Raw genomic sequence first — 223,550 nt, 5'->3', positions numbered from 1 at the left:
CTTGGGTTGATCGTGCATCACACAGATTCGGAGCGCGAATACGCCTACGACCGCAAGTCTCCATTCGGAAAACTCGACAAAGCACTCGATGCGGCGGCCTCCAATGGCTGGATCGTGGTCAGCATGAAGGAGGATTGGAAGCATGTCTTCAACTTCCAATAGCCAACGAACGTCTAGCGTTTGTCACGATCGCCGGCCGGTCCAGTTGGCGAGACGTCCTACTCGATTTTTTCTCGATCGAAGGCTCCCTGGCACAAACAGCATATGCGCCTTGATGCAAAATGCGATCAAATGCGGCTGGCCGGTGGCGGAGCATCAGGTGCCATGTCGTATCGGAGCCATGAACTCAGCAAATTGCGCACCCGTCGAATGGGGCCTTTGTCATCGATCGGGGTGCTCATCACAATGCTATGCGCCACAGAGGCCTTCTCGCAGACCGCGGCGTCTACAGCACCCGACAACAACGGTCTCGATTTCTTCCGGCCGCCGCCGAACCTGTTTCAGTTCCAATATGAATATCGGACGGCACCCGGGACCACGCGCGATGTCACGACCCAGACGCTCAATCTTCGCTACGATCACGCCTTCTATCTGTCTCCGACCTTGACCATCGTGACGCGGACGGATCTTCCCTTGCTGGCCAGGAACACGATCAACGCGAGCAATCCCAACGGCGATTACCTGTACGGCGTTGGTGATGCCGATATCCAGGCTGCAATCATTCACGACATCGATACCCGCTGGGCGGTCGGCTTCGGCACGCGCCTGATCACACCTACCGGCGCCGATCCCCTGGGCTCGGGAAAGTGGCGGGTGATGCCGATCATGGGTTTCCGCGTCGCACTGCCGGAGATCAGCAAGTCGAGCTATTTCGAGCCGATCTTTCGCTACGACGTCAGCGTGGCCGGCGACCCGACCAGGAGGAACATCAGCAATCTGCAATTTGGCCCTGCCCTGAACATCGGCCTTCCGGATCGCTGGTTCGTCACGTTCTATCCGAGTCAGGACATTCGCATCAATTTCGGCGACCCGATCACAGGGCAAACCGGCCGCCTGTTCCTGCCGCTGGACGTCCGGGTCGGAAAGAAGGTCTCCGACCACCTCGCCGCTTCACTCGAGGTCGGCGTTCCCATCATCAAGGACTATCCCGTCTACAATTCAAAGGCCAGTTTCGGCTGAACGTCACGTGGTAGCTCGTTTCGGCAATATCGCCCCTCGTCGACATTAGGGACAAGTGCGATGGCGGCTTTCTTAAAGACGACAATCATCGGCGGAGCGCTGTTTCTGCTGCCTGTTGCCCTCGTCCTTGTCATTCTCGGTCACGCGATGCGGATTGCGTTGAAAGCTGCCGCCCCGATCTCGCACGCATTGCATTTCGACGAAATGGGAAAGATCGCAGGGGTCGGGATCGTCACGGTGCTCGCGTTCGTTCTCCTCATCCTGGTTTCGTTCGTCGCCGGCTTCGTCGCGCGGACCAAGATCGGCGCTCGTATCAGCGCGTGGGTCGAGCAATCATTTCTCGGCGGCATTCCGCAGTATCAGATGGTGAAGAGCATGGCGCAGGGCCTGACCAGAGCCGAGGGCGTCAGCGATGACTTCAAGCCGGTGCTCGTGGATACCGGCGGTGGATGGCAGATCGGGTATCTGCTTGAGGCGCTCGAAGACGACTGGGTGGCGGTCTTCGTTCCGCAGGCACCGACACCGCTCGTCGGCAGCATACGCTTCTATCGCAACGACCGCATCAAGCCACTCGACATCTCCATGCTCGAGGCGCGAGCGATCGTGAAGAACATCGGGCTTGGCTCGGCAGCGGCGCTTCGGGGAGTCGATTTGGACAAACTCGCGACTTTGCCGGCCTAGCTCGGCCGGTTTTCGGCATGCTCACTGCGGAAGAGTTTGAGCAGAATTCGGCAAGCAAGAAGAAGAGGACCTGCAATGCGAAAGCGTTTCACTGCAACTATTCTCTGTGCTGCGGCATGCGTTGCTGCGATGGTCGCGACCGCAGCATTCGCGCAGGCGCCGGCGGACCAGAAACCGGTGGCTGACCAGGCCGCGGCGCCCGCTTCGGCTGCCAGCAAATTGCCGCAAGGGCAGATCGAGCAGCTGGTCGCTCCGATCGCGCTCTATCCGGATGCGCTGCTGTCGCAGATCATGATGGCCTCCACCTATCCGCTTGAGGTGGTCGAGGCGGCGCGCTGGATCGAGACCAACAAGGGTGTCACCGGCAAGGCGCTCGAAGACGCCATGCAGAAGCAATCCTGGGATCCCAGCGTCAAGGCCCTGACATCCGTTCCGCAGGTGCTCAAGATGATGAGCGAGAAGCTCGAATGGACCCAGCAGCTGGGTGACGCGTTCCTCGCGCAGGAGCAGGACATGATGGACGCCGTGCAGAGGCTGCGCCAGCGCGCGGAGGCCGCCGGCAATCTGAAATCCACACCGCAGCAGAAGGTCACCAGGAGCGCTCCACCGGCCGGTGTGTCCGCGCCGGCAGGGATGCAGCAGGCGATCTCGATCGAGCCCGTCGATCCCGACACGTACTATGTTCCGGTCTACGATCCCGGTGCCGTCTATGGCGCGTGGGATTACCCGGACTACCAGCCGTTCTACTGGTACCCGCCGGGCTACGTCGCCTCGGGCGTAATCGGCTTTGCCGCAGGCGTCGCCGTCGGGGCGGCGATCTGGGGCGGCTGCAATTGGTGGAACCGCAACGTCTACGTCAACGTCAACCGCTACAACAGCTTCAACCGCACCAACATCGTCAACAACGCCTGGGCCCACAATCCTGCCCATCGCGGCGGTGTCGCCTATCGCGACGCCGGTGTCGCAGGCCGCTTCCACAGCGGCAACACGCCGGCCGCGCGGGAGGCGTTGCGCAACCGCACCGGTGCCGCGGGGGCCAGGATCTCGGGCGCAGGCGCCGGCCGGGCCAGGAGCGCGGTCACCCAGCGCACCGGCAATCGTGGTGCCAGCGTGTCCCACCGGACCAGTTCGAGGCAGGTCACCCGCGCGCGAACCGGTGCCGGCAATCGTGCAGCCATCTCGCACAGAAGCGTCACCCGATCGCGCGTCAGCGGGCGTGTCGGCGGTGGCGGACGGCCGGCTGCGATCCGGGCTGGCGGCGGCATGCGGGCGGGCGGTGGCGGCTTCCACCGGGGGGGCGGCGGCTTCCGCGGAGGCGGCGGCTTCCACGGCGGTGGCCGGCGGCGCTGATTTGATCGGACGAGCACACTCATCGATAGAGCGTAGCGCAATCCGGGGCCCCTCTCCCTGCACCATCCCGGATTTCGCTGCGCTCCATCCGGGCATCGGGTGCCCTACTTCTTCACCTTGCTCGCATCCATCTTGATGGCTGGATCCAGCATCTTGGTGGTGAACGCCGTGCTGACGTCGAACGGCTTCTCCATGCCGAGATAGGTCTGGACCAGCTCGTAGTCCTTCTTCATCCGCTCGCCATCGATCCAGCCGAGACCCTTGGTCGTCGTGAACTCGTCGGTCATGAGATATTTGATGCGCTCCCACTGGCGCTCCTGGTTCTCCTTGTCCAGACCGGAGACCTGGTCGAGCAGCGCCTTCAGGCACGGCGCGGCGTCGGCGACGCAGGCCGCAAAGGCCCTCTGCGAGATGCGCACGAACTCCTCGACCAGCTTCGGGTTCTTCTGCAGATAGGCGGCGTTCACGATCAGGGAATTGCCGTACGGATTGAGCCCGATGTCCTTCCAGTTGACGTAGCCGAGGTCCTGCCCGAACTCGATCACCTTCAGATCGTGCTCGTTGTAGAAGTCGCTGATGATGTCGACGGTGTGGCTCTTCAGCGCCGCGATCTTCGCGGTCGGCCCGATATTGACGAAGCTGACGGCATCAGGCGCGAGCCCGGCGGCCTTCGCAAAAGCCGGCCACATCACGCGCGAGGCATCGCCGGGCGGATTGCCGATCTTGTGGCTGGCAAAGTCCTTCACGCCGTTCACGCCGTAGCTCTTCAGCCAGTAGAAGGTCTGGCCGGTGTTGGCGTAGATGCTCATCAGCGCGACGTCGTCGGCGCCCTTGCTCTTGGCCACCAGCATGGTGGCGAGATCGGCAATGCCGAACGGCGAGCCGCCGGAGCCGACCTTGGCGGCGGAAACGCCGGAGCCCTTGCCGACCTCGATGGTCAGGTCGATGCCTGATTTCTCGTACCAGCCTTGCGCCTTGGCGAAATAGAACGGCGAATGGTCGGCCGTCGGCGTCCAGTTCAGGATCAGGTTGACCGCCTCGCCCGCGCCCGCCGGCGCCGCCGGCACACCAAGCACCAGGGCCAAAGCCAGAGCCGAGCCCGCCGCCTGCAAACGCTTCATCGCATCTCTCCTCATTGCCGCGACCCGGCTTGTCGCTCTCCCCATGTGAGGATACCAATGCAACAAGCCCGCCCTCGACTTGTCAACTGTCTGGTTGGAAATGCCCGCAAAACGTTCAGGCGACACCGTGCCGCAGCGGCGCGACCCCGTCGCCACCCGCAAGAAGCTGCTCACCGCGGCGCGCCTGGAGTTCGCCAAACACGGCTTTGCGGGCGCCCGCGTCGACGAGATCGCCGAGCGCGCAGGCGTCAACAAGCAGCTCGTCTATCACTATTTCGGCGACAAGGACGCGCTCTATCTGGCCGTCCTCGAATGGGTTTACGCCGATATCCGCGAGCAGGAACGTCAGCTCAATCTCGAAGGCCTGCCGCCCGAAAAGGCGATCCGGAAGCTGATCGAGGCCTCGTTCGATTATCTCGCGACGAACCCCGATTTCATCGTGCTGCTGAACGACGAGAACCGCGGCGGTGCCCGCCACGTCCGCGGCTCGACGCGGCTGGAGGCGATGCATTCGCCGCTGGTGAAGAGCGTCTCCCACATCCTCCACGAGGGCGTCCGCGCCGGAATGTTCCGCAAGGGGATCGACCCGATCCAGCTCTATATCTCCATCGCAGGCCTCAGCTATTTCTACCTGTCCAACACCCCGACGCTGTCGGCGATCTTCGGCAAGGACCTGTCGAGCCGGGCGGCAAAGCGCGCCCGCCGCCGGCATGTCGCCGATCTCGTACTGCATTCGCTCCGGCCCTAATCAACCAACTGGTTGAAACTTCCCGCGGGGACGGTTAGGCTTACGACCTGCGGCACAATCGCCGCGGCAACAGGGAGCAACCGGTGACGGGAGACGGCGCACGCGCCTCGCGCAGCTTTGCGATCATCCTGATCGTGCACCTCGCCGTGCTCGTGCTCTGGCAGGTCGCGGTCGATGCCTTCCACGTGCCGAAATTCATCCTGCCCTCCCCGCTCGCGACGGTGCAGACGCTGGGAACCGCGAGCTACGCCTGGGGCGCCAACACGCTGGTCACCGCCATCGAGATCCTCGGCGGCTTCGCGCTCGGCGCGTTCGTCGGCGTCGCGCTTGCCGTGATCTTCAGCTGGGCGCCGCTGCTCAGCCTCGTGCTGCTGCCGCTGTTCGTGACGATGAACATGATCCCGAAAGTCGCGCTCGGGCCGCTCTTCATCGTCTGGTTCTCCTACGGCATCATCCCGAACATCCTGATCGCCTTCAGCATCTGCTTCTTCCCGATCCTGCTCACCACCGCGCGGGGCCTGCGCGAGGTCGAGCCGGATCTGCTCGACCTCGTCAAATCGCTGCGCGGCTCGCGCTGGACGCTGTTCCGCAAGATCCAGCTGCCGGGATCGCTGCCTTACGTGTTCTCCGGCATGAAGGTCGGCGCCATCCTCGCGGTCGCCGGCGCCATCGTCGGCGAGTTCATCGCCTCCGAGCGCGGGCTCGGCTACCTCATGATCCAGGTGCAGTCGTCGCTCGACACGCCCGCGATGGTGATGGCCGTCGTGCTGCTGACCCTGCTCGGCGTCGCCCTCTACGGCCTGGTCCTCGCCCTCGAACGCATGTTCGTGGTCGGCGACGCCAGGCAGGCTTAACGACAAGGACCGAACCATGCTGCTCACCCGCCAGACGCTGCCGAAGACCATTCCGGACATCGCTGCGCTCGACGATCTCTTGTGCCGGCCGACCCAGGCGCTGATCGACGACCTCGCCAGGGTCGAGGGCGACATCATGATTTTGGGTGTTGCCGGCAAGATGGGCCCGACGCTGGCGGGGCTGGCGAAGGCCGCCGCGCCCGATCGCCGCGTCATCGGCGTCGCCCGCTTCAGCGAACCCGGCGTCAAGGACTGGCTGCACGCCCGCGGCGTCGAGACCATCAATTGCGACCTGATGGACGAGAAGGCAATTCAGTCGCTGCCGAAAGCGCCGAACATCATCTTCATGGCCGGCCGCAAGTTCGGCGCCGAGGGCGACCTGTCGCTGACCTGGGCGATGAACGCGCATGTGCCGGCGCTGGTCGCGCAGGCCTTCCCCTCGTCCCGTATCGTCGCGTTCTCGACCGGCTGCATCTATCCGTTCGTCCCCGTCGACGGCAAAGGCGCGACCGAGGACATGGCGCCGAACCCGCCCGGCGAATACGCCCAGTCCTGTGTCGGCCGCGAGCGCATGTTCGAATATTTTTCGCGCAGGTTCGAAACGCCTGGTCGCCTGTTCCGTCTCAACTACGCGATCGACATGCGCTACGGCGTGCTGCACGACATCGCCACCAAGGTGCTTACGGGCGCGCCCATCGACGTCAGCCTCGGCCATGTCAATTTCATCTGGCAGGGTGATGCCTCCGCGCAGGCACTGCGCTGCCTGGCGCATTGCACGGCGCCGACCTCGCCGATCAATGTCAGCGGCCACGAGATTTTGGCGGTGCGCGATCTCGCCGCAAAATTCGGCGCCCGCTTCGGCCGCGCGCCGGTGCTGACCGGCAAGGAAGAGCCGACGGCGTGGCTGACCGACACCTCCAGGGCAGTCGAGCTGTTCGGCCTGCCGGTCGTCGACACCGAGCAGCTGATCGCCTGGACTGCGGACTGGGTCTCCCGTTCCATGCCGAGCCTCGGCAAGCCCACCAAATACGAGGTGCGCGATGGACGCTATTGACGGCCCGCCCGTCATCAAGCTCAGCGTCGAGGACGCGATCCCCGGGCTGGCGCTGTCGACGGAAGCGCACTGGAACCAGACCGAGGAGGACTGGCGTATCTTCCTGCACGACGGAATCGTGTTCGGCATCCGTGACGGCGCGCGACTGGTCGCCACGGCCGCCTTGCTGCCCTACTCCGGCAACAACGCCTGGATCAGCATGGTGCTGGTATCAGGCACCCATCGCCGCCGCGGCCTTGCCACGCGCCTCGTCGATGCCTGCCTGGAAACGGCGCGCAAGAACGGTCTGACGAGCTGGCTCGACGCGACGCCCGACGGCGCCGCCGTCTACGGGCCGCTCGGATTCACGCCGACACTGCAATTGCGCCGGCTCAGGCTGGTGCAATCCGCGCGAGCGGCCACGCCGGCGCCGTCATCCGCGACGCTCGAGGCGCTTCGCGCGCGGGACCGCCGCGCCACCGGTCTCGACCGGACCGCCCTCCTCACCGCCTTTGCGCAGCGCTCGGGCTCGCGCATCCTTTCTGCCAACGGTGCCATCGCGCTGGTGCGCGACGGCCGGACCGCGCGCCATATCGGCCCGTTGTTTGCCGATCACGCTGCCGCCGCGCTGACCCTCGCCAATGCGATCGCGCAATCGCAAGGCGGCCCGCTCCTGCTCGACGCCGTCGCCTCGCAGGGCGCATTCCTGGAAGGATTGACCGCATCGGGCTGGACCATCGAGCGGCCGTTCCAGCGCATGCGGTTCGGCCCCGCCACCGCCACGGCTGAGGAAATGCCATTCGCCGTCGCCGGCCCTGAATTCGGATAGGACATCATGCACCACAGCCAGATCAACGCCGACATCCGCAAGCTGATCGCTGAGGGCACCGTGCTGCCGGCGCACCCCCTCGCGCTCACCGCCGAGCGCCAGCTCGACAAACAGTACCAGCGCGCCCTGACGCGCTATTATATCGACGCTGGCTCGGGCGGCCTTGCGGTCGGCGTCCACACCACACAATTCGCGATCCGCGACGTCGGCCTCTACCGCCCCGTGCTCGAGCTTGCCGCCGAGACCGCCGCGAGCTGGACCAAACGTCCTCTGGCGATGGTCGCGGGCCTTGCCGGCCCGACCCAGCAGGCGACCGCGGAAGCCCGCACTGCGCGCGATATCGGCTATCACGCCGGCCTGCTCAGCCTCGCCGCGATGAAAAGCGCCTCAGAGGACGAGATCATCGCGCACTGCACGGCGGTCGCCGCCGAGATCCCGCTGGTTGGCTTCTACCTCCAGCCGGCCGTCGGCGGCGTCATCCTGTCGAGCCGGTTCTGGCAGCGCTTTGCCTCGATCGACAACGTCATCGCGATCAAGATCGCGCCGTTCAACCGCTACCGGACGCTCGACGTTCTGCGTGGTGTTGCAGCCGCCGGCGCGCTCGACCGTGTCGCGCTCTACACCGGCAATGACGACCACATCCTGCTCGACCTGATGCTGCCGTTCGACCTCCGTGACAAGGGCGTCACCACCCGCACCTACTTCAAGGGCGGCCTGCTCGGCCACTGGTCGGTCTGGACTGCGAGCGCGATCAAACAGTTCGAACGCTGCAAGGCGGCGCGACACAAGGACAGCGTGCCGGCCGACCTGCTCGCGCTCGATGCCCGCGTCACCGATTGCAACAGCGCCTTCTTCGACGTCGCCAACAATTTTCACGGCTGCATCGCCGGCTGCCACGAGATCTTGCGACGCCAGGGCCTGATGAAAGGCCTGTGGTGCCTCGATCCGAACGAGGGGCTCAGCCCCGGGCAGAAAGAGGAGATCGACCGCGTCTGCCGCGAGCACGCCGACCTCAGCGACGATGCCTTCGTCACCGCCAATCTGAACAAATGGCTGGCATGAGCGCCGAGCCCTTCATCAGCCTCGGCGGCGTCCGCAAGGTCTATCGCAGCGGCGGCGCCGAATTCCTGGCGGTCTCCGACGTCACCATGGACGTGCAGGAAGGTGAGCTGGTCTCGCTGGTCGGCCCCTCCGGCTGCGGCAAGACCACGGTGATGAAGATTCTGGCCGGCCTGCACGGCGCCGACGGCGGCACGGTCAGAATCGGCAACGCCAAAAGTCCGTTCGATCCGAGCCGCGATATCGGCATGGTGTTCCAGCAGGCCTTGCTGCTGAAGTGGCGCACCATCCTGGACAACGTGCTGCTGCCGGCCGAGATCGTGGGCCTGCCGATCAAGGCCGCGCGCGAGCGGGCGCGCGATCTGCTCAACCTCGTCGGCCTTGCCGGCTTCGAGCAAAAGTATCCGCAGCAACTCTCCGGCGGCATGCAGCAGCGCACCGCGATCGCGCGCGCCTTCATTCACGATCCAAAGCTGATCCTGATGGACGAGCCGTTCGGAGCGCTGGACGCGCTGACGCGCGAGCAGATGAACCTGGAGATGCTACGGATCTGGCGCGAGAGCGGCAAGACCATCATCTTCGTCACGCACTCGATCCAGGAGGCCGTGTTCCTGTCCTCGCATTGCGCCGTTCTGACGGCGGGGCCTGCGAAGATGGCCGACTATTTCCCGATCGACCTGCCCTTCCCGCGCGACCTTCCGCTGAAGACGACGGACGCGTTCGGCGCCTATGCGCGGCGGATCTATGCGAAGCTGGGTTTGGGCGCGGCGTAGGCCGCTTGCTCGGACCTCGTAGGGTGGGCAAAGCGCAAGCGTGCCCACCACTGCAAGTAATGCGGAAGGACGTGGGCACGGCGCAAGTGCGCCTTTGCCCACCCTACGAGAGCTGGGCGCGGCGTAACCACCGCGCCCCCTCACGATCAGCTCTTGTTGCGCATCTTGCTGAGCAGATAGTTGTCGTAGAAGTTTTCCGCGATCTGCGTGTAGAACAGCAGCTCCTTCATATAGGCGTCGTGGCTCTCCTTGGTCCGCTTGAACAGGTCGCTCTTGGCGGCGAGCTCGTTCAGATGCTCCTGGGTCGCGTTGTAGCAGGCCTCCAGCACCGGCTGCGGGAACGCCTTCAGCTCCGCGCCGTTCGCGATCAACCGCTTCAGCGCCGCCGGATTCACGCTGTCGTATTTCTCGAGCATCCAGGCGCCGGCTGCGGACGCGGCCTGGTTGACGATCGCCTGATACTGCTTGGGCAGCGAAGCCCATTTCTCGTCATTGACGATCATGTGCAGCATGGCGCCGCCTTCCCACCAGCCCGGGAAGTAGTAGTACTTTGCGACCTTCTGGAAGCCGAGTTTCTCGTCGTCATAGGGACCGACGAATTCGGCGGCGTCGATCGAGCCCTTCTCCAGCGCCGCATAGACGTCGCCGCCGGCGAGCTGCTGCGGCACGATGCCGAGCCTGGCCAGCACATGGCCGCCCATGCCGGCGATGCGGAATTTGAGGCCTTTGAGATCGTCGACGGTCTTGATCTCCTTGCGGAACCAGCCGCCCATCTGGGTGCCGGAATTGCCGCAGAGGATGGCGTGCGTCTTGAAGGGTTTCAGCGCCTCGTTGGTCAGCTCTGCGCCGCCGCCGAAATACCACCAGGATTCCTGGTGGCGGTGGTTCATGCCGAACGGCGCGCCGGTGGCGTAGGCCAGCGCCGGCTCCTTGCCGATGTAGAAATAGAGCGGCGTCTGCGCCATCTCGACGGAGGCGACGCTGACGGCATCGAGCGCCTGGAGGCCGGGAACGAGCTCGCCGGCCGCAAAGGTCTGGATCTGGAATTTGTTGTCGGTGGCCTCGGCGACGTATTTCGCAAAGGTCTGCGCCGTGCCGTAGATGGTGTCGAGCGACTTCGGGAAGCTCGACGTCAGGCGCCATTTGATCTCGGGCGCACTCTGCGCGATCGCGGGTGCGGCAACTAGCGTCGTCGCACCGGCGACGGCACCGCCCTTGAGGAATGTACGGCGTTTCATGATGGGGTCTCTCCCTAAATCAAGGCTTGAAATAGTTGGCTGGGCCACGGTCTTCCCGGACCGTTTGCCCGTTCCTGCCACTCAGTTCAAGCCATGATAAAGGAGGGACGACCTGCCAAAAGCGTGACCGGCACCCGTCATGGAGCCGCGCTTCGCGCGGGCCTTGCGGCTCACATTGACGTAGCGTGGGCACGCCCCCGCCTCACGCGGCCGCGGCTTCCTCGTAGAGTCCGGCCATGAAATCGCTGAACGTCGGCGCGAGCGGCAGGACGTAGCCCCATTGGTCCGACATCGCTTCAGCGAGCGTCCAGGGCTTCTCGTATTCGGCGACCTCGTGATCGATGAACCAGATCTTGCCGAAGTGCGCCTTCTCGATCGTCATGCAGATCGGATTGCCACCGTGGTCGCTCATGATCCACAGGAGCTCATCGACGGTCGGCCATTGCGGTGTCTTGCGCGTTTGGACCAGCGCGCAGACGTCGCTCCGCAATCCCAGCACCTCCTGCATTGCCCCGGCCCAGTGCCCTTGCGGCCAGTTGAACTCGGCCGAGCCCTGATGATAGCCGCCGGCGCAGGCCAGCACGAACCGGCGATAGTCATCCGGCAATCGGCAGCCGATGGATGTCTCGAACGCCTCGAGCGCGGCTTCAGTCGGTTGCTTCGTGCCGGCGCGATCAACGCCTGCGATGAATTTTGCGATGTCCATAGGCCCTCTCCTCGACGCGAACGCGCGCCATGCCTTCGTCGCGGCCACATCGAGACGGGTTCGAGCAATGAGGATCGGGAACGGGATACGAAGCGCGGGACTGCTCAAAGCAGCTTGGCACTGACGAACAGCGCGCGCACGGCGTTGGTCGCCTGCACCGCAAGCATGCCGTTGTCGGCGGCGCCTTCGAGCGCCGCGACCGCGTCTTCATGCAGCGAGCGGAATTCCATCCACTCGACCGATTTGAAGTTGGTGAGGAATTGATAGGCTTGGCCGACGGTCGCAATCGCCAGCGTGTCGCCATTCAACTTGATCTTGAACGTGGTACGCAGCGGGGTCTCGGAACTCTGGGGATCACTCATGGGCTGCTTCTGGACGATGACGGCTTAACGAAGGGAAAACGGCAGCCCCGCCGCAGCAGGCAAACCTCGGATATCGAGTATCAGGAGTCGGTGCTCGCGCGTTGCGCGGCAATCGCCGATCCGCTCAGGCTCGGCACGACGACGAGGCGATTGAACTCGCCATTGTCCCAGGCCTTGAGGAAACGATCATAATCCTTGATCGAGACGCAGCCGTTGGAATCGCCGCGCGGTCCGAGCATGTAGCTGTGGGTGAGAAGGCCGACGCGGCCCAGCGCACTGGTGCCATCGGTGGGCGTCAGGCGCAGCGCGCGGATGCCGTGGAACAGTTTTTCGCGCGGCTTCAGGTCGTAGGTGGCGGGCGGGGTCGCGCCGACCATGCGCTGGTCGACATGATCCGGATCGTCCATCAGCGCACCCATGCCCGAATGGGCTTCCAGCGCGACGCCGCTCGGCAGGTATAGGGCCTTGGCCTTGATGTCGTAGACCGCCGTGCGTGAATCGTAGCCGAGCGCGGCAAGATCGGGCGCCTTGGCGGTGAACAGGCCGCTGTCGGGCGTCAGCGAGGCCAGTTTGATCTTGTCGGTGAACTTCTCGAAGAAGTTGCGGTTGTCGACCCTGGGATTGGTCTCGGCATAGGCCTGGCTGGACGCGATCTGGGCGGAGAGGTCCGCCTGCGTCGGGCGCGAGCGCGGCATCGGAACGGCGTCGGCGCGCTGGGTGGCGGGCCTGGTCTCGTCCACCACGTGCCGGTCATCATCGGTCAGGGTCGAGCGCCACTCGTCGCCCTGGAGCTTCTGGGCCAGCATCGCCTTGGCGTCGCGCAGCTTGAGCTGGACGGCACTCACGGCCGAACGCTCCATCGTGCGCAGGCCGAGTTCGCGGGTGGGCGGGTTGCTGGATGCCGAAGCGAAACGGTCTTCGAAGGACGGGGTGTTGGCCGGCGGCAATGCGGCGGTGACCAGCGGGGTCGAATCACCCATGTCCGCCACCCAGGCAGCAGCCCCCAATGCCAGCGCGACGGCGGCCAAAGACAGCAGTATCGTCTCCGCTCGCCCAATACGGCGGCGCGACAACAGCCTCTCGGCGCGTGCGCGGTCGGAAACCATCAGATCCCCAAATCGACCCCCGGGGGGCCCAACCCCCGCCCGGAGACTCTATACCAGCTACCACATTGGGAGCTAAAAGTTAGGCATAATCGCGGCCGGCAAGGCAGCCCAGGGTATCCCATGACCGATCCTTTCGATCTAGAGCGCTTTATCCGGGCCCAGGACCCGGTTTTTCGCGCCGTCCAGGGGGAGCTGGCCCGCGGCCGCAAGCAAAGCCACTGGATGTGGTTCGTCTTCCCGCAAATCGAAGGCCTCGGCCTCAGCGCCATGTCGCAGCGCTACGCCATCGCCTCCCGCGCCGAGGCCGAGGCTTACCTCGCCCATCCTGTCCTCGGCTCGCGCCTGATCGAATGCACCCGCCTCGTGCTCGCGGTCGAAGGGCGGACCATCAACGCGATCCTCGGCGCACCCGACGACGCCAAATTCCGTTCGTCGATGACGCTGTTCGGCGCCGTGTCCGACGAGCCCGTTTTCGGCGAGGCGCTCGCCCGGTATTTCGCCGGCGAGCGCGACGGGGCCACGCTGGAGATACTGTCGAAGCTCGATCGGCCGGCGTAGCGCTTGGGATCAGCGCCCCTCGAAGACGGCCGCGCGACGCTCGATGAAGGACTGAATGCCTTCCTTCGCATCGGCGCTGCCGAGCACGCGGTCGCGGATCTTCGGAATGTAAGCGATCGCCGCCGCCTCACCGCCTTCGATGTATTTCGCAGCCGCTTCCTTCGTCACCTGGATGCCGAGCGGCGCATTGCGCGCGATGATCGCGGCGAGCGCCATCGCCCGTTCGCCCTGCTCTCCCGGCGGCACGACCTCCTGCACGAGGCCGATCGCGTGGGCCCGCTCGGCTGAAAACTCGTCACACAGGAACAAATGGTACATCGCATCGCCCCAGCCGGCGCGCGAGAGAAAGCGGAAATGTGCACCGCCCAGCGGCGCGATGCCACGCTTGGACTCCATCTGGCAGAAGCGCGAATCCGCGGCAGCCACCACGATGTCGCCGGCCAGCATCAGCTCGATTCCGATCGTGAACACGATGCCCTGCACGGCGGTGATAACCGGCTTGCGGCAACGCTTGGTCAGCCCGAACGGATCGACATTGCCCTCCTTGATGTTGCGCTTCTCGGCGGTCGGCCCGAAGAACTTCGGCATATCGAGCCCGGCGGTGAAATCGTTGCCCTCGGCGCAGATCACGCCGACGCGGTAAGCCTCGTTGTCGTGCAGTTCGGTCAGCGCATCGGACAATTGCTCCATCATCACCGGGGTGAACGCGTTCTTCTTTGCGGCGTTGTCGATGACGATCTTCAAGACATGGCCGTGCACCTCGGTGCGGATCTGACCTTCGCTCATTCGTTTCTCTCCCGATTGATCGTTTGATGTTGGCCGCAACTCAGGCCGGCGGCTGAATCGCCGCGCGGATCGCCTCGATCCGCGCGGGCGTGAACACACCGGAGTCCAGAAGCTGGAGGATCGAGAGCACGCCGCCGCGCGATCCCCAGCTTCCCTCGTCGATGATCTCGAAATTGACCCACCAGGTCGGCGCCGGCGCCTGCATCCCGCAGGCCTCCGCAAGCCGCGCCAGCACGTTGCGGATCACCTCGGCCCGCACCCCGGCAGGCCAGGCCGCGTTCATCACCGCGATGTTGACGGTGATGATATCGCGCGGCGTGTCCTGGTCGGACAACAGCCGGCCGCCGATCGCCATGCAGTCGGGCGGCAGGTCGTGGAAATGCACCTGAAAGCCCATTCGCGCCGCCGGCGCATGCTGGCCGACCTCGGGCTCGAGCACGGCGTCGGTCAGGGTTTCCGCGAGGCGGCGGCGCTGATCCAGGCTGAGCCGGCCGGCAGGCGCGGTCACGGTGATGATGGTCAAGGTGACGTCCTTTTCCACGAATATGACAATCGTCATATTTCAGCTTCGCTTGCCTATGTCAACCGTCATAGTCTAGATGGAGACAGCTAATCGCGGGACTTCCGATGACCACCACCACACGTGACAAGATGATCGCCGGCGCCGCCGACCTGATGAGCCGCGGCGGTGTCAACGCCACCAGCATGCGCGACGTCGTCCGTCACACGGCGACCCCGCGCGGCTCGATCAGTCATCACTTCCCGGAGGGCAAGCGGCAATTGATCGCCGAAGCCGTGACCTTTGCCGGCAAGCAGGTGTCCATTCCCCTGGAGAAGGCCATGAACGAACGCGGCGTGATCGGCGGCCTCAGCGCGTTCGTCGCATCATGGCGCCGCCGGCTGGAGGCGACCGGCTTCGAGGCCGGCTGCCCGGTGCTCGCCGTCGCCGTCGACCGCTATGTTGGCGAGGCCTCCGACAAGGACGACGAGACGGCGCAGCAGCATCTGCTCGACCTCGCCGACGGCGTGTTCGCCGATTGGCGGCAGATCATGCGCGCGGCCTTGCTGCGCGAAGGGCTCGCCGCCGAACGGGCGGAGCGGCTTGCAACACTCGTCGTCGCCTCGATCGAAGGCACGGTCGCGCTGTGCCGCGCGAGCCGCAGCGCAGCCGCGCTCGATCAGGTTCAGGAGGAGCTGGAGACGATCTTGTCCACCGCCCTCGCCCGCACCACCAGGTAGAATGGAGACGCACCGATGGATCAGTCCCGACAGCGCGAGCTCGCCCGTCATCTCGCCAATCTGCGCCGCGAGGGCCGGCAACAAAGCGGCCTCGATGGACGGCTGGTGCCGCCGGATGCAGACACGGCGTACCGCATCGCGCAGATGGTGGAAGAGGAATTGGGTTGGGACGTCGTCGGCTGGAAGATCGCCGGCATGAAGTCCGGGCTCCAGCGCCAGCTTCGCATCTCTTCGCCGATCTATGGGCGGGTGTTCGCGCCCCTGATCAAGGCGTCGCCCGCAAGCGTCGAGCACGCCAGGCAATGCAGCCCGATTCCGGAGGTCGAGTACCAGGCACGACTCGGCGCCGACCTGCCGCCGCGCGCGAAGCCCTATACGGTGGACGAGGTCGGCGATGCCGTCGCCTCGCTGCATCCCGGCATCGAGCTCGCCGAATGCCGCTTCGTGCACGACGCCGCGTTTCCGCCGATGCCTGCGATCATGGCCGATGGCTCCGGGTCCGGAACGATCGTGCTTGGTGAGCCCATCGCCGATTGGCGTAGCCGCGACATCGCGAATCAGGACGTCATTCTCAATTGCGACGGCGTCGAGCGACGTCGTGGCAGCGCTGCAGAAGCGATCGATCATCCGCTGGTGCCGCTCGCCTGGCTCGCCAACGAGCTGTCACGGACCGGCATCGGCCTCAAGGCCGGGCAGACCATCAGCACGGGCACGCTCACGGGCATGCTGCGGCCGAAGGCTGGCGAGACTTACGTCGCGGATTACGGTCCGCTGGGAACCGTGACCGCGACCTACGCTTAGACGAATGGACGCATGCAGGCGGGGCATAGCGGACGGCAGCGTAAACTCCTGATTAACACCGGCTACCTATCGTTGCGCAGAATAATTTTCTCTCCCCGCGCCAATTGCCGGATAAATCATGAAAATCGGTACGCTCCTGACTAGCGCCATCGTTTCGCTCTCGACCGTCGGCGGCGGTCTCGCCGTCTACGTCGCCGTGACGAAATACCAGACCATGGACAAGATCGCCGAGGCGCAGGGCCGGCTCGCCATCGTCCGCGCCGTCAGCGACATCCCGCGCTATCTCAACCCCGAGCGCGGCTTCGCCACCAACATCCTTTACGGTCCGGCGACCTTCGATCCGGTGCAGCTTTCCGAGCATGGCAAGCTGCGCAAGCAGACCGACGGCGCGCGCGACAAGATGAATGCGCTACGCAAGGAGCTGCCGGGTCCGTTCGACGACGGCAACACCATCGGCAGCAACATCGACGGCATCAATGCGAAGTTCACCGCGCTGCGTGAGGCCATCGACAAGGCGATGGCGGGACCGGCGGAGGCGCGCAAGGACGCGGCCAAGAAGATCGTCGCCGACAACGCCGTGCTCAACGGCGGCGTGACCGCACTGCTCAACGAGCAGGTCCGCCGCATGGCGATCCTCAACGGCGACGCCTACCGGCAGGCCAGCTACGCCAACATCGCGATGACATTGCGCGACGTCGGCGGCTTCAACTCCAGCCTGCACAAGAATCTCGTCGGCGGCAAGAAACCGGCGACCGACACCGAGAAGGCCGATATCAGCCGCTCGCAGGGCCGCAACGATCAGATCGTGATGTCGCTGCTGGAGCTGCGCGGCAATCCCGCAACTCCGGCGAACGTCGCCGCCGCATTGGAGAAGTTCAACTCGATCTATATCGAGGAGTTCGGCCGCGAGCTCAAGCTGGTGAAGGAAGGTGCGGTCACCGGCAAGTACGAACACGACGTGGACACCTACTACACCGCCACGCAGCGCGGCCTCAGCACCATCATCGATGTTCGCGATGCCTTCTACGACAATGCCGAGCAGATCCTCGCCGGCGCGTCGGCAGCCGCACGCACCAGCTTCACCATCGCCCTGGTCGGCCTGCTCGCTGTGCTGATCGCCAGCGCCGGCCTCATCGTCGTGGTCCGCCGCCGCGTCTGTGCCCCGATCGTCAACCTGACCAGCCGCATGTCGCGGCTTGCCGACGGCGACGTTGCGGAAGAGATCCCCGGCGCCGAGCGCTCCGACGAGATCGGCGCGATGGCCGCCGCCGTCCAGGTCTTCAAGGACAACATGATCCGCGCCGATCGTCTCGCGGCCGAGAAGCAGGCCGAGAATGACGGCAAGATGCGCCGTGCCCAGGCACTCGACGGGCTCACCCGCGCCTTCGAGGCCAAGGTCACCGAGCTGGTCGGCGGCCTGTCCCGCGCTTCGTCCACCATGGAAAGCACGGCGCAGTCGATGACCTCGACGGCGGCCCAGACCAACAGCCAGGCCGCGGTCGTCGCCGCCGCCTCGCAGCAGACCTCGACCAACGTGCAGACGGTCGCCAGCGCCACCGAAGAGTTGACCTCTTCGATCTCCGAGATCGGCCGTCAGGTCGCACAATCGACCGAGATCGCGGCCCGCGCCGTCGACAACGCCCGCCGCACCGGCGACACCGCGCGCGCTCTCGCCGAGGGCGCCCAGAAGATCGGCGACGTCGTCACGCTGATCCAGAGCATCGCCGAGCAGACCAATTTGCTGGCGCTGAACGCGACCATCGAGGCCGCCCGCGCCGGCGACGCCGGCCGCGGCTTTGCGGTCGTCGCCTCCGAAGTGAAGTCGCTGGCCGGCCAGACCGCCAAGGCCACCACCGAGATCTCCGAGCAGATCACCGCGATCCAGTCCGCCAGCGACGAGACCGTGGCCGCGATCCGCAACGTCGCCGACGTCATCGGCGAGATCGACCAGATCGGCACCGCGATTGCCGCGGCGATCGAGGAACAGGGCTCCGCCACCAAGGAGATCGCCCGCAGCGTCCAGGAAGCCGCCCGCGGCACCCAGGAGGTCAACTCCAACATATCAGGCGTGCAGCGCGCCGCCGACGACACCGGTGCGGCCGCACGGGAAGTGCTGGGCGCCGCCGCGCAGCTCTCGACGCAGTCGCGCGACCTCGCCGGCCAGTTCGACCGCTTCCTCGGCGAGGTCAGGGCAGCGTAAGACCCGTTACCGCGAGGACGGTCCCGTAGCCCGGCTTAATAAGGCGGCGCCTTGCGCGCCCGCTGCGCCTTGGCGGCCTCGATCCACCAAGTGAGATCGTCGGCAAAGCGCGGGAACGCACGCTCCAGTGCCTTGCCGCCCTCGCCGATCGGCTCGCTCTCGGCCGACAGCGTCTGCGCGATCGGGCCGACGCCGATGGTGCTCGACACCACCACCATGCCCATCTCGGACAGCGTGCCGTGCCAGGCGGTCGAGGCGCGAGCGCCGGACAGTCGGCCGGCGGAATAGCTCACGATCGCGGCCGGACGCCAGAACCATTCTTCCAGGAAGTGATCGGTGAGGTTCTTCAGGCCGGGCTGGATGCCCCAATTGTATTCGCCGGTGACGAAGACAAAACCGTCGGCGCCGCGGATCTGGCCCGCCAGCTTCTCCAGCGCCTCGGGTGCCGAACCCTCGGGATATTCCTTGTACATGCGATCGAGCATCGGCAGGCCGATGGCCTTGGCGTCGATGAACTCGACGTCGTCACCGCGCTTGCGCAGGCGATCGATGATGAAATTCGCAAGGCGGACGCCCATGCGGTCGGAACGGTAGGAACCGTAGAGGACGAGGATGCGATTGCTCATGGCCGGCAGGCTAGCACGAAACGAGGGGCTGGCCCCATCCCTTTGCTATCGGCCCCGGCCGCGCTCCAGCGTTTGCGACGGTGTCTCGCCAAATTGGTCGCGATAGCTTCTGGAGAAGTCGCTGAGATGCCAGAAGCCGAACGCCAGTGCGACGGCCTTGACGCTGTCGGCGCCGGCGAGCAGCCGCCGGCGCACCAGCCACAACCGGCGCAGGCGCAAGTACCGGTGCAGGCTCATGCCGCGATAGCGGCGGATGACATCATGCATGGTGCGGACGGACAGGCCGAGCTTGCGCGCGATCTCCTCGCTGTAGATCGGCTGCGAGAGGTCGTCGGACAGAAGCGCGCGGATGTCCTGGAATATCCTGAAGTTCCGCTCGTCATTGGGACGCAGGGTCCAGCGCGCGGGAACCACGTTTTCGAAAGCGTCGTCGACGGCGCCAAGCAGCGACTCCTTGATGGCTGCCGCCTTCAACGGCATCTCCGCTGCATCGATCGGTTCCGACGCCGCAGCCATCACCTCCCGAACCATGCTCCGCAGCCGGTTCAAGCTTGCGGCGGTCGTTTCAAAGATCTTGAAGCTCGAGATCGTGTGCGGCCATCCGCGATCCGTCACCTCCGGCCTGAACACCACCGAGGCAATTTGCCGCTGCACCTCCTCGATGGTGGTGTACGCCGCGCCGCCGCTGCCGATGACGACGACCGGACGGGCGCGCTGCGAGCCGTTGAAGCGGATGGGCACGTTGAGGTCGTCCATCGTGAACCCGATGGCGGTGCAATTCTCGACGAGCTGCGCGTCGACAACGCGGGGGAACGCCCGCGTGAAATTGATGTCGCAACCGGGCAGCGAGAGAATGGTCTGCTCAGCCGAAATCCTCCGTACGAGAGGCGTGAACTCGAAATTCAGGCCTCGTATGGCATTTCGGAACTCATCGACGTCTGCGAAGCGAAATACCTTGGGCGCCAATCCGGGCGCGTCATCAATATTGTTCATGGCAATCTGAAACGTCGCGTCGCAACCGACGCGCGTCCGGCGACGATGCCGGTACGAGTTTCCCCCTTTCGGTTGTCCCGTTAGACCGAAAGAATCATCCTGGTTCGTCCCATTCAGTTGGCGGGGGTCCCGATCAAAGGACAAGCCGCCGCGTCAAGCCTCGCCGAATTTCGATAGCGTTTCCAGTGCGGTCGGCGGTGCGACAATACCCGAGCCATCGAGGTCTCAATTTCAAATTAACGCATCTGGCGCGGAATGTACGTCGTTAGTTAGTCGAAATTTATTTGAGTACAGGCTCCTGCCATGATGGCAAATTCGCCTGCTGATATTCTGGGTGAATTGGAGGAAGCGGTCGCAACGTGTCCGCTGGACCGCTGCGCGCGTATCCTCTCCGGCATTGTGCAGTTGCTAACTGGCAGCCGCGACCGATCGCAGGAATTGCTGTCGGGGGTGGTCGACGGCGTTCTGCTGCGATTGACGGAACGGGTCGAGGCCAGTGCGCTGATCCAACTCAGCACCTCGCTTGCCGAACTCAAGGTGGCGCCGCCGGAGACATTGCGGCGCCTCGCCTCACACGCCAACCCGGACGTGGCCTGTCCTGTCCTCCAGAGATCACCGGGACTTTCCGCGGCCGATCTCGCGGCGATCGCGGCCTCCGGCGGACCGCGGCATCAACGCGCGATCGCCGCGCGCGACAGCATCGAGCCGGTCGTAACCGAGGCGCTGATCAAGCACGGCGGTCCGATCTGCCTCACACTGATCAGGAATCCCGGAACCGGATTTTCCGAGGCGGCCTATGCCGCGCTGATCGCGAGGGCCGACCAGGACGGCGAGATCATGAAGGCGCTGGCGCTCCGGCCCGATACTCCCGACCTGGTCGTGCGGAAGCTGCTGTCCGCCTCTCCCGGCCAGACGACGCCGGCCAAGCCGAACGCATCCGCCAGTCCGCCTGCGCCACGGGCCGCGCCAAAGCGGCCCTGCGCGGCCGACTATGCCGGCGCGCGGCCGGAGATCGTCGCGCTCAGCCGTGTCGGCAAGCTCAACGATTCCTCGGTGAACCGCTTCGCGATCCGCGGCGAGACCGCCAACCTGTTCACGGCGCTGTCGGTGCTGTCAGGCGCACCGATCGAGATCGTCGAGCATGTCATGGCCGATGACGACTGCGAGGGCCTGGTGATGGCCTGCCGGGCGTCGCGGCTGAGCTGGGCAACCACGCTCGCGATCCTGAGCAACCGCGGCGGCACGCGGCTCTCCTTTGCCGAGCGCGAACGCGCGCAACACATCTTCGAAACACTGCTTCTGTCGACCAGCCAATGGACGGTGCGCTGGGGGGAAATCGCAGCAGGCGCCAACACCAGCGATGCGGGAACTCGTGGCGCGAAAATGGGGGTTAGCCGATGAAGTTCGACGGTCGCAAGGCGCTGCGCGTGAAAATGGACCACAAGCAGCCGATCAATCTGATGGGTTCGGACGGTACGTGGCGACGCAGTTGCGTCCTGCTCGACGTCTCGCAAAGCGGGGCCAAGATCGAGGTCGAAGGCACCCTCGACGTGCTCCAGGCCAAGGAGTTCTTCATGCTGCTGTCCTCGACCGGGCTCGCCTACCGGCGCTGCGAACTGGTCTGGATCGACGGCACCATGGCCGGCGTTCATTTCATCAACGCGGACAGCAAGAAGAAGCCGAAGGTACAGGGGGCGGAGAACGCCGCCCAGAGCAAGTAATTCCGGACATTCACCCCCACGCATTGAACGCAAGCGAGTCAATCCAGGCCAGACCGTGCAGAACGCGCGAACCATGCAAAGCCCTGTCAATCGTAACGGCGGCGTCCGGGAGCAGGAAGCGGCCCGCCCGCTCGTGGAAGTGCTGGCCGACACGTCCGACAAGCTGTCGGGCGTTCGCGCGATCCTCGAGGCGAAGTTTACCGTTGCGGGCGAACGGCTCGATGCCGATGCCAGGCTGGCGCAGGTGCCGTCCGCCGTCGTCATCCGCGCGGAGCTGCGCGACGTCGACAACATCGCGGCCATCAAGAAGCGGGCCGGCAAGCTCGCCAAGGCCAAGAAGCGGATCTTCCTGCTCGAGCACACCTCTCACGTCGGCATTTCGCAGGCCTATGCGCTGGGCGCGACGCTGGTCCTCCCCGGAACGATCGACCGGATCAAATTGCTGGCAGCGCTGAGCGATCCGGCCGACGACGCGTCCGCGTCGTCAGGCGGAGAGGCGCAGCCGGACAACGCCGTCGAGACCGCGGCCACCGCCATCGCATCGATGTTCACGGCCGTCACCCTCGGCCAGCCGCTCGATGTCGACGGCACCAAGGAGGCCGGCCGTCAGATCGCCGATCGCATCACCCAGCATGGCCTGTCGGAGTGGCTGAGGACGGTGCGGCGTCATCACGAGGGCACCTATCAGCATTGCCTGCTGGTCACCGGCGTCGCCATCGACTTCGGCCTCAGCCTCGGCGTCGGGCGCGCCGATCTCGAGCGCCTCTACACGGCCGCCATGTTCCACGACATCGGCAAGGCCCATATCCCGCTCGCCATTCTCGACAAGCCGGGCCGCCTCGATGCCGAGGAACGGGCCATGATCGAGACCCATCCGGCAGCAGGCCACGAATTTCTGAAGGGTCACGACAAGATTTCGCCGGAGATCCTCGACGCCGTGCGGCATCATCACGAATATCTCGACGGCAGCGGCTATCCGGATGGGCTTTGCGGCGAGAGCATCGGCGACATCGTGCGCCTTCTCACGATCTCCGACATCTTCGCCGCACTGATCGAGCACCGGCACTACAAGCCGACGATGCCGCGCGCGGAAGCTTACAACATTCTCTGCGGAATGAACGGCAAGCTGGAAAAGGCGCTGGTGGCCTCATTCAAGCAGGTCGCGCTCACGCGCTGAGCGAACACCTTGCCCTGAACGCGATCTAGTGGGTCGCGCGATATCTGGCGCGGCGGGGAATGGACCGGCACGCCAGTCCATCCGCAAGCAGCTTCATGTCCTCGCGTTTGCCGCTACGGATCAATCTGCCGAGCTCGTCGGCTGTGAAGGGAAGCGTCGGATCATCATCGATCGGGTGCCGCAGTCGCGGACCGAAGAACCGTCGAACCAGGCTAGCCAGCCGCCGCATGTCAATTCCCTCGCGCCAGCAACAAACCTTTCAATCTGCATATTGTTCCTCCCGCACGATCGAGATTGCAAGAGGCCACTCACGGCTCACACCAAAAATTTCGACGAGAATAATCTCCTCCCTGCCGCGAGAGTCGGCACGCCGCGTCAGTCAGCAAAGCCGACATAACGCACGAAATCGTCGTTGCCCTCGCGATCGGAGCGGACGGCGTTCGCGGCAAAGCCGTCGTCGGGATAACCCATCGCGACACATGTCATGATGACCTCGTCTTCCGGAATCCTTGCGACCTCGCGCACGATGTCGGAGCGCATGATGCCCTGCCCGTTGATGACAGAACCGAGACCGCGGTCCCAGGCCGCGAGCACGATGCCGTAGCAGAGCGCGCCGAGATCGAAATGGCAGACTGCGCCGGGATCGAGCACGCGGTCATAGGTCAGCACCAGCGAGACCGGCGCATCGAACTGGCGGAAGCCACGCAGCACCCAGTCCTGCCGCATCGGCTTGTCGTCGCGCGCGATCCCCATCGCGCCGAACAGCTTCTTGGCAATGTCGACCTGCCGGGTGCGATGGATGCCCTGGTATTCGCCATGGCTGATGATGTCGCGCTTGACCTTGGCGCCGCCAACCATCTCTTCCATGTTGCGGCGGCGCACTTCTTCGAGCGGGTTGCCTGTGAGCACGTGGACATGCCAGGGCTGGGTGTTCATCGACGACGGCGCGCGCTTGGCGCTCTCGATGATCGCCTCGATCACCGCACGCGGCACCGGCTGCTGCTTGAAACCGCGCACGCTGCGGCGCGACTGGACCAGCGTTTCGAATTCCACCTCTTTGGCCTCCCTGCCCGTTCATTCGCCGGCATTACAATTCCAACACGCTACAAATGCAACACGTCGCCGGTTGCCGATGCGGCGCGCGAAATCTATGCTACCGGCCAAGCAAGACCAAGAACCCTGTGAGGACTCAGAAATGCCCGCGCCGCTCGATCCCGTCATCGCCCAGATCATTCCGCTGCTGCCGCTGCGCGATCCCACCACGATGACGCCACAGAGCGCCCGTGATTCCTTGCGCGCACTGGCTGCCGCGCGCGCAGCCGTGGCGCCGCCCCCGGTCGATACGGTGCAGGATATCAAGGTGAAAGGCGGCGCCGGCCCGCTCGACGCCCGTGTTTATCGGATCGGCTCCGCGCCGGCGCCAACTGTGGTCTTCTTTCACGGCGGCGGCTGGGTCGCGGGCGATCTCGAGACCCACGACCGGCAGGCGCGCAATCTCGCGATCGAAACCGGCGCGGTCGTCGTCTCCGTCGACTATCGACGCCCGCCGGAAACGCGTTTTCCCGGCGCCTTCGAGGACGCGTTCGCTGCTACAAGCGACATCTTCAACCGCGTCGCGGAATTTGGCGGCGATCCAAAGCGCCTCGGCGTTGCCGGCGACAGCGCCGGCGGCAATCTCGCGGCGACCACCGCGATCGCCTGCCGCGATGCCGGCATCAAGCTCGCTGCGCAATTGCTGGTCTATCCCGTGACCGAGATCGTCGGCAGCTATGCGGATGCGCGCGAGAACGCACGCTTTCCCTCGCGCGCTGAGAATGCCGAGGGCTATTTCCTCACGCGTGCCACGATGGAATGGTTTTGCGGCCACTATCTCGCCGACCCCAGCGACGCCGCCAACTGGCGCGTCTCGCCGCTGCGCGCCAACTCGCTCGCAGGCCTTGCGCCCGCGGTCGTGACCACCGCCTGGTTCGATCCCCTGCGCGACGAAGGCGCGGCCTATGCACAGGCGCTGGAGGCCGCCGGGGTCGCCGTGAAGCGCCACGAAGGCCCCGGCCTGATCCACGGCTATTTCGGCCTTGGCGACGCCTCCGAGGTGGCGCGGGCCGAAGCGCAGCGCGCACGTGCTGATTTCAAGGCGCTGCTCGCGCGGGGCGTATGAGACCTAGGTGCCCCGCGCCCGTTGCGCGCCGGTGTGCCCCCAGGTTTCGTCCCAGTCCTGACCGGCGGCATCGACGACGCGGCCGTCGGCTTCGAAGAACTTGTTCGGCACCTGGAAGATCGCCAGGATCAAGGCCCCCTCCGGACACCAGGCGGCATGGCGGCTGCCCGCCTCGCGCCAGATGAATTCGCCGCCCTTGCAGGCGATCCCCTTGGCCGGCCCCTCCTTGTCGACGAGCGCGCCTTCGATGACGTAGCTCTGCTCGATGCCGACATGTTCATGATCGGGCAGCACCGATCCCGGCGCAAATCGCATCAAGGCGGTCATCAGACCGCTGCTGCGATCGAACAGCAACGTCTTGGCCTCGCAGCCCGGAAACCGCGTCTTCTGCCATTCCATGTCTTGAGGCCGGACCAGGTGAGAATGCTGACCGGCGGCGTCCGGCACTTTCGGAATCACGGCGTCCATCATGATGCTCCCTCCAGTTCAACGCGACGGAAGCTAGCAGGGTTGCCCGGCCGGGTCAGCGCGCAGCGCAACACGCCGCGACCTCCTCGCCAGGTGGTCGAAATTCGCAAGACAGACCGGATGACAGGCTCATCCTGCTTGATTGCGCCACGATTCCCGGCTCCAATCCACCCGCCATCTTTTTGGTTTTAGGGAGACACCCATGATGAAGCGGATTTTCCTGGCTGCGATCGTTGCCACCTTTGCAGCCGGCTCGGCCTTCGCGGACGATACCTGCGAGAGCAAGGCGGTCGGCAAGGACGGCAAGCCGCTGGCCGGCGCCGCCAAGACCTCGTTCATGAAGAAGTGCAAGGCCGACGCCTGCACGCCGAAGGCCGTCAGCGCCGACGGCAAGCCGCTCGCCGGTGCCGCCAAGAACAGCTTCATGAAGAAGTGCGAGGTCAGCGCGTAAGGCGCGGGCACGATGCGCCTCTACTCCCTCGCCCCGCCCTTGCGGGGCGAGGTGAACGCAGAGCTTCACTCCCGCTTGAACCGGTAGTCGAACGCCCCATCCAGCGGCTTGATCAGCCCGACCGTCGGCGCCGGGAAATGGATCGGCAGGATCAGCGTGTCGGTATCCGCAACGGAGGCGAAGAACTTTCGCCGCGAGACCGCCGATTGCTTCGGATCCCAATCCGGCTTCGCCGACCAGTCCGGCTCGCGGCACTGGATCTGGTGATGCATGAGATCACCCGCGACCACCGCACGCTGGCCCTTCGAGAAGATGTTCACGCAGCAATGACAGGGCGAGTGCCCCGGCGTCGGCGTCAGCGTGACGGTGTCATCGAGCGCGTAATCATCGTCGACCAATAGCGCCTGACCGGCCTCGACGATCGGCAGGCAATTGTCGCGAAACACGGTCCCCGGCGGATTATTGCCCTTGGCGTGCTCGGCTTCCCAGGCCGCGTATTCGCCCTTGTGAAAGACGTATTTCGCGTTCGGAAACGTCGGCACCCAGCGCCCGTCGCGCAAGGTCGTGTTCCAGCCGGTGTGGTCGATGTGCAGATGCGTGCAGAAGACGTAATCGATCTCCTCGAAGCCGATGCCCAGCGCGAACAATTCATTGCGCCAGCGCTCCTTGCCGGGAAAATCGAACGGCGGCGGATGGCCCTTGTCCTCGCCGGTGCAGGTGTCCACGAGGATCGTGTAGCGCGGCGTGCGCACCACAAAAGTCTGGTAGGTGATCACCATCATGCCGCGCGCGGCGTCAAAGACCTCCGGCTCCATCGTCGGCAGATGGCGGGCGAACACGCCCTCGTCATAGGCGGGGAAGAAGTCCTGCGGCCGCCGCCACGGCCCCTCCCGCTCGATCACCGCATCGATGGTGATGTCGCCGATCCGAAGCTGCTTCATGGTTGTTCGCTCCCTTTTTGAGGAAAGCGTAGCGGCCGGCACGGGAGCGTTCAAGGCGCACAGCGCGGACGACGCCCATGCGCGGCGGCCGCCGCAAATCAACCTCAAACACTACTAAGGGTGATCGTGGAAATGGGAATCATCCGTGGGCCGGAAATTGAAATACGCGGCGGCAGCCCTCCTTGTCGTCGCAGCGGGCATCTATCTCAACAACACCAGCCTTCTGGCACCGCATCGCGACGGCAAGCCGGTGCTGCTCGCCCATCGCGGCATTGCCCAGCGCTTCGACGAGCGCGACGTGAAGAACGACACCTGCACCGCGACGCGGATGCTGCCGCCGGTCCATGATCATCTCGAAAACACCCTGCGCTCGATGCGCGCGAGCTTCGACGCCGGCGCCGATGTGGTCGAGCTCGATGTGCACCCGACCACCGACGGCGAGTTCGCCGTATTCCACGACTGGACGCTCGATTGCCGCACCGACGGCCAAGGCGTGACGCGCGCGCAGAGCATGGCGAAGCTGAAATTGCTCGACATCGGCTACGGCTACACGGCCGACGGCGGCAAGACCTTCCCGTTTCGCGGCAAGGGGATCGGGATGATGCCGACATTGTCGGAGGTGTTCGTTGCCTTCCCTGACAAGAAGCTCCTCATCAACGTGAAGAGCCGGGATCCAAGCGAAGGCGAGAAACTTGCCGCCGTGCTGAACGCGCTGCCGGCCGAGCGGCGCCGCACGATCATGGTCTATGGCGGCGACGAGCCCATCGACATGATCCGCCGCCTCACCCCGGACGTTCGCACGATCTCGCGCGCGGCGATCCGGAGCTGCCTGATCGGCTATATCGGCTACGGCTGGACCGGCTTCGTGCCGTCGGCCTGCCGAAATGCGATGGTGCTCCTGCCGGTCAACGTCGCACCTTGGCTATGGGGCTGGCCCGATCGCTTCCTGAATCGCATGGACGGCGCCAACAGCGCGGTGTTCGTGCTCGGCCCTTACAGTGGCGGCGAATTCTCGACCGGCATCGATACGCCGGATTTGTTGGCCCGGCTCCCGCGAGGCTATTCCGGCGGGATCTGGACCAACGAAATCGAGGCCATCGCCACGATCGCGGGCAAGAACAACAATTAGCTCCGCAACCCCGGCGCTTCCTGTCCCGTGCGCGCGACATATTCCGTGTAGCCGCCGCCGAACTGGTGAATGCCTTCCGGCGTCAGCTCCAGCACGCGGTTAGACAGCGTCGCCAGGAAGTGGCGGTCATGCGAGACGAACAGCATGGTGCCCTCGAAATCCGCCAGCGCCGTGATCAGCATCTCCTTGGTGGCGAGATCGAGATGGTTGGTCGGCTCGTCCAGCACCAGGAAGTTCGGCGGATCGAACAGCATCTTGGCCATCACGAGGCGCGCCTTCTCGCCGCCCGACAGCACGCGGCAGCGCTTCTCGACATCGTCGCCGGAGAAGCCGAAGCAGCCGGCGAGCGCGCGCAAAGAGCCCTGCCCCGCGGTCGGAAACTGGTCTTCCAGCGACTGGAACACGGTGCGCTCGCCGTCGAGCAGATCCATCGCATGCTGGGCGAAATAGCCCATCTTGACGCTGCCGCCGACCGACACCGTGCCCTCGTCCGGCTCGCTCGCGCCGGCAATGAGCTTGAGCAGCGTCGACTTGCCGGCGCCGTTGACGCCCATCACGCACCAGCGCTCCCGACGGCGGATCATGAAATCGAGGCCGTCATAGATGCGCTTGCTGCCATAGCCCTTGTAGACGTTCTTCAAGGCGACGACGTCCTCGCCCGAACGCGGCGCCGGCGGGAAGTCGAACGCGACGGTCTGGCGGCGGCGCGGCGGCTCCACCCGCTCGATCTTGTCGAGCTTCTTCACCCGGCTCTGCACCTGGGCGGCATGCGAGGCGCGTGCCTTGAAACGCTCGATGAACTTGATCTCCTTGGCGAGCATGGCCTGCTGGCGCTCGAACTGCGCCTGCTGCTGCTTCTCGTTCTGCGCGCGCTGCTGCTCGTAGAACTCGTAGTCGCCGGTATAGGTCGTGAGCGAGCCGCTATCGATCTCGATCACCTTGGAGATCACGCGGTTGATGAACTCGCGGTCGTGCGAGGTCATCAGCAGCGTGCCTTCGTAGTCGTGCAGAAACTTCTCCAGCCAGATCAGGCTTTCGAGGTCGAGATGGTTGCTCGGCTCGTCGAGCAACATGACGTCGGGACGCATCAGGAGGATGCGGGCCAGCGCGACGCGCATCTTCCAGCCGCCGGAGAGTTTTCCGACGTCGCCGTCCATCATCTCCTGGCTGAAGCCGAGACCGGACAGGGCTTCGCGCGCACGACCATCCAATGCGTAGCCGTCGAGCTCTTCGAACGCATGCTGCACCTCGCCGTAGCGCGCGATGATCTCGTCCATCTGGTCGGCCTTGTCAGGGTCGGCCATCGCAGCCTCGAGCTCGCGCAGCTCGGCCGCGACTTCGCTGACGGGACCCGCACCATTCATCACCTCGGCCGCGGCGCTGCGGCCGCTCATCTCGCCGACGTCCTGGTTGAAATAGCCGATGGTGATGCCGCGATCGGTCGAGACCTGCCCTTCGTCGGGCAGTTCCTCACCGGCGATCATCCGGAACAATGTGGTCTTGCCGGCCCCGTTCGGGCCAACGAGGCCGATCTTCTCGCCCTTGTTGAGGGCGGCGGAGGCTTCGATGAACAGGATCTGGTGGCCGGCTTGCTTGCTGACGTTGTCGAGGCGGATCATGGGGTCTTTTTGGGGGATTTTTGCGTTGCAGCGTCATAGGCCATGCGGGCCGCGAGGGGAAGCCCGGCGGGGTACGGATTCCCCCTCCGATGCCAACGTCGGGTCAATTCGACCCAATGTTCCGAAGCCCGCTTCGTCCCCTGACCTGCTCGGCCCGCCAGCCTGCTCTCCGCATCCGGCCCGATGCACGCTGTCCGAGCCGCAAGGCGTGACGTCCGCCAACGCCATGGCGGACTGGCGCTGCCACCCGCCAGGCACCGGCTTTTGGACCCGTTTCGGACATCTCAGCGTCCGGCTGACCGCGCCGGCCGACCGCGTGCATCAATGCTTGCGTCGCTCACGGACGAACGCGGATGATCGTATTCCCCTTGCGTCGCCCGGTCGGATTTAAGGCGGCGACGGCCTCATCGAGGGTCGAGACGTTGCCGATGTTCGTCCGCAGTCGTCCGTCCCGCACCCGCTGGGCGATCTCACTCAGTTGGGCACGATCGGATTCGACGACGAAGTCGACCGCCCGGCCGTCCGAGGGCCTCGCCTCGGCCGGCCCGACGATGGTCACCAGTGTTCCTCCGGCTCGAATAAGTTCTGCGGACCGCTTCTGGATCTCCCCGCCGATGACATCGAACACCAGATCGACTTTGCCGACATCTTTCAGCGCGTCTTTGTCGAGGTCGACGAACTCCTTCGCGCCGAAATCGAGCACCGTTTGACGGTCGGCGGCGCGTCCCGTGCCGATGACATAGGCGCCGACCTCTCGCGCGAGTTGCGTCACCATCGACCCGACTGCGCCGGCCGCGCCGTGCGCCAGGACGCGCTGCCCCGCCTGAAGGCGGCCGTGCTGGAACAGCCCTTGCCATGCGGTCAGGCCCGAAATCGGCAGGCTCGCCCCCACCGTGAAGTCGACGTCGCCCGGCAGCGGCGCGAGGTTGCGTGCCTCGATCGCCACGTATTCGGCCAGCGTGCCGTCGCGATACCAGTCCGCGAGGCCGAACACGCGCTGTCCCACGGAGAGCCCCGTCGTGCCATATCCGAGAGCGGTGACCACTCCGGCCAGATCGTGCCCCGGGATCGACGGTGTTCGATCACGATCGAGGCGATCGGTCCAGGTCGAAGGCCACGTCAGCTCAGTCGGGATAAATCCCGACGCGTGAACCTGAACCACAACGTCGTTTATCGCGGCCTGCGGCACGGGCCGGTCCACCAACTTCATCCCGGCCGTTCCCGCGGCCTGGTCCGTTACAACGATCGCCTTCATGGGAATTGTCTCCTCGGTTCATTTGTCTCTTTGGTGGAAATGCGCAGAGAGCGCGGGCGCGCGATCCGCGCTGTCTGCATCGACGGGGCTCCACCAAGCCCGATGGATCGGGATTGCCCCGGTCGCTGGCATCAGCGAGTAGATGCGTTCGCGCCTGGCATAAAACAGTACCAAGATCGCCAATTACGACTGTACCAAGCGCGATCGCTTCCCCCACCCAACTTGATCGTGCCGAACGGGCTCCGCAGATTGTTCCGGCGATCCGAGAGCGCATTGAGACGGAGAATTTTGGATTGCAAAGGCCGCTAGGCTTCATGTCCGCTGTCGGCCAAAGCCGATCTTAGCGGTTGCTTCTGCGATGTCTGGAAGTGCCCCGCAGCTGACCTGCGTTGACCTAAATCAATAAGGGCAGCGCGTCGCTTCTATTTTCTCTGCCGGATGTCCCCTTTCTCTGCATCGAAGTTGCCGACAAACGGAATGTCCTCATGAAACCCATGATCCAGAAGCCGACCATCTCCGTGATGACATTTTGCGGGATGCTTTTCGCTGGAGCGGCTTTTGCGCAAAGCGCCCCCCCGAAGTACTCCGCCAATGTTCCACCGGAAATCACGACACCGGATACGGTGCAGACCAGGATCGGCACCCTGAGGTTCAAGGATGGTGCGCCTGATCCGGAAACCGTGCAGAAGGTCTATGACCAACTCGACTTCGGGCGCGGCATCGAGGCGTTCCTCCAGGGAATTCCGGCCGACTCAGTCTACGCGGTGTGCGAGGGGATCGATAAGGCGGGCGTAAAGAGAAATCATGACTTCGGGATCACTGAAGACCTGATGGATGCACGTTCCTTATTTCTGACCCCGAACTCGACTGTTGTCTACGTTTTCACCTGCATTGATCTAAAAGACGGACCGATGGTCGTGCAGGTGCCACCCAAGGTGCTGGGGCCGGTGGATGATGCCTATTTTCGCTGGGTGACGGACATCGGTCTTACCGGACCTGACCAAGGCAAGGGCGGTAAGTACCTATTCGTTCCTCCGGGCTACGGCGGCAGCGTCTCGTCCGACGGCTACTTCGTCGCCAAGTCTCGCACCAATCTCAACCTCATCTTTTTCCGCGCATTCGTGGAGAATGGTGACATCCCAGCCGCAGTTCGCAGTGTTAAGGCGAATGCGCGCCTGTATCCGCTGTCCGCGGCGGCGAACCCGCCCGCTTCAACGTTCCTCAATACGTCGGGGCTGCAGTTCAACACGATCGGCGCAAACACCTTCCATTTCTATGAAGAACTCGATGCCGTGATACAGAACGAGCCTGCCGATTTTGTCGAACCGGAGACGGTCGGGCTCTTTGCTGCAATCGGAATCAAGAAGGGCAAGCCGTTTGCGCCTGATGCCCGGATGCGGGCTATCCTTACTGATGCGGTTGCGGTGGGCAACGCGACAGCGCGGGCGATCGATTGGGCATCACGTGACCCACGGTCGAAAGTTTATCCCGACCGTCAATGGACGAATGGCTTCATCGGCGGCAGCTATCAATTCCTGGACGGTGCCGAACGAATGCTAGATGCGCGGACGTTGTTCTTCTACTACGCCACCGGCATCACACCTGCGATGGCAGATGCCAAGCCCGGCAGCGGCTCGGCCTATGCCGGCGCATTTCGCGACTCAAAGGGTCGCTACTTCGATGGCAGCAAGACCTATAAGGTGACGCTACCGAATCCAATCCCCATCAATAACTTCTGGTCTTTTGTCGTCTACGATAATCAGACCCGGTCGATGCTGGAGACCGACCAGAAAACTGCAGGTCTCGATAGCAATAGCAAATCTCTGAAGGCTAACGCGGACGGTTCCTACACGGTTTGGTTCGGTCCCAAGGCGCCCGCTGGACAAGAGGGAAACTGGGTCCAGACTTGGCCGGGCAAGGGCTGGAACATCCTCCTGCGTCTCTATGGCCCGCTAGAACCGTGGTTCGACAAGACTTGGAAGCCGGGCGACATTGAGCTGGTCGAATAGAGTCTGCTTCTGGCCCAAAGCGGACATCTTGCCTGGGCCGACTGATCGACGTGCCGTTGCCGGCTGCCGGTAAGGGCCAAGGTGTGAGCACGAAGGCGACCCCCGGCGTAGTGGCTCGAAGGACGACTCATGGAGGTTCGGATGATCCGTCTTAATCTTCTTGCGGCCACCGCCCTGATGATGACGCTGTCGGCATCGGCGCACGGGCAATCCAGGCCCGGCGCGACTGTCGATGATTCGAGAACCGTCTTGCCCCGTACGGCAACGCCGTTTGCAGGACAGATTGGACAGACGTGGCAGCAATCGAGGCCGGATTTTCCCAAGCCTCTCGTGGCCCCGGAAGGAGCGCCCAACGTTCTCCTCATCCTCACCGACGATACGGGCTTCGGACACGCGTCTACATTCGGCGGAGGCGCCGCTACGCCGGTGCTGGAGCAGTTGGCTCGCGATGGGTTACGATACAACCGCTTCCACACGACCGCACTCTGCTCGCCTACCCGCGCCGCCCTCCTGACCGGCCGCAATCATCACTCGGTCGGGACCGGCGTGATCATGGAAATGGCCACGGGTTATCCGGGCTATACCGGCATCGTGCCCAACAGCGCCGTAGGCGTTCCCGAAATCCTGCGCCTCAATGGCTATGCAACCGGCTGCTTCGGCAAGTGGCACAACACGCCCGCGACGGAAGTCAGCGCCGCCGGACCGTTCGAGCGGTGGCCCACCGGCAGCACCTGGGGTTGTGATACTTTCTACGGCTTCATGGCTGGTGAGACCGATCAATACTATCCAGTGCTCTACCGCAATACGACTCCTCTCAACCCGCCGCGCACGCCCGAGCAAGGTTACAGCTTCAGCGAGGACATGGCTGACGAGACGATCGCCTGGATCAACAATGTCGGTGCGACCGATCCCAAGAAGCCGTGGTTCATCTATCTAGCAACCCCCGGGGTGCATGAACCTCACCAGGCGCCAAAGGAGTATCGCGACAAATACAAAGGCAAGTTCGACGCGGGCTGGGACAATTATCGCGAGGAGACATTCGCACGGCAGAAACGGCTTGGCGTCGTCCCGGCTGACGCCAAGCTCCCGCCACTTCCGAAGGAAGTTCCCGCATGGGAAGGCCTCTCGCAAGACGCGAAGAAAGTCTATGCGCGGATGATGGAGAACTACTCGGCCTACCTCGAATATACCGACGCCCAGATCGGACGCGTGATCGGCGCCGTTGCTGCGAAAGGCCAGCTCGACAATACGCTGATCATTTACATCGTCGGCGACAATGGCGCCTCTGCCGAAGGCGGTTTGGAGGGCACCGTCAACGGCATTGCGGGCCTGAACGGCATCCAGCTCGGCTTGCCTGGCCTGTTGGCCAAGTATGACGACATCGGCGGCCCGGAGACCGAGCCGAATATCCCGGTTGGCTGGGCGATTGCCGCAGATACTCCGTTCCAGTGGACCAAGCAGGTGGCGTCGCACTTCGGCGGAACACGCAACCCGATGGTGATCAGTTGGCCGAAGCGCATCCGCGACAAGGGTGGGCTGCGTTCTCAATTCCTTCACTGCATCGACGTCGTTCCTACCATCTTGCAGGCAGTCGGCGTCCCGCAGCCACAGGTCGTCAATGGGGTGCAGCAGAAACCGATAGAAGGCGTCACCTTCCTGTCTACCTTCGATTCTCCGGGCGCGCCCGAGGTCCGCACGACCCAGTATTTCGAGATGATGGGAAACCGGGCGATCTACAAAGACGGTTGGTTGGCCGCGACGCGGCACGGCATCCCCTGGATGACCGCAGGCCAGGCCACCGGTTTCGAGAGCGACGTGTGGGAGCTTTACGATCTCACCAAGGACTTCACCCAAGCCGATAGCGTTGCAGCGCAATCCCCCGAGAAGCTGAAGGAGCTTCAGGCTGCGTTCGACGAGGAGGCACGCAAGTACAACGTCTTTCCTCTGGATGATCGCATGGCCGGTCGCTTCGACCTGTCGAATCGGCCCAACGCGCTCACCGGTCTCACGAGTTTCACCTATGGCCCCGGCGTCGGCTACATCCAGGAGAGCGCCGCGATCAATACGCATCAGGGGTTTTCGATCACCGCGGAAGTTGAACGCAGTTCCGGCTCTGCCGAGGGCGTGATTGCGGCCATGGGCGGAAAGACGTCCGGATGGTCGCTTTTCGTTCGGAACGGGCGGCCGATTTTTTACTACAACTTCTTCAGTATTGCCGGATACCGCGCGGAATCTCCCGGACCCTTGCCGGAGGGCAAGAGCACGGTGCGCGTGGAGTTCACTCCCGAGGAGAAGGGCTATGGAAAGCCCGCAGTCGCAAAACTCCTCGTTAACGGGAGGCAGACGGCAACCGTTCGTGTCGAGAGGACGGTTCCTGTCGGCTACAGCGGTGAAGGGTTCGATGTCGGCGCCGATAACATCTCGGCCGTGAGCCCCGACTACAAGTCGCCGTTCTCATTCAACGGAAAAATCCATAGCGTCACAATCGCAATGGAGAAATAGGCGGCGCGCACCGAGGCAGACCTCGCAGGATGTTTTGCTTTTGCGTTGTTCGAAGGCGCAGCGGATGCGACTCGCCAACCTGCCAGCGAACCCACATCGATCTGGGCCCGAACTGCAGAGTGACGTTCATGGGCGAGCCTGAATGCATTTGATCTAGATCAATAACCAATAGATCACGTGCCGATCAACTTGGGCGGCAGTGAACTTCTGGTCGAGAGATCGGGGAGCGGATTTGGATTTCCGGAAAGTCTCACTCAGGAGAACACTATGACGATGGCCCGAATTGGGTGGTCAATGTGTGCCGCAGTTACACTGGCCGCCGGACTGCACTAAGTTCTTGGTTTTGCAGGCGCCGCGCTTTTAGCCTCCCGAAACCAGCAGTAGAGCCACGGCACATCCGTCACTTTTATGACTCCCTGAGACTAAATTTTTGCGTTCCACGGTCAGCTCGGAGAACAATCCATGTCCCGAAGCAGTCGCGATCCAGCTAGGCCTATCGTTGCTGCAGCAGCGGCGTTGTTGTCGTGTGCAGCAAACATTTCACTTCCCACGTCAGCTAAGGCGCAAACACCCTCAAATCACTCGGTGATCTATCTCAACCAGGGTTGGTCGCAGAACGATCGCGAGTGGTACTATAACTTCTCGCAGGGTTCGGCCATCCTCTCTTATGACATCTTTTTGAATCTGGAAATTGCCAACGACCAAGAGCTGTTCCGGTCGGACGCCAACAGCGTCCGCTACGGCCTGATTCCCGGAGCACCCAACTGGATTAATCCGGACGGTCTACCGATCGGTATGAGCAAGACGACTCTCGCGACTGCGATCGGGGACTGGCCGGCAGGCGACTATGCAGGCCCGACGTGCGCGGCCTGCCACGAAACGCAACTGAACTACAAGGGCAAACGCGTTCGCATCGACGGCGGGGCTGGAAATACGTTTGATATACAAGCCTATATTCAGGCGCTCGACGCAGCGATAGGCGAGACTTTGACTGATGCAGCGAAATTCGATCGGCTCGCGACGCGGCTTGGAGTGGCAGGGCCGGAAGCTAAGGCCAAGTTGCGCGAGCGCTTCGAACGTCAGGCCTCGGCGATACACCAATATGCGACAATAAGCTCTGCAAGTCCCTCGCACTGGGGGCCGGCGCGAATTGATGCCCGCAGCCTGATCAACAACAGGCTGACCGCCATTCTGCCTGGCATCCCCGAGAACACGTCAACGGCTATCGCGCCTGTTAAGCCGCCGTTCCTGTGGAACTCTCCGCAGGGATTGTGGACACAGTGGGCGGCGTATATTCAAAGCCCGCTGGACCGAAACCTGGGCGAGACGATGGGCGTCTTTATGCCCATCAACCTGCACGCCAAAACTCCCGCCGAAGGGCTGTACGATTCTAATGCGGCCATTCCAGAGCTTCAACGCGTTGAAAAACAGTTGGAACGACTGGCGCCGCCAAGCTGGCCGGAGGACGTGTTTGGAAAGATTGACCGCGAAAAGGCCAAGACCGGCAAGGCACTGTTTATGGAGCACTGCGCGAGTTGCCACAATGCATGGCCGTATCGCTGGTCCGAGCCGAACAAATACGGCAAGCGTTTCGTTCTCGTCGGCCTTGTTCCGCAGTCCTATATGGGCACCGATCGCGCGCAGTCCGAGGCCATCCGGCCATTCGCAGTCACTGGTCAATTCAGCAATTCTTTGCCGCCGCAGTTTCGCGGGAAGTATGTTGTTCCCATGTATGACCTCGCACGAACAATACGGATCGCGGTCGAGGAGAAGGCCGTCGCAAAACTGAACCCGTCCCCTGCCGAGCTGGTGGAGCTGAATGGTTATCGAGAACTGCCACAGCCCCCAATACCCGATCAGGTCTGGAAGGCGGCGCCGCGTGACGGCGTATGGGCTACTCCGCCATTCCTCCACAACGGATCAGTACCCAACCTTTACGAGATGCTGGTGCCGGCCGGCGAGCGTTCGAAAAAGTTCTGCATCACCCGCGAGTTCGATCCGATCAAAGTGGGGTTCGACACGACCTGTGGGCCCAACACGTTCGTCTTGGATACAAGCTTGCTCGGAAACACGAACGCGGGTCACTCGTTTCAGGATGGGCCGCGCGGCAACGGTGTTGTCGGTCCCTTACTGAGCGACGATCAGCGGTGGGCGCTTGTCGAATATCTCAAGTCAATTCCGGAAGAGCCGGGCCGCATCACGCCATACGGCGGTCCGCCGGAAACGAGCCAGCCGCAGAAGCCGTGACAAACCCCGCCACGGGCGTGATTGGCGAACCGGTCACGTTCAGGTTGGCGCAGTTAAGCCCGATATGAATGGAGTCTGGCGATGTCCGATCACATCGATGGGCCGAGACAAATCGGCGACCCGTCGGCGGACTTGACCGATCTGTTTGCCTTTACTAGCCCGGAGAACCCATCGCGCACGGTACTGGCTGCGAATGTCTTTCCAACCTGTGGTCGCGACGCAATGTTCTCGAACGCAATCACCCACTCGATCGTAGTTCGGCGTGCAAAACTAAATGGCTTGGGCGACACTACGAAATTCGTGACCTCCGATCCAGAAATCCGTTTCGGTGTCCGTTTCGATTCTCTGGAACGTGGCGCGGCGGGCCAGAAACCCATCCAGCGCGGCACCTGTACGTTTCCCGACGGCCAGACGCTTCGTGTCGTTGTCAATGACGAAAAGGGCGCCTCCACTCCCGATGGTACCTTCCGCGTCTTTGCCGGCCTGCGTTCCGATCCGTTCATCCTCGCATGGATCGTAGCGGCCATGAAGCCGTTTCAAAACCTCCTGCAAAACGACAATGTGCTCTGCATCGTGATCGAGTTCGACACTCGGCGGGTTCTGGAGCCAGACAGAGGCTCCTTGTTTGGTGTCATTGCCGAAACGGTACCGCTGGCCAGACAAAACGCCTTGGTTGGGCACGAGCCTTCACGCCTCGACTGGGTTGGGCGCCCCGAACAGACCAACGTCCGTCTCAATTGTGCGTTTCTCAAAAATGCCGATGATCTCCGCGACCTATGGAACCAGCAAACACCTTTTGCGATTGCAGATCGGTTTCGTTCGTTATTCCTCCAGCGCTTGAAGGACAGCTTGGCGGCCTACGATATGCACGACGGTAAGCAGGATTGGACACCTGCAGCACTAGCGGCAAACGCCAACATGTTTCTCGATGACTTTCTACTGTTCGATGTTGCCAAGCCGATCAACGATACTAGTCACATGGAGATCGAAAAAAGTACCCTTGACGGCAAGACCTATCAAACTGGTGGTGGACGAACGGTCGATGCCAATGTCATCGACATCTTGCTTACATGGATAGTGAACCACGATCGGGAGCCACTTCGCGGCGGCGCGACAAAGGCCACCAAGCCCGGGACGAAAACCTTCCCGTATTTCGCCACACCGAATCTGGACCTGCAACAAGTGTCCGACAGCATCAATCTCGATGCGTCGCCAGACAGGGTTTGGGAATTGGTCGGACAATTCGGCGGCGCCTGGCATCCCTTGGTCGCTCAAATCAAGCTGATCGGCACGGGTGTTGGAGAACTGCGAATTATCGAAACCGTAGACCGTCAGGCGATCATCGAGCGCCTTGATGACCTCGACAACTCCGCGAGATCGTATCGCTACACAAACATCGCTGGCATACCGGCGTCGAATTACACTGGCACATTTCAGGTCAAGCCCAACGGCGCAGGAAGCACCGTCGAGTGGCGGGCGCAGTATCTCGGCAATGGTCAGGGCGATCTCGTCGTCAAAACGATCATCTCCACGCTTTTCAAAACAGGATTGGAGAGCCTGAAGCAGCGCTTTGGAGCCGCGAAGTGAGGCACCTTACGAGACTTGATTGCGTCATACCGCCGACCACCGACGGCGAGATCGCGACAATAAATCTGGAAAGCGCGCGAAGCCGATCCTGGAACAAGTTCTTTGCTGATCCCGCGCGCGACGGGATTGCGGGGACAGTCCTCGAACACGAGCAATTGACGTTGCAGTTTGTCGGCAACTTATCAGCACTGGACCGAGCGGCGCAATTAGCCATCCAACTCGACCAAGCCAAACCTGCATCGGCACAAACGAGGTTGATCCAGGCGCAGGTATCGTCAATGGCACATCGCTTTTCCGATGCGAGGCGTTACCTTGCTGAAGCCGAAATTGGCCGAGCGCCGGCAGCGGAGGTGAATCGCCTTCGATTGTCTATCGATCAGGCGTGCGGAAATGGTCTCGACAGCGTGCTCGATGCACGCCGCCGGATTGCGACCGAAACTGGCGGCATAGAGGATTTGGTCGCGCTTGGATCGTTGCTGGCTGATCTGCGCAACTTCGATGCGGCCGATCATGCTTACAAACAGGCCCTGCAATCATATCGCGACGTCTCGCCGTTCCCTATCGCCAGGATTTGCTTTCAACTCGGCGTGCTTTGGGGCGAACTAGTCCCGAAGCCTGACGCAGCTCTTGCCGGCGCATGGTATCGACGGGCCATCGCAATCCTGCCGATGTACACAAAAGCGCTGATACATCTGGCCGAGATTTGTTTGTCGGAAGACAGCCTGAACGACGCAGAAGAGCTGCTCCGGCGAGTGGTTGCGGTCGGCGATCCGGAGGTAAATTGGCGCCTTGCCGATGTGCTGGCCGCTCAGGGCAGGACTGAAGAATCCGAGGCGCACATGCGGGCCGCCCGCTCCGGGTTCGAAGCGCTGCTCTTACGCCATCTCCTTGCCTTTGCGGACCACGGCGCGGAGTTCTATGCGGGGAGCGGCAGCGATATGTCGCGCGCGCTTGAGCTTGCCCACGTGAATGTCGCGAATCGTCCGACATGTCGTGCGCTCGCACAGTTGCAAGCGATCGAGCTTGCCGCGGAGGCCGCCTCATGATGATCACTCGCAGAATCTTCCTCCTGGGTTCCGGTGCCCTGATTGCACCGACGGCCCTGGCCAACGCGGTGCCACAGCGCCGGGAGCATCAAGACCTGCGCATTTTGGAAGCAAACGACGTCGTCCTGAAGATCGTCGGCTGGAGTAACGGTGGCGATGATGCGAATGCGGTATGGATCACGATCAGTCCATCGTGGCGAACCGCATGGCGCTAGTATGTGTCGTCGCGGGGCTCTGAGCTGAGGTCGCCACGGACCAATAACGGAAATTTCGCTGTCCTATTAAGGAGGTGGCGCATGGAGTAAGCTCCGGCGGAGCTCACCAATTCAGCAACACGCCTCCGGCACCGCGTGCATCCTGGAGAGGAGACTCAGATGAGCACTCACTCGATAAGAGTATTGTTTGCGACCGGCCTGCTAAGTGCAGCCCTCACAAGCGGTGCAATTGGTCAGCAAGACCAGCAGCTCGGCAAGGTGACATTCCCCACCTCCTGCGATCCCGCTGTACAAGCCGAGTTCGACCGCGGCGTCGCCATGCTGCATTCATATTGGTTCCTGATCGCTCGCAGGAAATTCGAAGCAATACTGCAACAAGACCCCGCCTGTGCCATGGCATATTGGGGCGTGGCGATGGACCTCCTTGGCAATACACTCGCAACGACGCCGACAAATGCGGATGCTCAGGCCGCCTGGGACGCTCTGGAAAAAGCGCGGGCGGTCGGACCGAAGACTCTGCGTGAGCGGGACTGGATCGAGGCGCTGAGCGCCTATTTCCGCGACTACAACCGGGCGCCCGTTGATGCCCGTCTGGCGGCCTACAATGCTGCGATGGAGCGGATGGTGCAAACCTATCCTGACGACTACGAGGCCAAGGCGTACTACGCGCTCACCCTACAGGCTTCCGCGCAGAAGAACGACCTGACATACGCCAACCAGCTGAAATCCGCGGCACTCCTGGAAAGCCTGTTCGAACAGAACCCGCAACATCCGGGTGTGACGCATTACCTCATTCACGCCTACGATTTTGCTCCACTTGCCGAAAAGGGTATTGCGTCAGCCCGTCGCTACGCCGGCATCGCTCCAGCGGTGCCGCACGCGCGGCACATGCCGTCTCACATCTATTCCATGGTCGGGCTCTGGGAGGAATCCATCGCCTCAAACGCCTTGGCCCTTGAGATCCAGCCCGACTACTATCACGCATCGGACTTCACGGTGTATGCGCATCTGCAGCTCGCTCAAGACGCCAAAGCCGACGCGATGATCAAGAAGTCGCTGGCCACAGCCGATCGCGGCGACCGACCGATCAACTTCGTCAATTTCACTGCCAAGGCCGCCATGCCGGCGCGCTATGTCTTGGAGCGTGCCGACTGGGCGGGTGCTGCCGCTCTGCCGATGACACCGACCAAATATCCTATGGCGGATTCGTTGATCCGCTTCACGCGCGGTCTCGGCATGGCACGTGTCGGCGATATCGCCGGCGCCAATAAAGAGATCGAGGAGATGAAAGTGTTGCGCACGACGCTGCAGGGGGCTGATCAATCCTACTGGGCCGAGCGCACCGAAGAGCAAATGCTTGCCGTTTCCTCATGGGTCGCACTGAAGGAAGGTGACCACGATCGGGCCCTCAAGTTGATGCGGGCAGCTGCCGACAGCGAAGACGGCAGTCTCAAACACGTGGCTATGGAGAATCGCCTCTTTCCGTTGCGCGAACAGCTGGCTGAATTGCTCCTGGAGGTGGGACAGCCCATAGCCGCACTGAACGAGTATGAGACCGCACTCAAGCAAACTCCCAATCGCTTCCGCGCCTTCTTGGGCGCCGCACGCGCTGCCGACCGCGCCGGCGACCGCCAGAGGTCAACCGAGTATTATAGCAAGCTAATGGAGCTCGCGAGGAACGCCGATACGGAGCGGCAGGAAATCCGCGAAGCCAAAGCTCAATTGCGGAATGACACCGTGGGTACTTCACGACAATGATGCTTCGGCTGTTCGACCCATGCTCAAGAGCGCCGTCAATGTAAGAACGACAACGCTGATCCCGGCAATCGCTGCAGCGACGGTGCTCGGTGGGCTTGTCGCTTGCTTCGCCGTCTCCACGAATGACCGGACGGATTGGGAGATCAGGCTGCCGTTCAGCGGGTCCAACGGCAAAGGGACGACCGCAGTCGCGACCGAAGCCTGGCCGATCTGCACCACCATGGCATCGATGGCGGCGGATGCTGAGTGGGTGGAGCTCGACCCCGATTTCAAAGCGGGCAAGAGGGCGCTTGCCGCTTCGGACTGGAATGGTGCCATTGTATCGTTCATGCGCGCTGCCCTGCGTGATCCGCTCAATGCCGATATCCAGAACTACGTTGGTTATTCCTATCGACGTTTGCGCCAACTCGGGCCGGCTATTGGACACTATCAGCAGGCGCTGATGCTAAATCCGCGCCACCGCAGCGCGCACGAACATCTTGGCGAGGCTTATCTGGTGCTCGGCGAGCCCATCAAAGCTGAGCAACACCTGGCCGCATTGGAAAATCTCTGCCTCCTCCTTCCTTGCCAGGAATATGACGATCTCAAGCGCGCCATCGCAGCATACAGAAACTCAGCTCCACATTGATGGTAGATCGGCCGCTTAAAAGTCGGCACCGGGAACGGTCGGCAACACACGCCCTAGGTGAAAATCGCTGCGCATGTCGCTTGCTGGCCCCAAAGTCGACGTTCGTCCACCCCGCATCGATGTCGCTCTTTGGCGGAAGCAGACGCGGTGTTTATCAGTACGCCTCTCAGGCCCTTCGCATCAGTTTCAGTGACGCCGCCAGCCGCAAACTGCGCTTGCCGTCGAACGCGACGCCTTCGAGCTCGGCGCTCCCGGTCGTGCAGGTCCCGGAGAAGCCGATCCCGACCTCGCAGCCGCCGAAGACGGGGTTTTCGCTCCTGGACGGCGTATGCTCCTGGTGAAGGATTTCGCCCTTCCAGCGGCCGTCCGCCGACGAATAGGAGCCGAGATAGTAGAACGACGCATCGCCGCCGAGGATGCGGCCGTCCATCAGCAGCATCACGCCGGAGAGCTCGGCCTCGACGCCGTCGAGGGCGCGGATGTGGATGGAATAGAGCCCGTTCACGATGCTGTCGGGTCCGACCGTGCCGCGCGGCGGCAGCGCCTCGTCATCGAGCGGCGCGAGGTTGGCCCAGAACACGCTGTCGGGCATCGGATCCGCCTTGCCCTCGAGCAGGATCGTCGACCCCTCCGTCCTGCCGCGCACCTTGATCGCGGCGACGTCGGTTCCCATCAGCGGCTTGTAGTTGGGATCGTCGTTGTGGCGCTCGGTGATGACACTGGCTTCGATCGCGCCGTCCCTGACGTCGTAGGTCCCGAGATGCGCGAAGGCGGAATTGCCGCCCAGCATCTTGCCATTGTGCAGGCACATGATGCTGCGGCCGAAGGCGCCGCCAATGCCGTATTCAACCTTGTAGAGTCCGTCCAGCAAAATCGTAAACCCGCAAAATCGGAAAAAGAATCGCGGGCTACCTAGCACTGTCGCCGCACCGAGGCCATCCGGCTTTTCCGCGCAGGGCCGCTCGCCGGGGCCACTCGCTGCATCATTCCATTATGCCCCTGTTTTGCCCGACGGAGCAAGATGATTTCGCCAAATCCGCAATATGCGATTGCGAGCCCGCAGCGCCTTCAACGATCAAAGTGATTTCAACGACTTGGCTACTGTGCATGGGGTTGTTTTCGACTTTTTTGCCTTGCGCGGCTGCAGACGATCCCTGTTGCGTCAATGCCGCTTGAAGTACTGCACCTCGCGCTCGTGTTTCTCGGCCGCCGCGCGGCTCCTGAACGTGCCGAGGTTGCGGCGTTTGCCGGTCCTGGGGTTCACCTTGCGTGAATAGAGCCGGTATTCGCCGGATGCGAGCTTGCGGATCATGATTGCGCCTCCTGCTTGTCGAGGATTCAACGGACCGTGTCCGGGCTGGTTCCTTTCGAACCTGCCAGCGCAAGCGCGCGACGAAGGGGGCATGAAAAGGACAGAACCATCAGCCGAGGAGCAGATCGCAGCGATCGTCGCCAGCGCGGCGAAGCAGCCGCTGCTCGACGCAGCCTTCGAGATATGGTGCCGCCGCTACCGGCTGGACTCCATCGAGGGTCGTCCGACCGACGAGGAGGTGCGCATCTATCGCACCCTCACCCCGCAGCAGATGGACGAGAAATACCGCTACGGCCGCGACCATGCCCATGAAGGGCCGATGTTCGGCTATCTCAAGCGCGCCCATCCACGCGCCAATGACGACGCAATCCGGCAGGCCATCATCACCGCCGTCAAATTCGAGGACGCGACCTTCACGCATTTCAACTGGGACGGCGATTTCTGGGACTGCGTCGTGCGCGCGGTCGCACGGGCCGCCGCGCAATATCCTGATTTCCTCGAGACGACCTATCGCGACGCCCGCAACAACGTCGCCTACTACAGGAAGTAAGCCAAAGCGTTTTCGAACGAAGTGGATGTCGGTTCGCGTCAAGAAAACGCGTCAAACAAGAATCTAGAAGCACAGCGTGGTGACGAGCTTGCCCTGCTTGTCCTTGATCGCATAGGGACAGCGTATCCGCTCCAGCGCCTTCTTGGCATCCTCGTCGCCGAGCGCCGCAGCGCGCTCGTAATAGGCCTTCGCGGCGTCCTTGTCCTTGGGACCGCCGCGGCCGTCCTGCGCGAAGGCGCCCATCCGCTCCAGCGCGCCGGGATGGTTTTGCGCCGCCGCCTTCTCGAACAGCGCGCGCGCCGCGACGTCGTCCTTCTCGCCGCCGTTGCCGTTGGAGAGCATCAGGCCGAGCTGATACTGCGCTTCCGCGTTGGTCTCGGCGGCCTTGCCGAGCAGCGTACGCGCCTGCGCGGGATCGGCTGGCGCACCACCGCCAGCGCCACCGAGCGCGGCAAGATTGCTGACACCGCGAGGATTGCCTGATTGCGCCGCCCTCTCGAACAATTTGCGTGCCTGTGCCTCGTCCCTGGCGACGCCGGAGCCGGTGCCGTAGGCCACGCCGAGCTCGACCATCGCCGCCGTCGATCCTTTGTCGGCGGCCTTGCGCCAGGCAGCGATCGCCTCCGCCGTCTGCCGGTTGGCCGCATAGGCGCGGCCGAGCGCGAACATCGCGCGCCGCGACGATGGTGCGGCCTGCTTGCAGAACTTGATCGCGGTCGCGACGTCGAAGGAAGCAAGCTCCGTCACGCCCTTCACATCGGCCGGCTTGTCGGGATCGCTGGGATCGGCCGCCACCCGGTCGCACAGGACGAGATCGGCCGATTGGGCCTGCGCCGACAACGGCGTTGCGAGCGTGAGGAGGATGGCAAGGAGACAAGTCCGCATGGGCATCACGTTGCGTCTCTGCTCAGGCAAATTCAAGGCTCGAGTCCCGATTGGCGCAGCACCGGGACGACCTCCGGCGATGCCAGATAGCGCAGCAGCCGATCGGCCGCTTCGGCCTGTTTCGCGTTGGCGATGCGGCCGGCGGAGAACACCGCCGGCGTCTGCAAATCGTGCGGGATCGGGCCGACCACCTCGATGCCGTCGACTTGCTTCAGCTCGCTGATCTGCTGCACGGCGAGATCAGCCTCGCCGGTCACGAGCCGCTCAGCGGTAAAGCCCTGCTCGACGATGGTGGCCTTCGCATTGATGTCGGCCGCGATGCCCCATCGCTGGATCAGCTGGGCAAAATAAACACCGCTCGCGCCCAGCCGCGAATAGGCGACGGACCGTGCCGAGAGCAGCGACTTGCGCAAGGCGGCTTCGCTGGAGATGTCGGGATGCACCTGCCCTGCCCGCACCGCAATGCCAACGAAAGAGCGCGCCAGATCGGCCGCGCTACCTGCGAGCACGCGGCCCTCGCCGATCATCTCGTCGAGCCCCTCGCGGGTGAGGATCACGAGATCGGCGGCCTCGCCGTCGCGCAAGCGCTTCAGGAGTGCCAGCGTCGGCGCGAAGTCGGCATCGACGTGGAGGCCCGATGCGGTCTCGAAGGCGGAGGACAGGCCGCGCATCGCGCCCATCAGGCCAAGCGTCGAGAGCATGCGAATTTTTTCCATGAGCAATTCCAGTCGGGATCAGGCGCGGTGCATCAGCTTGAGCGCGGCGGTCAGGCGCAAGGAGCGCTTGCCGGCGAGCGCCGTCGCCTCCAGCACCGCCTGCTCCGCGTCATAGGTGCCGGAGAAACCGATGCCGACCTCGTGGCCGCCGAAGATCGGATCGTCCTTGGCCGGCGTGTGCTCCTGGTTGAGGATCTGGCCCTTCCAGCGCCCGTTGGCGGCGGTGTAGCTGCCGAGATAGTAGAACGAGGCATCGCCGCCGAGGATGCGGCCCCGGTTGAGCAGCATCACGCCGGTCAGCCCGCCATCGACGCCATCGAGCATGCGCAGATGCACCGAATAGAGCCCGTCGGCGATACCGGCCTCGCCGACGCCACCCGCGATCGGCACCTCGTCTTCGGTGATCGGCGTCATCAACGACTGGAACGGCACGCCGGGCAGCTCCTTGAGCTCGCCCTTGAAGCGATAGAGCTCGCCGTCGGGCCAGCCCTTCGCCAGCAAGGTCGCATCGTCGGTGCCGGCCATGGCGCGATAGTTCGGGTCGGGATTGTGGCGGACGGTCTTGATGACGACGTCGACGCCGCTGTCGGTCTTCTCATAGCTGCCGATATGGGCGAACGCCGAATTGCCGCCGAGCATCTTGCCGTTGGCGGCATGCATCACGCTCCGGCCGACGGCGTCGCCGAGCTGAAATCTGACCTTGTAGAAGCCTTCAAACACCAGCCGTGTCCCCGGCCCCGCGCGCATCCAGGCGCATTCTATCCCGGTTTCGCTGGCGATGGACAGACGTCAGGCCGGCATGGCCGGCAGACCCACAACAACGGCTGTCACCAGAATGCAAAAATCCGCCGGAGCCTTGTCGCTCCGGCGGATTGAAGTCCAACCCAGGCCAGCCCCCCAGCCCGAGCCGGGAGGAGCTTAGGCGGCGGCCTTCTTGTCGGCCGGCACGGACGCGATCGTCTTCAGGATCTGCGAAGCGATCTGGTATGGGTCGCCCTGCGAGTTCGGACGGCGGTCTTCCAGATAGCCCTTGTAGCCGTTGTTGACGAAGGAGTGCGGAACGCGGATCGAAGCGCCGCGATCGGCAACGCCGTAGCTGAACTTGTTCCACGGCGCGGTCTCGTGCTTGCCGGTCAGACGCTTGTCGTTGTCCGGGCCGTAGACGGCGATGTGGTCCATCAGGTTCTTGTCGAAGGCTGCCATCAGCGCCTCGAAATACTCCTTGCCGCCGACCGTACGCATGTACTCGGTCGAGAAGTTGGCGTGCATGCCGGAGCCGTTCCAGTCGGTGTCACCGAGCGGCTTGCAGTGGAATTCGATGTCGATGCCGTACTTCTCGGTCAGGCGCAGCATCAGGTAGCGGGCCATCCACATTTCGTCAGCGGCCTTCTTGGAGCCCTTGCCGAAGATCTGGAATTCCCACTGGCCCTTCGCGACTTCCGCGTTGATGCCCTCGTGGTTGATGCCGGCCGCGAGGCAGAGGTCGAGATGCTCCTCGACGATCTTGCGGGCGACGTCGCCGACGTTCGAGAAGCCGACGCCGGTGTAGTACGGACCCTGCGGCGCCGGATAACCCGAGGTCGGGAAGCCGAGCGGACGGCCGTCCTTGTAGAAGAAGTATTCCTGCTCGAAGCCGAACCAGGCACCGGAATCGTCGAGGATGGTGGCGCGCTTGTTGGACGGATGCGGGGTCTTGCCATCGGGCATCATGACTTCGCACATCACCAGCACGCCGTTGGTGCGGGCGGCATCCGGGAACACCGCGACCGGCTTCAGCACGCAATCGGAGCTGTGGCCTTCGGCCTGCTGGGTGGAGGAGCCATCGAAGCCCCAGAGCGGAAGCTGCTCGAGCGTCGGGAACGACGCGAATTCCTTGATCTGAGTTTTGCCGCGCAAGTTCGGAGTCGGCGTATATCCGTCGAGCCAGATGTACTCGAGCTTATACTTGGTCATTGAGCCTCTCTGTAGATGATGCGAAAGGTGGGGTTGAGAGCCCCGCACGTTTGTACCCGGCCATCATCGGCCGCCCCCCTACAAGCATTTTGCGTGCCAAAAGGCCGCAGTGCGGGAGGTTGTCCACTGCGGCCGGCACGGGCCAGGCGGCCGCAAGCCGTCCACAACGGCGTGCGTCATAGAAGCGCACCTTCGCGTGAAGCTGCACTGCAAAAATCCCGCTGAAATCGCCTGTTTCTGGAGCAAGTGACCCGACGCCGGAGGTTGCCGGTGAAACGCGCATCAACGTCCAGCAATTTTCGCAAAGCCGGAGGCCCCTGCCTAGCAACCTTTGGAATGGCCCAGGCGTTAGTCATCAGAAGGGTGCCTTAGGCGATGCAGAGGGTCGACTGCCTACAAATTGGGCGGCAACTGATTTCCTTTTCAGCACTTTCCTATTCTGGATGCGCGGCCGATATGGGGATTCCAGTAACCACAATCGAACGAGTCGGGCGCACCATGGAGGCCAAGGCGCTTCGACCCAGGAGCAAATCGCAATGATGAACAATGGTCTGAGTCACGGATCTGCGACGATCTACCAATTCCCCGCCGGGGGCCGCGCGGCTCTCGCCGGACGCCGCTATGGCGAGACCCGCCTTCCCGCCGATCAAGCTTCGCTTCCCGCGAACGTCTCGATCTGCAGCGACAGCTGGTACCACCAGGAAGCGGTCGACGAAGCCAAGCCGAAATGGGATCGCTGATGCCTGTGGCTGGTTTGATACCGCCGCGCTCTCTTGAGCGATCGGTGCAGTTTGAAAAAGGGTCGGAACAACGAAGTTTCGGCCCTTTTTGATTCTCGTTGGCCTCCGGGCTAGAGCCCAGGCTTTTCGACCACCGCGCAGGCCGTGACCGGCCGCTTCAGATGCTTGACCGTGGTGGCCCCGGTCTTGGGAATCCTCAGTGTGATACCCGCCCCCGAATAGCGCGCGCCCGAGACGGTCAGTCGCTTGGCGAGCGTGACGGGCTCGCCGTCGATCTGGAGGAAGGCGCGCTTGTCGCCGTCATAAAACCCCACGATGAACTGCGTACCATCAGCACAGCGGTAGGTCCGGAAGGTCTGCGCATCAGCCTGCCGCGCACTGGTCATTCCAGCCGCCAGCATGGTGATCCCCCAAAGAATGGCCTTGTGCCGGCCCATGATCGCCCCCTGTAATAGACCTCAAGGACGCCAGCCGTGCGTCCGACGGAACCATAACCCAAGCTGAGCTCATGCAAGACTCTTCCCTAAAAGACTCCCCTGCCCGTCACCTCGCCTTGCAAGGCGCCAGCAATTTTCGCGACCTCGGCGGCTACGCCACGACTGACGGCCGCACTACGCGCTGGCGCCACATCTTCCGCTCCAACCATCTCGGCCAGCTCACCGCTGCCGACATCGAGATCGTGCGTTCACTGGGGGTCAAAAGCGCGTTCGATTTTCGCGGCGTCGAGGAGCGCGCGGCCGGCGTCTGCGTGGTGAACGAGATCACCGTGCATTCGCTGCCGATCGAGCCGACAGTGGTGGCCGCGCTGCGCGCCGAACTCGCCAGGGGCGCGCTGACTGCGCCGGTCGCGCTCGAGCTCATGCGCGAGTCCTATCGCAACTATGTGCGCCACAACACCCACAGCTTCCGCGCGCTGTTCGGACATCTTCTGGAAGACCGCGCACCGCTCGTCATTCACTGCACCGCCGGCAAGGACCGCACCGGCTTTGCCAGCGCGCTGATCCTGCATGCGCTGGGTGTGCCCGATGACGTGATTGCCGAGGACTATCTGCTGACCAACCAGCACTACAAACGCGATGCCACGGCGGCAATCGACCTGCCCGAGGACGTTCGCAACGCCATCGGCAACGTCGAGGCCTCGTATCTTGCCGCGGCTTTCGAAGCCGTCGGCAAGGAGTACGGCGATCTCGAAACCTACTTGCGCGATGGTCTCAAGCTCGGCACAGCAGAGCAAACCGCGCTGAAGGCGCGTTATCTGCAATCGTAAGCGGCCGCGCCGGGAGAACGACGATGCAAGGCAAGGTTCTGATCGTGACCGGCGCGCTCGGTGCGCTTGGCAAGGTTGTCGCCGAGACAGCGTTGGCGCGCGGCGCACGCGTGGCCGGCATCGATCACGCCCCCTCGCAGATGTCGGCAACGCCTGAAAGGATCGAGATCGGCGGCGTCGATCTATCCGACGCGGCACAGGCGAAGACAGCGGTCGAGGCGGCTGCAAGGCACTTCGGCAGCGTCGATGCGCTGATCAACATCGCCGGCGGCTTCGCCTTCGAGACCGTGACCGACGGCGACATCAAGACGTGGCAGCGCATGTATGCGCTCAACGTGCTGACGGCCCTCAACACCTCGCGCGCGGCGCTGCCGCATCTCGCCGCGTCCGGGGCCGGCCGCATCGTCAATATCGGCGCCATGGGCGCTCTTCAGGCCGGCTCGGGCATGGGCCCCTATGCCGCGTCGAAGGCAGGCGTGCATCGCCTGACCGAGGCGCTCGCGAACGAGTGGAAAGGCAAGGTGACCGTGAACGCCGTGCTGCCCTCGATCATCGACACCAAGGCCAACCGCGCCGACATGCCGAAAGCGGATTTCTCCAAATGGGTGACGCCGCAGGAGCTCGCCGAGGTGATCCTGTTCCTCGCCAGCGATGCCGCGAGCGGCGTTACCGGCGCGCTGATCCCGGTGGGCGGACGGGTGTAGTCGCACTCCGGTCGGATCGTCCGAGCGGAGGCTCTGATTCAATCGGAGCAGCGAACGCTCTAGACTGCCCCCAACTGATTCTCCGATCGGAACACCTGTGGAAACCACGCTCTATTTGCCCGTCAAACGCTTCCTCGAAGAGCTCGGCTTCACGGTCAAGGGCGAGATCGGCGGCTGCGATCTCGTGGGCCTTAGCGCCGGCGATCCGCCTGTCGTCGTGATCGGCGAGCTCAAGCTCGCCTTCAATCTCGAGCTGATCCTGCAGGCGGTCGACCGCGCACCCGCCGGCGACGAGGTCTGGATCGCTGCAAAAATGTCCGTGCGCGGCAAGGGGCGCGAGAGCGATGCGCGTTATCGCAATCTCTGCCGCCGCCTCGGCTTCGGTATGCTTGGGGTGACTGACCGCGGCCAGGTCGAGGTGCTGGTGAAGCCGCCGACGGCAGCGCCACGCCGCGAGCCCAAGGTCCGATCGCGCCTGGTCGCCGAACATCAGCGCCGCCAAGGCGATCCCGTGCTCGGTGGCAGCACCCGCGCGCCGATCATGACGGCCTATCGCCAGCAGGCGCTGGCCTGCGCCTCGGCGCTCGCGGGAGGCCCGCGGCGCGTAAGCGAATTGCGCCAACGCTGTCCCGATGCCGGCAAGATCATGCTTAATAATGTGTATGGCTGGTTTGAACGCGCCGAGCGGGGAATTTACGGGCTGACCGAGGCCGGGCGCGCGGCGCTGAAACGCTGGCCGCAGGCGCCGGTGAACGACACCGCCCGCGAGGCATCCCTGCCCTAGCGGCAATCTATCGGGAGACTTCAAATGATCGTTGTGACCGGCAGCGTAACGGTCCGCACCGAGACGTTCGAGGAAGCACGCCGCCTGAGCCTCGAACATGTTCATCGGTCGCGAGGGGAGCCCGGCTGCATCTCCCATGCCGTGCACATCGACTGCGAGAACCCGCTCAGGCTGGTGTTCTTCGAGCAATGGGCCGACCGCGCCGCGCTCGCCGCCCACTTTGCGGTACCTGCATCCGGCGAATTCGTGCGCACCTTGCGCTCATTGGCCACAGGGCCCGCCACACTCGAGCTTTATGACGCCAGCAGGCTCGAGAAGCTGTGAGTGCATAGCTGAGATGCCACACCAAATTCATATTGCAATGCAACATTGACGGCACTAGGTATCCCGGCATCAAAACGAGGCCGTTATGAGCGCAGACTGGAATACCAAATATGGCACGCGGCGCGTGCGCCACGATCCCCCGACCCTGGACGAGGCGATCTTCGCTGCCGTCGGCATCACCGATGACCACGAGCAGCAGGCCGAGATCGCGGCAGCGCTGATGGGCATGCCGCTCGAAGTCGTGCAGGCCGAGGTGAAGAAGCAGGCCCGCACCAACAGCCGCATCACCGCCACGCGCGTGATCGCAGGCGAACAGGGTGCGCAGCGCTCCGTGGTGGTCGAACGCCGTGTCGTCCGCCGCTTCGGCAACGACAAGCGCACCGGCACCTGAGCGCTTAATTCCTTATCCCCAATACGGAAAGCGGACCGGTCTTGCCGGTCCGCTTTTTGATTCCAGTCCGCATTTGGTTCAGGCGGCGCGATTGCCGTACATCGCGGAGATCAGCTTCCAGCAGGTGCTGTTGAAGCTGAGCAAGGCGCGGCTGGCCGTGAACGGAGAGGCCGCGAGATCGGCGAGCTCGTCCTCGGGCGACTTGGCAAGATCGATGGTGCCGGTCGATTCGCCATGACGGAATTGCAGATTCGCCCCGAACTTCCTGGCGAGCGCCCGCATGGCGTGATTCTCGGCGCCGGTGGTGATGCGCAGGCGCTTGTAGCCCTTCCAGCGCGCTTCCGCGATCAGCCGGCTGAACAACACGGTGCCGACGTTCTGGCGCCGTGCGGAGGCTTCCACGCTGAAGGCGACCTCAGGCAGCGAATCGTCCTCCGGCGGATGCAGCTCGGCTGCACCGCGGACCACGCCATCGACGATGTAAGCGACAATCACGGTGCCGTCCTCGGCGCAGCGGGCGGCGTAACGCTCGATGAAGCTGTCGTCGAGAAACCCGTTGAAACGGTCGTGCCGGCTTCCGGCGTCGAGCCTCAGCAGGTGATCGCGCAGAAGCGGCAATTCTTCCTGCTGGCTCAAGGTCCGCACATAGCCCGGAACGGACATCGTGCGGGTCGTATCTTCAAGTACCACGTCAAAACTCCTCTTGGTGTCCCTCGAGGAGGCGTTCGAATCCCTAGGCCTCCTATATTGTGCGACGCAGCATGTTTTTCAAGACGGGAACCTGCCCAAGTTTCGGGCATCGGAAGCGACTAATTCGTTAACAAAATCAAGCCCCCGTAATCATACGAGGACGAGCTGCGTCTGAGTGACCACGGCGACGAGCTTGCCGTCTTCGGTCTCCAGCCGGGTGCTCCAGACCTGGGTCCGCCGCCCCCGATGGACCGGTGTCGCTGTGGCGATGACGGTGGTTCCCTCCTTCGCCCCACCGATAAAATTGGTCTTGCTCTCCAGCGTCGTGGTGCCCTTGGCATCCTCCGGCAGATTGATCACGGTCGCGGCCGCACCGACGGAATCGGCGAGCGCCATCACCGCGCCGCCGTGGATGGTGTGGTGGAGCGTGCAGAGGTCGGGCCGGACCGTCATGCGCGCCACCACGCGATCCTTCCCGGCTTCGACGAACTCGACGCCCTTGAGCTCGGCAAACGGCATCTTCATCGCTTTAAGTTTCTCGAGCGGCGTCATCGGATCTCCTCCCAATTCCTTGTTGTCTCAGCGTGAATTGCTTCGCGCGGCAAAGCAATGACGTCCGAGGTAATGGCCCTGCTGACATCGGCGACCGCATTTGCGCATATGCTCTTCCCATGCGCCACTTCCCGCCCCGCCGCATCGTCTGCCTGACCGAAGAGACGGTTGAAACGCTGTACCTGCTCGGCGAGCAGGACCGCATCGTCGGCGTCTCCGGCTATGCCGTCCGCCCGCCGCAGGTGCGGCGGGAGAAGCCGCGGGTGTCAGCCTTCGTGTCGGCAGACATCCCGAAGATCCTGGCGCTGGAACCGGACCTGGTGCTGGCGTTCTCCGATCTTCAGGCCGCTATCGCCGCCGACCTCGTCCGCGCCGGTGTCGATGTCCACGTCTTCAACCAGCGCGACGTCGCCGGAATTCTGGCAATGATCCGCACGCTCGGTGCGCTGGTCGGCGCGGCTGAGCCTGCCGAGGTGCTGGCTCACGGGCTCGAACGGCGCCTCGCAGAGATAGCGGCGGCGCCACGTCCCTCCTCGCGACCAAAAGTCTATTTCGAGGAGTGGGACGATCCGTTGATCTCCGGCATCGGCTGGGTGTCCGAGTTGATCGAGATCGCCGGCGGTGAGGATATGTTTCCGGACCTGCGGCTCCGGCAGGCCGCGAAGGATCGCATCGTCTCGGCTGAGGCGGTGCGCAAGGCCGCGCCCGACGTGATCCTCGCATCATGGTGCGGCAAGAAGGTCGTCCCTGCCCGCATCAAGCAGCGCGATGGCTGGAGCGAGATTCCGGCCGTGCGCGACAATCGTATCGTCGAGATCAAATCGCCGATCATATTGCAGCCGGGGCCAGCCGCGCTGACGGATGGGTTGGATGCGATGGTGCAGGCGCTGTGGGGCGCTTGATCTCTCCGCCGTCATTGCGATCGAAGCGAAGCAATACAGACTGCTCCTGCGGAGGGCTTCTGGATTGCTTCGTCGCAAGAGCTCCTCGCAACGACGGCTGGGTCGCCGACCGTCTTCACGTCACCGCATTGACGACCTGATATTCCGGCCGCCGCCATACCTCGCCTGCGATCACCTCCTCGATGATCTCCGCCGCCCGCACGATCTCGCTCTCGCCGATGTAGAGCGGCGTGATGCCGAACCGCATGATCTCAGGCGCGCGGAAATCGCCGATGAGGCCGCGGGCGATCAGGGCCTGCATCGCGGCGTAGCCGCCGTCGAAGGCGAAGGAGACTTGTGAGCCACGGCGCTCGTGCGCGCGCGGGGTAACGAGCTTGAGCTGCGGGCAGCGGCGTTCGACTTCAGCAATCAGCAAGTCGCCGAGCGCCAGCGAGCGGGCGCGGACCTCCGCGATCTCGACCCGGTCCCAGATGTCGAGCGAGGCCTCCAGCGCCGCCATGGCGAGCACCGGCGGGGTGCCGACGCGCATCCGCTCGACGCCGCCTGCGGCGGCGTAGGCAAGCTCGAACGCAAACGGTTTTGCGTGGCCCATCCACCCCGACAGCGCGGCGCGCACGTTGTCGGCATGGCGCGGCGCGACGTAGAGGAAGGCCGGCGCGCCGGGGCCGGCGTTGATGTATTTGTAGGTGCAGCCGGCGGCGAAATCGGCGCCGCAGCCGGCGAGATCGACCGGGAGCGCGCCGGCCGAATGCGCGAGATCCCAGACCGTGACGATGCCGAGCGCATGCGCCTTCGCAGTCAGCTTCGCCATGTCATGGCGCCGTCCGGTGCGGTAGTCGACCTCGGTGATGTAGAGGACCGCGACCTCCTCCGACAGCGCGGCCTCAATCTCCTCCGGTGCCACCAGGCGCAATTGATGGCCACGGCCGAGCGTCGCGATCAGGCCCTCGGCCATGTAGAGATCGGTCGGAAAGTTTCCAGTGTCCGACAGCACGACCTTGCGCGATGCGTTCATGTCGAGCGCGGCGGCGAGCGCCTGATAGACTTTGAGCGACAGCGTATCGCCCACCATCACGGAGCCCGCTTCGGCGCCGATCAGCCGCGCGATGCGATCGCCGACGTGGCGCGGCTGGGCGTACCAGCCCGCGGTGTTCCAGGCGCGGATCAGCTCGTTGCCCCACTCGGCCGTGATGACGTGGCTGACGCGCTCGGCAACGCCAAGCGGCAGCGCGCCGAGCGAATTGCCGTCGAGATAGACCACCCCGTCGGGCAGCTGGAACAGGGCCCGGGTGTCGTCATAGACGCGAAGCTTGGCCTTGAGAGTAGACATCCTGGGCATCTCTACAGAATCGTGCGCACGCGCCAAAGTTCGGGGAACAGCTCGACCTCCAGCATGCGCTTGAGATAGCTGACGCCACCGGTGCCGCCGGTGCCACGCTTGAAGCCGATGACGCGCTCGACCGTCGTGACGTGGTTGAAGCGCCAGCGCCTAAAGTAGTCCTCGAAATCGACCAGCTTCTCGGCGAGCTCGTAGAGCATCCAGTGCGTCTCCGGCGCCTCGTAGACGATACGCCAGGCCTGCAGCACGCCCTCGTTGAAGCTGTGGGTCTCGCGGACGTCGCGGGCGAGCACCGCGGCCGGCATCTTGAGCCCGTGGCGGTCAGCGAGCCGCAGCACCTCGTCATAAAGGCTCGGTGTCGCGAGCTCCGCTTCGAGCAGCCTGGTCGTTTCCACATCATGCGCGTGCGGCTTGAGCATGGCGTGGTTGCGGTTGCCGAGCAGGAATTCGATCAGCCGGTACTGGCGCGACTGGAAGCCCGAGGACTGGCCGAGCTGCGAGCGGAAACGGGTATATTCGCTGGGCGTCATGGTGCGCAGCACGTCCCAGGCGTTGTTGAGCTGCTCGAAGATACGCGACATCCGCGCCAGCATCTTCATCGCGGACTGCACTTCGTCTTTGGCGATGGCGCGGCGTGCGGCGCTGAGCTCGTGGATGGCAAGCCGCATCCACAGCTCCGTGGTCTGATGCTGGATGATGAACAGCATCTCGTCATGGGCTTCCGAGAGCGGATGCTGCGCGCCGAGGATCGCATCCAGCGCCAGATAGTCGCCGTAGGACATGCGTCGGGCGAAATCGGTCTCGGCGCCTTCCTTTGTGGGGTCGTAATCGCTGGACGTCATGGCAGGCCCTTTCGATCGATCATCCCTCGCCTCGTCAGTCGAGGCCGATCAGGCGCGCGGTGATCGGCGACGACGGATCCTTCAGTCCGTCGATCACGGTGAAATGGTTGAACCCGGGATCGACGACGAGGCGCGTCGGCACGTCGAAGCCGGTCCAGACATTGGCCATCAGATCGGACTGGCGGATGAATTCCGGCCGCTCGCCGCCACCAACCCAGGCGGTCACGGACGAATGCCCGCGCGGCAGATGCAGCGCCGCGCTTTCGAGCGTCGCCTCCTCCATGGTCATGCGCAGCGTCTCGTTCATCTTGGTCTTCAGCAGCGGACGCAGATCGTGCAGGCCGCTGATGGAGAGCGTGCCGGCGATGCTGTTGTAGACGGCGGGCTCGAGCCGGCTGTCGTCGCACAGCATGCGGGTGACGAGATGGCCGCCGGCGGAATGGCCGGCGAGCCGGATTGGCCCAGCGACGAGCGAGGCCGCCTTGGCGATCGCGGCGGTGATTTCGGCGGTGATGTCGGAGATGCGTGCGGCCGGCGTCAGCGTGTAGCTCGGCAACGCCACGGTCCAGCCGTGATGCCGCGCACCCTCGGCCAAATCCGTCCAGGTCGACTTGTCGAAGCGCATCCAGTAGCCGCCGTGCACGAACACGACGAGGCCCTTGCTGTCGCCGTCGGGCAGGATCAGGTCGAGACGCTGGCGTTCACCCGGGCCGTAGGCAATGTCGGCACGAAAATCTTTCAGCCCAGCGCGGTAAGCCGCCGCCCGCTCGGCCCATTGCGCCGGCATCTTGTCCGAGCCCGGGATATGGGCCGAATTGGCGTAAGCATCATCCCAATCGCGCATCGTGACTCCCGAGGACTCAAGGCCAAGCGAACCGGGCGCCAGTCTGCCACCGGTCAGGCCGGCATCCTAGTCTTTCTTTTAAGCTTAAAGGATTTGGGCGAGCCCGTGTTTCAGGCAGCCCGCGACCCAACCGAGACGCCGTCGGGTGGGCAAAGCGCAAGCGTGCCCACCCTTTCGATCAAGATTGAAGAAAGAGGGTGGGCACGGCGCAAGCGCGCCTTTGCCCACCCTACGAGATCTGCGACCGCCGCTACGCCTTCTCCACTCCGCACCATTCCGCGATGAACAGTGCCATCGCCTTGGTCGACTTTTTCAGCGAGTCCAGGTCGACATATTCGTTGAAGCCATGCATCTCGCCGCCGCTGGCGCCGAAGCACAGGCTGGGGATGCCGTGGTTGAGGCCGTAGAAGCGGGTGTCGGTGAGCGCGGTGAAGACGAGGTCTTCGACTTCGCCGCCATAGACGGCGTTGAAGGCCTTGCCGAACGCGGCCTCGGGCGCGGCGGCGTCGGTCAGTTCATACCCTTCCGACAAAAAGCCCGACCATTCGATCTCCGGCGGATTGTTGGCGAGGAAGCGGTGGTTGCGCGCGGCAGCCGCAACGCAGGCCGTGATCTCCTTCTGGTGATCGGCGATCGACCAGCCCGGCAACACTGCAATCCGGCAATCGACGTCGCACCAGGCCGGAACGCTGGAGGCCCAGTCGCCGCCCTTGATGATGCCGGGATTGAAGTTGATCGGATGGTTCAACGTCTTGAAATGACGATCGGCCTTGGCGCGCTCGTTCCACTCGATCTCGAGCTTTTGCAGCGCCTGGATCAGATGATAGGCCGCCATGATTGCGTTTGCGCCGGAGCCGGCGAAGGCAACGTGGGTCGGATGGCCCTTCACGCGTAGGCGAAACCAGATCACGCCGACCTGCGAACGTACCATCTTGCCGCCGGTCGGCTCCGGGATGAAGCAGGCATCCGCACGATAGCCGCGCTGCAATGTCGAGAGCGCGCCGACGCCGGTGCTCTCCTCCTCGATCACCGACTGGAAGTGGATCCGCGCCGTGGGCTTGAAGCCTGCGGCCTTGATCGCATCCAGCGCATAGAGCGCCGCGATCGTGCCGGACTTCATGTCGCAGGCCCCGCGACCGAACATCTTGCCGTCCTTGACGACGGGCGAGAATGGCGGCGTGTCCCACAATTCCAGCGGTCCGGCCGGCACGACGTCGCAGTGCCCCTGGAGGATCAGCGATTTGCCGGCCTCGGTCTTCGGGCGATAGGTGCCGACCACCGAGCGTGCCCTGGAGAAATCATGCTCGATCGGACCAAAGCCGCGCAGATCCTTGAGATCGTCGACATTGATGTGCCAGTCGTCGACCTCGTAGCCGCGCGCGCGCAGGAGGTCGCCGATCATGTCCTGGCACGGCCCCTCCGCCCCCCGGGTCGAAGGAATCGCGACGAAGTCGCTTGTGGTCGCAAGCTGGGCTTCGAAGCCGGCATCGACGGCGGCAACAATCCTCCGCTGCGTTTCGGCATTCATCAGGCAACTCCAATCGGGCATTCAGATCATCGAAGGAGCGCAAGCTAGCCGATTTCAGCCGTTCGGGTACTCTGCAAAATAGGCATCCCGCAATGCATCTTCGAGCAGACGGCCTTCGGAGTAGCCATTCAGCGTCGCAGGCCGGCGCACGCCGTCGAGCAGTCGCGGACACGGCTCCGGGGCGCCGAGCACGGTGCGGACCGGAATGCGCTCGGCATAGATCGGCAATTCGTAGTCCTCGTCGTCGTCGGCCACACCCTTGGCGCGGACCTTGGCCGAGGCCTCCTCGATCTCCATCGCGATGAACGAGGTTGCCTTGATCTCCTGCGTGCTGCTCGCCCGCAGGCTCGCGGTGCGATCCGGGAAGAAGCGATCGACCATGGCGATCACCGCCCGCTCCTTCTCGTCGGGATCGGTGACGAGATAGGCGGTGCCGAACGCCATCACCGCGCGATAGTCGGCGGAATGGTTGAAGCCGCAGCGCGCCAGCACGAGGCTGTCGAGATGGGCGACAGTCAGGCACACGCGCTCGCCCCTGGTCTGGTTGCGCAGCATGCGGCTGGCGCTCGAGCCGTGCCAATAGAGCTTCGTCCCCTCGCGCCAGAAGAAGGTCGGCGTGCAATAAGGCTGGCCGTCGATGACATAGGAGACATGGCACATCATCGAGGAATCCAGGATGCGGTGAACGGTCTCGTGATCGTAGAAGCCGCGGTCGTGACGGCGCTTCACCTGGTTGCGCGCTGATGTCGGATAGGAAGTTTGGCTCTCGCTCTGGCTCACGGCCGCTCCTGTCGGGATTGGAACAATTCCAGGAGAGTTGTAGCGGCCGATTTGGTCTGCGATAGTGCCAATTCCATGCAAAAATTTCCGACCAATTCTCCTGCGCCCGCCAAGGCCGAACTGCCGCTCGACCTCACAGGCGCGCACATCACGGCGGGCGCATCGGCGGCGCACCGGCTTTATCAGGCGCTGTGCGAGATGATCGTCTCCGGCCTCGTGAAGCCGGGCGAGCCGCTGCCGCCGTCCCGAACGCTGGCGAAGCAAACGGGCTTCCGCCGCAATGCCGTCGTCACCGCCTATGAACGCCTGATCGCCGACGGCTTTGCCGACGCAACCGTCGGCTCCGGCACCTTCGTCGCCGCGCGGATTCCAGCGCGCGCGGCCGAGCCGAAAAAACCGAAGGTCGTGGTCGAAGCGCCAAAGCGGGGCGCGTTCTCGCTCGGCTGCACCCACATCGACGAGCGCGCGGTGCAGCGCCTTCGCGCATTCGTCGGCCGGCGCATGCGTGCGTTCGGGCCAGAGCATCTGCACTATGGCGATCCCCGCGGCAGCCGCGAGCTGCGTGCCGCCATCGCCGATCATCTGCTGTCGGCGCGCGGCCTGCGCTGCGACCCTGACCAGATCATGCTGACGTCGGGCACGCTGCATGCTCTGCGCATCGTGCTGAGCGCGATCCTGAAGCCCAACGACCAGGTCTGGTGCGAGGATCCCGGCTATCCCGCCGCGCGTAACACCATCGGGCATTGCGGCTATCGCGCCGTGCCGGTTCCCGTCGACGAGCACGGGATGCGTGTCGCCAAGGGCCGCATTGCCGCGCCGTCCGCGCGTGCGGCCTATGTGACGCCATCGCACCAGTTTCCGCTGGGGGTGCAGATGTCGATGCCGCGGCGGCTCGAGCTGCTGGACTGGGCGAAGCAAGCCGGCGCCTTCGTGCTGGAAGACGATTACGACAGCGAGTTCCGCTATGACGGCGCGCCGCTGATGTCGCTTGCCGGCATCGATCACCTGCAGCGCGTGATCTACATGGGCACGTTCGCCAAGACGCTGTTTCCGGGCCTGCGCATCGGCTACTGCGCGCTGCCCGAGCGCCTGATCGCCGACGTCACGGCCGCGCGCGCCGCGCTCGACCGGTTTCCCAGCACGCTGATGGAAGGCGCGGTGGCCGACATGCTCAATTCCGGCGCGTTCGCCGCAAACCTGAAGCGCGTGCGCAAGCTTTATCGCGAGGCACGCGATGCGCTGGCCGAGACGCTGGAGGCAGCGTCCGACGGTATGCTGTCGGTGCCGGTGCCGTCGCAAGGGCTGCACCTCGTCGCCCGGTTCGATCCGTCGGTCGATCTTGCGGTCGCGGCGCAGGCCAAGCGGGCCGCCAGCGCGGAAGGCTGGCTGCTCGCCGACACCTATTCGCGCGCGCGTCCCCTGCCCGGGTTCGTGCTGGGATTTTCCGGCCACGCGGTTCCGAAGCTCGTGGCATCGGCGGAACGCCTCGCGCGGGAATCACGCGCGGCCTTGCGCGCGAAGGGCAAATCGGCCCGGCGGGCGTGACAAAGGTTTACTGTCAGAATCGCGAGGGCGTCCCTAGATTGCGGCATCGATGCCGGGACCTCTCATCATGCTTCTCCGCCGTGCAACCTGCCTCTCGCTCCTGATCTCAATCGCGCTTGCCACGACGGCGCATGCCGTCACGGTCGGCCGCGAGCAGGACATCACTGATCTCAAGCTCGGTCAGCGCGTGCAGGTGGATGACGGAACCTGCCCCGCCGGGCAGGTCAAGGAAGTGCGTGGCGCCAAGATGACCGACAAGGGCGTGGCGCGGACCAGCGCCTGCGTGCCGCGCTACGGTCCGAAATCGAAGTGAGGACTTAAGACTTCGCCGGATCGAACATGCACTGAAGGGTCGGCTTGGCGATCTTGGTGAAGGTCGGGCCGATCTCGCTTTGCTTGGACGCCGGCACCCAATCGGTCTCGATCGTCGGCACCCCGGTCTCGCTGATGCCCCGCAACAACGCCTCGCGCAGATCGCGGTCCTCGACGGCCGCAGCGGCGTGATCATGCAGACAGCTGCAGACCGCCTCGGGATGCTCCCAGCGCCCGAGCATCCGCGGCGCACACTGACGCACGAACTCGCCGCGGGGATCCGGTAGCCTGGAGGGAGCCCGCACCTGCGCATAGGCAGCACTCATCGTCAGAAGCGAAACGAATGCTGCGGCGCAGAATCGAACAATCATGATGGCCTTTATCGGCTGGTTTTTCTTGTGATTTTCTTGACGGGCGATCAGAAGCGCGCGGCGACCACGATCGGCTGCGGCGCCGAGACCGGCGAGCCGCTGTACTGGAAAGTGCCGACACCCGGGAGACTGCCGTCCGGCGAACCCGCGAACGAGGAGCCGGTGAGCACGAAACCGAAGGCAAGGATGAAGCTGAGCGCGCGCATGGTCTTGTCTCCGAATTCCGTGGCCGGCGGTGCCGCCGTCGTCGTTGCGAAGCTGATAACCATGGGCGGTTTCGTGCGTGATGCGCCAAAAGCGCAAAATGGTTTCGTCTTTGCGTGAATTGTTTCGTCGCGACCTGGACGACGAAACATTCGGCGAAAAATCCCAATCTTTTCAGGCGGGTCGCACCGCGGATCAAAGTGGCCTGGCAAGCACTGTTCGCGCTTGGAGCAGGTCCCCACACGGCGCGCCGTCACACGCGCGCCTTCCGCACTTCACATGCATTTTACGTTTTTCTGCTGAAGATAAGCCCAAACGAGGGCTGGGTCCTGTCGAACCGGGGGCGCTTTTGGCGCGACCCAAGCCATCGAAAACCGAGAAACCCGGAATCACCGGGCATTCAAGTTGAGGGATGGCCATCATGATGGCGCAAGATCGCGCAGCGACGCGCGAGGCGAATCTGCCGACGGACCGCGCCGACCAACAACCCATTCGCGGCCGCGCCGCCTCAGGCGGCGCAATGTCCCTGCAGTCGGGCCGCGGCTACGAAGCCGCGCCCCAAGCATTCGTGCGGCTGACCGGCTCGCACCACGTAAAGCCGCAGGCCAGCCGCGCCATCGTCACTGAGTGAAGAACTCGCCGCACTTCTGGACGTTGGCGTCAGCCGGTCCCCACGGCATGATCGGCACCGTCGAGGTCGAGTTCTTCGGCGAGCCCTCGATCAGCCTGTCCGAATAGACCATGTAGACCAGCACATTGCGCTTGGCGTCGCAGCCGCGCACGATCTGCATCTTCTTGAAGAACAGCGAGCGGCGCTGTCGGAACATGTCGTCGCCCTGCTCCATCTTGCTCTTGAACTTGATCGGGCCGATCTGGCGGCAGGCCAGCGAGATGTCCGAGACCTCCTCGGCAAGGCCGAGCCAGCCCTTGAAGCCGCCCTTCTCCGGCACCGTGAAATGACAGGCCACGCCATCGACTTCAGGGTCGTCGAGGCCATAGGTCGCGAGCTTGTCATTCGGGCTCATCCATTTGAACACGGTCGAGCGGCGGAAGATCAGATCGGGCTCGTCGGCGGCAATTGCGGAAGTCGCTGGCACAGTCAGAGCCAAGAGGAATAATGCGAGGCCTTTCAAGCGGATGCCGGAAAGACCGGGGAAACGAGATGACATGAAGTTCTCCGGTAACAAGTCCCAGCAATGTAGGTATGAGGCGGCCGGTCAGGAAGACTGACCGGCGAGCCGACACGGCCGCTGTTTACCGCTCCGTGAGGCTTTTTTGCTACGTCCTGGACAAAAGACGATGATCGCAGAACTGCCTTGCTGGTGAACGAGTATCCCCTCTGCGAGACTAATCTCTGATTGGACTGTGGATTCGAGGAAATGAATAGCGTGAACGAGTCCCGTTTTTCTGTCGTGCCGGCCCGGCTCTGGCAGGTCGCCATTTTGACGGCGGCAGGTGCGATTGGCACGGCCAGCCAGGCAGACGCGGCGTTCTACTACTGGAGCGATTACTCCGACGGGTCCTACACCGCCCGGCAGGAACGGTATCCCGACATTCCCCGGCAGAAGCCGCAGAAGCGCAGTGCGGCCGGCAAGAAAGCGGTCGTCGCCGAGAAGGAAGCCGGCACCAAGCCGCAAGGTCCGCTCGTGATCGTCGTGTCGATCGACCGGCAGAAGGTGACGGTCTACGATACCAATGGCGTGTTCGCGGAATCGCCGGTGTCGACAGGCATGAAGGGCCATTCGACGCCGATGGGCGTATTCAGCGTGATCCAGAAGCACAAATTCCACCACTCCAACATCTATAGCGGCGCGCCGATGCCGTACATGCAGCGGATCACCTGGTCCGGCGTCGCCATGCATGCCGGCGTGCTGCCGGGCTATCCGGCCTCGCACGGCTGCATCCGCATGCCGATGGCGTTCGCGGTGAAGATGTGGAACTGGACCAGGATGGGCGCGCGCGTGATCGTCTCGCCCGGCCAGATGTCGCCGCAAAACTTCTCGCATCCGCTGCTCGCCTCGGTGCGCGTGCCGCCGCAGCCCGCCGCCAGCCTGCAGCCGCAGACCAATGCCGGCGACAAGGCCGACAAGGGCGCCGCGCGAACCAAGGCCAGCGAAGCCGTCGAGACGAAGACCGCCAGCGCCGCCGACAGCGTGCTCGAGCTGCGCGCATCTGTCGGCCACACCGTGATGTCGGATGTGACCACCGGCAATGCGACGGCCCGCGAAGATGCCGCAGCATCGGCCGACAAGGTCGAAGCGCCTGCCAAATCCGAGACAAGGACTGCCGAGGCGGCTGGCGCGGCCAAGCCGGCCGAACCCGCGACGACCGAAGCCAAGCCCGCTGACAAGGTCGAGGCCGCCAAGACCGAGGCTGCCAAGACCGAGCCAGCGAAGTCCGAAGCCGCAAAGTCCGAGCCCGCGAAAGCTGAACCGGTCAAGACTGAAGCTGCTGACGCCGCGAAGAAGCCTGACGCATCGGCTGCCGCGCCCGCGCTGGCCGGCACGCCCGAGGCGAAGAAAGACGAGACCCGCGCCGCCGATCCCGCGCCAGCGGCAAAGCCGGAAGCGCCCAAGCGGGCGGGCCAGATTGCCGTCTTCATCAGCCGCAAGGATTCCAAGCTCTACGTGCGGCAGAACTTTGCGCCGCTGTTCGAGGTGCCCGTCACGATCGCTGCGAGCGACCGGCCGCTCGGCACGCACGTCTTCACCGCGGAGGTCGACAAGACCGACACCAATGCGCTGCATTGGTCGGTGGTGTCGCTGCCGGTCACCGCTCGCGCCGCCGCGCGCGAGGATGACAGCCGCGTCACACGCCGCCAGCGTGGCGCCGACGTGATTCCCGTCGCCGCCAAGCCTGTTACCAAGCCCGTGGTCACGCCGGACAGCCCGGCCGAGGCACTCGACCGGATCTCGATCCCCGCCGACACCATGGCGAAGATCAACGAGATGCTGACATCAGGCGGCTCGATCATCGTCTCCGACCAGGGCATCAACCAGGGCGAGACCGGGGAAGGCACCGACTTCATCGTCCGCCTGTACTGATCGAGGCGCCGAGCCCGATAACGCGGTGTTGAGCGGCCGGATCGCGCCGGCGGAGTAACATGTCCGCGGTCATTTCGCGGGGGACACCGTCATGATGAACCGCAGAAACATGCTCGCTGCGACGCTTGCAGGCGCGTTTGCGCCTGTGACGCGCGCGTTCGCCGATGGCGGCATGAGCCGGATCTCGGCCTACGCCTTCTCCTTTCCAGCGTTGTCAGGCGACGACATTCGCCTTGCTGCCTTCACCGGCAAGCCGCTGCTGGTGGTCAACACCGCTTCGCTCTGCGGCTACACCCCGCAATATGCCGGCCTCCAGGAGATCTGGAACGAGTTTCGCGCGCGCGGCCTTACCGTGATCGGTGTGCCCTCCAACGATTTCGGCGGACAGGAGCCCGGCGGCACCAGCGAGATCACGGAGACCGCTCACCACCAATACGGCGTTACCTTCCCGATCGCGGCCAAGGCTGTGGTGGTCGGCGCGAAGGCGCATCCGTTCTACAAATGGGCGGCCGAAGCGCGTCCCCGCGAGGTTCCGCGCTGGAACTTCCATAAATATCTGATCGGCCGCGACGGCTACATTGCCGAAGTCTTTCCATCGGCGGTCGATCCGGCCGACACGCGGGTCAAGACCGCCATTGCCAAGGCGTTGGCCGATAGCTGACACGTCGCGCCCTCAATCCGGTTGGGCACAATTGTGGCGGGGCACCAAACAGCCGTTGCAATGACGAGGGCCCACCATCTAGGCTACGACGACCAGGGGCAGGAAGGTTTTGCCGCAGGCGAAAAGCCACGGCGGAACAACGGGATCAATCTCGAGGACATCACCATGCGTGTGGCGGCAGGACTGATTTTGGCAAGCGCGATGTCAGTTGCGATGGCAGGCGTAGCGTGGTCGCAGACCCCGGCCGCAAAGCCCGCGGCAGCCACCCAGGCGCCGCCGGCAGCAGCGCCAGCCGCCGCACCTGCGCCCGCTCCGGCGGCTGCCGCCGCCGCTCCAGCCCAGCCGGCGTTCCCGCCCCCTCCGAAACAGGCTCCCCAGCCCGCTCGCGCGGCTTGCAACACACCGGGCGCGCTCGGTGTCGCACGCACCGTCGAGATCGACACGACAGGCGGTCCCGGCTTCGGCTTCGAGCACTTCAAGGAGCTCGACTTCCTGCGCGACCACGAGGTCGTGCTGACCTTCGACGACGGCCCCTGGCCCAAGAACACACCCGCGGTGCTGAAGGCCCTCGCCGATGAATGCACCACCGGCATCTTCTTCTCGATCGGCAAGCACGCGACCTATGAGCCGGAGATCCTGAAGCAGGTCTACGCGGCCGGGCATACCGTGGGCGCGCACACTTGGTCGCACGCCAATCTCAACAACAAGAAGCTCACGGAAGCGCAGCGCAAGGAAGAGATCGAGAAGGGATTCTCGGCAGTGAAGTGGGCGCTCGGCGGCATCTCGCCCTCGCCGTTCTTCCGCTTCCCGGCGCTCCAGCATCCGCCGGAGATGGTCACCTATCTCGGCAACCGCAACGTCGCGATCTTCTCCTGCGATATCGACTCCTTCGACTTCAAGGCCTCCAAGCCCGAGAAGGTGGTCGAGACCGTGATGAAGAAGCTCGACACCAAGGGCAAGGGCATCATCCTGATGCACGACTTCCAGAAGCACACTGCGGAAGCCCTGCCCGAGCTGCTCAAGCGCTTGAAGGCCGGCGGCTACAAGGTGGTGGCGATGCGCGCCAAATTCCCGGCCTCGACGCTGCCGGAATACGACCAGGAGCTGCTCAAGGACGTCAAGCTGCCGACGGTGAGCCAGCGCCCGGTCAATTCCGTGGTGACGACCGTTTCCGAATAGCCGGCAATTGTCTTTCCGTTTCGAAGGCTACGTCATCATCTCGGCGGACGGCATGCTTGCCGACGCCAGCCATGTCATGCCCGACAGCCTGAAGTTCGAAGGCGACAAGCTGTTCTTCGAGCAGGCGCTCGATCGTGCCGCGCTGATCGTGCACGGCCGCCACTCGCACGAGCAGCAGCCGAACTCTCCCAAGCGCAAGCGGCTGGTCCTGACCCACAAGATCAAGGCCCTGACCGTCGATCCCGAGATGCCCAACGCGACGCTGTGGAATCCGGACCATGCCAGCTTCGAGGAGGCCTGCGCCTTCGCCGACGTCGCCTCCGGCACCGTCGCGATCATCGGCGGCCCCGTCGTGTTCGACATGTTCATGGATCGCTACGACACGTTCTGGCTGTCGGAAGCCCCGCATCTTCTGCTGCCTGGCGGCGAAGGCTGTTTTGTCGGTGTGCCGGAGCGGACGCCACACGAGGTGCTGGCGTCGCACGGCATGAAGCCGGGCGCGCCGTTCGTGCTCGACGCGGCGCATGACGTCACCGTCACGCCGTGGCGCCGAGCCTAGCGTAGGCGATCCGCGCTACGGCGCCGGAAGGTGATAGGCTAGCACGCCGCGCAGCGTGTGCACCGTGCCGCCGGCGCTCAAGCTGGTCATGAAATCAGACGCCAGATCGTCTCGCGTCCCGAGATGCGTGACGCGATATTCGGCGCGGGCGGAGATGCTGTCGGTGAAGAAGCGCTCGAAGCCGCCGCCAAAGGTCGCGCCGTGATATTCCCGTGTCGGTGCGGTGCCGGGAAGTCCGAGGAAATTGTACGAGATCGACTGCGCCGTCGTTCCGCTGTAGCCGCCGAGCAGATAGACCAGCGTCTCCGGCGCCACGAGATAGCCGACGCGTCCACCGACGGTCCACCCCCATTTCACCGCGGCGAGATCCGACGAGATCTCGGCACCTCCGCCGGAGGCCTTGACCTTGGCGCCACCATTGGTCCCGGCATCGATCAGCCCGAATGCACCGAGGACCCAGCGCGGCGCGACCTGGCGATCGTAGCCGATCGTGAACGTGCCGCCGACATCGGCGCCGCCGAGGCCGGACGCGTTGAGATCCAGCACACCGGCGAACGAGCCCGCGATATGGGGCGTGATGACATCGCCGCCGATGCCCGCACCGACATAAACGCCCGTCCAGATCGGCTTCAGCGCGGGTGCCGCGGAGGCAGTCGCGGGTCCGCCGAACTGGCCGAAGCGATAGGCTGCGCCGATCCGGACCACATGCTCGGACAGGTCCGTGGTCCAGACCGCACCAAGCGGGTCGACCGTCGTGTTGCGGCCCAGCGCGACATAGCGGTATTCGCCGCGCAGCGAGACATTGCTTGCAAGGCGATATTCCGCGCCCGCGCCGACCGTGTAACCGTGCGACGTCAGCGCCGGTTCCTGCGCCGTGAACGAGGGACCACCCCCGAGGATCACATAATTGAGGCTCCAATTGTTGATCCGCATCTCGCTGTAGCCGGCAAGGCCATAGAGCAGGATATCGGGCGTCACCAGAAATCCCGCACGGCCGCCGATGGTCCAGCCCTGATCGAGCGACGGCAGCGCCGCGCTCAGGCTCTGGCCGAAAGCGGCGCCGCCGGCACTCGCTGTCGTGCGCTGGCGCGACCAGTCGTAATCGACAAAGCCGCCGATCACGACGCGCGGCGCGACCTGGACGTCGAAGCCAGCGAAGACGGATAGTCCGAGATCGGCGCCCTGCAGACCGTCGAGCGTGAACAGATCCGCGCCGCCACCGACCGGCGCAAGGTTCGAGCGGCCCGTCGCGAAGTCGAAGCCCAGCCCGCCGCCGACATAGAACTGGGTCCAGTTCGCCACAGGGGCCAATCGCGGCGGCGCCTTTACGGGCAAGTCAGCTGCGCGAGCTGCCGTTACGGCAAAGGCTGCGACATGCGCGGCTCCCAGGACAACAACCGCACGCGCCAACCGTCGCTTCGAATAAACCAAGTGCCGCCCCTATCGCCCCGTGCCGGTTGCGCCCATACAACCGACCGACAGCTAGTATTCGGTTCCAGCAGAGTCCGACAAGGCGAGAAACGTGCGCGCACCACAGCGTCCGCGATTTTGCGGAACCGCTGTGATCTCAAAGCCATAATGTGTGAATGAAGGTTCACGCGATCGGCGCGTGAAGGCGCGTGCTCGGCTAGACGTCCCCGTAAGCCGTCTCGGCCGAGCGCGTGGCGCGGCCAAAGCCCATGATCATGAACAGCGCGCCGATGATCGACAGGTTCTTGAGCGCGTCGACCAGCATCTTGGCGTTGTCGGGCGCCGCCTGGTTCCAGAAGTCGTAGAACAGCACGGTCGCGACCGCGACGTAGATGATCATCAGCAATGCGAAGAAACGCGCGCCGAAGTTCAGCGCGATCATCAGCCCCGCGATGACCTCGAGCGCGCCCACCGCGATCGCCAACAGTTGCGGCGTGGTCATGGCAGTCGCCGTCTCGATCTGCTTGGCGTAAGGCGCGATCACTTCCGGCACCACGACCTTGGTGGCTATGAAATCGGCCGTCGTCTGGATGGCAAAGAGCTTGGTCGCGCCCGTGTAGATGAACAGCACGGCGAACAGGATCCGCCCGAAAGTCACGAACGCTGGCATGATCGGCCTCTTGGCTCAGGCTTTTTGAAACCGGAATTTGGACGAAAGCACCGAGGGATTATGGAGAGTCCGCTTGCGGTTTTCAAACGGGGAAATGAGGAACTGAAAGTAATTCAAAACTGGCGAGGCGGGGCTGCTTGCCCTCTCCCCTTGTGGGAGAGGGTGGCTCGCCGCGACGCGGCGAGACGGGTGAGGGGTTTCTATCGGCACGGAAAACTCTTGCGATCGCGACTCGCGGAGAGAACCCCTCATCCGGCGCTTCGCGCCACCTTCTCCCACAAGGGGAGAAGGGTTTGCACCACCGATGACGTTACGTAAACAACGTCGGCTGCTGCCGGGCCGCGCGTTCCTGCGCTTCGACGACCGCGACGGCGGTCATGTTCAGGATGCCGCGCGCGGTCACCGATGGGGTGAGGATATGCGCCGGGCGCGCCGGGCCGACCAGGATCGGACCGACGGGCAGCGCATCAGCCAGCGACTTGATCATCTGATAGGCGACGTTGGCGGTGTCGAGGCCCGGCATGATCATGATGTTGGCCTCGCCCTCCAGCTTGGAGTGCGGCAACACCATCTTTCGCGCAGCAGCGGAGAGCGCGGTGTCGCCCTGCATCTCGCCGTCGGCTTCGATCTCCGGATGCTTCTCCTTCAACAGCTGGGTCGCCCGGCGCATCTTGCGCGAGGACTCGGTGTCATAGCTGCCGAAATCCGAATGCGAGACGAAGGCGATCTTCGGCTTGATGTTGAAGCGCTGGACGTGGACCGCCGCAAGCGAAGCGATCTCGGCAAGCTCTTCCGCGCTCGGGTTGGGGCGAACCTGCGTGTCGGCGATGAAGAACGCACCCTTGCTGGTGATCAGCAGCGCCAGCGCCGCATAGTCGCTGATTCCAGGCGAGAATCCGACGATCTCGCGGACATGGCGTAGATGGCTCATGTAGCGGCCCTCGACGCCGCAGAGCATCGCATCCGCCTCCCCGCGCGTGACCGCGAGCGCGGCGATCACCGTGTTGTTGGTGCGCACCACCGTGCGCGCCGCGTCCGGCGTCACGCCGCGGCGGCCGGCGACCTCGACATAGGACTGCACATAAGAGCGATAGCGCGGATCGTCCTCGGGATTGATGAGGTCGAAGTCCTTGCCTGCCTTGATCGACAGGCCGAAGCGCTTGATGCGTGCTTCGACCACCGACGGACGGCCGACCAGGATCGGCGTCGCCAGCTTCTCCTCCAGCACGACTTGCGTCGCACGCAGCACACGCTCGTCTTCGCCTTCGGCGTAGATCACGCGCACCGGCTGGGTCTTGGCCTTGGCGAACATCGGCTTCATGACGAGGCCGGAGCGGAAGGCGAAGCGCTCGAGCAGCGCGGTGTACTCATCGAAATTGGTGATGGGCCGCGTCGCGACGCCGGACTCCATCGCAGCCTTGGCGACGGCGGGCGCGATGCGCAGGATCAACCTGGGATCAAAGGGGCTCGGGATCAGCGAGCCGGGACCAAAGCCCTGCGTTTCGCCGGTGTCAAAGCCCTGCGCCACCGCATCGGACGGCGCCTCGCGCGCGAGCTGCGCGATGGCCTCGACGGCGGCGTGCTTCATCTCCTCGTTGATGGCGCTGGCGCCGACGTCGAGCGCGCCGCGGAAGATGAAGGGGAAGCAGAGGACGTTGTTGACCTGGTTCGGATAGTCGGAGCGGCCGGTGCAGATCATGGCGTCGGAGCGCACCTTGCGCGCTTCCTCAGGCATGATCTCGGGAGTCGGGTTGGCGAGCGCCATGATCAGGGGCTTTTCGCCCATCGCCTTGGCCATCTCCGGCTTCAGCACGCCCGGTGCCGACAGGCCGATGAAGATGTCGGCGCCGCCGATGACATCGCCAAGCGTGCGCTTGTCGGTCTTCTGCGCATAGACCGCCTTCCAGCGATCCATCGTGGTGTTGCGGCCCTCATGCACGAGGCCGTCGATGTCGCAGACCCAGATGTTCTTGCGCTGCGCGCCCATCGACACGAGCAGATTGAGCGTCGCAATCGCTGCGGCCCCTGCCCCCGACGCCACGATCTTGACGTCGGACAGCTTCTTGCCGTTCAGCCGAAGGCCATTGGTGATGGCGGCGGCGACGATGATCGCGGTCCCGTGCTGGTCGTCATGGAAGACCGGGATCTTCATGCGTTCCTTCAGCTGCGCCTCGATCTCGAAGCACTCCGGTCCGCGGATGTCTTCCAGATTGATGCCGCCGAAGGTCGGCTCGAGCGCCGCCACCGTCTCGACCACGCGATCGATGGTGTCGGCGGCGATCTCGATGTCGAACACGTCGATGCCGGCGAACTTCTTGAACAGGACCGCCTTGCCCTCCATCACCGGCTTGGAAGCCAGCGGGCCGATATTGCCGAGGCCGAGCACCGCGGTGCCGTTCGAGACCACCGCGACCAGGTTGGCGCGGGTGGTGAGCGTGGCGGCTTCGGCCGGGTTCTTGGCGATCTCGGTGCAGGCGGCGGCAACGCCCGGAGAATAGGCGAGCGCGAGGTCGCGCTGGTTGGCGAGCGGCTTGCTCGCCTGGATCTCGAGCTTTCCGGGGCGCGGCAGACGGTGATAGGCCAGCGCCGCCTGGTGGAGATCATCAGAAAAGGACGACATGCGGTGTCTCGCCTCGCGTTACCGGCCACAAATGCATCATCCGGAGCGACCGCCCAAGCGGACGCTATTTCCGGGTCGTGGAAACGGGATGAAGCACGGCGGGCGCCCCGGTGGCAACATCCGATTGCGGCCCCATCAACAGGGCACACGGTCAAATATCTGATAGCGCTAGCTTTCCCTGGACCGCGTGGCATTTCCCGAATATGGCAGGTTGCGCAGTGCAAAACGAGCAACTGGAGCTGGGAATGAAGCGGATCCTCATCGGCCTGATCGTGGCAGTCCTGCTCGCCGCGGGCGGATGGTTCGGCTTCAACCTCTACGCCACGTATCGGGCCACTGCCGAGGTCGAAGCGGCGTTCGAGCAGATCCGCAAGCAGGGTGGCAAGGCGAGCCACGGCAAGGTGACGTTCGACACGACGAGCCGCACCCTGACGATCGAGGACGTCGCGCTTGCGCCCGGCAATGAGCAGCAGGCGCAGATCAAGATCGCCGGCATCAAGGCCGGCGGCGTTCGCCTGATCGACGATCTCAGATTTTCGGCTGACAGCATCGACATCACCGGTTTCGAAGTCGCGCTGGACCAGGCCGGTCCGGCAAAGCTGAAGGTCTCCTACAAGGTGCCGCAGCTCACGTTGCGCGATTACGCCGGTCCCATTCACGCCGGGAATGCGCCGGCCGGCGGCTCCCTGATCGACATGTACCGCTACGTGCTCGATCAATACGCAGGCGTCACGACATCCTCGCTCACGGCCCCGGCACTGACGATGAGCTTCGATTCCGGCAGCGGCGCCGCCGGCAGCGGCGAGATCACCTATTCCGGGCTGGCGATTCAGAACCTGAAAGATGGCAAGATCGATGCGATGAAGGCGGACCGCGCCGTCATCTCGATCGACGTGAAGCAGCCAGGCAAGCCGGACAAGCTGACGGGCGAACTGTCGAACATCATCGTCAACGATTTTGACGCGAGCGTGATCCGCGCCGCACTCGATCCGCAGACGACCGGTGACGACAGCTATCGCCGCGTCTACCGGCGCGTCTCGACCGGCCCCTATGTGCTCAAGTCGGCACAGGGAATGCGCGTGGATATCGACGGTTTCACCATCGAGGACATCGCCGTGCAGCCGTCGAAATTCCGGCTCGCCGACATGCTTGCGGCGCTGCCGCAGGAAAACTCAGCCGCTCCAACGCCGGCACAAGCGCGCGAACTGCTGGAGAAGCTTGCTGGATTCTACGAGGGTTTTCGCATCGGCCGGGCCGAAATCGGCAAGACGTCGGTCGGCACACCGCAAGGAATCGCCAGGGTCAATTCCGTCAGGTATCGCGACGGCGAGTTCGCGGTCGAGGGCGTCGATACGCCCGCCCCGCAGGGGCAGTTCAAGATGGAGCGCTTCGCGCTGAAGTCCTTCAGCGCGGCTAATCTGATGCGCTGGGCGGCCAGCCTCAGCAATCCCGGACGGGCCCCCTCGCCGGACCAGATGCTGGGACTGTTCCGGGTGCTCGAAGGCGCCGAGATCAAGGGCGTGGTCTCTCCTTTCAAGAACACGCGGCAGCTCGTCACCATCGACACGATCAGCCTGAACTGGAGCCAGCTGGTCGGATCGATCCCGAGCAAGGCCAACCTGGTCGTGAAGATGGTCACGCCCACCGATCCCGCCAATCCGGCGCAGCGGCCACTGATCATGGCGGGCGTGGACAAGCTCGCGATCGACCTCGATCTCGGTGCGGCCTGGACGGAGTCATCGGGCGCGTTCGCGCTTGCGCCTGCCACCATCGATCTCGGTAATCTCGCCAGGGCGCAGGCCCGCTTCGCGCTCGCCAATGTGCCGCGCGGCCTGTTCACGACCGACCCGGTGCAGGCCATGGGCCAGGCGGCGCAGATCGAAACCGGCGCGATCGAGCTCTCCTTGCGCGACAGCGGCGTCGTCGATCTCGTCGTGGCACAGTTCTCGCGCATGCAGAATGTCAGCCGCGATGCCGCGCGCAGCGCCATCGTCGAGATGATAAGGGCTCAGGGCGAAAAGCTCGCGGCTTCCAACGTCGATGCCCGGGTGGCCGTGGACGCGCTCGCCGGATTCGTCGAGACGTCAGGGCAGACGCTCACGATCAAGCTGACCCCGCGCGGCAAGGTGCCGGTGCTTCAGCTCGTGGATGCCCTGAACAGCGAGCCGATCGCCGCGCTGACGCAGTTCAGGATCGAGGCGTCGACGGGGCTGTAGAGAAAGGCGCAGTGTGTCCCGGACGCGGCGCAGCGCGTAAGCGGTGCGACGCAGAGCCGGGACCCAAAGAGGCCAATGTGCGCCGAGACGTGGGCCCCGGCTCAGCAGCGCATCACTACGTGCTGCGCTGCGTCCGGGGCACGAGACCGTCACTTCTGCGGCAGGTTCACCTTCACATGCAGCTCGCGGAGCTGCTTGGTCGTGGCGTCCGACGGCGCGCCCATCAGCAAATCCATCGCCTGCTGATTCATCGGGAACAGCGAGATCTCGCGCAGATTATTGGTGCCGCAGAGCAGCATCACGATGCGGTCGACACCGGCCGCCATGCCGCCATGCGGCGGGGCGCCGAACTGGAAGGCGCGGTACATGCCGCCGAAGCGATCGACCACTTCCTGCTCGCCGTAACCTGCGATCTCGAACGCCTTCACCATCGCTTCCGGCACGTGGTTGCGGATGCCGCCCGAGGCGATCTCGTAGCCGTTGCAGGTGATGTCGTACTGGAACGCCTTGATGGTCAGCGGGTCCTGGCCCTTCAACGCGTCGAGACCGCCCTGCGGCATCGAGAACGGGTTGTGCGAGAAGTCGACCTTCTTGTCGTCCTCGTTGTACTCGTACATCGGGAAGTCGACGATCCAGGCGAGCTCGAACCGCTCCTTGTCGGTGAGGTTCAATTCCTCACCGACCTTGTTGCGGGCAAGGCCCGAAAACTTCCAGAACTTGTCGGGATCGCCGGCGACGAAGAAGGCGGCATCGCCTTCCTTGGTGCCGATCTGCGCGCGGATCGCGGCAGTGCGCTCAGGCCCGATGTTGTTCGCCAGCGGACCTGCGCCCTCGCCGCCCTCGCGCCACATGATGTAGCCGAGGCCCGGCTGGCCCTCGCCCTGCGCCCACGAGTTCATGCGGTCGCAGAAGGCACGCGAGCCACCGCCCGGTGCCGGGATCGCCCAGACCTGGTTCTTGGGATCTTCGAGCATGCGCGCGAACACCTTGAAGCCGGAGCCGCGGAAATGCTCGGAGACGTCCTGCATCTCGATGGGGTTGCGCAGGTCCGGCTTGTCGCTGCCGTATTTGCGCAGCGCCTCGGCGAACGGAATGCGGCGCCAGTTCTTGCTCACCGGCTTGCCCTTGGCGAATTCCTCGAACACGCCGGTAATCACGGGCTCCATCGCCGCGAACACGTCTTCCTGCGTGACGAAGCTCATCTCGACGTCGAGCTGGTAGAACTCGCCCGGCAGACGGTCCGCGCGCGGGTCCTCGTCGCGGAAGCAGGGCGCGATCTGGAAATAGCGGTCGAAGCCCGACATCATCAGCAGCTGCTTGTACTGCTGCGGCGCCTGCGGCAGCGCGTAGAACTTGCCGGGATGGATGCGCGAGGGGACGAGGAAGTCGCGCGCGCCCTCCGGCGAGGAGGCGGTCAGGATCGGGGTGTTGAACTCGAAGAAGCCCTGCCCCTCCATCCGCCGGCGCATCGACTTGATGATCTCGACGCGCGTCATGATGTTCTGGTGCAGCTTCTCGCGGCGCAGGTCGAGGAAGCGGTACTTCAGGCGGATGTCTTCCGGATATTCCTGGTCGCCGAACACCGGCAACGGCAGGTCGCCGGCCGGGCCCAGCACCTCGATCTCGCTGACATAAATCTCGATCTTGCCGGTCGGCAGGTCGTCATTGTCGGTGCCTTCGGGGCGGCGGCGGGCCTTGCCGTCCATCCGCACCACGAATTCCGAACGCAGCTTCTCGGCCTGCGAGAATGCCGGCGAGTCCGGGTCCACCACGCACTGGGTCAGGCCGTAATGGTCGCGCAGGTCGATGAACAGCACGCCGCCATGGTCGCGAACGCGATGGACCCAGCCTGACAGGCGGACCGTCTCGCCGATGTTGCTCTCGCGGAGCGCGCCGCATGTATGTGACCGGTAGCGATGCATGGTCGTCCCAAAATCAATGTCGGAGGAAGCGAATCGAACGGCCTGTCACGGCCAGTCCGAAGTTGCGGCAGGGTTTACCCGACGAGGCCGGGGGCGGCAACCAAGGGAACGCCCCGTTTTGGGCCCCGGGACGTCCATTTTTGGCCGATCGGGGTCCAAGCCTTTGCCATCAGCCGTTCCAGCCCTATCTTGAGGCCATGACGGTTCATTTCCCCTTCCAGAACTCCTATTCGGCGCTGCCGGACAGCTTTTTCGCCCGCGTCGCGCCGACCCCTGTCGCCGCCCCCCGGCTGATCAAGCTGAACCGGCCCCTGGCGGTCCAGCTCGGGCTCGATCCGGACCTCCTGGAGACGCCGGAAGGCGCCGAAATCCTGGCCGGCAAGACGGTTCCCCCCGGGGCCGATCCGATCGCCATGGCCTATGCCGGGCACCAGTTCGGCCAATTCGTACCCCAGCTCGGCGACGGCCGGGCGATCCTGCTCGGCGAGGTCATCGACAGGGACGGCGTCCGCCGCGACATCCAGCTCAAGGGAAGCGGCCCCACCCCGTTCTCCCGCCGTGGCGACGGCCGGGCCGCGCTTGGCCCCGTGCTGCGCGAATACATCGTCAGCGAAGCCATGTATGCGCTGGGCATTCCGACCACGCGCTCGCTCGCCGCCGTCGTCACCGGCGAGCACGTCATCCGCGAGACCGCGCTGCCGGGCGCCGTGCTGACGCGCGTCGCCGCGAGCCACATCCGCGTCGGCACCTTCCAGTTCTTTGCCGTCCGCCGCGACACCGACGCCATCCGCCGGCTCGCCGACCACGTCATTACCCGCCACTATCCGGACCTGCTGCAAGCGGAACGGCCCTATCACGCCCTGCTCGCCGCCGTGGTCGCACGTCAGGCCGAGCTCGTCGCACGATGGCTGCTGGTCGGCTTCATCCATGGCGTGATGAACACCGACAACAGCTCGATCTCGGGCGAGACCATCGATTACGGCCCCTGCGCCTTCATGGATGCCTACAACCCCGCGCAGGTATTCTCGTCGATCGACGAGATGGGCCGCTACGCCTATGCCAACCAGCCGCGCATCGGCTTGTGGAATCTGACGCGCCTGGCCGAGTGCCTGCTGCCGCTGTTCTCCGACGACCAGGAGAAGGCGGTCGCGGAAGCGCAGGACATTCTCGGCGCCTTCTCGGAGACGTTCAGCAACGCCTATCAGGCCGGCCTGCGCAAAAAGGTCGGCCTGTTCAGGGAGCACGACGGTGACGAGGCGCTGATCCAGGACCTGCTCGACGCCATGGCCAAGAACCAGGCCGACTTCACCCTCACCTTCCGCAAGCTCGGCGACGCCGCAGGCGATGTCGGCGCCGATGTGCGAGCCCAGTTCATGGAGCCCGCAGCCTTCGACGAATGGGCAGGACGCTGGCGCGCGCGCATCGCGCTGGAGCCGCAGACCGCAGCCGAACGGCAAGCGGCGATGCACGCCGTCAACCCGATCTTCATCCCGCGCAACCACCGCGTCGAAGCCGTGATCCAGGCCGCCGTCAACAACGACGACTACGCGCCGTTCGAGGAATTGGTGAAGGTGCTGGCCAAGCCATTTGACGACCAGCCGGACTACGCCGCCTACGCCGACCCGCCGCTGCCGGATCAGCGCGTGCTGCAGACGTTCTGCGGGACGTGACCACAAACTCGGTGCGTAGGGTGGATTAGCCGAAGGCGCAATCCACCACTGCTTTCAACAAGCGGACAGCAAAGAGGTGGATTACGCTTCGCTAATCCACCCTACGATCCCTACGCCGGTTCGCCGCTGCCGGACCCGCGCGTGCTGCAGACGTTCCGTAGGATTTCAATCTGGTCGGTCAGGAGAGCGTTCCGCCGATCGAGCAGGTTGACCGTGAAGAACCAGCATCCTCCGGGAACGAATGCGCGGCGGTAGTCGGACATAGTCCGTGAATATCACAACTTGAAGTTGGTCCACAGTGGTGGATTACGCCTTCGGCTAATCCACCCTACGCGTGGTCGTGTTGTGGACACGTCCCGCCCGCGGGAACCGCTGTCATCAAACTGAAACACACGCGCTCTAACGGGCTGGCAGGTCGTCTTGCCGGAGGCGCCCATCCCCCAACCGTCCCGACAAAGCGCGCCATGCCCTTCAAATTCATCCACATCACCGACACGCATCTCGCGAACCCGGGACTGAAGCTCTATGGCCTCGACCCGCGCGCGCGGCTGGATGCTGCGATCGCCGACATCAACAAGCACCAGTCCGATGCCGCCTTCGCCGTCGTGACCGGCGACCTCACCCATTGGGGCGAGCCGGAATCCTACGCCAATTTCGCCGAGGCGATGGCCGCGCTGAAAATTCCCTACATCGCCATGGTCGGCAATCACGACAAGCGCGTCGCCTGCCTCGACGGTCTGAAAGCCGCACCGCGCGATCCCAACGGTTTCGTGCAGGGCACGCGCACCACCGAGCACGGGCTGTTCGTCTTCCTCGACACGCTGGACGAGACCAGCCATGCCGGCGAGATGTGCGCAAAACGCCTCGACTGGCTCGCGAAGACGCTTGCAGCCGCGCCCGCCGACCAGCAGTTCGTCGTGTTCATGCATCACCCGCCCTTCCCGGTCGGCGTGCACGCGATGGACGAGATCGCGCTGGCGCAGAGCGCTGAATTCGCGGAAGTCATTGCGCCCTACCGCTCGCGCATCCGCCACCTCTTCTTCGGCCATGTGCACCGCCCGATCTTCGGCAGCTATGGCAAGATCCCGTTCTCGACACTGCGCGGCACCAACCACCAGGTCTGGTTCGAGCTCGATGCGACCGCCACCGACCATCTCGCCAGCCACGAGCCGCCGGCCTATGGCGTGGTGCTGATCGACCAGGAGAACCTGGTCGTGCACAGCCACGACTTCCTCGACACCAGTCTGCGCTTCCCGTTCGAGCCGCCCGCGGGCATGGACGGCCGCGACTATGCGCTCAAGTTCGCGGCGCGGTGAGATGAGCCTCGCTGAACCCGCGGCTCTCCCGGTCGCGGCATCGGCGGCACCGCGTCTGCATGTCCTGAAGCGCTTTTCGAGCCGCTTCAAAGCCTCGCTGCCTGCCTACCTCCTGCTGCTGCCGTCGCTGATCTTCCTCGCGCTGTTCACCTACGGCGCGATGGGCCGCGTGCTCGTCGATGCGCTCTATCAGCGCGCCACGCCGAAGGCGCCGCTCCGCTTCGTCGGCCTCGACAATCTCAGCGCGGTGCTTGCCGATCCCTATTTCACCGGCGCTGTCATCAACAACCTCCTCTATGCCGTCGGCACCGCGATCCCGAGCATCGGCCTTGCGCTGCTGTTCGCGCTCGCGCTGTCGCGCACCAACGCCGTCAGCAGCGCGCTCCGCGCCGCGCTGTTCCTGCCGGTGCTGATCCCGATGGTCGCGGCCTCCGCGCTGTTCCTGTTCATCTTCCTGCCCAATGTCGGCCTGCTCGACTATTACATCGGCCGTCTGCTTCCGGTGCTGCCGAATTGGCTCGGCGATCCCGACATCGCGCTATCAGCGATCATGGTGATCACGATCTGGAAGAACGCCGGCTATTACATGCTGTTCTTCCTCGCCGGCCTCCAGGCCGTGCCGGAGGACGTCATGGAGGCCGCGCATCTCGATGGCGCGGGTCCCTTCATGCGGTTTCGCCACATCATCCTCCCCGAGCTCAAGCCCACCTTCCTGTTCGTCATCGTGATCGCCACGCTCAATGCGGTGACGCAGGTCGACCACGTCTTCGTCATGACCAAGGGCGGGCCGTCCAACTCGACCAATCTCGTGCTGTTCTACATCTATCAGCAGGCCGTCGAGCACTACGACATCGGCAAGGCTTCGGCCGCGACGCTGCTGACACTCGCCGCGCTGATGGGCCTCACCGCGCTCTCCTTCCGCACGATGGCGAACCGCGAGGGTGGGCCATGAAGCTGATTGACAAGCTCTACAAGGACACCCCGCTCGCCACCCGCCGCGAGATCACGCCCAAGCTCGGCTTCGCGCTGACGGTGCTGCTCGCAATCGTCTGGCTGGTCCCGTTCCTGTGGATGGGCGTGGCGACGCTGCGCCCGGCCTCTGACGGCATCAACGCCATGGCCGAACTGCTGCCGAGCCTGAAGCCGACGCTCGACAATGTCAGGGATGCCTGGGAAATCGGCGATTTCCCGCGCTACGCGCTCAACACCACGATCATCTGCACCGGCATCCTGCTCGTGCAGTTCGTCACGATCACACTGGCGGGCTTTGCCTTTGCGCGCCTCGACTTCGCCGGCAAGTCGCTGATCTTCTATCTGTTCCTGATGCAGCTGATGCTGGTGCCGGTGCTGCTGATCGTGCCGAATTTGAGCCTGGTGGCGCAGCTCGGCCTCTACGACACGCTCACCGGCGTGATGATGCCGTTCTTCGCCTCCGCCTTCGGCACATTCCTGATGCGGCAGGCGTTCGAGGCGATTCCGACCGAGCTGGAAGATGCGGCCCTGATCGACGGCGCCAGCCTTCTCCAGCGCATCCGCCACATCTATGTGCCGCTGTCGATGCCGAGCTTCTCGGCCTTCGCCATCATCTCCGTGACCAGCCACTGGAACGACTTCCTGTGGCCGCTGATGGTGATCAATTCGCCGGACAAGCGGCCGCTCACAGTCGGCCTGTCGGTGTTCACAGCGACCGCCGAAGGCACTCAGGCCTGGGGCACCATCGCCGCCGGCACGCTGATGGTGATCGCGCCGCTGCTCATCACGTTCCTGATCTTCCAGAAGCGCTTCATCAGCTCTTTCGTCACCTCAGGCATCAAATAGGAGATTTCTCGATGCTGTTTTCCCGCAGGCTCATGCTTGGCCTCGCCATGGCAGGTAGTTTGGCAGGCGCCCTCGCCTTCCCGGCGATGGCCGAAGGCCCGACCGAGATCGACCTCTTCTTCCCCGTCCCCGTCGACGGCAAGCTCGCCCGCGACATGGGCACCCTGATCAAGGAGTTCAACGAGGGGCACCCGAATATCAAGGCGACCGCCGTCTACACCGGCTCCTATGACGACACGCTGATCAAGACACGCGCCGCCATCAAGGCCGGCAAGCCGCCGTCCGCTGTGATCATGTCGGCCAACTTCCTGCTCGACATGCAGATCGAGAACGAGCTCACCAATCTCGACAGCCTGATCGCCGCCGACGGCACCACCAAGGACCAGTTCCTCGGCCAGTTCTTCCCGGCGCTGCAGGGCAACGCGGTGATCAACCGCTCGGTCTACGGCGTGCCCTTCCACAATTCGACCCCGCTGCTCTACATCAATGCCGACAAGGCCAAGGAAGCCGGCCTCGATCCGAGCAAGCCGCCGCAGACCTGGGCCGAGCTCACCGACTGGGCCAAGAAGCTCACCAAGCGCGAGGGCGACAAGGTGACCCAATGGGGCATCGCGATCCCCTGCGCCTACGACTATTGCGGCTGGATGATGGAAACGCTCACCATGACCAATGGCGGGCGCTACTACAATGAGGAGTTCGGCGGCGAAGTCTATTACGACACGCCCTCGATGCTCGGCGCGCTGACCTGGTGGAACGACCTCGTCTACAAGCACAAGGTTCACGCCCCCGGCGCCACGCCTGGTCCTGCCGTCAGCACCTCCTTCATCTCCGGCAACGCCGCGATGATGATGCTGTCCACGGGCTCGCTGACCTATGTGCGCGACAACGCCAAGTTCAACTACAAGGTCGCCTTCATCCCGCGCAATGTCCGCAACGCCGTGCCGATCGGCGGCGCCTCGCTGATCGTTCCGGCCGGTCTCGAAGCCGACAAGCAGAAGGCCGCCTGGACCCTGATCAAGTGGATGACCTCGCCCGAGAAGAGCGCCTGGTGGAGCCGCGCCACCGGCTATTTCGCGCCCAACATGGCGGCGTACAAGACGCCTGACATGGTCGAGTTCCTGAACAAGAACCCGGACGCCAAGACCGCCGTCGAGCAGCTCGATGTCGCAAAGCCCTGGTTCGCGACCTACAAGACGGTCCCTGTCCGCAAGAACCTCGAGGACGAGGTGATGCTGGTCCTCAACGGCAAGAAGCAGCCGAAGGAAGCCCTCGTCGCCGCCCAGAAGGCCGCCGACGAGACGCTCAAGCCGTACAATGCGGAAACGTCGCTGAAGCTGCCGTAAGAAGCTTCGGAGGGTGGATTGGCCGGCGGCTGCGCGAGCGCAGTCGCTGGCGTAATCCACCAATTCTGCCGCCCAGGATGTCAACAGTGGTGGATTACGCCTTCGGCTAATCCACCCTACGGCCCCTCCCCGAACGACGCGTGTTCAGATCGTCACCACGATCTTGCCGAACTGATTGTTCGACTCCAGGAAGCGATGTGCTTCGACGATGTCCTCGAACTTGAACGTTCGCGCGATGATCGGCTTCAATGTACCGTCCGACAGTCCTTCGATGATGAACGCCTTTGCCTTCGCAAGGCGTGCGGGATCGCGGATGATCTCGTGCACGAGGTAGCCGCGCAGTGTCAGGCTCTTGCTCAGCACGTTGAAGAGCGGGAACGGCGTCGGATCGGGGCTCAACCCGCCATATTCGATCAAGGTGCCGCCCGGTGACATCGCCGCAGTCAACGGCTCGAACGTGGGACCACCCACCGCGTCCAACACGACGCGGACGCCGCTTGAACCGGCGATCTCGTCCAGTCGTGCTCGAATGTCCTCTTCGTCCGAGGCGACGACGTGGGCGGCACCGGCATCGCGCAAGGCGCGCCGCTTGGCAGAGGTCCGGGTCATGGCGATCGGGATAGCGCCGATCCGGTTCGCGATCTGGATGGCTGCAAGCCCGACGCTGCTCGAAGCCGCCGTGATAACGACGACGTCTCCTCGCAAGAGTCCAGCGATATCGACCAGCGCGCCGTAGGCCGTCAGATATTGCATCCACACTGCAGCCGCCATCTCGAAGCCAAGCTCCGGCGGATGCTTCACGACGAGTTCGGCAGGAAACGTCGCGAGTTCGGCATAGGCCGGCCAAAGCACCATCGACAGCGGCGGCACGATGCTGACGGTATCGCCCGGCACAAGACCAGCCACGTCCATCCCAACAGCCTCGACGATGCCTGCCGCCTCCAGCCCAAGCCCCGATGGAAATGTCGCGGTCTCGATATAGGTCCCCCTCCGCAACAGGGCTTCGGCACGGTTGAGGCCGAGGGCCCTGACGCGGATCTGGACCTCGCCCCGCGCCGGCGGCGCGACATCGACCGTCTCGATACGCAGGACTTCGGGACCACCATGTTGATGAAAGCGAACGGCGCGCGTCATGAATGCACTCCAAAACAGTTGAACCGAATAGAGCTATGCCGATCCCGGGGAAGCGGATAAATCGCACAAAGGGGCGAACAGTCGAAACCAGGAGTTTTCAATGGACCGCCTGAGCAGCATGGCCGTGTTCGTCAGGGCCGCCGATCTCGGCTCGTTCGCAGCAGCGGCCGACGCGCTCGAGATCTCGGGACCGATGGTCGGCAAGCATGTGCGCTTTCTCGAGGAGCGCCTCGGCGTCCGCCTCCTCAACCGCACCACGCGGCGCCAGAGCCTGACCGAAGCTGGCCAAGCCTATTACGAGCGCTGCCGCGCGGTGCTCGCCGAAGCCGAAGCCGCCGATGCCGTCGTTGCCGACGAGTTCTCGGAGCCGCGCGGCAGGCTGCGCGTGACCATGCCGGCCCTGCTGGGACGGCACTGCATCGCCCCGTTGTTGATGAAGCTCGCGCGGAAATATCCGCATCTCGAGCTCGACCTCTCCTTCGCCGATCCGATCGCTGACATCGTCGAGGCCGGCTACGATCTTGCGATCCGGACCGGCGATCTCGACGACCAGTCCGGCCTGATCGCGCGACGCATCGCAAGCCAGCGCATGGTGGTGTGCGGCGCGCGGTCCTACCTGCGCGCCAACGGCAGGCCGAAATCACTGAACGATCTCGCCGCTCACCAGGCGATCATCTATCGCCGCTCCGGGCGCGTCCGGCCGTGGCTATTTCCACAACAAGACCAGCCCGCGCGCGAGATCATGCCATCAGGCAGGCTGAGGCTCGACGATCTGGAGGCAATCGCCGATGCCGCCGCGCAAGGCATGGGGCTCGCCTGGCTGCCCTACTGGCTGGTCCGCGAACGCCTCAACGCCGGCGCGCTGGTCGATCTCTTCGGGGGCCAGGTGGAATTCCTCTACGACTGCCACGCGCTGTGGCCCCGCTCGCCCCGGCTGCCGCCAAAAGTCCGCGCCGCCGTGGACACCCTTGCTGCCGGCTTGCCGAAGCTCATGACATGACGCAGGCCCCCGGCCCCCGTTAACCCCCCGTCCACCATCCGGGCGGGCCCTCGGCCGGTAACCACGAGAATTAACAGACCCTCAACGCACCCCCGACAAATCTATCAATGTTTCTGGAGATTTCGCCGTGGATCTGTTGGTTTTCGAGTTCCTGGGACTGGCGCTGGTCGCCATGTGCGTGGTCGTGGTGGCGCTGCCCTGCGCCCGCAAATCCTCGCACCGGATCCGTTACGAATAGGAATTTCGACCGATCTGGCGATTCCGGCCCAAATGCAAGGCTCGAATTCGCTCCAACCCCCTTGACATCACAGCGCTTTCGGCAGAACGGCTGATGATCTCGTCATGGGCCGTTCATGGATTTGATTACCACCACTGCTGACCTCGCGGCTGCCTGCAGCCGGTTGGCCAAGCACCCCGTCATTACCGTCGATACCGAGTTCCTGCGCGAAACCACCTATTACCCGCTGCTGTGCGTGGTGCAGATGGCGAGCCCCGAGGAAGCGATCGTCATCGACACCCTGGCCGAGGGCATCGACCTCAAGCCGTTCTTCGAGCTGATGGGCAACGAGGGCGTACTGAAGGTATTCCACGCCGCCCGCCAGGACATCGAGATCATCTGGCATCAGGCCAACATCATCCCGCACCCGGTGTTCGACACCCAGGTCGCGGCCATGGTGCTCGGCTATGGCGACAGCATCGCCTATGACGCGCTGGTCGAGAAGGTCACGGGCCATCGCCCGGACAAGACCCACCGCTTCACCGACTGGTCGCGCCGGCCGCTGACCAAGGAGCAGATGCACTACGCAGTCTCCGACGTCACGCACCTGCGCGACGTGTTCGCGGCGCTCGATGCCGATCTGAAGAAGCGCCGGCGCAGCGAATGGGTCTCCATCGAGATGGAGGTTCTGACCTCGCCCAGGACCTACGACTTCCATCCCGAGCGCGCCTGGGAGCGGCTGAAGACGCGGGTCCGCAAGCCCAAGGACCTCGCGGTCCTGATGGAGGTTGCCGCCTGGCGCGAGCAGGAAGCGCAGAGCCGCGACGTGCCGCGCGGCCGCGTGCTGCGGGATGAGGCCATCAGCGACATCGCGACCCACGCGCCGAACACGCTGGAGAAGCTCGCCCATCTGCGCTCGGTGCCGAAGGGATTTGAGAAATCCAAATGGGGCGCGGACATCGTCGCCGCGGTCGAGCGCGGGCTGGCGCGGGATTTCTCGACGCTGCCGAAGCTGGAGAAGCCGCGCAACAACAGCAATGGCGCGGCGATTGTCGAGCTCTTGAAGGTGCTGCTGCGCATGACGGCAGAACGCCATGCGGTCGCCAGCAAGGTGATCGCCACCGTCGACGATCTCGAAGAGATCGCAGCCGACGACGAGGCCGACGTCCCCGCCTTGCGCGGCTGGCGCCGCGAGCTGTTCGGCGATGCCGCGCTGAAGCTGAAGCGCGGCGAGCTGGCCCTGGCGATCGAGAAGGGCCGCGTGATCGGGGTTCAGCGGGCGTAGGCCGCTGCGATCGCGTAACCTATGGCTGGCCCTCGGCCGACCGCACCGTCATTGCGAGCCACCGGGTCCGCGCAAAGCGCGGCCCGATGACAGGCTCCGCGAAGCAATCCAGAGTCTTTCAGCGGAGACAGTCTGGATTGCTTCGTCGCAAGTGCTCCTCGCAATGACGAGGTGAGACCTTACGCCGGCGTCAGCTTCGCCACTTCCGGCTTCATATCCTCGAGCACGCCTGAAATTGCCGTGACCAGCTCGTCGATCTGGGCCTTGGTGACAATCAGCGGCGGGCAGATGGCGATGGCATCAAGCATGTTGCGCGAGATCACGCCGCGCTCCTGGAGCATGCGGCTGGCGATGCCACCGACCGCGCCGGGCGTCGCCGCTGCCGTCTTGCGGCCCTTGTCGAGCACGAGCTCGATCGCCGCGATCATGCCGACGCCGCGGACCTCGCCGACCAGCGGATGGCTGGTGAGCTCGCGCAGCTTGCCCTGCATGTAGCCGCCGAGCTCGGCGGCGTGCGCGACCAGGCCGCGCTCCTCGATGATCTTGAGGTTCTCCAGCGCAATGGCCGAGCCGACCGGATGGCCCCCCGCTGTAAAACCGTGGCCGAGCACGCCGATCTTGTTGCTCTCGTCCGCGATCGGCTCGAACATGCGGTCGTTCAGGATGATCGCCGACAGCGGGAAATAGCTCGAAGTGATCTGCTTGGAGACCACCATCGCATCCGGCTTGATGCCGTAGGTTTCGCAGCCGAACATCTTGCCGGTACGGCCGAAGCCGCAGATCACCTCGTCGGCGACCAGCAGGATGTCGTACTTCTTCAGGACCGCCTGGATTTTCTCCCAATAGGTCGCCGGCGGCACGACGACGCCGCCCGCCCCCATCACCGGCTCGCCGAAGAAGGCCGCGATCGTGTCAGGGCCTTCCTTCTGGATCAGCGCGTCGAGTTCCTCGGCCCGGCGCGTCGCGAACGCCTCCTCGCTCTCGCCGGGCGCGCCGTCCTTGTAGAAATGCGGCGAACCTGTGTGCAGGATGTTGGGCAGCGGCAGGTCGAACGAGCGGTGATTGTTCGGCAGGCCGGTGAGGCTTGCCGAGGCAATGGTGACGCCGTGATAGGCGCGCATGCGGCTGATCACCTTCTTGCGCTGCGGCTGGCCGAGTGCGTTGGAACGATAGGCGATCAGCTTCAGGACGGTGTCGTTCGCCTCCGACCCGGAATTGGTGAAGAACACCTTGCTCATCGCGACAGGCGCGAGCGCCACCAGCTTCTCGGCGAGGTCGATCGAGGGGCCGTGCGATTTAGCGGAGAACGTATGGTAGAACGGCAGCGCCTGCATCTGCTTGTGCGCGGCCTCGACCAGACGCTTCTCGTTGAAGCCGAGCCCGACGCTCCACAGGCCCGCCATGGCCTCGAAATAGCGCTTGCCCGACGCGTCGAATACGTAAGGGCCCTCGCCGCGCTCGATCACCAGCGGACCGGCCTGCTGATGCGCGCGCGCGTTGGTGTAGGCGTGGAGCTGGTAGGCCACATCCCGGGCTTCTTGCGAATTGGGCAGCATGGACATTTGCGGGGATCCCTTAAGTGGTCACGTCGCCGGCCCGGCCAGCGTCATCACGCGATGATTGCATCACTTGGCTATTGCGACGTGACAAAACTTGCAACGCCAATTCGTCGGCAGCAAGTGCTCAGCAGCGTTGCACAAAGCCGCACACGGGAAGGCGCTCAGGCCGCCCCGTCGTCGTCCCCATGGTCAGCGGCCGCGGCTTCCCTCACCTCGACCAGCGCCATCGACAGCAGATAAACCGTCGTGGGCAAGCCAAGGCGTCGCGCCGTCTCGGCGGCACGCGACAAATCGCTCGCCAGCTCCTTGAGCTGCTCTCCGCGTGACAATGTCCCACCCCATCCATCCGCCGATCGCGGCCACCTACACCGCGATGGCGCCGCTGGTTCTGATCAGTTCGGCGCTGGCGTGGATCGTAGCAAAATTCCCGAGGACATTCACTACCGCATGCTTGTAGGCGACGGCATCGCCCGTGCCCGGCTGCCGGCAGGCCACGGCGTCTCCGATCACCTGATAGCGGTGGCTGCGGTGAAACCCGTCGACGGCGGTGGCCAGGATGGTTTCATCCAGGGAAAACCCGACCAGAATGCAGCGCACATTGCGGATATTGGACATGTAGTCCACGAACCGTGAGGAACTGTAGGCCGACGGCAGCGGGTGCTCAAACGTCATTTCACCAGGCCGCGGCTTCGCCTCCGCGATCCAATCGGTCAGCCTGGATGCCGGATTGAACCAGGCGGCCTGGGCGATGCGCTTCAGATGCATCACCGGCCAGAGATTGGTGCGCCACAGCGTCAGGAGTTCCAGGCAGCGCACGGTGGCGGCTTCGCCGTCGAGGATGACATGGCGACGCCCGGGGGTCAGATATTCGACCTGGAGATCCGCGCAGACCAGGATCGGCGGATCATCGGTGATGGAGGCCAGCATTTTCTTGCGCGGAGTTGCACCGGTTTCAGTGGTCGGCGAGTGCGAGGTCTCGCAGCGGCGAGGTCACTGCCCGTCCCGCCGATGCATCGAGCACGCCAGGCCGGTCCCAATCGCCCTCGGGACGGATGATCACATAGGGATCGCTGTCCAGCGTGATGGCATCCGGCCCCGGCTCGATCTCCAGCAGCATTTCCGTGTAGGAGAAATCCGAGAAGGTGATCTTGCGGTTGTGACCGAGCGGCTTGGCGCCGAAATGAGCCCAGAAATCGACCAGCCGGTCCTGCGCCTGGCCGTAGATCTTGCGGAAGCCCTTGCGCTTCACGTAGTCGACGCTCGCCTGCACCAGCTTGAACGAGACGCGCGAGCGCCGATATTGGTGGCGCACGGCGAGCCGCTCCACCTTGGCGAAATCGCCGAAGAAGCGCCCGCAGACAGCCCGCAGGCTCGTTGCCGACGTAGCCGATGAAATGCGCTGCGACCATGTCGTTGCCGTCGAACTCCTCTTCGAACGGACAATCCTGCTCGGCCAGATAGACCGCGGAGCGAATGGCGGTGACCAGCATGAGATCGCCGGGATCGCGCGCGAGGCGGATGGTGATGGCGCGGGAGTCGGGCTTCGCGAGAGGAATCCTAGTACCGTGCATCTGCAAAACTCCTTGCTTGAATGATCGCTCCCGGCATCCGCATCGGCTGCCGATGCCAGGGTCGCTCGTAACACCAGAGATCGGGCTGGAAGCTCGGGACGGGTTCGAAGCCCGTCGCCTTCATGATGTCGCGTCCGGCCACGGTTGACGGCTGCGCATAGCAATCCGCGCCGCGAAATCTTATCTGACGCAGATGAGCCGCGGCCTTGCCGAGACCGGCGATGCCGCGCCCCGCCGTCGCGATCGCCCAGATGTAGATGGCGGCAACGTCCTCCTTCGCGGACGCGAGATAGTGCGTCTCGGGCGCGGTCAGGCAGATCTCGTCGAGCAGCAGCGCATCATGCCCACGGTCATTGAGGAACAGGAAGGCCATGCCGCCGAGCAGATTGCCCTTGCGGCTGAACGTCAGGATGCTCTCGGGATCATAGGTGGAATATCGCGCAAGCTCCGCCGCTCCGATCCGGACGCCCGGCACCAGCCGGTGTGCCATTTCGGAAAGCGCGGCGATTTCGGAAGGTTGCGCACAGCGAACGTCGACGTCCGGGCTCAGCGGCAAGGCATCGAAATCATGCCTTGCGGCAAACGAGCCCCTTTCCATACTCATGTCCCGCCTCTATCGTCCGAGGCTTTAGTGCCCCGCTATGACGATGAGCTTAGCGGTTGGGGACCAGGAGTATGCAGCAGTTATTGCACCGGGGTGCTGCTATGATGCAGCACCGTGAAGAAGCCCTGGACGCGTCCTGGGACGATTTGAAATTGTTTTTAGCGTGCGCAAAATATAAAAGTTTCCGCAACGCCGCGGAAGAACTCGGACTGACCTCCACCACGCTGATGCGCAGGATCGACCGGCTCGAAGAGAGCATCGACTGCAAGCTGTTCCTGCGCGACCAGAGCGGACTGACGCTCAGCGATGAAGGCGCCGCGATGATCGCCGACGTCGCGCATATGGAGCGTCATGCCTTCAACGTCTTCCGGCGTGCGTCGCGATCGTCGAACGACACCGCGGGCACCGTGCGTGTCGCGGTGACGGAAGGCCCCGGCAATTTCTGGATCCTGCCGCGGCTGATCGATTTCCAGAAGACCTATCGCAAGATCACCGTCGATCTGCGCTGCGCGATGGAGCAGGCCGACGTCGCAAGGCTTGAATCCGACATCGCGATCCAGCTCGAGCCGCCGACCAATCCCGACCTGATCGTCGCCAAGCTCGGCCGCCTGCACATCTATCCCTTCGTCTCCAGGGAATACGAGCGCCTCTACGGCGTGCCGACATCCCTGGCCGAGCTGAAGGATCACCGCATCATCAAGCAGAGCGCGCCGCAGGTCGACGATGGCGCCTATGCACGCGTGCTCGGACTGAAATCGCTCGAGGGCATCGTCGGGATCAAGACCAACTCCTCGGTCGGCGTGCTCTATGCGGTGGAGCGCGGCGCCGGCATCGGCTTCCTGCCGACCGTGTCGATCGCACTCGGCGCACCGCTCATTGCCGTCGATCTCGGCGTCAGCCACCACGCCGATCTCTGGCTCACCTATCACAAGGAATTCCGCAACTCCGAGCGCCACAAAATCGTGGTCGACTGGCTGAAGAAGATCTTCGATGCCAAGACCTATCCCTGCTTCCGCGACGAGTTCATCCATCCGAATGCGCTGGTGCCGATCATGACGGCTGCGCGCGAGGCGTTCGGGCTCACGGGTTCTGTCGCGGTGACGCCGACGTGAGCGCAGGTCGTTATTTTGAGCATGATCTCCGCGCAAACGCGGTCCGCGTTTGTCGCGAGGGAAAACCGCTGCACACTTTTCCGGATCATGCTCGCTTCACCACCGGTATTCGAAGCCGACCGTGCCCTGATGTGACGTCAGCTCGTTACGGAACTTGCCGTCGTAGTTGATGTAGAGCCGCGCGGTGTTGGTCAGGCTGAGCGAGGCCGAGGCGCCGGCGTCCATGCCGTAGCGGCCCTCGCCGATGCCGGGCACGACGATGCTTTGAGTTCCGAGGCTGACCTGCACCGATCCCAGGTTCTGATAGAAATTGTCGACGAACTTGCCGTAGGCCGACAGGTCCAGAATCTTCTGGTCGTAGATGAAGTAGCGCCCGATCTCCGCGCCGATCATCACGCGCGCGCGTGAGAGTGCAGTGGAGCCAACGTTCAGTGGGTCGAGCCCTCCGGACTCCTGGAACGCGACGCTGGTGGCGCGCACATATTCGAGCGCGCCCTTGGGCACGACGCGCATCTGGTCCTTGGTCCAGTAATAGCTGATCTCGGTCAGCGCGCCGTCGACGGCGGCGCGATAGCCCGCGGTCGCAAGACCGGCGCCGGTGTCCCGGCTGGAATGGACCTTGCCGAAACCGTGCACCACCGCGAACGCCCAGGTCCACGGTCCCTTGTCGACCGAGCCGTTGAAGCCGATTTGCGTCAGGTCGAGCGTCGCCGACTGCAGCGCCAGCGGCACGTCGACGTCGGTGTGGCTCTGATCGATGGAGAAGCCGAGATTGACGCCCGGCGCGACCCGTGCGCCGAAGCCGGCAACGCCGCCAAAGGTCTTGCGCTTGTCGCCGACGAAATCGCCCTGCGCGTCGGTCCGCACCGAGATGGCGTAGCCCTCGAACCAGGTGCGATAGCGCGGATCTTCCGTGCTCGCCGAGGCGCCGCCACCGCCGGGATTGGTGCGGAACGCGCGGTTGACGCCGCCCGAGGCCTGGTTGCCCAGCCGCTCCAGAAAATTCGAGCCGAGATTGAGCGCGCTGTTGCCCGCCGATAGGTCGTAATTGGTCGAGGTTGGCATCGGGACCGGGGTCGGCGATGCCGTAGGCGTCGGGGTCGGTGTGGGCGTCGGACTTTGCGCGAAGCCTGGCGTCGCCGACATCATCGCGACGAGCGCAAGCGCCAAGACTGCAAAGGACTTGGCTGCAAAGGACTTGGCTGCAATGGTCCTGGCGGCCACAGTCGCGACCCGGCGGACACGGTCCAGCCCGATCGTCTGCCGTGTCCCGGACAGCTGCGAGGTGCAGCACATGATGACTAATCCCGAAGCAAAATGGCGGCCCGCAAAAATGCAACACGAGCTGCGGCACGTGCGGCGATTTGTGCCGAACTGCCACGGAGGGTCAACCAGTTGGCGCACCATGGCCGAGGCTATTGCCCGGATTGTGGTTCCCCTGCCACAGGTCGCAAATAGCAGACGGTGACATCCCGGCCGACCTTGAAATCCGTGCGCGGCTTGCTAACGCGCGATTTTCATGTTGCAATATTGGACACAATCGGAATTGGCCGCTCGGCTGTGCGTTTCGCGACAATGAGACTCGAACAGACTTCCGGAAGCCCGTTTGTGGCGTGGCACGCGAAAAAGCGGCCGCGTCGTTTTTGTATCTAGTGGAGGAGACTGAGGATGCCGCAAAAGGGCACCGTCAAATGGTTCAACCCGACAAAGGGCTATGGGTTCATCAAGCCGAACGGCAGCGATAAGGACGTGTTCGTCCACATCTCCGCCGTCGAGCGTGCGGGACTTTCCACCCTCAATGAAAACCAGGTGGTTGAATACGACCTCGTGGAAAACCGCGGCAAAGCATCCGCGGAAAACCTCAAGGTCTCCTGATTTCTCTCGAGCCCAGGCGCGCGAGATCATGACGTTGCCCCCGGCTCTGCCGGGGGATTTTGTTTGCGAAGACGAGTATTCTGCGAGGGCGCTTCAGCGCACCACCGGCGAAAGCAGAAAATTCTCCGACGGTCCGCTGCCGTCCGTCCTGCACACATCGCCCTCGATCCGGACCTTGCCGGTCGCGAGCAGCCGCAGCGCCTCGGGATAGATGCGATGCTCGACTTCGAGGATGCGCTCCGAGAGCGTGTCCGCGGTGTCGTGGTCGCTGACGGGAACCGCGCCCTGCATCACGATCGGGCCGGCATCGGTCTCGGGGATGACGAAGTGCACCGTCGCGCCAGACAGTTTGACCCCGGCGCGCAAGGCCTGACCGTGCGGGTCGAGGCCGGGGAACGAGGGCAATAGCGAGGGATGGATGTTCAGCATCCGCCCGTACCAGGCCCTGGTGAATTCCGCCGTGAACAGGCGCATGAAGCCGCCGAGACAGATCAGCTCGATGCCGTGCTGATCGAGCGCCGCCTGCAGCACCTTTTCGAAGCCGGCGCGGTCCTTGCCGAACGGCTTGCTCTCGATCACCAGCGTGTTCACGCCGCTCGCCCTGGCCCGTTCGAGCCCGAGCGCGCCGGCCTTGTTCGAGATCACGAGCGAGATCTCCGCCGGGAAATCCGGCGCAGCCGCAGCCCTGATCAACGCGGACATGTTGGAACCGCGGCCGGAGATCAGGATGGCGACGCGGCGCTTCATCACAGCGCCAGATCGAGGTGGCCGTTATAGACGACGCGGTGCTCGCCCTCGGCCGGGATCACGGTGCCGAGCTGCGCCACCGTTTCGCCGGCGTCGCTGAAGACCTGCACGACCTCGTCGACCTTGTCGGGCTCGACGATCGCGATCATGCCGATGCCGCAGTTGAAGGTGCGCAGCATTTCGAGCTCGGCGATACCGGCCTGCGCGGCCAGCCATTTGAAAACCGGAAGCACCGGCAGGCGCGCGAGATCGATGCCGACGCCAAGATGGTTCGGCAGCACGCGCGGGATGTTGTCGGTGAAACCGCCGCCGGTGATGTGGGCAAGCCCCTTCACCGCGCCGGTCTCGCGGATCGCACGCAGGCAGGATTTGACGTAGAGCCGCGTCGGCGTCAGCAGCGCGCCGCCGAGCGTCATGACGGGCGCGAACGGCGCCGGCGCCTCGAAGCCCAGGCCGGACTGCTCGACGATCTTGCGCACCAGCGAGAAGCCGTTGGAGTGCACGCCCGACGAGGCCAGCCCGATCACGGCATCGCCCGCGGCGATGTCCTTGCGCGGCAACAGCGTACCGCGCTCCGCGGCCCCGACGGCAAAGCCGCCGAGATCGTAATCGCCGTCCTTGTAGAGGCCGGGCATCTCGGCAGTCTCGCCCCCGATCAGGGCGCAGCCGGATTCGCGGCAGCCTTCGGCGACGCCGGCGACGATCGAGGCGGTCGCCTCCGGGTCGAGCTTGCCGCAGGCGAAATAGTCCAGGAAGAACAGCGGCTCGGCGCCCTGCACCACGAGGTCGTTGACGCTCATGGCGACGAGGTCGATGCCGATTCCGCCGTGCAGCCCGGTCTCGATCGCGATCTTGACCTTGGTGCCGACGCCGTCGGTCGCGGCGACCAGGACGGGATCCTTGAAACCGGCCGCCTTGAGGTCGAACAGGCCGCCGAATCCGCCGATCTCGGCGTCGGCGCCAGGCCGTGCGGTGGCGCGCACCATCGGCTTGATCAGGTCGACCAGGCGGTTGCCCGCGTCGATATCGACGCCTGAATCGGCGTAGGTGAGGCCGTTTTTGCGGTCGGTCATGCCCGATTTCCAGTGGGTTTGCGGCTGGTTACGTCGAATTCCGGGGACGCGCAATGGCTCGCATGGCGCACCTCCGTATACTATGTAGAGATATCAACCGGTTCAGCCTCGAAGGGGGCCGGATTCGAGGTCAGACCGGGTGCCAGGACGCGCCGCGTGAGTATTCCGAATATCATTACCCTGGGCCGCATCATGCTGGTCCCGATCATCGTCTGGGCGATCGTGTCGAGCCAAATGGAGGTGGCATTCGCCGTCTTCCTCATTGCCGGCATCAGCGACGCGGTCGACGGCTTCCTCGCCAAACGCTTCAACATGACGAGCGAGCTCGGGGCCCTGCTCGATCCGCTCGCCGACAAGGCCCTGCTGGTCTCGATCTACCTGGCGCTCGGCATCTGGGGCGACATTCCGCGCTGGATCGTGATCCTGGTGGTGTCGCGCGACATCATGATCGTCGCCGCCGTAATCGTGTCCTGGCTGTTCGACAAGCCGGTCGAGATGAAGCCGTCGAAGGTGTCGAAGCTCAACACAGCAGCCCAGGTCGCCTATGCGGCGCTGGTGCTGGCCTCCCTCGCCTTCGGCTTCAACCCGGCCCCCTATGATAAGGTCCTGATGGGCCTCGTCACGGTCTTCACGCTCGCCTCCGTGTCGCTCTATCTTGTCGAGTGGCTGCGGCACATGAGCACCATCGAGGCCAAATGAGCCGGGATGCGGCCCCGCAAAAGGCCAACTCCCGCTCGATGAAGTCGAATCTCTTCAAACAAGCCGGCATGCCGGCACGGAGCAAAGCAAGCGTGGCAGGCCGCGTTCATCCCCGACAATTGGCGTTCTCGCTTCCGCATGCGGAGAGCCTCAGCCGGGACAATTTCCTCGAAGGCCCCGCCAACGCAGCCGGTCTTGCCCTGATCGATGCTTGGCCGGAATGGCCGAACCGGATCATGTGGCTGGCCGGCCCGGAAGGCAGCGGCAAGAGCCATCTCGCCGCGATCTGGGCCGAGGTTTCAGGCGCCCGCTCGACCGCGGCCAATGGGCTGACCGCCGAGACCGTCCCGGGCGCGCTCGCCACGGGTGCGCTGGTGGTCGAGGATCTCAGGGCCAGGGCGTTCGACGAGCGCGCCCTGTTCCACCTGATGAACCTCGCCCGCGAGGATGGCGCCTATGTGCTCTTCACCGGCCGCGAGGTACCGGCATCGATCGAGATCGATCTGCGCGACCTGCGCTCGCGGCTGCGCGCCGTGCCCGTCATCTCGCTGCTGCCGCCCGACGACCAGCTCTTCCGCGGCCTGATCGTCAAATTCTGCACCGACCGCCAACTCGCCGTGGACGAGAGCGTGGTCGGCTACCTCGCCACCCGCCTGGAGCGGTCTTCGGCCGCCGCGCGGGAGGCCGTGGAACGGCTCGACAGCGAGGCCCTGCGCCTCGGTCGCCCCGTCACGCGGGCGCTGGCCGCCGAGCTGCTTCGGGACGCCTGACCCGGCCCCCCGGCTCCAAGGCCGCTTGACGGCGCGCGGCGGCGGAACATCAATGTCATCGAAACGTCATCGGACTAACACATGCTCCCGGCGGTTTTGCGCATAAGTCGCAAATTGGGGCGAACTGGATGGACCGACTTCTGATGGACTCTGCGCAAGCTGTTGAAATTAAAGAAAAAGCTCCGGAGACCGAGGGCCTTCCGGCGATTGCCTCGAGCCCCGAGCGCTTCATCAATCGCGAGCTATCCTGGCTGCATTTCAACCGCCGCGTCCTGGAGGAAGCGGTCAATCCCAGCCACCCCATGCTGGAGCGGGTGCGATTCCTGTCGATTTCAGCGAATAACCTCGACGAATTCTTCATGGTCCGCGTCGCCGGCATCAAAGCCCAGGTGCGCGAGGGCATTGCCGAGCGTAGCCCCGACGGCCTGACGCCGTCGGAGCAGCTCGCGCTGATCAACCGCACCGTCTCGCAGCTTGCCTCCGACCAGCAGGCGATCTGGCGCGACCTGCGCGGCACACTGGCTGACGTCGGCATCGTGCTGGTCGACGGCAAGGACGTCACCAAGGCGGAGCGGACCTGGATCGAGGACTACTTCCTCAACAACGTGTTCCCGCTGTTGACCCCGCTCGCGATCGACCCGGCTCACCCCTTCCCGTTCATTCCGAGCCTCGGCTTCACCATCGCGCTCCAGCTGACGCGCGCCGCCGACGGCAAGCAGATGAACGCGCTGATCCGCATGCCCGGCAAGATCGACCGCTTCATCCGGTTGCCGGCCGAGGGCAAGGTCGTCCGGCTGATCTCGCTGGAGCAGGCGACCGGGCTGTTCATCAACCGCCTGTTCCCCGGCTACAATCTCCACGGCCAGGGCGCCTTCCGCATCATCCGCGACTCCGAGCTCGAAATCGAGGAAGAGGCCGAAGACCTCGTCCGCCTGTTCGAGACCGCACTGAAGCGCCGCCGCCGCGGGTCGGTGATCCGGCTCGAGATCGACGCCAAGATGCCGGAGGAATTGCGCAGCTTCGTGCAGCATGCGCTCTCGGCCGCCGATGACGAGGTGTTCCTGGTCGACGGCGTGCTCGCCATGAACGAGCTCTCGCAGCTGACCCGCCTCGACCGGCCCGATCTCGAATTCACCCCTTACGTGCCGCGCCATCCCGAGCGCGTGCGTGAGCACGGCGGCGACATCTTCGCCGCGATCCGGCAGAAGGACCTCGTCGTCCACCACCCCTACGAATCCTTCGACGTGGTCGTGCAGTTCCTCCAGCAGGCCGCGCGCGACCCGGACGTGGTCGCGATCAAGCAGACGCTCTACCGCACCTCCAACAACTCGCCGATCGTGCGTACGCTTGCCGAGGCTGCCGAAGCCGGCAAGTCCGTCACTGCGCTGATCGAACTCAAGGCACGCTTCGACGAGGAGGCCAACATCCGCTGGGCGCGCGACCTTGAGCGCGCCGGCGTGCAGGTCGTCTACGGCTTCCTCGAACTGAAGACGCACGCGAAGCTGTCGATGGTGGTGCGCCGCGAGGGCGGCGGCCTCACCACTTACGTCCACACCGGCACCGGCAACTATCACCCCGTCACCGCGCGCATCTACACCGACCTCTCCTATTTCACCTCGGACCCGACCATCGGCCGCGATGCCGCGCGCGTGTTCAACTTCATCACCGGCTATGCCGCGCCGAGCGACCTGGAAAAGATGGCGGTGTCGCCGCTGACCTTGCGCAAGCGCATCATCGAGCACATCCAGGGCGAAACGGCGCATGCGCGGCATGGCCGGCCCGGCGCGGTCTGGATGAAGATGAATGCGCTGGTCGACCCCGACATCATCGACGCGCTCTACGAGGCCTCACAAGCCGGCGTTCAGGTCGAGCTCGTGGTGCGCGGCATCTGTTGCCTCAGGCCCGGCATTCCGGGGCTGTCGGAGAACATCCGCGTCAAGTCGATCATCGGGCGCTTCCTGGAACACGGCCGAATCTATTGCTTCGGCATGGGCCAAGGCCTGCCGAGCGCGAAAGCGGCTGTGTATATCTCGTCGGCCGATATGATGCCGCGCAACCTCGACCGCCGCGTCGAGGTGCTGTGTCCGCTGCAAAATCCCACGGTGCATCAGCAGGTTCTCGAGCAGATCATGGTCGCGAACCTGAAGGACAATGAGCAGAGCTGGCAATTGTTGCCGGACGGGTCCTCAACGCGTATGAAGACCGCGAAGGGCGAGGAGCCTTTCAACGTCCACAACTACTTCATGACAAATCCGAGTCTGTCTGGCCGTGGAAAGTCGCTCAAGGAATCCTCTCCGCGCCGTCTCACGCGCCGTAATGAACGTCATCAATCCTGATCCGGGATTCCCGACGTGAAGCGGCCGCGCAAGCGCGGCTCGAGCGTCGCGGTCATCGACATCGGTTCCAACTCGGTCCGTCTCGTCGTCTACGAGGGACTGACGCGGAGCCTCATTCCGATCTTCAACGAGAAGACGCTGTGCGGCCTCGGGCGCGAGGTGCAGAGCACGGGCCTGCTTGCGCCCGACGCCGTCGACAAGGCCCTGACCTCGCTCAAGCGTTTCCGGGCGCTGTGCCGCGTGATGCAGGTCGGACGCGTCTTCGCGATCGCCACCGCAGCCTGCCGCGACGCCTCCAACGGCCCCGACTTCATCGCGAAAGCCGAGCGCATCTGCGCCGTTAAGATCGAGATCCTGTCGGGCCCGCGCGAGGCGCGGCTGTCGGCGCTTGGCGTGATCTCCGGCATCCATCATCCCGATGGTATCGTCGGCGATCTCGGCGGCGGCTCGCTCGAACTGATCGACGTGCGCAAGAACAGCGTGCGCAGCGGCGTGACGCTGCCGCTCGGCGGCCTCGCGCTCCAGGATCTCGCGCACAAATCGCTCAAGCGCGCCGACCGCATCGTACGCGAGGAGCTCGACGAGGTGCCGCAGCTCGCCGCCGGTCGCGGCCGCACCTTCTACGCCGTCGGCGGCACCTGGCGCGCGCTCGCGCGCATCCACATCATCCAGAGCGGCTACTCGCTGCAGGTGATGCACGGCTACTCCATCTCCGCGGCCGAAGCGCTCGACTTTTCCCGCAGGTTACGGCGGCTCGCAGCCGCAGGCATGCTGGCCGACATCGAGATCGTCGCGGATGCAAGGCGCCCGCTCCTGACCTATGCGGCGCTCGTGCTCGAGCACATCATTCGGGTGGCGAAACCCAAATCCATCGTGTTCTCGACCTTCGGCGTGCGCGAGGGCCTGCTGCATGAGAAGCTGCCGGAGTCCGAGCGCAACAAGGACGGGCTGATCTGTGCCGCGGAAGAGCTCAATCAGCTGCTGTCGCGTTCGGCAAAGCACGCCCGCGAGCTGATCGCATGGACCGACCGCCTCGTTCGCGTGGTGAAGCTGCGCGAGACCGAGGAAGACCGCCGCTTGCGCCACACCGCGTGCCTGCTCTCCGACATCGGCTGGCGCGTGCATCCCGACCATCGCGGCGAGCAGACGCTGAGCCTCGTCGTCAACGGCAATTTCGGCGCGATCACCCACACCGAGCGCGCCTTCGTCGGCCTGTCCGTGTTCTACCGCTATGCCGGCCTGAGCGAGGAGAACCAGCCGCCGGTGACCATGCAGGAGCTGCTGACACCGGCCCAGCTCGAGCGTGCCCGCCTACTGGGCGCGGCGTTCCGCGTGGCCCATCTGATCTCGGCGGCACGCCCGGGCGTGCTGCCGGCGACGCATTTCCGCAGCCAGGGCCGCAATCTGATGCTGGTGTTCGAGCACCGGCTCGGGGACCTCGTCGCCGACCGCGTCGGCAGCCGCTTCCGCGCCCTCGCCCGCCTGATTGGACGGGCCGGCTCGATCGTCCGGCGCTAGAAACTTATTCGATCGAAGCCGTTTATTCCGCCGAGGCCTTGGCGTGACGCTCGGAGGACTCCAGCGCGGCCGCACTCAGGCTGCGCCGGCGCCAGATGGAACCGACGACCAGCACGACGATGACGCCGAGCACTGCGCAGAGATATTCACCGCCTCCGCCGCCATGGGTGAATTGCGGCGGAATGCGGAATGCGCCGAGCATGTTGTCCAGCGAGGCGCCGAGCGGACCGTCGAACAGCGTGTGCAGCCTCGGCGCGATGCCGGGATCGGTCGCGATCACCTCGCCCGAGATCCAGCCGAGCAACGCCGCACCGGCCCATACCAGGACCGGCAGCTTTGCGAGCAGCGCCATGATCAGCGCCGCACCGGCGACGATCAAGGGAACACTGATGGCGAGACCGAGGATCAGCAGCGGAACGCTGCCATTGGCGGCGGCGGCAACCGCAATGACGTTGTCGAGGCTCATGACGATATCGGCGACGACGACGATCTGAATCGCCTGCCAGAGATGCGAGGCGGACTCGACGCCCTCCTCGTCCTCATTCTCCGGCACCAGGAGCTTGGCCGCGATCACGATCAGCGCGAGACCGCCGACGAGCTTGAGATACGGCAGCTCCATCAGGCTCGCGACGATGCCGGTGAAGATGATCCGCAGCATCACGGCGGCGCCGGCGCCGAAGATCATGCCCCACAGCCGGTGCCGCGGCTTGAGGCCGCGGCAGGCGAGCGCGATCACCAGCGCGTTGTCGCCGGAGAGCAGGATGTTGATCCAGATGATCTTGCCGACCGCAATCCAGAAGGTCGGTTCGGCCATCTCGTTGCGGAACTGGGTGAAGAATGCCCCGATCGTAGCGGGATCGAAGATCTGCCAGAGCCAGCTCACAATACGTCCTTTCGCCCCGTCGATTTAACTTAGCGGCTGATGGATCAGCCGACGATCTCGTTGCCCGAGAAGAACTGCGCGATTTCGATCGCGGCGGTCTCCGGCGCGTCCGAGCCGTGAGCGGAATTCTCGCCGATCGACTTTGCGTAGAGCTTGCGGATGGTGCCGTCGGCGGCCTTGGACGGATCGGTCGCGCCCATCGCGTCGCGGTACTTGGCGATGGCGCCCTCGGCTTCCAGCACCTGGACCACCACGGGGCCCGAGGTCATGAACTCGACCAGCTCGCCGAAGAACGGGCGCGCCTTGTGGACGGCATAGAAGGTCTCGGCCTGTTCCCTGGTCATCCGGATGCGCTTCTGCGCGACGATACGCAGGCCCGCCTTCTCGATCACGGCGTTAACCGCACCGGTCAGGTTACGGGCGGTCGCATCGGGCTTGATGATCGAGAAAGTGCGTTCGAGGGCCATAATCTTGTCCTTGGGAAGAAAAGCAGTGGTTCGGAGTTGCGGGGCTTATATCGGCGCCATCGCCGGACGGCAAGCGACCGCAAAAGCGGCCTCACAGGCGCTTCGCCGCAGGGGCCGCCCCCGGGATTCCAGCATGGATGACAACAATTTCATCCAGATGAACCCAATCTGAAACCCCCGTGAGGGTTCGGTTCAGCTTCGCCGGCATAAGGTCGGGCCTATCGAAACCGAAAGCCCGACCATCAGGCGGACCGTTTCGGCGGCCTTTCCATCGACGCGATAGCCCCGCGCCGGCAGTCTTTAGGAGATCACCATGTTGAGGAAACTTTCGCTTGCCGCTGTCGCCGCGGTTGCGCTGGGTGCCGCGCTGGCACCGACCTCGGCCTCCGCCCACTGGCATGGCGGCGGCTGGCATGGCGGCGGTGGCGGCTGGGGCCATCACGGCTGGGGTGGCCCGCGTTTTTACGCCCGCGGTCCCGTCGTCTCCTACGGTTATGGCGGCTGCTATGTGCGCCGGCTGGTCCCGACCCCCTGGGGACCCCGCTGGCGGATGATCAACCGCTGCTACTGAGCCCGACAGCACCTTTCCATGGGTACCTAGGCCCCCCAGGTACCTTCCAAGCGAAGCCCCGGCGCTCCCCTGCGCCGGGGCTTTGTATTTCAGCCGATACGACGGCTTCATACAATTTTTACTAGAAGGCCGGGCAATCTCCGCGAGTGGCGAAACCATTTGGGAGGCCAAGGACTTGGTACCGTGTCGTTACTTTGAGAACACGGAACCCCGCGATGGCCGGCTTTTTTGCCACTGACAGCGACCAGATCGACCGGCGCACCAGTCGTTCGATTTGCGATGCCGTGGGCGAACGGCTTCAGCAGAGCCTGCGCCCCGAACCCCGGCTGCCGACGCACCTCGAACAGCTCCTCGACGAGTTGAAGAAGCGCGATCGCGATTCGCACTGACTTGAGGCTCACGGAAAAACGGGTTGCGTTCGACGCGCCTTGCGGTGACAAGGCCGCATGCTGTCCATCACCGACCTCTCCATCCGCCTCGCCGGACGCCTTCTGATTGACCAGAGTTCCGTGCAGATCACGCCCGGATCGCGCGTCGGCATGGTCGGGCGCAACGGCACCGGCAAGTCGACCCTGTTCAAGGTGATCCGCGGCGAGCTGGCGGCCGAGCATGGCACGGTCACCCTGCCGCCACGCTGGCGCGTCGGCAGCCTCGCACAGGAAGCCCCGAACGGGCCCGAAAGCCTGATCTCGGTCGTGCTCAAGGCCGATCTCGAACGTGACGCGCTGCTCGCCGAGGCCGAGAGCGCGACCGATCCGCACCGCATCGCCGAGATCCAGACCCGGCTCGTCGACATCGACGCGCATTCGGCGCCGAGCCGTGCCGCCGCAATCCTCTCCGGCCTTGGCTTCTCCGCCGCCGACCAGCTTCGCCCTTGCGCCGAATTTTCCGGCGGCTGGCGCATGCGCGTCGCGCTCGCCGCGACGCTATTCGCTGCCCCTGACCTGCTGCTGCTCGACGAGCCCACCAACTATCTCGACCTCGAAGGCACGCTGTGGCTCGAGGATCACCTTGCCCATTATCCGCGCACGGTGATCGTGATCAGCCATGACCGCGATCTCCTGGAAAGCTCGGTCGACCAGATCCTGCATCTGGAGCGCGGCAAGCTCACGCTCTACAAGGGCACCTACTCCTCCTTCGAGGAGCAGCGTGCCGCGCGCGAGCTGCTCGACGCCAAGCAGGTCAAGCGCCAGGAAGCCGAACGCGCGCGGCTGCAAGCCTTCGTCGACCGCTTCAAGGCCAAGGCCTCCAAGGCCCGGCAGGCTCAGTCTCGCGTCAAGATGCTGGAGCGGCTCAAGCCGATCACGGCGCTGGTTACCGAGGACGTGCGCGAGATCAGCTTTCCCGCGCCGGAGAAGATCCTGTCGCCGCCGATCATCGCCGTCGACAACGCCGCGGTCGGCTACGATCCGGCGGCGCCCGTGCTCGGCCGCGTCACCTTGCGCATCGACAATGACGACCGCATCGCGCTGCTCGGTGCCAACGGCAACGGCAAGTCGACGCTGGTCAAGCTGCTCGCCGGCCGGCTCGCGCCGTTCTCCGGCAGGGTGACGCGCGCTGACAAGCTGTCGATCGCCTATTTCGCGCAGCATCAGCTCGACGAGCTCAACGAGGACGCCTCCGCCTACGACCACGTCCGCAAGCTGATGGGCGATGCACCCGAAGCCAAAGTGCGGGCCCGCGCCGGCGCGATCGGCTTCTCCGGCAAGGCGGCCGACACCAAGGCCGGCAAACTGTCGGGCGGCGAGAAGGCACGCCTCCTCTTGGGCCTTGCGACCTTCTTCGGCCCCAACATGATCATCCTGGACGAGCCGACCAACCATCTCGACATCGACAGCCGCGCCGCGCTGGCCGAAGCCATCAACGAATTCCCCGGCGCCGTCATCATGGTCTCGCACGATCGCTATCTGATCGAAGCGTGCGCCGACCGGCTCTGGATCGTCGCCGACCGCACCGTCACCAATTACGACGGCGACCTCGACGAGTACCGCCGCCTGGTGCTGTCGACGCGCAACGCCGAACCCGCCCCGCGCGAGCGCAACGGCGCCAGTGAAAAACCGCCGCGCCCGAAGTCAGACAATCGCGGCTCGCTGAAGAAGCGGATCGCGGAAGCCGAAACCGAGATCGCCCGCGTCAGCGACATCATCGCCAAGATCGACACGGCCCTCGCCCTGCCCGACATCTTCACCCGCGATCCCAAGCAGGCCGCGCAACTGTCAAAGGCGCGCGCCAATGCAGCAGATGCGCTGGCGCGCGCGGAGGAGCAGTGGCTCGAGGCGAGCACGCAGTTCGACGAGGCGGCGGGCTAGATTCAAAACCTTGAAAACAACCCCATGCACAGTACGGGTAATAAATTACCCGATAGTAAGTCGCTGAACTGCTTGCTCTTTACCGACCGACCGGCTCAGTCCGCATACTGCCCCGCCGCCTTGATGATCGGCGCCCAGCGATCGACCTCGCTCGTCAGCATCGCACCGAGCGCCTCCGGCGTCGCCTTGTCCTGCGGGACAGGCTCGGTGTTGATATCGTTGAACCGGGCGATCAAAGCGGGATCCCTGAGCGCGGCCTGGAGCGCCGCCGTCAGCTTCTGAACGACGGCAGGCGGCGTGCCCTTGGGCGCGTAGATGCCGTGCCAGACGCCAAGTTCGAAACCCTTGAGGCCCGCCTCGTCGGCGGTCGGCAGATCAGGCAGGCTCTTCAGCCGCTCCTTGGTGGTGATCGCATAGGCCTTGACCTGCTTGGCCGTGATCGGACCCGTGGTGTTCGTCGCCTGATCGCAGGTGAGATCGATCTGCTTGCCAAGCAGATCGTTCATGATCGGACCGTTGCCCTTGTAGGGGACCGTGGTGAGCTGCTTCTGGATCGCCGTCATGAACAGCATGCCGCAGAGATGCGATGCCGCGCCGAGCCCGGCATTGGCGTAAGTCAGCTTGTCGCCCTGCTGTTGGGCGTAGGCGACCAGTTCCTTCAGCGTGTCGGCCGGAAAATCCGGACGCGCGATGATGGTCATCGGCGCATTGGTCACGAGCCCGATCGGCGCAAAGGCGGTCTTCGTGTCATAGCTCAAATTGCGATACAGCGTAGCCGCAGTCGAAATGCCGACGTGATGGACCAGCAGCGTGTACCCGTCCGGCTGGGCGCGCGCAGCGCGGGTCGTGCCGATCGTGCCGCCGGCGCCGGTCGCGTTCTCGACGATGATCTGCTGTCCCAGGGATTTCGCCATGCCCGCTGCGGTCAGGCGGGCGATGGTATCCGTCGGTCCGCCGGCGGCGTACGGCACCAGCACGGTGATGGGTCGCGACGGATAGTCCTGGGCGACCGCCGCGCCAAGCGGCAGAAGCAGAGCCGATACGATCGTGATGAGACGCATGTTCCCTCCGGATTCTTATCGCGCCATAAAAGCGCATCTCCGGCCGCACAGCCATCGGGAAAGCGACGTCAGCAAAAGTGTCGCAACCACGCTCGTGATGGCGCCACAGGCCCATGCGGCTTCCGGTTCTGGCCCATAACTGACGTTCAGCGGCGCTCGGACCAACGTCGGCAAGTGACCAATAGCGGACAGGACTCAAAGCGGACGGGGGCCGCTCGACGCGACCGCATTGCGAAAGCACCGTTCGGGGAGGTTATCTCTTGCCCAAATCCTCTGCGAAACGCAGGAGGTAGCCGTCAGGGTCTTGGACCAAGAATTGCCTGTTGCCGCGCTCCTCTCCTGCGATCCGATACCACGCGTCATGACACTCTCTGAAGAGAGGCCATTTCGCATGCTTTAGTGCATCGAGAAGAGGTGCCACGGAGTCGACGAATATCTGAAAGTTGATCCCGCGTCCCAGTGGTCGTTGCAGAGCCCCAGTTTCCCAGTTGCCATTTTGTTGCTTCAGCATGACCTGGGATCCTTGTAGCTCGATGTACACGAAGCGATTCTCTGGTCGCTGATACGCGATCTGGAAGCCGAGTATCTCGCACCAAAAATTCTTGCTCTGTCCCAAGTCAAAAACGTCTAGCTCAGGGACGAGCCGGGCAAAGCCCCCAGTTGGTAATCTATCTGTTGGTCGTTCCATGGCTCGCCAATCCTCCCGCATTCGTAGTCGATGCAGTGCACTTAGGCACGACGCTACTCTTGCGGGAAAATCAGATATCATTCACCGGACGCCTTGACGATCGCTTTTGGCCCATAGCTGACCCTGCCGCGCTGCCCGCCGACGGTCAGCTTTTGACCCATTGCGGGCTTTCCGAGAAGTCATAGGATCGACCTGCGACGAGGGCGCATCAGTCTTTAGGGGCTAACATTGATCCGCATAGTCATCATTGGAAATGCGGCCGGCGGCAAGTCCACCTTGGCCAACAAAATCTCGACCGCGCGAGGACTGCCTCGCATCGAGGTTGACAAGCTCCTTTGGGAGGAAGGATGGAAGCTCGCTCCCTCAGATGTTTATGAGACTAGGCATGCAGCGGCTATCGCCGGTGATAAGTGGGTCATCGAGGGACTGGGTAGCCAAGGATCGATACCGACACGGGTATCTAGGGCGACAGAGATTGTGCTGATCGACTTGCCTCTTTGGGTTCACTTCGCACTGGCAGCCGAACGTCAAGCCCGCTGGTACCATGAAGATATGCGTCCCGCCGGAATGGATGAGAAGCCACCCACGATGGCGCTATTCAGGACGATGTGGGAGGTCGATCAGCACTGGCTACCAGCCATTCGCGAACTCTGTGGCAGGGCCGAGGAAGCAAAAAAGCTAACTCGGCTTTGTAGTCTCGAAGAAATCGATGCCTATTCGCTGCAGGTAGATCGCCCCTGAGAGAGCTAGGTTGCCGCGCTCGCGCTTGCCGTCCGCTAAGTCTGAGTGAGACATGCCGACCGGGGCAAGCAAAGTCCGCCAGCGGGTACCTTTCGAAAGGCCACCTCAGTGGGGTACTGGCGTTCGAACACGGCCTAGAATAAGCAGCGCCAGAAGCGCAAACGGCCCAAAGATCAAGGCGGTTGAAAGCCAGGCCTTTGTAGATCGGCCGCGGTCGCGCGCCATGTCATAAGCAGCAGGCATACAGGCCATCGCGAAAAGCTGGAAGATCAGCCACGTCGGCATGGGCAACTCCTGATCGCTGTCCAATGATAGCATCGTTGGAACTTTTGTCAGCTTCAATGTCAGTTGTTGGCCCCTAGCCGACGGTCGTCGAGTTGGTCCGAAGGTCCGCTTTCAGCGCCAAAGTGGACCAAGAGCGTTGCCGATCGCGATTTCGGCTTGTGACCCGAAGCGGCCCTAGCTGCCTCGCCGATCGCTCTTCCGGGCAAAGAGTATTAGCAAAGGATATGCTAGCGCCAGAATGAAGATCGCATCGAACAAGTAGACCGTGGTAACGAGTTGCGACCGTCATTGGTTGGCCGATGGACGAGAGTTATCTCGAAAGAATTACTGGCCTCGTACCTCAAGCGAGAGGCGCGCTCGCTAAGCTAAAGATTGACCGGTCGCCTGAAGTGGGATCTACCGCTCCCGCATGATCTCATGCCGGTAGCTCTGCAGCGGCGAGAGCAGATAGCTCAAGATGGTGCGCGAGCCCGTCCTGATCTCCACCGTTACCGCCATGCCCGGCGACAGGCTGACGAGCCGGTCGTCCACCTGCATCTGGGTGCTGTCCAGCGAGATGCGTGCGCCGTAGCTCAGCTCCTGCCCGTTGGGCTCGCTGCTGTCGCGTTGGGTCGCGAGCGCACGGTCGCCGCGCTCCGGCGGACGATCGCGGATGATGGCGTCCTGCGAGACGCTCAGCACCCGGCCTTCCAGAAGGCCGTAGCGGGTGAAATTGAACGTGTCGATCTTGATGGCGACACCCTGCCCGGCCTCGACGAAGCCGATGTCGCGGTTGGAGATCATCGCCTCGATCTCGAGCCGCGTATCGCTCGGCACGATCACGAGCAGCGATTGCGCCGGCGTGACCACGCCGCCGACGGTATGGACCGCAAGCTGCTGCACGACGCCGTCGACCGGTGACGTCAGTTGCTGGAGCTTCGTCCGCTGCTGCGCCTTGATCAGATCCCGCGCAATCCCGTTGGCCTTCTGCTCGCTCTTGGCCAGCTCGTCGGACAGGCTCTTGCGATACTCCGCCCCGGCCTGGGTGCGGGTCTCCCGGATCGCGGCGACGGCCGCCTCGGCCTCCTTCAGGCGGCTGCGCTGAACGCGGAGCTCCTCCTGCTGCTCGATCTGGAGCTGAAGGGTTTCGTAATAGGTCAGCTTCGAGCCGATTTCCTTCTCCATCAGCGTCTTCCGGATATCGACGCGCTGCTGGGTGACCGGCAGCAACGCGTCGAGCTTGTGGATCGTCGCCGCGATGGTCTGATGCTCGGCATCCTTCTGCGCCTCCTGGCGCGCAAGCGCCGCGACCTTGGCGCGATGCTCGCTGACCTGATTGGCGAGAAGCTGCCGCTGCGTCACGACCAGCAAGGGATCGGCGTCCCCTGGCGGCACGAGATCGGCACTGGCATCTTCGCCGCTCGCCAGCGCAGCACGCAGACGCGCGATATTGAGCCGTTCGGCCATGAGATCGTCGTGCAGGCGATCGCGCTCCGCGGCGTTCACGGTCGGGTCGAGCTCGATCAGCAAATCGCCCGATCTGACCGACTGCCCGTCCTGCACGTGGATGGCGCGCACCACGCCGGTCTCGAACGGCTGGACCACCTTGCTTCGCCCGCTCGACACGACCTTCCCGGTTGCGGACGCCACGATGTCGATCGTGCCCAGGGCGGACCATGCGAGCGCCGCGCAAGCCAGCAGCATCAGCGCCGCGCCGGTGGCGCGGCCGGTCGGCGACGGTGGTGTCTCGGTGATCTCCAGCGCCGCGGGCAGAAAGGCGATCTCTTCAGTGCGTCGTCCCTTCACTGTGCGAAAGGGAACGACGGTCTGCTCCGGCCGAGGAGCCGGCGCGGCGCTAGCCGACCTCATAGATCCCTCCCTGGAGACGATGCAGGGCCGCGTAGCGGCCGCCGGTCTTGATCAGCGCATCATGCGTGCCGTCCTCGACCAGACGGCCCCGCTCCAGCGTGAAGATGCGATCGGCGCCGCGGACGGTGGACAGACGATGCGCGATGATCAGGACGGTGCGGCCCCTGGCGATCTCCTTCATGTTGTCGTGGATGATCCGCTCGCTCTCATAATCGAGCGCGCTGGTCGCCTCGTCGAAGATCAGGATGCGGGGATTGGTCACCAGTGCGCGGGCGATCGCGATGCGCTGGCGCTGTCCGCCCGACAGCGTCGAGCCGCGCTCGCCGACCACCGTGTCGTAGCCCTCGGGGAGTTCCAGGATGAAATCATGCGCGCCCGCAAGTTTTGCGGCGTCCACGATGCGGTCCATCGGCAGGGCCGGATCGGCGAGCGCGATGTTGTCGCGAACCGAGCGGTTGAACAGCATGTTGTCCTGGAGCACCACGCCGATCTGCCGGCGCAGCCATGCCGGGTCGGTCATCACCAGGTCCATGCCGTCGATCAGCACGCGGCCGCCCTGGGGCACGTAGAGCCGCTGCACCAGTTTTGCGAACGTGCTCTTGCCCGAGCCCGACGATCCCACGATGCCGACGGTCTGCCCCGCCGGAATATCGAACGAGACGTCGTGCAGGATTTCCGGCCCGTCGAGCCTGTAGCGGAACGCGACGTGCTCGAACCGGATATTGCCCCGGAGCGGCGGCAGCCCCGCTCGTGCCGCGGAGTAAGCCGGCTCCGCGGCGCTGTTGAGAATATCGCCGAGCCGCGCGATCGACAGCCGCGCCTGATGAAAATCCTGCCAGACCTGGGCCAGCCGCAGCACCGGCGCCGAAACGCGGCCCGCAAAGATGTTGAAGGCCACGAGCTCGCCGACGGTCAAAGCGTCCCCGATCACCAGCCGCGCGCCGACATAGAGGATGGCGGCGGTCACGATCTTGCTGACGAATTGCACGAGCTGGCTTGCGGTGTTGCCGAGGCTGGTCACGCCGAAGCTTGCGGAGACATAGCCGGCGAGCTGCTCCTCCCAGCGGCGCTGCATCTGCGGCTCGACCGCCATCGCCTTCAGCGTCTCGATGCCGCTGACGCTCTCGACCAGGAAGGCCTGGTTCTCGGCACCGCGGCGGAATTTCTCGTCCAGCCTGCGACGAAACAGCGGCGTCGCCACCGCCGAGATCGCGATGTAGAACGGGAACGAGCCAAGCACGATGCAGCTCATCAGCGGCGAATAGGCGAACATCACCGCCAGGAACACCGAAGTGAAGAACAGGTCGATGAGAAGCGTCAGCGACGAAGAGGTGATGAAATTTCGGATGTTCTCGAGCTCGCGGACCCGCGCCACGGATTCGCCGACGCGCCTCGCCTGAAACCAGGCCATCGGCAGCGCCAGCAGATGATTGAACAGGCGCGCCCCCAGCTCCACGTCGATGCGGTTGGTCGTGTGCGCAAACAGGTAGCTGCGCAGGATCCCGAGCACGGTGTCGAACAGCGAGACGACGACGAGACCGATGATGAGGACGTCGAGCGTCGACAGCGAGCGGTGGACCAGCACCTTGTCGATCACGACCTGGAAGAACAGCGGCGAGACCAGCGCGAAGAGCTGAAGGAAGAACGAGGCCGCCAGCACCTCACCGAGCAGCCGCCGGTATTTGCCGATCGCACCGATGAACCAGGTGATATCGAAGTGCCGCCCCAGGTCCGATAGCCCGGCGCGCCGGGCCATCATGATCAATCCGCCGTCCCAGATCGCGCACAGCTCGTCGCGATCCATCAGCACCGGGCGCCGCGCCTCCGGCGATTGCACCAGCACCTTGTCGGTGGTCGCCTTGGCGATCACCATGAAGCCGCCGTCACGCAGCATCGCGATCGCAGGCAACGGGCTGGCCGCAAGCCGGCTCCATGTCGTCCGATAGGTTCGCGCCTTCAGTCCGAGAGACCTGGCGCAGCGGACGATGTCCGCTGCGCCGAAGATTGCCGCTCCGGCCCGGTGCCTGAGCTGGTCACGATCGGCCGCAACGCCCTGCAAATGCAGAAGCGTCAGCAGCGCGTCGAGCCCCGTGTCGGTCCCGACCACGTTCGTCGTCATGCGCGTTCTCCAGGCCGGAAGCAGCGGGCCTCAGGCGTGCTGCGGCGGTGCGAGCGTCTGGCTCTGCGCGGCGTGCGGATCGGGCAGCGGCATCTCGCCGTGGCCGTCGCCTGCCGGGACGAGGTTCGCCGCCATGGCCTGGTTGAGCAGCATCGCCGCCGCAAACGCCCCGCCCTGGATGACGACGTTGTTGCCGGTGCCGCCATCGAGGATGTCGAGGCCGCCGCCGCCGATCAGCACATCGTCACCGGCGCCGCCCGCCAGCGTGTCGTTGCCGGGGCTGCCGATCAGGATGTCGTCGCCGTTGCCGCCGTTGGCGACAAGCTGGATTCCGCCATGCAGGCCGGAAGCCGTGATGACATCATCGCCATCGAGACCGTTGATGACGATCCTGTCGCCCGCACCGGCATCGGTGATGTTGATGTCCTGGCCAAGCCCCGACACCGTGATGATGCCGTCGTGTTCGGTCACCGTGATGACGTCGTTGCCGCCGGTCGCATTGATGGTCACGGTGTCGGCGGCCCCGTCATTGGCGCCGAGGTCGAGATTGACCTGGTTCACGCCGGTCCCGGAGAGGTCGTTGACGGTGATGTTGTCGGCACCGCCGAGAGCATTGAAGTCGATGTGCTCGACCCCGTTCAGGTCCATCGCGATGGCGGCGACGTCGCGGGTGAACAGCACCCTGCCGCCATTGGCCGAGATGTTGATGTTCTCGCTGATGTTGGCGCCGTTGAACGCCAGCGTGTCGGTGCCGTTGCCGCCTTCGACGGTGTCGCTGCCGTCGCCGGGGTTCCAGATGAAGGTGTCGTCACCGCCACCGAGATTGGCGACGTCGTTGCCGCGTCCGCCGATGACGGTGTCATTGCCGGCGCTGCCGGTGATGGTGTCGTTGCCGTCGCCGCCGTTGATGTTGAGGCTGAACGGCTGCCCTGCCTTGATCGCGGAGGCATTGATGACGTCGTTGCCGCCGCCACCGTTGACACCGAGCACGTCGCCCGCGTCCGCATGCGCGATCGTCACCTGGGCCGCAAGGCCGTTGACCACGATCGATCCGCCGGAGGTCACAACCGAGATGTTGTCGTCACCGGCAGTCCCGTTCACCGTCACGCGGTCCGCCGCGCCGTCGCCGCTCTGGCTGCCGGGGCCGGCGCTGAGGTCGATGGCGACCTGGGTGACGCCGGTCCCGGAGAGGTCGTTGACGGTGATGTTGTCGGCGCCGCCGGCGGCAGCGATCTGCACGCGCTCGACGCCGTTGAGATCCATGGTGATGGCGCCGACGTCGCGGGTCAGAAGCGCACGGCCTCCGTTCGCCGAGATCGACATGTTCTCGGCCACGTTGGAGCCGTTGAACACCAGCGTATCCGTTCCCGTACCGCCTTCGACGGTGTCGCTGCCGTCACCGGGATTCCATGTGAAGAGATCGTCACCCGCACCGAGAAGAGCGACATCATTGCCGCGGCCGCCGTTGACCTTGTCGTTGCCGTCACCGCCGATCAGGGTGTCGGCGCCCTGACTACCGGTGATGGTGTCGTTGCCCGCGCCGCCGTCGATCGTCAGCCCGATCACCGCGGCAAGCGCGGATGCGTCGATGACATCGTTGCCGCCGAGCGCCTGGATCACCAGCCGGTCGTTGGCAGCCTCTGCGTTTGCGATGGTCACCACCTCCGGCAAGCCGGTCACCGTGACCGTGGTGCCCTCGGCCGTGACCAGGATGTGCTGATTGCCGTTGGTGCCGTTGGCGGTGATCGTATCGGCCGCACCGTCGCCTTGCGTTCCGCCGGGAACGGCTCCGAGATCGACCAGCACCTGCTTGACGCCGGTGCCGGTGAGATCGCCGATGGTGATGTTGTCGGCGCCGCCGCGCGCATCGAATTCGATCTGCTCGACGCTGTTGAGGTCCATCGTGATGTTGGCGACATCGCGGGTGAAGCGCACCCGGCCGCCATTGGCCGAGATATCGATGGTCTCGTTGACGTTGGCCCCGTTGAACAGCAGCTTGTCGGTGCCCGATCCGCCTTCGACGATGTCGCTGCCGTCGCCGGGATTCCAGATGAAGGTGTCATCGCCAGATCCGAGCTGGGCGGTGTCGTTGCCGCGTCCGCCATTGACGATGTCGTCGCCGCTGCCGCCGATGATGAGGTCGTTCCCGTCGCCGCCGGTGATCCGGTCGTTGCCGGCGCCGCCATCGAGCGTCAACGAGATCAGGCTGCCGAGCCCGTTGCTTGCGGTGATGACATCGTCGCCGCCGCCGGCGTGCAGCACGAGGTTCTCCGTCGTGCCGATGTCGAGTGAAACTGGCGCAGCGCCCGTGCCGTCGAGCCGGACGCGCGTGCCGTTCGCCGTGATCGTGAACGTCTCGGCGTCATTGCTGCCGTTAGCCTCAGCCGTATCGTTGCCGTCGCCGCCCTCGAAGAGATTGGTGCCGCCGCCGGGATTCCAGATCATGAGGTCGTTGCCGGCCTCGCCGAACAACTGGTTGTCGCCGCTGCCGCCGTCCAGCGTATCGTTACCCGCGCCGCCGAACAGCAGATCGTTGCCGCCGCCGCCTTTGATCGTATCGTCGCCCGCCTGACCGAACAGCAGATCGGCACCCGAGCCGCCCGTGATCCTGTCATTGCCGTCGCCGCCGAAGATGTGCACGGCAGGCATCGGCCCGTGGCATTCGTTGACAGTGATCGTGTCATCGCCGCCTTGACCAAAAACGTCGATCTCATTGGTGTTGGCAATTGTGGGATCGCCACCGATCGGCTTCACGGAGCCGTTATTGATCAGGATGCGGCCTGAGTTATTGCGGCTGATCACGACGCCGTTATTGGCGCTATCGCCGAAAATGGAGAGCTGGCCCGTAACCGGGGAAAAAACAGAAGTAATAGACATCCTAATGATCCTTGCGGTCGATCTCGCCCCTCGCCTCGATGCGTAGCAGCCGCCAACATGACATTCTTGAAGCGCTGCTTGAGACGCGCGTGATTATTCTGGAGATTTCCTCCAGTTTTCCTTGGGTGGATTTTCGATCGCAGACGCAATGACTGTGACATCGCGAGTCGCCTGATCGCGTGTCACGGCCGCGTGACTTTTATGGTGCAGGCGAATGCAGCCGACGCACTGACGCGCGCGGAGAAGGAGAAGCAGTGCCGCGAAGCGCGCGCGCAGTTTGATGACGTGGCAGATTGGATCGTTGCTCGCGTGCCCCGGATCCAGCGCAGCACGATCATGATGCGCTGTTGAACCGGGGCCTATGAGCGAGAGAGGCTCGGTCCCGGTTCAGCGTCGCGTCATTCCGGACGATGCTTCGCAACGCCGGGACATGCCGCGCCGCGTCCGGGACAAGAGCACCGGCTTACGCCGATTTCTTCTTCGGCTTCGGCTTGGTCGCCTTCGGCATGACAGGCGCTTCCGGCGTGCCCTCGATCGAGGACAGGCGGCCGGAGGTGAAGGTGTAGATGCCGGCACGCGGACCGCTGGTCCAGGTCACCACGGCGACGCGCCGGCCGGCGGCATCGCTGGAGAGATTGACGGTCGAGGGCGCACCGACGCCACGGACCACGTCGCATTCGGTATGGCCGAGCGCGACGGTTCCGCCCATCGGGGCCGGGGCCGTCGTCGAGGCATTGGCATCCGCAGGTCCAGGTGGCGGCACCATGCCGGGACAGGCGCCGTCGGCGCTGACCAGATCCTCGGCCGTCACGGGCTTGTTGGGAGTCAGCGGCGGCGATTCGATCGAGATGCTCTTGATGAACAGGCGGCTCGGCGTGTTGAACCATTGGGCGTCCTTGGCGGACGCCAGCAGATCGGTCCCGCCCGAGCAGCCCGCGACCAGCGGTGCTACGGCAGCCAACGCAACTATGAGCGAGCTGGGAAGCTTTTGATGTCGCACGATAAACTAAATTCCCCGCGTGAAGGACCGGCCCTAAGCGATTGTCCCAACATCACTTTGCGGCACGAAGGTGACAAAAGCCAGCATCGCCCGAAAAGTGCAAATTATCATTAATTGCAAACGACCGCTAATTCCGGCGCTGCCAACGGCCCCGTTCGTCGGCCTGCCAATAGGTGACATCAAATCCCCGCGCCTTGCAATCCGTCCAGGCGCTGCGGGCAAACGCCAGCGCGTCCGGGTCGTCGCCGTTGAACAGCAGCACCATGCGTTCATAGCCCTGCGCGTCCTGCGGCAGCGCGGCGTTGTCGACCAGGAAGCGGACATTGGCTCCGTTCGGATTGCCCTCCTCGATCGCCAGCACGATCGGCTGCTCGGCGGCATCGTTCACGCGCCATGTCGCGTGCGGCAGGAAGGAATCGTCGCGATAGGTCCATAAATGAGCGTCGAGCGCATCGGCGCGCTCCTCCGAGGTCGACTGCACCACGACGCGCCAGCCGCGCTCGAGCGATTTCTCGAGAAGCGGCGGCAACACGTTCTCCACCGTCATGTTTTGCAGATGGTAGAACAGCACTTCGGTCATCGGTTATTTGCGCTCGTAATGGTCGGCCACCAGACGGTCGAGCAAGCGGACGCCGTAGCCGCTTCCCCAGCTCTGGTTGATGTCGGTCTTCGGCGCGCCCATCGCGGTGCCGGCGATGTCGAGATGCGCCCAGGGCGTGCCGTCGACGAAGCGCTGGAGGAACTGCGCCGCAGTGATCGAGCCGCCATGGCGACCGCCGGTGTTCTTCATGTCGGCGAACTGGGAATCGATCAGCTTGTCGTATTCGGGGCCGAGCGGCATGCGCCAGACCTTCTCCCCGCTCTCGATGCCGGCTGCCAGCAGCCGCTCGGCAAGCTCGTCATTGTTGGAGAACATGCCGGCATGCTCGGTGCCGAGCGCGACCATGATCGCGCCGGTCAGCGTCGCCAGATCCACCATGAATTTCGGCTTGGCCTTCTTGGCGACGTACCAGAGCACGTCGGCCAGCACGAGGCGGCCCTCGGCGTCGGTGTTGATGATCTCGATGGTCTGGCCCGACATCGAGGTGACGATGTCGCCCGGCCGCTGCGCATTGCCGTCGGGCATGTTCTCGACGAGGCCGATGGCACCGACCACGTTGGCCTTGGCCTTGCGCGCCGCCAGCGCATGCATCAGGCCGACGACGCAGGCAGCTCCCCCCATGTCGCCCTTCATGTCCTCCATGCTGCCGGCCGGCTTGATCGAAATGCCGCCGGTGTCGAAGCAGACGCCCTTGCCGACGAAGGCGACCGGTGCCTCGCCCTTTTTGCCGCCCTCCCAGCGCATGATCACGGTGCGGCTCGGCCGCGACGAGCCCTGGCCGACGCCGAGCAGCGCGCCCATGCCGAGCTTGTCCATCGCCTTGACGTCGAGCACTTCGACCTTGACGCCGAGCTTGCGGAGCTGACTGGCGCGACGCGCGAATTCCTCGGGAAAGAGGACGTTCGGCGGCTCGTTGACGAGGTCGCGCGCGATGATCACGCCGTCGACGACATGGCCGGCCGAGACGAACGCCTTCTTCGCCGCGGCGGCGTCGCCCACGGCAACCGCGACATCGGCGCGCAGGCCGCCCTCCTCGCCCTCCTTCTTTTTCGTCTTGTAGCGGTCGAACTTGTAGGCGCGTAAGCGAAGGCCCGAGGCGATCGCGACCGCCTGCTCGCTCGTCATCGCCCCATTGGGGAGTTCCGCCACGATGGTCATGGCGGCGGCCCCGGCCGAGAGCTTGCTCGCCACCACGCCGCCGAATTTGAGGAAGTCGTTGGCCTTCAGGCTTGCCGCCTTGCCGGCGCCGATCACGACCAGACGGGTGGCCTTCACCCCCTCCGGCGCCAGGATGTCCAGCGCCGCGCCACTTTTACCCTTGAAGCCGGCCGCAACGGCCGCCCGCTTCACCAGCTCGGTAGCGCCGCCCAGCGCCTTGGCCGTCGCCGGCCCGAGCTTCAAAGTGTCGTCGCAGAACACGACCAGGATGCCACGGGCGGCGGCAGACAGCGGGACGAAGCCGACCTTGATGGCATCGGACATGGGTAACTCCTTCAAAACATCGGGCTTTTCGCCGCTCGGCGGTTCCGGTCACGAGCCGGCGCTGAACGGCGATTCACTGGACTTTCGCCACTATGGGCCACCCGCCCGGCGGATGCCAAGCACCCCCGTGGCCGCCATGTCACAACAAGGGAAATATTAACCATATTGTGAGGGTGCCACGGGGCAGCCATTTTGTTGACGGATCAAAGGGATGCTAGTGAGACAGTAAGTCGGCGGACGAGCTGTTGGCCAACCTTGGGGATCCCTTGTCGGGGATTGGTTGGACAGACAGAATTTCAGCCGACATTTGGGGCTTGGTGGGGATTCGTGCGGTAGCGCATGGGGTCGATCGATAGGTATATTTTCCGCACGACGCTGGCGTCGTTTGCGCTCGTCCTGGTCAGCCTCACGGGCGTGATCTGGATTACGCAGGCGTTGCGCGGCATCGACCTGATGACGAGTCAGGGTCAGACCATCCTGACCTTCCTCGGCATCACCAGCCTCGTCGTGCCGGCGCTGGTCCTGATCATCTCGCCTATCGCGCTGATGATCGCGATCTCGCACACGCTGAACAAGCTCGCGACCGATTCCGAGATCATCGTGATGAATGCCGCCGGCTTCTCGCCGTTCCGGCTGTTCTATCCGTTCTTCTACGCCACCTGTGTCGTGGCGCTGCTGGTCGCCTTCATCGCTGCCTATCTCGCCCCCGACGGCATGCGGCGGATCAAGCAGTGGGACGCCGAGATCACCGCGGACGTGCTCACCAACATCCTGCAGCCCGGCCGCTTCGCCCAGCTCGACAAGAACCTCACGATCCGGATCCGCGAACGCCAGCCCGGCGGCATCCTCGCCGGCATCTTCATCGACGATCGCCGCGATCCAAACGAGCGCGTCTCGATCGTCGCCGAGCATGGCGAGGTCGTGAAGAACGACAACGGCTCGTTCCTGGTGCTGAAGGACGGCAATCTCCAGCGCTTCGAGGCCGGCAAGCGCGATCCCGCGCTGGTGGCGTTCGGCCGCTACGGCTTCGACATGTCGAAGTTCTCGGGCCAGGGCCACGACGTCACTCTCGGCATCCGCGAGCGCTATCTCTGGGAGTTGTTCGCGCCGTCCGAGGACGATCCGGTCTACAAGCAGATTCCCGGGCAGTTCCGCTCGGCCTTGCACGACAGCCTGCTGGCGCCGATCTATCCGTTCGCCTTTGCCGTGCTGACCTTCGCCTTTCTGGGCGCGCCGCGCACCACCCGCCAGAGCCGCAACTTCTCGATCGGCGGCTCGGTGCTCGCCGTGTTCGGCCTGCGCATGGCGGGATTTGCCTGCTCGGTGATGGCGGTGAAGTCGCCTGGCCCGGTGCTGTTCCAATACGCGATGGTCCTGGGCGCCATCGGCGTCGGGCTGTGGATGATCATCGGCGGGATCGTGGTCGAGCCGCCGCCCCGCCTCATGGAGGCCATCAACAGGTCGAACGCGCGCATCGCGCGGCTGTTCGGACGGCCGGCCACCGCATGAGCATGCTCACCAACACACTCGGGCGCTACTTCGCTGGGCGCTTCGTCGTCGCGGCGCTCGGCGTGTTCGCCAGCATCTTCCTGCTGCTGGTGCTGGTCGATTACATCGAGATGGTGCGCAAGACCTCCGGCCTTGCCTCCGCCTCCGCGATCATGGTGGCCGAGACCTCGTTGTTCCGGGTGCCGCAGCTGCTGGAGAAGCTGACGCCGTTCTGCATGCTGATCGGCGCCATGACCTGCTATCTCGCGCTCTCCCGCCGGCTCGAGCTCGTGGTCGCGCGCGCCGCCGGCATCTCCGCATGGCAGTTCATCTCGCCGGCCCTCGGCAGCGCGCTCCTGATCGGGGTAATCGCAACCGTCGCCTACAATCCGATGTCGGCCAACCTGCGCGAGCTGTCCAAGCGCATGGAAGCCGAGCTGTTCGGCTCGGCGCCCGGCGGCGGCATCCAGGACGCCTCCGGCTTCTGGCTCAACCAGGTCACCAATGACGGCCAGGTCATCATCAACGCAGCGCGCAGCGAGCAGCAGGGCGTCCGGCTGACCGGCCTGACCCTGTTCCGATTTGATACGGATTGGCATTTCAAGGAGCGCATCGAGGCGCGCGAGGCGACGCTGGAGGCCGGCCACTGGCTGTTCAAGACCGTCCGCCGCTTCTCGCTGGATTCGCCGCCGATCGACCAGGCCAGGTTGGAGATTCCGACGACGCTGACCGAGGCGCAGGTCCGCAACAGTTTTTCCACACCCGAGACTGTGTCCTTTTGGCAACTACCGAGCTACATCCGCTCCTCGGAGAGCTCGGGCTTCGCGACAGCGGGCTATCGACTCCAGTATCACAAGCTCTTGGCACAGCCGTTTTTGCTGGCCGCCATGGTGATGCTGGCGGCTTCCGTGTCGTTGCGCTTCTTCCGGATGGGCGGCGTGCAGAAGATGGTTTTGAGTGGCGTGGGCGCAGGCTTTCTGCTCTACGTTTTGTCGAAAGTGACTGAAGACTTGAGCAAGGCTGAGTTGATGCATCCGATCGCTGCGGCGTGGTTGCCCGTGGTGGTGGGCGGCCTCACCGGCTTTTTGGCCTTGTTGTACCAGGAGGACGGTTAGTGACTGCCGTCCATCGCGGACCCGTGTCTCGTTTGACGCGGCGCACATTGGTGCGCGCGAACGGGGTCGGCTTGTCCATTCGCAGGCTTCTCCTGGCTGTCGCCGCCGTGACATCGCTCGGCGCGCTGATCGACGTTGCCGCCGTGGCCCCTGCATCGGCCCAGGGCTTCACCTACAATCCGCTGCCGCCGCGTCCGAAGCCGCCGAAGGTCGCCAACGACAACCAGATGCTGGTTCAGGCGACCGAGGTCGACTACGACTACAACAACTCCCGCGTCTCCGCGGTCGGTAACGTCCAGCTGTTCTACAACGGCACCAGCGTCGAGGCCGACAAGGTCATCTACGACCAGAAGACCAAGCGGCTGCATGCCGAAGGCAACATCCGCATGACGGATGCCGACGGCAAGATCACCTATGCCGAGATCCTGGATCTCTCCGACGACTACCGCGATGGTTTCGTCGATTCGCTGCGCGTGGACACCGCCGACCAGACCCGCATGGCCGCGAGCCGCGCCGACCGCTCCAGCGGCAACTACACGGTGTTCGAGAACGGCGTCTACACGGCCTGCGCGCCGTGTAAGGACGATCCGAAGAAGCCGCCGCTATGGCAGGTCAAGGGTGCGCGCATCATCCACGACCAGCAGGAGAAGATGCTGTATTTCGAGACGGCACAGCTCGAATTCTTCGGCGTGCCGCTCGCCTACATGCCCTATTTCTCGACGCCCGATCCGACCGTGAAGCGCAAGACCGGCTTCCTGATGCCGGGCTTCACGTCGAACACGCCGTTCGGCTACGGCGTCGAAGTTCCGTTCTACTGGGCGATCGCGCCCGATATGGACATGACCTTCAGCCCGCGCATCACCTCCAGGCAGGGCGTGCTGTTCCAGGCCGAGTACCGCCAGCGCCTGATGGACGGCGCCTACCAGATCCGGGTCTACGGCATCGACCAGCTCGACCCCGGCGCGCTCGCCGGGCAGCCCGGCGACCGCCAGTTCCGCGGCGCCGTCGACACCAAGGGTCAGTTCGCGCTGAACGACAAGTGGGTCTGGGGCTGGGACGGCGTGGTCATGTCCGACTACTACTTCTTCTCGGACTACCGCTTGTCGCAATACCGCGATCCGCTCGGCTCGTTCCTGTATCTGCCGACCGACGCATTGTCGCAGCTTTATCTGACCGGCGTCGGCAATCGCAGCTTCTTCGACGCGCGCACGATGTACTGGCTGAGCTATTCGGGCAACCAGAGCCAGGTGCCGATCGTCTATCCCGTGATCGACTATTCGAACGTGCTCAACTATCCGGTGTTCGGCGGCGAGTTCAGCTACAGGACCAATTTCGTGAACATGTCGCGTGATACCGCCGTGTTCGATCCGATCACGACGCTCGCCAACACCAACAGCCTGTGCACGACTGCGTCGGCCGATCCGCTCGCGCGGACGCCGTCGCAGTGCCTGCTGCGCGGCTTCCCGGGCAACTACACCCGCCTGACGGCCGAAGCGCAGTGGCGTAAGTCTTTCACTGATCCGTTCGGCCAGATCTGGACCCCGTTCGCCAGCGTTCGCGCCGATGCGATCAACGCCTCGATCTCCAACCAGCCGGGCGTGTCGAACTTCCTTCCCGTCGGCGACACCCAGGCGTTCCGTCTGATGCCGACCGTCGGCCTCGAATACCGCTACCCGTTCATCAACGTTCAGCCCTGGGGCTCGACAACCATCGAGCCGATCGCGCAGATCATCATCCGGCCGAACGAGACCTATGCCGGCAAGTTCCCGAACGAGGACGCCCAGAGCATGGTGTTCGACACCTCGAACCTGTTCAGCGTCGACAAGTTCTCCGGCTACGACCGCGTCGAGGGTGGCGGCCGCGCCAATGTCGGCGTGCAGTCGACCACGCAGTTCGACCGGGGCGGCGCCGTCAAGGTGCTGTTCGGGCAGTCCTACCAGCTGTTCGGCCTGAACTCCTACGCGGTCCAGGACTCCATCAATACCGGCCTCGACTCCGGCCTCGACAAGCCGCGCTCGGATTACGTGGCGAGCGCCGCCTACTCGCCCAACAGCACCTACACGTTCAGCGTCCGCTCCCGCATGGACGAGCAAACCTGGAACGTGCAGCGCTTCGAGGCGGAAGGCCGCGCCAACTTCAATCGCTGGTCGGTCGGCGTGATGTACGGCAATTACGCGGCGCAGCCGGAACTCGGCTATCTGACTCGCCGCGAGGGCATCCTGACCACGGGCTCACTGAAGGTCGCGGCCAACTGGGTGGTGACGGGCTCGGCGCGCTGGGACCTCGAGGCCAACAAGATCAACCAGTATGTGCTCGGCGCCGGCTATGTCGACGATTGCTTCGTGCTGGCGGCGAACTATGTAACTTCGTATAGCTACTCCGCGGGCACGACACCGCCCGTGCTGAGCCACGCGTTCATGTTCCAGATCGGCCTGCGCACGCTGGCGACCTCGACCGGGTCCAGCGCGTCCGGCCTGACCGGCATGCAATAAACCATCCGAAGTGACGACCGCGTTCCCAATCGCAGGGTTCATCTCGGCTGACATGCGAGCGAGAATCATGACGACCCCACTGCCTGTCTTCCGCCTCCTCCTCGCCCTCGGCGCCGGGCTGATCCTGACCGGCCTGCCGGCGCCGTCGCGCGCGCAGAACATCGTCGTCATGGTCAACGGCGATCCGATCACCGATTTCGATATCGAGCAGCGTTCCAAGCTCGACCAGTTGACGACGCAGAAGACCCCGAGCCGGCAGGAGGTCATCAACGAGCTGATCGACGACAAGGTGAAGCTCAAGGAAGGCAAGAAGTACGGCGTCGATCCCGGCATCTCCGACATCAACCAGTCCTACGAGGGCATGGCGCAGCGCATGCGCCTCTCGCCCGAACAGCTCACCAAATCGCTAGAGGTCAAAGGCGTCCGCCCCGAGACCCTGAAGGGCCGCATGAAGGCCGAGATGGTCTGGACCAGCCTCGTGCGCGGCCGCTTCAAGGAGAAGCTGATGGTCGGCGAGCGCGACGTCGCGCAGGCCGTGCAGGCCCAGACCGGCGACAAGCTTCAGATCGAGGGCACCGAATACAAGATGCAGCCGATCGTCCTGATCGTGCCGCGCGGCTCCTCGCCGGCCTTCATCGAGACGCGGCACAAGGAGGCCGAGCAATATCGCTCGCGCGTCGGAAGCTGCGAGGAAGCCAACTCGCTGTTTCGCTCGACGCCGAACGCCACCATCCGCGACAGCGTCACCAAGACCACCGCGGAGCTGCCCGAGGCGCTGCGCAAAGTGCTCGACGACACCCCGATCGGCCATTTGACCGCCCCCGAGGTGACCAAGTCGGGCATCGAGATGGTGGTGCTGTGCTCGCGCAAGCCGACCATGATCGACACGCCGAAGAAGCGCGAGGTCCGCGAGAAGATGTATTCGGAGAAATACGAGAAGACCCAGAAGGCCTATCTCGACGATCTCCGCAAGGCGGCGATGATCGAATATCGCAACCGCTGATGGCCAAGCCCACCGCAAAGCCCCTCGCCCTGACCCTGGGAGAGCCTGCCGGCATCGGCCCCGACATCACGATCGCAGCCTGGCTCAAGCGCCGCGAGCTGAACCTGCCCGCCTTCTATCTGCTCGGCGACGAGGCGGCGATTGCGCGCCGCGCCAAGGCGCTCGGTGCGGATATCAAGATCGCCGCCGTGAGCGCCGGTGAGGCCGGAGCCGCCTTCCCCGAGGCCCTGCCCGTCGTCGCAACCGGCGAACGCGCGACCGCCGAGCCCGGCAAGCCCGACACCTCGAGCGCACCGGCCGCCCTCGCCTCGATCCGGCAGGCGGTCAGCGATGTCCGTGAAGGCCGCGCCAGCGCCGTCGTCACCAACCCGATCGCCAAGAGCGTGCTTTACCGCTCGGGCTTCCGCCATCCCGGCCATACCGAATTTCTCGCCGAGCTGGCCGCAGAGGACGGCCGCGTGCCGCAGCCGGTGATGATGCTGTGGTCGCCGCGGCTCGCCGTGGTGCCGGTGACGATCCACGTCTCCCTGCGCGATGCGCTGGCCCAGCTCACGAGCGAGTTGATTGTCTCGACCACGCGCATCGTCGCGACCGAGCTGAAATCCCGCTTCGGCATCGAAAGGCCGCGCATCGCGATCTCCGGCCTCAATCCGCATGCCGGCGAGGACGGCTCGCTCGGCCACGAGGAGCAGACCGTGATCGCGCCGGCGCTCAAGGCATTGCGCAGCGACGGCATCGACGCCAGGGGCCCGCTGCCCGCCGACACCATGTTCCACGAAGCCGCGCGAAGCACCTATGACTGCGCGGTCTGCATGTACCACGACCAGGCCCTGATCCCGATCAAGACGGTCGCCTTCGACGACGCCGTCAACGTCACGCTCGGCCTACCCTTCATCCGCACCTCGCCCGACCACGGCACCGCCTTCGACATCGCCGGCAGCGGCAAGGCCAATCCGGCAAGCCTGATCGCGGCCTTGAGGCTTGCGAGCCGCATGGCGGCTGCGAAAAGCTGATGAGCGCGATCGACGACCTCCCGCCGCTTCGCGAGGTCATTCGCCAGCACGCGCTGTCGGCGCGCAAATCGCTCGGCCAGAATTTTCTGCTCGACCTCAATCTCACCGCGCGCATCGCGCGTGCGGCGGCGCCGCTGGAAGACTCCACCATCGTCGAGATCGGGCCCGGTCCGGGCGGACTGACGCGCGCGCTGCTCGCGCTCGGCGCCAGGCGCGTCATCGCGATCGAGCATGACGAGCGCGCGATCCCCGCGCTGGAGGACATTTCCGCGCGCTACCCCGGCCGGCTCGAGATCGTGCACGGCGATGCCATGACATTCGACCCGCGCCCGCTACTCGACGGCAACAAGGCCAAGATCGTCGCGAACCTGCCCTACAACATCGCGACCCAGCTCTTGATCAACTGGCTCACGACCGAACCCTGGCCGCCCTGGTACGACATGATGGTCCTGATGTTTCAGCGCGAGGTCGGCGAGCGCATCGTCGCGCGTGAGGACGAGGAGGCCTATGGCCGCCTCGGCGTGCTCGCCAACTGGCGCTGCGAGACCAAGATCCTGTTCGACATTTCGCCGTCGGCCTTCGTACCGCCGCCGAAGGTCACATCCTCCGTCGTACGACTGATACCGCGCGAAAAGCCTCTGCCCTGCGAGCGAAAACTGCTCGAGCAGGTCGCGGCCGCCGCGTTCGGCCAGCGCCGAAAAATGCTGCGCCAGAGCCTGAAATCGCTGGGCGTCGATCCTGCGCGGCTCGCGGCCGCCGCGGGCGTCGATCCGACGCGGCGCGCGGAGACCATTCCGATTTCCGGCTTTGTTGCCATGGCCCGTGAATTGGCGGATATACGCAGCGAAGCGTAACAACGGAAATTCCGGAGGAAAGAAAATGGCGTTGATGCGTCGGCAGTCCCTGGTCAAGTTCGATGCGCCCTTGTGCGAGACCATCGTGGACACGCCCAAGCCGCAAGGACGCGAAGTGCTGGTGCGCATCGAGCGCTGCGGCCTCTGCCATTCCGATCTGCACATCCAGGACGGCTATGCCGATCTCGGCGGCGGCAAGAAGCTCGACACCACGCGCGGCATGACGCTGCCTTTCACGCTCGGCCACGAGATCGCCGGCGTGGTCGACGAAGTCGGCCCTGACGTTCCCGCCGGCCTCGTCGGCGCGAAGAAGGCGGTGTTTCCGTGGATCGGCTGCGGCCAGTGCCGCGACTGCGCCAATGGCGACGAGAACCTCTGCGCGAAACAACGCTTCCTCGGCGTCTCCATCGACGGCGGCTTCGCCACCCACGTGCTGGTGCCCGACGCCAAATACCTGCTCGACTACGATCCCCTGCCGGTCAACCAGGCCGCGACCCTGATGTGCTCCGGCGTCACCGCCTATGGCGCGCTCAAGCGCCTGGTCGACCGTCCGCGCCAGCGCAATTTGCTGCTGATCGGCCTCGGCGGCGTCGGCATGATGGGCCTGTCGTTCGCGCAGGCGATGTTCAAGCAGCCGATCACGGTCGCCGACCTCAGCGGCGCCGCGCGCGACACCGCGCTGAAGAACGGCGCAGCCACCGCCTACGATCCGGCCGAGCCCGACGTGATCAAGCGCATCCTCAAGGAGACCGAAGGCGGCTTCGACGAGGTCGTCGATTTCGCCGGCAACGAGAAGTCGATGGCGTTCGCGGTGGCGGTTGCCGCGCGCGGCGGCAAGGTCGTGGTCTCCGGCCTGATGGGCGGCCAGTTCACGCTGCCGATGGTGCAGTGGGTCTACAAGCGCCTGACCGTCGAAGGCTTCATGGTCGGCACGCTCACGGAGGCCCAGGAGCTGATGGCGCTCGCCCGCGCCGGCAAGATCAAGCCGACGCCGATGCGCGAGGAGCCGATGGGCGACGTCCAGAAATGGATCGAGGAGCTGCGCGCCGGCAAGGTCGTCGGCCGCATCGTGCTGAAGAACTGAGGCCCGAGGCGGCGGGATGCAGTCTCGCCGCCTCGCCTCGCCTCGCTGAAATAACGCCGCCTCCACGCCTTCGTTCGGCAACGCGGAACGGCTGCGACCACACCGCGTTGGCAGCGCATGTCCATTCGCTGCACCGTCGAAAGCGCATTCTTCATCGCCTGGAGCTTCCTGGAGCAGAGCGGCGAGCTCGGTCCTCCGGACGAGACGGCGAACATCATTCTGGATGCCATCGAAGCGCAGCTCAGGACCGGTGAGCGCCGGCAGCTGATGCTCGCCAACAAGGCGATCGATGCCTACCGCAGGCAGATGGCCCAAGGCCGTCTCCTGGCCGGACGCCAGATCCGTCTCGGCTAAGAGCCTGTGGCACAGTCCCCTCGGACCCCGCCGGCCGATGCTGGTGCAATCCCGGCGCGACTTATGTTCACTCCTGAACAGAGGACCCCGGGCTATCGAAATTCCGTAGTTCTCCGGACGAGAACAAAGTTCGCAGCGTGTCCCGCGCGCAACGCCGGACGGCGCGACGCCTCCGGCCTGTGAACTTTTCGATTTCCCCAAACACTTGTGTTCACTTTGGAACTGTCGGTTCCTGCGCGGAAACGTAGGGTTTTCCGACGTGCCGATTCCCGGCCAGCACGAGCCAAGACCAAGAACCACGAGACAAGAAGCGTGACCGGCCGGCCCAGGAACGATCTGCTGCGAACGCTCAGCGCCCAGGACTTCGAGCTGCTCGCCCCTCATCTGCAAGCGGTCGAGCTCGCCGCGAACCACGTTCTGCATCATGCCGGCGACGGCATCTCTGCCGTCCACTTCCCCTGCGGCCCTGCGTTCGTGTCGTTCGCCGTGCCTGTCGAGGATGACCGCGAGGTCGAAAGTCTCCTGGTCGGCCGCGAAGGCGGGGTCGGTCTTTCCGCGGGCCGGAGCCCGTCGCTGGCCTTTTCCCGCGTCGTCGTGAAGGTCGGCGGCACGCTGGTCCGCCTGCCGCTGCGTGCGCTCGAGCAGGCGCAGCAGCGATCGGCCAGCCTGCACGAGATTCTTTCGCGCTACGCAGCCTGGCAGTTCGCACAGCTGCTCCAGACCGCGGCCTGCAACGCGACGCATTCGATCGAGCAACGCGCGGCCAAATGGATCTGTGCTGCCCGCGAGCATATCGGCAGCGACGAAATCCCTCTCACCCATGAGCAGCTCGCCGGTATGCTCGGCGTCTCCCGCAGCTATGCCAGCCGCGTCATCCAGACGTTCAAGGCCAGGCGCATCCTCGCGACGCGCCGCGGCGCCATCCTGATTCTCGATGCCCCGGCGCTTGAGGCCAGCGCCTGCACCTGCAACGGCACGGTGAAGAAGCACTTCCGCGAAGTGCTCGGACGCGCGGCCTCGGCGAGCTAGAGCATTGTCGAGCGAAGTCGACACCGGCTCGCGTCGGGAAAACGGGCCAAGAGAAAACGGGCCAGGACGAAAATCCAGAGCGCCGCCCCGACGGTAAAACCTTCGCGACGACGCCTTTTGCCCTCATCACTTCGGATCACGCGTTGGAACGCCGCGAATGTTCCGCGCGTTGGCATCCCGTAGGCAACGACGGAGTCAGAGCCGATGACAAAGCCGCTGACGAAAACGGTGCAGCCTGTTCCCGAACAGAACAGGAGCCACAAGGGCGCGGGCAGCACGCCCGCAACGCCGGTCGATACCACCAAGGGCCATCGCGACGACGAGAAGCAGAACATTCGCGAGCAGGCCGCGCACGGCAATCTCACTCAGAACACCAGCAACAGGCGCATGGGATAGGCAGACAACCACGGGGGAGACGAAACAGGAGAGACGAGCTTGGTCAATCTCGGCAAATGGTACGATCCGATATCGGAACGCTGGATCGCACCGCGCGAAATACGCCTGAAGGCGACATCTTCCCATGAGAGCGAGAACCACGTGCTAGAACGCCAGAGAACAATCGAGGTCCAGCGCATCTGGCGCGCGCTCGTCGATTGCTGCGCGCGCAACTGACGCACAGGCCCGCGCACAGCAGCGGAGCAACACGCTCGGCCGTGTCGTTGTAACCCTGCATCAATGATCCATATCGTCCGCAAGGCCCTCATTGGCGCGTGCGGGGGGCGCGGCATCTGCCGAGGGCTGGCACCTTGTGTTCTCAAATTCGCGGCGGCGGCTGACGCTTCAGGTGCAGATAGACCGCAATCAAAGCGACCGCCGAAGTGAGACGTCTTCCGAGGTGGAACTCGAACCCACGCGCCTCGATGCTTGATTTAGGTCAAATCAGACTCCGGGCAGAAGCCGAGGTTCTCGGAGGGTGCCGATCCCTCACGAGGCGGCATCGCGCGCTGGTGTTTGCACGGCACCCCAACTCACGGAGGAACGCCATGCTTCGATACGTTCTCGCTGCGCTGGCAGCTCTCGTCCTGATCACAGTGAGCCTGATTCCAGATGAGGCCTATGCCCGCCGCGGGGGTGGCGGATTTCATGGAGGCGGCGGCATGCGCGGTGGTTACGCCGGGGGCGGTGCTGTTCGTGCCGGACGTGTCGGCGGCGGATATCGCGTAGCAGGTCGCGGATATGGATACCGCCCAATACCTGGCCGACCGGTCGCCAGGGGCGTTTACCGCAATGCGGCCTATCGCGGAGCCTATCGAGGCGCAGCCTATGGTTTGGGAGCGGCCGCGGTAGGAGCCGCCGCAGCAGGAGCTTACGGCTATTACAACAACAGCAACTGCACCTACGACACCTACGGCAATTGGGTTTGCCCGGGTCAGTACGGGTATCGGTACTGACCGAAATCGCTTGAATGCGGACGGCTGTGCGCCAGGAGCATTGCCGTCCGCTTACGGTTGCGCCGAGTGGTCCGGCAAACACACGACATCCGGCATCGATCGTGGATGAGTAACGCCGTGGCGTGCGCATGTAGTCATGTCGGCAGCGACACGACGTCACGCGAGCCGTCGGGCAAAACACTTCTTCAATCCGTCCGCGCAAAAACATTACGCTTTCCCGAATTTCGGATTTATGACATAAACTCCGGCTCGATCGGCAATGACGAGAAATCGCTGTCCGGCTCACGTCAGGATTCGTCTTCAGGCCGCTCGGCCGAGCCCGCACCCTCGGCGCGCCGAAGCAAGCCTGCGGCCGAGGAGCCGCGCTCATCGTCGCGCCGCGGCGGTGGGGATGGCGGAGGTGGCGGCGGCAGCTTCGACGGGGCCTGGATGGTCGTCAGCGTCGGCTGTGGCGGCACCACGTCCGGCGCTGTCGTGGTCTCCTCGGGCAAGGTCATCGGCCAAGGCGTCAGCGGAACCGTCAGCTCCGGCGGCGCAGTCAGCACGTTCGGTCAGGGCGAAGGCGTAACCTTCAGGGGCTCCGGACGTCTGTCGAGCCGCAGCGGTTCCGGAACCTTTCGCCGCTCCGACGGCTGCGGCGGAACCTGGACCTCGACCAAGCAATAGCAGCGAAAAAGCCTGATTTCGCAGCGGAACGAACGCGGCGCGGGCCCGATTCAAGCCACATCCTGTCCGGATTTGCGGCTCATTGCCACCCAAGTCTTTGATGACAAAGGGTCGGTAACAAGTTGCGTCATGCGTAAACGGGAGACCAGGATGGGCAACCGCACCGCAAAGTTCATATCCGCGCTTGCCGGCAGCATCATCGCCGGCGCGCCACTGGCCGCCGTGTCGCAGAATGCGCCGGCGGCAACGAGCACGGCAAATGCCGCCAGCGACTGCCTCGGCTCGCCAAAGGGCGTCGCGCCGCAAGGTCAGCATTGGTACTATCGCGTCGAGCGCGGAACCAAGCGGCAATGCTGGTATCTGCGTGCCGAAGGCGGCAAGGACAACGCGAAAGACAGCGCCAAGGATAGCGCGAAGCCCGCGCAAACCGCGCAGGCTACGCCCGACGCACCGACAGCAGATTCAGCAACCCCGCCGCAGCAGAACTCGGTGCAGGACGCACGCGCCGAATATCTGACGGCGCAGAGCAATGCAAAGCCGACGACGCCGACCGCGCCAGCGAAGCCGGTGCCGACGCAGCAGCCTGCGAGCCCGACCGCCGACAGCAACGCACAGCAGCCCGCCGTCGCCACGCGCTGGCCCGATGCCTCCACCGCGGCCACGTCGCCCGCACCGCAACCGGCGCCTGCATCGCAGCCGGCGCCCGCACCGCAACCGGCAGCCGCACCGCAGCCGGCGCCCGCTCCCGTTGCGTCGCCCGCGCCGCCGAGCGCAAAGCCGGCAAAATCCCCTGCCCCGGTCACGCTTGCCGCAGCAGATGCCACCACCGAGAAGGCGACCGGCTCATTCCAGATGCTGCTGCTCGTGATCGGCGGCGCGCTGGCGCTCGCCGGCCTGCTCGCCAGCATCATCTATCGCTTCGCGGGCCGGCGCGTCCGCGTTCAGGCCGCCGACCAGCGCCGCGTCAACTGGGACAATCGGGAGCCGCACGACGACGGCCGTGCGCCCTGGCGCCACGCGACGCCAGCTGCAGCGCCGCGCGCGCTGCAGCCGCGCCCGGTGGATTTCGATGCCGCCCGCACCCGAGCCGCCGCGCGTCCCCGGGCCTCCCAGCTCGAAGCTACCAACGTCGAAGCCGCGCAGCTCAAAGCTGCACAGCTCAAGGCGATCGATCACGCGATCGATGTCGTCGATGAGCGCGAACCGCAAGCCCGCAACGAGGTTGCCGACCTCGACGAGGCCTACATGTTCAATCGAGAGTTCGAGATCGAGGCATCAGCACCGCGGCTCGCGACCGACGACATCAAGGACCAAAAATCGGCCGATCGCGATGACAGTGTGCAGATCGAGGACACCGTCGACGTCGACGTGATCACGGCGATGCTGGAACGGCTGGCGCACGAAGGACCGCGCCTCTCGAAGCCTAACCTTGAAGCTGGCCTTGCAAACCTCGCACGAAACCAACGAGGCCAGTCCGCCGCTCGCGCTTGAGGCGTTCGGCCTTCAGGATCGACTGCACCTCGGCGAAGGCCTCATCGACGTCGTGGTTGATGACGATGTAGTCGTACTCGGCCCAGTGACTCATCTCGTGGCTGGCGCGGCTCATGCGCTTGCGGATGACCTCGTCGGAATCCTGTGCGCGCGAATGCAGCCGCTTCTCGAGATCTGCGGCCGAGGGCGGCAGGATGAAGACGCTTACGACATCAGCGCGCGCCTTCTCGCGCAGCTGCTGCGTGCCCTGCCAGTCGATGTCGAACAGCACGTCCTGCCCGGCTGACAGCGCAGCCTCGACCGGGCTGCGCGGCGTGCCGTAGCTGTTGTCGAATACCGTCGCCCATTCCAGCAGCTCGTCGCCCTTCACCATCGCGTCGAACTTGGCCTTGTCGACGAACAGATAGTCGCGGCCGTCAATCTCACCGGGCCGCATCGCCCGTGTGGTCGCGGAGACCGACATCCTGAGGCCGGGCATGCGCTCGATCAGGAGACGCGACAGCGTCGTCTTGCCTGCGCCCGAGGGCGAGGACAGCACGAACATCAATCCGCGTCGCTCGACACCGTCAGTTCCGTGACCGCCCGTCGTCATCGATCACTCCAGATTCTGGACCTGTTCGCGGAACTGCTCCACCACGTTCTTCATGGCGAGCCCCGTATTGGTCAGCTCGATGTCGTTCGACTTCGAGCAGCAGGTGTTGACCTCGCGGTGAAACTCCTGCGCCAGGAAGTCGAGCTTGCGGCCGATCGGGCCGCCCTTGCCGATCAGCTCGCGCGCCTGCGCGACGTGGGAGGCGATGCGGTCGAGCTCCTCGCGGATGTCGGCCCTGGTGGCGATCAGGATCGCCTCCTGCATCAGGCGATCGGAATCGAAACGGTCGGAGGTGTCGAGCAGCGTTGCGATCTGCTCGGCGAGCCTAGCCTTGATCGCCTCGGGCTTGCGGCCCGGCGCGGCCTCCGCCCTCCTCGCCAGCGCCTCGACCTCGTCAACCCGCTGGGTCAGGATCTGCCCGAGCGACATCCCCTCGCGCTTGCGCATCTCGACGAGATCGGCGAGCGCCTTGTCGAAGGCCTCCGCTACCGCAGCGCGCGCGGCCTTGTCCTCGTCCTCGTCGCCCTCGGGTTCGGCGACCTCGACGACGCCCTTGATGGCGAGCAGGCCGTCGACGCTCGGCGCGACCGCGTCGACCTTGCCGGCGATGACGGCGGCGGCCTTCAGGACGGCGTTGAGCACGTCCTCGTTGACGCGGACCGTGGCGGCGGTGTTGGCGCGCTTGACGTTGAGATTGGCGTAGACCGTGCCGCGCGACAAAAGCTCGCCGGCGCGCTTCTTGGCGTGGGCCTCCAGCTCGTCGAACCCCTGCGGCAGCCGCACCCTGAGGTCAAAGCCCTTGGCGTTGACCGACTTCAATTCCCATTCGAACGTATACGGCCCGCTAGCGCCGTGGCTTCGGGCAAAGCCGGTCATGGACGACAGCGCCATCAGGTCAGATTCTCCAGAAAGATAAGATTCGCGGGGCCATCAAGGCACGCGAATCTTAAGACTATTTTGCAGGAAAGTGGAATCCGCAAAGTCCGGTAGGCAGCCCTGCGGCAGCGCTAGCGCTGGACTACCGGCGGCGACGGCTGCACCGCACCCTGCCGGGCCGGCGCCGGACCGGCGGGGCGCGCCGGCGGCTTCTTCTGCTGGTTGGGCCGCGCCGGCGTGGTCGCCGTCGGCGGATCCGCGGCAGCGCCGGGCGCGGCGGCCGCCGGCGGCTGCGCGTCCTCGGCCGGCTCGACGGTGTCGTTCTGGATCTGCTTCTCCATCGCGCGGAGCTTGGCGACGTTCTTCTGGTGCGCGTCGTAGGTCTCGGTGAAGGCATGCCCGCCGGTGCCGTCGGCGACGAAATAGAGGTCGCGGGTACGGGCCGGATTGGCGGTGGCTTCGAGCGAGGCGCGGCCGGGGTTGGAGATCGGGCCGGGCGGCAGTCCCTCGATGACATAGGTGTTGTAGGGCGAAGGCTGCGTGATCTCGCTGCGCTTGATCGGACGGCCGAGCGTGCCCTTGCCGCCGACGATGCCATAGATGATCGTGGGATCGGACTGCAGCTTGATCTTCTGCTTCAGGCGGTTGGCGAAGACGGCCGCGACACGGCTGCGCTCGTCCGGCTTGCCGGTCTCCTTCTCGACGATCGAGGCCAGCGTCACCAGTTGCTCCGGCGTCTTGACCGGGGTGTCCTGGCTGCGGCGCTCCCAGATCTCGGCCAGCACGCGCTTGTGCGCCTGCTGCATGCGCTGGATCACCTGATCACGCGGGGTCCCGCGCGGGAACTTGTAGGTCTCGGGCAGCAGCGTGCCTTCGCGCGGCAGCTCGCGGACGCTGCCGGTGAAGATGTCGTTGTCGGACAGCCGCGCCACGATCTGCTCGGAAGTCAGGCCTTCCGGTATGGTCACGGCGTGCTGCACCACCTTGCCCTCGACGATGGTCGCGATGACGTCGCGCAAGGAGGCGGTCTTCTGGAACGAATATTCACCCGGCTTCAGGTCCGAGCTCGCCTTCAGCGCGGCGACGCTGGCGATGAACACCCACGGATTGATATCGGTCACGCCTTCCCGGTTCAGCGTCTCGGCGATGTCGCGCTTGCCGGCCCGCTGCGGGATGTTGACGATCTTGTCTTCCTTCAGCGGCCCCGGCGCCTCGAGCACCTGCCTGCCGTAATAGTACACGCCGCCCGCGCCGATCATCGAGATCAGCAGCAGGGTGATGATGGCATTACCGACGATCACGAAGGGATTTCGCGCCCGGTCCGATCGCCTCGGCGGCGGCGGAACCTGTTCGGGCTCCAGCGCTGCCCGCGGACTCCGGGGCGAAATGGGCGGCCTTTCACTCATCGAAGCAACCTGAATCCTGCCGGTTCAATCGCGGCCAGGCAATCGCTTGCCGAGCCACATGCACGCGCCCACTTCCATGACTATCGCCGAATACGGCAAAACGGTGGATTCGTCGCAACAACAAACTAATGGACCAGACGCCGGACGATCACCGACGCATTGGTACCGCCAAAACCGAAAGAATTCGACAACGCGACGTTGACCTCGCGCTTCTTTGCAGTGTGCGGCACGAGATCGATTGCAGTCTCGACCGACGGATTGTCCAAATTGATGGTCGGCGGCACGACATTATCGCGAATCGCGAGAATGGCGAAGATCGCCTCGATCGCGCCGGCGGCGCCAAGGAGATGGCCGGTCGACGATTTGGTCGAGGACATCGCGACCTTGGAAGCGGCGTTGCCGAGCAGGCGCTCGACCGCACCGAGCTCGATCTCGTCACCGAGCGGTGTCGAGGTGCCGTGCGCGTTGATGTAGTCGAGATCGGATGCCGTGAGGCCAGCGCGCTTGAGCGCTGCCGACATGCTGCGGAAGCCGCCATCGCCATCGGGCGACGGCGACGTAATGTGATAGGCATCACCCGAAAGTCCGTAGCCGATCACCTCGGCATAGATCCTGGCGCCGCGGCGCCTGGCGTGCTCGAGCTCTTCCAGAACGAGGACGCCGGCGCCCTCGCCCATCACGAAGCCGTCGCGGTCCTTGTCGTAAGGGCGCGATGCCTTCGTGGGCGTATCGTTGAAACCGGTCGAAAGCGCTCGCGCGGCGTTGAAGCCGGCAATGCCGATACGGCTGATCGGCGACTCGGCGCCACCGGCGACCATGACGTCGGCATCGCCCAGGGCGATCAGGCGGGCGGCATCGCCGACCGCATGCGCGCCGGTCGAGCAGGCCGTGACCACCGAATGGTTCGGCCCCTTCAATCCGTGCGCGATCGAGACGTAGCCGGAGGCCAGATTGATCAGACGGCCCGGGATGAAGAATGGCGAGACCCGGCGCGGTCCGCGCTCCTTCAGAAGGATTGCGGTGTCGGCAATGCCGGTGAGGCCGCCGATGCCGGAACCGATCATGGTGCCGGTCGCGCATTTGTCCTCTTCGGTCTCGGGATGCCAGTTGGCATCGTCGAGCGCCTGGCCGGCTGCGGCCATGCCGAAGATGATGAAGTCGTCGACCTTGCGCTGGTCCTTCGGCTCCATCCATTTGTCGGGATTGAAGGTGTCGTTGGTGCCGTCGCCGCGCACGACGTTGCAGGCGTATTTGGTCTGCAGATCGGAGACATCGAAGCTCTCGATCGGGCGCGCACCGCTTTCGCCGTTGAGGATGCGTTTCCAGGTCGGCTCGACGCCGCAGCCGAGTGGCGACACCATGCCGAGACCCGTGACGACAACTCGCCTCATATCTGAAAACTCCGCATCGAAAGATTCACGGCCAATAACAAGAAACCGGCTGACCGCTGGGAAGCGGCCCGTCCGGTTTCAATGTTGTCCCCGCGAAAATGAAGAGCCTTAGCTCTTCGCGTTCTTCTCGAGAAACTTCGTGGCGTCGCCGACGGTGAGAATCGTCTCCGCGGCGTCATCCGGAATCTCGCAACCGAATTCTTCTTCGAACGCCATCACCAACTCGACGGTGTCCAGACTGTCGGCGCCGAGGTCATCGATGAAGCTCGCAGCGTCGACAACCTTCTCGGGTTCAACACCAAGGTGTTCGACCACGATCTTCTTAACCCGCTCGCCAATGTCACTCATTGCATAACCTCGTGTTGTTCCCTGTAGACCCGACCCCCCGGGACGATACGAGCCGTCGTGGTCGTTGACTGCCTTCGCTTACGAACTTGATTTGGCCCCATCCTAACGATGCGGGCCCGGGCGAACGACGGCCAAGGCTCCGCATCGCCAATATACAGGGTTTCAAAAACCTGCAATGGCGTTCTTTGCCCATCCGTTGAAGGTCCGGTTATCATACTTCAACTGCCTTGACTACAAGCCTCATTTCGCTCCCGAAACGGCCGTTTGCCGCATCCCGCACCGCCCTTGTGGGCAGTGCGGAACGAGAGGTCAGATCATGGCCATGCCGCCGTTGACGTGGATGGTTTGCCCTGTGACGTAAGCTGCTTCGTTCGAACTCAGGTAAACCGCGGCCGCCGCGATGTCCTCGGGCGTCCCCAGCCGAGCGGCCGGAACCTTGGTCAGAATCGTCTCGCGCTGCTTGTCGTTGAGCGCATCCGTCATCGGCGTCTTGATGAAGCCGGGCGCGATGCAGTTCGCGGTGACGCCCCGCTTGGCGTATTCGGCACCCAGCGTCTTGATCATGCCGATCAGGCCCGCCTTCGACGCGGTGTAGTTGCCCTGCCCGGGATTACCGGTGACGCCGACCACCGAGGTGATGGCAATGATGCGGCCGAAGCGCTTGCGCATCATCAATTTGGTGGCGGCCCGCGCCAGGCGAAAGGTCGAGGTCAGATTGATATTGATGACCTCCTCCCAGTCCTCGTCACGGAGCTGGACGAAGAGATTGTCGCGGGTGATGCCGGCATTGGCGACGAGGATGTCGACCTGACCCATCGCAGCTTCCGCGGCAGGCACCAGCGCCTCGACCTCGTCGGCCTTGGAGAGATTGCAGGGCAGCACATGGGTGCGCTCGCCGAGCTTGCCGGCAAGCTCATCCAGCACTTCCTTGCGCGTTCCCGAGATCGCGACGGTAGCGCCCTGCGCGTGCAGCGCCTGCGCGATCGCGCCGCCGATGCCGCCGGTCGCGCCGGTGACGAGCGCCTTCTTGCCAGTCAGATCGAACATTGAGTACTCCTCTAGCCCTGCTTCGCAGCGGCCAATGCATCCTTGGCGGCGGCAATGTCGTTGGGACCACCGACCGAAACGCCGACGGCGCCGTCCGCGATGCGCTTGACGAGTCCTGACAGCACCTTGCCGGCGCCGATCTCAAAGAAACGGGTGACGCCCTGCCCTGCCATATAGGCAACCGACTCGCGCCAACGCACCGTCCCCGTGACCTGCTCGATCAGACGGCGGCGGATCTCGTCGGGATCGGTGATCGCGCTCGCCAGCACGTTCGACACCAGCGGCGCGGCCGGCGCCTTGATCGTGACCTTGGCCAGCGCTTCCGCCATGGCGTCCGCGGCCGGCTGCATCAGCTTGCAATGGAACGGCGCGGACACAGGCAGCAACATTGCGCGCTTGGCGCCCTTGGTCTTGGCGATCTCGACGGCGCGATCGACCGCGGCCTTGTCGCCGGAGACCACCACCTGCCCGCCGCCATTGTCGTTGGCGGCCTGGCAGACCTGGCCCTGCGCCGCCTCGGTGGCGACCTCCATGGCGGCCTCATAATCCAGGCCGAGCAACGCGGCCATCGCGCCGGCGCCGACCGGCACGGCTTTCTGCATTGCGAGACCGCGCGTGCGAAGCAGCCGCGCGGTGTCGGAAATCGTCAGGCTGCCGGCCGCGGCCAGCGCCGAATATTCACCGAGCGAGTGGCCGGCCACGAAGGCTGCATCCCGCCCCACGGAAAACCCGGCTTCAGCCTCCAGCACGCGCAGGGTGGCGACAGACACCGCCATCAGCGCCGGCTGGGCGTTCTGGGTGAGCTGGAGGGTTTCTGCCGGACCATCCCAGATGGTCGCTGTCAGCTTCTCCCCCAGCGCGGCATCGACCTCGTCGAACACGGCGCGCGCCATCGGGAAGGCGTCGGCCAGGGCCTTGCCCATGCCAACCGCCTGGGACCCCTGCCCCGGAAATGTGAATGCTGCCGTCATCGGCGCTCCCCTGGATCGCTTGAGCAGTCTTCTTCGAGAACCGGCAGCGAACTACGTCCGGCCCGAGCCTTGGTTCCCGATCTTGCTCCAAAGGGGGCCGTAGACAACGACCAGGGCCGCGCTGTCAAGCCGCGATAGGCCGTTGGTGGACACCTGGCCATGGGCGCGGCGCTCAAAAAGCCGCCTGTTGCTGTGCACCAAGCGAGCCTGCCGGGCATTGCGCGCGAGCAAAGCATTTACGCTGTCCGGAACTTGGTTCCACCACTTAAGGGGCCTTAAATTCAGCTCACCTAGGTTGCCGGCATGGCAACAATGGTCCCACTGGAATCCACCGTTTCCGCTTCGGCCGGGCATCCGCGGCGGCCGCGGTTTCCTTTCCATGCCAGCGTCGAATGGCTGCTCGCCGGCCCACGTCCGCAGCCTGACGACATCCACAACGAATTGCTGCAGCAGCGGACCAACAAGACCAGGACGATGGTCGTGGCCATACTGGCATCGCTGCTGATCGCATCGCTTGCCGCCGCGCTGACCGGTGCCGCATGGGCTTATGCCTGGGTGCTGGCGGAGCTGGCGCTCGGCAGCACGCGCATCTGCCTGATGATGAGGGCCCTCGCACGGGCGAAGCGCGACCGGCGGGCGCCGGTGAACGTCTCGCCGATCTGGGCGGGGCTCGCCTCGGTCGTCCTGATTTCCGCCGGCTGCTATCAATGCGTCGCATCGGGCGTCATGCCGCTGGTGCTGATGGCCGGCATTGGACTGGCGAATCTCGTCGGCGGCATCGCCTCGCGGAATGCCGGCACGCCGCGCTACGGCATTCTCCTGATCTGCATCCTGACGCTGCCGTTCGCGGTGGCCACGATCCTGTCGCCGGTGCCGTTCCTGTTCATCATTGGCCTGCAAACGCCTGTTTACACGGCGGGGATGATCTTCCTGCTGCTGGAGAACCACAAGATCCTGCTCGATCTCCACCATTCCGAGCGCAACAACCGCCTGATGGCGCATCACGACCTGCTCACCGGCCTTCCCAACCGCGCGCTGAACCAGAAGCTCTTCGCCGAGATGCTCGACGGCCCGTGGCCGGAAGCCGCGTCGGCCAGCTCGAAGCTGACCGTGTTCTGCGTCGATCTTGACGGCTTCAAGGGCGTCAACGACAGGTTTGGACATGCAGCAGGCGACGCCGTCCTCGTTGCGGTGGCGAAGCGCCTGCGCGCCAGCGTGCGCGACGTCGATTTCGTGTGCCGGCTCGGTGGCGACGAGTTCGTCGTGCTGCTGCCTGACATTACCGAGCGCGAAGCCGTCGTCGTGGCCGAGCGTATCATCTCGCGCGTCTGCGAACCGTTCGAGTTCGCGCCGGCGGCCTGCGTCGGAGCCAGCATCGGCATCGCGTCAGCGCCGCGCGACGGCACCACCGCCGACGAGTTGCTGAGCGCAGCCGACCGCGCGATGTACGAGGCCAAGCGCCGGGGCAAAGGCGATTTCGTGATCCATCGCGGCGTCGAGCTCGTCGCCGAGATCGTGCCTCTCGTCCCCCTCGCTAAAACTCCCGCGCTGGCCTGCTAAAATCCGCCGGCCGTCTGATTGGCGTCGACCTCCGACCCAGCCTGTGCACGGCGCGCACTGTTCACGAGCTGCCCCGGCCGGTCATCGCGGTTTGGCTTCGCGGTCGCAAGCCGCAGCACCGCGGCGTAGCCCGGCTGCACCTCCATGCGGCCGGCGTGCCGGCTCGCACTCAGCAGGCGATGCACCTTCGGCAGATTGTAGCAGGGCACGTAGAACAAGAGGTGATGCTCGAGGTGGTAGTTCACGTAGTACGGCGCGATGAACAGGCGCTCGAGAAAATTCGCATGTGTGGTGCGGGTATTGCGCAAGGGATCGCTGCTGTCGGGCACGACGGCATGCTCGGCGATGTTGCGGATGCGGGTGATGACCATCATCCAGGTCAGGAGCGGCACCAGCCATAGCAGCGGATAGGCCCACCACACACCGGCCGCCGCCAGCACTGCGAACATCACGGCATTGGCGAGGCACTGCGGGCCGAGCTTCTCCCAGAAATGCGTGGCGCGCTGACGCCACGGCCAATCCTTCGGCCCGAGCGCGTTAAGCAGTTGCGCCTTGCGTTGCTGGTAGCCGGTCTGCCCGGTGATGTCGCGGATGAACTTGCGGCGATAGCTCAGCTGCGTGATCGGAAACGGCGCCGACAGCACGAGATCGGGGTCGTCCTCCTGCTGGGTGCGCGCATGATGCTGAAGGTGATAGCGCCGGTAGCTCCGCGTCTCCGCGAAGAGAGGATAGGCGCAGAACCACTGGCTCAGGGCCAGATTGGTCTTCTCGTCGGCCGACAGGCAGCCATGCGCGCCGTCATGCATCAGGATTGCGAGCCCAAGCTGGCGCGAGCCGATGATGGCGACGGCGAGGACATAGGTGACCGGGTTGGGCCACCACGCGACCAAAGCGATCGCGCCGATGATCAACGCCCAGGCATGGGCGATCAGCGCGACGCCCTTCCAGGTCACGCGCTGGCGCACGTCGGCGAGTTGATCGTCGGTCAGGAAATCGCGGGCACGCATGCGAAGCGCGGTCATGGCCTAACCCTCCTCATTCGAATTGCTAGACGCATCGCGCTCACCGACGAGACGCAGGCGCGCGATGTCATCATTGGATTTCGCCTGCTCGCCGAGCACGCGCAGCATCTCGGCGCATAATTCATCCGGCGACCGCCCCATGGCGTAGCCTTCGAGAATGACGCCGATGGCGACGGCCCAGAATCGCCGCGAGCTTTCGTCGGGCGCGCGCAGGGAGCGCCAGCCGTGCCGCTCGACCTGGCTCGCATAGGCGCGCGCGCCTTCGCCGTGCAGGCGCTCGATGGTGCGCTCGACCAGCGGCGCCAGATCCTGGCGCCGGCGCGTCAGCGTCAGTGCCTCGGCGAAGAAGGCGATCGAATCGCTCGCCGTCACGGTCTCGGCCAGCGCATGGGTGTATTCACGCGGCGTGCGCGCCTTCAGCGCCGCCTGCTCGGTCGCGCGTGCGAGATACAGCAGATCGCGGCAGGCGCATTCGACGAACAGCGCCTCCTTGGTGCGGAAGTAATAGGTGATCTGGCTCGGGAACGCGTCCGCGGCCGCCGCGATGTCGGTGATCGCCGTGCCCGACAGCCCCCGCTCCCGGAACAGCGGGCTCGCGGCATCCAGCAGCAGCGACCGCATCTTGCGGCCGGCCGAACGCGTGGCGCGTGCGGCATGCTTGGGGTCGCCAGCCGCCTCAAGCGGCTCATGGACCGACTTTTCCGCCATCGGGTCGTCTCCGTCGATTTATTTGTATGCTATACAAACAAATAAATCAAGCTATTTGGGCAAGCTGTTGTGGTATGGGAGGACGGGTCCGGCCGCCCCGGGTCAGGACGATCCGGGGCCAAGGCACGGCCTCCAACCTTGCAAAGCCGGCCAAAATCCGTATAAGGCGCGCATCCGCAGACCCCGGCCGGGAGCTGAACGGACGGTCTCAGCAAATCATTCGTGATTTTGGTGTGGCAGGGCCAGTCGGCCCGTCGTCCCGTGTTTCCGCCTTCTGAGCTTAATCCCAGAGTCCTTTCCGAAGGCCTCTTAAGGGCTTGACGCCGGGCGATGCGCCAACACGAGGAAAGGACCATCATGGCTCTCTATGAGCATGTATTTCTCGCGCGTCAGGACGCGAGCACGCAGCAGGTCGAAGAGCTGACTGCGCAGATGACCGGCATCGTCGAGGGTCTCGGCGGCAAGGTCACCAAGACCGAGAATTGGGGCGTTCGCTCCCTCACCTATCGCATGAACAAGAATCGCAAGGCGCACTTCGTGCTGCTCAACATCGACGCGCCGTCCGCGGCGATCGCCGAGATCGAGCGCCAGGAGCGCATCAGCGAAGACGTGATCCGCTATCTCAGCGTCCGCGTCGAGGAGCTGGAGGAAGGCCCGTCCGCGATGATGCGCAAGGCCGACCGCGACCGCGAGCGTGACGACCGTGGCGGCGGCTTCCGTGGCGACCGCGAAGGCGGTGGCTTCCGTGGCGACCGCGAGGGCGGTTTCCGTGGCGGCGATCGTGACGGTGGTGGCTTCCGCGGTGACCGCGGTCCGCGCCGTCCGCGTGACGAAGCTGAAACCACAACGACGGATGCGGAGTAAGATCAATGGCTGAAGCTGGTGCACGCCGTCCGTTTTTCCGTCGTCGCAAGAGCTGCCCGTTCACGGGCGCTAACGCTCCGAAGATCGACTACAAGGACTCCAAGCTCTTGATGCGCTACGTCTCCGAGCGCGGCAAGATCGTGCCGAGCCGCATCACCGCGGTGTCGGCCAAGAAGCAGCGTGAGCTCGCCCGCGCCATCAAGCGCGCGCGCTTCCTGGGCCTGCTGCCCTACGTCATTCGCTAAGACGAATTCGGCCGGCGGCGAAATTGCCGCCGGCCGCACTTTTTGGGTTTCATAAGGCTTCCGGGTCGTCCGGTCGCCGATGGTTGGGGCGAGATGAGCCTCTAACCGCTCGAAGGGAGCGGGACAGCTGATGATGGCTTTTGGACTGATAGCCCTGATCGCCGGCGCTGCGTCGGCCCTGATGTTCGCCTCGATCGTGTCGGGCGCGCTGATCTCGCTCGTGCTGTTCTATCTCGCACCGCTGCCGCTGATGGTCGCCTCGATCGGCTGGGGTCCGCTTTGCGCGAGCCTCGGCGGCATCGCCGCCGCGGTCGGCCTCGGTGCCCTGTTCGGCCTGCCCTACTGCATCGCCTTTGCCGTCACCGTCGCGCTGCCGGCGTGCTGGCTCGGCCATCTCGTCCTGCTCAGCCGGCGGACAGGCCCCGTCACACCGGAGGCCGCCACCGAGCCGCCGGCCGAACCCGAGCTCGAATGGTATCCGGTCGGCCGCATCCTGCTGTGGATCGCGGGCTTCGCCGCGCTGACCACGATCGCCGCCCTGCTCACGCTCGGCACCGATGCCGACACCATCATCGGCACGCTGCGCCGCGGCCTAATGCGCCTGCTCCGCGCCACCGACCCGCAGACATCGGGCGAAGCCGGCCAGTTCGTCGACGCGCTGGTGCGTATCGCACCGGCCGCCGCCACCATCGTCGCGATGATGACGCTCACACTCAATCTCTGGCTCAGCGCCAAGGTGACGGCGACCTCAGGCCGGCTGCGCCGTCCGTGGCCGGACATGATGACGGCCGAGCTGCCGCCGATGACGCTGGTCGGGCTCTGCGTCGCACTCGCCTTCTGCTTCACCGGCGGGTTGCTCGCGATCTTCGCGCAGATCGTCACGGCGGCGCTGATGATGGGCTACGCGTTCACCGGCTTCGCCGTGCTGCATACGCTGACGCTCGCGCTGAAGAGCCGCACCTTCTGGCTCGGCTCGACCTACGCCGTCGTCGTCGTGTTCGGCTGGCCCGTCATCGCGATGGTGATCCTCGGCCTTGCGGATGCGGTGTTCGGCTTCCGCGAGCGCTTCCTGCGCACGCGCCAGCCGCCGCCACTGCCGACCCCTTAAGTTCAAGTTCGAAAATCCAACTCACTCAACACTTCAAAGGAGAACGAATATGGAAGTCATTTTGCTGGAACGCGTGAGCAAGCTCGGCCAGATGGGCGAAGTCGTGAAGGTTCGCGACGGTTATGCCCGCAATTTCCTGCTCAAGCGCGGTAAGGCGCTGCGCGCCACCGCCGACAACCGCGCCAAGTACGACGGCATGAAGGCCGATCTCGAGGCCCGCAACCTCGCGTCCAAGGCCGAGGCGTCCAAGGTCGCCGAGAAGATCGAGGGCAAGAACATCATCGTGATCCGTCAGGCTTCGGAAGCCGGCCAGCTGTTCGGCTCGGTCAACGTGCGTGACATCGTCATCGCGTTCGAAGCCGACGGCATTTCACTGGCTCGCCCGCAGATCCAGCTCGACGCACCGATCAAGACCATCGGCAAGCACTCGATCACCGTTGCCGTCCACCCCGAGGTTGAAGTCGAGATCACCGTCACGGTTGCACGCAGCCAGGACGAAGCCGAGCGCATCAACCGCGGCGAGGACATCTCGACCCGCAACGAGGACCGCGATGCGGCCGCCGAGGCGATCGCCGCCGCCGGCGAGTTCTTCGATCCGGAAGCCCAGCACGACGACGAGCCGGCGCCGGCCGCGGAAGAAACCGAGAAGTAAACCTCGCGTTCGCGCAGGTTGCGAAGCCCGGCCGCCTCAGGCGGCCGGGCTTTTCGTTTTCGTAGCGACGTCCTCGCTCAGCATCGCGATCGAGGCGAGCGCCGTTGCCGTATGCTTCTCGACGCCGTCGCTGACACAGAACACGTCGGCCGCGACCACGGAGACCTGGCGCCCCGGCTTGATCACCCTGGCCCGGCAGATCAGCTTCTCACCGACCGCCGGTGATAACAGATTGAGCTTGTATTCCGCCGTCAGCGCCGGCTGGCCGCGCGAGGTGGCCGCTGCGATGGTCGTGGCGTTGTCGACCAGGAAGGCGGTGACGCCGCCGTGGAAGAAGCCGTGCTGCTGGAGCAGCTCCGGCCGGCGTTCGACCGCGATCGTGCAGGTGCCACGCGACAATTCCGACAGCTCGGCGCCGACCAGGTTCATGAAACCCTGCCGGCCGACATTGGCATGGATGCGCTCGGCTACGGCTGCGAATTCGGGATCTGCTTCGGCTCGCATGAGGCCTCTCCTCATTGTTTATTGATGCGATCGGGCGGCCGCAATGCGCGGACGGCACAGGCGACCAGGGTGTCGGCTTCGCTGCGCGGATCCGCGCGGTCGCGTCCTGAGAGAAAGGCGCGGCAGAAGATCTGAGCAGGGCCGATCAGCTGGCTGACGAACATCACCGGCGTCATCGGCAAAAGCTCGCCGCTGGCAACGAGCGGCGCGCGCCAGCGCTCGATGCCTTCGGCAAGACGCGCATTCTGCGCGCGCTGGGCGTCGCGGACGTCCTCGCCCCATTCGCTGCGCGAGATCTCGAAGAGATAGCGCGCCTCGCGCCGGCTCGACACCACCCAGTCGAGATGCGCCCGGATCAGGCGATCGATGCCCTGCCCGGCATCGGGGGCAGGATCGAGCACGGCCAGCACTGCGGCGTGATAGTGCCTGAGCACCTCCAGGAACAGCGCGCCGGCGAGTTCCTTCTTCGAGCCGAAGGCGTGGAAGAAGCTGCCATTGGAAGCGCGCGCCCGTGCGCGGATCGCCGCCACCGTCGCAGCTTCGAAGCCGACGCGGTCGAACACGACAAGCCCGGCCGCCAACAGATCGTCACGCACGCTCGTCGTCATCGCCGCCTCCTAGAGCATTACTCTAGAGTAGCACTCTAACCGCGGTCAAGACGATGCGAAGGCCGCGATGGATGCGGCCTTCGCAAGTCGACGGGAAAATGGGGATCCTTATCGCGAAATCGGCGGTGTCGGCGAACCGGACGATTCGGCTGGCGCCGCAGCGGTCGCGGGCGGTGCCGTCTCCTGCGGCCTGGCTGCCGGTTCGGAACTCGCGGCAGGCTTGGGAGCCGCTTCTTCAACCGGCTTGGGCGCGGGCGGCTCGGCGGGCTTCGCGGCGGCCGGTGCAGCCGGCGTCACCTGCGGGACCGGATCGGGCCGCAGCGCCGGAGCATCGCTGCCGCGCGGCTCGACCCTGGCGCTTTCGGGCTTCGCCTCGTCGCGGCCGGGCTCAACCTTGGCCGTGTCGGGCTTCGGCTCGGGCTTGGGTTCGGGCTTCAACTCGGGCTTGGACTCGCCCTTCTTGTCGTCGGCGGCCGGTGTGGCGGCGTCGACCTTCGGTGCTTCCTCGGTCCCAGGCTTGCCGCGACGCTTACCTTTGCGTCCCTCGGGCGCTGCCTGGCCCTCGAGCTTCGCACCTTCCTTGGATCCCTCTTCGGGCGGCCGCGCCGCGCGCTTCTGACGCGCGCCCTCCGCCGCGGGAGCAGCCTCGCCTTCCGGCCTGGCGGCGTCCTGCGAGCGCTGGCGGCGCCCCTGATGTTCCGGCGCCTGGCCCGGAGCCGTATTGGCTTCCTTGTCCTTGGCGCCGTCCTTCTTGTCCTTGCCGTCTTTGGCCTGATAGCGGGTGTCGGTGGCACCGTTGGAGACGAGATAGGAAGCGAGCACGCCGGCCATGTCGGAGCTGGTCGTGTAGTGCTGGCGCAGGAAGCCCGGCAGCGAGCCCGGCGCGACCGTCTTCAACAGACCGCGCGGGCTCTTGTGGCAGACATTGCAGGTCTGCGCGAAAAGCTGGGATGGGGCCTTGCCCGCCTCGAGGTTCGTCGCCTGCGCCAGAACGGCGTCGGTCGCGCCGAAGCCGATCAGAAGCAGTACCGTCGCGAGGCTGAGCGCTCGGCTCGACATCCCGTCATCTCCATTGAATTCATGCGATTGCAGCCAGCATCCGGCGCAGCGGCGGGTCACCTTTTAGCGGATTGAGCCGCGAATGGAAGCAGCCCGCGCACGCAAGGATGTGATTAAGCGATTTTCGAATTCGGCTGTGATCACTGTGCAATAGCGCAGCATCTCGTTCGAACGCCGGAGGCCTGTGAGACCACGCGCCGCCTGCCGGAAAGCGGCAGATCGTCGCAAAGCCACATCGCCGCAGACGCCCCTCTGCATGCGCGCCGAACCCGGGCCTGAAGCTGAATCAATCCTAGTGATGCAAGGTCGAAATCGGAGCGGACGGGAAAGAGGCCGTTAACGCCAATTGCTCCCGCAGGTCCGCGAGGGTCTCCGGCGAGACAGGCTCCCGCCGCACTTCGGGCCGCTCGGCGTGCTGCATGGCCGCGATCAGCCCCGTCAGCCAAAGCCGGCTGCCTGCCTCGCTTCGCCAATTCTGGTGCTGCCGTTCTGGCCGCATCGCTTGCCTCGTTCCCTGATGGCTGGAGACAACCCCCCGCCGGCCCGCCGGTTCCGGTGGTACCCCGAAAGAATCCGGGGAGATGTGATCTGTTTCACATAAGTCTTGTCGGGCTCGGCTTAGACCGTCGCTATGAGCAAGCAGACCCAAACCTCTTTCGACGCGCAGGAAGACCTCCGCACCGATTACGCCCTGATCGCCACCGGCATCGGAGCGGCCCTGGCTGCACTGGTCTACCTTCTGCTGGTCTGAATCCGAGCCCAGAGCTCCCTGCGTGCGTCATTTCGCGCACTTCTCGATACGTCTGCCCGCCGATCCATTAGGTTCACCTCATCCTGATTTTTCCGTGGCGCGGTCACGGTCGCGACCGGACGGGCGAGTTCCGCGAAAATCCGTCAAGCGCGGGGCATGCTGCGGTTGCCAATCATCCACCGCTTTTAAGATCGGTTGATAGCGGCGAGCTTTTGCTTCCGCTTTGGCCCGGGGCGGCGCTTTATCCCGGCCCCGCATCCGCCCAGAAAATTGCTAACGCTCGACCATGGCCCTGACTGATTCGAACGTCCTCAAACTCGCGCCCGAGCCCGGAACTCCCGCCTATCGGAGTGCGCCGCATAATATCGAGGCGGAACAGAGCCTTCTGGGCGCGATCCTGGTCAACAACGACGCCTTCTACCGGGTCTCCGACTTCCTGGAGCCGAAGCACTATTTCGAGCCGCTGCACCAGACCATCTACGAGACCGCCGGCAGCCTGATCCGGATGGGCAAGATCGCCACGCCCGTCACGCTGAAGACGTTCCTGCCCGCCGACACTGACGTCGGCGGCATGACCATCGGGCAGTATCTGGCGCGGCTAGCGGCGGAAGCGACCACCATCATCAACGCCCAGGACTACGGCCGCACCGTCTACGATCTGGCGCTGCGCCGCGACCTGATCGGCATCGGCGAGGACATGGTCAATGTCGCCTATGACGCGCCGGTCGACTTCGCGCCGCGGGCGCAGATCGAGGACGCCGAGCGCCGCCTGTACGAGCTCGCCGAATCCGGCCGCTATGACGGCGGCTTCCAGAAATTCTCGCAGGCGTTGACGGTCGCGGTCGACCTCGCGGCGAAGGCGTTCCAGCGCGACGGAAAGCTGTCGGGCATCTCGACGGGTTTGCGCGACCTCGACACCAAGATGGGCGGTCTGCAGCACTCCGACCTCATCATCGTCGCGGGGCGTCCCGGCATGGGCAAGACGTCGCTGGCGACCAACATCGCCTACAACGTCGCGCAGGCCTACGTTCCGGAGCTCCAGGCCGACGGCACCATGAGGGCCGCCAATGGCGGCGTCATCGGTTTCTTCTCCTGCGAAATGTCGGCCGACCAGCTCGCCACGCGTATCGTGGCCGAGCGCACCGGCATTCCCTCCTCCCACATCCGCCGTGGCGGCATCTCCGAAGCCGATTTCGAGAATATCCGCCAGGTCTCGATCGAGCTGCAATCGCTGCCGTTCTATGTCGACGCGACCGGCGGCCTGTCGATCGCGCAGCTGATGGCGCGTGCACGCCGGCTCAAGCGCCAGAAGGGCCTCGATCTGCTCGTGATCGACTACATCCAGCTGCTGTCGGGCTCGGGCAAGCGCGCCAGCGACAGCCGCGTGCAGGAAATCACGGAGATCACGACCAGCCTGAAGGCGCTGGCGAAGGAGCTCAACGTTCCGGTCATCGCTCTGTCCCAGCTCTCACGCCAGGTCGAATCCCGCGACGACAAGCGGCCTCAGCTCTCCGACTTGCGTGAATCCGGCTCGATCGAGCAGGACGCCGACGTCGTGCTGTTCGTGTATCGCGAGGAATATTACCTCGCGATGAAGGAGCCGCGCCCGGGCACGCCCGAGCACGAGAAATGGCAGCTCGACATGAGTCTTGCTCACGGCAAGGCCGAAGTCATCATCGGCAAGCAGCGCCACGGTCCGACAGGCACCGTCGATCTGGCGTTCGAAGCCTCGGTCACGCGGTTCGGCGACCTCGCGCCTGACAGTCAGCTGCCGGCTCGCAGCGGTGGCGACTACTGAGTTTCTTGAACCAGAGACGCCTCTTGCGTAAAACGGCGCCATGACAATGGCGTCCGATCCGAAAATGACCTCGCAAACCGGCCTTCTCTCCGCGGAGGCCAATCAGGCTGCCGCGCTCGCTGCCTTCGGCGGCGTGCTCACCGTCGATCTCGACGCCATCATCGCCAATTGGCGCAAGCTCGAGAAGACGGCAGTGCCGGCCGAGTGTTCGGCCGTGATCAAGGCCGACGCCTATGGCTGCGGCGCCGAGCAGGTCTCGCGTGCCCTGAGCAAGGCCGGCTGCAAGACCTTCTTCGTCGCCACCATCGAGGAAGCGCGCAAGGTGCGCGCGGCCGTACCGGAGCCCACGATCTACGTGCTCGGCGGCTATTTCCAGAACACCGGCGAGCACTACGCCAAGATCAATTGCCGGCCGGTGATCGGCGATCTCAACGAGCTTGCCGAATGGGACGTGTTCTGCCGCCGCACCGGCTGGACCGGCGGCGCCGCAATCCACGTCGACACCGGCATGAACCGGCTCGGGCTGACGCTTGCGGACGCGCAGGCGATCATCCCCCGCATCCACGCCGGCGACCACGGCATTACGCTGGTGATGAGCCATCTGGTCTCGGCCGAGCAGCTCAACAGTTCCGTGAACGCCAAACAGCTCGCGGCCTTCCGCGGCATCGCCAGCGAATTCTCCGGCGTGCCGGCGGCGCTCGCCAATTCCTCAGGCGTTTTCCTCGGCGCGCCGTTCCAGTTCGACCTGGTGCGGCCGGGCGCGGCGCTCTACGGCGTCAACCCGACGCCGGAGGCCGACAATCCGATGCAGCCGGTGGTCGACCTCAAGGCCCGCATCGTGCAGATCCGCAGCGTCGAGCGCGGCGAGGGCGTCGGCTATGGCGGCACCTGGACCGCGCGGCGTCCGACCAGGCTCGCGATCATCGCGGTCGGCTATGCCGACGGCTATTTCCGCGCCGCCAGCTCCAATGACGGCACCCGCGGCGCCGAGGTCATCGTCGCCGGCAAGCGCTGCCCGGTCGCAGGCCGCGTCTCCATGGACCTGATCGCGATCGACATCACCGATCTGCCGCCGAACGCAGCGCGGCGCGGCCACATGGTGACGTTGCTCGGCGAGGGCATCACCGTCGACGAGCTCGCGCATCATTTCGGCACCATCGGCTACGAGGTGCTGACCAGCCTCGGCCACCGCTACGCCCGCGTCTACAAGGGCGGCAATGTGGTGGAGCCGCTGGCAAAGCCGGAGCCTGCGCAGGCGGCCGAGCAGCCGCCCTCCCCGCCGCCCGTCGAGCAGCCGGCGAGCCCGCCGCCACTGCCGAGCTGAACGTCTCGCCGCTTACTTCTTCCGGCTGTCGAGTGCCGTCTTGCAGGACGCGCTGAGCTGATCGCGCTTGGCGTTGAGGCAGGCGATGATCTTGCCGCCGCCCGGCGCGATGCCGGCGCAGAATTTGTCATAGTCCGCCTTGCACGCGCCGCGCGGATCGGACGATTGTGCCGAAGCGACTCCGGAGAACGCAACGACGAATGCAATGGCGGCAAAGCTCAACTTGGACATTGTATCTCCGGAGACGGAAGGCAGGAGCCGGTAGCTCTACATGAAGATCGCGACATTCAACATCAACAACATCAATCGCCGCCTGCCCAATCTGTTGGCATGGATGAAGGCGGCGAAGCCCGATGTCGTCGCGCTTCAGGAATTGAAGGCAAGTGATGGCGAATTTCCGGCGGTGGCGATCGAAAAGGCCGGCTACGGCGCGGTCTGGTGTGGACAAAGGACGTGGAACGGCGTCGCCATCCTCGCCCGCAACGCCGAGCCCGTGCTGACGCGCGACCGCCTGCCGGGAACGCCCACAGATCTCGAGGCGCGCTACATCGAGGCCGCCGTGCGCGGAATCATCGTCACCAGCATTTACCTGCCAAACGGCAATCCACAGCCGGGCCCGAAATTCGACTACAAGCTCGACTGGTTCGCGCGGCTCAAGCGCCACGCCAAAACCTTCATCAAGCAGGATCTGCCCGTGGTGCTCGCCGGCGATTACAACGTCGCGCCTGGTGAGATCGACATCTATCCGACGCGGTCATGGGACAAGGATGCGCTGATCTAGCCGAAGAGCCGTGCGGCATTCGCCTCGCTCGTCGAACAAGGCTGGTGCGATGCGATCCGAGAACTGCACCCGGAGAAACGCATCTACACGTTCTGGGACTACAAGCGGAACCGGTGGCCGCGCGATGCAGGCCTGCGGCTCGATCATCTCCTGCTCAGCCCTGCCCTCGTCTCGCGCCTGGCCAAGGCCGGCGTCGACAAGGAGGTCCGCGGCGAGGATGGTGCGAGCGATCATGCGCCGGCGTGGGTGGTGCTGAAGCCGCGATGACTGTGCCGTAGGGTGGATTAGCCCGCGGCTGCGCGAAGCGCGGTCGCTGGCGTAATCCACCGTTTCTGACGCTGCGGATATGAACAGTGGCGGATTACGCTACGCTAATCCGCCCTACTACCGAGTTCAGATCAGCGTCCGTAGTAGTCCGTCACCGTATCCCAGGCCGCCTTCTGCAACAGCTCCACCGTCGGCGCATCGAGCCCCATCGTGTAGGAATTGCCGACCGGCGAGCGGCCCGTCAGCGCGGCGAGCGTGACGCACGTCGCCAGATACGTGCCGGCCGGGCTCGGATGCCGCTTGTCCGGTGCATAGAGATTGAGCTCCGGCTGCAGCTTGCGGACGCGCGCAAACGCGAGACCTGCGGGAATGACCAGCGCATCGTTGGCATTGCCCGCGACCGTGTAGGCCTCCGCCAATGCTTCCGTCATCTCGGGCTTGTCGGCATAGGCCCAGGACATGAACAGCATCGGGCGCATGCCATGCGTGCGCACGATGTCGCTGTCCTTCTTCGCGAAGGTCGCGAACGCGTCCTTCAGCTGCGGATGGATCGGGCACTGGCTGCAATCCATCATCACGACCGCGTCGTACTGCCTGCCCGGCTTGTTGAAGACGACGTTGTTCTGCTCGTCGAAGGAATAGGCGCCGAGGCCGCCCGGCCGCAGCAGATTGTCCATGTCGTGCCAATCGAGGCCGGAGCCGCCGATCGTGGCCATGGTGTTGCGATACGCCGCCTTGTTGGCGGCGTCCGCGGCTCGCTCCATGAACGAGAGATGCCCGGGCATGCCGTTGTTGTAGTAGAAGAAGCTGTTGCCGACGAACAGGGTCGCCTTCGGGAAGTCTGGCCCTGCTGTCGTGACCTTCGGCTTGGTTTGCGCCTGTGCATTGAAGCCGGCTGCAACAGCCAGACACATCGCAAGCATCACTCGCGCAAAAAGACGCATCATGATTTCTCCCCTTGTTGTCCGGGGCCGGAACCAAATCAGCTTTTCAATAGAGCCTCAAGAGCACGGGCGTGGAGCAGACATGCGTGAGCCCGGCACTCACCACAAATTCCTGCCGTCGATCATGTTCACCGGCACGGCCTCGAGATCGAAATCGTCGAACAGGCGTGCGTTCACTGCGACCTTGGGATTGTCGAAATCCGGCTTGCCGGTCGACCAGTCCGGGGACTCCGAATAAGTGCCGCAGCCGCAGCTTGCGCAGAAATGATGTTTGACCGTGCGGCTGCCCCACAGATAGGTCGCGACATTGTCCGGGGGTGACAGCAGGCGAAACTGCGCCGGCGTGTAGTACGCCCACAGCGCGCCGCGCTTGGCGCAGAGCGAACAGGTGCAGCGGGTCACGCTCGCGGGCGCCTCCGTCACCTCGAACACCGTCTCACCGCAATGACAGCTTGCCTCGATCGGCATGACCCGCTCTCCGTTTTGTCAGGAGGTGGTCGTAGCCTGCCCCTGCTGCCAACATGCTGTCAGCAGCGCAATTCGTCACGGAGCTTCGTTCGAGGAGAGCCGCCTGGCATTTGCGGCCACATGCTCGCGATAGCGCTGGACGATCGCCGCCGGAGTAGCTCCGGCCAAGAGGTTCGCTGCCGCCTCGAAGGCCGCGGCGATCTTCTCGCTGACCATCAGCACGGCCTCCTGCCCGGCCGCCTCGTCGCCATGGCTGAGCTTCTCGCAGCGCAGCCGCACCACTTCGCTCGCTTCGACCGCGAGCATCGCGCCGGCAACCCAGGGAAAGCCGTTGTCGGATCCGCCGAGCACCGCATGGCGGTCGAGCGCGGAGAAGGAATGGTGATCGGGCATCGCGGGACCTCAAATTCTTTGAGCGAACGCTCCGATCAATACGCGTCAAATTTGAAGGATCAGGCCGGGGAACCGGTCGGATTGGGCTTGCCTGCGACACCCGCCATTAACCAAGGCCCTTGACGCGGTCGCTCTGGTTAGCCTACTGGTCTGACCAAGATCAGACCAAAAGAGACCGGGATGGAGCTGAAGCGGGCCGCCGAGGGCGAAAAAGGGTTCGAGAAGGTGTTCGCCTTCTTGCGTGAGCGCCTGCTTGCGGGATCGCTCAAGCCCGGTGACCGCCTGATTTCCGAACGCGAGCTGGCAACCCAGCTCGGCGTCAGCCGGCCGATCGTCCGTGAGGCGCTGCGGGCCCTCACCGTGCTCGGCATCGTCGAGATCCGCGACCGCATCGGCACCGTGGTGACGCGGCCGGACGTCTCCGTGCTGAACGACTTCTTCACCTTCGCGCTCGCCCAGCAGGCGGACATGCTCGACGACGTCATGCAGGCGCGCGTCGCGATCGAATGCCAGGCGATCCGCCTCGCCTGCGAACGCGCCAACATCGCCGACTTCGAACGCCTCCAGCGCGCGCTCGCCAAGATCGGAGACACCATCGACGAAGCCGATGCCGGCGGCATGGCCGACTTCGAATTCCATCGCGCCATCGTCGTGGCCTCGCATTCGGAGACGTTGACGGTCCTGCACAGCTCGATGGCCGGCCTGCTGACGCATTCGCATCGCAGCCGCCGCGAGCTGGTGCAGGCCTTCCCGTCGATGAAGACCTACCTGATCGACGACCACCGCCGCATCTTCGAAGCCGTGATCGCGCGCGATCCCGAGCGCGCGGACGCGACGCTGCGCAAGCATTTTGCCATCGGCGACGAATACCGCAGGCGCGCCGTCGTCGGCGACATCGACAAGACCAGCGCCTCGGGCTGACCGCAGACCAACGAACCAAGAAACGGACAAGCAACATGGGACGGAACGACAAGGGCAAGGTCGGCTTCATCGGCATCGGCACGATGGGCCGCGAGATGGTGCGCAACCTCCTGGTGGCCGGGCACGCGGTTCGCGTCTTCGATCTCAACGAGGCCGCATTGGCCGACAGCGCGAAGGAAGGCGCGACCCGCGCCAACAGCCCCGCCGATGCCGCACATGGCGCCGACATCGTCATCACGATGCTGCCCGACACGCCCCATGTCGAGGCGACCGTTTACGGTGAGCAAGGCCTGCTGAAGTCGCCTCCATCAGGCAAGCTGATCGTCGACATGAGCACGATCTCGCCGGTCGCGGTCCGTCGGATCCATGCCGACCTGCAAAAGGTCGGCGTCAGCTTCATCGACGCGCCGGTCTCGGGCGGGCCCGTCGGCGCCAAGAACGCCGCGCTCTCGATCATGGCCGGCGGCGATGTGGCCGCCTTCGCGCAGGCCGAGCCGTTCTTTCGCGCGATGGGCACGACCATCACGCATGTCGGCGCATCCGGTGCCGGCCAGACAGTCAAACTCTGCAATCAGCTGATCTGCGGCATCAACATCCAGGCGATCTGCGAGGCGCTGGCGCTCGGGCGCGCTTCCGGCCTCGATCTCGATCTGCTGCGCAAGGTTTTGCTCGGTGGCTCCGCCGCCTCCTGGATGCTGGACAAGCTCGGCCCCGCAATGATCGCGGGCGACGTCTCCGCCGGCTTTCGGATCGACCTGCAGCTCAAGGACCTCCGCCTGGTGCAGGAGCAGGCCCAGGCGCTGAGCGTGCCCCTCCCCGGCACCGCGCTCGTCACCAGCCAGTATGTCGATGCGCGCGCCCACGGCGAAGGCAGCAACGGCAATCAGGCGCTGTTCCGCGTCTACGACCGCATGACCAACCAGACCACTGGCTGAACCTGATACGATGAGCCTCCAACTCGACTTTCCCGCAGTGCTGGAGCGTTGGCCGAGTTTTGTGGCCGGCGCCGCCCTCACGCTGGAGCTTGCGGCCTTCGCGACGGTGCTGGGTGCCCTGCTCGGCACGCTCGCGGCGGTCGGGCGCGGCACGCACAATTCGCTGATCGCGGGCGCCTGCAAGGTCTATGTCGAGACCATCCGCAACACGCCGCTGCTGGTGCAGATCTTCCTGGTCTATTTCGGCCTCGCCAGCCTCGGCTTGAAATTCTCCGCGTTCACCGTCGCGGTGACCGCGCTGACGATCAATGTCGGCGCCTACACCGCCGAGATCATGCGCGCCGGTTTCGAGGCGATCCCGCGCGGACAGATCGAGGCCGCCGAGGGGCTGGCGCTGTCGCGCTTGCAGATCTACTGGCACATCATCCTGCTGCCGGCGGTCGAGAAGGTCTATCCGGCGCTGACCAGCCAGTTCGTGCTGCTGATGCTGGCCTCCTCGGTCTGCTCGCAGATCTCGGCCGAAGAGCTCACCGCCGTCGCCAACTACATCCAGTCGGACACCTATCGGGCGTTCGAGACCTACATCATCGTCGCCGTGCTCTACGTCATTCTGTCGCTGGTGATGCGCGCCGGCTTCTGGGGCCTCGGCCTCGTGCTGTTCCCGCGCCGTCGCCGGCTCGGCACGCCGTTGTGAGATGACCATGGGCGGACATCTCAACATCAACCATCTGATGTTCCTCGGCCAGGGCGCGCTTTGGACCATCGGTCTCTCGGTGATCGCGCTGATCGGCGGCGGTATCGTCGGCTTCGTGATCGCGCTGGCGCGGATCTCGCCGCTTAGATCGCTGCGGATCGCCAGCGGCTTCTACGTCCAACTGATCCAGGGCACGCCGCTGCTTGTCATCCTGTTCCTCGGCTATTTCGGCCTCGCCGCGATCGGCCTCAAGGTCTCGCCGCTCGCTGCCGCCGGCGCCTCGCTGACGCTCTATGTCGCCGCCTATCTCGGCGAGATCTGGCGCGGCTGCATCCAGTCGGTGCCGAAGCCGCAATGGGAAGCCGCCGAGGGCCTCGCGCTGAGCCGGACCCAGCGCATGATGAAGGTGATCCTGCCGCAGGCGATCCGCATCGCGACGCCCCCGACCGTCGGCTTCATGGTGCAGATCATCAAGAACACCTCGCTCGCCTCCGTCGTCGGCTTCGTCGAGCTGATGCGCTCGGGCCAGATCGTCAACAACTCGCTGTTCGAGCCGTTCGCCATCTACGCGATCATCGCCGTCGTCTATTTCGCCATGTGCTATCCCCTGTCGCTGTTCAGCCAGAAGCTGGAACGACGGATGGGGCGCGGCACGTCCAACCTCGCGCCAGCCTAACATGCAGCAAACCCCCTCCTCTCCCGAACCGATTGTGTCGCTCCGCGACGTGCAGAAGAGCTTCGGCCCGCTCCGGGTTCTCGATGGCGTCTCCTTTGCCGTCGAGCGCGGCGAAGTGCTGGCGCTGATCGGCCGCTCAGGCTCCGGCAAAAGCACCGCGCTGCGCTGCATCGACCGCTTCGAGAAGGTCGACGGCGGCGAGATCGTCGTCTGCGGGCACCGCGTCGACCGCCCCGACGTCGATCTGCGCGCGCTGCGCCAGGACGTCGGCATCGTGTTCCAGAGCTACAACCTGTTTCCGCATCTCACGATCGAGCAGAACATCACGCTGGCGCCGTGCGCGGTGAAAGGCATGGCCACGTCGCAAGCGAAGGACCTCGCGCGAAAAGTGCTGGCGCAGGTCGGGCTCGAGGAGAAGCTGCACGCCTATCCCGAACAGCTCTCCGGCGGCCAGCAGCAGCGCGCCGCGATCGCCCGCTCGCTGGCAATGCAGCCGAAGGTCATGCTGTTCGACGAGGTTACCTCCGCGCTCGATCCCGAGCTCACCGCCGAGGTGCTCAAGGTGATCGAGCAGCTCGCGGCGGACGGCATGACCATGGTGATGGTCACCCACGAGATGGGCTTTGCCAAGGGGATCGCCGACCGGATCGTCTTCATGCATCGCGGCAAGGTCCACGAGACCGGATCCGCCTCGATCCTGACGTCGCCGACCACGCCCGAACTCACGCAATTCGTGGGCACAGGAAACTTAAAATCATAACAGGAAGGAAGAACCAAGGATGACAAACAAGAAGCTTCTGGGGACCGCCGCTGCGCTGCTCGGCCTCGCCATGATATCGGCCACGCCGGCATCAGCCGACCTGCTCGACGACATCACGCAGGCCAAGAAGATCCGCATTTCGACGGACGTCGCCATTCCGCCCTCGGGCATGATGGACGCGAGCATGAAGCCGACCGGCTCCGACGTCGAGGTGGCGCAGCTGCTCGCCAAGGACTGGGGGCTCGAGCTCGAATTCATCCAGACCACCGGCGCGACCCGCATCCCGAACGTGCTGACCGGCAAGGCCGACATCATCATCTCGACCCTGTCAGTGACGCCCGACCGCGCCAAGGTGATCGACTTCACCAAGCGCTATGCGACGCTGCAATCCGACGTCGGCTGCCTGAAATCCTCGACAGTCAAGGACTGGCCCGACCTGAAGGACAAGCAGATCGGCGTCTCGCGCGGCACCACGCAGGACACCACCCTGTCCAACATGAAGGACAAGGACCTCAAGATCGCTCGCTACGACGACGACGCCACGATGGTGACGGCGGCCGTCTCCGGCCAGGTCGACTGCGTCGCCTCGTCCGCGACGATCATCAACCAGATCGGCGTGAAGAACCCGTCGCGCGTGTTCGAGTCCCGGATTCCGCTGGCGACCTTCGACCTCGCCATCGGCCTGAAAAAGGGCGAGCAGCGCCTGATGGACAAGCTCAACGCCTGGATCACCGAAAACGTCAAGAACGGCAAGCTCAACGCGATCTACAAGAAATTCCACGGCGTCGAGCTGCCGCCGGACATGCGCAGCTAAGACCAGAAACAATCGTGAACAGCCGCATGCGGCTGTCACGACCCCATGCAAGATCAAGAAGGACATCACATGCGTCTCGTCATCGGATCCGACCACGCCGGCTGGCCGCTCAAGCAGACCGTTATCGACCATATCCGCAAGCTCGGCCACGACGTCATCGATGTCGGCTCCTATGACGACAAGCCGGTGGACTTCCCCGACATCGCCCGCGCCGTGGCGCAGAAGGTGACGTCGGGCGAAGCCGCGCGCGGCATCATGGTGTGCGGCACCGGCGTCGGCGCCTCGATCGCCGCCAACAAGATGAAGGGCATCCGCGCCGCGGTCTGCCACGACGTCCATTCCGCCCATCAGAGCGTTGAGCATGACGACGTCAACGTCATGTGCATCGGCGCGCAGATCGTCGGCGCCTGGCTCGCGGTCGATCTCGTCTCGTCCTATCTCTCGGCCGAATTCTCGACCGACGAGGACTTCCGCCGCCGCGTCGAGAAGCTGCGCGTCATGGACGAGCAAGGCTGACGCCCCGCTCAGACCGGGCATGCGCGGGGCGATCGGTTCCCTTACCTGGAACGGATCGCCCGCACGACCGGCCACGGCTAAACTCTCCCGATTCGTGGAGAGCAACTTGGCCTTCCTCTTCGTCCTCATCGTCGGCCTGATCGCCGGCACCGTCTCGGGCATCGTCGGCACCGGCTCGTCGATCATGCTCATGCCGGTGCTGGTCTATGCTTACGGGCCGAAGGAAGCCGTGCCCATCATGGCAGTGGCCTCCGTGATGGCGAATTTCTCCCGGATCCTGGCCTGGTGGCGCGAGGTCGACTGGCGCGCTTGTGCAGCCTACTCCGTCACCGGCATTCCGGCCGCGGCGCTCGGCGCCCGCACGCTGCTCGCGCTCCCCTCGCACGCGGTCGATCTCGCCATCGGCACCTTCCTGATCGCGATGGTGCCGGTGCGGCACTGGCTGGCGCGGCATGACCTGAAGGCCAATCTCTGGCACCTGGCGATCGGCGGGGCGATCATCGGCTATCTCACCGGCATCGTGGTCTCGACCGGACCGCTCAGCGTGCCGCTGTTCCTGTTCTACGGCCTGTCCAAGGGCGCGTTCCTCGCCACCGAGGCCGCCTCCTCGCTCGGGCTCTACTTCGCGAAGTCCGTGACGTTCGAGCGCTTCGGCGCGCTGACCGGCGACGTGTTCGTCAAGGGCCTGATCGCGGGCTCCTCGCTGATGTCAGGCGCCTTCATTGCCAAGCGTTTCGTGCTTCACTTGAAGCCGGAGATGTTCCGCATGGTGATGGACGCGATCATGATCGCGGCCGGGCTCTCGATGTTGTGGAATGCGACCCAGCCGTAGGCCCGCTCAGGCGGCGAACTCCGGCGCGATCGACGGGCTCTCCGCAAGAACACGGCTTTCCGCCGGCGCCTGTCCCTCGAGCCATTGCAGCACGGCCTCGAGCGGCTGCGGCCGCTGATAGAAATAGCCCTGCCCGAGCGTCACGCCCATCTCGCGCATGGCGTGCGCCTGCTCGGCCCGCTCGATGCCTTCCGCGACCAGGGTCAGCCCCAGCGTGCCGGCGAGCGAGGCGATGACGCCGACGATCGCCTTGTCTTCCGCGCTGGCAGGGATCTCGCTGATGAAGGCCTTGTCGATCTTGACCTTGTCGAGCGGGAAACGCCTGAGATGGGCGAGCGAGCTGTAGCCCGTGCCGAAATCGTCGAGCGCGATGGTTGCACCGAGGCGCCGCAGGCGATGCAGCGTCTCGGAGGCGCTGGCGATGTTGTTGATCAGCGAGCCCTCGGTGATCTCGAGCTCCAGCAATGATGCCGCGACATCGAAGCGCGCGCAGGTCGCGCGCAGCTCTGCGGCCAACGAATGGTCGGCAAGCTCGGACGGCGGCAGGTTGATCGCGATCCGGATATGCGGCTTGCCGGCCGACGCCAGTCGCTGCAGCGCGCGGCAGGCGTCGGTCAGCACATAGCGCGTTAGCTGCGCATTGTTGCCGCTGCGCTCGATCAGCGGGAGGAATTCGCCGGGACCGATCAGGCCATGTTCGGGATGGCGCCAGCGGATCAGCGCCTCGAGGCCGACGACGGCCTGGCTCTCGAGGTCGACCTGGCTCTGATACCAGACCTCGAACTGCCCCTCGGCGAAGCCCGTGGGAATGGCGAGCTCGAGATCCCGGCGGCGGCGATAGTCGCGCTGGAGCGCTTCGTCCAGCACGGCGACCGTGCCGGGCGCCTTGCTCTTGGCATGGTAGAGCGCGATGTCGGCGAGCGCCGGCAGATGCGACAATTCAGGATCGCCGGCGCGGCGCACGGCAAGGCCGATGCTGGCGCGCGGCACGACCTGTTTGTCGTGCAGCCGGATCGGCTCGGAAATCGCATCGAGCAGCTGGCGCGCGAAGGCCTGGGCGGTCGCTTCATTGCTGACCTCGGGGCGGATGACGACGAATTCGTCGCCGCCGAGCCGGGCCACCCAATCCTGCGGTTCGACCGCATCACGAAGGCGCTCGGAGATGTGCACCAGGAACTTGTCGCCGGCATCATGGCCGAAGGTGTCGTTGATGCCCTTGAAGTCGTCGAGATCGATGAAGCAGAAGGCGATCAGCGAGTCCGGCGAGCCGGCATCGCTGCTCAGGGTCACCAGGTGTTCAGACAGCGAGCGGCGATTGGGCAGGCCCGTCAGCGGATCGTGCGCAGCCATGTGCCCGAGGCGGTCGAGCGCACCCGATGTCGTGTGCTGCATGGCGTTGAAGGCGTGCGCGAGCTGGCCGAATTCGTTGGACGATTTGATGTCCGCCGGATAGGCGCGGCCGTCCTGCTTGCTGCGCTGAATAGCCGACATGATCGCGGCGAGCGGCTTGCCGATGAAGATGTCGGCCGAGATCCGCATCGCAACCATGGTCGCAAACGTTGCGAGCAGGCCGACGACCAGAAGCAACATCAGCCGGCTGCCCGTGTCCGCGTAGACCGTCGCATAGGAATAGGCGATCGCGATACGGCCGGCCTGCACGGCGATATTGCCGTTCCTGTAGTTGATGGGACGTGAGACTTCCGCGACCGCCTGGTCCGCCGGACGCGCCACCACGCGTGCGATCGCAACGCCGGTGTCGTCATAGACCGCTGCCGCGGCGATGGTCTCGTCGTGCATGATCTCGTTGAGCACGCTCGTGACCTGGTCGTAACGCATCTTCCAGAGCGGCTCGGCGATCAGCTCGGCGCGGCTGTCGGCCGTGCGGACAATGCGGGCGTCGAGCTGCCTGATCTGCGACCAGAAGCTCGAGGCCTCGACGCCGGCGGAGGCAAGCAGCTGCACCACCAGCAGCACCGGCACGGTGGCCCAGATCATCGCGCGGACGACCGAGCGCGAGCGCGACGGCGCCGCGTGTGGCCTGCGATCCGGATCGCTCGTGTCGTTACCGTTTCGCATCAGTCGGCAGCGCCTTCCGGCGGCGTCAGCGAAGAGATGAGCGCATCGATGGAGAAATCATACTGGCCGCAGCGCCCCGCCCTCGCCCTGAAACGTGCGAAGTCGATCCGGTCGAAGGCGCGCGTCTTGATGAGGTCTCCGACCGCAGCGAGATTGCCGCGCGTGATCGCAGCCGTCTTGGCCTCGACGCGGGGCGATACTGCCGCGAAATCGCAGCCGTCGGCGTAGTCGCGCAGGAGAACGATCGACCAGCCGCCGAGCAGGAAATGCCCGCCGTCGGTCAGCAGGAGACGACCCGCCTTGATCTCGCGCAGTGCGTCCTCCGACCAGTTGAGGCCGACCAGCTGGATGTTCCGGCCCGGCGTGAGGCCGGCAGCGACCACCGCGCGAAGCGCGCCGAGCGCCATCGGATCGTTTCCGGCCCAGATGCCGGCAGGCCGGATCTCCTTGCGCGCGGCCCAGCTCAGGTAATTCGTGGTGACCTGCTCGGCCTCCGACTGGGTCCAGTTGGCGAACAGCATCCGGTCCACCACCACATCGGGCGCGGCGTCCACCGCGAGTTTGAGGCCGGCGTTGCGGGCGATCGAGGCCGGCGTGATCTCGTCGCCGCCGATGCCGAGAATGTGGATCTTGCCGTCCGGGCTCTGCCACTTCTCGGCGCGCGCCGCGCCGATCAGGGCATTGGCCATCCGCGCGCCCGCGGTCTGAAGATCCGTCGTGATGTCGCCGAGCCAGGTCTTGAGCTTTTGCCGGGGCGGTCCGAGACGCGCCGCGTCGTCACCGATCAGCGTGTTCGACAACAGCAGGGTCCTGACGCCGGCAGCCTCGGCCGCCTCCAGGATCGGCACGGCGGCCGATTCCTCGTTCGACAGGATGAGGAAGTCCGGCTTGTCGGCGCGCGCCACCACGCCGAGCCCGAGCTCCTGCATGGTGCGATAATTGCGCTCGCTGGTCAGCACCTCGACGTGAGCGTCGAGCTTGCGGCCGGCAGCCTGCATGGTCTGCGAAACCATGTCCCAATAGACCTCGCCGGTCTTGCCGGGGTTGACGAAAACGATGTCGAGATGCCTGGCGTCGGCCGCAACGGCGCCGCCGGGCGGCACAAATACGCCGCAGGCGATGCCCACAGCGAGCACGATCCGCAAGACTACCGTCATTCTGTTCGCCACCCCGTATTGGTTCCGAAACTGGACCGGTGTCCGCTAATATTTGGCAAAGTCCGGAACGGCGCCGCGGCGCAGAGCTAACAAAGGGTGTATCGGCTGATGTGAATTGCGCTAATTGGGGGGCTGGCGATCGCCGTTTCCACCGGTCATTCCGTGCTATCAGCAAACCAGAAACCCTCGACTCGCTGTCCCCATGGCCAAGAACACGCTTTCCTTCGTCTGCCAGAACTGCGGCGCGGCCTATAACCGCTGGCAGGGCAAGTGCGAGTCCTGCGGCGAGTGGAATACTCTCGCCGAGGAGGACACGACCGGCAGCGTGCCGGTCTCGATCCGCTCCAAGCGCAAGGGCCGGACCTTTGCGCTGGAGAGTCTCGCCGGAAAGAGCCCGGACGCACCGCGCCTGTCTTCAGGCATGACCGAGCTCGACCGTGTCACCGGCGGCGGCTTCGTCCGCGGCTCGGTGCTGCTGGTCGGCGGCGATCCCGGCATCGGCAAATCGACGCTGCTGACGCAGGCCACCAGCATGATGGCGCGCGCCGGGCATCGCATCGTCTACATCTCCGGTGAAGAGGCGGTCGCGCAGGTACGGCTGCGCGCCGAGCGGCTCGGCCTGTCGGATGCGCCGGTGCAGCTGGCCGCCGAGACTTCGGTCGAGGACATCGTCTCGACGCTGTCGGAAGGCGCGGTCCCGCGGCTGATCGTGATCGACTCGATCCAGACCATGTGGACCGACACGGTGGAATCCGCGCCCGGCACGGTCACCCAGGTGCGCGCCTCGGCGCAGGCGCTGATACGCTTCGCGAAGAAGACCGGTGCGGCCATCATCCTGGTCGGCCATGTCACCAAGGACGGCCAGATTGCCGGCCCCCGCGTGGTCGAGCACATGGTCGACGCGGTGCTGTCGTTCGAGGGCGAAGGCTCGCAGCAGTTCCGCATCCTGCGCGCCGTGAAGAACCGCTTCGGCCCGACCGACGAGATCGGCGTGTTCGAGATGACGGGACTTGGCCTGCGCGAAGTCACCAATCCCTCCGAGCTGTTCCTGTCCGAGCGCGATCTCGGCACGCCCGGCACCGCGGTCTTCGCAGGGATTGAGGGCACTAGGCCCGTCCTGGTCGAATTGCAGGCGCTGGTGGCGCCGACCTCGCTCGGCACTCCGCGCCGGGCCGTCGTCGGCTGGGATCAGAGCAGGCTCTCCATGGTGCTGGCGGTGCTGGAGGCCCATTGCGGGGTCAAGCTGTCCGGTCACGACGTCTATCTGAACGTCGCAGGCGGCCTGCGCATCCACGAGCCGGCGGCCGATATGGCCGCCGCTGCCGCGCTGGTGTCGTCCCTGGTTAATGCGCAGTTACCCACCGATGCGGTCTATTTCGGCGAGATTTCGCTCTCCGGCGTGATCCGCCCGGTGGCGCAGACCCCGGCCCGGCTCAAGGAAGCCGTCAAACTCGGTTTCAAACGCGCCGTGCTGCCCGAATCGGCCCGGGGCGACTCCGGCGGCGATGCCGGACTGTCCCTGAACGCCGTCAACAGCCTCACGACCCTCGTGGCCGAGATCGCCGCCAAGGGCTCCCGCCGCGGCGAACAGAGCGCGCCGGCGGAGAAAAATGCCACACCGGCAAGATTCCGCCGTGGAGAGGGTTAGGCGGAGGTGACGTCCTCCGCCCCCGCCGCTATACAGCCGTCACAAAAGCAGCATGGGATTGCGTGGTTGCGGCCTTGCCGGGAACGCCGTCTGGCCCTCACTTAGGGCCACGGCCAAACACCGATTCGCTGAGCACCTTTGAAGTACGAGCGGACCAGACCAGCCGATGCCAGTAACCATCCTCGACCTGATCCTGCTCGGTGTGATGCTGATCTCGGGCCTGCTCGCCATGGTCCGCGGCTTCATGCGCGAAATTCTCTCGATCGCGGCCTGGGGCGCGGCGGCCATCGTGACGCTGTACTCGTTCTCGAAGCTGCTGCCGACCGCCAAGACCTATTTCAACAACGACACCGTCGCGAGCGTGGTCGTCGTTGCGGGCGTGTTCGTCGGAACCCTGGTCGTGGTCTCGGTGATCACGGTCCGGATCTCCGACATGATCCTGGATTCGCGCATCGGTGCGCTGGATCGCACCCTGGGCTTCCTGTTTGGGCTGGCTCGCGGGCTTTTGATCGTCGTGGTCGCGTTCCTGTTCTTCACCTGGCTGGTGCCGGACAAGCAGCGCCCGGACTGGGTCACGGGGGCCAAGTCCCGCGTGGTGCTCCAGGGGACCGGCGATTGGCTGATGGCCCTCTTGCCTGACGACCCCGAGAACACCATCTTGAAGAGATTCAAGAAAAACAAACCAGATGATGATCAAGCTGATTCCGAGCAGCAGCCTTCGGGCAGTGGCGACGGATACAGCAAACCGGCTCGTGACAGCCTTAAAAAGCTGATCGAGAAACCTGCGGCGCGTTGATTTAGCCCTAAAGAGAGGCGCGGACGAGATGCGACACCCTGACCAGGACGCCCAGCTTGACCACGATCTCGGCCCGGCCGCGCTCGAGCTACAGGATGACCTGGAGGGGGATACGCTGCGCGAGGAATGCGGCGTCTTCGGCATCTACGGCCACCCCGACGCCGCCGCCATCACGGCGCTCGGCCTCCACGCCCTTCAGCACCGCGGCCAGGAGGCCGCCGGCATCGTCTCCTACGACGGCAGCCGTTTCCACTCCGAACGCCGCCTCGGTCTCGTCGGCGACACCTTCTCCCGCCGCGAGGTGATCGACCGCCTGCCCGGCAATATGGCCGTCGGCCATGTCCGCTACTCCACCACCGGCGCCACCATCCTGCGCAACGTGCAGCCGCTGTTCGCCGAGCTCAACGCCGGCGGCCTAGCGGTCGCCCACAACGGCAACCTCACCAACGGCCTGACGCTGCGTCGTGAGCTGGTGCGGCACGGTGCGATGATGCAGTCGACTACCGACACCGAGGTGATCCTGCACCTGGTCGCACGTTCCAAGCGCAGCCGCTTCATCGAGCGCTATATCGACGCGCTGCGCGAGATCGAGGGCGCCTATGCGCTGGTTTCGCTGACCAACAAGAAGCTGGTCGGCGCGCGCGATCCGCGCGGCATCCGTCCGCTGGTGCTCGGCGAGCTCGATGGTTGCCCGATCCTGACCTCGGAGACCTGCGCGCTCGACATCATCGGCGCGCGCTTCATCCGCGACATCGAACCGGGCGAAGTCATCGTGTTCGACGAGAACGGCCAGGACATTCACAAGCCGTTCCCGCCGATGGCGCCGCGCCCCTGCATCTTCGAATACATCTATTTCTCCCGTCCGGACTCCATCGTTCACGGCCGCTCGGTCTACGAGGTGCGCAAGGCCTTTGGTGCGCAACTCGCGCGCGAGAGCCATGTGCCGATCGACGTCGTCGTGCCGGTGCCGGATTCCGGCGTGCCGGCCGCGGTCGGCTACAGCCAGCATTCCGGCGTGCCGTTCGAGCTCGGCATCATCCGCAACCACTATGTCGGCCGCACCTTCATCCAGCCGACGCAGGCGATCCGCGAGTCCGGCGTGCGCATGAAGCATTCGGCGAACCGCGCCGCGATCGAAGGCAAGCGCATCATCCTGATCGACGATTCGCTCGTGCGCGGCACCACCTCGAAGAAGATCGTGCGCATGATGCGCGATGCGGGCGCGAAGGAAGTGCATTTCCGCCTCGCCTCGCCGCCGATCCTCTATCCCGACTATTACGGCATCGACCTGCCGGATCGCGGCGGCCTGCTGGCCGCGACGCATTCGCTGGAGGAGATGCGCGAGATCATCGGCGCCGACTCGCTCGCCTTCCTGTCGATCGACGGCATGTACCGCGCCATGGGCGAGCCCGGCCGCGATCCCGCCAATCCGAAGTTCTCGGATCATTGCTTCACTGGGGCGTATCCGACCCACCTCACCGACCAGACCCAGACCGAGCAGCAGCCGCGGCAATTGTCGCTGCTGGCGGAGGCGAGCTGACGGCACAGCCGTCATCCCGGGGCGATGCGAAGCATCGAGCCCGGGATCTCGACGTGTTGCCTCAAACGTCTGGATTCCGGGTTCGGTCCTGCGGACCGCCCCGGAATGACGACGTAGTGGGGGCTTGTCCCGGCCATCCACGCCTGTAAAACCCCGCCATGACAAATCCCCTCGCCAACCGCATCGCACTCGTCACCGGCGCCTCGCGCGGCATCGGCTTCGCCACGGCACGCGCGCTGGCCAAGGCCGGCGCGCATATCGTTGCGGTCGCGCGCACGCAGGGCGGGCTGGAAGAGCTCGACGACGAGATCCGGAAGGACGGCGGCAGCGCCACGCTGGTGCCGCTCAATCTCACCGATTCCGACGGCATCGCGCGGCTCGGGGCCGGCCTGCACGAGCGCTACGGCAAGCTCGATATCCTGGTCGGCAATGCCGGCGTGCTCGGCCCCTCCTCGCCGGTCGGCCATATCGAGCTGAAGGCCTTTACCGACGTGATGGCGGTCAACGTCTCCGCAAACTTCCAGCTGATCCGCTGCATGGAGCCGCTGCTCAAGCAATCCGACGCCGGCCGCGCTGTGTTCGTGACCTCGGGCGCCGCCAACAAGGCAACCGCCTATGTCAGCCCCTATGCCGCCTCCAAGGCCGCGCTGGAAACGCTGGCGCGTGCCTGGGCGCAGGAGACCGCGAACACACCGATCCGTGTCAACCTGTTCAACCCCGGCCCGGTCCGCACCCGCATGCGCGCCACGCTGATGCCGGGCGAGGACCCCGCCACGCTCGACACGGCCGAGCAGGTCGCCGAATTCATCGTGCCGATGTGCGCACCCGGCTGGACTGAGACCGGCAAGTTCTACGACTACAAGACCCGCAGCCTGATGAGTTTCCGCGCGCCTGCGTAATTGCCCTGCCTGATTGACTCAAGTGCCTCCCCGCGATTGACTGCCGCTGCTCAAGCGGCAGCAAGCCGCAAGCCAAGAAAGGGAGGTCGCCATGGCACCATGGCATGATCGCGCAAGCTTTACGCGTGCGCTCGCAAACGTCTCTCACGCCTTCTCCATCCTCATCGCAGCCATTGCGTTTCTGCTTCCGGGCCCGGCAAGCGCCGGCGACGTCCCGACCTTTGCGGTCGATCCGTCCTGGCCAAAGCAATTGCCGAACAACTGGATTCTCGGCCAGGTCGGCGGCATCACCGTCGATTGGCAGGGCCACATCTGGGTCATCCATCGCCCGCGCTCGCTCACCGACGACGAGAAAGGTGCGAGCCTCAACCCGCCGCGCTCGAAGTGCTGCGTTTCGGCGCCGCCCGTTCTCGAATTCGACACCGACGGCAATCTGCTCCGGTCCTGGGGCGGTCCGGGCGAAGGTTATGAATGGGTCGGACGCGAGCACGGCATCGAGGTCGACGAACGCGGCTTCGTCTGGGTCGGCGGCAATGCCGACAATGACAACGCCATCCTGAAGTTCACGCTCGACGGCAAGTTCGTCGCGCAGATCGGCAAGATCGCGCCGAGCCTCGGCAGCAACGACACGACGCAGCTCGGCAAACCCGCGGAAACCGCGATCGACAAGGATACGAACGAAATCTACGTCGCCGACGGCTATGGCAACCGCCGCGTGATCGTGTTCGACGCGACGACGCTCGCCTACAAGCGGCACTGGGGCGCCTATGGCAACAAGCCAGATGACACCAAGCAGGCGGCCTACGATCCCAAGGCGCCGGTCGCCCAGCAATTCGGAAATCCCGTCCACTGCGTGAAGCTCGCCAATGACGGCCTCGTCTATGTCTGCGACCGCATCAACAACCGCATCCAGGTGTTCAGGAAGGACGGCTCCTTCGTGAAGGAGTTCTTCTTCGAGAAGAACACGCTCGGCAACGGCGCGGTATGGGATATCGCGATCTGGCCCGATCCGAAGCAGACCTGGCTACTCAGCGCCGACGGCGAGAACAACGAGATCAGGGTGATCAAGCGCGACGACGGCAGCGTGGTCGGCAGCTTCGGGCACAACGGCCGCAATGCCGGGCAATTCCACTGGGTGCACGCGATGGCGATCGACGCCAAGGGTAACGTCTATACCGCCGAGGTCGACACCGGAAAGCGCATCCAGAAATTCAAGCTGACGTCGGACGCGCTCAAATAGCGTCTCAACACACTTTGCTCAAAAGTTAACCGACGGATGACGCTTCGACGCAGCGTCATCCGGCTTTAGGCGCATTGCCGCCGGCCGTGGGACACGGTAGAGCGATCAGCCGGAACAAGGCTCCGCAAGAGAGCCGTCCGCATATTTGACAATGGAGGAAACCTTTTATGACGACGACGCTCGCGCGCCGCTATGCGGCCCTTCTGGCCTGTGCCACCTTCGGTTTTGCAACATCCGCCTACGCGCAGGACAAGACCGTCAAGATCGGCGTGTTGAACGACATGTCGAGCCTTTATGCCGACATCGGCGGCCCCAACTCCGTGGTCGCAATCAAGATGGCCGTCGAGGATTCCGGCCTGCTCAAGAAGGGCTGGAAGATCGACGTGCTGAGCGGCGATCACCAGAACAAGCCGGACGTCGGCGTCAATATCGCCCGGCAGTGGATCGACAACGAGAAGGTCGATGCGATCGCCGATACGCCGAACTCCGGCGTCGCGCTCGCGGTCAGCAACCTCGTCAAGGAAAAGAACGCGGTGCTGCTGAATTCAGGCGCGGCCTCTGCCGACTTGACCGGCAAGGCCTGCACGCCGAACACGATCTCCTATACTTACGACACCTACATGCTGGCCAACGGCACCGGTAAGGCGCTGACCAAGGCCGGCGGCGACACCTGGTTCTTTCTTACCGCTGATTATGCCTTCGGCCACGCGCTGGAACGCGACACCACGGCCGTCGTGACGGCGAATGGCGGCAAGGTGCTGGGCAGCGTCAAGCATCCGATCAACAGCTCGGACTTCTCGTCGTTCCTGCTGCAGGCGCAATCGTCGAAGGCCAAGGTGGTCGGCCTCGCCAATGCCGGCGGCGACACCACGAACTCGATCAAGCAGGCGGCGGAATTCGGCATCGTGTCGGGCGGGCAGAAGCTCGCGGCGCTGCTGCTGTTCATCAATGACGTGCATTCGCTGGGGCTGAAGACCGCGCAGGGCCTGACCTTCACCGAGTCCTTCTACTGGGACATGAACGAGCAGACCCGCGCCTGGTCGAAGCGCTTCGCCGCACTGGCCAGCAAGAACGCGATGCCGTCGATGACCCAGGCTGGCAACTACGCGATGGTGCTGCACTATCTCAAGGCGATGGAAGCGCTCGGCGGCAACCCGCATGACGGCGCCAAGGTAGTCGCCAAGATGAAGGAGCTGCCGACCGACGATCCGCTGTTCGGCAACGGCCCGCTGCGCGCGGACGGACGCCGCCTCATCCCGGCCTATCTGTTCGAGGTGAAGAAGCCCGAGGAGTCGAAGGGCCCGTGGGACTACTACAAGCAGATCGCCACGATCGCGGCCGAAGACGCGGCCAAGCCGCTCAAGGACAGCGAATGTCCGCTGTTGAAGAAGTGACCGCGTAGCGGTCACGCACACCTCCACGACGTGATGCCCGGGCAAGACCCGGGCATTTGCGTTTCAGTTCGTAGGGTGGGTTAGCCCTGCGACTGCGCGAAGCGCAGTTCGCTGGCGTAACCCACCTCTTCTCCGGCGTTGGGCAAGATGGCGGATTACGCTTCGCTAATCCGCCCTACGGCTCTTGCTACGAGACCGTCTTCGTGGTCGCCAGCGTCCGCATCGCGATCGCCACGCACACCACCATCAGGACCGCCGCAAGCAGGAACGGCGCGCCGGGCAGATGCCAAGGCGCGCTGGCGCCGATGAAATAGGAAAACGTCAGCGTGAACAGGAACGGCCCGACGAGCTGCGACACGCTCTGCACGCTCGCGGTCGCGCCCTGCAACTGGCCCTGCTGATCGGGCGCGACCAGCCGCGTCATCAAGGATTGCATGGCGGCACCCGAGATACCCCACAGCGACATCACGGGAATGCCGATCCAGAACAGCGGGCCGGTCGGCGCAGCGCCGAAGATCACGAACCCGATCGCGCCACAGCACAGGCCGAGCACCAGCGCGTTCCGCTCGCCGAGCACGCGCACGATCGGACCGATGGCGAGCCCCTGCACCACCATGGCGCAGATGCCGACCATCGCGAGGGTCAGTCCGACGGTCTTGGAATCCCAGCCGTAACGATAGGTCGCATAGAGCACGAAGGTCGACGGCAGCACGACATGCGCGACCTGCGCAATGAAATTGACGACGGACATCGCGGCCAGCGCCGCGTTGGACCGCAGCAGGTGCAGCGCCCCGACCGGATTGGCGCTCGCCCAGCGGAACGGCGCGCGTTTGTCGGATGCCAGCGATTCCGGAAGGACGAAGAGCCCATAGAGCGCATTGGCGAAGCTGAGGGCGGCCGAGGCCCAGAACGGCAGCCGCGGATCGATATCGCCGAGCAAACCGCCAAGCGCGGGGCCGAGGATGAAGCCGGCACCGAAGGCCGCCCCGATCCTGCCGAAGACCGCCGCGCGCCGCTCCGGCGGCGTGATGTCGGCGATATAGGCAAAGGCTGTCGAAATGCTCGCCGAGGTGATGCCGGAGATCACGCGGCCGACGAACAGCCAGACCAGCGAGGGCGCCAGCGCCATCAGCACATAATCGGCCGCAAGCCCGAAATTCGACAGCAGCACTACCGGCCGCCGTCCGAAGCGATCCGACAGCGCGCCGAGCACCGGCGAGAACACGAACTGCATCAGCGCCCATGCGGTGCCGAACAGGCCGAAGATGCGGGCCGCATGCGCGGTGTCGTTGTCGACGAAGCTCTCGATCAGCTTCGGCAGGATCGGCATGATCACGCCGAGCGCGAGCATGTCGAGCAGGATGGTGACGAAGATGAAGGCGACCGCACCGCGCCGGACCGGCGCTGCGCCCTGCGCCATCGCCTCGCCGGCATCGTTGCTCACGACGGCCGCTTGCGCTTGTGGGCGAAGGGGTTGGCTTTCTCGCGCAAGGTGATGCGCACCGGCGTACCCGGCAGCTCGAACGTCTCGCGCATGGAATTGGTCAGGTAGCGCAGATAGGACTGCGGCACCGCGTCCGCGCGCGAGCAGAACAGCACAAAACTCGGCGGACGGGCCTTGTTCTGCGTGATGTAGTTCAGCTTCAGGCGGCGGCCGGACACCGCGGGCGGCGGATTGGCCTGGACCGCCTGCTCGAACCAGCGATTTAGCGCGGACGTCGGCACGCGCCTGTTCCAGACCGCGTAGGCGTCCTGGATCGCCTGCATCAGGCGGTCGATGCCCTCGCCCATCAGGCCGGAAACGGCGACGATCGGCACGCCCTTGACCTGCGGCAGCCAATGATCGGCGTCGCGGCGCAGAGTCGAGATCGCGCCGCCGCCCTTGGTCTCCATCAGGTCCCATTTGTTGACGGCGAGCACGACCGCGCGGCCCTCGCGCTCGATCAGATCGGCGATGCGCAGATCCTGCTCCTCAAAGCGGTTCTGCGTGTCCATCATCAGCACGACGACCTCGGCAAAGCGAACCGCGCGCAACGCATCGGCGACCGAGAGCTTTTCGAGCTTCTCCTCGATACGCGAGCGCCGCCGCAATCCTGCGGTGTCGAACACGCGAAAATCACGGCCCTTCCAGTTGATCTCGACCGCGATGGAATCACGCGTCGTGCCGGCCTCCGGGCTCGTCAGCAGGCGCTCCTCGCCGAGCAGATGGTTGATCAGCGTCGACTTGCCGGCATTGGGCCGGCCGACGATGGCGACCCGGATCGGACGCGTCGCAGCCTCCTCCTCGGAGAGCGGCGCGTCGTCCTCGTCCTCGTTCTCGTCTTCGTCGACGGGCTCCGGCATCAACTCTCTAAGGGCATCATAGAGCTCGCCCATGCCCTCGCCGTGCTCGGCCGAGATCTGGATGGGATCGCCGAGGCCGAGCGCAAACGACTCCATCGCGCCGGCATCGCCATGCTTGCCTTCGCTCTTGTTGGCGACCAGCAGCACCGGCTTGTTGGCCTTGCGGGCGAAATCGGCGAAGGCGCGATCGGTGGGCGTCAGTCCGATGCGGGCATCGATGACGAAGAACAGCGCGTCCGCTTGAGCGATCGCGGCCTCGGTCTGCTCCTGCATGCGCGCGGTCAGGGAGCCCTTGGCGCCCTCGTCGAGACCGGCTGTGTCGATGATGGTGAATTCGAGATCGCCGAGCCTGGCATCACCCTCGCGGCGGTCGCGGGTGACGCCCGGCAGGTCATCGACGAGCGCCAGCTTCTGCCCAACCAGGCGGTTGAACAGCGTCGACTTGCCGACATTGGGTCGGCCGATGATGGCAATCGTGAAGGACATCGGTCATTCGTGCGCTGCGAGAGCTGCGCCTGTCAATGCAATGAAACAATTAGCGCGAGAAGCTGCCGCTCGGCATCGGCGCCGGGAAAGCGCCCTGCGACTGCTGCTGCGTGGTCTGGGTCGGTTGCGTCTGCTGGACGGGTTGATCCGGCGGCGGCGCGGTGGTGCGCCTGCGGACGATCTTCTGCTTGGGCGCCGGAGCGGCTGTGGGCGGCGCGGCCTCCGGCTGGGCCTCACCATCGACCTCACCGGCAGGCGCCTCGGCCGGCGCGGCCGCGGACGGCTGCCTGGTGTTCTTCTTGGCGCCCTTGGCCGGCTTGGCCTCGGGCGGCGGCTCCGTGGGCAGAGCCGCGACGGCAGGCGCGTTCGGATCCGGCTGCTGCTGTGCCGTGCCCTTGTACATCTCGCGCGGCACGCCCTGCTCGAGGCCCGGTACGCCTCCCGGGAAGACCGGCTTGCGGTCACCCGGCAGCTTCTTCTTGGTGTCGAGGAAGTCGAGCATATCGCTTGGATCGAAGCTGGAGCAGCCGCCCAGGACGCCCGTGAAGGCGATCAGGACGGCGGCTGCGATCAAGCGTGGCGTGCGGCGCATCTTGGTGTCTCGTTCGAGTCAGAGAGCCGTCAGCTTTTGGCGACGGGCGGCAACAGAGCCTGGAGCGCCTCGGCGCGCGAGCGCAGGCCCGGCGGCGTTTCGCCGTCCTCGGCGATCGCATCGAGCCATTTGCGGGCCGCGGTCATGTCGTTGTTGCGCCAAGCCGACAGCGCCAGCAACTCGCGGGCGCTGTGGCGGAACGTGGATTTGGGGGCGGCGGAGGACTCCAGCCGCTGCTGCATGTCGGCATAGGACGCGCTGTCGACCAGCAAGCCGGCGGCACGAATCTTCGCCAGGTCCTGCCACTCGCCGCCGACGCTGCGATCAGCGGCGATATCGTCAAACATCTTGGCGGCAGCCTTGGGATCGCGGGGCCCGGCCTCGGCCGCAGCGCGCAGCCGCGCCAGGGTGCGATAACCCGAGGGAGCCTTGGCGGCGAGCTCGGTGAAGGCGGCCTCGGCCTCGGCGTGCTTGTCCTGGTCGGACAGCTCAGCGGCCTTCTCGAAGGCAGCGCCGGCCTCGGCGGCCTTCTTGCCCTCCAGATACTGGTAGCCGCGCCAGCCGCCCACGGCGGCCACGATCAGCACCATCAGGGCGATGAAGACAATCGAATACTTCTCCCACAGCTTCTTGAGCTGTTCGCGACGTACTTCCTCGTCGACTTCGTCAAATAATTCAGACACTTATGCTAATCCCATGCCCGTCCGGGTGCGCGCGCCAGAGCGTTCGCGTCAGGAATCCCGTCCCCGCGTGGCGGCGAGGTACCCTAACGATATGGCGGTGGCAAGGCAAAGCGAGCCCGATCAAGGCGTTAACCACCCGGGACAGCCCGGTGACCGCCTACCGGCTCAGGCTCCCAGCAGCTCCCGCAGCTGCCGCTTCAACACCTTGCCATTGGCATTGCGCGGCAGCGGCTCGGCGGTGATCGCCATGGTCTCGGGGACCTTGTAGTCGGACAGCCGCTCAGCGCACCAGGCCCGCAGGGCCGCGTCGGTGACCGGCCCGCGCGTCACCACCACGGCGTGGACGCGCTCGCCCAGCACCGGGCATGCCTTGGCGATGATCGCGCTCTCGACCACCGCGGGGTGGCCGGCCAGCACGGACTCGACCTCGGCCGAATAGATCTTCAGGCCGCCGCGATTGATCATGTCCTTCTGCCGGTCGAACACGCGGACGAACCCCTCCGCATCGACCGAGCCGAGATCGCCGGAATGCCAGAAGCCGCCAGTGAAACTTTCGGCGGTGGCCTTCGGGTTGTTCCAGTAGCCCTTGATGACGGAGCCGCTCTGGATCCAGAGCTCGCCGATCTCGCCATGGGGCAATTCGCGCCCATCCGCTCCCATCGCGACGATGCGCGCACCGGGACACGGCAAGCCGACGCTGTCGATATGGCTCGCCGTCAATTCGCCCGGCATGATCGTCGAGGGCGATGTCGTCTCGGTCGAGCCGTAGCAATTCGCGAGGTTCAGGCCGGGAATCGTCGCCTTGAGCTTTTCGATCGTGGCGACCGGCATCGGCGCGCCGCCGAAGCCACCGATGCGCCAGCTCGACAGGTCGTAGCTGTCGAAATCGGGCTGGAGCAGGCAGAGATTGTACATCGCCGGCACCATCACCGTGTAGGTCACGCGCTCGCGCGCAGCGAGCTTGAGATAATCCGCGGCCTTGAACTCCGGCATGATGATCAGCGCGCCGCCGCAGCGGATCATGGTCGTGATGTTGGCGACGACGCCGGTGACGTGACCGAGCGGCACCGCGGCGATCGAGCGGTCCACGTCCGTCAATTGCAGGCAGGAGACGAACACCATCGAGGAATGGACGATGTTGCAATGGGCCAGCATGGCGCCCTTCGGCTTGCCCGTCGTGCCCGAGGTGTAGAGGATCATCGCCGTGTCCTCCTCGCCGACCTCGACCGGCGCGGGTGCCGGTGGATTGTCGGCAAGCACGGCGAAACGCGACAGCGCCGGATCGCTGTCGATCGCGATACGGTGGATCACATCGGGCACGTCCGGCGCATCGGGCAGCCGCTCGGCGAGCGCCGCTTCGTGGATCAGGATCCTGGCGCCGCAATCGGTGAGGACATAGGCGATCTCCGGCTTCTGCTGGCGCGTGCCGAGCAGCACCGTCACCAGCCCCTCATGCGCGGCGGCAAACAGCAGCAGCGGAAATTCGATGCGGTTGCCGAGCAGGATCGCCACGCGGTCGCCGCGCTGTAGGCCGAGCTTGCGAAAACCGGCTGCGATCCGTGCAGCCTGCTCGACGGCCTGCCGCCAGCTCAGCCGCACATTGCCCGAGATCAGCGCTTCGCCCTCGGCATTGCGGGCGCAAGCGTCCGCGATCATCGCCCACAGGTTCTCCGGCCGGTCGCAAAACGCCGGCACCACCCGATCGCCAAAGCGCGCCTCGAGCCGCATCGGCGGGATCTGTGATTGCGACCAGTCCATCGGAATGCCTCGGCTTGTTGCTCTTGCTACCTTCCGCCCATGGGCATCCAGGTTCCGTCTTGTGCTGACCGGCTAGGTGCCCATGACGGGAACGCCGATCACGACCGGATGGAATGCAAAGGCGAGCGCCAGATAAGCGACAACGCCGACAGCCACCGCAATCAGATCGTTGGTGACGCCGCCCACCGGAATCGGCGGGCCGCCGCCATCGGTGCGATGCTTCAGCGTAATGCGGTCATACACCGCCCAGCCCAGGAACGAGCCGAATAGGATGATGGAGCCGAGGTCGCCATTGGCGAGCAGATGCGCAGCCGCCCACAGCTTGATGCCGGCCAGCATCGGATGCTTCAGCGTCGCGTAGATCCGGCCGCGCAGATATGAGGCGACCACCAGGATGACCGCGGGCAGCATCAGCGCCAGCGTGATGTGCTTCATCGCCTTCGGCGGATACCAGACGTCGATCCAGCCGGAGCTGCGATAATGGGAAAAGCCCCAGATGATCAGTGCAAGTCCCGCAAGCGAGACCACCGAATAGAGGATCTTGTAGGTCCCCTCGCCCAGCTTCGCGATCGCCTGCGCGCGCGCCTCGCGTTTCGTCGTAAAAACATGGGCCGCGAAAAACAGCACCAGCCCCAGGATCATGACCAGCAGACCCACGACATCCTCCCCACAAGCAGCCCCCGCCTCTGAGGTATCATCGATTGGTAGCCGGTCGCAACTGATGCGCTACTTGCCGAGCTCGCGATTGTCGACATAGCGGATCGCGATCGGCCGTCCGGCCAGAGCACCACCTAGGCCGCTGGTGAATTTCAGCGGCAGGCAGGCATTCAACGATGAATTGATCGCGTTGAGGTAGGTGGTTCTCGTATCGGCGGGAACGCCCGCGGTCGCATAAGTCAGGCGCGGCGGACCGATCAGGCCGCCCGCCTTGTTGAAGCTGAAACGCACCGCCATCTGCATGCCCGCGCGCGCATGATCCGACGGCGGCGACCAGCAGGTGCGCAGCTCGGCGAAGAGATCGCCGATCGTATCCAGATCGTGATCGGGCTTCTGATACTTGGCGCGATCGGCCTCGGCCGGCACGGTCTGAATCGTGAGCTGGAGGTTCTCCCCGTAGGGATAGTCGATCTCGGGAATGCAGGGACCGGGCTCGAGCGGGCTGCAATAGTACGGCGTGCAGGGCCGGCCGTCGAGCACGCTGCAGGGCTCGTGCGAAAACGGGATCGGATTGATCTGGCGGCGCTGCGCGTCGGCGGCGATCGTCGATATTGCCAGCAAGAGAAAGACGAGGATGCCGCGCCACATGATGCGAACTCGCAATGCCACATGGACAAACGTGGCATTGTCCATGAACGCGTCAAGCCCGGCGGCGTTCACATGCTCGCGTTCAACCACGGTGTCGTCGCCCGGCTCGACCGGGCGACCCAGTATTCCAGAGACAGTCGTTGTTGAATCGAGAGGCCGCGGTGTACTGGATGCCCCGGTCAAGCCGGGGTATGACAGCGGAAGGTGTGGCTGCCAAGAACGTGGCTACCAGCGATCCCGCCCTACCCCTTCTTCTTGACGTCCTTGACGTTGGTGAACTCGATTCCCTCGGCGCGCTCCCTGGCGTAGCCGAGATAGAACTCGTTCCGCGCCAGGTACACGGGATCACCGTCGACATCGTCGGCGATGCTCGAGGTGTTGGCGGCGATGAAGGTGTCGAGCTTCTTGCGATCCTCGGACGACACCCAGCGCGCCAGCTGGAACTCGCTGACCTCGAACTCGACCGGCAGCGAATATTCAGCCTCGAGCCGTGCCTTCAGCACGTCGAGCTGAAGCGCGCCGACCACGCCGACCAGCGCCGGCGCACCATCGCGCGGGCGGAACACCTGCACCACGCCCTCTTCCGACATCTGCTGAAGCGCTTCCTTCAGCTTCTTCGCCTTCATCGCGTCGGTGAGACGCACCCGGCGGACGATTTCCGGCGCAAAGCTCGGCACGCCGACGAAGGTGAAATCCTCGCCCTCCGTCAGCGTGTCGCCGATGCGCAGCGTGCCGTGATTGGGAATGCCGACGACGTCGCCGGCGAAGGCTTCGTCCGCCACCGAGCGGTCCTGCGCGAAGAAGAATTGCGGGCTCGACAGCGGCATGCTCTTGCCGGTACGCACCAGCTTGGCCTTCATGCCGCGGCTGAGTTTTCCCGAGCATAGCCGCGCGAAGGCGATGCGGTCGCGGTGGTTCGGATCCATGTTCGCCTGGATCTTGAACACGAAGGCGCTCATGCGCGGGTCGGTCGCCTCGACCTTGCGCTGGTCGCTCTCCTGCGCGCGCGGCTCGGGCGCGAACTTGCCGAGACCTTCCAGAAGGTCGCCGACGCCGAAATTACGCAGCGCGCTTCCGAAATAGACCGGCGTCAGATGGCCCTCGCGGAATGCGCCGAGCTCGAACGGTTTTGACGCTTCGGTGACGAGCTCGAGCTCGTCCTTCACTGCGGAGACGTCGAGATTGGCGTTGAGCTTGGCCAGCTCCGCGATCTCGATCTGCTGTGCCGCGCCGGTCTTGGCGCCGCCGCCTTCGAGCAGGCGCACGCCGCCATTGGCGATGTCATAGGTGCCGAGGAAGTCGCGGCCGCGGCCGACCGGCCAGGTCATCGGCGTGGTGTCGAGCGCCAGCGTCTTCTCGATCTCGTCGAGCAGTTCGAAGACGTCGCGGCTCTCGCGGTCCATCTTGTTGATGAAGGTGATGATCGGGATGTCGCGCAGGCGGCAGACCTCGAACAGCTTCCGGGTGCGCGCCTCGATGCCCTTGGCGGCGTCGATTACCATGACGGCGGAATCGACGGCCGTGAGCGTCCGGTAGGTGTCCTCCGAAAAGTCCTCGTGGCCCGGCGTGTCCAGGAGGTTGAACACGAGGCCCTCGAACTCGAAGGTCATGACCGAGGTCACGACCGAGATGCCGCGCTCGCGCTCGATCTTCATCCAGTCCGAACGGGTGTTGCGCCGCTCGCCCTTGGCCTTGACCTGGCCGGCGAGATTGATGGCACCGCCGAACAGCAGCAGCTTCTCGGTCAGCGTGGTCTTGCCCGCGTCCGGGTGGGAGATGATCGCGAAGGTGCGCCGCCGCGCCACTTCGGTGGCAAGCGGGGAACGGGCCGGCGAGTCGGCTGATATGGCGATGTCGGACATGGCGGGAGCGTTTGGCAGGGAAAATGGGCCTGATCAAGCCTCATTTGGTGATTGCGGAGCCCTTCGGCCAGCCCCATATCGTTCCCGGGGAGGACGGCCTTCCTGCTCATCAGCACATCAGCCGCGGGGACGACCCTGCCTTGAATGGAGGGTCGTCATGGCCTGGAGCATCCTGTTCGTCGCTGGCCTCCTGGAAGTCGGCTGGGCGATCGGGCTCAAATACACCGAAGGCTTTTCCAGGCTCGTTCCGTCCGTCCTTACGCTCGCGGCAATGGCCGGTAGCGTGCTCCTGCTCGGCCTCGCCCTCAAATCGCTGCCCATTGGAACCGCCTATGCGGTCTGGACCGGTATCGGCGCGGTCGGCACCGCGGCGCTGGGCATTGTCCTGTTCGGCGAGCCCGCCACCGCACTCCGCCTCGCCAGCATCGGGTTGATCGTCGCCGGCATCATCGGGCTGAAGCTGGTTACTTGAAGATCTGGACCGCCCACCAGGTCAGTGCCGCGACGATGGCCGAGGCCGGGATGGTGATCACCCAGGCGTAGACGATCGAGCTTGCGACGTTCCAGCGCACCGCGGAGACGCGGCGGGCCGCGCCGACGCCGACGATCGCGCCGGTGATCGTATGCGTGGTCGAGACGGGAACGCCGAGGAAGGTCGCCATGAACAGCGTCGCGGCGCCGCCGGTCTCGGCACAGAACCCCTGCATCGGCGTCAGTTTCGTGATGCGCAGGCCCATGGTGCGGACGATGCGCCAGCCGCCCATCAGCGTGCCCAGCGCCATCGCGGCCTGGCACGACAGCACCACCCAGAACGGCACCGAGAATTCCCCGCCGAGATGGCCCTGCGAATAGAGCAGCACGGCGATGATGCCCATCGTCTTCTGCGCGTCGTTGCCGCCATGTCCCAGCGAATAGAGCGAGGCGGAGGCGAATTGCAGGATGCGGAAGGCGCGGTCGACCGCGAACGGCGTCGAGCGCACCGAGAGCCAGGACACGATCGCCACCAGCATCATGGCCAACAGGAAGCCGACCAGCGGCGACAGCACGATCGCCAGCACCGCCTTGGACAGGCCGCTCCATACCGCCGCCGAGATGCCCGCCTTGGCCATGCCGCCGCCGACAAGCCCACCGATCAGCGCGTGCGACGAGGAGGACGGGATGCCGAGCCCCCAGGTCACGAGGTTCCAGACGATCGCGCCGACGAGCGCCGCGAAGATCACCTGGGCATCGACGACCGCGGGGTCGATGATACCGGTGCCGATGGTCTGGGCGACGTGCAGCCCGAACACCATGAAGGCGATGAAATTGAAGAACGCGGCCCAGAATACCGCGAATTGCGGCCGCAGCACGCGGGTCGAAACGATGGTCGCGATCGAATTGGCGGCGTCGTGCAGGCCGTTCAGGAAGTCGAACAGCAGCGCGACGGCGATCAGTCCGACCAGGACGGGAAGACCCAACGCAGCATCCACAGCGCGGCCCCCGCCTTAAAGTCGGCGCATGATCTCCGCGCAAACGCGTTCCGCGTTTGTCGCGAAGGAAAGCCGCTGCACACTTTTCCGGATCATGCGCTAGACCTGCTCGATGACGATGCTGTTGATCTCGTTCGCGACGTCGTCGAAGCGATCGGCCACCTTCTCGAGATGGTCGTAGATCTCGACGCCGACGATGAAATCCATCGCGCTGCCGTCACGGTGCTTGAGGAACAATTCCTTCAGCCCGATGTCATGGAGATCGTCGACCCGGCCCTCCAGCTTGCCCAGCTCCTCCGTGATCGCGGTCAGCATCGCGACGTTCGGGCCGATCGACTGCATCAGCGGCAGCGCGCGGCCGACCAGATTGGCGCATTCGATCAGAAGAGCGCCGATCTCCCGCATCGGCGGCTCGAAGGTACGGACCTCGAACAGCATCACGGCCTTGGCGGTCTGCTGCATCTGGTCGATGGCATCGTCCATCGAGGTGATGAGATTCTTGATGTCACCGCGATCGAAAGGGGTGATGAAAGTGCGGCGCACCGCCGTCAGCACCTCACGGGTGATGTTGTCGGCGTCGTTCTCGAACTGATTGACACGCTGGCAGTAGACCGGCGTCTCCTCGCCACCGTTGAGCATGCCCTGAAGCGCGATCGAGCCCTGGATCACGGTCTGGGCGTGGCGGTCGAACAGGTCGAAGAACCGTTCTTCCTTGGGCAGGAAAGCGCGAAACCATCGCATCATGGGGAGAGACTACCGGTTGGAAATGGCCCGGCCCGAACGGGCCGTCACAAAACTGTCATAGACCATTTTCGATCCGCGCGCGTGTCATCTCACGCCCGCGGAACCGGATCATCCACCGCTTTCACGCACTAGGTAAATTGACTTAAAATCAACTACTTAGAGCGATCGCCGGAAGTAATGCGCGATTTCGCCGATGACGCCTCGGCGGAAGGTGAGCACGCAGATCACGAAGATCGAGCCCTGAATCACCGTCACCCACTGGCCGAAACCCGCCAGATATTGCTGCATCGCGATGATCGCGAAGGCGCCGATCACGGGCCCGAAGATGGTGCCGAGGCCACCGACCAGCGTCATCAGCACGACTTCGCCGGACATCGACCAGTGTACGTCGGTGAGCGAGGCATTCTGCGCCACGAACACCTTCAGCGCGCCGGCAAAGCCCGCCAGCGTGCCCGACAGGACGAACGCCAGGAACTTGTATTGATCGGTCCGGTAACCGAGCGAGATCGCACGCGGCTCGTTCTCGCGGATCGCCTTCAGGACTTCGCCGAACGGCGAGTTGATGATGCGGTAGATCAGCAGGAAGCCGGCGAGGAAGCCGACCAGCACGACGTAATAAAGCACCGTCGGCTTGGACAGATCAAACAAGCCGAACATGCGCCCTTGCGGAATGCCCTGGATGCCGTCCTCGCCATGGGTGAACGGCGCCTGGAGGTAGATGAAGTACAGGAGCTGCGACAGCGCCAGGGTGATCATCGAGAAATAGATACCCTGGCGGCGGATCGAGATGTACCCGGTGACGATCGAGAGCACGAAAGCCGCAGCAATGCCGACGAGGATGCCGAGCTCCGGCGGCAACGCCCACACCTTCAGCGCATGCGCACTGCAATAGCCGGCCGTGCCGAGGAACATCGCGTGACCGAACGACAGCAGGCCGCCATAGCCGATCAGAAGATTGAAGGCACAGGCGAGCAGCGCGAAGCACAGCGCCTGCATCACGAAGAACGGGTAGATGCCGCTGAATGGCACCGCGGCCAGCAGCAGTGCCATCACCACGAACACGATCATCTCGTCACGAATGGCGCGCGGGGCTACCGGCAGCGTGTCGTCCGTCAAGGCTGTCATATCAGGCCGCCCTTCCCGTCAATCCCGTTGGCTTCACCAAGAGCACCAGCACCATCAGCACGAAGACGACGGTGTTAGAGGCCTCGGGGTAAAAATATTTGGTCAGGCCCTCGATCACGCCGAGCGCAAAGCCGGTGATGATGGAGCCCATGATCGATCCCATGCCGCCGATCACGACCACCGCAAACACCACGATGATGAGGTCGGCGCCCATCAGCGGCCGCACCTGGTTGATCGGCGCCGAGAGCACGCCGGCGAGCGCGGCAAGTCCGACACCGAGACCGTAGGTCAGCGTGATCATGCGGGGCACGTTGATGCCGAACGCGCGGACCAGCGTCGGGTTTTCGGTGGCGGCGCGCAGGTAAGCACCGAGCCGCGTCTTCTCGATCAGGAACCAGGTGGCGATGCACACCACCAGCGAGAAGATGACGACCCAGCCGCGGTAGATCGGCAGGAACATGAAGCCGAGATTCATGCCGCCCTTGAGCTGGTCCGGAATGGCGTAAGGCAGGCCGGAGGAGCCGAAATAGTTCTGGAACACGCCCTGCACGATCAGCGCGATGCCGAAGGTCAGCAGCAGGCCGTAGAGGTGGTCGAGCCCGGTCAGCCATTGCAGCATGGTCCGTTCCAGGATCATGCCGAAGATGCCGACGATGATGGGCGCCAGCAGCAGCGCCCACCAGTAGTTGATGCCGCCGAGGTTCAGCAGGAAATAGGCGACGAACGCACCCATCATGTAGAGCGCGCCATGGGCGAAATTGATGATGTTGAGCATGCCGAAGATCACGGCGAGCCCGAGACTGAGCAGCGCGTAGAACGAGCCGTTGATCAGTCCTACCAGTAGCTGAGCGTAAAGAGCCTGCATCGATCCCGCACCCGGTCCCTTCGGCGTTCCCCTGAAAGTCACCCGCAGGCCGGTTCAAGGCCTGCGGGCTATTGTCTTACTTCTTAAGCAGCGCGCACTTGCTCTCGGAGAGCGGCGTGAAGGCCTGATCGCCCGGCACCGTGCCGACCAGCTTGTAGAAGTCCCACGGTCCCTTGGACTCGGAGGGCTTCTTCACCTCGAACAGATAGGCGTTGTGGATGGTACGGCCGTTGGGCTGGATCTCGCCCTTGCCGAACAGATCGTCCTCCGTCGGCATCGACTTCATCTTCTCGACGACCTTGACGCCGTCATGAGGATTGCCGCCGAGCGCTTCCAGCGTCTTGAGATAGTGACGCACGCCCGCATAGACGCCGGCCTGCACCATGGTGGGCGGAGCATTGTTCTTCATCTTCGCGGCGAAGCGCTTGGAGAAGGCGCGGGTCTGGTCGTTCATGTCCCAGTAGAAGGTCTCGGTGAAGTTGAGGCCCTGCGCGGTCTCCAGACCAATCGCCTTGACGTCGGTGAGGAACAGCAGCAGCGCCGCGAGCTTCTGGCCGCCCTTGACGATACCGAACTCGGCCGCCTGCTTGATCGTGTTGGTGGTGTCGCCACCGGCGTTGGCAAGGCCGATGATCTTGGCCTTGGAGGCCTGCGCCTGGAGCAGGAAGGACGAGAAGTCCGGCGTGTTCAGCGGATGCTTGACGCCGCCGACAACCTTGCCGCCATTGGCGGTGACCACGGCCGTGGTGTCGCGCTCCAGCGCCGCACCGAAGGCGTAGTCCGCGGTCAGGAAGAACCAGGAGTCACCACCGGCCTTCACCAGCGCCTGGCCCGTGGTGTGGGCCAGCATGTAGGTGTCGTAGGTCCAGTGCACGGTGTTGGGCGAGCACTGTGCGTTGGTCAGATCCGAGGTCGCCGCACCGGAGTTGATGTAGACGCCGTTCTTTTCCTTGATGACGTTGTTGACGGCGAGCGCCACGCCGGAGTTCGGCACGTCGACGATGACGTCGACCTTGTCGACGTCGAACCACTGCCGCGCGATCGCGGTGCCGATGTCGGGCTTGTTCTGGTGATCGCCCGAGATGATGTCGATCTTCCAGCCCTTCGCAGCGAGGCCGGAATCTTCAACGGCCATCTGCGCGGCCACGGTCGAGCCCGGTCCGCCGAGGTCGGCGTAGAGGCCGGACTGATCGGACAGCGCGCCGATCTTGACGGTCTTGTCCTGCGCGAAGGCTGCGCCGGCGGCGGTCACGGCCAACGCCGTGCCGAGCAGAAACGATGCAATCGACTTTGTCTTCATGCTACTTCCCTTGTGAATTTTCTCTTCGCCGTTTTCTGTTGGCCGTTCGAGTCCTGGCCGTTCTAGACGCCGAGATAGGTGTGGAGCTTGTCCATGTTGGCGGCAAGCTCCGAATTGGAAAATCCGTCAATGATCTTGCCGTGCTCGACCACGTAATAACGGTCGGCGACGGTGGATGCGAAGCGGAAGTTTTGCTCGACAAGGAGGATGGTGAAGCCCTCCTTCTTGAGCCGCGCAATGGTGTGGCCGATCTGCTGTATGATGACAGGCGCAAGACCTTCGGTCGGCTCGTCCAGCATCAGGAAGCTCGCGCCGGTGCGCAGGATGCGCGCGATCGCGAGCATCTGCTGCTCGCCGCCGGAGAGCTTGGTGCCCTGGCTGTTGAGACGTTCCTTCAGGTTCGGAAACAGATCGAAGATCTGCTCGAGCGGCAATCCGCCCGGGCGGACCACCGGCGGCAGCAGCAAATTCTCCCGCACATCGAGACTGGAGAAAATTCCGCGTTCTTCCGGACAGAACGCGATACCCATCCGCGCGATCTTGTCGGAGGTCGCGCGGATGATGTCCTGGTTGTTGAACTTCACCGAGCCGGTGCGCTTGCCGATGATGCCCATGATCGATTTCAGCGTGGTCGTCTTGCCGGCGCCGTTGCGCCCGAGCAGGGTGACGACCTCGCCCGCGTTCACGTCGAAATTGATCCCGTGCAGGATGTGCGACTCGCCATACCAGGCTTCCAGGTTGCGGACCTGGAGGATATTGCCGCCGGTTGCGGCCTTTGCGGGAGCGTCCGCGATTGCAGTCTCAGGCATGACCGGCTCCCAGATACGCTTCCTTGACGCGCTCGTCCTTGGTGAGCTCGGCGTAATTGCCCTGCGCCAGCACCTGCCCGCGCGTCAGCACGGTGATGATGTCGGAGAGATTGGCGACGACGCTCAGATTATGCTCGACCATCAGGATGGTATATTTGGCCGAGATGCGCTTGATCAGCGCCGCGATCTTGTCGATGTCCTCGTGGCCCATGCCGGCCATCGGCTCGTCCAGCAGCATCATCTCCGGGTCGAGCGCGAGCGTCGTTGCGATCTCCAGTGCGCGCTTGCGTCCATAGGGCATCTCGACCGCCGGCGTATTGGCAAACTCGCTGAGGCCGACATCGTTCAACAGTTCCAGCGCGCGGTTGTTGAAGCGGTTGAGCACGGACTTGGAGCGCCAGAAATCGAACGAGCTGCCGTGCTGGCGTTGAAGCGCGACACGAACATTCTCCAGCGCGGTGAGATGCGGAAATACCGCCGAGATCTGGAATGAACGGACCAGCCCCATGCGGGCGACGTCAGCCGGCGCCATCGCGGTGATGTCCTGTCCCTTGTACAGGATTTTCCCGGCCGACGGCTTGAGGAACTTGGTCAAAAGATTGAAGCACGTCGTCTTGCCGGCGCCGTTCGGCCCGATCAACGCGTGAATGCTCCCACGGCGAACCTTGAGCGCAACGTCGCGGACGGCGAAGAAGCCCGCGAACTCCTTGGTCAAGCCTTCCGTTTCGAGAATGAACTCATCGGCCAAACAGATTTCCCCCTGCCCGCGAAATGCGCGTGGCTGTCCTTAGTTGCTTCGGCTTTCCGGAGGCCTTGGAGCCTGTCCCGGAACGCCGCCTCCGGGCGCGGAATATGCCGGAGGTGACGGGGGTTAGGCAAGGCGGAAAGCTGAGCAGATCAGGTCTCCGGCCGGGAGGCTTATGCTCCCTTAGTCGGACGCGTTTTGATGTCGTGCCTGCCCGGCCTCCCGGTTCGCAAGGCACCGGTCATCAAGCCGTCGTTAACGGTCTTTCATCCCGCGCGCCAGCCTTCATAGAAAATTTTCCCGCAAGCGGCATCATGCGCGGGCTTTATGCGCCGGGAATATTGTCTTGGATTTTGCAAGCGCCGCTCCTTCCGTCGTCAAGTCGATCAGGCAGCGTGATCTCCTCAACACGTGGCTGCGACTTTATGCGCGCGAGCAGATGGCACCGGCGATCTGGGAGTATCAGCCCGCGCGGCTCGAGGAAGAGCTGTCCGATCTCATCTATTATACGGTGGAGATCTCTGCACCGGCGCCGCGACTCACCATCCAGAGCGAAGGCACGCGCATCTCTCGCGCCTATGGACATACCGGCAAGGGCGTTCTGCTCGACGACTATATCGGACCGCGGCTCGCGCCCTTCGTGATGCCGATCTATCATGAATGCGTGGCACGCGGGCTTCCGGTTTACAGCGTTGCCGACGTCGACGACATCTATGGACGCGTCGTCGCCTATGAGCGCCTGCTGCTGCCGTTCCAGACCGATGGCAAGGTCTGCCACGTCATCGCCTCGCTCAAGACGTTCTGCGAGGACGGCGGCTTCGAGATCAAGAATCTGATGCGCGGAAATGACGCGCTGCCGCGCCCGAAATTGCGCGCGGTGATCGACCGCGATCTCTTCCATCGCGCTCCCGGCCGCATCGCGGCGGCCGACGTGGTCGAGTTCGCCGAACAGCCCGGCGTCACCACCGAGATCGTCGAGCTGAACTAGGAATCAGCGCGACGTTTCACCGCGATTGGGCGCCGACCTACTTGGTCTTTATATCCTTGGCATAGATCTCCGGCTTGAAGCCGACCAGCAGCTTGCCGCCGACCTCGAGCACCGGCCGCTTGATCATCGATGGTTGCGCTAGCATCAAGGCCAACGCCTTCTTCTCGGTGAGGCCTTCCTTGTCGGCATCGGGCAGCTTCTTGAAGGTCGTGCCGGCGCGATTGAGCAGCGTTTCCCAACCAGCCTTGTCGCTCCACTGCTTGAGCTTGTCCTTCTCGACGCCCGCCGCCTTGTAGTCGTGGAACTCATACGCGACGCCATGGCTGTCGAGCCAGGCGCGCGCCTTCTTCATGGTGTCGCAGTTCTTGATGCCATAGATGATGTTGGGCAAGACGTCCCTCGTGCATGCGTCGTATCGTCAAGTGCGCATGTTGTACGAAACTCCGCTTCGCGCGACAATATTGCCAACGAACCTCGCTCTCCGAACGGACACAGCATGCACGTCACCCACGATCCCGCCGCCACGGCCTCGCCGACCATCGACTTCAACAGCTTCCTCGCGGTCGACATCCGCGTCGGCACCATCGTCGATGCAAAACCGTTCCCCGAGGCGCGCAAGCCGGCCTGGCGGCTGTGGATCGACTTCGGCCCGGCGATCGGTGTGCGCAAGAGCTCGGCGCAGATCACCGAAAACCATCCGCTCGAGACGCTGGTCGGGCAGCAGGTCGCGGCCGTCGTGAACTTCCCGCCGCGCCAGATCGGCCCGGTCGTCTCGGAGGTGCTGACGCTCGGCTTCCCCGATGCGGATGGCAAGGTCGTGCTGGTGCAGCCGGGCAAGCCGGTGCCGAACGGTGGGCGGCTGTTCTAGCCGCGCGCGATCGGGGGTCGCAGCGTCGCCTTGTCGACGCGTTACAACGGCATAGACCTCCTTTTTTCCCGGCTCAGATGGCAGGACCTTGACCAAAATCCGCTTTGGTAATAAAAGTGACTGACTGATCGTTTTTTATTTTAGCCGGCCTCCGGCAGGCCAGCTTCGGCCAACAGCCAAAACGATCGATCTGTCAGTTATTTATGGACGCCCCCGATGCCCAAGATCAGCGACAAGCAGCGCGAGAGCCGGCGGCAGCAGATCCTCGAAGCCGCCCTTGCCTGCTTCTCCGACAACGGCTTCCACCAGACCGGCATGGCCGATATCGTGAAGCGATCCGGGCTGAGCCACGGCGCGGTCTATCTCTACTTCCAGAGCAAGGACGATTTGATCGAGGCGCTCGCCGACGACCGGCACCGGCGCGAGGCCGTGCTCAACTCGGTCGCGCAGGGATCGGGCGATCCGATCGAAGGACTTCACGCGCTGGTCCGCGTCTACGCGCAATGGCTCGGCGATCCCGCCGGCGAAGCGCGCCGCCGCGTCGGTATTCATGGCTGGGCCGAGGCCCTGCGCAACCGCCGCGTCCGCACCAGCGTCGTGGAAGGCATCGACATGCCGCGCGCCCTGATCGTCGCTCTGGTCGAGCGCGGCCAGCATGACGGCCTCATCAAGCGCGACGTCGGAGCGGACGCGATCGCGCGCGTCCTGATCGCGATCTTCCAGGGCTTTGTGCTGCAAAAATGCTGGGGCGAGGATTTTGACGTCGAGGCCTGCATGACGACCGTGGCGGGCGTGATCGAAGGGTTTCGCACGGCCAAGCCGGATGTCAAGCGACGAAGCAGGACGTAAGCGATGTCCTGGATCCACGATCTCCTCGCTGGTGCCGGCGTCGGTCTCGTCGGCGGACTGACATCGGGTTTCATGGGGACGAGCCCGGGCGGCGGGCTCGTCATCTTCAGCGTGCTGCTGCTCGGCGCAGAGCAGCACGTCGCGCAAGGCACGTCGCTGATCACGCAGGTCCCGCCGACGGGCCTCGCCGGCGTGCGCCGCTACTGGCAGAGCGGCAACCGCAGCCCGTTGCAATGGATCGTCTGGATCGGAATCGGATTTCTCATCGGCGGCGGTTGCGGCGGCTACGCCGCGGCGGCTGTCCCCGATTCTGTCCTGCAGTGGACTTACGTCATCTATCTCGCCGCGCTGATCGCGCTTCTAATCCTGCGCCGCGATCGCAAGGACGGGAGCAGCGAGTCGGGTGACCAGCAGCAACTGCCCTGGCTACCCCTGCTCCTCATCGGCGTGCTAGCCGGATTTTCCTCCGGCTTCATGGGCATCGGCGGTGGGCTCGCAATCACCGTCGGCCTCGCCGCCGGCCTGCGCGTGCCGCAGCATCAGGCGCAACTCGTCAGCCTCGTCTTTTCGGTGATCCCGACCAACATTCCGGCGGCCTGGATCTACTGGAGCAAGGGCTTGATGGTCGGCTGGCCGGCCATCATCGGCATTCTGGCAGGGCTCTGGATCGGCACCGATCTCGGGGCACGCGCGGCGAACGGCGTCAGCAAAGCGGTGCTGCGCCGGGTCATGATCGCCCTCATCTCGTTGATGGCGCTCTACATGACCCACAAGGCGCTGACCTAGTTCACGGCCGCTTCGGAATGTTGAGCCCGCGCTGCACCGCCGGACGCGCAAGGCCGCGTTCGAGCCAGGCACCGACCGATTTGAACTTGCTGAATTCGACGAGATCGCCGGCGCCGTAGAAGCCGTTGAGGTTGCGCACCCAGCCGAGCATGGAGATGTCGGCGATGGTGTAGTCATCATCCATGAACCACTGCCGGCCCGAAAGATGCGTCTCCATCACGCCGAGCAGCCGCTTGGATTCGTCCACATAGCGCTCCAGCGGCCGCTTGTCCTCAAACTCCTTGCCGGCGAATTTGTGGAAGAAGCCGACCTGACCGAACATCGGCCCGATGCCGCCCATCTGGAAGTGCACCCACTGGATGGTCTGGTAGCGCCGCGCGGCGTCCTCGGGCAAAAGCTTGCCGGTCTTCTCCGCGAGATATTGCAGGATCGCGCCGGACTCGAACAGTGGCAGCGGCCTGCCGCCGGGACCGTTGGGATCGAGGATCGCAGGGATCTTGCCGTTGGGATTGAGCGAGAGGAATTCCGCCGTCTTCTGGTCGTCCTTGCCGAAATCGACGAGATGGACCTCGTAAGGCAGACCGATCTCTTCCAGCATGATCGAAACCTTCACGCCATTCGGCGTCGGCAGCGAATAGAGCTGAAGCAATTCCGGATGCCTGGCCGGCCAGCGCTTGGTGATGGGAAAGGCGGACAGATCAGACATCGGGACCCCGGCTTCGTTCGTGAAACTCCGCCTAATCTAGGCGAGCCATCGAACGGCGCAAGGCCGAGCAGTGATCACGCATCGAAGCCGGACTACAAGGGACGCAGCAAATGGCTGGTGGCGTACACGATATCGCGCTGGGCGCGTTGCTCGATGAAGAGCTGGCCGGTGACGAGCAGCGCCCCGGTGAAAACGAGCGCGAGCATCGCGGTCGCGAGCTGACTGGCATCCTTCATCGCACGAGATTCTCCGTCATCGGTCCGCATGGGGAACGCGGGCTGAGCATCGACAGTTCCTGCATGCTTCAAATAAATTGCCACTTCTTCCCGTCTAATGGGCCACCGGCTCCCTGCCTCAGTAATTGATCTCCATCCGCAGCCCGCGCGGATCCTCCTCTCCGCCGACACATTGATTGCTGTCGCGTGCCGCGACGGCGCAGGCACAGGCATCGATGAGATCGTCCCGGCCAATGCCGGTGCCATGTCGCTGCGTCAGCCATTTCGGCAAGCGCGTGAAGCCGCGTTGCGCCAGCAGCGCAATGCGCTGCGCGCGACCTTCCGCAGACGTCTTCCGCGCAAGCCGGACTCGCCCCGCCAGATTCCAGAAGATCAATTCCGGATGCGCTTCACCGATCGTGGCCTGCCGCGCCGGCGTCATGATCTCGTCGACGTCCCGGATCTTGTCCCTGATATTCCAGAGCTGCGCAGAAACGCCTCTGCCCTGGCCTTCATGCTGCCAGTAGTGGCGATTGGCTGCCGCGATGTCGGGAAATGTCCAGAGGTCGCGGCGCGCGCCGAGGAACACGGCGGGGCCGATCAGCTCGCGTGCGCGCAGGTCGCAGACCCGATAACCGCTCGGTTTCAATCCGATCGGCATGTCGATCATCGCGCGCGCGTGCGGCAGGGCAAGCAAGCGCGTCAGGCCCGGCGAATAATCGAAACCGTGATCGCCGCGATCATCAATCCACGCGGCGACCCAACCGAACCGAAATCCATCAAGGCCGAGATAGTTTGGCACGCTACCGCTACTCACTCATCCCGTGCCTTCACCCCGATGCCGCTCGAACAGCCGCTGCGCCAGCAACGCATGGCCAAGCGTGCCACCGGCCCGTACCGCCGCCGCAATAAGCGCGGCTTCGGCGACTTCCTCGCGCGTCGCACCGGCTTTCGCTGCCCGCGCCGTATGCACGTCGAGGCAATAGGCGCATTGCGTGGTGAGCGCGACAGCGAGCGAGATCAGCTCGCGATATTTCGGCGGGATCAGTCCGTCCTTGCGCTCGACCGCGTGGTTGAAGGCCAGGAACGCGTTGGCCTCGACCGGCGCGAGCGCCACGAAACCGGGAACCAACTTCAGATCGTCACGGCTTTGATAATCGGTCATGTCTCATCTCGTCAGATATTCGCGCATCAGGGCGCGGGCACGGTGCAGGCGCGCCTTCACGGTCTGCCTGGACGCACCGAGTGCATCAGCGATTTCGTCGATGGTCATTTCCCTGACGTCGCGCATCAGCGCGACATCGCGATAATGCGGCGGCAGCGCCTCGAACGCAGCCGCCACGTCGAGCCGCAAATCGGCTTCGGGACGCGACAGCAGCAAGGCCTCGGCCTCGCCGTCGTCGATCGATGGGACAAGGCCGGCCTTGCGGGCGAGCCGCAGACACTCGCGGCGGACCACGCTGAACAGCCAGGCCGAAAACGCCAGCAGCGAGCGGATCGTGCCGACATGACGGAACAGGATCCACAGCGCCTCCTGCGTCGCGTCCTCGGCATCCGCCGAGCTTCGGCAGGTCGCGCGCGCATAGCGGCGGATGTCCGGCTGCGCCGTCTCGAGCAGCGAGGCGATCGCCTGCGGGTCGCCGAGCCGTGCCGCCTCGAACAGGTTTGGCGAGATCGCAGCCGCGCTCACGACACGCCTCCCCGACCGATCCCGGCCATCGCGCACATCGGGCAATAGCCGACGAGGCCGGTCAGCGCGAAGCCCGCGCCGCCAAGGGCCACCAGCCACGCCGCGGCGCCGGCGAGATAAACGAACGCCGCGACCGCCACCGCAATCCCCGCAGCGACCCGCACCGCCTGATGCAGGCCGCCGATGTTCTTCCTGTAAAATGCCATCACATCCTCCGAGATGAGCCGAGGCAAACTGCCTCGACCATCAAGAGGGCGCGACGACCCGAAAGGATTCGCGGCCGCCGACAATTTTTTCGCAGTCAGCCTCCCACGGCCTGATAGGCCAGGCGCTTGAACTCGAAGAAGAATGGATTCCAGAAGCCCATATGACGCTGCGCCATCAGCACGCCCGCGGTATTGGCTTGCGGGCAAATCCACCAATGCGTGCCGGCAAGGCCGCCCCACTGGAATTCGCCGGTCGAATTCGGGGGATCGAACGGCGTCGGCGCGAAAGTGACGGCGCCGCCGAGGCCAAAGCCTTTGCCGGGGATCGGCCCGAGATTGGCAAAGCGGATGGTCTGGCCTGCGGGCAGCTGGTTCGTCATCATTTGCCGCAGCGTGTCGGGCTTCAGCAGCGCATCAGAACCGGGTAGCAGCGCGCGTACCAGCGCCAGCATGTCGGGCAAGGTCGACACCAGGCCGCCGCCACCCGACAGCCGCGGGAATTGTCGCCGATAGGCCTGCGGGTAAGGCAGATTGTCGGCCCGGGTCAGGCCCGGCTTCATCGGATCGAGCACATCAGCGCCGGTGTAGAGCGCAACCAGCCTGCCCTGCTGTGCTTCCGGCACGTAGAAGCCGGTATCGGTCAGGCCGAGCGGATCGAAAATGCGAGCCTTGAAGAAGGCATCGAGCGACTTGCCCGAGACGACCTCCACGACGCGGCCGAGCACGTCGGTGGCAACAGAATATTCCCACCCCGTGCCGGGATGATAGGACAGCGGCAGACCGGCCAGCTTGTCGATCATGTCGGTCAGCGGCGTCAGCGGATTGAGCACGCCCGCCTCGTTATAGCCCTTGAACAGCACCGTGCCGGGATCGAAGATGCCGTAGCTGAGGCCCGAGGTGTGGGTCAGCAGCTGGCGGATCGTGATCGGGCTCTTCGCCGGCTCGACATCGGCAAGGCTCGAAGCGCCCTGCTTCAGCACCTTGCGATTGCCGAGCTGCGGCAGGAATTTCTCGACGGCGTCATCGAGCCCGATGCGGCCTTCCTCGACCAGCAGCATGATCGAGCACGTGACGAAGATCTTGGTGTTGGAATAGGCGCGGAAGATATGGTCGGGCCGCAGCAACGTCTTCGCCTCGCGGTCGGCAAAGCCGACGCATTGCTGATCGACGACGTCGCGGCCGCGCAGCACCGCCCAGGATACGCCCGGAATGATCTCCTGATCGACGTAACGCTGCATCGCCGTCCGTGCGGCGGAAAAATCAATCGTCCTGGCGTCCATGTGTTTCCCCCAATTATGGTTGGGACGGATATAGCGCGCTTTCGCAGAAAATGAAGGTCGCCCGCGCGGCCCTCATGCCTTCATCAGCGCCGTGACGTACAGGCGGCGGCGGTTCGTCATGCCCTGCCGTTCGTACAGCGCGATCGCCGAGGCGTTGTGCGAGAACACATGCAGGAACGGGATTTCGCCGCGCGCCTCGATCCGGCGCGCGACCGCTGCGAGCAGCGCCTGCGCGTAGCCACGCCCGCGATAGTCGGGATGCACGCAAACGGCAGTCATCTCGACGAATTTTCCCGGCTTCATCCGCTCGCCCGTCATCGCGACCAGTTCGCCACCGGCGCGGATGCCGAGGAATGTGCCGAGCTGATGCGTCCGCGCGGCGAAAGGCCCGGGCTTGGTCAGCTCCGTCAGCGCCATCATGGCTGGTACGTCGGCGGCTCCCAGCGTGACGATCTCGGCGTCGCGCAGCGGACTGTCGGCGGGCGAGCCGACCATCTGCTCCCCGGTCTCGGCCAGCACGACCTTGAATCCGGCGGGGACATCGACCGGCTCCGGCGTGAACAATGCGGCGACCTGCGAGCCCGACATGAGTTCGCCGAGCGCCGCAAAGCTTGCCGGGGACATGTCGACCATGTCTGCGAACGGCGTCATGTCCACGGGATAGCGCAGTGCTTGCGGGCCGCCCTCCGCCAGGTGCCGGTGGCTGGTCGTCAGCGCGCTCCAGATCGGGCGATCCAGCAGCGCCACATCGCTGTCGGACACCGGACCTAATCCTTCTCGAAGCTGACGATGACGGCAGCGTTGGCGATGAGGATGGGGTCGTTGGCGACTTCCGTGGCCGAGGGGATCTCCAGCCCGCCCTTGACCGCGGTGACGGTCACGGTGCCGTAAGGCAGCTCCTTGGCAACGGCTTCCTTGTCCACCGCCTCAGGGTTCGGCACGGCGATCGTGACATCGACGAACATGTCGTTCGCGGTCTTGTCGATCATCCGGAAGAAACCGAGACTCGAATGTCTGATGGCATCGGACACCGCCCGCTTCGCCGCCTTGGTGGCGTCCCTGCCGTGGACGTCGACGCCCATGCCCATCTCGGTGATACAGCGAACGCGAGCCATGTCTTATTCCCGTAATTGGTTCGATGATGTTGACGCAAATTGTTATCGCATTTGGACCGATCGGCATACTCCGTCATTGCGAGCGCAGCGAAGCAATCCAGAATCTTTCCGCGGAGACGGTCTGGATTGCTTCGTCGCTACGCTCCTCGCGATGACGCGTGTGGCGAGAGGCTCGAACAAACTCACGCCTTCGACTTCTCGTGCGCCCGCAGCTCGTCGACCAGCACGCGCACATTCTCCGAATAGTCGATCGGGATCACGACCAGATGCACGCCACCCTCTTTGAACGCGGCATCCAAAGTCGGGCCGAAGCTGTCGATCTTCTCGATGCGATGCCCCTTGGCACCATAAGCCTTCGCGTACAGGACAAAATCGGGATTGCCAAAGGTCATGCCGTAATCGGCAAAGTGATCGACAGCCTGCTTCCAGCGGATCATGCCGTAGGCGTTGTCCTCGAGCACCAGCACGACCAGGTTGAGCTTGAGGCGGACGGCGGTCTCCATCTCCTGGCTGTTCATCATGAAACCGCCGTCGCCGGCGACCGCGAGCACGCGGCGCTCGGGATAGAGCATGGCGGCCATCATCGCCGACGGCAGGCCTGCGCCCATGGTCGCCAGCGCGTTATCGAGCAAGAGTGTGTTGGCGACGCGGGTGCGGTAGTTGCGCGCGAACCAGATCTTGTACATGCCGTTGTCGAGCGCGACGATGCCGTTCTCCGGAATCACCTGGCGGATGTCGTGCACGATTCGCTGCGGCGTCGGCGGCCAGCGCGCCTCAGTGGCGCGGTCGGCGATGTGCCTGAGGATCTCCTCGCGCAACGGCAGCAGCGCGGCCGCCTGCGGCAGCTTGCCTTCGAGCCGGTCGGCAAGGAGCTCCAGGCTCGGGCCGACGTCGCCGACGACCTCGGCATCCGGGAAATAGACCAGCTCGACGCTCGCCGGCGTGTAGCTGACGTGAATGACCTTCGGCCCCGACGGTCCCATGATGAAGGGCGGCTTCTCGACCGGGTCATGGCCGATCGCGACGATCAAATCGGCTGCGTCGATCGCGTCGTGGACGTAATCGCGCTCGGATAGCGCCGCCGTGCCCATGTAGAGATTGGTGCCGCCGGGCACCGTGCCCTTCCCCATCTGCGTCGTGAAAAACGGAATGCCGGTTCGCCGCACGAAGCTGGCGATGCCGTGAGTCGAGCTCGGCCGGCTGGTCGCAGCTCCCATCATCACCAATGGACGCCTTGCGGCCAGGATCATCTCGGCGGCGCGGTCGAGCGCAGCGCGATGGGCCACCGGAATTTCAATCGGATGGACCGGGATCACGGGGGCGGCGGGCACTTCATCGCCCGCGATGTCCTCGGGCAGCTCGAGATGCACCGGCCCCGGCCGTTCCTCCATCGCCACGCGAAAGGCATCGCGGACCACGGTCGGAATGCTCGAGGCGCTGACGATCTGCCGCGAGAGCTTCGTCAGCGGCTTCATGGTCGCAACCACGTCCACGATCTGGAAGCGCGCCTGCCGGCTGCTCATGATCGGCTTCTGACCGGTGATCAAAATCATCGGCATCGCGCCGAGATGGGCATAGGCCGCACCGGTGGACAGGTTGAGCGCGCCGGGACCGAGCGTCGACAGACACACGCCCGGTTTTCCGGTCAGCCGCCCGTGCGTGGCGGCCATGAAGGCGGCAGCCTGCTCGTGACGGGTCAGGACCAGTTCGATTTTGGAGGTACGCAAGGATTCGACAAGGTCGAGATTTTCCTCGCCGGGAACACCGAAGATGCGATCGACGCCTTCATTCTCCAGCGCCGCGACAAACAGGTCCGATCCTTTGACTTTGCGTTCCTGCCCGCTCATGTCGCCTCCCGATGGCTATGGGTACCGTCGTGTTCCACGAAAGCGGGCGCATCGTAACGGTCTGCCGCCCGGGCACAACTCACAAAGAAGCGCACGTCCGTTTCAACATCGTCATTGCGAGCGTAGCGAAGCAATCCAGAGTCTTTCCGCGGCAGCAGTCTGGATTGCTTCGCTGCGCTCGCAATGACGGAGTGAGTGGCAATAGCGCGCGTCCCTCACAGCTTCGCCGAAGAAAAAATACCGGATATCCAGTCGAGGAAGACGCGCAGGCGCAGCGCGAGCTGGCGGTTCTGCGGATAGAGCGCGGAGAGCGGCGTCGGCGATGGCGGATAATCCGCGAGCACCTCGACCAGCGCGCCGCTGGCGAGATCGTCCGCGAAGCGATAGCGTGGCGCCTGCACGAGGCCGAAGCCGACCCGTGCGAGATCGGCCATGGTGTCGGAATTGTTGACGCGAACCCGGCTCGGCAACACGATGTGGCGAAGCGCGCCGGCGACGGAAAATTCCAGCGGCAGCACATCGCCGGTACGCGAGGAGACGAATGCGACCATCTGATGCCCGTCGAGCGTATCAGGCGTCGCGGGTATGCCATGGCTGGCGAGATAGGCCGGGCTCGCCACCGTGATCTCCGCGATCGTGCCGAGGCGGCGCAGGATCATGCCGCTGTCTTCGGGCTCGCCCGACCGGATCACGCAATCGATGCCCTCACGCACGAGATCAACCAGCCGGTCCCCCTGCCCGATCTGCAATTCGAGTTGCGGATGACGCGCCAGGAAATCCGGCAGGTGCGGCAGGATGAAGGTGCGGGTCAGCAAGGGATGCGCATCGATGCGCAGCAGGCCGCGCGGTTGCGCATCGCGCATGGCAGCTTCCGCTTCCTCGACCTCCGCCAAAATGGCAACGCAGCGGCGGTAGTAGTCCTCACCGTCGAGCGTCGGCGTGACGTGCCGCGTCGTCCGCTCAAGCAGCCGCGCGCCCAGACGCGCCTCGAGGCCACGTAACACCTCGCTCGCGGTCGAGCGCGGAATGCCGAGATCAGCCGCCGCAGCCGTAAAGCTCTGCCGCTCGACGAGACGGACGAACAGGCGCATGGCGTCAAAGCGATCCATGATCGATTGTTCACCACAGCCGACAAGTGATGGCAAGTCCTACGCGATTATCCGGCCATAGCGACCGGCTATTCTCCCGGCACAGACATCGAGGATATCAGCCATGACCAACCAACATCAGCGCGCCGCCATCGTCACCGGCGGCTCCCGCGGCATCGGCGCAGCGATCGCCCGCCGGCTGGCGCAAGACGGAATCGCGGTTGCGATCAACTATGCGAGCGGCCAAGCGGCTGCCGAGACCCTCGTTGCCGAGATCGGAGCCGCCGGTGGACGCGCCCTCGCTGTCCAGGCTGATCTGGCCGATCCGGCAACGCCGGCGCGGCTGTTCGATGCGGCCGAGCGCAGCTTCGGCGGCGTCGACATCCTCGTCAACAATGCCGGCGTGATGGAGCTCGGGCCGCTCGCTGAGGTGACCGACGAAGCGTTCGCGCGACAGACGTCGATCAACCTCGACAGCGTGTTCCGGTCCATGCGCGAGGCGGCGCTGCGGCTGCGCGACGGTGGCCGTATCGTCAGCTTCTCGTCCAGCGTCATCGGCCTCTATCAGCCCGGCTACGGCGTCTACGCCGCGACCAAGGCCGCGGTCGAGGCCATGACGCACATCCTCGCCAAGGAGCTTGGCGGCCGCCGCATCACCGTCAACGCGGTCGCGCCCGGGCCGGTCGAAACCCGGCTGTTCCTCGAGGGCAAGAGCGAACAGCAGGTGCGCGCGACCGCCGCCATGAACCCGTTCGGCCGCCTCGGCCAGCCCGACGACATCGCCGGCGTCGTCGCCTTCCTTGCGGGACACGACAGCGGCTGGGTCAATGGCCAGGTGATCCGCGCCAATGGCGGCGTGATCTGACGCCTCACACGGGGAGAACCATCATGCCTTTCGCCAACATCAAGATCCCGCAGGCTGCGCTGTCGCGGCCCCAAAAGGCCGAGATCGTGCACCGCCTCACCGCGCTGTTCGTCGACTATTTCGGCGAGGCGGCGCGGCCGCACACGATGGTGCTGATCGAGGAAGTCGGCGACGGCGGCTATGGCCGCGCCGACGAGGTGTTCGTCGTTCCCGACGCGTATCGTGCCAGCGATTCCGGCGCGTCGGTCACTTCACCTTCAGACTGAGCTCCGTGCCACCCTTGAGCGGCAGCGTCATCGACACGAAGCCGTTTTGGGGATCGCGGATGAAGGCGAGATAGTCGGGCTCGGCGTTGTCGTTCATGACGTAGCCGCCGACCAGCAGCTGCGGCGCGACGATCTCGATCACCTCGCGTGCCAGCGACGGGCCCGCCTCGCCCGGCCAGCCGTCGATCAGAACAAAATCGACGGGGCCGCCGAGATCGCGCAGCGTCTGCCGCGCATCGCCCTCGCGGATCTCGGCATAGTCGGCAAGGCCCGCTTCCGCGAGATTGCGCCTGGCGGTTTCGACCTTGGCCGGCACGATCTCCGAGCCGATCACGGTGCCGCCGCCATTGTCGCGGATGGCGGCCGCAAAATACAGCGTGGACATTCCGATCGAGGTGGCGAACTCGGCCACACGCGTGGCGCGCAGGCCACGGCACAGCAGGTAGATCAATTCGCCCTGCTCGGGATGAATCGAAAAGCCCTGCTCTGCATAGGCGTGGGGATCACGGCTGTTGAAGGCGCTGCGCGGGCCGCCGCCGGTCGGCCGCTGCCGCGCGCCTTGCAGGCGCGCGAGGACGGCGTTGATGCGGGGATCCTGAATCGGGCTGTGGGGCCGATCATTCATGCGTTGTCTCACTTCCAGGTCAGTTACTTGCCGGTCGGTGACTTGCCGGCCCGTTACTTGCCGGCCCGTTACTTGCCGAGGATTTCCGCGGCGGCACGATCCAGGATCGCAGCGATGCGGCGGGCCTCGGCGGAGTCGCTGCCGTGCCGGGAGCGCAGCGCGCGCTTGAGATTGTGGCGGGCGCGGTGCAACTCGTCGGATGCACCCGCATCGAGATCGCCGACACCGGCAAAGGCCTCGCGCACCTCGTCCATGCGGCGACCGATCCGCGACAGCGCTTGCAGGATCGCGTCAGCGGTTGCGCGGTTCTCGGCGAGATGTGCCTCGCCCTGCGGCGTGATGCTGTAGAGCTTGCGGCCGCCATCCTGCGCGACGCTGCTGTGGCCGACCTCTTCGAGATAGGTCAGCGCCGGATAGATCACGCCCGGGCTCGGCGTGTAGAAGCCGTCGGACCGCTCCTCGATGATCTTGATCAGCTCGTAGCCATGGGCCGGCTTTTCGGTCAGCAACGCCAGGATCACCAACTGGAGGTCCTGCGAGGACAGCCGCCTGGCGCCGGGAAAGTCCCCGCCCGGGCCGCCGCCGAAGAAGCCATGTCCGCCGCGGCCGAAGCGGTGCCGTCCTCCGTGCCGGCCCATGGCGAAATGGGCGAAATGCCCAAAATGGAAGTCCCTGTGGTCGCGTCCGTGGTGCATATCGTACGTCCTTCTGTAAAATATATCTTACGATATAGCTTGCGATAGACCGACTGCAACCCACAAACCTGTGATCGGGCACTCTGGCGCCGGCGCAGGGCGAAAGACCGGCACCGCCGGCGCGGCGCTACTCGGCGGCTTCGCTGTGGGGGACGCCCTGCTCGACTTCGAGCTGAAGAATGTCGTTGAAGCGGTTGAAGGCCCCGCACAGCGCGATGCGCCAGGTCAGCTCGACGATCTGCGCCTCCGAAAAGTGTGCACGCAGGCGGGCGAAGATCTCGTCGCGGGTCTTGTTCCAGTTGTTGGTGACGGCGATGGAGTATTCAACGACGAGCTTGTCCAGCTCATCGAGCTCGGGATGATCCTTGTAGTCGACGAGGCGCGCGGCGCCCTGCTCCGACACGCCCTGCACCGCGAGCTTCGGCGCGTGGTGCGAGACGCAATAATCGCATTTGTTGAGCAGCGAGACCGTGACCAGCGCGAGCTCGAGATGGCGCTTCGACACCATGCCTTCGCTGGCGAGGTCGACCAGCAGCGACCACATGTGCTTGAAGATCGGCAGCCGATGCGCCATGACGCCGGCCTGGTTCTCGAACGCACCGTAGGTTGTCATCTTGTCCCACAGCGGTCTCAGCGCCTCCGGCAAATCGTCCCTGGTCTTGATCGAAACGCGCGACATGGCCTTCATCCCTGGTTGGAACCCGCATGCTGCCATAAAGGCTCGTCCCGCGTCTCGGTCGCGATCGCATGACACCCAAGACATTCGAAGCACGCTGCCTGCGCCTTCCCGCCGCCACCAAGGTCGTGCAGTGGGAAGGCACCTCCGTGTTCAAGGTCGGCGGCAAGATGTTCGCACTCGGCGGCGGCTTTGCCGCGGGCTCCGGCGGCTACATGTTCAAGGCCTCGGACATGGCTTATGGAATGCTGATCGAGCAAGGAATCGCGCGACCAGCGCCGTATCTTGCGCGCGCCAAATGGGTGCAGCTCGTCAGCAACAGCGCGCTGTCCGATGCCGAGCTCACGGCCTATCTCGTTCAGGCGCACGCGCTGATCGTTACGAAGCTCACGCGCAAGTCGCGCAAGGTGTTGGGACTGGAGTGAGCGCAAGCGCCGGTGCGCCGCGCCTCAAGATTTCTCTCCGGCCCTGGTGTTGCGCAGAAGATTGTCGCGCAGTCGGCTCACCGTCGTCTGCACCACCGGAAAATCGTCGCCGAGGCCGGTCGCCTCGATCACGGATTGGCCGAGGTCCTGCTCGATCAGTTTTCGTCCCGCCGGCGTCAGGCTCACCCGCACCTGCCGCTCGTCCGCGGGATCGCGGTGGCGTTTGAGGTACCCCATCTGCTCGAGCTTCTTCAGGATCGGCGTCAGCGTGTTGGATTCCAGGAACAGCTTCTCGCCCAGCGCGCTGACCGTCAGCTCGTCCTCGTCCGACAGCGCCACCAGGGCGATGTACTGGGTGTAGGTCAGCCCGACCTTGTCGAGGAGCGGCTTGTAGGCGCGGCCGAAGGCCAGATTGGCCGAATAGACGGCAAAGCACAGGAAATTCGACAGTTTTCGGCCTTTGCCGGCAGCTTTGGCATTACGGGCCATCGGAACCTCCGCAATTCGTGATCCGCCGACCGATATAAATCGTATCCGATTAAATCGGAAGAGCTTGACCGCCGACTGAGACGAGTTTATTTCACATCGCATCCGATTAGATCGGATACGATGCAAATCAATTTCGAAAGGATATCGTCATGTCATCCGCTGCGAAGCTTCTCTTCACGGGCAAGACCCACGTCACCTCCGGCGCCGACGGCGCCGCACGCTCCAGCGACGGCTCTCTCGACATCAAGCTGGCCCAGCCGCATCCGGCCGCCGAAAACCTGTTCGCCGCCGCATGGTCGGCCTGCTATCTCGGCGCGCTCGGACTCGCCGCGGCCCAGCGCAAGGTCAAGCTGCCGAGCGAGCCCTCGGTCGACACCGCGATCGACCTGAACAACGCCAATGGCGCCTTCTTCCTCCGCGCCCGGCTCGACGTCAGCGTGCCCGGTGTCGACCGCGCCGTGGCGCAGGAACTGATCGAGGCCGCCCACGGCATCTGCCCCTATTCCAAGGCGGTGCACGGCAACATCGAGGTGACCACGACCCTCGCCTGACCCTTCCCACCCGACGCGGACCGGCCGGACATCGGCCGGGCCCGCGCGGTGCCGACAATCGAGAGCTCACAAGGAGTCGACCATGAGCCACCGTTCGTTGCACGCCGTGCGCCTTCTCGCCAGCGCAGCCGTGCTCGCCACCAACCTTCTCACGCTGCCGGCAGCGGCGCAGCCGGCCGGTGTCACGCGCACCGACCTTCAGCGCCACGATCTCAGCGCGCCCGGGCGCGAGGCCGTGCAGGTGCGCGTAGACCTTGCCCCCGGCGCGGCGTTCGGCCGCCACACCCATCCCGGCGAAGAGATCATCTACGTGCTGGCGGGCGCCATCGCATACGACGTCGACGGCAAGCCGCCGGTGACGCTGAAGGCGGGCGACGTGTTGTTCATCCCCGCCGGAAGGGTGCATGCGGCGAAGAACGTCGGCCAGGACACCGCGAGCGAGCTTGCGACCTATATCGTCGAGAAGAACAGGCCGCTGCTGACGCCGGTGAAGTGAGACCGGCCGTTTCGATTGACACCCGCACGATGTCTGACTAAAGTCAGATATATGCTCGACCCCGTCTCCCGCGTCCGCCGCTTCAACCGTGCCGTGACCTCCGCCGTCGGCGCGCTCGACAATTCGTTCCTGGGACGCGGGCGGCCGCTCGGTGCAGCGCGCGTGCTCAATGCGATCGGGCATGGGCGCTCGGATGTCGCCGAGATCCGCGACTATCTCGGCCTCGACTCCGGACTGATGAGCCGGTTGCTCCGCAGCCTCGAGGACGAAGGCCTGGTCGAAACCACGACGCATGAGAACGATGCGCGCCGCCGTGTGGCGACGTTGACGCGGGCGGGCCGGCGCGAGTTCGCAGCCTACGAGGCGCTCTCGAATACGCAGGCCGAAGGCCTCCTGTCGCAACATTCGCAGCGCGAGGCGCTGCTGGCGGCGATGGACCTGATCGCCTCAGCGCTGACGCGCGAGCGGGTCACGCTGGACGAGATGGATCCGCAAAGCGAACAGGCCCGCCATTGTCTCGGCGCGTACTATGCCGAGCTCGGCCCGCTTCAAGCAGGGTTTTGACGTGTCGCTGTCGCGCGATCCCGATGCCAAAGACATGCGCCGGCCGCGCGGCACCTTCATCGTCGCGATGTCCGACACGCTCCCGATCGGCTGCGTCGGACTGAAGGGAACGGATCGCGGCTATGCCGAGATCAAGCGTCTCTGGGTCGCCCCCGCCGCGCGCGGATTGCGGCTCGGCCGGCGCCTGATGGACGCGGCCGAGGACGCCGCACGCGAGCTTGGCATCGCGCTGCTGCGGCTCGACACCAACAGTGCGCTCCCCGAAGCGGGCCAGCTCTACCGCACCACGGGCTGGACCGAGATCCCGCGCTTCAACGACGATCCCTACCCGGATCTATTCTTCGAAAAACGGCTGTGAGCTGAGCCACACCTCCTCTCCTCCGCGTTATCATCGAAGCCTTGGGAGCTTCGATATGACCAAAGACCACCTCGCCGGCATCTACCGCGATTACATCGCCTGCCTGAACCGGCAGGATTGGCCGGCGCTCGGGCAGTTCGTGCATGACGACGTCGCCCACAATGCGCGGCCACTCGGGCTGTCAGGCTATCGCGCGATGCTGGAGCGGGATTTTCGCGAGCTTCCGGACCTGCATTTCGACATCGAGCTGCTGATCTCCGATCCGCCCAACATTGCTGCCCGGCTGAAGTTCGACTGTTCGCCGGTCGGGACATTTCTGGGACTTGCCGTCAACGGGAAGCGCGTGTCCTTCTGCGAGAACGTGTTCTACGAGTTTCGCGAGGATAGGATTTGGCAGGTGTGGTCGGTGGTCGACAAGGCCGCGATCGAGGCGCAGCTGAAAGTGCCGTAGCCCGGATGAGCGCAGCGACATCCGGGATGCCACGAGCACTGTCCCGGGTGTCGCTTCGCTCATCCGGGCTACAAGATCACGCCGTCGCCGCCGCCGTCTCCCCTTGCGGCTTGGCAAACGGCCTGAAATTCATCGCCATCAGGAAGGCACCCAGGCCCATCGCCCAGGAGGCGATGTAGAGCCAGGCGTAGCTGGAGAACGCGTCGTAGATCAGGCCGCCGGCGAGCGGGCCGGTCGCCATGCCGAGGCTGCCGGCCATCGCCGTACCGCCGATCACCGTGCCCATCATGCGCAGCGGAAAGTTTTCGCGCACCAGCACGGCATAGAGCGGCATGGTGCCGGCATAGATGAATCCGAACACGGCGCCGACCGCGTAGAACGTCGCGAGCTGCTGCGCGAACACATAAGCGAGCGCGCCGAACGCCTGCAACAACAGGCCCGTCACCAACACACGCTTGGCGCCGAAGCGATCGCCGAGCAGCCCGAAGGCGATGCGGCCGCCCATGCCGGCAAAACCCTCGATGCTGTAGATCGTCACCGCCGCGATCAGCGGGATGCCGCAGCTCACGGCATAGCTGACGGTGTGGATGATCGGGCCGGAATGGGTGGCGCAGCAGAAGAAATTGGTGGCGAGCAGGATCATGAATTGCGGCGAGCGTAGCGCCTCCCCCATCGACATCTCCCCTTGCGGCCCGCCCTCGCCCATTGGTGCGGCCACGGCATGCGCGAGCGCGGGCGGACGGCGCACCAGGAACGAGACCGGGATCATGATGGCGCCGACCACCAGCGCCACGATCTGCATCGAGGTGCGCCAGTCGTGGCCGGAGACGAGCCAGGCCGCGAGCGGCGCCATCGTCATCGGCGCCATGCCCATGCCGGCCGACACCAGCGACACCGCAAGGCTGCGATGGGTGTCGAACCAGCCGGTGACGGTCGCCATCATCGGCGCGAAGATCGCCGCGCAGGAGGCGCCGACCAGCAGGCCGAACACGAACTGGAACGCCAGCAGCGAGGTCGCGTGGCTCGCGGCGAACAGGCTGAGCGACAGCACCGCTGATCCCGTCAGCACCACCGGCAGCGGCCCGAATTTGTCCGTCAGCGTGCCCCAGGCCATGCTGGTGAAAGCCATTGCCAGAAAGCCGATCGTCATCGCGCTGGAGATGCCTGTCACCGACCATCCGGTGTCTTTTGCGATCGGCTGCAAGAACACCGGGAGCGAAAACATGCCGCCGATCGCGACGCAGCCGAGCAAGCCGCCCGCGGCCACGATCACCCAGCGATAGGAGGAAGCGTTCATATTGGTCTCCCGTCAGGTCCGTCTGGGTGGAAGACGAATGGGAACCGCGCAGGCCGACAAGACAACGGTACTTTAATTTTCGCGCCATCAATTCCGATGGCCGCTTCGTGCACAAGGACGGCACGCCCTATCCGGACTCATTCGCCAGTCCGACGCGCCCGTCAAACAAAAATCTCGAAAACAACCCCATGCACAGTAGACGGCCCCTGCGGGATCAATGACTTACGATGCGCATCAACTGCAAGACCGCGATTTGACTCGTCGGGCAAAACACCGGCATCATGTCATGATCCCGCCACCGCTATCGTATCATCCCAACTGAGCTCGCTTGGCGCGCTGACGCCATTCGCCGACGGTGAGCCACACTGCAGAAACCAGGAAGTAGACCGCGCCGACCGCGGCATAGCCCGTGACAGTCGCGATCGTTGGAGACATCGGCGTCGTCGCCTGAAAGATGAAGAAGCCGCCGGCGAGTGCCGACTGGCCACCGCTGAGCACCATGGCCCATTGCGCTCCGTAACTTTTCCAGCGCCGGATCGCCGTTCCCAGCTGAAGCAACCCCGATAGAATCGCCCACATCCCGAAGACACCGAGCACCCAATTCATGCTCATCTGCAACGCGATGAGGACGGCGATCGTCGTCGCAAGGCTGACCACGACGTTCAGCACCTGCGTACGGTTTTGATTGAGCCCGCCGCTGCGCAAGCCATCCACGAAGTTGGCCGCGGCGTCCCATGCCGGATAGAGCGCGAGCAAGACGCCGGCGATCGCCGGGGACGACGGTCCGACGGCGAACGCAGCAACGACCCAGGCGATCGAGAACGCAGCTCGCAGGAAATAGTACTGCTTCAGCCATCGCTCGCGATCGGCCCGAACGAGATCCAGTTGATAATGCGCCACTTCGCTCTCCTTTACCTACTAGTTGGTAGTTTATACACGCAACAGATCACCCTCACCCGCAGCCTGCCCGCGGGCGTGTCGTCGTCTCGCCGAAATGTTTCAGTGCCTGGTCGACAGCCGCTCCAGCAGCGGAGCGGTAATCACGCCGAACATCTTCGGATCGCCATAGGCGCGCGCCGACAGCATCGCGCCGTGAATGGTGGCCATGAATCCTTCAGCTTCGACCTTGGCTGAGCTCGAGAGTTGAAGCCGTCCCTTCCGCTTGCCGCGCTCCATCACCGATGTCAGCCAGGACGCCAGCGAACGGAAGTGCGCGCGGACTTCGAGCGCCACCTCCTCCGGCAGGATCGGAAGCTCGCTGGCCAGCATTGCACCGACGCAGAATGGAGCCGTCGCATCCGCGATGCACGCCTCCCAGTAAGCGACGTAGCTTTTGAGCTGGTCGCGCGGATCAGGGACGTTGCGCTCCAGTGCCGCCAGTCCCGCCTCGGCTTCCGCGCGATAGCGCGACACGAGCGTGCGAACCAGATCGACCTTGCTCGCGAAATGATGGTGGATGCTCGGCTTGCGGATGCCGACGACGTCGGCGACGTCGGCGTAGCTGAAGCCGTTATAGCCGCCCGCGATGATCAGGGTGCGCGCGCAGGCCAGGATGTCGTCGGCGGTCGTGGAGACGTTGGTCATGGCCGATTAGCTACCTTCCAGTTGGTAGGGCGTCAAGAATGAGATGCTTCAACGATCCGTGAGTGGTAGGAGCCGTGCATGGCCATTCGCCCGATCGTTCGTTATCCCGACCGCCGCCTCGCAGCCCCTGCCCGTCCTGTCACGGCATTCGACGATGGCTTGCGCGAGCTCGCAGCCGACCTGCTCGAGACCATGCGCGCCGCGCCCGGCATCGGGATCACGGCGCCGCATATCGGCGTGCCCCTGCGGCTCGTCGTGCTCGAACTGGATGCCAAAGTCGGTCCGCAGACCTACGTCAACCCGGAGATCGAATGGGCCTCGCCCGAGATGATCCTGCACAAGGAAGGCAGCGTCTCGATGCCCGGCGTCAACGACGAGGTCCAGCGCCACGCCCGCGTGCGGATCAGCTATCAGGATCTCGACGGCAACATGCAAAGCGAGGAGTCCGACGGCCTGCGCGCCGTCTGCCACCAGCACGAGATCGACCAGCTTAACGGCATGTTCTGGATCCAGCGGTTGTCGCGGCTGAAGCGCGAGCGGCTTGTGAAGAAGTACGAGAAGATATCGCGCCCGTAGAGCGGATTAGCGACTTGTCCGCCGAAGCTCGAAGAGCGAAGGCGGAAGCGTAATCCGCCATCTTGAGCGCGGCGTGGTGAGAGATGGCGGATTACGCCTGCGGACTGGGCTTCGCGCAGCCGCTGGCTAATCCGCCCTACACTCGGACGATCGCAATCCCCGCCAGGATCAAATCGATGCCAGTAAGAAACTGCTCGCGGTCGTCGTGGTCGCGGAGCTGCGTCGCCATCTGACGCACGAAGGGATATTTCGCGGGGTCGAGTGCCGCCCACTTGCCCGCGACACCTGCGAGAAAGGCCGATCGGTCTGTTCCGGGGGCAACAAGGCGTGCGTTCGCGGCGTTCTGTCCTGCGACGCCGAGAATGTAATGCACGAGCGCTGAGGCGGAATCGAACTGCGCGGCCTCGGGCACGCCGAGCGCCTGGAGCCGCCCACCGACGCTCTCGATGATCTCCAGCATCGCGGGCCGCCACGGCTCGCGGAAGAGCTGGGCGCCGACCCAGGGATGGGCGTCGATCGCGTCGAACACGCCGAGCGCCACCGTGCGGATCGCCTCGCGCGGCTTTACGGCACCGGCCACCTCGCTCATGACACGCGCGATGACCTCGTCCGTCGCCGCAGCCAGCAGCTCGCTCTTGTCGGCGACGTGCCAGTAGATCGCCCCGCTCCCTGTCGCCAGATGCGCTGCGAGCGCGCGGACGGTCAGCGCGCCCTCGCCGCCGGCATCGAGGAGCTCGATCGCGGCCGCGATGATCCGCTGCCGGGAGAGTGCGTCGGTGCGCCGTTCAATTCGGTGGGTCTTCTTGGCCATGGACGCCAGCTTGACACGAATGGAACGCTGCTCCAATAGTCTGGAACACCGTTCCATTGCATTGGTGAAGGATCTCCGATGACGCCATCGGTCACGATTATCGGTGCAGGCCTCGGCGGCCTCACCCTCGCCCGCGTTCTCCACGTTCATGGCATTCCTGCCACCGTCTACGAAGCCGAGGCTTCGGCAATGGCGCGGACGCAGGGCGGGATGCTGGACATCCACGACGACAGCGGACAGCTGGCCCTCAAGGTAGCAGGCCTGTTCGACGAATTCCGCGGGCTCATCCACGAGGGCGGCCAGGCCTCACGTGTGCTCGACCGGAACGGCAGGGTGCTGCTCGATGAACCCGATGACGGCACGGGCGGACGACCTGAGGTGCCTCGGGGCGCTCTGCGGAATATCCTCCTGGAATCCCTTCCGCCGGAGATGATCCAATGGGGCAAGAAGCTCGCGCGTGTCGTCACGCGCGGCGGGCGGCATGAGTTGACATTCGCCGACGAGTCCAGCGTGAGCACGCAGCTGCTCGTGGGCGCGGATGGCGCATGGTCGAAGGTGCGACCGCTGGTGTCGGATGCGACGCCAGAATATGTCGGCACGTCGTTCATCGAAACTTATCTGCGCGACGCTGACCAGCGGCACGCCGCTGCGGCCGCAGCGGTCGGCGGCGGCGCGTTGTTCGCGAATGCACCCGGCAAGGGCATTTTTGCGCACCGCGAGCCGGACGGCGTGCTTCACGCCTATCTCGCGCTGAACCGCTCCGCCGAATGGATCGCCGCCATCGATTTTGCCGACATCCCCGCAGCGACGGCGCGCATCGCGGCCGAGTTCGACGGCTGGGCGCCTGATCTCACCGCGCTGATCACCGACGCCGATACACCGCCGGTGCTGCGCATGCTCCACGCGCTGCCGAATGACCATCGATGGGACCGCGTGGCCGGCGTGACGCTGCTGGGCGATGCCGCACACCTGATGCCGCCGGCCGGCGACGGCGCGAACCTCGCGATGCTCGATGGCGCCGAGCTCGGCAAGGCCATCGCCGCACGCCCCGACGATAGCGAAGCCGCGCTTGCGGCTTACGAGGATGCGATGTTCGCTCGCAGCCAGTCGGCCGCGGTGGGTGCTCACCAGATTTTGGAGCTCTGCCTTGGCGAGCATGCGCCATTCAGCCTGGTGGAGTTCTTCACCGGGATGCGCGAACGGAGTCCGTAGGGCGGGTTGGCGACTTGTCCGCCGAAGCTCGAAGAGCCAAGGCGGAAGCGTAATCCGCCGTCCATCAGCGCTCAGGCCCTCTTCCCGCCCCGTTTGGTGATTGGGGCGTTGCGGCGCTCACGTTTGCCGCGCGCGATTTCCGTCGCCAGCGCTTCGAGCTTCGGCTCCCAGAAATTCCGGAACCGGCCGATCCACGCATCCACCGCCCGAAGCCCGGCAGCATCGACCGAATAGAGCCGTCTCTGCGCCTCCGCCCGAACCGTCGCAAAGCCGCTCTCGCGCAGCACCTTGAGGTGCTGCGACACGGCGGCCTGCGTGATCCCGAACTCGGCCCCGATCACCTCGACGACCTCGCCGGACGTCATTTCGCCAGGCGCCAGCAGCTCGAGGATACGACGGCGCACGGGATCGGCGAGGACTTCGAAGACGTGCATCAGCTTCCTGTGCCTGGATGAGCGACGTCGGGCGGCATCTCGCCGCGATAGAACGCGATGGTGCGATCCGAGCGCTGCTTCGCCGTGTCGGGATCGACCCCGCTTGCGACATGCGCTGCGCGCCAATATTCGCCGCTAGTCGTCATGAAGTCCTTGCCTGCGGGAGAGCCCATCCACGCCTCGGCCGTCTCATGGTCGACCGATGCCCCGGTGGCAAGATATCGCTCCAGTCCCGCAATGGCGAGGTCCCAGCCAATACCCACCGCACCCGGGCCGAACTGATCCCAATGATCCTCGATGATCGCGGTGTGCTCCAGCGTCAAACGCGCCTGGCCCCGTTCAGCGGCCAGCCGGACGTCGATCCACGTCACCGCGCCGCCGAATTCCCACGTTGCTGCAAAATGGGTCGGAGGCGTGCACGCCGTGATGGTGCCGCCCGCGTTCCCCTTGAGCTGGTATCGTCCGCCGATCTGGAGGTCTCCCTCGACCGGCAAAAACCAGCGCGGAATGCGCTCCTTGCTCGTCACGGCGTCCCAGAGATCGTCGACGCTCGTCTCGTAAAGCCGTGTCAGCGTCACCGCGCTGGCCGCCTTCCCGTCTTTCTCAAGGTTCTTCACCGACCGTGTCACAAGCCCCAAAACCCTGGCCACGTCGATCTCCATTGCGTTTCTCCTTTTTATCGTTGAGCGCAAGATGAATATCGGCCAAGACTAATATAAGTCAATCCTTATATTCAGCGGATTGGCGAAGCCCAATCCGCCACCTTGAGCGCAACTTGGCGAGAGATGGCGGATTACGCCTACGCGATCATCGCGACCTACCCGCCCGCCATCAGCTCCTTCGCCACCGCCATGTACGCCGGCAGCGTCACGGGATCATTGGCGGCGTTGCCCGCGACCGGATGCGAGGCGTAGCGCGCGATCACCATCTCGGCCCTGGGATCGATGTAGATGCCCTGGCCGTGAACGCCGCGCGCCATGTAGGCGCCGTGCGCATTGTGCGTGACCCACCATTGATTGCGGTAGGACGCGCCCGGCAGCGTGGTGTAGCCGGCCGGCTTGAACTTTTCGGGGTCGCCACCGCGCGCGATGTCCTCGACCACCGATGATGGCACGATCTGGCGGCCGTTGAAGCGGCCGTGATTGCGGATCATCTCGCCGAAGCGGGCGAGATCGCGCAACGTGGTGGAGAGGCCGCCACCGCCGCTCTCGGTGCCGATGCGATCGACGTGATAATGCGCGTCCTCCTCCGCGCCCATGGGCGCCCAGATACGCTCGGAGAGCAGGTCGGACAACGTCATGCCGCTGGCGCGCCTGATGATCCAGGCCAGCACGTCGGAATTGACGGTCTTGTAGGCAAACGCCTTGCCGTGCTCGCCTTGCTTCTTCTGCGCCACGAGAAAATCGAAGATATTGGTCGCGCCCTCATAGTCCGGCGGGATCGGCGCCATGCCGTTGGCGCGCCGCAAGCCCCATACGGCGGAATTCTTGTCGGTATAGATCTCGGTGTATTCGAGCCCCGTGGTCATATCCATGGCCTCGTGCACGCGCGCATCACCGAACGCGCTGGCCTTCAGCTCCGGCACATAGTCGGTGATCGGCGCCTGCGGATCGATCTTGCCTTCGGCCATCAAAATGCCGGCGAGCGTGCCGGTGAACGATTTCGTCACCGACATCGCGATATGCGGCTTGTGCGGCTTCAACGCACCAAAATAGCGCTCATAGATCAGCTTGCCCCGATGCAGCACCGCGATGCCGTCGGTGTAGGTCTCCTCCAGCATTTTTGCGAAGGTCATGGGCCGACCGTCCATCGTGGTCGAGGCGACCGCGCCGATGTCATGGTCCGCGCGCGGAAGAGGTGACGCAGGCCCCGCCCCGCGCCAGACGTTCACCGTCGGCACCAGCTGGCGGATGTTGCTCCAGGCCCAGCGCAGCTCGGGGAAGCTGCGGAAGGAGCCGTCCTGGAAGGTGATGGTGCGATCGGGGGACGGAGGGAAGCCCTGCATCCAGCCGAGGGTTTCGGGGTTAGTTTGGGCAGCGGGCGACTGGCTAGAGGTGGGCACGACGGACATCGAGACGGGCTCCTGAGGCTGCGGCGCGAGTTCGTATCACGGGGAAGCATAGCCCGCAGCCCACGTTCGTGCTGAAGTGATGATGGTCAACGAGAAGCCGCGCCGGGCCAGCGATCGCGGCTAGTGCACACCCGCCCCGATCTCCGGGGCTTAAGACCCTGCAATCAGTCGATTCAAACTGCATTGCACTGCAAAATGTCAGATATCTCAGGAGAAAGCTCCCGAAAGGACGCGGAGGAGTTGACGACTCGCGATTTAGTAGAGTGTTCTGGACCTTACCCGCTAATGCTTTTCCTTTGGGTCTGGTTGGAGGCGATTTGTGCACGTACCCGATGCAGCCGTAGGCGCCATAACGGCGGCCCTCATTGCAGGGATCATATCCTTCCTCGGGCTGATTATTAGCAAAGAGCAGAAGACGTCTGAATTTCGACAGGCTTGGATTGACGCACTGCGTGCCGACCTAACGGCCTATCTCACGCAAGTTAACGCCATCAATGACGCGACAAAGGTCAGATATGCAGACCACGCAAAAAAGGTGGAAGCACTCCGACCATTGTACATTCCGCTGAATAACTCGACTTTCAACATTTTGCTGCGCGTAAACCCAGCGGAGCCCAAATCCAAGAAGCTCCTGAGTGCAATGGAAGCATTTAACGAACTTACTGCCGACGAAGCAAAACTCACTGCAGAAAATATTCGTGCCGTTGAGAACGAGTTTCTGACGTCATCGCAGATTTTACTTAAAGCCGAATGGCGTCGCGTGAAATCCGGGGAGTGGACATTCAGAGCGGCAAAGTGGCTCGCGGTGATAGTGGTTCTAATCTCTGCAGCAGCCGGTCTTTTCGTAGCATATCGAGCGCTCTGGCCGTGAATAAGTTCATGCAGAGCTCATCATCGCGATTAGCATTTCCCAAATCGGAACGCAGCGAACTGCGCGCACCTGGCAAACTCAATAATTTCGTGGACTCAAGCAAAGCATGGCAGAAGTAATTCCGTTTCGACTAAGGCTAACTGGCGACACTGCGGACCGACATCAGTTCCAAGGCTACGACGGTTATATGGCCCTCGCAGGGTTCGCTTGGACTTTAGCGCTTGTTACTAATTATGCGGAAACAGGGAAGATCCGGCAGCGCGGTGAATTTCTCGGCCGAAATGCTGTCCGGGCAAGCGCGCCGGCCGCGGGGAGCATAATCGCTGACTTTGCCGTTTGGCTTGAACAAAATCCTGCGCAGGTGCTTGGCATCGGCAGCGCGGTCGCCTCAGTATTCCTATACGATCTCGTGCGTCGCGTAATCGCACGGAACCTCGGAGATCACAATCTGTCCGAGACGCCCGAGTTCAAGCAGCTTCTAGCGAGGCGCGCGGGCGACGTGGAAGCACTGGTCGCAAAGGTTGAACCCGCAGTACGTCAGACTCATGCCGTCATCGGGAATGGCGCCAGAAAGATGCAAATCCTTGGTGGGCACAACATAATCAACACCTACGATGAACGAACACGAGACTACGTCAAACTAAACATCGAAGATGATCAGGAAATTGAGAGCGATTTCAGCGTCTCAGCATTTAACGTGAACTCTGGATACGGCTCGGTCTTTGATAATAGATTGGGTCGAACTGTACCAATCAGCATGTCTCGAGAAGTTCTTCGTAAAGTCAGCAATGTTTTTACGTGGGGGCTTGATCAGTATGCAAATAAGACTGGTGGCCGGATCGTCATGAAGTACACCCGCATTTTAGCGATGGACGGAACCCCCAAACGGTACGTCGTCCAATCCGCAAAGCGCATGACGCGACGTGATTGAGACAAAGGCATCCGGCGAATGGAATTTTGATCCACCTTCGCTTGACGCCGGCTACGGCCCCTTTTGCGGGAGACGTACCACGACGGTCCTCACGAACGGACTATGAGTCTCAAAACTGAAATCGCTTTCCCACTTCGGATCATCCACTGCGACATCGTGGGCGACAAAAATGACAAAGAGAAGCGCTCCAACATTAGCGTTATGTGCATAGAAGCTCGACAGACCTCCCAAGGTCTTTACAACATCGCTCTTCTTTCCAACACTATCGATAAACTTCATTTCGATGATCAGCTTACCATCGAAGAGGCTGAAATCAGATGACTTACTCTGCCCATCGTAGCGCACGGCGACCTCTTCTCTGCCAAGACCGGGCAGCCAGGGCTTAACCACCGTGAAGAAGAGATTCTGGCAGTCATACTCGGACGAAAGGTTAACGCTCCAACCCGACTTGGCGACGCCCTTCTGCCCAAGATCGGAGGGTTTAAAAGCCATGCGCCGGATCACATCGACGATTTGGCCAACCGCTTTGTCAAGTGTGTCACCGATGTACGGCTGGATCGGGAGGCCTCGGTCCTCCACCGTTTTTCGCTTCGTCGACCAGACCATGTCGGTCCAAGACGCATCTGGCATGACCGTCATTTTGAAGTCGATGCCCTTAGCAACATCAAAGGTCCAATCGCCCGTATCGCGAAAGGCAAAATCGACAAAGCCGCTTGGGCGCGTCCAAAGTAACGTCGCGTCGAGCTTACCCACCAACGCTGTGAAGTCTGCGGCGTGAACGGAACTGTCATTAGCTGCGCTTGTTGCCCGAGCTTCCGTGCACAGAAAAAAATCCAGGGCCGTGCAACGCTTAATCGCAAATGCCCTCAGCGCACTCAACTTTGTTGGTTTGTTTGGATCTGAGCGAACAATCAGGTCGCAATCCGACCGAAGGCTTCCTGTCCCGTACGCACGCGATCCGAATAGATAGATCTCGGAGATCGCCGACTCCTGCTGAACAAGCAACTCAATGTACTTCCGAAGGTTGTGCTTTGTAGCCAAGGTCGCTCTCTCAACAAACGTCGACTAGAGGCCGTTAATAAAGTCAGGCTTTGTTGTCCAAGCCTACTCCCACTCAATCGTCCCCGGCGGCTTGCTGGTCACGTCGTACACCACCCGGTTCACGCCCTTCACCTCGTTGATGATGCGCGTGGCGGTCTCGCCCAAAAACTTCATGTCGAACTGGTAGAAGTCCGCGGTCATGCCGTCGGTTGAGGTGACGGCGCGGAGGCCCACGACGTAGTCATATGTGCGGCCGTCGCCCATGACGCCCACCGTCTTGACGGGGAGCAGCACGGCGAAGGCCTGCCAGATGTCGTCGTAGAGGCCGTGCTTGCGGATCTGGTCGATGTAGACGGCATCGGCCTTGCGCAGGATGTCGAGCTTGTCGCGGGTGATGTCGCCGGGGCAGCGGATGGCGAGGCCCGGGCCCGGGAACGGGTGGCGGCCAACGAAGATTTCGGGCAGGCCGAGCTCGTAGCCGAGCTTGCGCACCTCGTCCTTGAACAGCTCGCGCAGGGGCTCGACGAGCTTCATGTTCATGCGCTCGGGCAGACCGCCGACATTGTGGTGCGACTTGATCGTCACCGAGGGGCCGCCGGTGAAGGAGACGCTCTCGATCACGTCGGGATACAGCGTGCCCTGCGCCAGGAAGTCGGCGCCGCCGATCTTCTTGGCCTCGGCTTCGAACACCTCGATGAAGAGGCGGCCGATGGTCTTGCGCTTGGTTTCAGGGTCGGTGACGCCTTCGAGCTCGCCGAGGAACTGCTTGGACGCGTCCACGTGCACGAGCGGGATGTTGTAGTGGTGGCGGAACAGATCCACCACGGTCTTCGCTTCATCGAGGCGCAGCATGCCGTGATCGACGAACACGCAGGTGAGCTGGTCGCCGATGGCCTCGTGGATCAGCACGGCCGCAACCGCTGAATCGACGCCGCCGGAGAGCCCGCAGAGCACCTTGCCCTTGCCGACCTGCGCGCGGATTTTTGCAATCTCCTCCTCGCGGAAGGCGCGCATGGTCCAGTCGCCGGTGAGGCCGGCGATCTTGCGCACGAAATTGCGGATGAGTTTCGCGCCGTCGGGCGTGTGCACCACTTCGGGGTGGAACATCAGGCCGTAGTACTTGCGCGCCTCGTCCTGGATGATTGCGAACGGCGCGTTCGGCGAGGTGCCGGCGACGGAGAAGCCCGGCGGCATCTTTGTGATGCGGTCGCCATGGCTCATCCAGACCTGGTTCTTGCCGCCGGGTGACCAGACGTCCTCGAACAGCCTGCTCGGCGCCTTCACCTCGACATCGGCGCGGCCGAATTCGCGGTGATGGCCGCCCTCGACGGTGCCGCCGAGCTGGGCCGCCATCGTCATCTGGCCGTAGCAGATGCCCATCACCGGCACGCCGGAATCGAAGATCGCTTGCGGGGCGCGGGGCGAGCCGGCCTCATGCACCGACTCGGGGCCGCCGGAGAGGATCACCGCCTTCGGCTTCATCGCGTCGAAGGCCGCCTCGGACTTGTTGAACGGGACGATCTCGCAATAGACGCCGTCCTCGCGCACGCGACGCGCGATCAGCTGCGTCACTTGGCTGCCGAAGTCGACGATGAGAATCTTGTCGTGCGCCGAGGCCACCGAGGGCGTCGACGCGGAGCGGTCGTTCTGTGCTGCTGTCATGGCCAGCAGATACGCGACGGCGCGACGGCCCGCAACCGCGCGGGCGCGCGCCCCACATCCTTCTTTGGGCATGGACAGCGGCCTCATACGTCAATATTATTGACCCAATTTGCGCAATGCGGATGATCCGATGAAACTCCCCGCCTCCGCCTTCACCGTCACCGACTGGAGCAAGGTCGAGACCACCACGCATCCCGGCGAGACCGGGCAGGCCAAGTGGCGGACGCTCAACATCGGCGATCTCAGGGTGCGGATGGTCGAGTATTCGCCGGGCTATCTCGCCGACCATTGGTGCGACCGCGGCCACGTGCTCTACGTGCTCGCAGGCGAGCTCGACAGCGAGCTGCGCGACGGGCGCAAGTTCAAGCTGACGGCGGGAATGAGCTACCAGGTCTCGGATTTCGGCGACGCCGCGCACCGGTCCTCGACGGTCACCGGCGCCACGCTCTTCATCGTAGATTGAGCTGCGCGAGCAGTTCATTTGCACTGCAAAATAGCAAAGTCGCGCGACGTCCCGGCTCACGGGTGGTGCCTTGAAGTGGCCTCAAATGCTCGCTATATTGTGATCATCGATACTTGGCCGAACGACTGGGCCGCTTCGCCTCGTCTAAGACAGGCGCGCACGCTTCAGATGATCTCTCCAAAACATCGACTCATCAGGGCTATGGGCGCAATTGTGCGTACCGGTCTGCGTGCGTATCCTCTCTAATTAACTAAAGGAAATTCCCATGGCTATGGGCACCGTGAAGTGGTTCAACACCCAAAAGGGTTATGGTTTCATCCAGCCGGACGACGGCCAGAAGGACGTGTTCGTGCACATCAGCGCTGTCGAGCGCGCTGGCCTCTCCTCCCTCAACGAGGGTCAGAAGGTCTCGTTCGACATCGTCGCCGACCGTCGCAGCGGCAAGTCGTCGGCTGACAATCTCCGCGTCGGCTAATCGCCCGCGCACCGGCGCTTCTGACCACGGACGTACCGGCAGAAGCGCTCGCTAATACAGGCCCCGCGACCGGGATTCGGTCCGCGGGGCTTTTGTATTTGGGCCGGAATGACAACGTCGATCAGTGGTGCCGTAGGGTGGGCAAAGCGAAGCGTGCCCACGTCTTCCATCACGGCCAGAGATGGTGGGCACGGCGCTTCGCGCCTTTGCCCACCCTACGAGACCTTTTTCAACACCGAGACGAAGAACCCGTCCGTGCCCGTCCGCCGCGGCGTCATCAGCCAGCCTTCCGCCGACTGCAGCGCGGCCTTTGCAAAATCCTCCGCCTTGTCCCAGAGCACGCTCGCGGTCTGCTCGGGCGGCACGACCGCGAATTCGCCATGGCGGCCAACGAACGCCCTCACCTGCTCGCCGTTCTCTTCCGCCAGCACCGAGCAGGTGATGTAGGCGATGCGGCCGCCGGCCTTCACCAGGGGAACCGCGCGCTCCAGCACCTCGGCCTGGTCGCGCAGGCGGATCTCCAGCGCGCCCGGCCGCATGCGCCATTTGGCGTCGGGGTTGCGACGCCAGGTTCCGGTTCCCGTGCACGGCGCGTCGATGACGACGAGATCGGCGGTGCCGCTGATGTCGGCCAGCGGATCGGCCTCGCCCTTGGGCGTGCGAACATCGGCATTGTGGACGCCGGCGCGCGAGAGGCGTTCGTGGATGGGGGCGAGTTGCCGCTTGTCGCTGTCGGTCGCGATCAGCCGGCCCTTGCCCTGCATCAGCGCGGCCAGCGCCAGCGTCTTGCCGCCGGCGCCGGCGCAGAGATCGATCACCTGCTCGCCGGGTTTTGCCGCCGTGAAGCTGGCCGCAAGCTGCGATCCCTCATCCTGCACTTCAACGCCGCCCTTGATGAAATCCTCCTCCGCCTGGATGCCGGGGTTGCGCGCATCGGCCGAAAGCTCGATGCGCAGGCCGTTTGCGGACCATGGCGTCGGTTTCGCGTGAAGATGAGCAAGCGCCTTCAGCACCTTGTCGCGATTGGATTTTAGCGTATTGACGCGCAAATCGAGCGGCGCCCGGCTCGCCATCGCGGCCGCCTCCGCGGCGCGATCCTCACCAAACACTTTTGCGAAATACGGGTCGAGCCATTCCGGATAATCGCCGACGATCGCAGCCGGCGCGTCCTTCAGCGAACGCGAGGCCAGCGCGGCCTGCTCGGCCTCGGTCAGCGGCGCCGGTGCAAACCGGCTGCCGTCGAACAACGCGCCCATGGTGGCCACGTCCATGTTGCGCTCCAGCCGGAGCATGCCGATCAGCCGCGCCCGCGCGGTGTCGGAATCCATCAGATGCGCGCTCGAGGCATAGCGGCGCAACACGTCCCAGACGAGGCCGGCGATCGCGGCGCGGTCGCCGGAGCCGGCGAAGCGGTGCGCGGTGCCCCACTCCTTCAGCGCCTTGGCCGCGGGCACGCGGTCCTTCTCGATGGTGTCGATCAGTTCGATGGCTGCGGACAGCCGGGCAGCGGGAGTCATTTGAATCTTTCAGTGAATCTTGCAGATCAGGATCGGCGAGTAACCGCCTAGATCAGCAGGAGCATTTTCAACGCGAAGTAGATCCACATCGCAAGCAGCACGAGCACGCCGGCGAGCCAGATCGTGGAGCGCCGGCCGAAATCGTTGGAAGAGACGAACACGCCGGCATGGACGAAGCGCGTCACCACGAACACCCAAGACATCAGCACGATGAAGAGATCGGCATGGCGCAAGGGGAGCGCAAGCGCGATCAGGGCGTAGAACAGCACCGGCAATTCGAACTGGTTGCGGTAGCAATTGGCGAATTGTGTGACGCCCTTCGGCCAGTTCGGCTCGCCGAGCGCAATGTCGCGGCTCTTGGTCTCGCCGGAGACGAGCGAGCGCCGGCGCGCCAGCGCCATGCCGATCAGCAGCGCGAAGGTGAGACCGACCTGCACGAACACAGGCAGCAAGACCATTTGAACGGACATCTGCGTTTTCCCATCCGGCGGCGGCCGCCGGACCCGTCCATTAGCCGCCGCTCCTCGTCCTGACAATCAACCAGTTGAACCGGTGTTCCCGATCCGGCGACCAACTGCCGACAGTTAAAGCGATTTTGCCCCCTCTGCGGGGCGCAAGGCGAGATAGCGCCATGACCACCCTGTCCAGCCTCTGGACCGAATCCGCGGACAACCAGCTCGGCATCCTGATGTCGGCGCTATCGGGTATCGCGGCGGCGCTCGCGGTCGCGCTGGCGATGACGGTGTACTTCCGGCTGAGCTACCGGAGCTGGCGCGACGTCGTCAGGCACGGCCTTGCCACGTTCGCCGCCATCGCCCTGTTCGCCTTTGCCGTCTACGACATGCGACATGCCGCGTCGGCCTATCTCGGCCTCAACCCGTCCAGGCCTGCCGTGGAATTCGAGATCCGCATGCCCAGGGAGATGCTGGCGGCCGTATCGGACACCCAGATCGAGCTGCACACCGACCGCAACCAGACCTTGGCGCTGGTCGGCGGGGTGCGCGAGCTCGGCGACGGACGCTCGGTGCTGCGCGGCGCCGTGGCGCTGAACCACCGCACCGCGGACCGCATGCTGGTCGTGAACCTGCCCGGCAAGGGCACGTTCGAATTCCGCCTCCGCCTGCCCGCCGAACCGCATCGCTCCGAGCAGTTCGGCCCCTGGCATCTCGCCGACCGTATCGCCTCGCCCGTCACGGGCACCGCCGCGCCGCAGGACGCCTACACGATCCGCTATCGCGTGCTTTAAACTTTGTTCGCTCGCTGATCGGGCACGCCGTCATCGTTCCGACGCGTGGCCGGGCCTATGATCAGCCCATGTCCGAATTTCGCCTCACGCAGATTTCCGACACGCATCTCGGCCGGCGCTTCCCCGGCCTGATCGCCAATTTCCAGGCGGTCAGCGCGCATATCGACGCCGACAGGCCCGACCTCGTCGTCAACACCGGCGACGTGTCGTTCGACGGCCCGACCAGCCGCGATGATGTCGAATTCGCCAAGGGCCTGCACGCCGCCCTGCCCGTTGCCTGCCGCTACATTCCCGGCAATCACGACATCGGCGACAATCCGACCGCGATCGGGCCTGCGCCGAAACCGCCGGTCGCGGAAGCACACCGCAAACAGTTCTGCGAGATCTTCGGCGAGGACCATTGGTCGTTCGAGGCCGCAGGCTGGCGCTTCATCGGCCTCAACTCGCTGGTGATGAACTCAGGGCTCGCCTTCGAGGCTGAGCAGTTCGACTGGCTGTCACAGGAGATCGCGCGCACCAATGGCAGGCCGGTCGCGCTGTTCGTGCACAAACCGCTGTTCCTTAACCTGCCGGACGACCCCGAAACACCGGAGACCTCGATCCGCTACGTGCCGCAGCCGGCACGCGCGCGGCTGATCGAGATGTTTGCGCGGGTCGATCTGCGCCTGATCGCCAGCGGGCACGTGCACCAGCGGCGCGACTTCACCTGGCGCCACACCCGCCACGTCTGGGCGCCGTCCGCCGGCTTCAAGATCAACGATTCGCGCCAGGATCGCATCGCGATCAAGGAAGTCGGGCTCGTGGAATACCGCTTCCGGCCGGACAGCTTTGAGGTCCGCCACGTCCGCGCAGCGGGCCAGGTCGATGTCGATATCGAAGAGCTGCTCGTCCAGATGGGCGGCGAGCACTAGCCCAATCCGCAGGCACCTCTCCTTACCTTGTTACCTCGCTGCTTCAAAAAAAGGCTCGCAAATGGCTAAATGAGCCTAATGACAACGTTGTCATTCCGACATATCGTTCCTTCCGCGGTCAGGGGCCGCTGCGGGAGCAACGATGCAGTTCTTATCCCCAAGGGATGGCCAACGTCTGTCAGCGACCATTCGGGGCATTCCCCTGGTCGATGGCCTGCCGATCGAGGAGATCGCCGGCCAGGATTGGCGGCCTTGCCGGGGCGACCTCGCCCTCCCCGCGCTCACGCTCGATGAAGCCGCCTTCGCCGTCAACCGCGACCTCTTCCTGCGCTGGTGCAAGGGCGCCGGCGTCACTGTCGCACCCCACGCCAAGACGCCAATGTCGCCCGAGCTCGCGCGCTCGCTGCGCGAGGCCGGCGCCTGGGGCACGACGGTTGCGACTATCCAGCAGGCCGCCGTGCTGCTTGCCCATGGCGAACGGCGGCTGCTGCTCGCCAACGAAATCGGCGGGCTCGCGGCCGGCCGGCGGCTCGGTGCGCTGCTGAGCGCCTATCCCGACGTCGAACTTCACGCCTTCGCGGATTCACCGGCGGCGGTGGTAGCACTCGCCGAGGCGGCGCGCGTTGCTGGCCGGAGCAAATTGTCCGTGCTGATCGAACTCGGCTCGGGCCGGGCCGGCGCACGCGACCGCGCGGCCGTCGAGGCCACGATGGCCGCGGTGCTCGCGGCCGACCGGCTCGTGCTCGGCGGCGTCGCCACTTACGAGGGCGCAGCCGCAACACCCGACGCCGGCGAGACCGCGCGCGCGATCGCGGCACTAATGGAGCGCACCATCGAGGCCTTTGCCCTGGTGCGCACCGCTGCCCCGGGCCTGCCGCTGATCATCAGCGCCGGGGGCTCCGCCTATTTCGACATCGTGGCGCACGCGCTTGCACCGGTCGCGCAGGCCGACGGCAACGCCACCGTCCTCCTCCGCTCCGGCGCGCTGTTCTTCGCCGATCACGGCGTCTATGCGCGCGCCTTTGCCGAACTCGACCGACGCGGCGGTCTGCTCATCGACGGCACGCTGCACGCGGCAGCCAAAAGTTTCCGCCCGGCGCTGACACTCTGGGCCGAAGTGCTGTCGCGGCCGCAAGCAGATCTTGCCATCGCGGGCTTCGGCATGCGCGATGCCTCCTTCGATCAGGGACTGCCGGTACCGCTGCGCGTCTTCCGCGACGGCGTCGAACAGCAGGGGCTGGCCGAGAGCCTGTCAGTCACGCGTCTCAACGACCAGCATGCGTTCGTGTCCGTGGCAGCCGAGAGCGCGCTCGCGGTCGGCGACGTCATCGCCTTCGGCATCTCGCATCCCTGCACCTGCCTCGACCGCTGGCGCGTGATCTTCGGCCTCGACGAGGCGGGCGTGGTGGCGCGCGCCCTCCCCACCCAGTTCGGCTGAGAGCGGGCACGCGATGAATTTCCTCCCGCTCTGGCGCTATCAGAACCAGCTCATCGACGGCGCCATCGTCACGCTGGAGCTGACGGTGATCTCGGCGGTGGCGGGGCTTCTGATCGGCATTGCCGGCGCAGTCGCGCTCAAGGGGCGCATGACACCGCTGCGCTGGCTGGTGCGCGGCTACATCGAGCTGTTCCGCAACACGCCGTCGCTGATCCAGATCTTCATCGTGTTCTTCGTGCTGCCGACCTTCGGATTGAAGATTCCGGCCTTCGAAGCGGCCTGCGTGGCCCTGTCGCTCTATTTCGGTGCCTATTCGATCGAGATCATCCGCGCCGGCCTCGACTCCATCCCGCGCAACCAGGTCGAAGCCGGCCAGTGCCTCGGGCTGTCGGGCTGGCAGGTGTTTCGCCACATCATCCTGCCGCCGGCGCTGCGCAATGCTTATCCGGCCGTGACCAGCCAGTTCGTGCTGCTGCTGCTCGGCACCTCGCTCGCTTCGCAAGTCGCAGCCGACGAGCTGTTCCACGTCGCCGGCTTCATCGAGAGCCGCACCTATCGCAGCTTCGAGGTCTATGCGGTGATCTGCGTCGTCTATTTCGCCATGGCGATGTCGTTCAAGGCGCTGTTCGCCGTCATCGGTCTGGCCGCCTTCCGCTGGCCGCGGCGGCGCTGAGGGCAGACGATGCGATCCTTCTCCCTCATCGATTTCGTC

Annotated in this window: 233 protein-coding genes and 3 pseudogenes (2 of these 236 running past the window's edge); 121 read left to right on the top strand and 115 right to left on the bottom strand. The window is 64.5% G+C overall.

Annotation, left to right across the window (positions count from 1 at the left end; genetic code table 11):
* The 4 genes from NLM25_RS21650 to NLM25_RS21635 form a co-directional block, all read left to right on the top strand.
* Positions 1-162, top strand: partial view of an HAD family phosphatase gene (locus tag NLM25_RS21650; RefSeq protein ID WP_254141233.1) — the final stretch only. The gene continues 819 nt to the left of window position 1, outside the view; only the last 162 of its 981 coding nucleotides appear in the window; the start codon falls outside the window, past its left edge; it ends in the stop codon at positions 160-162.
* A gap of 243 nt (positions 163-405) precedes the next feature.
* On the top strand, positions 406-1,179 hold the full coding sequence (locus NLM25_RS21645; RefSeq protein ID WP_254138313.1) for a hypothetical protein: 774 nt from the start codon (positions 406-408) through the stop codon (positions 1,177-1,179).
* Positions 1,180-1,326: 147 nt separating this feature from the next.
* Positions 1,327-1,860 (top strand): DUF502 domain-containing protein, encoded by a 534-nt coding sequence (locus NLM25_RS21640; RefSeq protein WP_254138312.1) that lies wholly within the window; start codon positions 1,327-1,329, stop codon positions 1,858-1,860.
* A gap of 75 nt (positions 1,861-1,935) precedes the next feature.
* A complete protein-coding gene (locus NLM25_RS21635) occupies positions 1,936-3,210 on the top strand; it encodes a DUF3300 domain-containing protein (RefSeq protein ID WP_254138311.1) in 1,275 nt (424 codons plus the stop codon).
* A 104-nt stretch (positions 3,211-3,314) separates the two neighbouring features.
* On the opposite strand, the gene NLM25_RS21630 is transcribed toward NLM25_RS21635, so the two are convergent.
* A complete protein-coding gene (locus tag NLM25_RS21630; RefSeq protein ID WP_254138310.1) occupies positions 3,315-4,331 on the bottom strand; it encodes an ABC transporter substrate-binding protein in 1,017 nt (338 codons plus the stop codon).
* A 100-nt stretch (positions 4,332-4,431) separates the two neighbouring features.
* On the opposite strand from NLM25_RS21630, the gene NLM25_RS21625 reads away from it, so the two are divergent.
* The 6 genes from NLM25_RS21625 to NLM25_RS21600 all read left to right on the top strand — a co-directional run bounded on the left by NLM25_RS21625 (position 4,432) and on the right by NLM25_RS21600 (position 9,627).
* Positions 4,432-5,079, top strand: a complete 648-nt coding sequence (locus tag NLM25_RS21625) for a TetR/AcrR family transcriptional regulator (RefSeq protein WP_254138309.1) — start codon at positions 4,432-4,434, stop codon at positions 5,077-5,079.
* 83 nt (positions 5,080-5,162) lie between these two features.
* The gene (locus NLM25_RS21620; RefSeq protein WP_254138308.1) at positions 5,163-5,933 is read left to right on the top strand and encodes an ABC transporter permease; all 771 of its coding nucleotides are present in this window, start codon (positions 5,163-5,165) and stop codon (positions 5,931-5,933) included.
* Positions 5,934-5,949: 16 nt separating this feature from the next.
* On the top strand, positions 5,950-6,987 hold the full coding sequence (locus NLM25_RS21615) for an NAD(P)-dependent oxidoreductase (RefSeq protein WP_254138307.1): 1,038 nt from the start codon (positions 5,950-5,952) through the stop codon (positions 6,985-6,987).
* Positions 6,974-7,795: a GNAT family N-acetyltransferase gene (locus NLM25_RS21610; RefSeq protein WP_254138306.1), complete on the top strand. Its 822-nt coding sequence runs from the start codon at positions 6,974-6,976 to the stop codon at positions 7,793-7,795. Before NLM25_RS21615 ends, NLM25_RS21610 begins: the two co-directional genes overlap by 14 nt.
* 6 nt (positions 7,796-7,801) lie before the next feature.
* Positions 7,802-8,857, top strand: coding sequence for a dihydrodipicolinate synthase family protein (locus NLM25_RS21605; RefSeq protein WP_254138305.1), 1,056 nt, complete (start codon positions 7,802-7,804; stop codon positions 8,855-8,857).
* A complete protein-coding gene (locus NLM25_RS21600; RefSeq protein ID WP_254138304.1) occupies positions 8,845-9,627 on the top strand; it encodes an ABC transporter ATP-binding protein in 783 nt (260 codons plus the stop codon). Before NLM25_RS21605 ends, NLM25_RS21600 begins: the two co-directional genes overlap by 13 nt.
* 146 nt (positions 9,628-9,773) lie before the next feature.
* On the opposite strand, the gene NLM25_RS21595 is transcribed toward NLM25_RS21600, so the two are convergent.
* From NLM25_RS21595 to NLM25_RS21580, 4 genes are all read right to left on the bottom strand, one after another.
* Positions 9,774-10,865, bottom strand: a complete 1,092-nt coding sequence (locus tag NLM25_RS21595) for a TRAP transporter substrate-binding protein (protein WP_254118855.1) — start codon at positions 10,863-10,865, stop codon at positions 9,774-9,776.
* Positions 10,866-11,067: 202 nt separating this feature from the next.
* Entirely contained in the window at positions 11,068-11,571 is a 504-nt protein-coding gene (locus NLM25_RS21590; RefSeq protein ID WP_254138303.1) for an SMI1/KNR4 family protein, read from the bottom strand.
* 104 nt (positions 11,572-11,675) lie between these two features.
* Positions 11,676-11,933 (bottom strand): hypothetical protein, encoded by a 258-nt coding sequence (locus NLM25_RS21585; protein WP_254118853.1) that lies wholly within the window; start codon positions 11,931-11,933, stop codon positions 11,676-11,678.
* A gap of 80 nt (positions 11,934-12,013) precedes the next feature.
* A complete protein-coding gene (locus tag NLM25_RS21580; RefSeq protein WP_254141232.1) occupies positions 12,014-12,970 on the bottom strand; it encodes a DUF2778 domain-containing protein in 957 nt (318 codons plus the stop codon).
* A 189-nt stretch (positions 12,971-13,159) separates the two neighbouring features.
* Between NLM25_RS21580 and NLM25_RS21575 the strand changes: the two genes are divergently transcribed.
* The gene (locus tag NLM25_RS21575) at positions 13,160-13,597 is read left to right on the top strand and encodes a DUF1810 domain-containing protein (RefSeq protein ID WP_254118852.1); all 438 of its coding nucleotides are present in this window, start codon (positions 13,160-13,162) and stop codon (positions 13,595-13,597) included.
* Between the two features lie 9 nt (positions 13,598-13,606).
* On the opposite strand, the gene NLM25_RS21570 is transcribed toward NLM25_RS21575, so the two are convergent.
* Both NLM25_RS21570 and NLM25_RS21565 read right to left on the bottom strand, forming a co-directional pair.
* The gene (locus tag NLM25_RS21570; RefSeq protein ID WP_254138302.1) at positions 13,607-14,383 is read right to left on the bottom strand and encodes a crotonase/enoyl-CoA hydratase family protein; all 777 of its coding nucleotides are present in this window, start codon (positions 14,381-14,383) and stop codon (positions 13,607-13,609) included.
* A 40-nt stretch (positions 14,384-14,423) separates the two neighbouring features.
* Complete coding sequence (locus tag NLM25_RS21565) at positions 14,424-14,906, bottom strand: tautomerase family protein (protein ID WP_254138301.1); 483 nt, start codon at positions 14,904-14,906, stop codon at positions 14,424-14,426.
* Positions 14,907-15,010: 104 nt separating this feature from the next.
* On the opposite strand from NLM25_RS21565, the gene NLM25_RS21560 reads away from it, so the two are divergent.
* From NLM25_RS21560 to NLM25_RS21550, 3 genes are all read left to right on the top strand, one after another.
* Complete coding sequence (locus tag NLM25_RS21560) at positions 15,011-15,622, top strand: TetR/AcrR family transcriptional regulator (RefSeq protein ID WP_254138300.1); 612 nt, start codon at positions 15,011-15,013, stop codon at positions 15,620-15,622.
* A gap of 15 nt (positions 15,623-15,637) precedes the next feature.
* Positions 15,638-16,423: a 2-keto-4-pentenoate hydratase gene (locus tag NLM25_RS21555; protein ID WP_254138299.1), complete on the top strand. Its 786-nt coding sequence runs from the start codon at positions 15,638-15,640 to the stop codon at positions 16,421-16,423.
* Between the two features lie 118 nt (positions 16,424-16,541).
* Positions 16,542-18,623: a methyl-accepting chemotaxis protein gene (locus NLM25_RS21550; RefSeq protein WP_254138298.1), complete on the top strand. Its 2,082-nt coding sequence runs from the start codon at positions 16,542-16,544 to the stop codon at positions 18,621-18,623.
* A 35-nt stretch (positions 18,624-18,658) separates the two neighbouring features.
* Here the strand turns inward: NLM25_RS21550 and NLM25_RS21545 are convergent, their stop codons facing one another.
* Together NLM25_RS21545 and NLM25_RS21540 are read right to left on the bottom strand one after the other, a co-directional pair.
* Positions 18,659-19,249, bottom strand: coding sequence for an NADPH-dependent FMN reductase (locus NLM25_RS21545; protein ID WP_254138297.1), 591 nt, complete (start codon positions 19,247-19,249; stop codon positions 18,659-18,661).
* 45 nt (positions 19,250-19,294) lie between these two features.
* Positions 19,295-20,242 (bottom strand): AraC family transcriptional regulator, encoded by a 948-nt coding sequence (locus NLM25_RS21540; protein WP_254138296.1) that lies wholly within the window; start codon positions 20,240-20,242, stop codon positions 19,295-19,297.
* 303 nt (positions 20,243-20,545) lie between these two features.
* Between NLM25_RS21540 and NLM25_RS21535 the strand changes: the two genes are divergently transcribed.
* From NLM25_RS21535 to NLM25_RS21525, 3 genes are read left to right on the top strand one after another with little or no spacing between them, the layout of a single operon-like run.
* Positions 20,546-21,643: a DUF2336 domain-containing protein gene (locus tag NLM25_RS21535; protein WP_254138295.1), complete on the top strand. Its 1,098-nt coding sequence runs from the start codon at positions 20,546-20,548 to the stop codon at positions 21,641-21,643.
* On the top strand, positions 21,640-21,963 hold the full coding sequence (locus NLM25_RS21530) for a PilZ domain-containing protein (RefSeq protein WP_254118843.1): 324 nt from the start codon (positions 21,640-21,642) through the stop codon (positions 21,961-21,963). Before NLM25_RS21535 ends, NLM25_RS21530 begins: the two co-directional genes overlap by 4 nt.
* Before the next feature lie 55 nt (positions 21,964-22,018).
* On the top strand, positions 22,019-23,140 hold the full coding sequence (locus tag NLM25_RS21525; protein ID WP_254138294.1) for an HD-GYP domain-containing protein: 1,122 nt from the start codon (positions 22,019-22,021) through the stop codon (positions 23,138-23,140).
* Positions 23,141-23,515: 375 nt separating this feature from the next.
* On the opposite strand, the gene NLM25_RS21520 is transcribed toward NLM25_RS21525, so the two are convergent.
* Entirely contained in the window at positions 23,516-24,193 is a 678-nt protein-coding gene (locus NLM25_RS21520) for a nitroreductase family protein (RefSeq protein WP_254118841.1), read from the bottom strand.
* 142 nt (positions 24,194-24,335) lie between these two features.
* Here NLM25_RS21520 and NLM25_RS21515 point away from each other — a divergent pair, with 142 nt between their 5' ends.
* Entirely contained in the window at positions 24,336-25,298 is a 963-nt protein-coding gene (locus tag NLM25_RS21515; RefSeq protein ID WP_254118840.1) for an alpha/beta hydrolase, read from the top strand.
* Positions 25,299-25,301: 3 nt separating this feature from the next.
* Here NLM25_RS21515 and NLM25_RS21510 read toward each other — a convergent pair whose 3' ends face one another.
* Positions 25,302-25,766, bottom strand: a complete 465-nt coding sequence (locus NLM25_RS21510) for a cupin domain-containing protein (RefSeq protein WP_254118839.1) — start codon at positions 25,764-25,766, stop codon at positions 25,302-25,304.
* A 202-nt stretch (positions 25,767-25,968) separates the two neighbouring features.
* Between NLM25_RS21510 and NLM25_RS21505 the strand changes: the two genes are divergently transcribed.
* Positions 25,969-26,217 (top strand): hypothetical protein, encoded by a 249-nt coding sequence (locus NLM25_RS21505; RefSeq protein ID WP_008133377.1) that lies wholly within the window; start codon positions 25,969-25,971, stop codon positions 26,215-26,217.
* Positions 26,218-26,282: 65 nt separating this feature from the next.
* On the opposite strand, the gene NLM25_RS21500 is transcribed toward NLM25_RS21505, so the two are convergent.
* Positions 26,283-27,158: an MBL fold metallo-hydrolase gene (locus NLM25_RS21500; protein WP_254138293.1), complete on the bottom strand. Its 876-nt coding sequence runs from the start codon at positions 27,156-27,158 to the stop codon at positions 26,283-26,285.
* A 145-nt stretch (positions 27,159-27,303) separates the two neighbouring features.
* Between NLM25_RS21500 and NLM25_RS21495 the strand changes: the two genes are divergently transcribed.
* The gene (locus NLM25_RS21495; protein WP_254138292.1) at positions 27,304-28,287 is read left to right on the top strand and encodes a glycerophosphodiester phosphodiesterase family protein; all 984 of its coding nucleotides are present in this window, start codon (positions 27,304-27,306) and stop codon (positions 28,285-28,287) included.
* Here the strand turns inward: NLM25_RS21495 and NLM25_RS21490 are convergent.
* Together NLM25_RS21490 and NLM25_RS21485 are read right to left on the bottom strand one after the other, a co-directional pair.
* The gene (locus NLM25_RS21490; RefSeq protein ID WP_254138291.1) at positions 28,284-29,906 is read right to left on the bottom strand and encodes an ABC-F family ATP-binding cassette domain-containing protein; all 1,623 of its coding nucleotides are present in this window, start codon (positions 29,904-29,906) and stop codon (positions 28,284-28,286) included. The genes NLM25_RS21495 and NLM25_RS21490 overlap by 4 nt on opposite strands.
* A gap of 337 nt (positions 29,907-30,243) precedes the next feature.
* The gene (locus tag NLM25_RS21485) at positions 30,244-31,161 is read right to left on the bottom strand and encodes an NADP-dependent oxidoreductase (RefSeq protein WP_254138290.1); all 918 of its coding nucleotides are present in this window, start codon (positions 31,159-31,161) and stop codon (positions 30,244-30,246) included.
* A gap of 485 nt (positions 31,162-31,646) precedes the next feature.
* Between NLM25_RS21485 and NLM25_RS21480 the strand changes: the two genes are divergently transcribed.
* The 8 genes from NLM25_RS21480 (at position 31,647) to NLM25_RS21445 (ending at position 43,153) form a co-directional block, all read left to right on the top strand.
* On the top strand, positions 31,647-33,170 hold the full coding sequence (locus NLM25_RS21480) for a DUF1254 domain-containing protein (protein WP_254138289.1): 1,524 nt from the start codon (positions 31,647-31,649) through the stop codon (positions 33,168-33,170).
* 141 nt (positions 33,171-33,311) lie between these two features.
* Positions 33,312-35,672, top strand: coding sequence for a sulfatase-like hydrolase/transferase (locus NLM25_RS21475; RefSeq protein WP_254138288.1), 2,361 nt, complete (start codon positions 33,312-33,314; stop codon positions 35,670-35,672).
* A gap of 585 nt (positions 35,673-36,257) precedes the next feature.
* Positions 36,258-37,919: a di-heme-cytochrome C peroxidase gene (locus tag NLM25_RS21470; protein ID WP_254138287.1), complete on the top strand. Its 1,662-nt coding sequence runs from the start codon at positions 36,258-36,260 to the stop codon at positions 37,917-37,919.
* An 81-nt stretch (positions 37,920-38,000) separates the two neighbouring features.
* Positions 38,001-39,506 carry a DUF4331 family protein gene (locus tag NLM25_RS21465; protein ID WP_254138286.1) on the top strand — a complete coding sequence of 502 codons (1,506 nt, stop codon included), beginning with the start codon at positions 38,001-38,003 and terminating at the stop codon, positions 39,504-39,506.
* Positions 39,503-40,552 (top strand): hypothetical protein, encoded by a 1,050-nt coding sequence (locus NLM25_RS21460; protein WP_254138285.1) that lies wholly within the window; start codon positions 39,503-39,505, stop codon positions 40,550-40,552. Before NLM25_RS21465 ends, NLM25_RS21460 begins: the two co-directional genes overlap by 4 nt.
* Positions 40,549-40,767 carry a hypothetical protein gene (locus NLM25_RS21455; protein WP_254138284.1) on the top strand — a complete coding sequence of 73 codons (219 nt, stop codon included), beginning with the start codon at positions 40,549-40,551 and terminating at the stop codon, positions 40,765-40,767. Before NLM25_RS21460 ends, NLM25_RS21455 begins: the two co-directional genes overlap by 4 nt.
* A gap of 159 nt (positions 40,768-40,926) precedes the next feature.
* Positions 40,927-42,525 carry a hypothetical protein gene (locus NLM25_RS21450; protein ID WP_254138283.1) on the top strand — a complete coding sequence of 533 codons (1,599 nt, stop codon included), beginning with the start codon at positions 40,927-40,929 and terminating at the stop codon, positions 42,523-42,525.
* Positions 42,526-42,544: 19 nt separating this feature from the next.
* Complete coding sequence (locus NLM25_RS21445) at positions 42,545-43,153, top strand: tetratricopeptide repeat protein (RefSeq protein WP_254138282.1); 609 nt, start codon at positions 42,545-42,547, stop codon at positions 43,151-43,153.
* 166 nt (positions 43,154-43,319) lie between these two features.
* On the opposite strand, the gene NLM25_RS21440 is transcribed toward NLM25_RS21445, so the two are convergent.
* Together NLM25_RS21440 and NLM25_RS21435 are read right to left on the bottom strand one after the other, a co-directional pair.
* Positions 43,320-44,024 carry a GrlR family regulatory protein gene (locus tag NLM25_RS21440; RefSeq protein WP_254138281.1) on the bottom strand — a complete coding sequence of 235 codons (705 nt, stop codon included), beginning with the start codon at positions 44,022-44,024 and terminating at the stop codon, positions 43,320-43,322.
* A gap of 291 nt (positions 44,025-44,315) precedes the next feature.
* Positions 44,316-44,465, bottom strand: a complete 150-nt coding sequence (locus tag NLM25_RS21435; protein WP_254118827.1) for a hypothetical protein — start codon at positions 44,463-44,465, stop codon at positions 44,316-44,318.
* A 91-nt stretch (positions 44,466-44,556) separates the two neighbouring features.
* On the opposite strand from NLM25_RS21435, the gene NLM25_RS21430 reads away from it, so the two are divergent.
* Positions 44,557-45,015: a hypothetical protein gene (locus tag NLM25_RS21430; RefSeq protein WP_254138280.1), complete on the top strand. Its 459-nt coding sequence runs from the start codon at positions 44,557-44,559 to the stop codon at positions 45,013-45,015.
* A gap of 63 nt (positions 45,016-45,078) precedes the next feature.
* On the opposite strand, the gene NLM25_RS21425 is transcribed toward NLM25_RS21430, so the two are convergent.
* The 4 genes from NLM25_RS21425 to NLM25_RS21410 all read right to left on the bottom strand — a co-directional run bounded on the left by NLM25_RS21425 (position 45,079) and on the right by NLM25_RS21410 (position 48,569).
* A complete protein-coding gene (locus NLM25_RS21425; protein WP_254138279.1) occupies positions 45,079-45,900 on the bottom strand; it encodes a tetratricopeptide repeat protein in 822 nt (273 codons plus the stop codon).
* A gap of 32 nt (positions 45,901-45,932) precedes the next feature.
* The gene (locus NLM25_RS21420; protein WP_254138278.1) at positions 45,933-46,616 is read right to left on the bottom strand and encodes a substrate-binding domain-containing protein; all 684 of its coding nucleotides are present in this window, start codon (positions 46,614-46,616) and stop codon (positions 45,933-45,935) included.
* A gap of 18 nt (positions 46,617-46,634) precedes the next feature.
* The gene (locus NLM25_RS21415) at positions 46,635-47,336 is read right to left on the bottom strand and encodes a GrlR family regulatory protein (protein ID WP_254141231.1); all 702 of its coding nucleotides are present in this window, start codon (positions 47,334-47,336) and stop codon (positions 46,635-46,637) included.
* Between the two features lie 198 nt (positions 47,337-47,534).
* A complete protein-coding gene (locus NLM25_RS21410; protein WP_254118823.1) occupies positions 47,535-48,569 on the bottom strand; it encodes a glutamine synthetase beta-grasp domain-containing protein in 1,035 nt (344 codons plus the stop codon).
* 536 nt (positions 48,570-49,105) lie between these two features.
* Between NLM25_RS21410 and NLM25_RS21405 the strand changes: the two genes are divergently transcribed.
* Entirely contained in the window at positions 49,106-49,309 is a 204-nt protein-coding gene (locus tag NLM25_RS21405) for a DUF2735 domain-containing protein (RefSeq protein ID WP_254118822.1), read from the top strand.
* Between the two features lie 110 nt (positions 49,310-49,419).
* Here the strand turns inward: NLM25_RS21405 and NLM25_RS21400 are convergent, their stop codons facing one another.
* The gene (locus NLM25_RS21400) at positions 49,420-49,746 is read right to left on the bottom strand and encodes an MliC family protein (protein WP_254138277.1); all 327 of its coding nucleotides are present in this window, start codon (positions 49,744-49,746) and stop codon (positions 49,420-49,422) included.
* Positions 49,747-49,817: 71 nt separating this feature from the next.
* Here NLM25_RS21400 and NLM25_RS21395 point away from each other — a divergent pair, with 71 nt between their 5' ends.
* The 5 genes from NLM25_RS21395 to NLM25_RS21375 all read left to right on the top strand — a co-directional run bounded on the left by NLM25_RS21395 (position 49,818) and on the right by NLM25_RS21375 (position 52,779).
* Positions 49,818-50,576: a tyrosine-protein phosphatase gene (locus NLM25_RS21395; protein WP_254118820.1), complete on the top strand. Its 759-nt coding sequence runs from the start codon at positions 49,818-49,820 to the stop codon at positions 50,574-50,576.
* 23 nt (positions 50,577-50,599) lie between these two features.
* A complete protein-coding gene (locus NLM25_RS21390) occupies positions 50,600-51,280 on the top strand; it encodes an SDR family oxidoreductase (RefSeq protein WP_254138276.1) in 681 nt (226 codons plus the stop codon).
* A 97-nt stretch (positions 51,281-51,377) separates the two neighbouring features.
* A complete protein-coding gene (locus tag NLM25_RS21385) occupies positions 51,378-52,064 on the top strand; it encodes a DUF2161 family putative PD-(D/E)XK-type phosphodiesterase (protein WP_254138275.1) in 687 nt (228 codons plus the stop codon).
* A gap of 24 nt (positions 52,065-52,088) precedes the next feature.
* Positions 52,089-52,388 carry a putative quinol monooxygenase gene (locus NLM25_RS21380; protein ID WP_254138274.1) on the top strand — a complete coding sequence of 100 codons (300 nt, stop codon included), beginning with the start codon at positions 52,089-52,091 and terminating at the stop codon, positions 52,386-52,388.
* 85 nt (positions 52,389-52,473) lie between these two features.
* Complete coding sequence (locus tag NLM25_RS21375) at positions 52,474-52,779, top strand: hypothetical protein (protein WP_254118816.1); 306 nt, start codon at positions 52,474-52,476, stop codon at positions 52,777-52,779.
* Positions 52,780-52,857: 78 nt separating this feature from the next.
* Here the strand turns inward: NLM25_RS21375 and NLM25_RS21370 are convergent, their stop codons facing one another.
* Complete coding sequence (locus tag NLM25_RS21370; RefSeq protein WP_254138273.1) at positions 52,858-53,469, bottom strand: GNAT family N-acetyltransferase; 612 nt, start codon at positions 53,467-53,469, stop codon at positions 52,858-52,860.
* A gap of 150 nt (positions 53,470-53,619) precedes the next feature.
* Positions 53,620-54,021 (bottom strand): PaaI family thioesterase, encoded by a 402-nt coding sequence (locus tag NLM25_RS21365; RefSeq protein WP_254138272.1) that lies wholly within the window; start codon positions 54,019-54,021, stop codon positions 53,620-53,622.
* Between the two features lie 119 nt (positions 54,022-54,140).
* Between NLM25_RS21365 and NLM25_RS21360 the strand changes: the two genes are divergently transcribed.
* Positions 54,141-54,923: a cobalamin-binding protein gene (locus NLM25_RS21360; protein WP_254138271.1), complete on the top strand. Its 783-nt coding sequence runs from the start codon at positions 54,141-54,143 to the stop codon at positions 54,921-54,923.
* Between the two features lie 115 nt (positions 54,924-55,038).
* Here NLM25_RS21360 and kynU read toward each other — a convergent pair whose 3' ends face one another.
* The 5 genes from kynU to NLM25_RS21335 all read right to left on the bottom strand — a co-directional run bounded on the left by kynU (position 55,039) and on the right by NLM25_RS21335 (position 60,256).
* Positions 55,039-56,253 carry a kynureninase gene (gene kynU, locus NLM25_RS21355; RefSeq protein ID WP_254138270.1) on the bottom strand — a complete coding sequence of 405 codons (1,215 nt, stop codon included), beginning with the start codon at positions 56,251-56,253 and terminating at the stop codon, positions 55,039-55,041.
* An 11-nt stretch (positions 56,254-56,264) separates the two neighbouring features.
* A complete protein-coding gene (gene kynA / locus NLM25_RS21350; RefSeq protein ID WP_254138269.1) occupies positions 56,265-57,104 on the bottom strand; it encodes a tryptophan 2,3-dioxygenase in 840 nt (279 codons plus the stop codon).
* A 34-nt stretch (positions 57,105-57,138) separates the two neighbouring features.
* A complete protein-coding gene (locus NLM25_RS21345; protein WP_254138268.1) occupies positions 57,139-57,948 on the bottom strand; it encodes an alpha/beta hydrolase in 810 nt (269 codons plus the stop codon).
* A gap of 250 nt (positions 57,949-58,198) precedes the next feature.
* Entirely contained in the window at positions 58,199-59,476 is a 1,278-nt protein-coding gene (locus NLM25_RS21340) for an ArgE/DapE family deacylase (protein ID WP_254138267.1), read from the bottom strand.
* A 54-nt stretch (positions 59,477-59,530) separates the two neighbouring features.
* Positions 59,531-60,256, bottom strand: coding sequence for a pyridoxamine 5'-phosphate oxidase family protein (locus NLM25_RS21335; protein ID WP_254118808.1), 726 nt, complete (start codon positions 60,254-60,256; stop codon positions 59,531-59,533).
* Positions 60,257-60,331: 75 nt separating this feature from the next.
* Here NLM25_RS21335 and NLM25_RS21330 point away from each other — a divergent pair, with 75 nt between their 5' ends.
* The gene (locus NLM25_RS21330) at positions 60,332-61,801 is read left to right on the top strand and encodes a PLP-dependent aminotransferase family protein (protein WP_254138266.1); all 1,470 of its coding nucleotides are present in this window, start codon (positions 60,332-60,334) and stop codon (positions 61,799-61,801) included.
* 67 nt (positions 61,802-61,868) lie between these two features.
* Complete coding sequence (locus tag NLM25_RS21325; RefSeq protein WP_254138265.1) at positions 61,869-62,114, top strand: DUF6719 family protein; 246 nt, start codon at positions 61,869-61,871, stop codon at positions 62,112-62,114.
* Between the two features lie 4 nt (positions 62,115-62,118).
* On the opposite strand, the gene NLM25_RS21320 is transcribed toward NLM25_RS21325, so the two are convergent.
* Together NLM25_RS21320 and NLM25_RS21315 are read right to left on the bottom strand one after the other, a co-directional pair.
* A complete protein-coding gene (locus NLM25_RS21320) occupies positions 62,119-62,484 on the bottom strand; it encodes a hypothetical protein (protein WP_254138264.1) in 366 nt (121 codons plus the stop codon).
* Between the two features lie 47 nt (positions 62,485-62,531).
* Positions 62,532-62,753 (bottom strand): hypothetical protein, encoded by a 222-nt coding sequence (locus tag NLM25_RS21315; protein ID WP_254138263.1) that lies wholly within the window; start codon positions 62,751-62,753, stop codon positions 62,532-62,534.
* A 356-nt stretch (positions 62,754-63,109) separates the two neighbouring features.
* Between NLM25_RS21315 and NLM25_RS21310 the strand changes: the two genes are divergently transcribed.
* On the top strand, positions 63,110-63,319 hold the full coding sequence (locus NLM25_RS21310) for a hypothetical protein (RefSeq protein WP_254138262.1): 210 nt from the start codon (positions 63,110-63,112) through the stop codon (positions 63,317-63,319).
* On the opposite strand, the gene NLM25_RS21305 is transcribed toward NLM25_RS21310, so the two are convergent.
* Positions 63,309-63,857: a CreA family protein gene (locus NLM25_RS21305; RefSeq protein WP_254138261.1), complete on the bottom strand. Its 549-nt coding sequence runs from the start codon at positions 63,855-63,857 to the stop codon at positions 63,309-63,311. The genes NLM25_RS21310 and NLM25_RS21305 overlap by 11 nt on opposite strands.
* 210 nt (positions 63,858-64,067) lie before the next feature.
* On the opposite strand from NLM25_RS21305, the gene NLM25_RS21300 reads away from it, so the two are divergent.
* From NLM25_RS21300 to NLM25_RS21285, 4 genes are all read left to right on the top strand, one after another.
* Complete coding sequence (locus tag NLM25_RS21300) at positions 64,068-65,732, top strand: L,D-transpeptidase family protein (protein WP_254138260.1); 1,665 nt, start codon at positions 64,068-64,070, stop codon at positions 65,730-65,732.
* 91 nt (positions 65,733-65,823) lie between these two features.
* On the top strand, positions 65,824-66,393 hold the full coding sequence (locus NLM25_RS21295) for a glutathione peroxidase (RefSeq protein ID WP_254138259.1): 570 nt from the start codon (positions 65,824-65,826) through the stop codon (positions 66,391-66,393).
* Between the two features lie 165 nt (positions 66,394-66,558).
* Complete coding sequence (locus tag NLM25_RS21290) at positions 66,559-67,572, top strand: polysaccharide deacetylase family protein (RefSeq protein WP_254141230.1); 1,014 nt, start codon at positions 66,559-66,561, stop codon at positions 67,570-67,572.
* A gap of 7 nt (positions 67,573-67,579) precedes the next feature.
* Positions 67,580-68,131 carry a dihydrofolate reductase gene (locus NLM25_RS21285; RefSeq protein ID WP_254138258.1) on the top strand — a complete coding sequence of 184 codons (552 nt, stop codon included), beginning with the start codon at positions 67,580-67,582 and terminating at the stop codon, positions 68,129-68,131.
* Between the two features lie 15 nt (positions 68,132-68,146).
* Here NLM25_RS21285 and NLM25_RS21280 read toward each other — a convergent pair whose 3' ends face one another.
* From NLM25_RS21280 to NLM25_RS21270, 3 genes are all read right to left on the bottom strand, one after another.
* Positions 68,147-69,541, bottom strand: a complete 1,395-nt coding sequence (locus tag NLM25_RS21280) for an outer membrane protein (RefSeq protein WP_256570719.1) — start codon at positions 69,539-69,541, stop codon at positions 68,147-68,149.
* A gap of 217 nt (positions 69,542-69,758) precedes the next feature.
* Positions 69,759-70,211 (bottom strand): DoxX family protein, encoded by a 453-nt coding sequence (locus NLM25_RS21275; RefSeq protein WP_254138256.1) that lies wholly within the window; start codon positions 70,209-70,211, stop codon positions 69,759-69,761.
* 310 nt (positions 70,212-70,521) lie between these two features.
* Entirely contained in the window at positions 70,522-72,831 is a 2,310-nt protein-coding gene (locus NLM25_RS21270) for an NADP-dependent malic enzyme (RefSeq protein ID WP_254138255.1), read from the bottom strand.
* A gap of 245 nt (positions 72,832-73,076) precedes the next feature.
* Here NLM25_RS21270 and NLM25_RS21265 point away from each other — a divergent pair, with 245 nt between their 5' ends.
* The gene (locus NLM25_RS21265; RefSeq protein ID WP_254138254.1) at positions 73,077-75,047 is read left to right on the top strand and encodes a hypothetical protein; all 1,971 of its coding nucleotides are present in this window, start codon (positions 73,077-73,079) and stop codon (positions 75,045-75,047) included.
* A 149-nt stretch (positions 75,048-75,196) separates the two neighbouring features.
* Here NLM25_RS21265 and aspS read toward each other — a convergent pair whose 3' ends face one another.
* Positions 75,197-76,969 carry an aspartate--tRNA ligase gene (gene aspS / locus NLM25_RS21260; protein WP_254118795.1) on the bottom strand — a complete coding sequence of 591 codons (1,773 nt, stop codon included), beginning with the start codon at positions 76,967-76,969 and terminating at the stop codon, positions 75,197-75,199.
* A 197-nt stretch (positions 76,970-77,166) separates the two neighbouring features.
* Here aspS and NLM25_RS21255 point away from each other — a divergent pair, with 197 nt between their 5' ends.
* From NLM25_RS21255 to NLM25_RS21235, 5 genes are all read left to right on the top strand, one after another.
* Complete coding sequence (locus NLM25_RS21255) at positions 77,167-78,639, top strand: YdiU family protein (protein WP_254138253.1); 1,473 nt, start codon at positions 77,167-77,169, stop codon at positions 78,637-78,639.
* 464 nt (positions 78,640-79,103) lie between these two features.
* Complete coding sequence (locus tag NLM25_RS21250; protein WP_254138252.1) at positions 79,104-79,955, top strand: phosphodiesterase; 852 nt, start codon at positions 79,104-79,106, stop codon at positions 79,953-79,955.
* A gap of 1 nt (position 79,956) precedes the next feature.
* On the top strand, positions 79,957-80,907 hold the full coding sequence (locus NLM25_RS21245; protein ID WP_254138251.1) for a carbohydrate ABC transporter permease: 951 nt from the start codon (positions 79,957-79,959) through the stop codon (positions 80,905-80,907).
* The gene (locus NLM25_RS21240; protein WP_254138250.1) at positions 80,904-81,773 is read left to right on the top strand and encodes a carbohydrate ABC transporter permease; all 870 of its coding nucleotides are present in this window, start codon (positions 80,904-80,906) and stop codon (positions 81,771-81,773) included. The genes NLM25_RS21245 and NLM25_RS21240 overlap by 4 nt, the downstream gene beginning before the upstream one ends.
* A gap of 11 nt (positions 81,774-81,784) precedes the next feature.
* Entirely contained in the window at positions 81,785-83,116 is a 1,332-nt protein-coding gene (locus NLM25_RS21235; protein WP_254138249.1) for an ABC transporter substrate-binding protein, read from the top strand.
* Positions 83,117-83,260: 144 nt separating this feature from the next.
* On the opposite strand, the gene NLM25_RS21230 is transcribed toward NLM25_RS21235, so the two are convergent.
* The gene (locus NLM25_RS21230) at positions 83,261-84,250 is read right to left on the bottom strand and encodes a zinc-dependent alcohol dehydrogenase family protein (RefSeq protein ID WP_254138248.1); all 990 of its coding nucleotides are present in this window, start codon (positions 84,248-84,250) and stop codon (positions 83,261-83,263) included.
* A gap of 100 nt (positions 84,251-84,350) precedes the next feature.
* Between NLM25_RS21230 and NLM25_RS21225 the strand changes: the two genes are divergently transcribed.
* Together NLM25_RS21225 and rnd are read left to right on the top strand one after the other, a co-directional pair.
* Positions 84,351-85,250 (top strand): LysR family transcriptional regulator, encoded by a 900-nt coding sequence (locus NLM25_RS21225; protein ID WP_254138247.1) that lies wholly within the window; start codon positions 84,351-84,353, stop codon positions 85,248-85,250.
* A 353-nt stretch (positions 85,251-85,603) separates the two neighbouring features.
* Positions 85,604-86,752 carry a ribonuclease D gene (gene rnd, locus NLM25_RS21220; RefSeq protein WP_254118785.1) on the top strand — a complete coding sequence of 383 codons (1,149 nt, stop codon included), beginning with the start codon at positions 85,604-85,606 and terminating at the stop codon, positions 86,750-86,752.
* A gap of 179 nt (positions 86,753-86,931) precedes the next feature.
* On the opposite strand, the gene NLM25_RS21215 is transcribed toward rnd, so the two are convergent.
* The 5 genes and pseudogenes from NLM25_RS21215 to NLM25_RS21195 form a co-directional block, all read right to left on the bottom strand.
* Positions 86,932-88,314 (bottom strand): aspartate aminotransferase family protein, encoded by a 1,383-nt coding sequence (locus NLM25_RS21215; protein ID WP_254138246.1) that lies wholly within the window; start codon positions 88,312-88,314, stop codon positions 86,932-86,934.
* 158 nt (positions 88,315-88,472) lie between these two features.
* Positions 88,473-88,640, bottom strand: a complete 168-nt coding sequence (locus NLM25_RS21210; protein WP_254138245.1) for a hypothetical protein — start codon at positions 88,638-88,640, stop codon at positions 88,473-88,475.
* Between the two features lie 34 nt (positions 88,641-88,674).
* Positions 88,675-89,238, bottom strand: coding sequence for an isochorismatase family protein (locus tag NLM25_RS21205; protein WP_254138244.1), 564 nt, complete (start codon positions 89,236-89,238; stop codon positions 88,675-88,677).
* A gap of 25 nt (positions 89,239-89,263) precedes the next feature.
* Positions 89,264-89,882 (bottom strand): annotated as a pseudogene (locus tag NLM25_RS21200) (GNAT family N-acetyltransferase).
* On the bottom strand, positions 89,869-90,486 hold the full coding sequence (locus tag NLM25_RS21195) for a hypothetical protein (RefSeq protein WP_254138243.1): 618 nt from the start codon (positions 90,484-90,486) through the stop codon (positions 89,869-89,871). The pseudogene NLM25_RS21200 and the gene NLM25_RS21195 overlap by 14 nt, the downstream one beginning before the upstream one ends.
* Positions 90,487-90,557: 71 nt before the next feature.
* On the opposite strand from NLM25_RS21195, the gene NLM25_RS21190 reads away from it, so the two are divergent.
* Positions 90,558-91,598: a LysR family transcriptional regulator gene (locus tag NLM25_RS21190; RefSeq protein ID WP_254138242.1), complete on the top strand. Its 1,041-nt coding sequence runs from the start codon at positions 90,558-90,560 to the stop codon at positions 91,596-91,598.
* Positions 91,599-91,694: 96 nt separating this feature from the next.
* Here NLM25_RS21190 and NLM25_RS21185 read toward each other — a convergent pair whose 3' ends face one another.
* On the bottom strand, positions 91,695-92,894 hold the full coding sequence (locus NLM25_RS21185) for an autotransporter outer membrane beta-barrel domain-containing protein (protein WP_254138241.1): 1,200 nt from the start codon (positions 92,892-92,894) through the stop codon (positions 91,695-91,697).
* 372 nt (positions 92,895-93,266) lie between these two features.
* Between NLM25_RS21185 and NLM25_RS21180 the strand changes: the two genes are divergently transcribed.
* Complete coding sequence (locus tag NLM25_RS21180; protein WP_007591938.1) at positions 93,267-93,473, top strand: cold-shock protein; 207 nt, start codon at positions 93,267-93,269, stop codon at positions 93,471-93,473.
* A 93-nt stretch (positions 93,474-93,566) separates the two neighbouring features.
* On the opposite strand, the gene purN is transcribed toward NLM25_RS21180, so the two are convergent.
* Together purN and purM are read right to left on the bottom strand one after the other, a co-directional pair.
* Positions 93,567-94,220, bottom strand: coding sequence for a phosphoribosylglycinamide formyltransferase (gene purN, locus NLM25_RS21175; RefSeq protein WP_254138240.1), 654 nt, complete (start codon positions 94,218-94,220; stop codon positions 93,567-93,569).
* Positions 94,220-95,293: a phosphoribosylformylglycinamidine cyclo-ligase gene (purM, locus tag NLM25_RS21170; RefSeq protein WP_254118777.1), complete on the bottom strand. Its 1,074-nt coding sequence runs from the start codon at positions 95,291-95,293 to the stop codon at positions 94,220-94,222. Before purM ends, purN begins: the two co-directional genes overlap by 1 nt.
* Before the next feature lie 156 nt (positions 95,294-95,449).
* On the opposite strand from purM, the gene NLM25_RS21165 reads away from it, so the two are divergent.
* The 4 genes from NLM25_RS21165 (at position 95,450) to ppx (ending at position 100,616) form a co-directional block, all read left to right on the top strand.
* Positions 95,450-95,992, top strand: a complete 543-nt coding sequence (locus NLM25_RS21165) for a CDP-alcohol phosphatidyltransferase family protein (RefSeq protein WP_254118776.1) — start codon at positions 95,450-95,452, stop codon at positions 95,990-95,992.
* Between the two features lie 92 nt (positions 95,993-96,084).
* Positions 96,085-96,762, top strand: coding sequence for a DnaA ATPase domain-containing protein (locus tag NLM25_RS21160; RefSeq protein ID WP_254138239.1), 678 nt, complete (start codon positions 96,085-96,087; stop codon positions 96,760-96,762).
* A gap of 143 nt (positions 96,763-96,905) precedes the next feature.
* Complete coding sequence (locus tag NLM25_RS21155) at positions 96,906-99,098, top strand: RNA degradosome polyphosphate kinase (RefSeq protein ID WP_254141229.1); 2,193 nt, start codon at positions 96,906-96,908, stop codon at positions 99,096-99,098.
* 15 nt (positions 99,099-99,113) lie between these two features.
* Positions 99,114-100,616 carry an exopolyphosphatase gene (gene ppx / locus NLM25_RS21150; protein WP_254118774.1) on the top strand — a complete coding sequence of 501 codons (1,503 nt, stop codon included), beginning with the start codon at positions 99,114-99,116 and terminating at the stop codon, positions 100,614-100,616.
* A gap of 22 nt (positions 100,617-100,638) precedes the next feature.
* Here ppx and NLM25_RS21145 read toward each other — a convergent pair whose 3' ends face one another.
* On the bottom strand, positions 100,639-101,499 hold the full coding sequence (locus tag NLM25_RS21145) for a TerC family protein (RefSeq protein ID WP_254138238.1): 861 nt from the start codon (positions 101,497-101,499) through the stop codon (positions 100,639-100,641).
* Between the two features lie 44 nt (positions 101,500-101,543).
* Positions 101,544-101,966, bottom strand: coding sequence for a nucleoside-diphosphate kinase (gene ndk, locus NLM25_RS21140; protein WP_254118772.1), 423 nt, complete (start codon positions 101,964-101,966; stop codon positions 101,544-101,546).
* Positions 101,967-102,279: 313 nt separating this feature from the next.
* On the opposite strand from ndk, the gene NLM25_RS21135 reads away from it, so the two are divergent.
* The 3 genes from NLM25_RS21135 to NLM25_RS21125 all read left to right on the top strand — a co-directional run bounded on the left by NLM25_RS21135 (position 102,280) and on the right by NLM25_RS21125 (position 104,846).
* Positions 102,280-102,537 carry a sulfur globule protein precursor gene (locus NLM25_RS21135; RefSeq protein WP_254138237.1) on the top strand — a complete coding sequence of 86 codons (258 nt, stop codon included), beginning with the start codon at positions 102,280-102,282 and terminating at the stop codon, positions 102,535-102,537.
* Between the two features lie 215 nt (positions 102,538-102,752).
* On the top strand, positions 102,753-102,926 hold the full coding sequence (locus NLM25_RS21130) for a hypothetical protein (protein WP_254138236.1): 174 nt from the start codon (positions 102,753-102,755) through the stop codon (positions 102,924-102,926).
* A gap of 57 nt (positions 102,927-102,983) precedes the next feature.
* Positions 102,984-104,846 carry an ABC-F family ATP-binding cassette domain-containing protein gene (locus NLM25_RS21125; protein ID WP_254138235.1) on the top strand — a complete coding sequence of 621 codons (1,863 nt, stop codon included), beginning with the start codon at positions 102,984-102,986 and terminating at the stop codon, positions 104,844-104,846.
* A 95-nt stretch (positions 104,847-104,941) separates the two neighbouring features.
* Here NLM25_RS21125 and NLM25_RS21120 read toward each other — a convergent pair whose 3' ends face one another.
* The gene (locus NLM25_RS21120; RefSeq protein ID WP_254138234.1) at positions 104,942-105,907 is read right to left on the bottom strand and encodes a tripartite tricarboxylate transporter substrate-binding protein; all 966 of its coding nucleotides are present in this window, start codon (positions 105,905-105,907) and stop codon (positions 104,942-104,944) included.
* Positions 105,908-106,160: 253 nt separating this feature from the next.
* Complete coding sequence (locus NLM25_RS44465; RefSeq protein WP_375167839.1) at positions 106,161-106,595, bottom strand: bleomycin resistance protein; 435 nt, start codon at positions 106,593-106,595, stop codon at positions 106,161-106,163.
* Between the two features lie 228 nt (positions 106,596-106,823).
* Between NLM25_RS44465 and NLM25_RS21115 the strand changes: the two genes are divergently transcribed.
* Entirely contained in the window at positions 106,824-107,336 is a 513-nt protein-coding gene (locus NLM25_RS21115) for an adenylate kinase (RefSeq protein WP_254118767.1), read from the top strand.
* A gap of 105 nt (positions 107,337-107,441) precedes the next feature.
* Here the strand turns inward: NLM25_RS21115 and NLM25_RS21110 are convergent, their stop codons facing one another.
* From NLM25_RS21110 to NLM25_RS21095, 4 genes are all read right to left on the bottom strand, one after another.
* Positions 107,442-107,621, bottom strand: coding sequence for a hypothetical protein (locus NLM25_RS21110; RefSeq protein ID WP_254118766.1), 180 nt, complete (start codon positions 107,619-107,621; stop codon positions 107,442-107,444).
* A 396-nt stretch (positions 107,622-108,017) separates the two neighbouring features.
* On the bottom strand, positions 108,018-109,469 hold the full coding sequence (locus NLM25_RS21105) for an HlyD family type I secretion periplasmic adaptor subunit (RefSeq protein WP_254138233.1): 1,452 nt from the start codon (positions 109,467-109,469) through the stop codon (positions 108,018-108,020).
* Positions 109,456-111,588, bottom strand: coding sequence for a type I secretion system permease/ATPase (locus tag NLM25_RS21100; protein ID WP_254138232.1), 2,133 nt, complete (start codon positions 111,586-111,588; stop codon positions 109,456-109,458). Before NLM25_RS21100 ends, NLM25_RS21105 begins: the two co-directional genes overlap by 14 nt.
* Positions 111,589-111,618: 30 nt before the next feature.
* Positions 111,619-114,465: a calcium-binding protein gene (locus NLM25_RS21095; RefSeq protein ID WP_254138231.1), complete on the bottom strand. Its 2,847-nt coding sequence runs from the start codon at positions 114,463-114,465 to the stop codon at positions 111,619-111,621.
* 201 nt (positions 114,466-114,666) lie between these two features.
* Between NLM25_RS21095 and NLM25_RS21090 the strand changes: the two genes are divergently transcribed.
* Complete coding sequence (locus NLM25_RS21090) at positions 114,667-114,816, top strand: hypothetical protein (protein WP_254138230.1); 150 nt, start codon at positions 114,667-114,669, stop codon at positions 114,814-114,816.
* Between the two features lie 112 nt (positions 114,817-114,928).
* Here the strand turns inward: NLM25_RS21090 and NLM25_RS21085 are convergent, their stop codons facing one another.
* From NLM25_RS21085 to NLM25_RS21075, 3 genes are all read right to left on the bottom strand, one after another.
* Positions 114,929-115,426 (bottom strand): hypothetical protein, encoded by a 498-nt coding sequence (locus NLM25_RS21085; RefSeq protein ID WP_254138229.1) that lies wholly within the window; start codon positions 115,424-115,426, stop codon positions 114,929-114,931.
* Between the two features lie 166 nt (positions 115,427-115,592).
* Positions 115,593-116,045, bottom strand: a complete 453-nt coding sequence (locus NLM25_RS21080; protein WP_254118760.1) for a DNA polymerase III subunit chi — start codon at positions 116,043-116,045, stop codon at positions 115,593-115,595.
* Between the two features lie 3 nt (positions 116,046-116,048).
* Complete coding sequence (locus tag NLM25_RS21075; protein WP_254138228.1) at positions 116,049-117,548, bottom strand: leucyl aminopeptidase; 1,500 nt, start codon at positions 117,546-117,548, stop codon at positions 116,049-116,051.
* A 339-nt stretch (positions 117,549-117,887) separates the two neighbouring features.
* Between NLM25_RS21075 and lptF the strand changes: the two genes are divergently transcribed.
* The 14 genes from lptF (at position 117,888) to NLM25_RS21005 (ending at position 131,528) form a co-directional block, all read left to right on the top strand.
* Positions 117,888-119,057: an LPS export ABC transporter permease LptF gene (gene lptF / locus NLM25_RS21070; RefSeq protein ID WP_254118758.1), complete on the top strand. Its 1,170-nt coding sequence runs from the start codon at positions 117,888-117,890 to the stop codon at positions 119,055-119,057.
* The gene (lptG, locus tag NLM25_RS21065) at positions 119,054-120,151 is read left to right on the top strand and encodes an LPS export ABC transporter permease LptG (RefSeq protein ID WP_254138227.1); all 1,098 of its coding nucleotides are present in this window, start codon (positions 119,054-119,056) and stop codon (positions 120,149-120,151) included. Before lptF ends, lptG begins: the two co-directional genes overlap by 4 nt.
* Positions 120,151-122,643 carry an LPS-assembly protein LptD gene (locus NLM25_RS21060; RefSeq protein WP_254138226.1) on the top strand — a complete coding sequence of 831 codons (2,493 nt, stop codon included), beginning with the start codon at positions 120,151-120,153 and terminating at the stop codon, positions 122,641-122,643. Before lptG ends, NLM25_RS21060 begins: the two co-directional genes overlap by 1 nt.
* Before the next feature lie 67 nt (positions 122,644-122,710).
* Positions 122,711-123,646: a SurA N-terminal domain-containing protein gene (locus NLM25_RS21055; protein WP_254138225.1), complete on the top strand. Its 936-nt coding sequence runs from the start codon at positions 122,711-122,713 to the stop codon at positions 123,644-123,646.
* Positions 123,646-124,659, top strand: a complete 1,014-nt coding sequence (gene pdxA / locus NLM25_RS21050) for a 4-hydroxythreonine-4-phosphate dehydrogenase PdxA (protein ID WP_254138224.1) — start codon at positions 123,646-123,648, stop codon at positions 124,657-124,659. The genes NLM25_RS21055 and pdxA overlap by 1 nt, the downstream gene beginning before the upstream one ends.
* The gene (gene rsmA, locus NLM25_RS21045; protein ID WP_254138223.1) at positions 124,659-125,513 is read left to right on the top strand and encodes a 16S rRNA (adenine(1518)-N(6)/adenine(1519)-N(6))-dimethyltransferase RsmA; all 855 of its coding nucleotides are present in this window, start codon (positions 124,659-124,661) and stop codon (positions 125,511-125,513) included. The genes pdxA and rsmA overlap by 1 nt, the downstream gene beginning before the upstream one ends.
* Before the next feature lie 25 nt (positions 125,514-125,538).
* Positions 125,539-126,597 carry an alcohol dehydrogenase gene (locus NLM25_RS21040; RefSeq protein ID WP_254138222.1) on the top strand — a complete coding sequence of 353 codons (1,059 nt, stop codon included), beginning with the start codon at positions 125,539-125,541 and terminating at the stop codon, positions 126,595-126,597.
* 117 nt (positions 126,598-126,714) lie between these two features.
* The gene (locus NLM25_RS21035; protein ID WP_254138221.1) at positions 126,715-126,951 is read left to right on the top strand and encodes a hypothetical protein; all 237 of its coding nucleotides are present in this window, start codon (positions 126,715-126,717) and stop codon (positions 126,949-126,951) included.
* Between the two features lie 312 nt (positions 126,952-127,263).
* On the top strand, positions 127,264-127,980 hold the full coding sequence (locus tag NLM25_RS21030) for a Crp/Fnr family transcriptional regulator (protein ID WP_254138220.1): 717 nt from the start codon (positions 127,264-127,266) through the stop codon (positions 127,978-127,980).
* Positions 127,981-128,184: 204 nt separating this feature from the next.
* Entirely contained in the window at positions 128,185-128,376 is a 192-nt protein-coding gene (locus NLM25_RS21025) for a hypothetical protein (protein ID WP_254118749.1), read from the top strand.
* Positions 128,377-128,415: 39 nt separating this feature from the next.
* Positions 128,416-128,592 (top strand): hypothetical protein, encoded by a 177-nt coding sequence (locus tag NLM25_RS21020; RefSeq protein WP_254118748.1) that lies wholly within the window; start codon positions 128,416-128,418, stop codon positions 128,590-128,592.
* Positions 128,593-128,963: 371 nt separating this feature from the next.
* The gene (locus NLM25_RS21015; protein WP_254138219.1) at positions 128,964-129,371 is read left to right on the top strand and encodes a hypothetical protein; all 408 of its coding nucleotides are present in this window, start codon (positions 128,964-128,966) and stop codon (positions 129,369-129,371) included.
* Positions 129,372-129,476: 105 nt separating this feature from the next.
* On the top strand, positions 129,477-130,037 hold the full coding sequence (locus tag NLM25_RS21010) for a hypothetical protein (RefSeq protein ID WP_254138218.1): 561 nt from the start codon (positions 129,477-129,479) through the stop codon (positions 130,035-130,037).
* A 150-nt stretch (positions 130,038-130,187) separates the two neighbouring features.
* Positions 130,188-131,528 (top strand): hypothetical protein, encoded by a 1,341-nt coding sequence (locus tag NLM25_RS21005; protein ID WP_254138217.1) that lies wholly within the window; start codon positions 130,188-130,190, stop codon positions 131,526-131,528.
* Here the strand turns inward: NLM25_RS21005 and gmk are convergent.
* The 7 genes from gmk to fabD form a co-directional block, all read right to left on the bottom strand.
* Positions 131,461-132,120 carry a guanylate kinase gene (gene gmk / locus NLM25_RS21000; RefSeq protein WP_254138216.1) on the bottom strand — a complete coding sequence of 220 codons (660 nt, stop codon included), beginning with the start codon at positions 132,118-132,120 and terminating at the stop codon, positions 131,461-131,463. The two genes, NLM25_RS21005 and gmk, sit on opposite strands and share 68 nt — an antisense overlap.
* Positions 132,121-132,123: 3 nt before the next feature.
* A complete protein-coding gene (locus tag NLM25_RS20995) occupies positions 132,124-133,011 on the bottom strand; it encodes a YicC/YloC family endoribonuclease (protein ID WP_254138215.1) in 888 nt (295 codons plus the stop codon).
* A gap of 116 nt (positions 133,012-133,127) precedes the next feature.
* The gene (gene mltG / locus NLM25_RS20990) at positions 133,128-134,402 is read right to left on the bottom strand and encodes an endolytic transglycosylase MltG (RefSeq protein ID WP_254118738.1); all 1,275 of its coding nucleotides are present in this window, start codon (positions 134,400-134,402) and stop codon (positions 133,128-133,130) included.
* 125 nt (positions 134,403-134,527) lie between these two features.
* Complete coding sequence (fabF, locus tag NLM25_RS20985; RefSeq protein WP_254138214.1) at positions 134,528-135,793, bottom strand: beta-ketoacyl-ACP synthase II; 1,266 nt, start codon at positions 135,791-135,793, stop codon at positions 134,528-134,530.
* Positions 135,794-135,901: 108 nt separating this feature from the next.
* On the bottom strand, positions 135,902-136,141 hold the full coding sequence (locus tag NLM25_RS20980) for an acyl carrier protein (protein WP_008130699.1): 240 nt from the start codon (positions 136,139-136,141) through the stop codon (positions 135,902-135,904).
* Between the two features lie 309 nt (positions 136,142-136,450).
* Positions 136,451-137,188, bottom strand: a complete 738-nt coding sequence (gene fabG / locus NLM25_RS20975; RefSeq protein WP_254118736.1) for a 3-oxoacyl-[acyl-carrier-protein] reductase — start codon at positions 137,186-137,188, stop codon at positions 136,451-136,453.
* 11 nt (positions 137,189-137,199) lie between these two features.
* Positions 137,200-138,159, bottom strand: a complete 960-nt coding sequence (gene fabD / locus NLM25_RS20970) for an ACP S-malonyltransferase (protein ID WP_254138213.1) — start codon at positions 138,157-138,159, stop codon at positions 137,200-137,202.
* Positions 138,160-138,462: 303 nt separating this feature from the next.
* Between fabD and NLM25_RS20965 the strand changes: the two genes are divergently transcribed.
* On the top strand, positions 138,463-139,719 hold the full coding sequence (locus tag NLM25_RS20965; RefSeq protein WP_254138212.1) for a GGDEF domain-containing protein: 1,257 nt from the start codon (positions 138,463-138,465) through the stop codon (positions 139,717-139,719).
* On the opposite strand, the gene NLM25_RS20960 is transcribed toward NLM25_RS20965, so the two are convergent.
* Entirely contained in the window at positions 139,716-140,741 is a 1,026-nt protein-coding gene (locus tag NLM25_RS20960) for a fatty acid desaturase family protein (protein WP_254118733.1), read from the bottom strand. The two genes, NLM25_RS20965 and NLM25_RS20960, sit on opposite strands and share 4 nt — an antisense overlap.
* Before the next feature lie 3 nt (positions 140,742-140,744).
* The gene (locus tag NLM25_RS20955; RefSeq protein ID WP_254138211.1) at positions 140,745-141,449 is read right to left on the bottom strand and encodes a TetR/AcrR family transcriptional regulator C-terminal domain-containing protein; all 705 of its coding nucleotides are present in this window, start codon (positions 141,447-141,449) and stop codon (positions 140,745-140,747) included.
* Between the two features lie 357 nt (positions 141,450-141,806).
* Between NLM25_RS20955 and rpsF the strand changes: the two genes are divergently transcribed.
* The 4 genes from rpsF to rplI all read left to right on the top strand — a co-directional run bounded on the left by rpsF (position 141,807) and on the right by rplI (position 144,318).
* The gene (gene rpsF, locus NLM25_RS20950; protein ID WP_254118731.1) at positions 141,807-142,313 is read left to right on the top strand and encodes a 30S ribosomal protein S6; all 507 of its coding nucleotides are present in this window, start codon (positions 141,807-141,809) and stop codon (positions 142,311-142,313) included.
* A gap of 5 nt (positions 142,314-142,318) precedes the next feature.
* Positions 142,319-142,558 carry a 30S ribosomal protein S18 gene (gene rpsR / locus NLM25_RS20945; RefSeq protein WP_007592020.1) on the top strand — a complete coding sequence of 80 codons (240 nt, stop codon included), beginning with the start codon at positions 142,319-142,321 and terminating at the stop codon, positions 142,556-142,558.
* Positions 142,559-142,688: 130 nt separating this feature from the next.
* Positions 142,689-143,666 carry a DUF2232 domain-containing protein gene (locus tag NLM25_RS20940; RefSeq protein ID WP_254138210.1) on the top strand — a complete coding sequence of 326 codons (978 nt, stop codon included), beginning with the start codon at positions 142,689-142,691 and terminating at the stop codon, positions 143,664-143,666.
* A 49-nt stretch (positions 143,667-143,715) separates the two neighbouring features.
* Positions 143,716-144,318 (top strand): 50S ribosomal protein L9, encoded by a 603-nt coding sequence (rplI, locus tag NLM25_RS20935; protein WP_254118729.1) that lies wholly within the window; start codon positions 143,716-143,718, stop codon positions 144,316-144,318.
* Positions 144,319-144,354: 36 nt separating this feature from the next.
* On the opposite strand, the gene NLM25_RS20930 is transcribed toward rplI, so the two are convergent.
* The 3 genes from NLM25_RS20930 to NLM25_RS20920 form a co-directional block, all read right to left on the bottom strand.
* The gene (locus tag NLM25_RS20930) at positions 144,355-144,822 is read right to left on the bottom strand and encodes a PaaI family thioesterase (RefSeq protein WP_254138209.1); all 468 of its coding nucleotides are present in this window, start codon (positions 144,820-144,822) and stop codon (positions 144,355-144,357) included.
* A gap of 11 nt (positions 144,823-144,833) precedes the next feature.
* Positions 144,834-145,430 (bottom strand): TetR/AcrR family transcriptional regulator, encoded by a 597-nt coding sequence (locus tag NLM25_RS20925; RefSeq protein WP_254138208.1) that lies wholly within the window; start codon positions 145,428-145,430, stop codon positions 144,834-144,836.
* A 108-nt stretch (positions 145,431-145,538) separates the two neighbouring features.
* Positions 145,539-146,489, bottom strand: coding sequence for a hypothetical protein (locus tag NLM25_RS20920; RefSeq protein ID WP_254138207.1), 951 nt, complete (start codon positions 146,487-146,489; stop codon positions 145,539-145,541).
* A gap of 1,037 nt (positions 146,490-147,526) precedes the next feature.
* Here NLM25_RS20920 and NLM25_RS20915 point away from each other — a divergent pair.
* Together NLM25_RS20915 and alr are read left to right on the top strand one after the other, a co-directional pair.
* Complete coding sequence (locus NLM25_RS20915; RefSeq protein WP_254118725.1) at positions 147,527-149,038, top strand: replicative DNA helicase; 1,512 nt, start codon at positions 147,527-147,529, stop codon at positions 149,036-149,038.
* A gap of 46 nt (positions 149,039-149,084) precedes the next feature.
* Entirely contained in the window at positions 149,085-150,362 is a 1,278-nt protein-coding gene (alr, locus tag NLM25_RS20910; RefSeq protein WP_254141228.1) for an alanine racemase, read from the top strand.
* A gap of 12 nt (positions 150,363-150,374) precedes the next feature.
* On the opposite strand, the gene NLM25_RS20905 is transcribed toward alr, so the two are convergent.
* The gene (locus tag NLM25_RS20905; protein WP_254118724.1) at positions 150,375-150,593 is read right to left on the bottom strand and encodes a cysteine rich repeat-containing protein; all 219 of its coding nucleotides are present in this window, start codon (positions 150,591-150,593) and stop codon (positions 150,375-150,377) included.
* A 40-nt stretch (positions 150,594-150,633) separates the two neighbouring features.
* Here NLM25_RS20905 and NLM25_RS20900 point away from each other — a divergent pair.
* A pseudogene (locus NLM25_RS20900) lies at positions 150,634-151,410 on the top strand (exodeoxyribonuclease III).
* Between the two features lie 131 nt (positions 151,411-151,541).
* Here the strand turns inward: NLM25_RS20900 and NLM25_RS20895 are convergent.
* The 3 genes from NLM25_RS20895 to NLM25_RS20885 form a co-directional block, all read right to left on the bottom strand.
* Positions 151,542-152,357 (bottom strand): hypothetical protein, encoded by an 816-nt coding sequence (locus NLM25_RS20895; RefSeq protein WP_254138206.1) that lies wholly within the window; start codon positions 152,355-152,357, stop codon positions 151,542-151,544.
* Positions 152,358-152,453: 96 nt separating this feature from the next.
* Positions 152,454-152,822 carry a GFA family protein gene (locus NLM25_RS20890; protein WP_254118721.1) on the bottom strand — a complete coding sequence of 123 codons (369 nt, stop codon included), beginning with the start codon at positions 152,820-152,822 and terminating at the stop codon, positions 152,454-152,456.
* Positions 152,823-152,897: 75 nt separating this feature from the next.
* Positions 152,898-153,215 (bottom strand): hypothetical protein, encoded by a 318-nt coding sequence (locus NLM25_RS20885; protein WP_254138205.1) that lies wholly within the window; start codon positions 153,213-153,215, stop codon positions 152,898-152,900.
* Positions 153,216-153,395: 180 nt separating this feature from the next.
* Here NLM25_RS20885 and NLM25_RS20880 point away from each other — a divergent pair, with 180 nt between their 5' ends.
* The 8 genes from NLM25_RS20880 to NLM25_RS20845 all read left to right on the top strand — a co-directional run bounded on the left by NLM25_RS20880 (position 153,396) and on the right by NLM25_RS20845 (position 159,363).
* Positions 153,396-154,136, top strand: coding sequence for a FadR/GntR family transcriptional regulator (locus NLM25_RS20880; protein ID WP_254138204.1), 741 nt, complete (start codon positions 153,396-153,398; stop codon positions 154,134-154,136).
* Positions 154,082-155,071, top strand: coding sequence for an NAD(P)-binding domain-containing protein (locus NLM25_RS20875; protein WP_254124298.1), 990 nt, complete (start codon positions 154,082-154,084; stop codon positions 155,069-155,071). Before NLM25_RS20880 ends, NLM25_RS20875 begins: the two co-directional genes overlap by 55 nt.
* A 10-nt stretch (positions 155,072-155,081) precedes the next feature.
* Positions 155,082-155,765 carry an amino acid ABC transporter permease gene (locus tag NLM25_RS20870; protein ID WP_254138203.1) on the top strand — a complete coding sequence of 228 codons (684 nt, stop codon included), beginning with the start codon at positions 155,082-155,084 and terminating at the stop codon, positions 155,763-155,765.
* Positions 155,766-155,772: 7 nt separating this feature from the next.
* Positions 155,773-156,441: an amino acid ABC transporter permease gene (locus NLM25_RS20865; RefSeq protein ID WP_254138202.1), complete on the top strand. Its 669-nt coding sequence runs from the start codon at positions 155,773-155,775 to the stop codon at positions 156,439-156,441.
* 1 nt (position 156,442) lies between these two features.
* A complete protein-coding gene (locus tag NLM25_RS20860) occupies positions 156,443-157,201 on the top strand; it encodes an amino acid ABC transporter ATP-binding protein (protein ID WP_254138201.1) in 759 nt (252 codons plus the stop codon).
* Positions 157,202-157,220: 19 nt separating this feature from the next.
* On the top strand, positions 157,221-158,015 hold the full coding sequence (locus NLM25_RS20855) for a transporter substrate-binding domain-containing protein (RefSeq protein ID WP_254118716.1): 795 nt from the start codon (positions 157,221-157,223) through the stop codon (positions 158,013-158,015).
* Between the two features lie 69 nt (positions 158,016-158,084).
* Complete coding sequence (rpiB, locus tag NLM25_RS20850) at positions 158,085-158,531, top strand: ribose 5-phosphate isomerase B (RefSeq protein ID WP_212433903.1); 447 nt, start codon at positions 158,085-158,087, stop codon at positions 158,529-158,531.
* A 106-nt stretch (positions 158,532-158,637) separates the two neighbouring features.
* Positions 158,638-159,363 (top strand): sulfite exporter TauE/SafE family protein, encoded by a 726-nt coding sequence (locus NLM25_RS20845; RefSeq protein WP_254118715.1) that lies wholly within the window; start codon positions 158,638-158,640, stop codon positions 159,361-159,363.
* Positions 159,364-159,369: 6 nt separating this feature from the next.
* Here the strand turns inward: NLM25_RS20845 and NLM25_RS20840 are convergent, their stop codons facing one another.
* A complete protein-coding gene (locus NLM25_RS20840) occupies positions 159,370-161,439 on the bottom strand; it encodes a bifunctional diguanylate cyclase/phosphodiesterase (protein ID WP_254138200.1) in 2,070 nt (689 codons plus the stop codon).
* Positions 161,439-162,596: an ABC transporter substrate-binding protein gene (locus tag NLM25_RS20835; protein WP_254138199.1), complete on the bottom strand. Its 1,158-nt coding sequence runs from the start codon at positions 162,594-162,596 to the stop codon at positions 161,439-161,441. Before NLM25_RS20835 ends, NLM25_RS20840 begins: the two co-directional genes overlap by 1 nt.
* Positions 162,597-162,798: 202 nt before the next feature.
* Here NLM25_RS20835 and radA point away from each other — a divergent pair, with 202 nt between their 5' ends.
* From radA to NLM25_RS20805, 6 genes are all read left to right on the top strand, one after another.
* Positions 162,799-164,244 (top strand): DNA repair protein RadA, encoded by a 1,446-nt coding sequence (gene radA, locus NLM25_RS20830; RefSeq protein ID WP_254118712.1) that lies wholly within the window; start codon positions 162,799-162,801, stop codon positions 164,242-164,244.
* 166 nt (positions 164,245-164,410) lie between these two features.
* Positions 164,411-165,040 (top strand): CvpA family protein, encoded by a 630-nt coding sequence (locus tag NLM25_RS20825; RefSeq protein ID WP_097665957.1) that lies wholly within the window; start codon positions 164,411-164,413, stop codon positions 165,038-165,040.
* Positions 165,041-165,068: 28 nt separating this feature from the next.
* Complete coding sequence (purF, locus tag NLM25_RS20820) at positions 165,069-166,580, top strand: amidophosphoribosyltransferase (RefSeq protein ID WP_254138198.1); 1,512 nt, start codon at positions 165,069-165,071, stop codon at positions 166,578-166,580.
* A gap of 158 nt (positions 166,581-166,738) precedes the next feature.
* A complete protein-coding gene (locus NLM25_RS20815; protein WP_254138197.1) occupies positions 166,739-167,479 on the top strand; it encodes an SDR family NAD(P)-dependent oxidoreductase in 741 nt (246 codons plus the stop codon).
* 91 nt (positions 167,480-167,570) lie between these two features.
* The gene (locus tag NLM25_RS20810) at positions 167,571-168,719 is read left to right on the top strand and encodes a hypothetical protein (protein WP_254138196.1); all 1,149 of its coding nucleotides are present in this window, start codon (positions 167,571-167,573) and stop codon (positions 168,717-168,719) included.
* Between the two features lie 167 nt (positions 168,720-168,886).
* The gene (locus tag NLM25_RS20805; protein WP_254118708.1) at positions 168,887-170,113 is read left to right on the top strand and encodes an ABC transporter substrate-binding protein; all 1,227 of its coding nucleotides are present in this window, start codon (positions 168,887-168,889) and stop codon (positions 170,111-170,113) included.
* 187 nt (positions 170,114-170,300) lie between these two features.
* Here the strand turns inward: NLM25_RS20805 and NLM25_RS20800 are convergent, their stop codons facing one another.
* The 8 genes from NLM25_RS20800 to NLM25_RS20765 form a co-directional block, all read right to left on the bottom strand.
* The gene (locus tag NLM25_RS20800) at positions 170,301-171,557 is read right to left on the bottom strand and encodes a TCR/Tet family MFS transporter (protein ID WP_254138195.1); all 1,257 of its coding nucleotides are present in this window, start codon (positions 171,555-171,557) and stop codon (positions 170,301-170,303) included.
* Positions 171,554-172,942: a ribosome biogenesis GTPase Der gene (gene der, locus NLM25_RS20795; protein WP_254138194.1), complete on the bottom strand. Its 1,389-nt coding sequence runs from the start codon at positions 172,940-172,942 to the stop codon at positions 171,554-171,556. The genes NLM25_RS20800 and der overlap by 4 nt, the downstream gene beginning before the upstream one ends.
* 49 nt (positions 172,943-172,991) lie before the next feature.
* Positions 172,992-173,534, bottom strand: a complete 543-nt coding sequence (locus NLM25_RS20790) for a hypothetical protein (protein WP_254138193.1) — start codon at positions 173,532-173,534, stop codon at positions 172,992-172,994.
* 29 nt (positions 173,535-173,563) lie between these two features.
* Entirely contained in the window at positions 173,564-174,217 is a 654-nt protein-coding gene (locus tag NLM25_RS20785) for a tetratricopeptide repeat protein (protein WP_254118704.1), read from the bottom strand.
* 165 nt (positions 174,218-174,382) lie between these two features.
* A complete protein-coding gene (locus NLM25_RS20780) occupies positions 174,383-175,975 on the bottom strand; it encodes a class I adenylate-forming enzyme family protein (RefSeq protein WP_254138192.1) in 1,593 nt (530 codons plus the stop codon).
* Between the two features lie 72 nt (positions 175,976-176,047).
* On the bottom strand, positions 176,048-176,632 hold the full coding sequence (locus NLM25_RS20775; RefSeq protein WP_254118702.1) for an NnrU family protein: 585 nt from the start codon (positions 176,630-176,632) through the stop codon (positions 176,048-176,050).
* A 69-nt stretch (positions 176,633-176,701) separates the two neighbouring features.
* Complete coding sequence (locus NLM25_RS20770; RefSeq protein ID WP_254141227.1) at positions 176,702-177,280, bottom strand: hypothetical protein; 579 nt, start codon at positions 177,278-177,280, stop codon at positions 176,702-176,704.
* A 242-nt stretch (positions 177,281-177,522) separates the two neighbouring features.
* Positions 177,523-179,142 carry a peptide chain release factor 3 gene (locus NLM25_RS20765; RefSeq protein ID WP_254138191.1) on the bottom strand — a complete coding sequence of 540 codons (1,620 nt, stop codon included), beginning with the start codon at positions 179,140-179,142 and terminating at the stop codon, positions 177,523-177,525.
* 157 nt (positions 179,143-179,299) lie between these two features.
* Here NLM25_RS20765 and sugE point away from each other — a divergent pair, with 157 nt between their 5' ends.
* The gene (gene sugE, locus NLM25_RS20760) at positions 179,300-179,614 is read left to right on the top strand and encodes a quaternary ammonium compound efflux SMR transporter SugE (protein WP_254118700.1); all 315 of its coding nucleotides are present in this window, start codon (positions 179,300-179,302) and stop codon (positions 179,612-179,614) included.
* On the opposite strand, the gene NLM25_RS20755 is transcribed toward sugE, so the two are convergent.
* The 7 genes from NLM25_RS20755 to NLM25_RS20725 form a co-directional block, all read right to left on the bottom strand.
* Entirely contained in the window at positions 179,607-180,611 is a 1,005-nt protein-coding gene (locus NLM25_RS20755) for an inorganic phosphate transporter (RefSeq protein ID WP_254118699.1), read from the bottom strand. The genes sugE and NLM25_RS20755 overlap by 8 nt on opposite strands.
* Positions 180,612-180,710: 99 nt before the next feature.
* Complete coding sequence (locus NLM25_RS20750; protein WP_254118698.1) at positions 180,711-181,355, bottom strand: DUF47 domain-containing protein; 645 nt, start codon at positions 181,353-181,355, stop codon at positions 180,711-180,713.
* 156 nt (positions 181,356-181,511) lie between these two features.
* Positions 181,512-182,480: a branched-chain amino acid ABC transporter permease gene (locus NLM25_RS20745; RefSeq protein WP_254138190.1), complete on the bottom strand. Its 969-nt coding sequence runs from the start codon at positions 182,478-182,480 to the stop codon at positions 181,512-181,514.
* A 1-nt stretch (position 182,481) separates the two neighbouring features.
* Positions 182,482-183,345 carry a branched-chain amino acid ABC transporter permease gene (locus NLM25_RS20740; protein WP_028149745.1) on the bottom strand — a complete coding sequence of 288 codons (864 nt, stop codon included), beginning with the start codon at positions 183,343-183,345 and terminating at the stop codon, positions 182,482-182,484.
* A 76-nt stretch (positions 183,346-183,421) separates the two neighbouring features.
* Positions 183,422-184,645 (bottom strand): ABC transporter substrate-binding protein, encoded by a 1,224-nt coding sequence (locus NLM25_RS20735; protein ID WP_254118696.1) that lies wholly within the window; start codon positions 184,643-184,645, stop codon positions 183,422-183,424.
* A gap of 62 nt (positions 184,646-184,707) precedes the next feature.
* Positions 184,708-185,454 carry an ABC transporter ATP-binding protein gene (locus NLM25_RS20730; protein WP_254138189.1) on the bottom strand — a complete coding sequence of 249 codons (747 nt, stop codon included), beginning with the start codon at positions 185,452-185,454 and terminating at the stop codon, positions 184,708-184,710.
* Entirely contained in the window at positions 185,447-186,202 is a 756-nt protein-coding gene (locus NLM25_RS20725; protein ID WP_254118694.1) for an ABC transporter ATP-binding protein, read from the bottom strand. The genes NLM25_RS20730 and NLM25_RS20725 overlap by 8 nt, the downstream gene beginning before the upstream one ends.
* 343 nt (positions 186,203-186,545) lie before the next feature.
* Between NLM25_RS20725 and NLM25_RS20720 the strand changes: the two genes are divergently transcribed.
* Entirely contained in the window at positions 186,546-187,187 is a 642-nt protein-coding gene (locus NLM25_RS20720) for a hypothetical protein (RefSeq protein ID WP_254138188.1), read from the top strand.
* A 37-nt stretch (positions 187,188-187,224) separates the two neighbouring features.
* On the opposite strand, the gene NLM25_RS20715 is transcribed toward NLM25_RS20720, so the two are convergent.
* Positions 187,225-187,578: an ArsC family reductase gene (locus NLM25_RS20715; RefSeq protein ID WP_254118692.1), complete on the bottom strand. Its 354-nt coding sequence runs from the start codon at positions 187,576-187,578 to the stop codon at positions 187,225-187,227.
* Positions 187,579-187,683: 105 nt separating this feature from the next.
* Here NLM25_RS20715 and NLM25_RS20710 point away from each other — a divergent pair, with 105 nt between their 5' ends.
* From NLM25_RS20710 to NLM25_RS20700, 3 genes are all read left to right on the top strand, one after another.
* Entirely contained in the window at positions 187,684-188,055 is a 372-nt protein-coding gene (locus NLM25_RS20710) for a tRNA-binding protein (RefSeq protein ID WP_254118691.1), read from the top strand.
* A gap of 216 nt (positions 188,056-188,271) precedes the next feature.
* Positions 188,272-188,904: a TetR/AcrR family transcriptional regulator gene (locus NLM25_RS20705; protein WP_254138187.1), complete on the top strand. Its 633-nt coding sequence runs from the start codon at positions 188,272-188,274 to the stop codon at positions 188,902-188,904.
* A gap of 3 nt (positions 188,905-188,907) precedes the next feature.
* Positions 188,908-189,690, top strand: coding sequence for a sulfite exporter TauE/SafE family protein (locus NLM25_RS20700; protein WP_254138186.1), 783 nt, complete (start codon positions 188,908-188,910; stop codon positions 189,688-189,690).
* A 1-nt stretch (position 189,691) separates the two neighbouring features.
* Here NLM25_RS20700 and NLM25_RS20695 read toward each other — a convergent pair whose 3' ends face one another.
* From NLM25_RS20695 to NLM25_RS20645, 11 genes are all read right to left on the bottom strand, one after another.
* Positions 189,692-190,396 (bottom strand): glutathione S-transferase family protein, encoded by a 705-nt coding sequence (locus NLM25_RS20695; RefSeq protein WP_254138185.1) that lies wholly within the window; start codon positions 190,394-190,396, stop codon positions 189,692-189,694.
* Positions 190,397-190,488: 92 nt separating this feature from the next.
* Positions 190,489-190,632 (bottom strand): hypothetical protein, encoded by a 144-nt coding sequence (locus tag NLM25_RS20690; RefSeq protein ID WP_254138184.1) that lies wholly within the window; start codon positions 190,630-190,632, stop codon positions 190,489-190,491.
* A 118-nt stretch (positions 190,633-190,750) separates the two neighbouring features.
* Complete coding sequence (locus NLM25_RS20685) at positions 190,751-191,413, bottom strand: DUF429 domain-containing protein (protein WP_254141226.1); 663 nt, start codon at positions 191,411-191,413, stop codon at positions 190,751-190,753.
* 15 nt (positions 191,414-191,428) lie between these two features.
* A complete protein-coding gene (locus tag NLM25_RS20680) occupies positions 191,429-191,776 on the bottom strand; it encodes a carboxymuconolactone decarboxylase family protein (RefSeq protein ID WP_254138183.1) in 348 nt (115 codons plus the stop codon).
* Between the two features lie 3 nt (positions 191,777-191,779).
* The gene (locus tag NLM25_RS20675) at positions 191,780-192,301 is read right to left on the bottom strand and encodes an RNA polymerase sigma factor (protein ID WP_254118683.1); all 522 of its coding nucleotides are present in this window, start codon (positions 192,299-192,301) and stop codon (positions 191,780-191,782) included.
* Positions 192,298-192,507, bottom strand: coding sequence for a DUF2892 domain-containing protein (locus tag NLM25_RS20670; protein WP_254118682.1), 210 nt, complete (start codon positions 192,505-192,507; stop codon positions 192,298-192,300). Before NLM25_RS20670 ends, NLM25_RS20675 begins: the two co-directional genes overlap by 4 nt.
* 95 nt (positions 192,508-192,602) lie before the next feature.
* The gene (locus NLM25_RS20665; RefSeq protein WP_254138182.1) at positions 192,603-193,787 is read right to left on the bottom strand and encodes a serine hydrolase; all 1,185 of its coding nucleotides are present in this window, start codon (positions 193,785-193,787) and stop codon (positions 192,603-192,605) included.
* 72 nt (positions 193,788-193,859) lie between these two features.
* The gene (locus NLM25_RS20660; protein WP_254138181.1) at positions 193,860-194,549 is read right to left on the bottom strand and encodes a GNAT family N-acetyltransferase; all 690 of its coding nucleotides are present in this window, start codon (positions 194,547-194,549) and stop codon (positions 193,860-193,862) included.
* Between the two features lie 5 nt (positions 194,550-194,554).
* Positions 194,555-194,902 carry a Lin0512 family protein gene (locus NLM25_RS20655; RefSeq protein ID WP_254118679.1) on the bottom strand — a complete coding sequence of 116 codons (348 nt, stop codon included), beginning with the start codon at positions 194,900-194,902 and terminating at the stop codon, positions 194,555-194,557.
* Positions 194,903-195,084: 182 nt separating this feature from the next.
* Positions 195,085-196,749: an acetolactate synthase large subunit gene (locus NLM25_RS20650; protein WP_254138180.1), complete on the bottom strand. Its 1,665-nt coding sequence runs from the start codon at positions 196,747-196,749 to the stop codon at positions 195,085-195,087.
* A gap of 215 nt (positions 196,750-196,964) precedes the next feature.
* Positions 196,965-197,858: a LysR family transcriptional regulator gene (locus NLM25_RS20645; protein ID WP_254138179.1), complete on the bottom strand. Its 894-nt coding sequence runs from the start codon at positions 197,856-197,858 to the stop codon at positions 196,965-196,967.
* 103 nt (positions 197,859-197,961) lie between these two features.
* Here NLM25_RS20645 and NLM25_RS20640 point away from each other — a divergent pair, with 103 nt between their 5' ends.
* Together NLM25_RS20640 and NLM25_RS20635 are read left to right on the top strand one after the other, a co-directional pair.
* Complete coding sequence (locus NLM25_RS20640) at positions 197,962-198,702, top strand: SDR family oxidoreductase (protein ID WP_254138178.1); 741 nt, start codon at positions 197,962-197,964, stop codon at positions 198,700-198,702.
* A gap of 23 nt (positions 198,703-198,725) precedes the next feature.
* Entirely contained in the window at positions 198,726-198,968 is a 243-nt protein-coding gene (locus tag NLM25_RS20635; RefSeq protein WP_254138177.1) for a 4-oxalocrotonate tautomerase family protein, read from the top strand.
* Here NLM25_RS20635 and NLM25_RS20630 read toward each other — a convergent pair.
* The 3 genes from NLM25_RS20630 to NLM25_RS20620 all read right to left on the bottom strand — a co-directional run bounded on the left by NLM25_RS20630 (position 198,949) and on the right by NLM25_RS20620 (position 200,967).
* Positions 198,949-199,593, bottom strand: a complete 645-nt coding sequence (locus NLM25_RS20630) for an O-methyltransferase (protein WP_254138176.1) — start codon at positions 199,591-199,593, stop codon at positions 198,949-198,951. The genes NLM25_RS20635 and NLM25_RS20630 overlap by 20 nt on opposite strands.
* Before the next feature lie 68 nt (positions 199,594-199,661).
* Entirely contained in the window at positions 199,662-200,288 is a 627-nt protein-coding gene (locus tag NLM25_RS20625) for a PadR family transcriptional regulator (protein WP_254138175.1), read from the bottom strand.
* Between the two features lie 127 nt (positions 200,289-200,415).
* The gene (locus NLM25_RS20620) at positions 200,416-200,967 is read right to left on the bottom strand and encodes a carboxymuconolactone decarboxylase family protein (RefSeq protein WP_254118673.1); all 552 of its coding nucleotides are present in this window, start codon (positions 200,965-200,967) and stop codon (positions 200,416-200,418) included.
* Between the two features lie 68 nt (positions 200,968-201,035).
* On the opposite strand from NLM25_RS20620, the gene NLM25_RS20615 reads away from it, so the two are divergent.
* On the top strand, positions 201,036-201,389 hold the full coding sequence (locus NLM25_RS20615) for an MmcQ/YjbR family DNA-binding protein (RefSeq protein WP_254118672.1): 354 nt from the start codon (positions 201,036-201,038) through the stop codon (positions 201,387-201,389).
* Between the two features lie 24 nt (positions 201,390-201,413).
* On the opposite strand, the gene NLM25_RS20610 is transcribed toward NLM25_RS20615, so the two are convergent.
* Positions 201,414-201,878 carry a MarR family winged helix-turn-helix transcriptional regulator gene (locus tag NLM25_RS20610; RefSeq protein ID WP_254138174.1) on the bottom strand — a complete coding sequence of 155 codons (465 nt, stop codon included), beginning with the start codon at positions 201,876-201,878 and terminating at the stop codon, positions 201,414-201,416.
* Positions 201,879-202,027: 149 nt separating this feature from the next.
* Between NLM25_RS20610 and NLM25_RS20605 the strand changes: the two genes are divergently transcribed.
* From NLM25_RS20605 to NLM25_RS20590, 4 genes and pseudogenes are all read left to right on the top strand, one after another.
* Positions 202,028-202,429 carry an Ohr family peroxiredoxin gene (locus tag NLM25_RS20605; RefSeq protein ID WP_254138173.1) on the top strand — a complete coding sequence of 134 codons (402 nt, stop codon included), beginning with the start codon at positions 202,028-202,030 and terminating at the stop codon, positions 202,427-202,429.
* Between the two features lie 82 nt (positions 202,430-202,511).
* Positions 202,512-202,925: a cupin domain-containing protein gene (locus tag NLM25_RS20600; RefSeq protein ID WP_254138172.1), complete on the top strand. Its 414-nt coding sequence runs from the start codon at positions 202,512-202,514 to the stop codon at positions 202,923-202,925.
* Between the two features lie 51 nt (positions 202,926-202,976).
* Positions 202,977-203,847: pseudogene (locus NLM25_RS20595) on the top strand (GNAT family N-acetyltransferase).
* 55 nt (positions 203,848-203,902) lie between these two features.
* Positions 203,903-204,298 (top strand): ester cyclase, encoded by a 396-nt coding sequence (locus NLM25_RS20590; RefSeq protein ID WP_254138171.1) that lies wholly within the window; start codon positions 203,903-203,905, stop codon positions 204,296-204,298.
* 76 nt (positions 204,299-204,374) lie between these two features.
* On the opposite strand, the gene NLM25_RS20585 is transcribed toward NLM25_RS20590, so the two are convergent.
* The 3 genes from NLM25_RS20585 to NLM25_RS20575 all read right to left on the bottom strand — a co-directional run bounded on the left by NLM25_RS20585 (position 204,375) and on the right by NLM25_RS20575 (position 207,179).
* Positions 204,375-205,595 (bottom strand): MFS transporter, encoded by a 1,221-nt coding sequence (locus tag NLM25_RS20585; protein WP_254138170.1) that lies wholly within the window; start codon positions 205,593-205,595, stop codon positions 204,375-204,377.
* A gap of 309 nt (positions 205,596-205,904) precedes the next feature.
* A complete protein-coding gene (locus NLM25_RS20580; RefSeq protein ID WP_254138169.1) occupies positions 205,905-206,495 on the bottom strand; it encodes a DUF308 domain-containing protein in 591 nt (196 codons plus the stop codon).
* Positions 206,496-206,594: 99 nt separating this feature from the next.
* Positions 206,595-207,179 carry a TetR/AcrR family transcriptional regulator gene (locus NLM25_RS20575; protein ID WP_254138168.1) on the bottom strand — a complete coding sequence of 195 codons (585 nt, stop codon included), beginning with the start codon at positions 207,177-207,179 and terminating at the stop codon, positions 206,595-206,597.
* A 78-nt stretch (positions 207,180-207,257) separates the two neighbouring features.
* Here NLM25_RS20575 and NLM25_RS20570 point away from each other — a divergent pair, with 78 nt between their 5' ends.
* Positions 207,258-207,755, top strand: a complete 498-nt coding sequence (locus NLM25_RS20570) for a peptide deformylase (protein ID WP_254138167.1) — start codon at positions 207,258-207,260, stop codon at positions 207,753-207,755.
* 136 nt (positions 207,756-207,891) lie between these two features.
* Here NLM25_RS20570 and NLM25_RS20565 read toward each other — a convergent pair whose 3' ends face one another.
* Complete coding sequence (locus tag NLM25_RS20565; RefSeq protein WP_254138166.1) at positions 207,892-208,566, bottom strand: TetR/AcrR family transcriptional regulator; 675 nt, start codon at positions 208,564-208,566, stop codon at positions 207,892-207,894.
* A gap of 78 nt (positions 208,567-208,644) precedes the next feature.
* On the opposite strand from NLM25_RS20565, the gene NLM25_RS20560 reads away from it, so the two are divergent.
* The gene (locus NLM25_RS20560; protein ID WP_254138165.1) at positions 208,645-209,778 is read left to right on the top strand and encodes an NAD(P)/FAD-dependent oxidoreductase; all 1,134 of its coding nucleotides are present in this window, start codon (positions 208,645-208,647) and stop codon (positions 209,776-209,778) included.
* Between the two features lie 71 nt (positions 209,779-209,849).
* On the opposite strand, the gene NLM25_RS20555 is transcribed toward NLM25_RS20560, so the two are convergent.
* The 3 genes from NLM25_RS20555 to NLM25_RS20545 form a co-directional block, all read right to left on the bottom strand.
* Positions 209,850-210,212, bottom strand: a complete 363-nt coding sequence (locus NLM25_RS20555) for a helix-turn-helix transcriptional regulator (RefSeq protein ID WP_254138164.1) — start codon at positions 210,210-210,212, stop codon at positions 209,850-209,852.
* Positions 210,212-210,874 carry an SRPBCC family protein gene (locus tag NLM25_RS20550; protein ID WP_254138163.1) on the bottom strand — a complete coding sequence of 221 codons (663 nt, stop codon included), beginning with the start codon at positions 210,872-210,874 and terminating at the stop codon, positions 210,212-210,214. Before NLM25_RS20550 ends, NLM25_RS20555 begins: the two co-directional genes overlap by 1 nt.
* A 155-nt stretch (positions 210,875-211,029) precedes the next feature.
* The gene (locus NLM25_RS20545; RefSeq protein WP_254138162.1) at positions 211,030-212,283 is read right to left on the bottom strand and encodes a serine hydrolase; all 1,254 of its coding nucleotides are present in this window, start codon (positions 212,281-212,283) and stop codon (positions 211,030-211,032) included.
* A 319-nt stretch (positions 212,284-212,602) separates the two neighbouring features.
* Here NLM25_RS20545 and NLM25_RS20540 point away from each other — a divergent pair, with 319 nt between their 5' ends.
* A complete protein-coding gene (locus NLM25_RS20540) occupies positions 212,603-213,154 on the top strand; it encodes a hypothetical protein (protein ID WP_254138161.1) in 552 nt (183 codons plus the stop codon).
* Between the two features lie 106 nt (positions 213,155-213,260).
* On the top strand, positions 213,261-214,085 hold the full coding sequence (locus tag NLM25_RS20535; RefSeq protein ID WP_254138160.1) for a hypothetical protein: 825 nt from the start codon (positions 213,261-213,263) through the stop codon (positions 214,083-214,085).
* Between the two features lie 51 nt (positions 214,086-214,136).
* Here NLM25_RS20535 and NLM25_RS20530 read toward each other — a convergent pair whose 3' ends face one another.
* The gene (locus NLM25_RS20530; protein WP_254138159.1) at positions 214,137-215,126 is read right to left on the bottom strand and encodes a nucleotidyltransferase domain-containing protein; all 990 of its coding nucleotides are present in this window, start codon (positions 215,124-215,126) and stop codon (positions 214,137-214,139) included.
* 63 nt (positions 215,127-215,189) lie between these two features.
* A complete protein-coding gene (guaA, locus tag NLM25_RS20525) occupies positions 215,190-216,788 on the bottom strand; it encodes a glutamine-hydrolyzing GMP synthase (RefSeq protein WP_254141225.1) in 1,599 nt (532 codons plus the stop codon).
* A 130-nt stretch (positions 216,789-216,918) separates the two neighbouring features.
* Between guaA and NLM25_RS20520 the strand changes: the two genes are divergently transcribed.
* Entirely contained in the window at positions 216,919-217,251 is a 333-nt protein-coding gene (locus NLM25_RS20520; protein WP_254138158.1) for a DHCW motif cupin fold protein, read from the top strand.
* Between the two features lie 265 nt (positions 217,252-217,516).
* On the top strand, positions 217,517-217,726 hold the full coding sequence (locus NLM25_RS20515; RefSeq protein WP_008141931.1) for a cold-shock protein: 210 nt from the start codon (positions 217,517-217,519) through the stop codon (positions 217,724-217,726).
* 215 nt (positions 217,727-217,941) lie between these two features.
* Here NLM25_RS20515 and NLM25_RS20510 read toward each other — a convergent pair whose 3' ends face one another.
* On the bottom strand, positions 217,942-219,243 hold the full coding sequence (locus NLM25_RS20510; RefSeq protein WP_254138157.1) for an RsmB/NOP family class I SAM-dependent RNA methyltransferase: 1,302 nt from the start codon (positions 219,241-219,243) through the stop codon (positions 217,942-217,944).
* Positions 219,244-219,290: 47 nt separating this feature from the next.
* Complete coding sequence (locus NLM25_RS20505; protein WP_254118656.1) at positions 219,291-219,713, bottom strand: MAPEG family protein; 423 nt, start codon at positions 219,711-219,713, stop codon at positions 219,291-219,293.
* 161 nt (positions 219,714-219,874) lie between these two features.
* Here NLM25_RS20505 and NLM25_RS20500 point away from each other — a divergent pair, with 161 nt between their 5' ends.
* The 5 genes from NLM25_RS20500 to NLM25_RS20480 all read left to right on the top strand — a co-directional run.
* Entirely contained in the window at positions 219,875-220,489 is a 615-nt protein-coding gene (locus NLM25_RS20500) for an acriflavin resistance protein (RefSeq protein ID WP_254138156.1), read from the top strand.
* 68 nt (positions 220,490-220,557) lie between these two features.
* On the top strand, positions 220,558-221,400 hold the full coding sequence (locus tag NLM25_RS20495; protein ID WP_254138155.1) for a metallophosphoesterase: 843 nt from the start codon (positions 220,558-220,560) through the stop codon (positions 221,398-221,400).
* 142 nt (positions 221,401-221,542) lie between these two features.
* Positions 221,543-222,838: an alanine racemase gene (locus NLM25_RS20490; protein WP_254138154.1), complete on the top strand. Its 1,296-nt coding sequence runs from the start codon at positions 221,543-221,545 to the stop codon at positions 222,836-222,838.
* Positions 222,839-222,851: 13 nt separating this feature from the next.
* Positions 222,852-223,511 carry an amino acid ABC transporter permease gene (locus NLM25_RS20485; protein ID WP_254118652.1) on the top strand — a complete coding sequence of 220 codons (660 nt, stop codon included), beginning with the start codon at positions 222,852-222,854 and terminating at the stop codon, positions 223,509-223,511.
* Positions 223,512-223,520: 9 nt separating this feature from the next.
* A protein-coding gene (locus tag NLM25_RS20480) for an amino acid ABC transporter permease (protein ID WP_254138153.1) crosses the window boundary here: on the top strand, positions 223,521-223,550 show its 5' portion. The gene runs 621 nt beyond the window's last position; the window shows 30 of its 651 coding nt (coding positions 1-30); it begins with the start codon at positions 223,521-223,523; the stop codon falls past the right edge of the window.

Source organism: Bradyrhizobium sp. CCGB01, from assembly GCF_024199795.1.
GTDB lineage: Bacteria > Pseudomonadota > Alphaproteobacteria > Rhizobiales > Xanthobacteraceae > Bradyrhizobium.
This window is presented reverse-complemented; position numbering and strand designations above follow the sequence as displayed.

Coding starts and splice junctions, on each gene's coding strand:
- NLM25_RS21645 (WP_254138313.1), top strand. CDS start 406: ATGCTATGCGCCACAGAGGCCTTCTCGCAGACCGCGGCGTCTACAGCA.
- NLM25_RS21640 (WP_254138312.1), top strand. CDS start 1,327: ATGCGGATTGCGTTGAAAGCTGCCGCCCCGATCTCGCACGCATTGCAT.
- NLM25_RS21635 (WP_254138311.1), top strand. CDS start 1,936: ATGCGAAAGCGTTTCACTGCAACTATTCTCTGTGCTGCGGCATGCGTT.
- NLM25_RS21630 (WP_254138310.1), bottom strand. CDS start 4,331: ATGAAGCGTTTGCAGGCGGCGGGCTCGGCTCTGGCTTTGGCCCTGGTG.
- NLM25_RS21625 (WP_254138309.1), top strand. CDS start 4,432: ATGCCCGCAAAACGTTCAGGCGACACCGTGCCGCAGCGGCGCGACCCC.
- NLM25_RS21615 (WP_254138307.1), top strand. CDS start 5,950: ATGCTGCTCACCCGCCAGACGCTGCCGAAGACCATTCCGGACATCGCT.
- NLM25_RS21610 (WP_254138306.1), top strand. CDS start 6,974: ATGGACGCTATTGACGGCCCGCCCGTCATCAAGCTCAGCGTCGAGGAC.
- NLM25_RS21605 (WP_254138305.1), top strand. CDS start 7,802: ATGCACCACAGCCAGATCAACGCCGACATCCGCAAGCTGATCGCTGAG.
- NLM25_RS21600 (WP_254138304.1), top strand. CDS start 8,845: ATGGCTGGCATGAGCGCCGAGCCCTTCATCAGCCTCGGCGGCGTCCGC.
- NLM25_RS21595 (WP_254118855.1), bottom strand. CDS start 10,865: ATGAAACGCCGTACATTCCTCAAGGGCGGTGCCGTCGCCGGTGCGACG.
- NLM25_RS21590 (WP_254138303.1), bottom strand. CDS start 11,571: ATGGACATCGCAAAATTCATCGCAGGCGTTGATCGCGCCGGCACGAAG.
- NLM25_RS21585 (WP_254118853.1), bottom strand. CDS start 11,933: ATGAGTGATCCCCAGAGTTCCGAGACCCCGCTGCGTACCACGTTCAAG.
- NLM25_RS21575 (WP_254118852.1), top strand. CDS start 13,160: ATGACCGATCCTTTCGATCTAGAGCGCTTTATCCGGGCCCAGGACCCG.
- NLM25_RS21570 (WP_254138302.1), bottom strand. CDS start 14,383: ATGAGCGAAGGTCAGATCCGCACCGAGGTGCACGGCCATGTCTTGAAG.
- NLM25_RS21560 (WP_254138300.1), top strand. CDS start 15,011: ATGACCACCACCACACGTGACAAGATGATCGCCGGCGCCGCCGACCTG.
- NLM25_RS21555 (WP_254138299.1), top strand. CDS start 15,638: ATGGATCAGTCCCGACAGCGCGAGCTCGCCCGTCATCTCGCCAATCTG.
- NLM25_RS21550 (WP_254138298.1), top strand. CDS start 16,542: ATGAAAATCGGTACGCTCCTGACTAGCGCCATCGTTTCGCTCTCGACC.
- NLM25_RS21545 (WP_254138297.1), bottom strand. CDS start 19,249: ATGAGCAATCGCATCCTCGTCCTCTACGGTTCCTACCGTTCCGACCGC.
- NLM25_RS21540 (WP_254138296.1), bottom strand. CDS start 20,242: ATGAACAATATTGATGACGCGCCCGGATTGGCGCCCAAGGTATTTCGC.
- NLM25_RS21535 (WP_254138295.1), top strand. CDS start 20,546: ATGATGGCAAATTCGCCTGCTGATATTCTGGGTGAATTGGAGGAAGCG.
- NLM25_RS21530 (WP_254118843.1), top strand. CDS start 21,640: ATGAAGTTCGACGGTCGCAAGGCGCTGCGCGTGAAAATGGACCACAAG.
- NLM25_RS21515 (WP_254118840.1), top strand. CDS start 24,336: ATGCCCGCGCCGCTCGATCCCGTCATCGCCCAGATCATTCCGCTGCTG.
- NLM25_RS21510 (WP_254118839.1), bottom strand. CDS start 25,766: ATGGACGCCGTGATTCCGAAAGTGCCGGACGCCGCCGGTCAGCATTCT.
- NLM25_RS21505 (WP_008133377.1), top strand. CDS start 25,969: ATGATGAAGCGGATTTTCCTGGCTGCGATCGTTGCCACCTTTGCAGCC.
- NLM25_RS21500 (WP_254138293.1), bottom strand. CDS start 27,158: ATGAAGCAGCTTCGGATCGGCGACATCACCATCGATGCGGTGATCGAG.
- NLM25_RS21490 (WP_254138291.1), bottom strand. CDS start 29,906: ATGATCCGCCTCGACAACGTCAGCAAGCAAGCCGGCCACCAGATCCTG.
- NLM25_RS21485 (WP_254138290.1), bottom strand. CDS start 31,161: ATGAAGGCGATCGTTGTAACGGACCAGGCCGCGGGAACGGCCGGGATG.
- NLM25_RS21480 (WP_254138289.1), top strand. CDS start 31,647: ATGAAACCCATGATCCAGAAGCCGACCATCTCCGTGATGACATTTTGC.
- NLM25_RS21475 (WP_254138288.1), top strand. CDS start 33,312: ATGATCCGTCTTAATCTTCTTGCGGCCACCGCCCTGATGATGACGCTG.
- NLM25_RS21465 (WP_254138286.1), top strand. CDS start 38,001: ATGTCCGATCACATCGATGGGCCGAGACAAATCGGCGACCCGTCGGCG.
- NLM25_RS21455 (WP_254138284.1), top strand. CDS start 40,549: ATGATGATCACTCGCAGAATCTTCCTCCTGGGTTCCGGTGCCCTGATT.
- NLM25_RS21450 (WP_254138283.1), top strand. CDS start 40,927: ATGAGCACTCACTCGATAAGAGTATTGTTTGCGACCGGCCTGCTAAGT.
- NLM25_RS21445 (WP_254138282.1), top strand. CDS start 42,545: ATGCTCAAGAGCGCCGTCAATGTAAGAACGACAACGCTGATCCCGGCA.
- NLM25_RS21435 (WP_254118827.1), bottom strand. CDS start 44,465: ATGATCCGCAAGCTCGCATCCGGCGAATACCGGCTCTATTCACGCAAG.
- NLM25_RS21430 (WP_254138280.1), top strand. CDS start 44,557: ATGAAAAGGACAGAACCATCAGCCGAGGAGCAGATCGCAGCGATCGTC.
- NLM25_RS21425 (WP_254138279.1), bottom strand. CDS start 45,900: ATGCGGACTTGTCTCCTTGCCATCCTCCTCACGCTCGCAACGCCGTTG.
- NLM25_RS21420 (WP_254138278.1), bottom strand. CDS start 46,616: ATGGAAAAAATTCGCATGCTCTCGACGCTTGGCCTGATGGGCGCGATG.
- NLM25_RS21410 (WP_254118823.1), bottom strand. CDS start 48,569: ATGACCAAGTATAAGCTCGAGTACATCTGGCTCGACGGATATACGCCG.
- NLM25_RS21405 (WP_254118822.1), top strand. CDS start 49,106: ATGATGAACAATGGTCTGAGTCACGGATCTGCGACGATCTACCAATTC.
- NLM25_RS21400 (WP_254138277.1), bottom strand. CDS start 49,746: ATGGGCCGGCACAAGGCCATTCTTTGGGGGATCACCATGCTGGCGGCT.
- NLM25_RS21395 (WP_254118820.1), top strand. CDS start 49,818: ATGCAAGACTCTTCCCTAAAAGACTCCCCTGCCCGTCACCTCGCCTTG.
- NLM25_RS21390 (WP_254138276.1), top strand. CDS start 50,600: ATGCAAGGCAAGGTTCTGATCGTGACCGGCGCGCTCGGTGCGCTTGGC.
- NLM25_RS21380 (WP_254138274.1), top strand. CDS start 52,089: ATGATCGTTGTGACCGGCAGCGTAACGGTCCGCACCGAGACGTTCGAG.
- NLM25_RS21375 (WP_254118816.1), top strand. CDS start 52,474: ATGAGCGCAGACTGGAATACCAAATATGGCACGCGGCGCGTGCGCCAC.
- NLM25_RS21365 (WP_254138272.1), bottom strand. CDS start 54,021: ATGACGCCGCTCGAGAAACTTAAAGCGATGAAGATGCCGTTTGCCGAG.
- NLM25_RS21360 (WP_254138271.1), top strand. CDS start 54,141: ATGCGCCACTTCCCGCCCCGCCGCATCGTCTGCCTGACCGAAGAGACG.
- kynU (WP_254138270.1), bottom strand. CDS start 56,253: ATGTCTACTCTCAAGGCCAAGCTTCGCGTCTATGACGACACCCGGGCC.
- kynA (WP_254138269.1), bottom strand. CDS start 57,104: ATGACGTCCAGCGATTACGACCCCACAAAGGAAGGCGCCGAGACCGAT.
- NLM25_RS21345 (WP_254138268.1), bottom strand. CDS start 57,948: ATGCGCGATTGGGATGATGCTTACGCCAATTCGGCCCATATCCCGGGC.
- NLM25_RS21340 (WP_254138267.1), bottom strand. CDS start 59,476: ATGAATGCCGAAACGCAGCGGAGGATTGTTGCCGCCGTCGATGCCGGC.
- NLM25_RS21330 (WP_254138266.1), top strand. CDS start 60,332: ATGCAAAAATTTCCGACCAATTCTCCTGCGCCCGCCAAGGCCGAACTG.
- NLM25_RS21325 (WP_254138265.1), top strand. CDS start 61,869: ATGCTTCTCCGCCGTGCAACCTGCCTCTCGCTCCTGATCTCAATCGCG.
- NLM25_RS21320 (WP_254138264.1), bottom strand. CDS start 62,484: ATGATTGTTCGATTCTGCGCCGCAGCATTCGTTTCGCTTCTGACGATG.
- NLM25_RS21315 (WP_254138263.1), bottom strand. CDS start 62,753: ATGGTTATCAGCTTCGCAACGACGACGGCGGCACCGCCGGCCACGGAA.
- NLM25_RS21310 (WP_254138262.1), top strand. CDS start 63,110: ATGATGGCGCAAGATCGCGCAGCGACGCGCGAGGCGAATCTGCCGACG.
- NLM25_RS21305 (WP_254138261.1), bottom strand. CDS start 63,857: ATGTCATCTCGTTTCCCCGGTCTTTCCGGCATCCGCTTGAAAGGCCTC.
- NLM25_RS21300 (WP_254138260.1), top strand. CDS start 64,068: ATGAATAGCGTGAACGAGTCCCGTTTTTCTGTCGTGCCGGCCCGGCTC.
- NLM25_RS21295 (WP_254138259.1), top strand. CDS start 65,824: ATGATGAACCGCAGAAACATGCTCGCTGCGACGCTTGCAGGCGCGTTT.
- NLM25_RS21290 (WP_254141230.1), top strand. CDS start 66,559: ATGCGTGTGGCGGCAGGACTGATTTTGGCAAGCGCGATGTCAGTTGCG.
- NLM25_RS21275 (WP_254138256.1), bottom strand. CDS start 70,211: ATGCCAGCGTTCGTGACTTTCGGGCGGATCCTGTTCGCCGTGCTGTTC.
- NLM25_RS21270 (WP_254138255.1), bottom strand. CDS start 72,831: ATGTCGTCCTTTTCTGATGATCTCCACCAGGCGGCGCTGGCCTATCAC.
- NLM25_RS21265 (WP_254138254.1), top strand. CDS start 73,077: ATGAAGCGGATCCTCATCGGCCTGATCGTGGCAGTCCTGCTCGCCGCG.
- aspS (WP_254118795.1), bottom strand. CDS start 76,969: ATGCATCGCTACCGGTCACATACATGCGGCGCGCTCCGCGAGAGCAAC.
- NLM25_RS21255 (WP_254138253.1), top strand. CDS start 77,167: ATGACGGTTCATTTCCCCTTCCAGAACTCCTATTCGGCGCTGCCGGAC.
- NLM25_RS21250 (WP_254138252.1), top strand. CDS start 79,104: ATGCCCTTCAAATTCATCCACATCACCGACACGCATCTCGCGAACCCG.
- NLM25_RS21245 (WP_254138251.1), top strand. CDS start 79,957: ATGAGCCTCGCTGAACCCGCGGCTCTCCCGGTCGCGGCATCGGCGGCA.
- NLM25_RS21240 (WP_254138250.1), top strand. CDS start 80,904: ATGAAGCTGATTGACAAGCTCTACAAGGACACCCCGCTCGCCACCCGC.
- NLM25_RS21235 (WP_254138249.1), top strand. CDS start 81,785: ATGCTGTTTTCCCGCAGGCTCATGCTTGGCCTCGCCATGGCAGGTAGT.
- NLM25_RS21230 (WP_254138248.1), bottom strand. CDS start 84,250: ATGACGCGCGCCGTTCGCTTTCATCAACATGGTGGTCCCGAAGTCCTG.
- NLM25_RS21225 (WP_254138247.1), top strand. CDS start 84,351: ATGGACCGCCTGAGCAGCATGGCCGTGTTCGTCAGGGCCGCCGATCTC.
- rnd (WP_254118785.1), top strand. CDS start 85,604: ATGGATTTGATTACCACCACTGCTGACCTCGCGGCTGCCTGCAGCCGG.
- NLM25_RS21215 (WP_254138246.1), bottom strand. CDS start 88,314: ATGTCCATGCTGCCCAATTCGCAAGAAGCCCGGGATGTGGCCTACCAG.
- NLM25_RS21205 (WP_254138244.1), bottom strand. CDS start 89,238: ATGCTGGCCTCCATCACCGATGATCCGCCGATCCTGGTCTGCGCGGAT.
- NLM25_RS21195 (WP_254138243.1), bottom strand. CDS start 90,486: ATGAGTATGGAAAGGGGCTCGTTTGCCGCAAGGCATGATTTCGATGCC.
- NLM25_RS21190 (WP_254138242.1), top strand. CDS start 90,558: ATGCAGCAGTTATTGCACCGGGGTGCTGCTATGATGCAGCACCGTGAA.
- NLM25_RS21185 (WP_254138241.1), bottom strand. CDS start 92,894: ATGTGCTGCACCTCGCAGCTGTCCGGGACACGGCAGACGATCGGGCTG.
- NLM25_RS21180 (WP_007591938.1), top strand. CDS start 93,267: ATGCCGCAAAAGGGCACCGTCAAATGGTTCAACCCGACAAAGGGCTAT.
- purN (WP_254138240.1), bottom strand. CDS start 94,220: ATGAAGCGCCGCGTCGCCATCCTGATCTCCGGCCGCGGTTCCAACATG.
- purM (WP_254118777.1), bottom strand. CDS start 95,293: ATGACCGACCGCAAAAACGGCCTCACCTACGCCGATTCAGGCGTCGAT.
- NLM25_RS21155 (WP_254141229.1), top strand. CDS start 96,906: ATGGACTCTGCGCAAGCTGTTGAAATTAAAGAAAAAGCTCCGGAGACC.
- ndk (WP_254118772.1), bottom strand. CDS start 101,966: ATGGCCCTCGAACGCACTTTCTCGATCATCAAGCCCGATGCGACCGCC.
- NLM25_RS21135 (WP_254138237.1), top strand. CDS start 102,280: ATGTTGAGGAAACTTTCGCTTGCCGCTGTCGCCGCGGTTGCGCTGGGT.
- NLM25_RS21130 (WP_254138236.1), top strand. CDS start 102,753: ATGGCCGGCTTTTTTGCCACTGACAGCGACCAGATCGACCGGCGCACC.
- NLM25_RS21125 (WP_254138235.1), top strand. CDS start 102,984: ATGCTGTCCATCACCGACCTCTCCATCCGCCTCGCCGGACGCCTTCTG.
- NLM25_RS21120 (WP_254138234.1), bottom strand. CDS start 105,907: ATGCGTCTCATCACGATCGTATCGGCTCTGCTTCTGCCGCTTGGCGCG.
- NLM25_RS44465 (WP_375167839.1), bottom strand. CDS start 106,595: ATGGAACGACCAACAGATAGATTACCAACTGGGGGCTTTGCCCGGCTC.
- NLM25_RS21110 (WP_254118766.1), bottom strand. CDS start 107,621: ATGCCGACGTGGCTGATCTTCCAGCTTTTCGCGATGGCCTGTATGCCT.
- NLM25_RS21105 (WP_254138233.1), bottom strand. CDS start 109,469: ATGAGGTCGGCTAGCGCCGCGCCGGCTCCTCGGCCGGAGCAGACCGTC.
- NLM25_RS21100 (WP_254138232.1), bottom strand. CDS start 111,588: ATGACGACGAACGTGGTCGGGACCGACACGGGGCTCGACGCGCTGCTG.
- NLM25_RS21095 (WP_254138231.1), bottom strand. CDS start 114,465: ATGTCTATTACTTCTGTTTTTTCCCCGGTTACGGGCCAGCTCTCCATT.
- NLM25_RS21090 (WP_254138230.1), top strand. CDS start 114,667: ATGGTGCAGGCGAATGCAGCCGACGCACTGACGCGCGCGGAGAAGGAG.
- NLM25_RS21080 (WP_254118760.1), bottom strand. CDS start 116,045: ATGACCGAAGTGCTGTTCTACCATCTGCAAAACATGACGGTGGAGAAC.
- NLM25_RS21075 (WP_254138228.1), bottom strand. CDS start 117,548: ATGTCCGATGCCATCAAGGTCGGCTTCGTCCCGCTGTCTGCCGCCGCC.
- lptF (WP_254118758.1), top strand. CDS start 117,888: ATGGGGTCGATCGATAGGTATATTTTCCGCACGACGCTGGCGTCGTTT.
- lptG (WP_254138227.1), top strand. CDS start 119,054: ATGAGCATGCTCACCAACACACTCGGGCGCTACTTCGCTGGGCGCTTC.
- NLM25_RS21055 (WP_254138225.1), top strand. CDS start 122,711: ATGACGACCCCACTGCCTGTCTTCCGCCTCCTCCTCGCCCTCGGCGCC.
- pdxA (WP_254138224.1), top strand. CDS start 123,646: ATGGCCAAGCCCACCGCAAAGCCCCTCGCCCTGACCCTGGGAGAGCCT.
- rsmA (WP_254138223.1), top strand. CDS start 124,659: ATGAGCGCGATCGACGACCTCCCGCCGCTTCGCGAGGTCATTCGCCAG.
- NLM25_RS21040 (WP_254138222.1), top strand. CDS start 125,539: ATGGCGTTGATGCGTCGGCAGTCCCTGGTCAAGTTCGATGCGCCCTTG.
- NLM25_RS21035 (WP_254138221.1), top strand. CDS start 126,715: ATGTCCATTCGCTGCACCGTCGAAAGCGCATTCTTCATCGCCTGGAGC.
- NLM25_RS21025 (WP_254118749.1), top strand. CDS start 128,185: ATGACAAAGCCGCTGACGAAAACGGTGCAGCCTGTTCCCGAACAGAAC.
- NLM25_RS21015 (WP_254138219.1), top strand. CDS start 128,964: ATGCTTCGATACGTTCTCGCTGCGCTGGCAGCTCTCGTCCTGATCACA.
- NLM25_RS21010 (WP_254138218.1), top strand. CDS start 129,477: ATGAGTAACGCCGTGGCGTGCGCATGTAGTCATGTCGGCAGCGACACG.
- NLM25_RS21005 (WP_254138217.1), top strand. CDS start 130,188: ATGGGCAACCGCACCGCAAAGTTCATATCCGCGCTTGCCGGCAGCATC.
- gmk (WP_254138216.1), bottom strand. CDS start 132,120: ATGACGACGGGCGGTCACGGAACTGACGGTGTCGAGCGACGCGGATTG.
- NLM25_RS20995 (WP_254138215.1), bottom strand. CDS start 133,011: ATGGCGCTGTCGTCCATGACCGGCTTTGCCCGAAGCCACGGCGCTAGC.
- mltG (WP_254118738.1), bottom strand. CDS start 134,402: ATGAGTGAAAGGCCGCCCATTTCGCCCCGGAGTCCGCGGGCAGCGCTG.
- fabF (WP_254138214.1), bottom strand. CDS start 135,793: ATGAGGCGAGTTGTCGTCACGGGTCTCGGCATGGTGTCGCCACTCGGC.
- NLM25_RS20980 (WP_008130699.1), bottom strand. CDS start 136,141: ATGAGTGACATTGGCGAGCGGGTTAAGAAGATCGTGGTCGAACACCTT.
- fabG (WP_254118736.1), bottom strand. CDS start 137,188: ATGTTCGATCTGACTGGCAAGAAGGCGCTCGTCACCGGCGCGACCGGC.
- fabD (WP_254138213.1), bottom strand. CDS start 138,159: ATGACGGCAGCATTCACATTTCCGGGGCAGGGGTCCCAGGCGGTTGGC.
- NLM25_RS20965 (WP_254138212.1), top strand. CDS start 138,463: ATGGCAACAATGGTCCCACTGGAATCCACCGTTTCCGCTTCGGCCGGG.
- NLM25_RS20960 (WP_254118733.1), bottom strand. CDS start 140,741: ATGACCGCGCTTCGCATGCGTGCCCGCGATTTCCTGACCGACGATCAA.
- NLM25_RS20955 (WP_254138211.1), bottom strand. CDS start 141,449: ATGGCGGAAAAGTCGGTCCATGAGCCGCTTGAGGCGGCTGGCGACCCC.
- rpsF (WP_254118731.1), top strand. CDS start 141,807: ATGGCTCTCTATGAGCATGTATTTCTCGCGCGTCAGGACGCGAGCACG.
- rpsR (WP_007592020.1), top strand. CDS start 142,319: ATGGCTGAAGCTGGTGCACGCCGTCCGTTTTTCCGTCGTCGCAAGAGC.
- NLM25_RS20940 (WP_254138210.1), top strand. CDS start 142,689: ATGATGGCTTTTGGACTGATAGCCCTGATCGCCGGCGCTGCGTCGGCC.
- rplI (WP_254118729.1), top strand. CDS start 143,716: ATGGAAGTCATTTTGCTGGAACGCGTGAGCAAGCTCGGCCAGATGGGC.
- NLM25_RS20930 (WP_254138209.1), bottom strand. CDS start 144,822: ATGCGAGCCGAAGCAGATCCCGAATTCGCAGCCGTAGCCGAGCGCATC.
- NLM25_RS20925 (WP_254138208.1), bottom strand. CDS start 145,430: ATGACGACGAGCGTGCGTGACGATCTGTTGGCGGCCGGGCTTGTCGTG.
- NLM25_RS20920 (WP_254138207.1), bottom strand. CDS start 146,489: ATGTCGAGCCGAGCGCTCAGCCTCGCGACGGTACTGCTTCTGATCGGC.
- NLM25_RS20915 (WP_254118725.1), top strand. CDS start 147,527: ATGGCCCTGACTGATTCGAACGTCCTCAAACTCGCGCCCGAGCCCGGA.
- alr (WP_254141228.1), top strand. CDS start 149,085: ATGGCGTCCGATCCGAAAATGACCTCGCAAACCGGCCTTCTCTCCGCG.
- NLM25_RS20905 (WP_254118724.1), bottom strand. CDS start 150,593: ATGTCCAAGTTGAGCTTTGCCGCCATTGCATTCGTCGTTGCGTTCTCC.
- NLM25_RS20895 (WP_254138206.1), bottom strand. CDS start 152,357: ATGATGCGTCTTTTTGCGCGAGTGATGCTTGCGATGTGTCTGGCTGTT.
- NLM25_RS20890 (WP_254118721.1), bottom strand. CDS start 152,822: ATGCCGATCGAGGCAAGCTGTCATTGCGGTGAGACGGTGTTCGAGGTG.
- NLM25_RS20885 (WP_254138205.1), bottom strand. CDS start 153,215: ATGCCCGATCACCATTCCTTCTCCGCGCTCGACCGCCATGCGGTGCTC.
- NLM25_RS20880 (WP_254138204.1), top strand. CDS start 153,396: ATGGAGCTGAAGCGGGCCGCCGAGGGCGAAAAAGGGTTCGAGAAGGTG.
- NLM25_RS20870 (WP_254138203.1), top strand. CDS start 155,082: ATGAGCCTCCAACTCGACTTTCCCGCAGTGCTGGAGCGTTGGCCGAGT.
- NLM25_RS20865 (WP_254138202.1), top strand. CDS start 155,773: ATGGGCGGACATCTCAACATCAACCATCTGATGTTCCTCGGCCAGGGC.
- NLM25_RS20860 (WP_254138201.1), top strand. CDS start 156,443: ATGCAGCAAACCCCCTCCTCTCCCGAACCGATTGTGTCGCTCCGCGAC.
- NLM25_RS20855 (WP_254118716.1), top strand. CDS start 157,221: ATGACAAACAAGAAGCTTCTGGGGACCGCCGCTGCGCTGCTCGGCCTC.
- rpiB (WP_212433903.1), top strand. CDS start 158,085: ATGCGTCTCGTCATCGGATCCGACCACGCCGGCTGGCCGCTCAAGCAG.
- NLM25_RS20840 (WP_254138200.1), bottom strand. CDS start 161,439: ATGCGAAACGGTAACGACACGAGCGATCCGGATCGCAGGCCACACGCG.
- NLM25_RS20835 (WP_254138199.1), bottom strand. CDS start 162,596: ATGACGGTAGTCTTGCGGATCGTGCTCGCTGTGGGCATCGCCTGCGGC.
- radA (WP_254118712.1), top strand. CDS start 162,799: ATGGCCAAGAACACGCTTTCCTTCGTCTGCCAGAACTGCGGCGCGGCC.
- NLM25_RS20825 (WP_097665957.1), top strand. CDS start 164,411: ATGCCAGTAACCATCCTCGACCTGATCCTGCTCGGTGTGATGCTGATC.
- purF (WP_254138198.1), top strand. CDS start 165,069: ATGCGACACCCTGACCAGGACGCCCAGCTTGACCACGATCTCGGCCCG.
- NLM25_RS20815 (WP_254138197.1), top strand. CDS start 166,739: ATGACAAATCCCCTCGCCAACCGCATCGCACTCGTCACCGGCGCCTCG.
- NLM25_RS20810 (WP_254138196.1), top strand. CDS start 167,571: ATGGCACCATGGCATGATCGCGCAAGCTTTACGCGTGCGCTCGCAAAC.
- NLM25_RS20805 (WP_254118708.1), top strand. CDS start 168,887: ATGACGACGACGCTCGCGCGCCGCTATGCGGCCCTTCTGGCCTGTGCC.
- der (WP_254138194.1), bottom strand. CDS start 172,942: ATGTCCTTCACGATTGCCATCATCGGCCGACCCAATGTCGGCAAGTCG.
- NLM25_RS20790 (WP_254138193.1), bottom strand. CDS start 173,534: ATGCGCCGCACGCCACGCTTGATCGCAGCCGCCGTCCTGATCGCCTTC.
- NLM25_RS20780 (WP_254138192.1), bottom strand. CDS start 175,975: ATGGACTGGTCGCAATCACAGATCCCGCCGATGCGGCTCGAGGCGCGC.
- NLM25_RS20770 (WP_254141227.1), bottom strand. CDS start 177,280: ATGTGGCGCGGCATCCTCGTCTTTCTCTTGCTGGCAATATCGACGATC.
- NLM25_RS20765 (WP_254138191.1), bottom strand. CDS start 179,142: ATGTCCGACATCGCCATATCAGCCGACTCGCCGGCCCGTTCCCCGCTT.
- sugE (WP_254118700.1), top strand. CDS start 179,300: ATGGCCTGGAGCATCCTGTTCGTCGCTGGCCTCCTGGAAGTCGGCTGG.
- NLM25_RS20750 (WP_254118698.1), bottom strand. CDS start 181,355: ATGATGCGATGGTTTCGCGCTTTCCTGCCCAAGGAAGAACGGTTCTTC.
- NLM25_RS20745 (WP_254138190.1), bottom strand. CDS start 182,480: ATGACAGCCTTGACGGACGACACGCTGCCGGTAGCCCCGCGCGCCATT.
- NLM25_RS20740 (WP_028149745.1), bottom strand. CDS start 183,345: ATGCAGGCTCTTTACGCTCAGCTACTGGTAGGACTGATCAACGGCTCG.
- NLM25_RS20735 (WP_254118696.1), bottom strand. CDS start 184,645: ATGAAGACAAAGTCGATTGCATCGTTTCTGCTCGGCACGGCGTTGGCC.
- NLM25_RS20730 (WP_254138189.1), bottom strand. CDS start 185,454: ATGCCTGAGACTGCAATCGCGGACGCTCCCGCAAAGGCCGCAACCGGC.
- NLM25_RS20710 (WP_254118691.1), top strand. CDS start 187,684: ATGCACGTCACCCACGATCCCGCCGCCACGGCCTCGCCGACCATCGAC.
- NLM25_RS20705 (WP_254138187.1), top strand. CDS start 188,272: ATGCCCAAGATCAGCGACAAGCAGCGCGAGAGCCGGCGGCAGCAGATC.
- NLM25_RS20700 (WP_254138186.1), top strand. CDS start 188,908: ATGTCCTGGATCCACGATCTCCTCGCTGGTGCCGGCGTCGGTCTCGTC.
- NLM25_RS20695 (WP_254138185.1), bottom strand. CDS start 190,396: ATGTCTGATCTGTCCGCCTTTCCCATCACCAAGCGCTGGCCGGCCAGG.
- NLM25_RS20690 (WP_254138184.1), bottom strand. CDS start 190,632: ATGAAGGATGCCAGTCAGCTCGCGACCGCGATGCTCGCGCTCGTTTTC.
- NLM25_RS20680 (WP_254138183.1), bottom strand. CDS start 191,776: ATGACCGATTATCAAAGCCGTGACGATCTGAAGTTGGTTCCCGGTTTC.
- NLM25_RS20670 (WP_254118682.1), bottom strand. CDS start 192,507: ATGGCATTTTACAGGAAGAACATCGGCGGCCTGCATCAGGCGGTGCGG.
- NLM25_RS20665 (WP_254138182.1), bottom strand. CDS start 193,787: ATGGACGCCAGGACGATTGATTTTTCCGCCGCACGGACGGCGATGCAG.
- NLM25_RS20655 (WP_254118679.1), bottom strand. CDS start 194,902: ATGGCTCGCGTTCGCTGTATCACCGAGATGGGCATGGGCGTCGACGTC.
- NLM25_RS20650 (WP_254138180.1), bottom strand. CDS start 196,749: ATGAGCGGGCAGGAACGCAAAGTCAAAGGATCGGACCTGTTTGTCGCG.
- NLM25_RS20645 (WP_254138179.1), bottom strand. CDS start 197,858: ATGGATCGCTTTGACGCCATGCGCCTGTTCGTCCGTCTCGTCGAGCGG.
- NLM25_RS20640 (WP_254138178.1), top strand. CDS start 197,962: ATGACCAACCAACATCAGCGCGCCGCCATCGTCACCGGCGGCTCCCGC.
- NLM25_RS20635 (WP_254138177.1), top strand. CDS start 198,726: ATGCCTTTCGCCAACATCAAGATCCCGCAGGCTGCGCTGTCGCGGCCC.
- NLM25_RS20630 (WP_254138176.1), bottom strand. CDS start 199,593: ATGAATGATCGGCCCCACAGCCCGATTCAGGATCCCCGCATCAACGCC.
- NLM25_RS20625 (WP_254138175.1), bottom strand. CDS start 200,288: ATGCACCACGGACGCGACCACAGGGACTTCCATTTTGGGCATTTCGCC.
- NLM25_RS20620 (WP_254118673.1), bottom strand. CDS start 200,967: ATGTCGCGCGTTTCGATCAAGACCAGGGACGATTTGCCGGAGGCGCTG.
- NLM25_RS20615 (WP_254118672.1), top strand. CDS start 201,036: ATGACACCCAAGACATTCGAAGCACGCTGCCTGCGCCTTCCCGCCGCC.
- NLM25_RS20610 (WP_254138174.1), bottom strand. CDS start 201,878: ATGGCCCGTAATGCCAAAGCTGCCGGCAAAGGCCGAAAACTGTCGAAT.
- NLM25_RS20605 (WP_254138173.1), top strand. CDS start 202,028: ATGTCATCCGCTGCGAAGCTTCTCTTCACGGGCAAGACCCACGTCACC.
- NLM25_RS20600 (WP_254138172.1), top strand. CDS start 202,512: ATGAGCCACCGTTCGTTGCACGCCGTGCGCCTTCTCGCCAGCGCAGCC.
- NLM25_RS20590 (WP_254138171.1), top strand. CDS start 203,903: ATGACCAAAGACCACCTCGCCGGCATCTACCGCGATTACATCGCCTGC.
- NLM25_RS20585 (WP_254138170.1), bottom strand. CDS start 205,595: ATGAACGCTTCCTCCTATCGCTGGGTGATCGTGGCCGCGGGCGGCTTG.
- NLM25_RS20575 (WP_254138168.1), bottom strand. CDS start 207,179: ATGACCAACGTCTCCACGACCGCCGACGACATCCTGGCCTGCGCGCGC.
- NLM25_RS20570 (WP_254138167.1), top strand. CDS start 207,258: ATGGCCATTCGCCCGATCGTTCGTTATCCCGACCGCCGCCTCGCAGCC.
- NLM25_RS20565 (WP_254138166.1), bottom strand. CDS start 208,566: ATGGCCAAGAAGACCCACCGAATTGAACGGCGCACCGACGCACTCTCC.
- NLM25_RS20560 (WP_254138165.1), top strand. CDS start 208,645: ATGACGCCATCGGTCACGATTATCGGTGCAGGCCTCGGCGGCCTCACC.
- NLM25_RS20555 (WP_254138164.1), bottom strand. CDS start 210,212: ATGCACGTCTTCGAAGTCCTCGCCGATCCCGTGCGCCGTCGTATCCTC.
- NLM25_RS20550 (WP_254138163.1), bottom strand. CDS start 210,874: ATGGAGATCGACGTGGCCAGGGTTTTGGGGCTTGTGACACGGTCGGTG.
- NLM25_RS20545 (WP_254138162.1), bottom strand. CDS start 212,283: ATGTCCGTCGTGCCCACCTCTAGCCAGTCGCCCGCTGCCCAAACTAAC.
- NLM25_RS20535 (WP_254138160.1), top strand. CDS start 213,261: ATGGCAGAAGTAATTCCGTTTCGACTAAGGCTAACTGGCGACACTGCG.
- guaA (WP_254141225.1), bottom strand. CDS start 216,788: ATGACAGCAGCACAGAACGACCGCTCCGCGTCGACGCCCTCGGTGGCC.
- NLM25_RS20520 (WP_254138158.1), top strand. CDS start 216,919: ATGAAACTCCCCGCCTCCGCCTTCACCGTCACCGACTGGAGCAAGGTC.
- NLM25_RS20515 (WP_008141931.1), top strand. CDS start 217,517: ATGGCTATGGGCACCGTGAAGTGGTTCAACACCCAAAAGGGTTATGGT.
- NLM25_RS20510 (WP_254138157.1), bottom strand. CDS start 219,243: ATGACTCCCGCTGCCCGGCTGTCCGCAGCCATCGAACTGATCGACACC.
- NLM25_RS20505 (WP_254118656.1), bottom strand. CDS start 219,713: ATGTCCGTTCAAATGGTCTTGCTGCCTGTGTTCGTGCAGGTCGGTCTC.
- NLM25_RS20500 (WP_254138156.1), top strand. CDS start 219,875: ATGACCACCCTGTCCAGCCTCTGGACCGAATCCGCGGACAACCAGCTC.
- NLM25_RS20495 (WP_254138155.1), top strand. CDS start 220,558: ATGTCCGAATTTCGCCTCACGCAGATTTCCGACACGCATCTCGGCCGG.
- NLM25_RS20490 (WP_254138154.1), top strand. CDS start 221,543: ATGCAGTTCTTATCCCCAAGGGATGGCCAACGTCTGTCAGCGACCATT.
- NLM25_RS20485 (WP_254118652.1), top strand. CDS start 222,852: ATGAATTTCCTCCCGCTCTGGCGCTATCAGAACCAGCTCATCGACGGC.